This is a genomic window from Streptomyces sp. NBC_00464, assembly GCF_036013915.1.
In the GTDB taxonomy this organism is placed as follows: Bacteria; Actinomycetota; Actinomycetes; order Streptomycetales; family Streptomycetaceae; genus Streptomyces.
In genome coordinates, this window is the sequence record NZ_CP107899.1 from 2,181,699 (window position 1) to 2,410,701 (window position 229,003).

204 protein-coding genes and 3 pseudogenes (2 of these 207 only partly in view) are annotated in these 229,003 nt (G+C 70.5%); 95 read left to right on the plus strand and 112 right to left on the minus strand.

The window, feature by feature from the left end; genetic code table 11:
* Positions 1–189, plus strand: the 3' portion of a protein-coding gene (locus OG912_RS09385; protein ID WP_327708956.1) for an ABC1 kinase family protein. 1,305 nt of this gene lie to the left of the window's left edge; 189 of the gene's 1,494 nt are visible here — the last part of the coding sequence; its start codon lies beyond the left edge, outside the window; its stop codon occupies positions 187–189.
* 44 nt (positions 190–233) lie between these two features.
* Here the strand turns inward: OG912_RS09385 and OG912_RS09390 are convergent, their stop codons facing one another.
* The 5 genes from OG912_RS09390 to OG912_RS09410 all read right to left on the minus strand — a co-directional run bounded on the left by OG912_RS09390 (position 234) and on the right by OG912_RS09410 (position 4,294).
* On the minus strand, positions 234–437 hold the full coding sequence (locus OG912_RS09390; RefSeq protein ID WP_327708957.1) for a hypothetical protein: 204 nt from the start codon (positions 435–437) through the stop codon (positions 234–236).
* 267 nt (positions 438–704) lie between these two features.
* A complete protein-coding gene (locus OG912_RS09395) occupies positions 705–1,028 on the minus strand; it encodes a hypothetical protein (protein ID WP_326740761.1) in 324 nt (107 codons plus the stop codon).
* Between the two features lie 32 nt (positions 1,029–1,060).
* Positions 1,061–1,429 (minus strand): WhiB family transcriptional regulator, encoded by a 369-nt coding sequence (locus OG912_RS09400; protein ID WP_326738612.1) that lies wholly within the window; start codon positions 1,427–1,429, stop codon positions 1,061–1,063.
* Between the two features lie 173 nt (positions 1,430–1,602).
* Positions 1,603–1,938, minus strand: a complete 336-nt coding sequence (locus OG912_RS09405) for a hypothetical protein (RefSeq protein WP_327708958.1) — start codon at positions 1,936–1,938, stop codon at positions 1,603–1,605.
* Positions 1,939–2,104: 166 nt separating this feature from the next.
* Positions 2,105–4,294 carry an ATP-dependent DNA helicase UvrD2 gene (locus OG912_RS09410; RefSeq protein WP_326738610.1) on the minus strand — a complete coding sequence of 730 codons (2,190 nt, stop codon included), beginning with the start codon at positions 4,292–4,294 and terminating at the stop codon, positions 2,105–2,107.
* 221 nt (positions 4,295–4,515) lie between these two features.
* On the opposite strand from OG912_RS09410, the gene OG912_RS09415 reads away from it, so the two are divergent.
* Complete coding sequence (locus tag OG912_RS09415) at positions 4,516–4,773, plus strand: glutaredoxin family protein (RefSeq protein WP_326738609.1); 258 nt, start codon at positions 4,516–4,518, stop codon at positions 4,771–4,773.
* Between the two features lie 166 nt (positions 4,774–4,939).
* On the opposite strand, the gene OG912_RS09420 is transcribed toward OG912_RS09415, so the two are convergent.
* From OG912_RS09420 to OG912_RS09440, 5 genes are all read right to left on the minus strand, one after another.
* Positions 4,940–6,103, minus strand: a complete 1,164-nt coding sequence (locus tag OG912_RS09420) for an alpha/beta fold hydrolase (RefSeq protein ID WP_327708959.1) — start codon at positions 6,101–6,103, stop codon at positions 4,940–4,942.
* A gap of 83 nt (positions 6,104–6,186) precedes the next feature.
* Entirely contained in the window at positions 6,187–7,137 is a 951-nt protein-coding gene (locus OG912_RS09425; RefSeq protein WP_327708960.1) for a LysR family transcriptional regulator, read from the minus strand.
* A gap of 208 nt (positions 7,138–7,345) precedes the next feature.
* The gene (gene nudC, locus OG912_RS09430) at positions 7,346–8,290 is read right to left on the minus strand and encodes an NAD(+) diphosphatase (RefSeq protein WP_219572277.1); all 945 of its coding nucleotides are present in this window, start codon (positions 8,288–8,290) and stop codon (positions 7,346–7,348) included.
* 44 nt (positions 8,291–8,334) lie between these two features.
* Positions 8,335–9,729, minus strand: coding sequence for a dipeptidase (locus OG912_RS09435; RefSeq protein WP_327708961.1), 1,395 nt, complete (start codon positions 9,727–9,729; stop codon positions 8,335–8,337).
* A 10-nt stretch (positions 9,730–9,739) separates the two neighbouring features.
* Complete coding sequence (locus OG912_RS09440) at positions 9,740–13,186, minus strand: ATP-dependent DNA helicase (protein ID WP_327708962.1); 3,447 nt, start codon at positions 13,184–13,186, stop codon at positions 9,740–9,742.
* A 172-nt stretch (positions 13,187–13,358) separates the two neighbouring features.
* Between OG912_RS09440 and OG912_RS09445 the strand changes: the two genes are divergently transcribed.
* Positions 13,359–14,264, plus strand: coding sequence for an SAM-dependent methyltransferase (locus OG912_RS09445; RefSeq protein ID WP_327708963.1), 906 nt, complete (start codon positions 13,359–13,361; stop codon positions 14,262–14,264).
* Between the two features lie 65 nt (positions 14,265–14,329).
* Here OG912_RS09445 and OG912_RS09450 read toward each other — a convergent pair whose 3' ends face one another.
* Together OG912_RS09450 and OG912_RS09455 are read right to left on the minus strand one after the other, a co-directional pair.
* On the minus strand, positions 14,330–17,782 hold the full coding sequence (locus OG912_RS09450) for an ATP-dependent helicase (RefSeq protein ID WP_327708964.1): 3,453 nt from the start codon (positions 17,780–17,782) through the stop codon (positions 14,330–14,332).
* A 229-nt stretch (positions 17,783–18,011) separates the two neighbouring features.
* Positions 18,012–18,416 (minus strand): MGMT family protein, encoded by a 405-nt coding sequence (locus tag OG912_RS09455; protein ID WP_326738603.1) that lies wholly within the window; start codon positions 18,414–18,416, stop codon positions 18,012–18,014.
* A 221-nt stretch (positions 18,417–18,637) separates the two neighbouring features.
* Here OG912_RS09455 and OG912_RS09460 point away from each other — a divergent pair, with 221 nt between their 5' ends.
* From OG912_RS09460 to OG912_RS09470, 3 genes are all read left to right on the plus strand, one after another.
* On the plus strand, positions 18,638–21,469 hold the full coding sequence (locus tag OG912_RS09460; protein WP_327708965.1) for a lysylphosphatidylglycerol synthase domain-containing protein: 2,832 nt from the start codon (positions 18,638–18,640) through the stop codon (positions 21,467–21,469).
* Positions 21,470–21,570: 101 nt separating this feature from the next.
* Positions 21,571–23,157, plus strand: a complete 1,587-nt coding sequence (locus OG912_RS09465) for an alpha/beta hydrolase (protein ID WP_327708966.1) — start codon at positions 21,571–21,573, stop codon at positions 23,155–23,157.
* Positions 23,158–23,230: 73 nt separating this feature from the next.
* Positions 23,231–24,805 (plus strand): alpha/beta hydrolase, encoded by a 1,575-nt coding sequence (locus OG912_RS09470; RefSeq protein WP_327708967.1) that lies wholly within the window; start codon positions 23,231–23,233, stop codon positions 24,803–24,805.
* Between the two features lie 69 nt (positions 24,806–24,874).
* Here the strand turns inward: OG912_RS09470 and moeZ are convergent, their stop codons facing one another.
* The 12 genes from moeZ to OG912_RS09530 all read right to left on the minus strand — a co-directional run bounded on the left by moeZ (position 24,875) and on the right by OG912_RS09530 (position 40,062).
* Positions 24,875–26,053, minus strand: a complete 1,179-nt coding sequence (gene moeZ, locus OG912_RS09475) for an adenylyltransferase/sulfurtransferase MoeZ (RefSeq protein ID WP_326738598.1) — start codon at positions 26,051–26,053, stop codon at positions 24,875–24,877.
* Positions 26,054–26,138: 85 nt separating this feature from the next.
* Complete coding sequence (locus OG912_RS09480; RefSeq protein ID WP_327708968.1) at positions 26,139–26,981, minus strand: spherulation-specific family 4 protein; 843 nt, start codon at positions 26,979–26,981, stop codon at positions 26,139–26,141.
* The gene (locus OG912_RS09485; protein ID WP_327708969.1) at positions 26,969–27,934 is read right to left on the minus strand and encodes an NAD-dependent epimerase/dehydratase family protein; all 966 of its coding nucleotides are present in this window, start codon (positions 27,932–27,934) and stop codon (positions 26,969–26,971) included. The genes OG912_RS09480 and OG912_RS09485 overlap by 13 nt, the downstream gene beginning before the upstream one ends.
* 139 nt (positions 27,935–28,073) lie before the next feature.
* Positions 28,074–29,345 carry a hypothetical protein gene (locus tag OG912_RS09490; protein WP_443061079.1) on the minus strand — a complete coding sequence of 424 codons (1,272 nt, stop codon included), beginning with the start codon at positions 29,343–29,345 and terminating at the stop codon, positions 28,074–28,076.
* 526 nt (positions 29,346–29,871) lie between these two features.
* Positions 29,872–31,755: a DUF3492 domain-containing protein gene (locus OG912_RS09495; protein WP_327708970.1), complete on the minus strand. Its 1,884-nt coding sequence runs from the start codon at positions 31,753–31,755 to the stop codon at positions 29,872–29,874.
* 190 nt (positions 31,756–31,945) lie between these two features.
* Positions 31,946–33,535, minus strand: coding sequence for an ABC transporter ATP-binding protein (locus OG912_RS09500; protein ID WP_327708971.1), 1,590 nt, complete (start codon positions 33,533–33,535; stop codon positions 31,946–31,948).
* Entirely contained in the window at positions 33,532–34,521 is a 990-nt protein-coding gene (locus OG912_RS09505; RefSeq protein WP_326738593.1) for an ABC transporter permease, read from the minus strand. Before OG912_RS09505 ends, OG912_RS09500 begins: the two co-directional genes overlap by 4 nt.
* Positions 34,518–35,501, minus strand: coding sequence for an ABC transporter permease (locus tag OG912_RS09510; protein ID WP_327708972.1), 984 nt, complete (start codon positions 35,499–35,501; stop codon positions 34,518–34,520). The genes OG912_RS09505 and OG912_RS09510 overlap by 4 nt, the downstream gene beginning before the upstream one ends.
* Positions 35,502–35,503: 2 nt before the next feature.
* Positions 35,504–37,231: an ABC transporter substrate-binding protein gene (locus OG912_RS09515; RefSeq protein WP_327708973.1), complete on the minus strand. Its 1,728-nt coding sequence runs from the start codon at positions 37,229–37,231 to the stop codon at positions 35,504–35,506.
* 224 nt (positions 37,232–37,455) lie between these two features.
* Positions 37,456–37,551, minus strand: coding sequence for an Ms4533A family Cys-rich leader peptide (locus OG912_RS09520; protein ID WP_326738590.1), 96 nt, complete (start codon positions 37,549–37,551; stop codon positions 37,456–37,458).
* A 157-nt stretch (positions 37,552–37,708) separates the two neighbouring features.
* Entirely contained in the window at positions 37,709–39,112 is a 1,404-nt protein-coding gene (locus OG912_RS09525) for a DUF3152 domain-containing protein (RefSeq protein WP_327708974.1), read from the minus strand.
* Positions 39,097–40,062, minus strand: coding sequence for an alpha/beta fold hydrolase (locus OG912_RS09530; RefSeq protein WP_327708975.1), 966 nt, complete (start codon positions 40,060–40,062; stop codon positions 39,097–39,099). Before OG912_RS09530 ends, OG912_RS09525 begins: the two co-directional genes overlap by 16 nt.
* 109 nt (positions 40,063–40,171) lie before the next feature.
* Here OG912_RS09530 and OG912_RS09535 point away from each other — a divergent pair, with 109 nt between their 5' ends.
* The 4 genes from OG912_RS09535 to OG912_RS09550 all read left to right on the plus strand — a co-directional run bounded on the left by OG912_RS09535 (position 40,172) and on the right by OG912_RS09550 (position 42,086).
* The gene (locus OG912_RS09535; protein ID WP_327708977.1) at positions 40,172–40,387 is read left to right on the plus strand and encodes a hypothetical protein; all 216 of its coding nucleotides are present in this window, start codon (positions 40,172–40,174) and stop codon (positions 40,385–40,387) included.
* Positions 40,388–40,555: 168 nt separating this feature from the next.
* Positions 40,556–41,197 (plus strand): TetR/AcrR family transcriptional regulator, encoded by a 642-nt coding sequence (locus OG912_RS09540; protein ID WP_326738586.1) that lies wholly within the window; start codon positions 40,556–40,558, stop codon positions 41,195–41,197.
* A gap of 132 nt (positions 41,198–41,329) precedes the next feature.
* Complete coding sequence (locus OG912_RS09545) at positions 41,330–41,557, plus strand: DUF3107 domain-containing protein (RefSeq protein ID WP_024490505.1); 228 nt, start codon at positions 41,330–41,332, stop codon at positions 41,555–41,557.
* A gap of 259 nt (positions 41,558–41,816) precedes the next feature.
* On the plus strand, positions 41,817–42,086 hold the full coding sequence (locus OG912_RS09550) for a hypothetical protein (protein ID WP_326738585.1): 270 nt from the start codon (positions 41,817–41,819) through the stop codon (positions 42,084–42,086).
* Positions 42,087–42,118: 32 nt separating this feature from the next.
* On the opposite strand, the gene OG912_RS09555 is transcribed toward OG912_RS09550, so the two are convergent.
* Entirely contained in the window at positions 42,119–42,853 is a 735-nt protein-coding gene (locus OG912_RS09555; RefSeq protein ID WP_326738584.1) for a ferritin-like fold-containing protein, read from the minus strand.
* A 475-nt stretch (positions 42,854–43,328) separates the two neighbouring features.
* Here OG912_RS09555 and OG912_RS09560 point away from each other — a divergent pair, with 475 nt between their 5' ends.
* Together OG912_RS09560 and OG912_RS09565 are read left to right on the plus strand one after the other, a co-directional pair.
* Positions 43,329–45,278 (plus strand): DEAD/DEAH box helicase, encoded by a 1,950-nt coding sequence (locus tag OG912_RS09560; protein ID WP_327708978.1) that lies wholly within the window; start codon positions 43,329–43,331, stop codon positions 45,276–45,278.
* A gap of 107 nt (positions 45,279–45,385) precedes the next feature.
* Positions 45,386–46,231: an alpha/beta fold hydrolase gene (locus tag OG912_RS09565; protein WP_327708979.1), complete on the plus strand. Its 846-nt coding sequence runs from the start codon at positions 45,386–45,388 to the stop codon at positions 46,229–46,231.
* A gap of 43 nt (positions 46,232–46,274) precedes the next feature.
* Here the strand turns inward: OG912_RS09565 and OG912_RS09570 are convergent, their stop codons facing one another.
* Positions 46,275–47,162, minus strand: a complete 888-nt coding sequence (locus OG912_RS09570; protein WP_326738581.1) for an NYN domain-containing protein — start codon at positions 47,160–47,162, stop codon at positions 46,275–46,277.
* A gap of 223 nt (positions 47,163–47,385) precedes the next feature.
* On the opposite strand from OG912_RS09570, the gene OG912_RS09575 reads away from it, so the two are divergent.
* The gene (locus OG912_RS09575) at positions 47,386–47,538 is read left to right on the plus strand and encodes a hypothetical protein (protein ID WP_198676864.1); all 153 of its coding nucleotides are present in this window, start codon (positions 47,386–47,388) and stop codon (positions 47,536–47,538) included.
* 96 nt (positions 47,539–47,634) lie between these two features.
* On the opposite strand, the gene OG912_RS09580 is transcribed toward OG912_RS09575, so the two are convergent.
* From OG912_RS09580 to OG912_RS09590, 3 genes are all read right to left on the minus strand, one after another.
* Positions 47,635–48,240 (minus strand): MarC family protein, encoded by a 606-nt coding sequence (locus OG912_RS09580; RefSeq protein WP_326738580.1) that lies wholly within the window; start codon positions 48,238–48,240, stop codon positions 47,635–47,637.
* Between the two features lie 155 nt (positions 48,241–48,395).
* Positions 48,396–49,262 (minus strand): PHP domain-containing protein, encoded by an 867-nt coding sequence (locus OG912_RS09585; protein WP_327708980.1) that lies wholly within the window; start codon positions 49,260–49,262, stop codon positions 48,396–48,398.
* A 76-nt stretch (positions 49,263–49,338) separates the two neighbouring features.
* Positions 49,339–49,983, minus strand: a complete 645-nt coding sequence (locus OG912_RS09590; RefSeq protein WP_326738578.1) for a DUF6758 family protein — start codon at positions 49,981–49,983, stop codon at positions 49,339–49,341.
* A gap of 157 nt (positions 49,984–50,140) precedes the next feature.
* Between OG912_RS09590 and OG912_RS09595 the strand changes: the two genes are divergently transcribed.
* The gene (locus tag OG912_RS09595) at positions 50,141–51,373 is read left to right on the plus strand and encodes an MFS transporter (protein ID WP_327708981.1); all 1,233 of its coding nucleotides are present in this window, start codon (positions 50,141–50,143) and stop codon (positions 51,371–51,373) included.
* 75 nt (positions 51,374–51,448) lie between these two features.
* Here OG912_RS09595 and OG912_RS09600 read toward each other — a convergent pair whose 3' ends face one another.
* Positions 51,449–52,033: a suppressor of fused domain protein gene (locus OG912_RS09600; protein ID WP_326738576.1), complete on the minus strand. Its 585-nt coding sequence runs from the start codon at positions 52,031–52,033 to the stop codon at positions 51,449–51,451.
* 410 nt (positions 52,034–52,443) lie between these two features.
* Between OG912_RS09600 and OG912_RS09605 the strand changes: the two genes are divergently transcribed.
* Positions 52,444–53,565, plus strand: a complete 1,122-nt coding sequence (locus tag OG912_RS09605; protein ID WP_327708982.1) for a magnesium and cobalt transport protein CorA — start codon at positions 52,444–52,446, stop codon at positions 53,563–53,565.
* 33 nt (positions 53,566–53,598) lie between these two features.
* A complete protein-coding gene (locus tag OG912_RS09610; RefSeq protein ID WP_327708983.1) occupies positions 53,599–54,117 on the plus strand; it encodes a hypothetical protein in 519 nt (172 codons plus the stop codon).
* A 3-nt stretch (positions 54,118–54,120) separates the two neighbouring features.
* Here OG912_RS09610 and OG912_RS09615 read toward each other — a convergent pair whose 3' ends face one another.
* The gene (locus OG912_RS09615; RefSeq protein WP_327708984.1) at positions 54,121–54,909 is read right to left on the minus strand and encodes a hypothetical protein; all 789 of its coding nucleotides are present in this window, start codon (positions 54,907–54,909) and stop codon (positions 54,121–54,123) included.
* 204 nt (positions 54,910–55,113) lie between these two features.
* On the opposite strand from OG912_RS09615, the gene OG912_RS09620 reads away from it, so the two are divergent.
* The 3 genes from OG912_RS09620 to OG912_RS09630 are packed head-to-tail and all read left to right on the plus strand — an operon-like array spanning position 55,114 to position 58,110.
* On the plus strand, positions 55,114–56,388 hold the full coding sequence (locus tag OG912_RS09620; RefSeq protein ID WP_327708985.1) for a magnesium transporter MgtE N-terminal domain-containing protein: 1,275 nt from the start codon (positions 55,114–55,116) through the stop codon (positions 56,386–56,388).
* On the plus strand, positions 56,378–56,932 hold the full coding sequence (locus tag OG912_RS09625; protein WP_326738571.1) for a DUF1003 domain-containing protein: 555 nt from the start codon (positions 56,378–56,380) through the stop codon (positions 56,930–56,932). Before OG912_RS09620 ends, OG912_RS09625 begins: the two co-directional genes overlap by 11 nt.
* A 44-nt stretch (positions 56,933–56,976) precedes the next feature.
* The gene (locus OG912_RS09630; RefSeq protein ID WP_326738570.1) at positions 56,977–58,110 is read left to right on the plus strand and encodes an Mrp/NBP35 family ATP-binding protein; all 1,134 of its coding nucleotides are present in this window, start codon (positions 56,977–56,979) and stop codon (positions 58,108–58,110) included.
* A gap of 85 nt (positions 58,111–58,195) precedes the next feature.
* Here the strand turns inward: OG912_RS09630 and OG912_RS09635 are convergent, their stop codons facing one another.
* The 5 genes from OG912_RS09635 to sigE all read right to left on the minus strand — a co-directional run bounded on the left by OG912_RS09635 (position 58,196) and on the right by sigE (position 63,163).
* The gene (locus OG912_RS09635; RefSeq protein ID WP_327708986.1) at positions 58,196–58,858 is read right to left on the minus strand and encodes a hypothetical protein; all 663 of its coding nucleotides are present in this window, start codon (positions 58,856–58,858) and stop codon (positions 58,196–58,198) included.
* Positions 58,859–58,976: 118 nt separating this feature from the next.
* Positions 58,977–59,453, minus strand: coding sequence for a sec-independent translocase (locus OG912_RS09640; protein WP_327708987.1), 477 nt, complete (start codon positions 59,451–59,453; stop codon positions 58,977–58,979).
* Positions 59,454–59,552: 99 nt separating this feature from the next.
* Positions 59,553–61,283: a S1C family serine protease gene (locus OG912_RS09645; protein WP_443060962.1), complete on the minus strand. Its 1,731-nt coding sequence runs from the start codon at positions 61,281–61,283 to the stop codon at positions 59,553–59,555.
* Positions 61,284–61,406: 123 nt separating this feature from the next.
* Positions 61,407–62,405 (minus strand): anti-sigma factor family protein, encoded by a 999-nt coding sequence (locus OG912_RS09650; RefSeq protein ID WP_327708989.1) that lies wholly within the window; start codon positions 62,403–62,405, stop codon positions 61,407–61,409.
* The gene (gene sigE / locus OG912_RS09655; protein WP_326738565.1) at positions 62,402–63,163 is read right to left on the minus strand and encodes an RNA polymerase sigma factor SigE; all 762 of its coding nucleotides are present in this window, start codon (positions 63,161–63,163) and stop codon (positions 62,402–62,404) included. Before sigE ends, OG912_RS09650 begins: the two co-directional genes overlap by 4 nt.
* Before the next feature lie 183 nt (positions 63,164–63,346).
* Here sigE and OG912_RS09660 point away from each other — a divergent pair, with 183 nt between their 5' ends.
* Positions 63,347–64,012, plus strand: a complete 666-nt coding sequence (locus OG912_RS09660; protein ID WP_327708990.1) for an O-methyltransferase — start codon at positions 63,347–63,349, stop codon at positions 64,010–64,012.
* 111 nt (positions 64,013–64,123) lie between these two features.
* Here the strand turns inward: OG912_RS09660 and OG912_RS09665 are convergent, their stop codons facing one another.
* Positions 64,124–64,291 carry a DUF3117 domain-containing protein gene (locus OG912_RS09665; protein WP_003966491.1) on the minus strand — a complete coding sequence of 56 codons (168 nt, stop codon included), beginning with the start codon at positions 64,289–64,291 and terminating at the stop codon, positions 64,124–64,126.
* A gap of 314 nt (positions 64,292–64,605) precedes the next feature.
* Here OG912_RS09665 and OG912_RS09670 point away from each other — a divergent pair, with 314 nt between their 5' ends.
* Positions 64,606–65,421 carry an enoyl-CoA hydratase/isomerase family protein gene (locus tag OG912_RS09670; RefSeq protein WP_327708991.1) on the plus strand — a complete coding sequence of 272 codons (816 nt, stop codon included), beginning with the start codon at positions 64,606–64,608 and terminating at the stop codon, positions 65,419–65,421.
* Between the two features lie 3 nt (positions 65,422–65,424).
* Here OG912_RS09670 and OG912_RS09675 read toward each other — a convergent pair whose 3' ends face one another.
* Both OG912_RS09675 and OG912_RS09680 read right to left on the minus strand, forming a co-directional pair.
* Positions 65,425–66,018 (minus strand): DNA-3-methyladenine glycosylase I, encoded by a 594-nt coding sequence (locus OG912_RS09675; RefSeq protein WP_327708992.1) that lies wholly within the window; start codon positions 66,016–66,018, stop codon positions 65,425–65,427.
* Positions 66,015–66,428 carry a hypothetical protein gene (locus OG912_RS09680; protein ID WP_327708993.1) on the minus strand — a complete coding sequence of 138 codons (414 nt, stop codon included), beginning with the start codon at positions 66,426–66,428 and terminating at the stop codon, positions 66,015–66,017. Before OG912_RS09680 ends, OG912_RS09675 begins: the two co-directional genes overlap by 4 nt.
* A gap of 120 nt (positions 66,429–66,548) precedes the next feature.
* Between OG912_RS09680 and folP the strand changes: the two genes are divergently transcribed.
* Complete coding sequence (gene folP, locus OG912_RS09685; RefSeq protein ID WP_327708994.1) at positions 66,549–67,421, plus strand: dihydropteroate synthase; 873 nt, start codon at positions 66,549–66,551, stop codon at positions 67,419–67,421.
* A gap of 126 nt (positions 67,422–67,547) precedes the next feature.
* Here folP and OG912_RS09690 read toward each other — a convergent pair whose 3' ends face one another.
* Both OG912_RS09690 and dapE read right to left on the minus strand, forming a co-directional pair.
* A complete protein-coding gene (locus OG912_RS09690) occupies positions 67,548–68,315 on the minus strand; it encodes a TIGR00730 family Rossman fold protein (protein ID WP_326738559.1) in 768 nt (255 codons plus the stop codon).
* 96 nt (positions 68,316–68,411) lie between these two features.
* Positions 68,412–69,491 carry a succinyl-diaminopimelate desuccinylase gene (dapE, locus tag OG912_RS09695; protein WP_327708995.1) on the minus strand — a complete coding sequence of 360 codons (1,080 nt, stop codon included), beginning with the start codon at positions 69,489–69,491 and terminating at the stop codon, positions 68,412–68,414.
* Between the two features lie 35 nt (positions 69,492–69,526).
* On the opposite strand from dapE, the gene OG912_RS09700 reads away from it, so the two are divergent.
* Both OG912_RS09700 and OG912_RS09705 read left to right on the plus strand, forming a co-directional pair.
* On the plus strand, positions 69,527–70,477 hold the full coding sequence (locus OG912_RS09700) for a hypothetical protein (RefSeq protein WP_327708996.1): 951 nt from the start codon (positions 69,527–69,529) through the stop codon (positions 70,475–70,477).
* Between the two features lie 287 nt (positions 70,478–70,764).
* Positions 70,765–71,175 (plus strand): ATP-binding protein, encoded by a 411-nt coding sequence (locus tag OG912_RS09705; RefSeq protein WP_327708997.1) that lies wholly within the window; start codon positions 70,765–70,767, stop codon positions 71,173–71,175.
* A gap of 78 nt (positions 71,176–71,253) precedes the next feature.
* Here the strand turns inward: OG912_RS09705 and dapC are convergent, their stop codons facing one another.
* Both dapC and fdxA read right to left on the minus strand, forming a co-directional pair.
* Entirely contained in the window at positions 71,254–72,348 is a 1,095-nt protein-coding gene (gene dapC / locus OG912_RS09710; RefSeq protein ID WP_327708998.1) for a succinyldiaminopimelate transaminase, read from the minus strand.
* A 127-nt stretch (positions 72,349–72,475) separates the two neighbouring features.
* Complete coding sequence (gene fdxA, locus OG912_RS09715; protein ID WP_018956287.1) at positions 72,476–72,796, minus strand: ferredoxin; 321 nt, start codon at positions 72,794–72,796, stop codon at positions 72,476–72,478.
* A gap of 117 nt (positions 72,797–72,913) precedes the next feature.
* On the opposite strand from fdxA, the gene OG912_RS09720 reads away from it, so the two are divergent.
* The gene (locus tag OG912_RS09720) at positions 72,914–73,915 is read left to right on the plus strand and encodes a GNAT family N-acetyltransferase (protein ID WP_327708999.1); all 1,002 of its coding nucleotides are present in this window, start codon (positions 72,914–72,916) and stop codon (positions 73,913–73,915) included.
* A gap of 4 nt (positions 73,916–73,919) precedes the next feature.
* The gene (locus OG912_RS09725) at positions 73,920–74,759 is read left to right on the plus strand and encodes a transglutaminase-like domain-containing protein (protein ID WP_326738553.1); all 840 of its coding nucleotides are present in this window, start codon (positions 73,920–73,922) and stop codon (positions 74,757–74,759) included.
* 35 nt (positions 74,760–74,794) lie between these two features.
* Here the strand turns inward: OG912_RS09725 and OG912_RS09730 are convergent, their stop codons facing one another.
* Positions 74,795–76,810, minus strand: a complete 2,016-nt coding sequence (locus OG912_RS09730) for a translation factor GTPase family protein (RefSeq protein WP_327709000.1) — start codon at positions 76,808–76,810, stop codon at positions 74,795–74,797.
* Positions 76,811–77,215: 405 nt separating this feature from the next.
* Between OG912_RS09730 and OG912_RS09735 the strand changes: the two genes are divergently transcribed.
* The 3 genes from OG912_RS09735 (at position 77,216) to thrS (ending at position 80,384) form a co-directional block, all read left to right on the plus strand.
* Positions 77,216–78,004 carry a hypothetical protein gene (locus OG912_RS09735; RefSeq protein ID WP_327709001.1) on the plus strand — a complete coding sequence of 263 codons (789 nt, stop codon included), beginning with the start codon at positions 77,216–77,218 and terminating at the stop codon, positions 78,002–78,004.
* 194 nt (positions 78,005–78,198) lie between these two features.
* On the plus strand, positions 78,199–78,957 hold the full coding sequence (locus OG912_RS09740) for a class F sortase (RefSeq protein ID WP_327709002.1): 759 nt from the start codon (positions 78,199–78,201) through the stop codon (positions 78,955–78,957).
* 119 nt (positions 78,958–79,076) lie between these two features.
* Complete coding sequence (gene thrS / locus OG912_RS09745) at positions 79,077–80,384, plus strand: threonine--tRNA ligase (RefSeq protein WP_443061080.1); 1,308 nt, start codon at positions 79,077–79,079, stop codon at positions 80,382–80,384.
* Here the strand turns inward: thrS and OG912_RS09750 are convergent.
* The gene (locus OG912_RS09750; RefSeq protein ID WP_327709003.1) at positions 80,381–81,577 is read right to left on the minus strand and encodes an MFS transporter; all 1,197 of its coding nucleotides are present in this window, start codon (positions 81,575–81,577) and stop codon (positions 80,381–80,383) included. The two genes, thrS and OG912_RS09750, sit on opposite strands and share 4 nt — an antisense overlap.
* 78 nt (positions 81,578–81,655) lie before the next feature.
* Between OG912_RS09750 and OG912_RS09755 the strand changes: the two genes are divergently transcribed.
* From OG912_RS09755 to OG912_RS09765, 3 genes are all read left to right on the plus strand, one after another.
* Positions 81,656–82,234 carry a sugar O-acetyltransferase gene (locus tag OG912_RS09755; protein WP_285572281.1) on the plus strand — a complete coding sequence of 193 codons (579 nt, stop codon included), beginning with the start codon at positions 81,656–81,658 and terminating at the stop codon, positions 82,232–82,234.
* Positions 82,235–82,258: 24 nt separating this feature from the next.
* The gene (locus tag OG912_RS09760; protein WP_327709004.1) at positions 82,259–82,816 is read left to right on the plus strand and encodes a TetR/AcrR family transcriptional regulator; all 558 of its coding nucleotides are present in this window, start codon (positions 82,259–82,261) and stop codon (positions 82,814–82,816) included.
* A 103-nt stretch (positions 82,817–82,919) separates the two neighbouring features.
* A complete protein-coding gene (locus tag OG912_RS09765; RefSeq protein ID WP_327709005.1) occupies positions 82,920–83,765 on the plus strand; it encodes a class I SAM-dependent methyltransferase in 846 nt (281 codons plus the stop codon).
* Here OG912_RS09765 and OG912_RS09770 read toward each other — a convergent pair.
* Positions 83,731–84,405 (minus strand): class I SAM-dependent DNA methyltransferase, encoded by a 675-nt coding sequence (locus OG912_RS09770; protein ID WP_327709006.1) that lies wholly within the window; start codon positions 84,403–84,405, stop codon positions 83,731–83,733. The genes OG912_RS09765 and OG912_RS09770 overlap by 35 nt on opposite strands.
* 341 nt (positions 84,406–84,746) lie before the next feature.
* Between OG912_RS09770 and OG912_RS09775 the strand changes: the two genes are divergently transcribed.
* Positions 84,747–86,558 carry a coagulation factor 5/8 type domain-containing protein gene (locus tag OG912_RS09775; protein ID WP_327709007.1) on the plus strand — a complete coding sequence of 604 codons (1,812 nt, stop codon included), beginning with the start codon at positions 84,747–84,749 and terminating at the stop codon, positions 86,556–86,558.
* Positions 86,559–86,784: 226 nt separating this feature from the next.
* Here OG912_RS09775 and OG912_RS09780 read toward each other — a convergent pair whose 3' ends face one another.
* The gene (locus OG912_RS09780) at positions 86,785–87,357 is read right to left on the minus strand and encodes a TetR/AcrR family transcriptional regulator (RefSeq protein WP_327709008.1); all 573 of its coding nucleotides are present in this window, start codon (positions 87,355–87,357) and stop codon (positions 86,785–86,787) included.
* Positions 87,358–87,487: 130 nt separating this feature from the next.
* On the opposite strand from OG912_RS09780, the gene OG912_RS09785 reads away from it, so the two are divergent.
* Entirely contained in the window at positions 87,488–88,417 is a 930-nt protein-coding gene (locus OG912_RS09785) for an SDR family oxidoreductase (RefSeq protein WP_327709009.1), read from the plus strand.
* A gap of 67 nt (positions 88,418–88,484) precedes the next feature.
* Here OG912_RS09785 and OG912_RS09790 read toward each other — a convergent pair whose 3' ends face one another.
* From OG912_RS09790 to OG912_RS09800, 3 genes are all read right to left on the minus strand, one after another.
* A complete protein-coding gene (locus OG912_RS09790) occupies positions 88,485–89,861 on the minus strand; it encodes an alpha-amylase (protein ID WP_327709010.1) in 1,377 nt (458 codons plus the stop codon).
* 182 nt (positions 89,862–90,043) lie between these two features.
* Positions 90,044–90,901: an ABC transporter permease subunit gene (locus tag OG912_RS09795; RefSeq protein ID WP_327709011.1), complete on the minus strand. Its 858-nt coding sequence runs from the start codon at positions 90,899–90,901 to the stop codon at positions 90,044–90,046.
* On the minus strand, positions 90,898–91,806 hold the full coding sequence (locus tag OG912_RS09800; RefSeq protein WP_327709012.1) for an ABC transporter ATP-binding protein: 909 nt from the start codon (positions 91,804–91,806) through the stop codon (positions 90,898–90,900). Before OG912_RS09800 ends, OG912_RS09795 begins: the two co-directional genes overlap by 4 nt.
* 133 nt (positions 91,807–91,939) lie before the next feature.
* On the opposite strand from OG912_RS09800, the gene OG912_RS09805 reads away from it, so the two are divergent.
* Positions 91,940–93,169: a sensor histidine kinase gene (locus OG912_RS09805; protein WP_327709013.1), complete on the plus strand. Its 1,230-nt coding sequence runs from the start codon at positions 91,940–91,942 to the stop codon at positions 93,167–93,169.
* On the plus strand, positions 93,166–93,849 hold the full coding sequence (locus OG912_RS09810) for a response regulator transcription factor (protein WP_327709014.1): 684 nt from the start codon (positions 93,166–93,168) through the stop codon (positions 93,847–93,849). The genes OG912_RS09805 and OG912_RS09810 overlap by 4 nt, the downstream gene beginning before the upstream one ends.
* A 237-nt stretch (positions 93,850–94,086) precedes the next feature.
* Here OG912_RS09810 and OG912_RS09815 read toward each other — a convergent pair whose 3' ends face one another.
* The 8 genes from OG912_RS09815 to OG912_RS09850 form a co-directional block, all read right to left on the minus strand.
* A complete protein-coding gene (locus tag OG912_RS09815; protein WP_326738536.1) occupies positions 94,087–94,698 on the minus strand; it encodes a response regulator transcription factor in 612 nt (203 codons plus the stop codon).
* Positions 94,695–95,885: a sensor histidine kinase gene (locus OG912_RS09820; RefSeq protein WP_327709015.1), complete on the minus strand. Its 1,191-nt coding sequence runs from the start codon at positions 95,883–95,885 to the stop codon at positions 94,695–94,697. Before OG912_RS09820 ends, OG912_RS09815 begins: the two co-directional genes overlap by 4 nt.
* A complete protein-coding gene (locus OG912_RS09825; protein WP_327709016.1) occupies positions 95,882–96,622 on the minus strand; it encodes an ABC transporter permease in 741 nt (246 codons plus the stop codon). The genes OG912_RS09820 and OG912_RS09825 overlap by 4 nt, the downstream gene beginning before the upstream one ends.
* Positions 96,619–97,554, minus strand: coding sequence for an ABC transporter ATP-binding protein (locus tag OG912_RS09830; protein WP_327709017.1), 936 nt, complete (start codon positions 97,552–97,554; stop codon positions 96,619–96,621). Before OG912_RS09830 ends, OG912_RS09825 begins: the two co-directional genes overlap by 4 nt.
* Positions 97,555–97,880: 326 nt before the next feature.
* Positions 97,881–100,049 (minus strand): hypothetical protein, encoded by a 2,169-nt coding sequence (locus OG912_RS09835; RefSeq protein WP_443060963.1) that lies wholly within the window; start codon positions 100,047–100,049, stop codon positions 97,881–97,883.
* A gap of 339 nt (positions 100,050–100,388) precedes the next feature.
* Positions 100,389–100,865: a DUF6113 family protein gene (locus OG912_RS09840; protein WP_327709019.1), complete on the minus strand. Its 477-nt coding sequence runs from the start codon at positions 100,863–100,865 to the stop codon at positions 100,389–100,391.
* Positions 100,862–101,842: an N-acetyl-1-D-myo-inositol-2-amino-2-deoxy-alpha-D-glucopyranoside deacetylase gene (gene mshB / locus OG912_RS09845; protein WP_327709020.1), complete on the minus strand. Its 981-nt coding sequence runs from the start codon at positions 101,840–101,842 to the stop codon at positions 100,862–100,864. Before mshB ends, OG912_RS09840 begins: the two co-directional genes overlap by 4 nt.
* An 84-nt stretch (positions 101,843–101,926) precedes the next feature.
* Positions 101,927–102,121, minus strand: a complete 195-nt coding sequence (locus tag OG912_RS09850; RefSeq protein WP_326738529.1) for a hypothetical protein — start codon at positions 102,119–102,121, stop codon at positions 101,927–101,929.
* Between the two features lie 211 nt (positions 102,122–102,332).
* On the opposite strand from OG912_RS09850, the gene OG912_RS09855 reads away from it, so the two are divergent.
* A complete protein-coding gene (locus OG912_RS09855; RefSeq protein ID WP_443061081.1) occupies positions 102,333–104,414 on the plus strand; it encodes a prolyl oligopeptidase family serine peptidase in 2,082 nt (693 codons plus the stop codon).
* A 6-nt stretch (positions 104,415–104,420) separates the two neighbouring features.
* Here the strand turns inward: OG912_RS09855 and OG912_RS09860 are convergent, their stop codons facing one another.
* From OG912_RS09860 to OG912_RS09885, 6 genes are all read right to left on the minus strand, one after another.
* Positions 104,421–105,473 carry a hypothetical protein gene (locus OG912_RS09860; RefSeq protein ID WP_327709022.1) on the minus strand — a complete coding sequence of 351 codons (1,053 nt, stop codon included), beginning with the start codon at positions 105,471–105,473 and terminating at the stop codon, positions 104,421–104,423.
* Between the two features lie 220 nt (positions 105,474–105,693).
* Entirely contained in the window at positions 105,694–107,115 is a 1,422-nt protein-coding gene (locus OG912_RS09865) for an ABC transporter ATP-binding protein (RefSeq protein WP_327709024.1), read from the minus strand.
* Positions 107,105–108,082: an ABC transporter ATP-binding protein gene (locus OG912_RS09870; RefSeq protein WP_326738525.1), complete on the minus strand. Its 978-nt coding sequence runs from the start codon at positions 108,080–108,082 to the stop codon at positions 107,105–107,107. The genes OG912_RS09865 and OG912_RS09870 overlap by 11 nt, the downstream gene beginning before the upstream one ends.
* 13 nt (positions 108,083–108,095) lie before the next feature.
* Positions 108,096–109,070 carry an ABC transporter permease gene (locus tag OG912_RS09875; protein ID WP_326738524.1) on the minus strand — a complete coding sequence of 325 codons (975 nt, stop codon included), beginning with the start codon at positions 109,068–109,070 and terminating at the stop codon, positions 108,096–108,098.
* Positions 109,063–109,986 (minus strand): ABC transporter permease, encoded by a 924-nt coding sequence (locus OG912_RS09880; protein ID WP_219570770.1) that lies wholly within the window; start codon positions 109,984–109,986, stop codon positions 109,063–109,065. Before OG912_RS09880 ends, OG912_RS09875 begins: the two co-directional genes overlap by 8 nt.
* A 106-nt stretch (positions 109,987–110,092) precedes the next feature.
* Entirely contained in the window at positions 110,093–111,724 is a 1,632-nt protein-coding gene (locus OG912_RS09885) for a peptide ABC transporter substrate-binding protein (protein ID WP_327709025.1), read from the minus strand.
* A 506-nt stretch (positions 111,725–112,230) separates the two neighbouring features.
* Between OG912_RS09885 and OG912_RS09890 the strand changes: the two genes are divergently transcribed.
* From OG912_RS09890 to OG912_RS09910, 5 genes are all read left to right on the plus strand, one after another.
* Positions 112,231–113,259 (plus strand): ABC transporter permease, encoded by a 1,029-nt coding sequence (locus OG912_RS09890; RefSeq protein WP_327709026.1) that lies wholly within the window; start codon positions 112,231–112,233, stop codon positions 113,257–113,259.
* Between the two features lie 83 nt (positions 113,260–113,342).
* Positions 113,343–115,127, plus strand: coding sequence for an ABC transporter substrate-binding protein (locus OG912_RS09895; protein ID WP_327709027.1), 1,785 nt, complete (start codon positions 113,343–113,345; stop codon positions 115,125–115,127).
* An 86-nt stretch (positions 115,128–115,213) separates the two neighbouring features.
* Positions 115,214–116,194, plus strand: a complete 981-nt coding sequence (locus tag OG912_RS09900) for an ABC transporter permease (RefSeq protein ID WP_327709028.1) — start codon at positions 115,214–115,216, stop codon at positions 116,192–116,194.
* Positions 116,195–116,265: 71 nt separating this feature from the next.
* Positions 116,266–117,231: an ABC transporter ATP-binding protein gene (locus tag OG912_RS09905; protein WP_327713384.1), complete on the plus strand. Its 966-nt coding sequence runs from the start codon at positions 116,266–116,268 to the stop codon at positions 117,229–117,231.
* Positions 117,232–117,257: 26 nt separating this feature from the next.
* A complete protein-coding gene (locus tag OG912_RS09910; RefSeq protein ID WP_327709029.1) occupies positions 117,258–118,316 on the plus strand; it encodes an ABC transporter ATP-binding protein in 1,059 nt (352 codons plus the stop codon).
* Positions 118,317–118,687: 371 nt separating this feature from the next.
* On the opposite strand, the gene OG912_RS09915 is transcribed toward OG912_RS09910, so the two are convergent.
* The 10 genes from OG912_RS09915 to OG912_RS09960 all read right to left on the minus strand — a co-directional run bounded on the left by OG912_RS09915 (position 118,688) and on the right by OG912_RS09960 (position 132,093).
* Positions 118,688–119,371 carry a hypothetical protein gene (locus OG912_RS09915; RefSeq protein ID WP_327709030.1) on the minus strand — a complete coding sequence of 228 codons (684 nt, stop codon included), beginning with the start codon at positions 119,369–119,371 and terminating at the stop codon, positions 118,688–118,690.
* Positions 119,364–119,891, minus strand: a complete 528-nt coding sequence (locus tag OG912_RS09920; RefSeq protein WP_327709031.1) for a SigE family RNA polymerase sigma factor — start codon at positions 119,889–119,891, stop codon at positions 119,364–119,366. The genes OG912_RS09915 and OG912_RS09920 overlap by 8 nt, the downstream gene beginning before the upstream one ends.
* Positions 119,892–120,223: 332 nt before the next feature.
* The gene (locus OG912_RS09925) at positions 120,224–121,366 is read right to left on the minus strand and encodes an ABC transporter ATP-binding protein (protein WP_327709032.1); all 1,143 of its coding nucleotides are present in this window, start codon (positions 121,364–121,366) and stop codon (positions 120,224–120,226) included.
* Complete coding sequence (locus OG912_RS09930; protein WP_327709033.1) at positions 121,359–122,417, minus strand: ABC transporter ATP-binding protein; 1,059 nt, start codon at positions 122,415–122,417, stop codon at positions 121,359–121,361. The genes OG912_RS09925 and OG912_RS09930 overlap by 8 nt, the downstream gene beginning before the upstream one ends.
* 11 nt (positions 122,418–122,428) lie before the next feature.
* Positions 122,429–123,379 carry an ABC transporter permease gene (locus OG912_RS09935; RefSeq protein ID WP_326738513.1) on the minus strand — a complete coding sequence of 317 codons (951 nt, stop codon included), beginning with the start codon at positions 123,377–123,379 and terminating at the stop codon, positions 122,429–122,431.
* The gene (locus OG912_RS09940) at positions 123,372–124,304 is read right to left on the minus strand and encodes an ABC transporter permease (protein WP_326740756.1); all 933 of its coding nucleotides are present in this window, start codon (positions 124,302–124,304) and stop codon (positions 123,372–123,374) included. Before OG912_RS09940 ends, OG912_RS09935 begins: the two co-directional genes overlap by 8 nt.
* Positions 124,305–124,473: 169 nt before the next feature.
* Entirely contained in the window at positions 124,474–126,114 is a 1,641-nt protein-coding gene (locus OG912_RS09945; RefSeq protein ID WP_327709034.1) for a peptide ABC transporter substrate-binding protein, read from the minus strand.
* A gap of 536 nt (positions 126,115–126,650) precedes the next feature.
* The gene (typA, locus tag OG912_RS09950) at positions 126,651–128,525 is read right to left on the minus strand and encodes a translational GTPase TypA (protein WP_326738511.1); all 1,875 of its coding nucleotides are present in this window, start codon (positions 128,523–128,525) and stop codon (positions 126,651–126,653) included.
* A 138-nt stretch (positions 128,526–128,663) separates the two neighbouring features.
* Entirely contained in the window at positions 128,664–129,377 is a 714-nt protein-coding gene (locus OG912_RS09955) for a hypothetical protein (RefSeq protein ID WP_327709035.1), read from the minus strand.
* A 298-nt stretch (positions 129,378–129,675) separates the two neighbouring features.
* Positions 129,676–132,093, minus strand: coding sequence for an ABC transporter family substrate-binding protein (locus OG912_RS09960; protein WP_327709036.1), 2,418 nt, complete (start codon positions 132,091–132,093; stop codon positions 129,676–129,678).
* Positions 132,094–132,422: 329 nt separating this feature from the next.
* Here OG912_RS09960 and OG912_RS09965 point away from each other — a divergent pair, with 329 nt between their 5' ends.
* From OG912_RS09965 to OG912_RS09980, 4 genes are read left to right on the plus strand one after another with little or no spacing between them, the layout of a single operon-like run.
* The gene (locus OG912_RS09965) at positions 132,423–132,671 is read left to right on the plus strand and encodes a hypothetical protein (RefSeq protein ID WP_327709037.1); all 249 of its coding nucleotides are present in this window, start codon (positions 132,423–132,425) and stop codon (positions 132,669–132,671) included.
* Positions 132,672–132,703: 32 nt separating this feature from the next.
* On the plus strand, positions 132,704–133,591 hold the full coding sequence (locus OG912_RS09970; protein WP_443060964.1) for a hypothetical protein: 888 nt from the start codon (positions 132,704–132,706) through the stop codon (positions 133,589–133,591).
* Positions 133,592–135,505 carry a fumarate reductase/succinate dehydrogenase flavoprotein subunit gene (locus tag OG912_RS09975; protein WP_327709038.1) on the plus strand — a complete coding sequence of 638 codons (1,914 nt, stop codon included), beginning with the start codon at positions 133,592–133,594 and terminating at the stop codon, positions 135,503–135,505. It abuts the gene before it with no gap.
* Positions 135,502–136,275, plus strand: a complete 774-nt coding sequence (locus tag OG912_RS09980; RefSeq protein ID WP_326738506.1) for a succinate dehydrogenase/fumarate reductase iron-sulfur subunit — start codon at positions 135,502–135,504, stop codon at positions 136,273–136,275. The genes OG912_RS09975 and OG912_RS09980 overlap by 4 nt, the downstream gene beginning before the upstream one ends.
* Before the next feature lie 9 nt (positions 136,276–136,284).
* On the opposite strand, the gene OG912_RS09985 is transcribed toward OG912_RS09980, so the two are convergent.
* Genes OG912_RS09985 through OG912_RS09995 form a run of 3 tightly spaced genes read right to left on the minus strand, consistent with a single transcriptional unit; the run spans position 136,285 to position 138,745 of the window.
* Positions 136,285–136,836, minus strand: coding sequence for an isochorismatase family protein (locus OG912_RS09985; RefSeq protein WP_327709039.1), 552 nt, complete (start codon positions 136,834–136,836; stop codon positions 136,285–136,287).
* 35 nt (positions 136,837–136,871) lie between these two features.
* Entirely contained in the window at positions 136,872–138,293 is a 1,422-nt protein-coding gene (locus tag OG912_RS09990) for an MFS transporter (protein WP_327709040.1), read from the minus strand.
* Entirely contained in the window at positions 138,290–138,745 is a 456-nt protein-coding gene (locus OG912_RS09995; protein ID WP_327709041.1) for a MarR family winged helix-turn-helix transcriptional regulator, read from the minus strand. The genes OG912_RS09990 and OG912_RS09995 overlap by 4 nt, the downstream gene beginning before the upstream one ends.
* Positions 138,746–138,914: 169 nt before the next feature.
* Here OG912_RS09995 and OG912_RS10000 point away from each other — a divergent pair, with 169 nt between their 5' ends.
* Positions 138,915–139,970 carry a LacI family DNA-binding transcriptional regulator gene (locus OG912_RS10000; protein ID WP_327709042.1) on the plus strand — a complete coding sequence of 352 codons (1,056 nt, stop codon included), beginning with the start codon at positions 138,915–138,917 and terminating at the stop codon, positions 139,968–139,970.
* A 116-nt stretch (positions 139,971–140,086) separates the two neighbouring features.
* Here the strand turns inward: OG912_RS10000 and OG912_RS10005 are convergent, their stop codons facing one another.
* Positions 140,087–141,070 carry an acetylxylan esterase gene (locus OG912_RS10005; protein WP_327709043.1) on the minus strand — a complete coding sequence of 328 codons (984 nt, stop codon included), beginning with the start codon at positions 141,068–141,070 and terminating at the stop codon, positions 140,087–140,089.
* A 254-nt stretch (positions 141,071–141,324) separates the two neighbouring features.
* Between OG912_RS10005 and OG912_RS10010 the strand changes: the two genes are divergently transcribed.
* From OG912_RS10010 to OG912_RS10030, 5 genes are all read left to right on the plus strand, one after another.
* Complete coding sequence (locus OG912_RS10010) at positions 141,325–142,575, plus strand: sugar ABC transporter substrate-binding protein (protein WP_327709044.1); 1,251 nt, start codon at positions 141,325–141,327, stop codon at positions 142,573–142,575.
* Between the two features lie 5 nt (positions 142,576–142,580).
* Positions 142,581–143,570 carry a carbohydrate ABC transporter permease gene (locus OG912_RS10015; protein ID WP_327709045.1) on the plus strand — a complete coding sequence of 330 codons (990 nt, stop codon included), beginning with the start codon at positions 142,581–142,583 and terminating at the stop codon, positions 143,568–143,570.
* Positions 143,567–144,478, plus strand: coding sequence for a carbohydrate ABC transporter permease (locus OG912_RS10020; RefSeq protein ID WP_327709046.1), 912 nt, complete (start codon positions 143,567–143,569; stop codon positions 144,476–144,478). Before OG912_RS10015 ends, OG912_RS10020 begins: the two co-directional genes overlap by 4 nt.
* A gap of 89 nt (positions 144,479–144,567) precedes the next feature.
* Entirely contained in the window at positions 144,568–145,770 is a 1,203-nt protein-coding gene (locus tag OG912_RS10025) for a glycoside hydrolase family 1 protein (protein WP_327709047.1), read from the plus strand.
* A gap of 260 nt (positions 145,771–146,030) precedes the next feature.
* The gene (locus OG912_RS10030) at positions 146,031–147,503 is read left to right on the plus strand and encodes a glucoamylase family protein (protein ID WP_327709048.1); all 1,473 of its coding nucleotides are present in this window, start codon (positions 146,031–146,033) and stop codon (positions 147,501–147,503) included.
* A 16-nt stretch (positions 147,504–147,519) separates the two neighbouring features.
* Here OG912_RS10030 and OG912_RS10035 read toward each other — a convergent pair whose 3' ends face one another.
* On the minus strand, positions 147,520–148,521 hold the full coding sequence (locus tag OG912_RS10035) for a hypothetical protein (protein WP_327713386.1): 1,002 nt from the start codon (positions 148,519–148,521) through the stop codon (positions 147,520–147,522).
* Between the two features lie 271 nt (positions 148,522–148,792).
* Between OG912_RS10035 and OG912_RS10040 the strand changes: the two genes are divergently transcribed.
* Entirely contained in the window at positions 148,793–150,898 is a 2,106-nt protein-coding gene (locus OG912_RS10040) for a TPM domain-containing protein (RefSeq protein ID WP_327709049.1), read from the plus strand.
* A 68-nt stretch (positions 150,899–150,966) separates the two neighbouring features.
* Positions 150,967–151,677, plus strand: coding sequence for a PspA/IM30 family protein (locus OG912_RS10045; RefSeq protein WP_327709050.1), 711 nt, complete (start codon positions 150,967–150,969; stop codon positions 151,675–151,677).
* Between the two features lie 17 nt (positions 151,678–151,694).
* Here the strand turns inward: OG912_RS10045 and OG912_RS10050 are convergent, their stop codons facing one another.
* The 6 genes from OG912_RS10050 to OG912_RS10075 form a co-directional block, all read right to left on the minus strand.
* On the minus strand, positions 151,695–154,271 hold the full coding sequence (locus OG912_RS10050; RefSeq protein ID WP_327713387.1) for a SpoIIE family protein phosphatase: 2,577 nt from the start codon (positions 154,269–154,271) through the stop codon (positions 151,695–151,697).
* A gap of 193 nt (positions 154,272–154,464) precedes the next feature.
* A complete protein-coding gene (locus tag OG912_RS10055; RefSeq protein WP_327709051.1) occupies positions 154,465–154,893 on the minus strand; it encodes an ATP-binding protein in 429 nt (142 codons plus the stop codon).
* 175 nt (positions 154,894–155,068) lie between these two features.
* Positions 155,069–155,473 (minus strand): (deoxy)nucleoside triphosphate pyrophosphohydrolase, encoded by a 405-nt coding sequence (locus OG912_RS10060; RefSeq protein WP_327709052.1) that lies wholly within the window; start codon positions 155,471–155,473, stop codon positions 155,069–155,071.
* Between the two features lie 52 nt (positions 155,474–155,525).
* Entirely contained in the window at positions 155,526–155,726 is a 201-nt protein-coding gene (locus tag OG912_RS10065) for an SPOR domain-containing protein (protein ID WP_327709053.1), read from the minus strand.
* Positions 155,727–155,935: 209 nt separating this feature from the next.
* Positions 155,936–157,699: a purine-cytosine permease family protein gene (locus OG912_RS10070; RefSeq protein ID WP_327709054.1), complete on the minus strand. Its 1,764-nt coding sequence runs from the start codon at positions 157,697–157,699 to the stop codon at positions 155,936–155,938.
* A gap of 265 nt (positions 157,700–157,964) precedes the next feature.
* Positions 157,965–158,717: a GntR family transcriptional regulator gene (locus tag OG912_RS10075; RefSeq protein ID WP_326738488.1), complete on the minus strand. Its 753-nt coding sequence runs from the start codon at positions 158,715–158,717 to the stop codon at positions 157,965–157,967.
* A gap of 265 nt (positions 158,718–158,982) precedes the next feature.
* On the opposite strand from OG912_RS10075, the gene OG912_RS10080 reads away from it, so the two are divergent.
* The 3 genes from OG912_RS10080 to OG912_RS10090 all read left to right on the plus strand — a co-directional run bounded on the left by OG912_RS10080 (position 158,983) and on the right by OG912_RS10090 (position 164,228).
* On the plus strand, positions 158,983–160,365 hold the full coding sequence (locus OG912_RS10080) for a glycoside hydrolase family 18 protein (protein ID WP_327709055.1): 1,383 nt from the start codon (positions 158,983–158,985) through the stop codon (positions 160,363–160,365).
* 80 nt (positions 160,366–160,445) lie between these two features.
* Entirely contained in the window at positions 160,446–161,549 is a 1,104-nt protein-coding gene (locus OG912_RS10085) for a pyridoxal-phosphate dependent enzyme (protein WP_443060965.1), read from the plus strand.
* Positions 161,550–161,627: 78 nt separating this feature from the next.
* Positions 161,628–164,228 carry a discoidin domain-containing protein gene (locus tag OG912_RS10090; RefSeq protein ID WP_327709057.1) on the plus strand — a complete coding sequence of 867 codons (2,601 nt, stop codon included), beginning with the start codon at positions 161,628–161,630 and terminating at the stop codon, positions 164,226–164,228.
* On the opposite strand, the gene OG912_RS10095 is transcribed toward OG912_RS10090, so the two are convergent.
* The gene (locus tag OG912_RS10095) at positions 164,215–165,105 is read right to left on the minus strand and encodes a DMT family transporter (RefSeq protein ID WP_327709058.1); all 891 of its coding nucleotides are present in this window, start codon (positions 165,103–165,105) and stop codon (positions 164,215–164,217) included. The genes OG912_RS10090 and OG912_RS10095 overlap by 14 nt on opposite strands.
* Positions 165,106–165,153: 48 nt before the next feature.
* Between OG912_RS10095 and OG912_RS10100 the strand changes: the two genes are divergently transcribed.
* Together OG912_RS10100 and OG912_RS10105 are read left to right on the plus strand one after the other, a co-directional pair.
* Positions 165,154–165,678 carry a MarR family winged helix-turn-helix transcriptional regulator gene (locus OG912_RS10100; protein WP_327709059.1) on the plus strand — a complete coding sequence of 175 codons (525 nt, stop codon included), beginning with the start codon at positions 165,154–165,156 and terminating at the stop codon, positions 165,676–165,678.
* Positions 165,679–165,937: 259 nt separating this feature from the next.
* Positions 165,938–166,750 (plus strand): acyltransferase, encoded by an 813-nt coding sequence (locus OG912_RS10105; RefSeq protein ID WP_327709060.1) that lies wholly within the window; start codon positions 165,938–165,940, stop codon positions 166,748–166,750.
* Positions 166,751–166,892: 142 nt separating this feature from the next.
* Here the strand turns inward: OG912_RS10105 and OG912_RS10110 are convergent, their stop codons facing one another.
* Genes OG912_RS10110 through OG912_RS10120 form a run of 3 tightly spaced genes read right to left on the minus strand, consistent with a single transcriptional unit; the run spans position 166,893 to position 170,259 of the window.
* On the minus strand, positions 166,893–167,966 hold the full coding sequence (locus tag OG912_RS10110) for an NAD-dependent epimerase/dehydratase family protein (RefSeq protein WP_327709061.1): 1,074 nt from the start codon (positions 167,964–167,966) through the stop codon (positions 166,893–166,895).
* Positions 167,963–168,679 (minus strand): IspD/TarI family cytidylyltransferase, encoded by a 717-nt coding sequence (locus OG912_RS10115; RefSeq protein WP_326738480.1) that lies wholly within the window; start codon positions 168,677–168,679, stop codon positions 167,963–167,965. The genes OG912_RS10110 and OG912_RS10115 overlap by 4 nt, the downstream gene beginning before the upstream one ends.
* A 5-nt stretch (positions 168,680–168,684) precedes the next feature.
* A complete protein-coding gene (locus tag OG912_RS10120; RefSeq protein ID WP_327709062.1) occupies positions 168,685–170,259 on the minus strand; it encodes a CDP-glycerol glycerophosphotransferase family protein in 1,575 nt (524 codons plus the stop codon).
* A gap of 1,140 nt (positions 170,260–171,399) precedes the next feature.
* On the opposite strand from OG912_RS10120, the gene OG912_RS10125 reads away from it, so the two are divergent.
* The 5 genes and pseudogenes from OG912_RS10125 to OG912_RS10145 all read left to right on the plus strand — a co-directional run bounded on the left by OG912_RS10125 (position 171,400) and on the right by OG912_RS10145 (position 174,238).
* The gene (locus tag OG912_RS10125) at positions 171,400–171,669 is read left to right on the plus strand and encodes a type II toxin-antitoxin system Phd/YefM family antitoxin (RefSeq protein WP_327709063.1); all 270 of its coding nucleotides are present in this window, start codon (positions 171,400–171,402) and stop codon (positions 171,667–171,669) included.
* Complete coding sequence (locus OG912_RS10130; RefSeq protein WP_327709064.1) at positions 171,662–171,925, plus strand: type II toxin-antitoxin system RelE family toxin; 264 nt, start codon at positions 171,662–171,664, stop codon at positions 171,923–171,925. The genes OG912_RS10125 and OG912_RS10130 overlap by 8 nt, the downstream gene beginning before the upstream one ends.
* 111 nt (positions 171,926–172,036) lie before the next feature.
* On the plus strand, positions 172,037–172,918 hold the full coding sequence (locus OG912_RS10135; RefSeq protein WP_327709065.1) for a hypothetical protein: 882 nt from the start codon (positions 172,037–172,039) through the stop codon (positions 172,916–172,918).
* Positions 172,912–173,697 (plus strand): annotated as a pseudogene (locus OG912_RS10140) (NF041680 family putative transposase); the annotation flags it as partial. The gene OG912_RS10135 and the pseudogene OG912_RS10140, both read left to right, overlap by 7 nt.
* 43 nt (positions 173,698–173,740) lie before the next feature.
* A complete protein-coding gene (locus OG912_RS10145) occupies positions 173,741–174,238 on the plus strand; it encodes a YfbM family protein (RefSeq protein WP_327170072.1) in 498 nt (165 codons plus the stop codon).
* Between the two features lie 120 nt (positions 174,239–174,358).
* Here OG912_RS10145 and OG912_RS10150 read toward each other — a convergent pair whose 3' ends face one another.
* Positions 174,359–174,859 carry a GNAT family N-acetyltransferase gene (locus OG912_RS10150; RefSeq protein ID WP_327709066.1) on the minus strand — a complete coding sequence of 167 codons (501 nt, stop codon included), beginning with the start codon at positions 174,857–174,859 and terminating at the stop codon, positions 174,359–174,361.
* A 240-nt stretch (positions 174,860–175,099) separates the two neighbouring features.
* Here OG912_RS10150 and OG912_RS10155 point away from each other — a divergent pair.
* From OG912_RS10155 to OG912_RS10170, 4 genes and pseudogenes are all read left to right on the plus strand, one after another.
* Positions 175,100–175,192 (plus strand): annotated as a pseudogene (locus OG912_RS10155) (DNA-binding protein); the annotation flags it as partial.
* 60 nt (positions 175,193–175,252) lie between these two features.
* Positions 175,253–175,438 (plus strand): annotated as a pseudogene (locus OG912_RS10160) (IS256 family transposase); the annotation flags it as partial.
* Positions 175,439–175,863: 425 nt separating this feature from the next.
* A complete protein-coding gene (locus OG912_RS10165; RefSeq protein ID WP_033298751.1) occupies positions 175,864–176,115 on the plus strand; it encodes a hypothetical protein in 252 nt (83 codons plus the stop codon).
* Positions 176,115–176,507 carry a DNA-binding protein gene (locus OG912_RS10170; RefSeq protein ID WP_327709067.1) on the plus strand — a complete coding sequence of 131 codons (393 nt, stop codon included), beginning with the start codon at positions 176,115–176,117 and terminating at the stop codon, positions 176,505–176,507. The genes OG912_RS10165 and OG912_RS10170 overlap by 1 nt, the downstream gene beginning before the upstream one ends.
* A 132-nt stretch (positions 176,508–176,639) precedes the next feature.
* On the opposite strand, the gene ychF is transcribed toward OG912_RS10170, so the two are convergent.
* Positions 176,640–177,728 carry a redox-regulated ATPase YchF gene (gene ychF / locus OG912_RS10175; RefSeq protein ID WP_326738475.1) on the minus strand — a complete coding sequence of 363 codons (1,089 nt, stop codon included), beginning with the start codon at positions 177,726–177,728 and terminating at the stop codon, positions 176,640–176,642.
* 394 nt (positions 177,729–178,122) lie between these two features.
* On the opposite strand from ychF, the gene OG912_RS10180 reads away from it, so the two are divergent.
* The gene (locus OG912_RS10180) at positions 178,123–178,653 is read left to right on the plus strand and encodes a DUF6542 domain-containing protein (protein WP_327709068.1); all 531 of its coding nucleotides are present in this window, start codon (positions 178,123–178,125) and stop codon (positions 178,651–178,653) included.
* Here the strand turns inward: OG912_RS10180 and ppgK are convergent, their stop codons facing one another.
* Together ppgK and OG912_RS10190 are read right to left on the minus strand one after the other, a co-directional pair.
* The gene (gene ppgK / locus OG912_RS10185; protein ID WP_327709069.1) at positions 178,654–179,391 is read right to left on the minus strand and encodes a polyphosphate--glucose phosphotransferase; all 738 of its coding nucleotides are present in this window, start codon (positions 179,389–179,391) and stop codon (positions 178,654–178,656) included.
* A gap of 80 nt (positions 179,392–179,471) precedes the next feature.
* Positions 179,472–180,461 carry a 4-hydroxy-3-methylbut-2-enyl diphosphate reductase gene (locus tag OG912_RS10190; RefSeq protein WP_326738473.1) on the minus strand — a complete coding sequence of 330 codons (990 nt, stop codon included), beginning with the start codon at positions 180,459–180,461 and terminating at the stop codon, positions 179,472–179,474.
* Between the two features lie 118 nt (positions 180,462–180,579).
* On the opposite strand from OG912_RS10190, the gene OG912_RS10195 reads away from it, so the two are divergent.
* The 4 genes from OG912_RS10195 to OG912_RS10210 all read left to right on the plus strand — a co-directional run bounded on the left by OG912_RS10195 (position 180,580) and on the right by OG912_RS10210 (position 184,374).
* Entirely contained in the window at positions 180,580–181,947 is a 1,368-nt protein-coding gene (locus OG912_RS10195; RefSeq protein ID WP_327709070.1) for an APC family permease, read from the plus strand.
* Positions 181,948–182,021: 74 nt separating this feature from the next.
* Entirely contained in the window at positions 182,022–183,233 is a 1,212-nt protein-coding gene (gene xseA / locus OG912_RS10200; protein ID WP_326738471.1) for an exodeoxyribonuclease VII large subunit, read from the plus strand.
* Between the two features lie 88 nt (positions 183,234–183,321).
* Positions 183,322–183,600 carry an exodeoxyribonuclease VII small subunit gene (locus tag OG912_RS10205; RefSeq protein WP_327709071.1) on the plus strand — a complete coding sequence of 93 codons (279 nt, stop codon included), beginning with the start codon at positions 183,322–183,324 and terminating at the stop codon, positions 183,598–183,600.
* 183 nt (positions 183,601–183,783) lie between these two features.
* Complete coding sequence (locus OG912_RS10210) at positions 183,784–184,374, plus strand: malonic semialdehyde reductase (RefSeq protein ID WP_327709072.1); 591 nt, start codon at positions 183,784–183,786, stop codon at positions 184,372–184,374.
* A gap of 91 nt (positions 184,375–184,465) precedes the next feature.
* Here the strand turns inward: OG912_RS10210 and OG912_RS10215 are convergent, their stop codons facing one another.
* Positions 184,466–184,984: a DUF4245 domain-containing protein gene (locus tag OG912_RS10215; RefSeq protein WP_327709073.1), complete on the minus strand. Its 519-nt coding sequence runs from the start codon at positions 184,982–184,984 to the stop codon at positions 184,466–184,468.
* 202 nt (positions 184,985–185,186) lie between these two features.
* Between OG912_RS10215 and glpX the strand changes: the two genes are divergently transcribed.
* On the plus strand, positions 185,187–186,218 hold the full coding sequence (glpX, locus tag OG912_RS10220; RefSeq protein WP_250967899.1) for a class II fructose-bisphosphatase: 1,032 nt from the start codon (positions 185,187–185,189) through the stop codon (positions 186,216–186,218).
* 198 nt (positions 186,219–186,416) lie between these two features.
* Here the strand turns inward: glpX and OG912_RS10225 are convergent, their stop codons facing one another.
* Positions 186,417–186,788, minus strand: a complete 372-nt coding sequence (locus tag OG912_RS10225; protein ID WP_219571593.1) for a WhiB family transcriptional regulator — start codon at positions 186,786–186,788, stop codon at positions 186,417–186,419.
* Positions 186,789–186,961: 173 nt separating this feature from the next.
* A complete protein-coding gene (locus OG912_RS10230) occupies positions 186,962–187,627 on the minus strand; it encodes a DUF1707 SHOCT-like domain-containing protein (RefSeq protein WP_327709074.1) in 666 nt (221 codons plus the stop codon).
* A 205-nt stretch (positions 187,628–187,832) separates the two neighbouring features.
* Here OG912_RS10230 and OG912_RS10235 point away from each other — a divergent pair, with 205 nt between their 5' ends.
* Entirely contained in the window at positions 187,833–189,500 is a 1,668-nt protein-coding gene (locus OG912_RS10235; RefSeq protein ID WP_327709075.1) for a fumarate hydratase, read from the plus strand.
* A gap of 52 nt (positions 189,501–189,552) precedes the next feature.
* Here the strand turns inward: OG912_RS10235 and OG912_RS10240 are convergent, their stop codons facing one another.
* Positions 189,553–190,566, minus strand: a complete 1,014-nt coding sequence (locus OG912_RS10240; RefSeq protein WP_327709076.1) for a helix-turn-helix transcriptional regulator — start codon at positions 190,564–190,566, stop codon at positions 189,553–189,555.
* Positions 190,567–190,724: 158 nt separating this feature from the next.
* Between OG912_RS10240 and OG912_RS10245 the strand changes: the two genes are divergently transcribed.
* Positions 190,725–191,933 carry an MFS transporter gene (locus OG912_RS10245; protein WP_443061082.1) on the plus strand — a complete coding sequence of 403 codons (1,209 nt, stop codon included), beginning with the start codon at positions 190,725–190,727 and terminating at the stop codon, positions 191,931–191,933.
* Between the two features lie 424 nt (positions 191,934–192,357).
* Positions 192,358–193,659 carry a M18 family aminopeptidase gene (locus OG912_RS10250; RefSeq protein ID WP_327709078.1) on the plus strand — a complete coding sequence of 434 codons (1,302 nt, stop codon included), beginning with the start codon at positions 192,358–192,360 and terminating at the stop codon, positions 193,657–193,659.
* Positions 193,660–193,716: 57 nt separating this feature from the next.
* On the opposite strand, the gene OG912_RS10255 is transcribed toward OG912_RS10250, so the two are convergent.
* The gene (locus tag OG912_RS10255; protein WP_327709079.1) at positions 193,717–195,243 is read right to left on the minus strand and encodes a ricin-type beta-trefoil lectin domain protein; all 1,527 of its coding nucleotides are present in this window, start codon (positions 195,241–195,243) and stop codon (positions 193,717–193,719) included.
* Positions 195,244–195,347: 104 nt separating this feature from the next.
* On the opposite strand from OG912_RS10255, the gene OG912_RS10260 reads away from it, so the two are divergent.
* From OG912_RS10260 to OG912_RS10270, 3 genes are all read left to right on the plus strand, one after another.
* Positions 195,348–196,763 (plus strand): class II fumarate hydratase, encoded by a 1,416-nt coding sequence (locus OG912_RS10260; RefSeq protein WP_327709080.1) that lies wholly within the window; start codon positions 195,348–195,350, stop codon positions 196,761–196,763.
* A 44-nt stretch (positions 196,764–196,807) separates the two neighbouring features.
* Positions 196,808–197,527: a cytidylyl-2-hydroxypropylphosphonate hydrolase gene (gene fomD, locus OG912_RS10265; RefSeq protein ID WP_327709081.1), complete on the plus strand. Its 720-nt coding sequence runs from the start codon at positions 196,808–196,810 to the stop codon at positions 197,525–197,527.
* A 386-nt stretch (positions 197,528–197,913) separates the two neighbouring features.
* Positions 197,914–199,827 carry a SpoIIE family protein phosphatase gene (locus OG912_RS10270; protein ID WP_327709082.1) on the plus strand — a complete coding sequence of 638 codons (1,914 nt, stop codon included), beginning with the start codon at positions 197,914–197,916 and terminating at the stop codon, positions 199,825–199,827.
* 96 nt (positions 199,828–199,923) lie between these two features.
* Here OG912_RS10270 and OG912_RS10275 read toward each other — a convergent pair whose 3' ends face one another.
* Together OG912_RS10275 and OG912_RS10280 are read right to left on the minus strand one after the other, a co-directional pair.
* Entirely contained in the window at positions 199,924–200,688 is a 765-nt protein-coding gene (locus OG912_RS10275; protein ID WP_327709083.1) for a hypothetical protein, read from the minus strand.
* A 194-nt stretch (positions 200,689–200,882) separates the two neighbouring features.
* A complete protein-coding gene (locus OG912_RS10280; protein ID WP_327709084.1) occupies positions 200,883–203,186 on the minus strand; it encodes a transglycosylase domain-containing protein in 2,304 nt (767 codons plus the stop codon).
* A 222-nt stretch (positions 203,187–203,408) separates the two neighbouring features.
* Between OG912_RS10280 and OG912_RS10285 the strand changes: the two genes are divergently transcribed.
* The 5 genes from OG912_RS10285 to OG912_RS10305 all read left to right on the plus strand — a co-directional run bounded on the left by OG912_RS10285 (position 203,409) and on the right by OG912_RS10305 (position 208,329).
* Complete coding sequence (locus tag OG912_RS10285; protein WP_327709085.1) at positions 203,409–204,380, plus strand: SPFH domain-containing protein; 972 nt, start codon at positions 203,409–203,411, stop codon at positions 204,378–204,380.
* Positions 204,377–204,625 (plus strand): hypothetical protein, encoded by a 249-nt coding sequence (locus OG912_RS10290; RefSeq protein ID WP_327709086.1) that lies wholly within the window; start codon positions 204,377–204,379, stop codon positions 204,623–204,625. The genes OG912_RS10285 and OG912_RS10290 overlap by 4 nt, the downstream gene beginning before the upstream one ends.
* A gap of 103 nt (positions 204,626–204,728) precedes the next feature.
* Positions 204,729–205,253 (plus strand): PadR family transcriptional regulator, encoded by a 525-nt coding sequence (locus tag OG912_RS10295; RefSeq protein ID WP_326738454.1) that lies wholly within the window; start codon positions 204,729–204,731, stop codon positions 205,251–205,253.
* Positions 205,250–205,936 (plus strand): ABC transporter ATP-binding protein, encoded by a 687-nt coding sequence (locus OG912_RS10300; RefSeq protein ID WP_327709087.1) that lies wholly within the window; start codon positions 205,250–205,252, stop codon positions 205,934–205,936. Before OG912_RS10295 ends, OG912_RS10300 begins: the two co-directional genes overlap by 4 nt.
* The gene (locus tag OG912_RS10305; RefSeq protein ID WP_327709088.1) at positions 205,933–208,329 is read left to right on the plus strand and encodes an ABC transporter permease; all 2,397 of its coding nucleotides are present in this window, start codon (positions 205,933–205,935) and stop codon (positions 208,327–208,329) included. The genes OG912_RS10300 and OG912_RS10305 overlap by 4 nt, the downstream gene beginning before the upstream one ends.
* Before the next feature lie 29 nt (positions 208,330–208,358).
* Here the strand turns inward: OG912_RS10305 and OG912_RS10310 are convergent, their stop codons facing one another.
* Entirely contained in the window at positions 208,359–209,324 is a 966-nt protein-coding gene (locus OG912_RS10310; protein WP_327709089.1) for a hydrogen peroxide-inducible genes activator, read from the minus strand.
* 132 nt (positions 209,325–209,456) lie between these two features.
* On the opposite strand from OG912_RS10310, the gene OG912_RS10315 reads away from it, so the two are divergent.
* Complete coding sequence (locus OG912_RS10315) at positions 209,457–210,011, plus strand: peroxiredoxin (RefSeq protein ID WP_123461343.1); 555 nt, start codon at positions 209,457–209,459, stop codon at positions 210,009–210,011.
* 12 nt (positions 210,012–210,023) lie between these two features.
* Positions 210,024–210,557, plus strand: coding sequence for an alkyl hydroperoxide reductase (locus OG912_RS10320; protein WP_327709090.1), 534 nt, complete (start codon positions 210,024–210,026; stop codon positions 210,555–210,557).
* Positions 210,558–210,659: 102 nt separating this feature from the next.
* Here OG912_RS10320 and OG912_RS10325 read toward each other — a convergent pair whose 3' ends face one another.
* The 4 genes from OG912_RS10325 to OG912_RS10340 all read right to left on the minus strand — a co-directional run bounded on the left by OG912_RS10325 (position 210,660) and on the right by OG912_RS10340 (position 215,707).
* On the minus strand, positions 210,660–212,063 hold the full coding sequence (locus OG912_RS10325) for an AI-2E family transporter (protein WP_327709091.1): 1,404 nt from the start codon (positions 212,061–212,063) through the stop codon (positions 210,660–210,662).
* A 134-nt stretch (positions 212,064–212,197) separates the two neighbouring features.
* Complete coding sequence (locus tag OG912_RS10330; RefSeq protein WP_327709092.1) at positions 212,198–212,902, minus strand: lytic transglycosylase domain-containing protein; 705 nt, start codon at positions 212,900–212,902, stop codon at positions 212,198–212,200.
* A 395-nt stretch (positions 212,903–213,297) separates the two neighbouring features.
* A complete protein-coding gene (locus OG912_RS10335) occupies positions 213,298–214,614 on the minus strand; it encodes a PhoH family protein (RefSeq protein ID WP_327709093.1) in 1,317 nt (438 codons plus the stop codon).
* A 331-nt stretch (positions 214,615–214,945) separates the two neighbouring features.
* Positions 214,946–215,707 carry an isoprenyl transferase gene (locus tag OG912_RS10340; RefSeq protein WP_148020469.1) on the minus strand — a complete coding sequence of 254 codons (762 nt, stop codon included), beginning with the start codon at positions 215,705–215,707 and terminating at the stop codon, positions 214,946–214,948.
* A gap of 195 nt (positions 215,708–215,902) precedes the next feature.
* Here OG912_RS10340 and mgrA point away from each other — a divergent pair, with 195 nt between their 5' ends.
* Both mgrA and OG912_RS10350 read left to right on the plus strand, forming a co-directional pair.
* Positions 215,903–216,943: an L-glyceraldehyde 3-phosphate reductase gene (gene mgrA / locus OG912_RS10345; protein ID WP_326738447.1), complete on the plus strand. Its 1,041-nt coding sequence runs from the start codon at positions 215,903–215,905 to the stop codon at positions 216,941–216,943.
* 383 nt (positions 216,944–217,326) lie between these two features.
* A complete protein-coding gene (locus OG912_RS10350; protein ID WP_327709094.1) occupies positions 217,327–218,481 on the plus strand; it encodes a winged helix DNA-binding domain-containing protein in 1,155 nt (384 codons plus the stop codon).
* 9 nt (positions 218,482–218,490) lie between these two features.
* On the opposite strand, the gene OG912_RS10355 is transcribed toward OG912_RS10350, so the two are convergent.
* The 3 genes from OG912_RS10355 to OG912_RS10365 all read right to left on the minus strand — a co-directional run bounded on the left by OG912_RS10355 (position 218,491) and on the right by OG912_RS10365 (position 220,750).
* Complete coding sequence (locus OG912_RS10355; protein WP_327709095.1) at positions 218,491–218,949, minus strand: hypothetical protein; 459 nt, start codon at positions 218,947–218,949, stop codon at positions 218,491–218,493.
* Between the two features lie 75 nt (positions 218,950–219,024).
* The gene (locus OG912_RS10360) at positions 219,025–219,831 is read right to left on the minus strand and encodes a class I SAM-dependent methyltransferase (RefSeq protein ID WP_327709096.1); all 807 of its coding nucleotides are present in this window, start codon (positions 219,829–219,831) and stop codon (positions 219,025–219,027) included.
* Positions 219,832–219,913: 82 nt separating this feature from the next.
* The gene (locus OG912_RS10365) at positions 219,914–220,750 is read right to left on the minus strand and encodes a prepilin peptidase (protein ID WP_327709097.1); all 837 of its coding nucleotides are present in this window, start codon (positions 220,748–220,750) and stop codon (positions 219,914–219,916) included.
* 104 nt (positions 220,751–220,854) lie between these two features.
* On the opposite strand from OG912_RS10365, the gene OG912_RS10370 reads away from it, so the two are divergent.
* The 3 genes from OG912_RS10370 (at position 220,855) to OG912_RS10380 (ending at position 223,787) form a co-directional block, all read left to right on the plus strand.
* Complete coding sequence (locus OG912_RS10370) at positions 220,855–221,226, plus strand: DUF192 domain-containing protein (protein ID WP_327709098.1); 372 nt, start codon at positions 220,855–220,857, stop codon at positions 221,224–221,226.
* A 504-nt stretch (positions 221,227–221,730) separates the two neighbouring features.
* Positions 221,731–222,915, plus strand: coding sequence for a hypothetical protein (locus tag OG912_RS10375; protein ID WP_327709099.1), 1,185 nt, complete (start codon positions 221,731–221,733; stop codon positions 222,913–222,915).
* Positions 222,916–223,019: 104 nt separating this feature from the next.
* Positions 223,020–223,787, plus strand: a complete 768-nt coding sequence (locus OG912_RS10380) for a hypothetical protein (protein WP_327709100.1) — start codon at positions 223,020–223,022, stop codon at positions 223,785–223,787.
* 18 nt (positions 223,788–223,805) lie between these two features.
* On the opposite strand, the gene OG912_RS10385 is transcribed toward OG912_RS10380, so the two are convergent.
* The gene (locus OG912_RS10385) at positions 223,806–224,330 is read right to left on the minus strand and encodes a hypothetical protein (RefSeq protein ID WP_327709101.1); all 525 of its coding nucleotides are present in this window, start codon (positions 224,328–224,330) and stop codon (positions 223,806–223,808) included.
* Positions 224,331–224,375: 45 nt separating this feature from the next.
* Positions 224,376–225,986: a Hint domain-containing protein gene (locus OG912_RS10390; RefSeq protein ID WP_327709102.1), complete on the minus strand. Its 1,611-nt coding sequence runs from the start codon at positions 225,984–225,986 to the stop codon at positions 224,376–224,378.
* A 220-nt stretch (positions 225,987–226,206) separates the two neighbouring features.
* On the opposite strand from OG912_RS10390, the gene OG912_RS10395 reads away from it, so the two are divergent.
* Complete coding sequence (locus tag OG912_RS10395) at positions 226,207–226,683, plus strand: hypothetical protein (protein ID WP_327709103.1); 477 nt, start codon at positions 226,207–226,209, stop codon at positions 226,681–226,683.
* A 317-nt stretch (positions 226,684–227,000) separates the two neighbouring features.
* Positions 227,001–227,474: a DUF2871 domain-containing protein gene (locus OG912_RS10400; protein WP_327709104.1), complete on the plus strand. Its 474-nt coding sequence runs from the start codon at positions 227,001–227,003 to the stop codon at positions 227,472–227,474.
* Between the two features lie 29 nt (positions 227,475–227,503).
* On the opposite strand, the gene OG912_RS10405 is transcribed toward OG912_RS10400, so the two are convergent.
* On the minus strand, positions 227,504–228,097 hold the full coding sequence (locus tag OG912_RS10405) for a hypothetical protein (RefSeq protein WP_327709105.1): 594 nt from the start codon (positions 228,095–228,097) through the stop codon (positions 227,504–227,506).
* A 334-nt stretch (positions 228,098–228,431) separates the two neighbouring features.
* Here OG912_RS10405 and OG912_RS10410 point away from each other — a divergent pair, with 334 nt between their 5' ends.
* The gene (locus tag OG912_RS10410) at positions 228,432–228,935 is read left to right on the plus strand and encodes a DinB family protein (RefSeq protein ID WP_326738433.1); all 504 of its coding nucleotides are present in this window, start codon (positions 228,432–228,434) and stop codon (positions 228,933–228,935) included.
* On the opposite strand, the gene OG912_RS10415 is transcribed toward OG912_RS10410, so the two are convergent.
* On the minus strand, positions 228,932–229,003 hold the 3' end of the coding sequence (locus OG912_RS10415) for a YihY/virulence factor BrkB family protein (protein WP_327709106.1). It continues 918 nt past the right edge of the window; 72 of the gene's 990 nt are visible here — the last part of the coding sequence; its start codon lies off the right edge, out of view — the gene reads right to left on this strand; it ends in the stop codon at positions 228,932–228,934. The two genes, OG912_RS10410 and OG912_RS10415, sit on opposite strands and share 4 nt — an antisense overlap.

A 229,003-nucleotide genomic window follows, 5' to 3' on the forward strand; every position in this document is an offset into this window, starting at 1 on the left:
CTGTGCCAGCTGGGCGCCACGGTCCGGCTGCGCGAGGAACTGGAGTCCTGGCTCCCGGGGTTCCTGGCTCAGGACGAGGAGGAACGGGCCGAGGCTGCGGCTGAGGAGGGCTGGGCCGAGGAGGCTCCGGCCGAGTTCGAGGCGGCGGAGCCCACAGCGGGGGCAGCGGCCGGCGCGGAGGTCAAATAGCGGGCCCCCGCCGGGTACGACGACGAGGCTCCGGCCCGGCCTAGTCACCACCAGGCGGAGTCGAGTCGGCTCTCGATAGCCCTGATATGAGTGCGCGCGCAGTCGTCGCAGTAGTAGCGGCGGCTTCCGTTCTCCACGGAACAGAGCCAGGTCGGCGGTGCGGTCTCGCTCCCGGAGCGGGTGCCGCACAGGGCGCATACGACGTCCTCGGTGCCATCCGGTCCGGGGCGATGGGTCTGCTCGTCCACCTCGTGACGATATCTCCGCCGTCGCGTTCCGGCGCGGCGCAGCACCACAGCACCGGCCCGTCGCACGGTCCGCCCACCGCACGACCGAGCAGACGACCGCGGACACGGCAGAGCACACGGCCGCGGACACCTCACAGCAACGACCGCGGGGCCGGTCCGAGTGGACCGGCCCCGCGGTAGGGGTCCTGGCGGTGTGGGTACTGCTTGCCGAGGAGCAGAGAGCGGCTGCCCCTCGGCCGACAGTGCCGGCGTGCGGTCCTGCTCGGTTCAGTGCATGACCGCCATGGCCAGAGCACGGCGGGCACGCATCGAGGCGCGCTCGGCCCTGCGCTGCATCCGCCGCGCGTTGATCAGGCGCACGGCCTGACGTTGCGAGTCGGCTTCCCGCAGGCGGTCGTGCATATGCGCACGAGCCAGGGCTTCTGGGATGAGTTGCATTTCGCGGGTCCTGTTCTGACGCGAGTCGTTCGCGCCGATGATGGTGACGTCCGGTGTCGCGGAGCCGACGGGCTCCCTCGTGGGGATGGTCATTGGTGCCTGGTTTCGGGGGTCGTGGGTCAGGGGACGGTCGATGGTTCCGATGCGATTCATGGGCTTGGGGGCCGTGACCCCCAGGTCGGCGGTCACGCCGCGACCGGGTTCTTGCGCGGACGGCCACGCGGACGCTTGCGAGCGACGACGACGCCCTGGATGAAGAGCTCGCCACCCCAGACACCCCACGGCTCGCGGCGCTCCTTGGCACCGGCGAGGCAGGCCTCGACGAGCGGACAGGTGCGGCAGAGGGACTTGGCGTACTCGACGTCCGCCGGCGACTCGGCGAAGAAGACCTCGGGGTCGTAGGAACGGCAGGGGACGGGCACGCCGAGGTTCTCGATGGCGTCGTCGAGCGCGGTGAGCGCAGTGAGGGGGATCAAGGTGGAGTCCTCCGTGAGGCCGGGCGGGGAGATCGTTTCGGAAGGCGGTACGGACGGGGCGTGCGCTTCGAGTTGCACGGTGGTGGTGTCCTCGTCTGGTCGTTTCCGGCCTGTTGGCCGGGGGGCGGCTGGTACCAGGTCTTGCTTGTCCCGAGGCGCCTTCGCGCTGTCTCGTCCGTTCGGACAAAACAAAAGGGCCGCGGATCCCGAGTGGGGTTCCGCGGCCCTGAAGGCGCCGGCCTGATCGTCGATCAGGCTGGATCACTCCAGGGTTCAGGCCCACGGAAGGCCCACATCGTGTGGTGGTGCGTCGTCTGCTTCTTGGCTCCGGCTTCCGCTCCCGCACCGACGGCCGCAAAGGCATAGGCCTGGGCCTGTCCCTTCGCTACTGCTGCTGCCGGTGCCTGGGTCGGTCGCTCATTACGCTCCCGCTCGAGAAGGCTTGCCAGGGACAGCGGGCTGACGGCGGAAATGCCGGGCATACCGGTGCCACGCAGCGAGGAAGCCGAAGAGCGGGCGAGGCCGAGCGAGCAGGCGGAGACGACCGAGAGATCGGTCATTTTGTTGGTCTCGATGATGCTGATCACTTCAATCGCCTCCTCTCGGCGTCTCGGGGGGACCGGCTGGGCCGGTCCTGCGTATTCGGATAAGTACAGCACAGGGTCAGGGCTTCAGAGAAGTCGCTGTTCCCGTGGTTAAGAACCTATGGTGATGACTGGGGCAGGCGCAAACTATTTTTTCGACGAGTTTTTCTCACACCTCCTCGTCGGCGTCTGCGGACCCCTCTGCCCCGTCCCCACCTGCGCAGATGTCCAGCACGGCGGCGCCGAACCGGCCCAGCTTCCGCGCGCCGACCCCGGAGATCCCGGCCAACTCGCCCTCACTGCCGGGCACCGCCTCGGCGATGGCCATCAGTGTCTTGTCGGTGAACACGCAGTACGCGGGCTGGCCGATGTCCTGCGCCCGCGCCGCGCGCCAGTCGCGCAGGCGCTCGTACAGTGCCTCGTCCATGTCGGACGGGCAGTCGTCGCAGCGCATCAGCTTCATCTCGCCGGCGTCGGTCAGGGTCTTGCCGCAGACCCGGCAGAGCGCGGGCCCGCGCCGCTTGCGCCGGGCCGCGGCCGGACGCTCGATCCCACCGCTGCCGCCTGCGGTCGCCCGGCCGCCGAGTGCCGCCGAACCAGGACGCATCCCGTTCAGGAACCGGCTCGGGCGGCGGCCCGCCCGGCCACCGGGTGAGCGCGCCAGCGACCACGACAGGGAGAGGTGGAAGCGGGCCCGGGTGACGCCGACGTAGAGCAGCCGGCGCTCCTCCTCGATCTGCTCGTCCGTCTTGGCGTAGGTGATCGGCATCATGCCCTCGGTCAGCCCGACCAGGAACACGGCGTCCCATTCCAGACCCTTCGCCGAGTGCAGCGAGGCCAGCGTGACGCCCTGGACCGTGGGGGCGTGCTGGGCGGCCGCCCGCTCGTCCAGCTCGGCGACCAGGTCGGAGAGGGTCGCGCCCGGCCTGGCCTGTTCGAAGTCCTCGGCCAGCCTGACGAGGGCGGCGAGGGACTCCCAGCGGTCACGCACCACTCCTGATCCGGCGGGCGGCTCGCTGGTCCAGCCCTTGGTGGAGAGCACTGCCCGCACCTCGGAGGGCAGCCCCTCCGCATCGTCCAGCAGGGAGTCGTTGCCCCCTGCTCGCGCAGCGCCGCGCAGCGCGACGCCCGCTTCCCGTACCTCCGGACGCTCGAAGAACCGCTCCGCACCCCGGAGCTGGTACGGCACACCGGCATCCGCGAGGGCCTGCTCGTAGACCTCGGACTGGGAGTTGACCCGGTAGAGGACGGCGATCTCGCCGGCCGGGACACCGGCGGCGATCAGGTCCCGGATACGACGGGCGGTGCCCTCGGCCTCGGCGGGCTCGTCCGCGTACTCCAGGTAGGCGGGTTCGGGACCGGACTCGCGCTGTGAGACCAGTTCGAGCCGGTGCTCGGCGGCCCGGCCCCGGGCCTGGGAGAGCAGCCCGTTGGCCAGATGGACGACCTGGGGCGTGGAGCGGTAGTCCCGGACGAGTTTGACCACGGTGGCCCCGGGGTGGCGCGTGCGGAAGTTGAGCAGATGGTCGGGGGTGGCTCCGGTGAAGGAGTAGATCGTCTGGCTGGCGTCGCCGACGACACAGAGGTTGTCCCGGTCGCCGAGCCAGAGGTCGAGCAGCCGCTGCTGGAGCGGGCTGACGTCCTGGTACTCGTCGACGACGAAGTGCTGGTACTGACGGCGCACGTGGTCGGCGATGTCGTGGCGGTCCTGCAGGATGCCGACGGTGAGGAGCAGCACGTCCTCGAAGTCGATCACTGTGCGGTCGCGCTTCAGCTGCTCGTACATCGCGTAGACCTGGGAGATCTCGGCGGGATCGCGCGGGGCGTCCCGCTGGGACTTGGCGACCACGGCCGGATAGTCGGCGGGCACGGTCTGGGTGACCTTGGCCCATTCGATCTCGCTCGTGACATCGCGCAGTTCGTTGCGGTCGAGCCGGATACGGCAGCGGGCCGCCGCCTCGGCGACCAGCTGGACCTTGCGCTCCAGGAGCCGTGGCAGATCGCCACCGACTGCTTTCGGCCAGAAGTACTGGAGCTGACGCAGCGCCGCGGAGTGAAAGGTCCGCGCCTGCACCCCTCCCGCGCCGAGCTGGCGCAGGCGCCCGCGCATCTCGCCGGCGGCACGGTTGGTGAACGTGACAGCGAGCACACTCGACGGCTGGAGTATTCCCGCGCGCACCCCGTAGGCGATGCGGTGCGTGATGGCCCGCGTCTTGCCCGTACCGGCTCCGGCCAGCACGCAGACCGGGCCCTGCAGGGCCACCGCGACCTCGCGCTGCTCGGGGTCGAGCCCGTCGAGGACGGCGTCGGGGGAGTCGGGGACCTGGGGGAAGAGGCTGGAATGCGTTGCTGATGTCACCCCGCCATGCTGCCAGGTCGGAAGGGGCGGAAGAGGAAGTTGTCCACAGGGCCGACCCGTCCGTCGTACTAATCAGGGGCGGGTTCGGGAATGGTGACCAGGTCACGTGCGTTCTTCTTCCGTGCGGCAACTCATGTCCCCGCCTCGCCGTGTGACGGACGAGACGAAGAACGGGATGTGGCGGGATTGCCGGGACCGATGAGGCAGAGGAGCGCGAAGACATGCCGGGCACTGTGACGATGTACAGCACCACGTGGTGCGGCTACTGCCGTCGGCTCAAGGGCCAGATGGACCGCGAGGGCATCGCGTACACCGAGATCAACATCGAGCAGGACCCGGAGTCGGCAGCCTTCGTCGAGAAGGCGAACGGCGGAAACCAGGTGGTTCCGACGGTTCTGGTGACGCCGTCCACCGGTGGCGAGAACGTCGTCATGACGAACCCGAGCCTGGCCCAGGTGAAGCAGGCACTCACCGCCTGACCCCGCCGCACAGCACCGCCCCCTCCGGACAAGAGCGCATCGGAGGGGGCGGTGCTGTGCGGCGGGGGCGGCGGCCGCCGGCCCCGACCCCGGCCCTGGGCGGACTGCGGCCGCCCCCCGGCCCCGGGCGGACGGCGCCCCCGCCCCCGCCCTCGGCCGGACGCGGTCAGCCCGCCGGGAGGAACGCGTCGAGGATGTCGGCCAGCGGGCCGGACTGTTCGAGGCTCTGCATGTGCGGTGCGCGCGGAAGCTCCCGGTAGACGGAGCCGGGGATGCGCTCGGCGACCCCGGACATGAACGTGGGCGGCGCGGCTGCGTCGAGTTCTCCGGCGACGACCAGGGTCGGTGCCGGAAAGTCCCGGAGCCGGTCCCGCACGTCGAGGGTCTTGTAAGCCCGCCAGGTGGCGGCCCAGTCGGCCGGATCGAAACAGCGGATACGCTCGCGGGCGTACCGCACGCCCCAGGCGTTGTCGGCAAGGGCCTCGGGAGTGAACCAGCGGGTGAGGGTCGGCGCGATCTGGGCGTTCATGCCCTCGGTCTCGCCCGCGCGGGCCCGGGATTCGAAGGCCTCGGGGATCGGGTGGTCAGGAGCTCCCAGGAGTGCGAGGGATGCGACCCGCTCGGGGTGCAGGACAGCGGCGGTCTGGCCGATCGCGCCGCCGATGGACAATCCGACGATGTGCGCCCGCTCCAGTTCCAGGGTGTCGAGCACGCCCACCAGGTCGGTGCCGAGACCGGACATGTCGGTGGCGGCGGGCGCGCCGGCAGCCGCCCCGTGGCCACGGACGTCGTAGGCGAAAACCCTCCGCCCCGCAGCCAGCCGCTCCATGACCGGCTCCCACATCCGCCAGTCGACGCCCAGCGAGTGGATCAGGACCACGGGCGGTCCGTCGTCGCCCCGCTGTGCCACCACGGTGTCGTGGTCGCCCAGCCCGACCGGGCGCAGCGGCGCCGGCCTGGGCAGTCCTGCTGCGGTCAGCACCTCGTCGACGACTGCCAGCGCGTTCAGCGCGCGCGGCAGACCGGCATAGAGCGCCACGTGCTCGCACAGGGCGAGCAGTTCCGAGGCAGCGTGGCCCTGGTGCAGTGCCGCACGGGTGTGGGTGGCGAGCTGGCCCTCGGCACCGCCGAGCGCGGCCAGGACCGCCACCGTCACGAGCTCCCGCTCGGCCCGTCCCAGTTCGGGACGGGCGACCACTCCCGCGGCCGCGTAGTCGACGAGGGTGGCGTACATCTGCGGCGACTGCTCCCGGATCTGCGCCAGGGCGTCCTCGGCCGGCACCCCGGTCAAGCCCTCGTAGGCGCGTCGCCCACGTGCATGGTGATCCATCGCGTGCTCCCGTTCCTCGGACTCCTTACGACGATCATCGAGGGGCACCGGGCCGTACGTCCAAGATTCTTTCGGACTGGCCGTCAGTCGTCGCAGGTATCACCAGACCGGCTCCGTGTCCCGCTGCCGCCCCTGCCGTCATGGGCCTGCTTGAGTTCGGGGTGACCGGTTACGAAGGCGATGAACGCGGACAGTGCCGGGCCCGGCCGGCGCAGCGCCGACCATGCCAGCGCGGGTGTCCAGGTGGGTTCGGGATCGAGGTCCATCACGTGCACCGGCTGCCCGGGCTCCAGGGCGACGGATCGCGGGATGACGGCCACGGCCACCCCGAGGCCGGCCAGGGCGCGGGCCGTCGCGGTGTCCCGTGTCTCGAAGCGGAACCGCGGCCGGGCCCCCGCCGCGTCCAGCGCCGCCAGGACGATGTCCCGCACGACCGACCCGGGTGGATAGGCGACCAGGTCGACGCCGTCGAGGGCGGCGACGGGCACGCGGTCCTGGCGGGACCAGGGCCCGGAGGCCGCGGCGATCAGCACCAGCGGTTCCTCGCCCAGCGGCCGGAAAACCAGGCGGGGATCGTCCAGCCGCTCCGACACGGCGGCGGTCGCCGCGTCGAGGCGTCCCGCGTGCAGGCCGGCCACCATCTCCTCGCTGGTCATCTCCCGCAGCTCCACCTCCACGCCGGGGTGGACGCCGCTGAACTCGGTCAGCACCCGGGCCAGGCGCACGGTGAGACCACGGGCACTGCCGAGCCGGATGCGGCCGCGCGTGCCGTCCGCCCAGCCGCGCATCTCCTCCTCGACCGCAGCCAGGTCGGAGAGGATGCGCTCGGCGCTCTCCAGCAGCATCGCACCGGCCGCTGTGAGCTCGACCCGGTGCTTGTCGCGCTCGAACAGGGTCACGCCCAGCTGCCGTTCCATCTTGCGGATCTGCTGCGACAGGGCGGGCTGCGCGATCCGGAGCACCGCGGCGGCCCGGGTGAAGTTCAGCTCCAGGGCCACGGCCCGGACATACTCCAGTTGACGCGAACTGATCATGACAGCACTGTCTCACCGCACCGTTCCGCCGGCCGCCACGCGGTCCGGAGGGGGCCGAAGAGGGGCCGGGGAGGGCCGGGGAGGGGCCGGGGAGGGGCCGGGGAGGGCCAGGGAGGGGGCCGGGGAGGGGCCGGGGAGGGCCAGGGAGGGGGCCGGGGAGGGGCCGGGCGGTCGGAACAGTCCGATCCCCTGCCCTCGGCGGACGGGGTCAGCTCGCGCGGACCGGCTTCGGGAGCGGCTTGCCGTACCAGATCTCGATCAGACGGGCGGCGATCGAGATGCCGAACGGCGGCAGGATCTCGCCCGACTCGAAGGCGGCCGTCAGCTCCTCGCGGGAGAACCAGCGCGCCTCCTCGATCTCCTCTCCGTCGACGTTGATGTCGAACGTCGTGGCCCGTGCCATGAAGCCGAGCATCAGGCTGGAGGGGAACGGCCACGGCTGGCTGGCGATGTACTCGACCTCGCCGACCGTGATGCCCGCTTCCTCGAACACCTCGCGGGCCACGGACTGCTCGATCGACTCGCCCGGCTCGACGAAACCGGCCAGCGTGGAGAACCGGCCCTCGGGCCAGTGCACCTGGCGGCCCAGCAGGGCGCGGTCCTGGTCGTCGGTGACGAGCATGATGACCGCGGGGTCGGTGCGCGGGTAGTGCTCGGCGCCGCAGGCCTGGCAGCGGCGGATGTGGCCGGCCGCGGCGATGACCGTGCGTTCGCCGCAGCGCGAGCAGAAGCGGTGCAGCCGCTGCCAGTTCTCCAGCGCCACCGCGTGCACCATCAGACCGGCGTCGCGGGCGCCGAGGAGCAGGCCCGCCTCGCGCAGGCCCGCGGGGCGCGCCGACTGGTCCATGCGGCCCGGCAGCGTGTCCTTCTGGAGGGCGAAGTAGCTGACCCCGTCGTCATCGGTGCCGAGGAAGTAGCGGTGGGTCTCGGTGACCGGTGCCTCGAAGGCGGGAGTCATCACGAGTTCGGTGCCGTCGGCGGTGTCGTCGATCAGCACCTGCCCGCCGGAGACGACGAAGACCCGGGTCGTCGGGTGGCTCCACGCGGCGGACAGCCAGGCCTCGTCGAGGCGGTGGTGCGCGGCGCGGTCGATACCGCTCGGCGCGGTCAGACCGATGGGACGGTCCGTGGTGGCGTTGTCGAAGGTGCTCACAGGTGCTTCCTACTCCCCCGGGATGGATCGGGTGTTCAGAGGATTCAGCGGAGTGCGGCTGCCAGTTCGCCCCAGAGGTGGGCGGTGGTCTCCACACCCTTGAACAGCAGGTCGAGTTCGACCTTCTCGTTGGGGGCGTGCCAGCCGTCGGACGGTACGGAGATGCCCAGGAAGAGGACGGGGGCGCCGAGTACGTCCTGCAGATCGGCGGCGGGTCCCGAGCCTCCTTCGCGGGTGAAGAGGATCTTCTGGCCGAAGGCCCGTCCCATGGCACGGGCAACGGCCTGCAGCGCGGGATGGTCCAGGGGCGTCAGGCAGGGGCGGGTGGCCGGGAGGAAGGTGATCCGGTGGCGGATTCCGGCCGGGATGCGGTCCTCGGCCCAGGCCTGGACGGCCTGCTGGACGTGGTCCGGGTCCTGGCCGGCGACCAGGCGGAAGCTGATCTTGACCCGGGCGGAGGACGGGATGATCGTCTTGCTTCCCGCGCCCTGGTAGCCGCCGCCGATGCCGTTGACCTCGGCGGTGGGCCGGGCCCAGATCCGCTCCAGCGTGGAGTGGCCGGCCTCGCCGGAGGCCGCCTGCGACTTGGCGGTACGCAGCCAGGTGGCCTCGTCGAAGGGCAGCTCGGCGAAGAGGGCGCGTTCGGTATCGGTGAGCTCGGCCACGCCGTCGTAGAAGCCGGGTACGGCGACCCGGCCGTCGGGGTCGTGGAGCGCCGCGACAAGGCGGGCGATCTCCGTCGCGGGGTTGGGGACGGCGCCGCCGAACGATCCGGAGTGGATGTCCTGCTCCGGCCCGTGCAGCTCGATCTCGCACTCGGCGAGGCCCCGCATGCCGGTGCAGACGGTCGGGGTCGTCTCGTCCCACATGCCGGTGTCGGAGACGATCACGGCGTCGGCGGTGAGACGGTCGGCCCGCTGCTCCACCAGGGCGCGGAAGTGCGGGGAGCCGGACTCCTCCTCGCCCTCGACGAGAAGCTTGAGGTGGACGGCGGGGGCGGTGCGGCCGGTGGTGGCGAGGTGGGCCCGGAGGCCGAGGGTGTGGAAGAACACCTGTCCCTTGTCGTCGGCCGCGCCGCGCCCGTACATCCTGCCGTCGCGGATCACCGGTTCGAACGGGTCGGTGTCCCAGCCGTCCTCACGGGCGGCGGGCTGCACGTCGTGGTGTCCGTACACGAGGACCGTGGGGGCGTCCGGGTCGTCGGAAGGCCACTCGGCGAAGACGGCGGGTGCGCCGTCCGTCTCCCAGACCTCGGCGACCGGGAAGCCGGTCTCCTTCAGCTTGGCGGACAGCCATGCGGCACTGCGCCGTACGTCCCCGTCGTGCTCCGGCTGCGCGGATACGGAGGGGATGCGCAGCCACTCGGCGAGGTCGTCGAGAAAGGCTTCGCGGTGCTGCTCGGTGTACGTACGGACGGCGCTGTCCGGGGTGTCGCTCATGACCTTCAGCTTATCCGCCCGCGGGAGGTGGCTCGTCCAGGAGGATGCGCTCCAGTTCCGGGCGGCCGGGAAGGCGGGCGGGGCGGACGCTCTCGCCGCTGCGCACGAAGAGGAAGGTGGCCGTGACGTCGGTGAGCGGCAGCCCGTGCAGTTCGGCCCAGGCGAGGCGGTAGACGGCGAGCTGGAGGGGGTCGGCGGTGTTGGTGCGGCTGGTCTTCCAGTCGACGATCTCGTACGTGTCCCCCGTGCGGTACACCGCGTCGATGCGGCCCCGGATGATCCGTCCGGCCAGCGTGATCTGGAAGGGTGTCTCGACGCGGTACGGGGTCCGGCGGGCGTACGGGGTGCGCTCGAAGGCCTCCTTGAGCTCGGCGAGATCGCGCTCGTCGGCGATGTCGGCGTCGCTCTCGTCGCCGCCGGGCAGCTCGTCGGGGCCGAGCATGGGCAGCGGCAGCTCCTCGAAGCGGGACTCGACCCAGGCGTGGAAGCGGGTGCCGCGGCGGGCGGCGGGCTGCGGGGGGCGGGGCATGGGGCGGGCCAGCTCCTGGGCGAAGCCGTCGGGGTCGTCGGCGAGGCGCAGCAGCTGGGTGGCCGAGAGCGAGGCGGGCACGAGGACGTCGCGCACGGTGGCGCGGGCACGGCGCAGCTCCCCGGCGAGGGCGTCGAGGTCGCGGTCCCAGGAGGCGAGGGTGCGGGACTCCTCGGGGGTGAGGCGCGCGGGCACCCGCTCGGGGGCGCGGGCCGCCGGGACGTGCGGGGTGACGGGGGGCCGGGGCATGTCGTCGTCATCGGGGAAGGGCGCGTCGTCCAGGAAGGGGTCGTCCTCGGGGAACGGCTCGTCGTCCGGGAACGGCTCGTCGTCCGGGAAGCCCTCTTCGAAGGCGGGCTCGTCCGGCGGGGGCGGCTCCGTCGCCGCGTACGCCTCGGGCACCGGGCCCGCCGTGGCCAGCGCCTCCAGATGGGCCATCACCGTGTCCGCGGCGGCCCGGCGGCGGGCCAGCGCGGCGGTGTCCAGCGGCAGCGGCCAGGCGTGGTCGGCCGTGGCCTCGCCGAGGGCCGGGTTCTCCTCGTCCTCGGCCGGTTCGTCCGCCCACGCCTCGATCTCGCCGTACCCGGCCGCGCAGTGCTCGTACAGCGCGTCCAGAAAGGCCGAGGGGCCGCGCGGCTTCTTCTGGCTCGGGCCCCACCAGTGGCCGGAGCCGAGCAGCAGGGTGCGGGGCCGGGTGAAGGTGACATAGCCGAGGCGGAGCTCCTCGGTGTGCTGGTGCTCCTTCATCTCCGCCTTGAAGTCCTTGAGCCCCTTGGCGTCGAGGGAGTGGACGACAGGCAGCGTGGCCGTGTCGCCGCGCAGCGCGTGCGGGAGGACGTGGGACTGGGAGGTCCAGGCGTCCCGGGACTGGCCACTGGGGAACTGGCCGGTGACCAGGCCGGGGACGGCGACGACGTCCCATTCCAGGCCCTTGGACTTGTGGGCCGTGAGGACCTTGACGGTGTTCTCGCCGCCGGGCAGCGCGTTGTCCAGGCCCTTCTCGTACTGCACGGCGGTACGCAGGAAGCCGAGGAAGGCGAGCAGTGTCGCCTCCCCGTCGACGGCGGCGAACCGGGCGGCGACGTCGAGGAAGTTGGCGAGGGTCTCGCGGCGGCGGGCGGCCAGGGCCTGCGGCGAGGCGGAGAGCTCGACCTCCAGACCGGTGGTGGCGAGGACCCGGTGCAGGACGTCCATCAGCGGGTCGGCGAGCGAGCGGCGCAGGTCGCGCAGCTCGGTGGCCAGGCGGGCGAAGCGGATGCGGGCCTCGGCGGAGAACGGCAGGCGGTCGTCCTGTTCGCCGCCGGAGTCGAGGAAGGTGTCCAGGGCGTCCGCGAGGGAGATCACCTCGGCCGGGTCGATGCCCTCGACGGCCTCGGCCAGCCGGCGGTCGGGGTCGAAGTCGTCGTCGGTGTGGGAGGCGCGGTGGACGAGGAGGCGGGCGCGGCGGCCGAGCAGGGCCAGGTCGCGGGGGCCGATCCGCCAGCGGGGGCCGGTGAGCAGCCGGACCAGGGAGGCGTTGGCCCCCGGATCCTGGAGGACCTCGCAGACGGCCACGAGGTCGGCGACCTCGGGGAGGTGGAGCAGCCCGGAGAGGCCGACGACCTCGACCGGGATGTCCCGGGCGACGAGCGCGGCCTGGATCTCGGGGAAGTCACCGGCGGTGCGGCACAGGACGGCGATCTCGCCGGGGGCCTTGCCGGTGCGCACGAGGTGGGCGAGGGAGTCGGCGAGCCAGTCGATCTCCTCGGCGTGGGTGCGCAGCAGCGCGCAGCGGACGAGGCCGTCGTGCTCGGCGCCCGGGGCGGGGCGCAGGGCCTCGACGCCCTCGTGCATGGCGCGCAGGGGTGCGGCGAGTCCGTTGGCGAGGTGCAGGAGGCGGCCGCCGCTGCGGCGGTTCTCGCTGAGGGAGTAGCGGGCGGCCGGGGTGCCGTCGGCGTGCGGGAAGTGGCTCGGGAAGTCGTCGAGGTTGGCGACGGAGGCGCCGCGCCAGCCGTAGATGGCCTGGCAGGGGTCGCCGACCGCGGTGACGGCGTGCCCGGACGCGGTGCCGTCGGGGCCGCTGCCGAAGAGGGCGGAGAGCAGGAGGCGCTGGGCGACGGAGGTGTCCTGGTACTCGTCGAGCAGGACGACCCGGTACTCCTCGCGCAGGATCGCGCCGACCTCGGGGCGGGTGAGGGCGAGCTGCGCGGAGAGGGCGATCTGGTCGCCGAAGTCGAGGAGGTCGCGGCTGCGCTTCGCCTCCCGGTAGCGGCTGGTCAGTGAGAGCAGCTCGCGGCGGGCCTCGGCGGTCTCGGGGATCTTGCGCAGTTCCGCGTTGCTGAGCCTGGCGGTCTCCAGGGCGCGGAGCAGCTCGGTGTCGTACTCCGTGAGCTGTTCGGGACGTACGAGATGTTCGGCGAGCTCGGCGTCCAGGGCCAGCAGATCGCTGACCAGGGTGGGGAACGACCTGGTCAGGGCCGGGTAGGGGCCGGGCGCCGCGCGCAGCACGCGGGCGGCGAGCTGGTAGCGGGTGGCGTCGGCGAGGAGGCGGGTGGTGGGTTCGAGTCCTATCCGCAGCCCGTGCTCGGTGAGGAGCCGGCCGGCGAAGGCGTGGTACGTGGAGATGCCGGGTTCGCCCGGGGGGTTGTCCGGGTCGATGGTGTCCGGGTCGGTGACCCCGGCGGCGATCAGGGCCTTGCGGACGCGCTCGGCGAGCTCGCCGGCCGCCTTGTTGGTGAAGGTGAGCCCGAGAACCTGCTCGGGGGCGACCTGACCGGTCCCGACCAGCCACACCACGCGGGCCGCCATCACCGTGGTCTTCCCCGACCCGGCTCCGGCGACGATCACCTGCGGGGCGGGCGGCGCGATGATGCACGCCGTCTGCTCCGGGGTGAAGGGGATCCCGAGAAGCTCCTTGAGCTGTTCGGGATCAGTGATACGCGAGGTCACTCCACAGAGGCTAACCGGCGGGTCCGACAACCCACGAAGTCGCGAGGGGCGGCGTGCGGGACCCGGCGGAGTCCGGGAAGTGCCTCGCCCCGGACCCCATGACCGGTCTAGGTTGCATCTGATCACCACCGATCACCACTGAACGCATCAACAGCCTTACGAGGACGGTCATATGAGCGCCGACGCACCCGCCACTGACGCCGCAGAGCTCAGGAAGCGGATCGATACGACGAAGGCGCACCCCGCACGGGTCTATGACGTATTTCTCGGCGGCAAGGACAACTACCCGGCCGACCGTGAGGCCGCGGCCATGGCCCTGTCCGCCAATCCGCGCGGGTATCTCACCGTGCGGCACAACCGGGACTTCATGCGGCGGGCGGTCACGCTCGCCGCGAAGGACGGCATCCGGCAGTTCCTGGATGTCGGGACCGGGCTGCCGACCCAGCAGAACGTGCACCAGATCGCCCAGTCGATCGCCCCCGATTCGCGGGTGCTGTACGTCGACAACGACCCGGTCGTCCTCGTGCACGCGCAGGCCCTGCTCACCAGCGGGCCCGAGGGCCGCACCGAGTACATCGAGGCGGACCTGCGCGACCCCGCCAGGATCCTCGAAGCCGCCCGCCGCACCCTCGACCTCGACCGCCCCGTCGCCCTCGTCCTCGCCGCCGTCCTCCACTTCATCGAGGACGAGGCCGCCTACCCGATCGTCGAGCAGCTCCTGGACGCACTGGCGCCCGGCAGCTTTCTCGTACTGAGCAATGTCAGCTCGGACCTCAATCCCGAGCAGGTCGGACAGGTGACGAAGGCGTTCAAGGAGCGCGGTTTCGCCATGGTCCGCCGCTCGCACGCGCAGGTCGAGCGTTTCGTGACGGACAACGGTCTGGAGATGCTCGACCCCGGAGTCGTCCCGGTGCACCGCTGGCGTCCCGAGCAGGTCGTCGATCTGCCCGAGTCCGCGGACCCGGATCCGGAGTTCGTGGCGGGACTGGACGAGCTGGACCGGACGCGTTACCAGGGGATCAACGACGTCACGGACGCGGACGTCAGTGTGTACGGAGTGATGGCCCGCAAGCCCTGAGGCCCCGGGCGGGGCGGGCGCGGCTCTCTCCAGGACGTGCCGTGCCCGCCCTGGCCGGGCGCGGCTCACTCCAGAACGTGCCGGCCCTCCGGCTGCGCGCTGCATGAGGCCCTGAAGGTGCAGTGGGTGCAGTGCTGGCCGGTCGCTGGGGTGAACCGTTCGTCCAGGACCCGGCCGGCGGCGGTCGCCAGGAGATCGGAGACCCACTCGGTGTCGGGCGGCTCCTGGGCCTGCACCTTGGGGACGGCGTCGCCGCCCTCCTTCTTGGGGGCGGGCTGGCGCAGCTGTACGAGTTCGGCGCCCCCGGATTCGGGGCGCATGCCGTCGAAGACCTCGTCGACCGCGCCTTCCCGGACCGCCAGCTGGTACACGGCGAGCTGGGGGTGGCGGGCGACCTCGTCCTTCGTCGGGGACTGCTTGCCGGTCTTGAAGTCGACGACGTAGGCGCGGCCCTCGGCATCGCGCTCGACGCGGTCCATGGAGCCGCGGATGCGCACCTCGTACTCCCCCGCCTCCAGCGTCACGTCGAAATCGTGCTCGCTGGCGGCCGGGGTGCGGCCGGTGCGGTCCATGACGTGCCAGTGCAGGAAGCGTTCGAGGGCGATGCGGGCCTGCTGCTTCTCCTGCTGCGACTTCCAGGGCGCGTCGAAGACCAGCCCGTCCCAGACCGAGTCGAGCCGCTCCATGAGGACCGTCAGATCGGCGGGCGTACGGCCGGAGGCCACCTCGTCGGCCAGTACGTGGACGACGTTGCCGAAGCCCTGGGCCGCGGTCGCCGGGGCGTCGGCCTTCACCTCGCGGCCCAGGAACCACTGGAGGGCGCAGGTGTTGGCCAGCTGGTCGAGCGCGCTGCCGGACAGGGCGACGGGCTGGTCCCGGTCGCGCAGCGGGACGGCCGAGCGCGTCGGTTCGTACAGGCCCCACCAGCGGTAGGGGTGGGCCGACGGTACGAGCGGCTGCCCCTCGTCGTCACTGAGCGCCGCGAGCCGGGCGAGGCGGTGGGCGGCCTCCTCGCGCAGCGCGTCGGAGGCGCCGGGGTCCACGGTGGTGGCGCGCAGCTCGGCGACGAGGGCGGCGACGGCGAGGGGGCGACGCGGGCGGCCGGTGACGTCGCGGGGCTCGACTCCGAGCTCGGCGAGGAAGCGGGACGGCTGGTCGCCGTCGTCGGCGGGGGCCTTGACCGCGGTGACGATCAGGCGCTCACGGGCACGGGTCGCCGCGACGTAGAAGAGCCGGCGCTCCTCGGCGAGGAGTGCGCCGGGCGTGAGGGGTTCGGCGATGCCGTCGCGGCCGATCCGGTCCGCTTCGAGCAGCGAGCCGCGGCGGCGCAGGTCGGGCCAGAGGCCCTCCTGCACTCCGGCGACGACGACCATGCGCCACTCCAGGCCCTTGGAGCGGTGCGCGGTCATCAGCCGTACGGCGTCGGGCCGCACGGAACGCCGGGACAGGGTGTCGGCGGCGATGTCCTGGGCGTCGACCTCCTCCAGGAAGTTGAGCGCGCCACGGCCGCCGGTGCGTTCCTCCGCGCGGGCCGCGGTGTCGAAGAGGGCGCAGACGGCGTCGAGATCGCGGTCGGCGTTGCGCCCGCCCGCGCCCCCGCGCAGCGCGGCGCGCTCCAGCCTGGCCGGCCACGGGGTGCCGGACCACAGCGCCCACAGCGCTTCCTCGGCGGTGCTGCCGGCTTCGAGGAGCTCGCGCGCCGTGCGCAGCAGTGCACCGAGGCGCTGGGCGCCGCGGGCGTACGCCGGGTCGTGCGCCACGAGCCGCTCCGGTTCGGCGAGCGCCCGGGCGAGCAGTTCGCCGGAGGGCGCGGGCACCCGGTTGCCGGCGGCGCGCTCCTCGTCGCGCAGGGCCCGGCCGAGCCGGCGCAGGTCGGCCGCGTCCATGGAGCCGAGGGGTGAGGCGAGGAGGGTGAGCGCCGTCTCGGTGTCGAGCCAGGGTCCGGGGGCCGGGGCCGAGGCCGGGGTCTCGGGTCCCGCCTCGTCCTCGGCCGCCGTGTCCGCACCCGTGTCCGCGCCCGTGTCCGCGTCCGCGCCCGTGTCCGCGCCCGTGTCCGTGTCCGCGCCTGTGTCCGCAGCAGCGTCCGCGCCCCGGCGCAGCGCCGCCGCGGCCACCGTGCGCAGGGCCGTCAGCAGCGGGGCCACCGCCGGTTCGTGGCGCAGGGGCAGGTCGTCGCCGTCGACCTCCAGCGGGACGCCCGCCGAGGTCAGGGCCCGGCGCACCGCGGGGATGGTGCGGCCGCCGGCCCGGACCAGGACCGCCATCTCGCGCCACGGCACCCCGTCCTCCAGATGCGCCCGGCGCAGCAGGTCGGCGATGTTGTCGAGCTCCGTGGACGCGGTCGGGTAGGTGTACGTCTCGACGCTGCCGCCCTCGCGGACCGCGCCGAGCTCCCGGTGGGCGCGGACCTTCGCCGACGGCAGCCGGGTGAGCGGCATCCGGCGGGTGAGGAGGCGGGTCGCGGCGAGCAGCCGGTCCCCGGAACGCCGCGAGGTGGTGAGGACGCCGACCGGGGCCGGGTCGCCGTCCGCACGCCGGAACATGTCGGGGAAGTCGAGGATGCCGTTCACATCGGCGCCCCGGAAGGCGTAGATCGACTGGTCCGGGTCGCCGAACGCGATCAGGTTCCGGCCACCGCCGCCGCCCGGGGTGCTCCCCCGGTTGCCGGCCAGCGCGTGCAGCAGCCGCACCTGCGCCGGGTCGGTGTCCTGGTACTCGTCGACGAAGACGGTGTCGTAACTGCCGGCCAGCAGCCCCGCCACCTCGGGGCGCTCGGCGAGCAGCACCGCGCGGTGGACCAGCTCCGCGTAGTCCAGCACCCCCTGGGCGTCCAGGACGTCGAGGTACTCGGCGAGGAACGCGGCGGCCGCGCCCCAGTCGGGCCGGCCGGTGCGCCGGGCGAAGTCGGCCAGGGCTTCCGGGCCGAGGCCCAGCTCACGGCTGCGGGCGAGTACGGCGCGCACCTCGTCGGCGAAGCCGCGCGTGGTCAGGCAGGCCCGAAGTTCGTCGGGCCAGCGGATGTGGTCGTGGCCCTCCTTCTCCAGGTCGAGCTGGCCGGCCAGCAGATCGCGGACGGTGACGTCCTGTTCCGGTCCGGAGAGCAGCCGCAGCGGGTCCGCGAAGAGGTCGGCGTCCTGATGGGCGCGCACCAGGGCGTAACAGAAGGAGTGGAACGTGGTGGCCTGCGGTCCGCGGACGGCGCCGAGCCGGGCGGCCATCCGGTCCCGCAGCTCGACGGCGGCCTTGCGGCTGAACGTGAGGACCAGGATGCGGGCCGGGTCGCCGCCCCGGGCGATACGGGCGGCGACCGCTTCGACGAGCGTCGTGGTCTTGCCGGTGCCGGGCCCGGCGAGCACCAGCAGCGGGCCGCCGGTGTGGTCAACCACCGCGCGTTGCGAGGCGTCAAGGAGAGGGGGCTCCACGGAGCCCGGCAGGGTACGCACCAGTCGGTACGCGCCCGTGGTCCGACGCCGTGCCTGACGGTGCGGACTGTTCCGGGTGGTGGAGGAGGAGCTCACGTGGGGATCGCCGGTCCTGGTGGGTGTGCTGGGGGTGCTGGAGATGAGGGTGCGGCGCGTGCCGCGAACTGACGACGCTACTCCGGCGAGGCCGCCGATTGGTGCGGGACGGATGCGTGGATCGTCACGTTCCGCCGGGCGGAAGGACCGGGCACTGTCTCCGCTGCACGCTTCCTGTGCGTCGCACGGGCCCGGCTCCGCCCGATGTGCCGCCGGATGGCCGAAGCTGTCAGGTGTGAGATCCCCCGCCGCCGTCGCCCTCCGTGCCCGGCCCGCCCGGTGCGCCGCCCGTCGCCCCGCCGTCCCACCGTGCGCGCCGCATGTCGAGACGCGGCACGTGGCCGTCCGCGGAGCGCGAGGCCTCGCGCAGCGGGGTGTTCTCCTCGCGGTAGTGATCCAGCGCCCGCAGCTCGTGGCCGGGCAGCAGCGCACCGTCGGCGCGCACCACGCGCCACCACGGCACCGCTCCCCCGTACAGCGCCATGACCCGGCCGACCTGGCGCGGCCCGCCGTCCCCCAGCCACTCCGCGATGTCGCCGTAGGTCATGACGCGGCCGGGCGGGATCAGTTCGGCGACGTCGAGCACGCGCTCCGCGTACTCCGGCAACGCGTCGCTCGTCGGGTGTTCGCTCATCCGGCCCATCCTGCCGTACGCCGCCGACACTCCGGCCTGTTCCGTGTCCGGCCGGACACGGAGTGTGCGCGGGGGCGGAATGGAGCGTATCTTGCGCATCGCGCGCCCCCGCATCGCACCCTGATGCCCCCCTCCGCCCGCCGGCCGTGCCACCATCATGCGGGCGGTGACCGGTGATACGAGAAGACGAAGACCAATCAGAGGCGACGAAGGAGCAGGGCGTGCAGCCACCGAAGGCGGCCGACGCCTCTGATGCCGAGCCGCACCCCGAGGAGAACGGGCAGCAGCCCGGCGCCCGCCCGCAGGCCTCCTCGGCCCGGTCCGGATCCGCCCCTGAGGTCCCCTCGGACCGGTCCGGATCCGCCCCTGAGACCCCCTCGGACCGGCCCGGCGCCGACGACCCGCAGACCTACCCGGATCATCTGGACGGCTCGACGCTCTCGACCGCCGAGGCGGCCCTGTCCGACCGTGTCTCGGGCGACGAACCCCTGCTCCCCGCCCGGGTGCACCGCCCCTCCGATCTGCTGCGGCTCCTCATCGGGGTCCTCGCGATCGTCGTGCTGTTCGCCGTCGCCGCATTCGCCCACGGCACGACGGCGGGCCTCGAACAGGACATCAACAAGGGCACCGGACAGGCGCCCGATCTGCTCATCAAGATCGCCGGCCTCGTCTCCAGCATCGCCGTGCTGCTCGTCCCGGTGGCCTTCGCCATCGAGCGGCTGATCAAACGCGACGGGCTGCGGATCGCGGACGGTGTCCTGGCCGCCGTGCTCGCGCACGGGGTGACGCTCGCCACGGATCTGTGGGTGTCCAATTCCGCGTCCGGCACCATTCAGGACGCCCTGACCCAGCCCCAGCCCGGTGACGCGCTCACCGACCCCGTACACGGCTATCTCGCCCCGGTGATCGCCTATATGACCGCGGTCGGCATGGCGAGACGGCCACGGTGGCGGGTCGTGCTGTGGGTGGTGCTGCTGCTCGACGCCTTCACCATGCTGGTCGGCGGGTACACCACCCCGCTCTCGATCATCCTCACGGTGCTCATCGGCTGGACGGTCGCGTACGGCACGCTGTACACGGTCGGCTCGCCGAACGTCCGGCCGACCGGCCAGCACCTGATGGCCGGTCTGCGCCACGTCGGCTTCCGCCCGGTCACCGCGATGCGGGCCGACGACGCGCCCGACTCGGGTGACCAGAGCGACCGCGGGCGCCGCTACGTGGTCTCGCTGGAGGACGGCCCACCGCTCGACGTGACGGTCGTGGACCGCGAACAACAGGCGCAGGGCTTCTTCTACCGTGTGTGGCGCAGGCTCACCCTGCGCGGCATCACCCAGCGGCGTTCCATCCAGTCGCTGCGCCAGGCACTGGAGCAGGAGGCGCTGCTCGCGTACGCGGCGATCGCCGCCGGCGCCAACGCCCCCAAGCTGATCGCCACCTCCGAGCTCGGTCCGGACGCCGTGATGCTGGTGTACGAGCACATCGGCGGGCGTTCGCTGGACGCCCTGGAGGATTCCGAGATCACCGACGACCTGGTGCGCGGCGCCTGGCGTCAGGTGCAGGCGCTCCAGTCGCGGCGGATCGCGCACCGCAGGCTCACCGGTGACGCCATCCTGGTGGATCGTTCCGGCAAGGTGTTCGTCACGGATCTGCGCGGCGGCGAGATCGCGGCCGGTGATCTGGTCCTGCGGATGGACGTCGCCCAACTGCTCACCACCACGGGTCTCCGGGTGGGCGCCGAGCGCGCGGTCGCGTCCGCGCTCGCGGTACTCGGCCCGGACGCCGTCGCCGACTGTCTGCCGCTGCTCCAGCCGATCGCGCTCAGCCGCTCCACCCGCGCCCACCTGCGCAGGCTCGCCCGGGAGCGGTCGCAGCGCGAACGCGAGGCGGTACTGGACGCCTCGGACGCGGCGAAGCGGGCCCGGTCGCAGGAAGCGGAGCACACCGACGACGCCGGCCACAGGACCGGCCGCAAGTCGCAGCGCACCGAGAAGCAGGCCGAGAAGCGGGCCATGGACGACGCGCTGGACGGGGCCCGTGAGGAGGATCTGCTCTCCCAGATCCGCCAGGAAGTGCTGCTGATCCGGCCGCAGGCCCCGGTCGAGCCGGTCCGTCTGGAGCGCATCAAGCCGCGCACCCTGTTCAGCTTCATCGCCGGTGCCATCGCCGCGTACTTCCTGATCTCGCAGGTCACCGAGGCCGACTTCGGTGCGGTGGTCGAGCAGGCGGAGTGGGGCTGGGTGGCGGCCGCGCTCGGTTTCTCGGCGCTCAGCTACATCGCGGCGGCGATGAGCCTGCTGGGCTTCGTGCCCGAGCGGGTGCCGTTCGGCAAGACGGTGCTGGCGCAGGTCGCCGGCTCGTTCGTGAAGATCGTGGCCCCGGCCGCAGTGGGCGGTGTCGCGCTGAACACCCGGTTCCTCCAGCGTTCCGGCGTGCGTCCGGGGCTCGCGGTCGCGAGTGTCGGCGCCTCTCAGCTGTTCGGGCTCGGCTGCCACATCGTGCTGCTGGCCGCGTTCGGCTATCTGACCGGTACGGAGAAGACGCCGTCCTCGCTCACCCCGTCCAGGACGGTGATCGCGGGGCTGCTGACGGTCGCCGTGCTAGTGCTGGTGGTCACCGCGATCCCGTTCCTGCGGAAGTTCGTGGTGACCCGGGTGCGGTCGCTGTTCGCCGGAGTCGTACCGCGCATGCTCGATGTCGTACAGCGGCCGCAGAAGCTGCTCACCGGCATCGGCGGGATGCTGCTGCTGACCGGCCTGTTCGTGATGTGCCTGGACGCGTCGGTCCGGGCGTTCAGCGGCCCGGACACCCCGCACCTCAGCTACGCGAGCATCGCGGTGGTCTTCCTCGCCGGCAACGCGTTGGGCTCGGCGGCCCCGACCCCGGGCGGTATGGGTGCGGTCGAGGGCGCGCTGACCCTCGGTCTGATCGCGGTCGGCCTGCCGAAGGAGGTCGCGGCGCCCGCGGTGCTGCTGTACCGCCTGATGACGCTGTGGCTGCCGGTGCTTCCCGGCTGGCTCTGCTTCAACCATCTGACGCGCAAGGGCGAGCTCTAGGGCCCCGCGGGCCCAGCATGATCCAGACGAGAGGCTCTGGGGGCCTCTCGTTTGGACCGGCGCCCCGTGCGCACCCCGGGGCGCCGCCGCACGATGGAGCGATGAGGACCTCCCCTGCCCTGCGCGCCGCGGCCCTCGCCGGCGCCGTCACCGTGCTGCTTCCCCTCGCCGGCTGTTCGGACGGGGGTGGCGGGGAGAGCTCGCCCCACGCCGCCGGGACTGCCGCGACCACCACCCCCGCCGGCCTCGCATCCCAGCAGCTGAAGTGGACGCCGTGCCCGGCACCTTCCCAGGCACAGGGCGGCGGAGCCTCGCCCTCCCCGCTGCCCGGCGGGGCCGTCTGGGAGTGCTCGTTCATGAACGTCCCGCTCGACTACGCGGAGCCGGAAGGCGACACCATCGAGCTGGCGCTCGTCCGCGCGAAGGCGATGGACGCGAAGAAGCGGATCGGTTCGCTCATCTTCAACTTCGGCGGCCCCGGCGCCTCCGGTGTCGCCACCCTGCCCGCCTTCGGTACGGAGTACGACAAGCTCCGCACCCGCTACGACCTGGTGAGCTTCGATCCGCGCGGAGTCGGCCGCAGCGCGGGCGTGGAGTGCGAGGACGACGCGCAGCTGGACGCGCGGTACGAGGGCGACGGCACGCCCGACGACGCGGCGGAGGAGAAGGCGTTCACCGAGGACACGAAGACGTATGCGGACGCCTGCGAGAAGAACTCGGGCAAGGAGCTCCCCTTCGTGGGGACGACGAACGCCGCCCGCGACATGGACCTGATGCGTCAGGTGCTCGGCGACGACAAGCTGTACTACTTCGGCATCTCGTACGGAACCGAACTGGGCGGCGTCTACGCGCACTTGTTCCCCGGACACGTCGGCAGATCGGTCCTGGACGCGGTGGTCGACCCGACCGAGGACGCGGAGCAGTCCTCCCTCGGCCAGGCCAAGGGCTTCCAGCTCGCCCTGGACAACTTCGCCGCGGACTGCGTGGACCGGGGCGACGCCTGCAAGCTGCCCGGTGCCACCGCCGAGGAGGTCGAACAAGGAGTGTCCGGCCTCCTCGACCGGCTGGAGAAGAAGCCCGTACCGGGCATCGGTTCCCGGAAGCTGACGCAGACGCAGGCCACCACCGGCATCGCGGCGGCGCTCTACTCCAAGGAGACCTGGCCCCTGCTGGAGCAGGGTGTGGACGAGGCGGACGGCGGCAACGGCGCGCTGCTCCTCGCTCTCGCGGACTCCCTCAACGGGCGCTCCGAGGACGGCCACTACGACAATTCCGCCGCGGCCAACACCGCCATCAACTGCGCGGACTCCAAGGAGCGTTTCACCCTCGACCAGACCAAGGCGAAGCTTCCCGCGCTCCACGACGCCTCACCGGTCTTCGGCGACTACCTCGGCTGGGGCCTGATGGCGTGCACCGGCTGGCCGGTGGCGGGCGCCTGGGACACCCCGGACGTCAGCGCCGGGGGCGCGGCGCCCGTCCTGGTCATCGGCAACACCGGTGACCCGGCGACTCCGTACGCGGGCGCGAAGGCGATGGCCGAGGAACTGGGCGAGGGCGTCGGCGTGGAGATGACGTACAAGGGCGAGGGCCATGGCGCGTACAACAGCGGCAGCGCCTGTGTGCAGAAGGCGGTGGGCGGCTACCTCCTGGACGGAAAGGTGCCGGCCGACGGGACGGTCTGCGGATAGGCGTGCCGGCCCGCGCGCCTACCATGGGCGCGAACTGCCGGACGGGCAGGCACGATCGGGGAGGGACGTACACGTGGTCGCATACGGACGGGCCGGGGCGCTGGCCGCCGCCGCACTGCTGCTGACGGGGGTGCTCGCGGGCTGCGAGGACGGCACGGACGACAAGCCGGGCAAGCGGGCGGACGGCGCCACGGCATCGGCGGCCTCGCCGTCCGCCGCCCCGTCGCCCGAGGAGAGCGCGAAGCCCCTGCCCACCTCCCTCACCTCGCAGCGCCTGGACTGGAACAGCTGCAAGGCCCCCGAGGGCGGCAGCGCCCCGGGCTCGGCCTGGCGCTGTACGACGGTCAAGGTCCCGCTCGACTACACGAAGCCGGACGGCGACACGATCGGGATCGCGCTCATCCGCAAGGAGGCCCGGAGCAAGGGCCGGCGGCTCGGCTCGATGCTGTTCAACTTCGGCGGTCCCGGCGGCTCGGGCGTCTCCATCCTGCCGCGCGCCGCCGGTTCGTACGGGGCCCTCAACACCCGCTACGACCTGGTGGGTTTCGATCCGCGCGGGGTGGCCGGGAGCGCCGGGGTGCGGTGCCGCACGGACCAGGAGCAGGAGATCTCCTACCGGAAGGTCGACATGACGCCGGACACCGCGGCCGAGGAGTCGGCGTTCATGAAGGACGGCGCCGGCTTCGGCGCGGGCTGCGAGCGCCGCTCCGGCAAGGTCCTGCCGTTCGTCGGCACGACGAACGCCGCCCGGGACATGGATCTGATCCGCGAGGTCCTCGGCGACAAGAAGCTGACGTACTTCGGCATGTCGTACGGCACCGAGCTGGGCGGCACCTACGCGCACCTCTTCCCGGCGAAGGTCGGTCGCACCGTCTTCGACGCCGTCGTCGACCCGACCGCGGACTCCACCGGTCACGCCCGGAACCAGGCCACCGGCTTCCAGCGGGCACTGGAGAACTACCTCAAGGACCGCGGCCAGGACCCCGCGAAGGGGACGCAGCGCATCGCCGCGCTGCTGAAGCGGATCGACGCCAAGCCACTGCCGACCGGTACGGGCCGCGAGCTCAACGAGTCGCTGGCGATCACCGGCATCGTGATGCCGCTCTACTCCAAGGACGGCTGGCCGACGCTCACGCAGGCCCTGGACGAGGCGGAGAGCGGCACCGGCTCCATGCTGCTGCAGCTCGCCGACTCGTACAACGGCCGTGACGAGAACGGCCGTTACGACACCCAGAACCACTCGCAGCGCGCCATCTCCTGTGCGGACAGCAAGGCCAGGCCGACGGCGGCCGAGGCGAAGGCGCTGCTGCCCGAGTTCAAGAAGCTGTCCCCGGTCTTCGGCCCGTTCCTGGCCTGGGACACCGCGGGCTGGTGCTCCGACTGGCCGGTGGCGGGCGAGCACGACACTCCGGAGGCGAGCGCTCCGGGCGCCGGTCCGATCCTGGTCGTGGGGACCACGGGCGACCCGGCGACGCCGTACGAGGGTGCGCGCAAGATGGCGGACGAGCTCGGCAAGGGTGTCGGCGTCCTGCTCACCAACAAGGGCGAGGGACACGGCGCCTACGGCGTGAGCAGCTGTGTGACGTCGACGGTGGACAACTACTTCCTGGACGGGAAGGTGCCGGCGGACGGCAAGACCTGCTCGTAGCGGGACGGTGCACACGCCGAAGGGGCCGGTCCGCGTGATGCGGTCCGGCCCCTTCGAAGCGTTCAGCCTCTAGTACACCGGCTTCTCGGGCTCGATCGTGTTGACCCAGCCGATCACGCCGCCGCCGACGTGCACCGCGTCGGCGAAGCCCGCCGACTTGAGGACCGCGAGGACCTCGGCGCTGCGGACACCGGTCTTGCAGTTCAGGACGATGCGCCTGTCCTGAGGGAGGTCCTGGAGGGCGTTGCCCATCAGGAACTCGTTCTTCGGGATCAGCTTGGCGCCGGGGATCGAGACGATCTCGAACTCGTTCGGCTCACGGACGTCGATCAGCTCGATCTTCTCGTCCGCGTCGATCCACTCCTTGAGCTGCTTGGGAGTGATCGTGGAGCCGAGCGCCGCCTCCTGGGCCTCCTCGGACACGACGCCGCAGAAGGCCTCGTAGTCGATGAGCTCGGTGACGGTCGGGTTCTCACCGCAGACCGCGCAGTCGGGGTCCTTGCGGACCTTGACCTGGCGGTACTGCATCTCCAGCGCGTCGTAGATCATCAGCCGGCCGACGAGCGGGTCGCCGATGCCGGCGAGCAGCTTGATGGCCTCGTTGACCTGGATGGAGCCGATGGACGCGCAGAGCACGCCCAGGACACCGCCCTCGGCGCAGGACGGAACCATGCCGGGGGGCGGCGGCTCCGGGTAGAGGCAGCGGTAGCAGGGACCGTGCTCGGACCAGAAGACGGACGCCTGGCCGTCGAAACGGTAGATGGAACCCCAGACGTACGGCTTGTTCAGGAGCACCGCGGCGTCGTTGACGAGATAGCGGGTGGCGAAGTTGTCCGTGCCGTCCACGATCAGGTCGTACTGGGCGAAGATCTCCATCACGTTCTCGGCTTCGAGCCGTTCCTCGTGAAGGATCACGTTCACCAGCGGGTTGATGCCCAGCACCGAGTCCTTGGCGGACTGGGCCTTGGACCGGCCGATGTCGGCCTGGCTGTGGATGATCTGGCGCTGCAGGTTCGACTCGTCGACCTCGTCGAACTCCACGATGCCGAGCGTTCCGACACCGGCGGCGGCCAGGTACATCAGCGCCGGCGAGCCGAGACCGCCGGCGCCCACACAGAGCACCTTCGCGTTCTTCAGCCGCTTCTGCCCGTCCATCCCGACATCCGGGATGATCAGGTGGCGGGAGTACCTGCGGACCTCGTCGACGGTGAGCTCAGCAGCTGGCTCGACCAGGGGTGGCAGCGACACAGGAACCTCAACAATGCAGGTGGTCGGTTTCTACGTACTTCGACTACGTACGGTTGTTCTTGCGGTAACACTGCCACGCCCCCTCTCATTCCGAGATACCAGGTCCGATCCGCGAGACGATTTCGTCCCAGTACCTGGGCAGAGTCGCGAATGGATCGCTTTGTCCCCGCCCGTTTCCGGGATCCGCCTCTCCGCTGCGGTCCGTGAAGAAGATCGTCCCGGCACCCTGCCAGCGGGCGATGCGCATCGCCTCCTCCAGATGGGTACGCGGGACACCGTGGACGAAGTGGGCGAAACGGCCGGGCGGATAGGCGGCGGTCCACTCCGCCACCTGCGACCAGCGGTAGTCGGTCCACGCGCCGCGGAAGGTGACGAGCTGGTCGGCGGCCTCCGCGTAACCCGGATACGGATGGGTGTCGTGCCCGAGCACGAGACGCCCGCCGTACTGCGCACTGTCGCTGTCCGCCAGGAGGGCGGAGAGGGTGCTGGTGAGACGGCGTACGGCCGGGAGGTCGGGGCGCCCGGCCGGACAGCGGTTCAGATAGAAGCCGTCGACGCGGTACCAGTCCAGGTAGGACCGCGCGTCGGCGACCAGATCGCCGAAGGGGCGGCTGCCGTGGGCCAGGTCGAGCCGGCCGAGCAGCCGTCCGGCCGAGGCCCGCACGGAGTCGAACGGTTCCTCGCCGTGCACGGCCCGTTCGCGGGCGTTGCGGAGCCGGCCCGCGGCTTCCAGGCAGTGCGGGTCGGGGCGGCTGCCGGGGCCGTTGTCGATGTCGAGGACGGCCCAGTGCAGCGGTGTGCCGGGGCGGGCGAGTTCGGCCCATTCGACCGGTGCGAGCAGCGGGTGCGCGTACCCGGGGACGCCGAAGCCGAGCTGTTCGGCGCCGCTGGTGCGACGGGCGGTGCCGGTACTGGTCAGATACGGCACGCCGCCTCCATCCAGATGTCGGCGAGGGACTCCTCCAGATTGATCCGGGGCCGCCAGCCGAGCCGGTCCCTGGCGGTGCGCACGTCGGCCTGCTGCCAGGCACCGCAGCCGTCCGGGTAGGGGGACGGGGTGACCGCGAGGTGTTCCATGACCGATTCGGCGGAGGTGCGCGGGGCGCCGATGGGCAGGCGCGCGGGAGGCGTGTCCAGCTCATGGAGAGCACCCGCGTATCCGGCGACCTTGGCGAGGACGGCCGCGGCGTCGCGCAGGCGCACGGCCCGGCCGGTGCCGATGTTGACGACTCCCTGTGCGGCGGAGAGCGAGGCCGCGTGCACGGCGCGTGCGACATCGCGCACGTCGACGAAGTCACGCTGTACACCGAGGCCGCTGAGCTTCAGCTCACCGTCGCCCGACTGCATGGCGCGTCGCATGGCCTCGGCGAGCCGGCCGAGCGGGGAGCCGGCCGGAGTGCCGGGGCCGACCGGCGAGAACACCCGGAGCACGATCGCGTCGAGGCCGGAGCCGAGGACGAGTTCGGTGGCGGCGAGCTTGCTGACACCGTACGGGCCGCCGGGGCGCGGGATGGCGTCCTCGGCCGTGGACGAGCCGGGCTGCGAAGGTCCGTACTCCGAGGAGCAGCCGACCTGGACCAGCCGGGCGGTGCAGCCGCTGCGCCGCATCGCCTCGCAGACGGTGGCGACGGCGACGGTGTTGTGACGGGTCAGGTCGCGGGCCCCGCCCCGGGTGGCACCGGCGCAGTTGACGACGACTCCGGGGTGGACGGCGTCCAGGAAGCGGGTGAGCGCTCCGGGGCTGCCGCCGGCGAGGTCGAACCGTACGTCGGCGTCGTCGCCGCGGCCGAGCGCCGTGAGGTGGACGGCGGGGTCGGCGAGCAGCCGGTCGGCCACGAACCGGCCGAGGAATCCGTTGGCTCCGAGCAGCAGCACCCTCATCGCGCGTCCCCTCGGTGCCGACGGCGGGCTGCCGGTGCGGGGTATTGGGGGGTCATGTCCGGTGTCTCCTTGGGGCAGTTGTGTGCGGTACGGGAAGAGGCCCGCGGCGTCGGCTCCACGGGGGTTCTGGTGTGCGGGATCAGGCGGCGGTGTGGGCGGATGCCCGGGAGAGGGCGACGGTGGCGGTGGTCAGCAGGCCGAGGGCGGCCGCGCCGCAGGCGACAGCGGGCACGGCCCCGGTGCCCGCCGCCGCGACGAGCGCGTCGACGGGGCGGGCGAGGGCGTCGAGGCCGGGCAGCCGCCCGGCCAGGACGAGGGCGGGGGCGGCGGCCTCGACGGCACAGGCTGCGGCGAGGCCGGTGGCGGCCGGTTCGGGGAAGCCGTGGACGGTGAGGAGGCGGGCGAGCAGAAGCAGCACGCCCAGTGCCGCGGCCCCGACGGGGGATCCGCCTGAGCCGATCCCGAGCCCGGCCAGGTACAGCAGCCCGCCGAGGACGCAGAGGAAGAAGGCGACAGCGGCGAACAGCAGGGGGCGCACACCTGCGGCGAACTCCTCCAGCGCACGGCTGCCGTTGAGTTTGCGGTGCGCGTGTACGGAGAAGAGGTGGGCGCACCAGGCTGCGGGAGCGACCGCCACGGCGAGGCCGAGCAGCGGCGCCGGGGTGATGTCCCAGGGGCCTTCGGGGCCGCCGCTGAGGACCTGGTGGAGCAGCGCGTCGCCGTACAGGACGTAGCCGAGCAGCCAGCAGCCGAACAGGCCGGCGGCGCCCGACGAGCGGCCGTCGGCGCAGAGGGGGCCGGTACGCAGGGCGAGTGCGAGCCCGATGAGCGCGAGGAGACCGCCGCCGGTGCCGATGGCGAGCCGCGCCCCGCCGTCGAGCACCCCCTCAGTGAGCCGCAGCGCGACGAAGGTCGCGAGACAGGCGGCGCCCGGCAGCAGGGCCCGGAGCGACCACGCGGCGCGCGTCTCGATGTCGCGCGCCGGGGTGCAGGACGCGTCCACGGGCTCCCCCGCGACAGCCGGGACCCGTGCGAACAGCTCCTCGGCCAGCGAGAACACGTCGCGGTGCCGGTAGCGGGCTGCGGTGCGGTCGGTGACTCCGTGGGCCTCGAGCCCGGCGGCGATCTCCAGCGGGTCGACGGCACGTTCGCAGAGCTCACGGTGCCGGTGCATCAGGGATTTCACGGGATCGGCGGGCCCGCGCCGCCCGGTGGCGAGTTTGCGCGCAGGAGCCGCGTGGGCGACCTCGGGAGCGCGGGGGGTGGGGCGCTGTGCGGGGGTGTCGGGGGGCGTCGGGTCTGCCGGGCCTGCCTCGCCTGCCGGGCCTGCCGGGCCTGCCGGGCCTGCCGAGTTTGTCGAGTCCAAGGGGGGCGCCGAGCCCGGCGATCGGTGCTCGGGGGCGGGGGGCATGGCAGGCGCCTCGTCCTCGGGGTCGGGGTCGAGGGATGCGTCGTCGACGTCCTCGCGGTCGGGGGATGCGTCGTCGACGGCTTCGGGGGGTGCGGGGGGCGCGGGGGGCGCGGGGGGCGCGGGGGGCGCGGGGCTGGAGGTCGGCTCGGGCGCGGCGGACGGGGCGTGCGCGGGCGCGGCGCCGTCTGGGCGTGGCCCGCTCCCGGCGTCGTCCAGCGGCACGCTCTCCGCCCCGTGCGGCGGCGCGCTCCCGGCAACGTCCGGTGATGCGCTCTCCGCCCCGTCCAGCGGGGCGGCGGACAGCCCCCACGCCGGTTCGGAGACGTCCGCGAGCAGGGTGCCGGAGGCCGACGCCCATGAGCGGTGGTCCCCGTTGCTGCTGGTCATCGGCGTTCCGAGCGCCTCGGGCACTTCGGTCGGGCGGCCCATCCTCGTTCCTCCGTGCTCGTCACCCAGGGCAGCGATCGCGCCGGGTGCACCGGTCGGTCCCGGTCGGTTCGTGCGGCCCGGCGCGGCCGGCTCCTGGTCACGCATCGCCGTCCCCCGCGCCGCACGCTCCCGCGCCGACGCCCTGCACGGCCCAGCTGGGCGTCCGCCCGGCCGGACCCGGGTCGGATTCGGAGTCGTCTCCCGGCGCCGGCCACAGACCGAGGACGTGAGCCTCCGGCGGGGTGGCGAAGGGGCGCGGCCCGCCGTCGGCGGCCCGCGCCGCCTCCCTGCGCACCGGCGCCTGCGAGATCAGCTCCAGGTAAATGCCGCGAAATGCCGCGAGGTTCTGTTCGACAGTGAAAAGTTCGAGTGCACGGGCGCGCGCCGCCGCTCCCAGGCGCGCACGGCGCTCCGGGTCGCGCAGCAGAGCCAGGCAGGCGTCCGCGAGCGCCCGCGGATTGCGCGGGGGCACCACCAGTCCCGTACCGCCGATGACCTCGACGACCGCGCCGACGTCCGTGGACACCGTCGCCCGGCCGCAGAACATCGCCTCGACCAGACTGATCGGGAAGCCCTCGACCACGCTGGAGAGCACCACCACCCCGCCCGCCGCGTACGCCTGGACGAGATCGGGGACCTCGGCCCCGCCGATGTCCTCGAAGGACACCGGGCTGTCGCCGACGGCGTGCGCGTCCACGGCCTCGTCGGGGAACAACTGGTCAGCGAGCGCCCGGCAGTGGGCGAGATAACCGGCGCCTTCCGCCCCCTGGGCCGCCGCACCGATGATGCGCAGCCGGGCGTCGGGCTCGGCCCTGCGCACCTCGGCGAAGGCGTGCAGCAGAGCGATCAGGTCCTTGGCCGGCTCGATCCGGCCGACCCAGACCAACGTGTCCGGGCCACCGTCGTCCTCGCTCTCGCCGAGCGCCGCGAAGCGGCCGGACTCCATGCCGGGATAGACCGTGCGCACCTTGGCGGGTTCGGCGCCGCAGCGCTCCTGCCAGCGGCGGGCGTGGGTGTTGCCGGGGGTGATCAGCGCGGCCTGCCGGTACACCTCGGCGGCGAGCCGCCCGTGGAAGTTCGCGAGCAGCGTGCGTACCGGCGCACTCACCGGCGCACCGGTGTCCGCGAGGTAGTGGGCGCGCAACTGCACGGCGTGCTCGGTGACGAGCAGCGGCACCCCGAAGAAGCGCTTGGCCAGCAGCCCCGGCAGTGCGGCGGCGCCGCCCGACGCGGCATGGCAGAGATCGACGGCGCCGAGGCTCTCCTCGTCGTACCAGTCGAGGGAGAGCGGGCGCAGCACCCGGTCGAGCTCCGCGGCGAAGGCGAGGAGATCGGGGACGGTGGCGGACTGGACGGTGCGTCCGGTGCCATGGGCGCGGCAGGCGGCCTCGAGGATCCGCACCGCGGTCTCGGAGCGGAGGGCGGCGGGAAGTCCACCGTGCTCGCAGGCCAGTTCGGCGAGCCCGTAGAGGCCTTCGGTGAACTGCTCGTCCGCGATCCGCAGGTCCACTCCGGCCGGTGCCACACGGGCCGGGTCCACTCCGGCCGGTGCCACACGGGCCGGGTCCACGCCGGCGGCCCCGCCGCGACCGGCACCCTCGCCCGCGCCTTCCTGCTCGCCGCCCGTCGCACCCGCCACGCACACCGAGGCCGCGAGCGCCGTGAAGTGGGTGATGAAGCGCCGCCGTTCGCGCCGCCCGTACGTCCGTGCGCCCCCGCCGGTCAGCAACCGCGAGAGCAGTCCTCTGGGGGCGTGGAGGCCGAGGGTGTCCTCGTCGGCGGTCCACAGGGGCGCCGTCCGCACCCGGCTGACCTGGACCGGGAGCTGCACCCAGCCCTGCGCCTCCTGCTCGGCGCTGCGGCTGAGCGCGAAGAGATCGAACTCGTGCTGCGCGAGCCCGCGCACCAGACGGTCGCACCAGAGTCTGGACTCACCGGACGCATACGGATAGCCACCGTCGGTGAGCAGTCCGATCCGCACGAGCGCACCCCCGATCTCCCTTGTGAGCGGCCGCCGTTGGATCGGCGACTCGCAGCGGGACGACCGTAAGCGGATACGCCGGTGGTGCGACGGACGGTTGTCCGTCGCACCACCGAAAGGGGTGAACCGGCGTAACTTTCCCACCCCGGTAGCGTTCTGTCGCGCTATAGAAGCGGTGGGTCACCTGCTGTCAGGCTGCGGCCAGCTCCCTGCGGGCCGCGCGGCGCACCGCCGCGAGGGCCGGATCGAGGGCCGGCACGGCTGCCAGCAGCTGCCGGGTGTACGGGTCGCGGGGATCCGCGTACACCTGCTCCACCGGGCCCTCCTCGACGATCCGGCCCCGCCGCATGACGGCGACCCGGTCACTGACCTGCCGTACGACAGCGAGGTCGTGCGCGATGAAGACCAGGGCGAGTCCGAGCTCCTGCTGGAGCTCCGCCAGCAGGGCGGTCACCTGGGCCTGGGTCGTCACGTCGAGCGCGGAGACCGCCTCGTCACAGACGATGAGCTCGGGTTCGGCGGCCAGGGCCCGCGCGATGCCGACGCGTTGGCGCTGGCCGCCGCTGAACTCGTGCGGGTAGCGGTCGTACTGCTCCGGGTCGAGTCCGACGCGCTCCAGCAGATCCCGTACGCGCGCCCTGATCGCTCCCTCGTCGCGCTGCCCGCGCGCCCGCAGCGGGTCGGCGACCGACTCCCCGACGGAACGGCGCGGGTTGAGCGAGGAGACCGGGTCCTGGAAGACCATCTGCACCCGGTCCACCCGGGTGAGCCGCCCGGAGGTGGGCTCCAGCAGACCGACGAGCATCCGCCCGAGGGTGGTCTTGCCGCTGCCGCTCTCACCGACGATGCCGAGCGTCTCGCCGCGGCGGACGGTGAGGGAGACCCCGTCGACGGCGGCCAGGGCGGACTTCCCCCGGCCGAACACCTGCCGCACGTCCTCGGCCCGGACCAGCACTTCTCCCTCGGGGGTCGCCTGCCGGCCCTCGCCGGTGGCGCCCCGCACCTCCGGGGCGATGCGCGGCACGGCTGACAACAGCGCCTTCGTGTACGGCTCGCGGGGCGCGCCGAGCACCTCGGCCACCGGCCCGCGTTCCACGGCGCGGCCCGACCGCATGACGAGCACCTCGTCCACCGACTCGGCCGCCACGCCCACGTCATGGGTGACCAGCAGCAGCCCCATGCCCGTCTCGCGGCGCAGGTCGTGCAGCAGGTCCAGGATCTGGGCCTGGACGGTGACGTCCAGCGCGGTCGTCGGCTCGTCGGCGATCAGCAGCTGGGGCTCGCAGGCCAGCGCCATCGCGATCAGGGCCCGCTGCCGCATACCGCCGGAGAACTCGTGCGGCCGGGACCGGGAGCGGCGTACCGCGTCGGGGATCCCGACCCGGTCCAGCACCTCGACGGCCCTGGCCCGCCCGGCCCGCCGGGAGACACGGTGGTGGACCCGGTACACCTGGGCGATCTGGTCGCCGACCGCGTAGTACGGGTCCAGCGAGGAGAGGGGGTCCTGGAAGACCATCGCGGCCTTCGCCCCCCGCATCCCGCGCAGTTCGGCGCCCCCGGCGGCCTGGACGTCCACGCCGGCGACCCGGATCGAGCCGCCGACCTTCGCACCGGTCCCCCGGTGCAGTCCGAGCAGGGCGTACGCCGAGGCGCTCTTGCCGGAGCCGGACTCGCCGACGACGCCGAGCGCGCCACCCGCCTCCAGCGAGAACGACAGTCCGCGCACCGCGTGCACGTCGCCGAACGAGATGGAGAGATCGGTGACCTCGACCAGACTCATGAGAGCACCACCCGTCGGTCGGCCATCGCCTGGAGGATGTCGGCGACGGCATTGGCAAGGACGACGAAGAATCCGGTGACGAGCACCAGACCGACGACGACCGGGAGGTCCACCTGCTTGACGGCCTCCACGAGTTCGCGGCCGACGCCGGGAATCCCGAAGAGGGACTCGGTGAGCACGGCGCCGCCGAACATCGAGCCGACATCGAGTGCGCCGAGTGCGATCACCGGGGCCAGCGCGCCGCGCAGGGCGTGCCGTCCGACGATCGTCCGCTCGCCGACGCCGTACGCCCTGAAGGTGCGCACATGGTCCTCGGCGAGCGTCTCCAGCATCGAGGCCCGGGTCATCCGGGCGTACGGGGCTGCGGAGATGAGCGCGAGCGAGATCCAGGGCAGCAGCAGGTTCCAGGCCCACTGCTCCGGGTTCTCGGTGAGGGGGACGTAGTCGGGGAACGGCAGGATCTGAAGCGCCGTGACGCAGATGATGATCAGCAGCAGCCCGATCACGAAGACGGGCGTGGCCATGCCGGCCAGGGTGATCCCGGTGAGGATGCGCTCGGTGACACGGCCGCGCCGCCACACCGAGAGCACCCCGGTGCCGACCCCGAGGACCATCCACAGCACGAACGCGCCGACGGCCAGCGAGGCGGTGGCGGGCAGCTTGGCGACGATCAGCTGGGTGACCTGCTGACCGCTCTGGTACGAGAGTCCCAGGCACGGGGCCTGGCAGTGCACCACACCGGTTCCGGTGGAGTAGTCGCGGCCGGCGACCAGGGCCTGGAGGAAGTGCGCGTACTGCACGTACACCGGGTCGCCGAGACGCAATTGCTCGCTGACCTGGGCGACCTGCGCGGGCGAGCAGCGCGGTCCGCAGGCGATCTGCGCCACGTTGCCGGGGGCGACGTAGAAGGCGGCGTAGACGACGACGCTCAGGGCGAGAAGGACGAACAGCGCCCCGCCCAGGCGTCGCAGCAGGAACCCGCTCATGCTCCGGCCTCCTTCTTGGCGCCGGTGCCGATCCGCAGCCGGGATGCGGCGCGCGGGTCGAGTGCGGTGCGCACGCCCTCGCCGAGGACGGTGAGCGCCAGCACGGTGACGAAGAGCAGCAGGGCCGGGATGAGCAGATAGGTGGGCGCCGCCTGGTACCAGGTGTCGGCGTCGCTGAGCATCTGTCCCCAGGACGGCGTGGGCGGCTTGATGCCGACGCCGAGGAAGGACAGGGCCGCCTCGACGACGATGTTGCCGGGGAAGAGCAGGACGGCGTATGTGATGACGGGCGCGGCCAGGGCGGGCAGCAGTTCGCGCCGGGCGATCTGCCAGGAGCCCCAGCCGCTGAGCCGGGCGGCCGCGACGTGGTCGCGCGACTTGAGGGACAGGGTCTGCGCGCGCACGATCTTCGAGATGCCGGACCAGCCGACCAGGCCGACGATGACGGAGATCAGCACCGGGCGGGGGAAGCCTGCCGGGACGACGGCGAGCGCGCCGAGCGCGGTCACCATCACCGGCAGGGCAACCACGACGTCGGTGATCCGGCTCAGCGCCTGGTCGACGAAGCGGTTGCCGAGGCCGGCCGAGAGGCCGATGACGACACCGATGGCCACCTGGAGCAGGGTCGCTCCGAGCGCGACGCCGAGCGAGACGCGGGCGCCGTAGGCGACGCGGGCGAACAGGTCGCGGCCGGTGAGCGGTTCGACGCCGAGCCAGTGCTCGGCGCTGATCCCGCCGAAGGAGCCGAGCGGCACCCCGCCGGTGGCCGAGTCGACGAGGTCGGGGTGGTACGTGGTGGGGTTCTGGCCCTCGATGCCCGTGAGCAGGGGTGCGGCGAGCGCGAGGAGGACCAGCAGGGCGACGACGGCCGCCGCCACGAGGGCGGCGCGGCGGGCGCGCAGCCGCCGCCAGAACGGATGGGCCCCGGGGGCGGGGGCCCGGACGGCCCCCGCCTCCTGGACCAGCAGTGCTTCGGCCATGGCTACTTGACCGCGACCTGCGAGATGTCGAGCACGCCGGTCCAGTCGCTGATCACGACGTTCTTCACGGACTCGCCGTACAGGCGCTTGTAGACCGGGTGGAACAGCGGCACGGTCAGCGCCTGCTCACCGACCTTCTTGTCGAGCGCACCCCAGCGCTTGGCGGCGGCGCCCAGGTCGGTCAGCTTGTTGATCTCGTCGATCTCCTTGTTGACCGCGGGGTCGTCGAACTGGGCGGAGTTGAAGTTGTACCCGGCCTTGACGATCTGGCGTCCGTCGAAGATCGGGGCGAAGAACGGACCGCCGGAGGGCCAGTCGGCACCCCAGCCGCCGAGGAAGAAGCCGGGCTCGGTCTTCACGTTGTAGACGGTGTCCGAGTAGGCGTTGTTCTCCAGGCCCTGGAGCTTGACCGTGATGCCGGCCTTCTTCAGCGCCTCCTGGAGCGCGGTGGCGATCTCCGGGCTCGTCTCGAAGTTCTTGTCGTTGTTGTGCGTGAGGGTGACGGTCAGCCCCTTGGGATAACCGGCCTCCTTCAGCAGCTCCTTGGCCTTGGCCGCGTTGCCGTTCTTGCCTGCCGGGAAGGAGTCGTACGGCGTGTAGCCGAAGGATGCCTGGTCGGGCAGGAAGGTGGTGGCGGGCTCGGCGAGCGAGGAACCGCCGGCGGCGTTGACCACGGAGGTGCGGTCGACGGCGTACGAGATGGCCTGACGCACCTTCGGGTTGTCGAACGGCTTCACCTTCGGGTTGAAGGCGATGTAGTTCGTGTAGCCGAAGTGGCCGGTGCCGACGCGGGCTGCGAGCTTCTTGTCGCCGCTGACCTTGGCGAGCTCGGCCGGGCCGAGGTTGGTGTCGGTGGTGACGGCCGCGGCGTCGGCGCCCTGCGAGGCGGACAGCCGCTGGTTGATGACGGCGGAGTCGAGCCCGGAGCGGACGTCGATCCGGTCCGGGTAGGCCTTGCGCTCCTCGTCGGTGGCGGCCGACCAGTGCGTGTTGCGCTCCAGGATGAGCCGTTCGCCGTCGCCCTCGTTCTTGACGACCTTGTACGGCCCCGAGGAGAGCGGGTGCTCCTCGTACTTCGTGCCGGTGTCCTTGGCCTTCGGCACCGGGGTGGTCTGGGTCTGGGTGGCCAGGAAGGGGAACTCGCCCTCGGGCTTGTTGAGGTGGAAGACGATCGTCTTCGCGTCGGGCGTCTCGATCGAGTCGAGGCCCTTCTTGTCCTTGTACGGGCCCTGGTAGTCGGCCCCGCCGATCAGCCAGTCACGCAGGTAGGGCGCACCGCCGGAGAGCTCTGCGGCGAAGGAGCGCTCGATGCCGTACTTGATGTCGGCACTCGTGATCGCGGTGCCGTCCTCGTACTTGATGCCGTCCTTGAGGGTGTACGTCCAGACGGTGGCGTTCTTGCTGGGCGTGCCCAGGTCGGTCGCCAGGTCGGGGACGACCTTCGAGCCCGCGGCGCCGTCCTCCCGGTTGCGGGTGGTGAGCGTACGGAAGACGAGGGAGGGGACGTTGCCGCCGCCGGAGGTGTAGAGCCGTGCGGGGTCGAAGTCGTCCTGCGGGGCGCTGTTGAGGACGGTGAGCGTGCCGCCCTTCTTGGGCGCGCCCGTTGCGCCGGAGGCGCCGTCGCTGCCCTTGCTGCTGCCCTCGGGTCCGCAGGCCGCGGCGCCCGCTGCCACAAGGAGTACTGCGGCGGCCGCTGCTGTGCGGCGCGATATGACGGACGGATGACGCATCGGAAGATGACCTCTCGGAGTACTGCCTGAATGAGGGAAACGGAAGGTGATTCCGCGCAGGCGGCGACGAGAGGCATGTGCACACGACCGGTCGGAACGAGTAAGGGTGACCGGAACACTGGAACTGCCGCGCCTGCGGACGGAGTACGCCCGGGCGCGGCAGTCGGGGAAGGGCGGTCCGGGCCATCAGGGCTCGGAGGGGCCGACGCGCACGCGGGCAGGCGTCAGCAACAGTCGATGTCGGCGACGCTGTGCCCGGTCACGCCGATGAGCGCCAGCTCAATGGCGGCGCGATCGGAGGTGACGAGGCTGCGTGACATGCCGAGAAATATCGGCCACGGCCGATCCGATGTCAACACAATATGAGACGACCATCTCACCATGCGGACAGTCGTCGGGAGAAGATGCTCCACGAGCCGCTCCCGCGAGCCCGCCCGGGGTGATCCGGCCGACCGGCCCGGCAGACCCCGCCTGGACTCAACCCTTCGGGTACACCCAAGGGTTGGGGCGGCACTTGATGCCGTCGATGTCGAGCGACTTGGTCTGCTGCTGCATCACCGGAGCGAGGGCACCCTTCGTGCCGCAGCTCACATGGTTGTGGCCCAGCCGGTGGCCGACTTCGTGATTGATCAGCATCTGGCGATAGGCGAAAAGCTTGTCCGGCCCGAAGGTGGAGGAGCCCTGGGCCCAGCGGTAGGCGTTGATCATCACGCGCTCAGTCGCTGCGGAGTCACAGGAGACGTTGTCCTCCGTCGTGTCCAGACCCGACTTCTCGCACCACTCGCCCGTGGTCCCCGGACTGGCCAGCGTGATCACGAAATCCGGCTCCCCGACGGAAATCCGTTCGAAGGTCATGTCGCCGTCGTGCGCCCAACTCCGGTCATCATTAAGGGTTTTCTGTACCGCCTCGGCAAAAAGCGCGGGGTCGAGTCCGAGCCCCTTCTCGACATCGATCCGATAGCGGTACCTGTGCCCCTTGCCCGGAGCCTTCGCCGTACCGGCGATCGCCTCGAATTTCCCCGAAGCGGTCAGCTTCGGCGCGAGCGGATAGGCCCTGGCCATTTTCTGCTCGTACGAAAGGGGCTTGACCGCCGCCGCCTTGGGGGCGGGGGTCGTCCGGGCGTCGGAGCGTGAGGCGTCACCCTCGGCGTCCCGGTCCACGCCCGCGGCCTGCGCGGTGCCGGACCGGCTGCCGCTGTCGTGGGCGACCTGACCCGCCACGACCACCGCGAGCACGGTTGTCACCGCGGCCGCGGCGATGCCGGTGAAAGTGCGGCCCTTGTTGCCCTTGGCTTCTTTGGCGCCCTTGGCTTCTTTGGCTTCTTTGGCGTCTTTGCCAGGAGCCTCCGCGGCCTCGTCCGTATCCGGCGGGCGCTCGTCCCACTCGGTGACCGAGCGGTACGGATCCGCCGGACCGGAGGGGTTCGCGGCCGGGCGGCGGGGTGCGGCCGCGGCGGGCGGGCCGTCGAAGGCGTCGACGAACTCGCGCCGCGGCCCCGGCACCAGAGGCCTGGTAGCGGCCCCCTGCGCATCCCGGGGCGCCTGCGAAGCCTGCGGACTCCGCGACCCCTGCGGCAGCCGTCCCGGCGGCTGGGCCGGCCGTTCGCCGTACCGCCCGACGGGTCCGGTCCCCCAGCCGCCGCCGGGTTCACGCTGTTCGGGATGGCCGCCGCGCACCTGGGGAGTGCCCTGGAACGGGGTGTGGCCATCGGTGCCGGGAGCCCCGTCACCGGGCCGTCTGCGCCGGCCGCTGCCGGCGGCGGGGCGGGCGCCCTCGCGCACCGCTTCCGCGTTCGCCCCGTCCGGCCCGGACTCGGGCGCCGTGGGCGCAGGGCCCTTTCGGCTGTGTCGTCCCACGCCCCGGATCAGCTCCCGCCGCATTCGTCGAGCAGTTCCCGGAACGCCTGGGCGACCGTCTCCGGGTACTCCATCATTGCCACGTGCCCGGCATCGGGCAGTGTCAGCAGTCTCGCATCGCGAAAGGCCGCGGACGCCCTGCGTGCCATCCGGGGCGAGACGAGCCTGTCCCGTCCGCCGTACACGAGCTGGGTCGGTGCGAGCACCCGCTCGGCCTGGCGCCACAGCCCGTGCTGACCGCCCAGCGTGTACGCGTCGACGATGCCACGTGCCGAGCGCGCCATCGCGTCCCAGAAGTACGGCAGCGCCAGCCGCCGCTCCATTTCGGCCACCGCGTGACGGAAGGCGTCCGCGGAGACACGTGCCGGATCGCCGTAACAGAGTGCCATGACTCCGCGGGTGCGTTCTTCCGCGCTCCAGTCCCGGCTCATCCGGGCGAACAGGGACACGATGCCCGGAACGGCGAGCAGTGCGGTCGGCGCGGCCGACCACTGCACCCGGATCTCGGGGAGCGCGGGCGAGATCAGGGTGAGGGTGCGCACCAGGTCGGGACGGACCGCGGCGACCCGCGTCGCCACCGCCCCGCCCAGCGAGTTGCCGATCAGGTGAACGGGGCCGCGCTCCCCGGCGTCAAGGAAGCGGATCACCGCGCGGGCGTGGCCGGTGACCGAGTAGTTGCCGTCGTCCGGCGGCGGGGAGTCCCCGAAACCGGGCAGGTCGAGCGCCTCGCTGTCCACCACGTCCTGGAGCAGCGGCATCAGCGCGGTCCAGTTCTGCGAGGAGCCGCCCAGCCCGTGCACGAAGAGCGCGGGCGGCAGTCCGGTCCGCTCCGGCGGCCGCGAACGGACGGTCAGCGTCAGCCCGGGCAGCGTGACGGAGCGAAGCCTCTCCCCCTCCGCGACTCTGACGGCGCTCACCGTGGGGGCCACCGCTGCGGCGGCGGCACGGACTCCCGGCAGCTCGGTCGAAGACATGCGGCAATGTTACGAGACGATCACACCCTGGTTCATGTGTTCGCCGTCACAGACCGCATGGCGGCTTCGGGGGGCAGCTCCTAGGCTCGGAGCAAGGAAGGGAGTCACCATGACGGTCGACCCCAGTGACCCGGAGACCTTCGAGGGCGTCCAGCCGGACGAACCCGACCAGGAGACACCCGACGCGGACGCCGCCGAGCAGCGGAAGGACCTTCGTCCGCAGGACGACGAACCGCCGGCGGACGTCGACCGGGACCGCGCGAACGAGGCGGATGCGGTGGAGCAGGCCCGGGTCGTCCCACAAGATGAGGACGATTACCGCTGATACGCCCCGCTATGCGGCTCAGGGCGTGGAACCTGTGGCTACCGCACTCGTCCGGTCCGTGAAATTCTGCGTCCGCGCCGCGCATACCGGGGTTACCCAAAAGTACGATGTCAGTAGGGCGCAGCGTGCACGGAATTGCTGGGTCGGATCACAATTTTGGGAGGCGGCGTGACAGCCATCGAGCAGACCGAGGCGGCGCGCCCGCGGGGCACTCGTTTGCCCCGCCGCGCCCGACGCAATCAGCTCCTGGGGGCTGCGCAGGAGGTCTTCGTCGCGCAGGGGTACCACTCCGCGGCGATGGACGACATCGCGGAGCGGGCCGGGGTCAGCAAGCCGGTGCTCTACCAGCACTTCCCGGGCAAGCTGGAGCTCTATCTGGCCCTCCTCGACCAGCACTGCGAGGCACTGCTCCTGTCGGTGCGCACGGCGCTGGCGTCGACGACCGACAACAAGCTGCGCGTGGCCGCGACGATGGACGCCTACTTCGCGTACGTCCAGGACGAGGGCGGCGCCTTCCGGCTGGTCTTCGAGTCGGACCTGACCAACGAGCCCTCCGTCCGCGAACGGGTCGACCGGGTCTCGCTCCAGTGTGCCGAGGCGATCTCCGACGTGATCGCGGGTGACACGGGGCTGTCCAAGGACGAGTCGATGCTGCTCGCGGTCGGGCTGGGAGGCGTGTCCCAGGTGGTCGCCCGCTACTGGCTCTCCAGCGGGTCCACGATTCCGCGCGACACGGCGGTGCAGCTCCTCACCTCGCTGGCCTGGCGGGGCATCGCGGGCTTCCCGCTGCACGGCATCGATCAGCACTGAGCGGGGCGGCCGGCACCGGTGTTCGCTGCGGGCGTTGCCCGCGGAACCCTGCCCGGTCCCCTCAGCGGGCTAATGTGTGCTGCGTACGGCGCGGTTCACCGCGCAGGGACTGACCGTCGGAGGGACATAGCCGTGGAGGTCAAGATCGGGGTGCAGCACACGCCCCGGGAGATCGTTCTGGAGAGCGGGCTTTCCGCCGAAGAGGTCGAGAGCGCGGTTTCCGAGGCTCTCGCCGGCAAGGCGCAGCTGCTCAGCCTCACGGACGAGAAGGGCCGCAAGGTCCTGGTGCCGGCCGACCGGATCGCCTACGTGGAGATCGGCGAGCCCAGCACACGACGGGTGGGGTTCGGCGCGCTGTAGCGGCACGCACGGACGCAGAGACCGTGGAAGCGGCCCGGTGGGGAATTCCCCGCCGGGCCGCTTTCCGTCGTGCCCCCCGTGCGGCAGGTCCGCCCCGCCGGTGGGCCGTCCCCTGTGCGGCGGCTGAGCGAAGCCTGTCCGCGGATTCCTGTGCGGCGGCTGAGCGAAGCCTGTCCGCGGGAGGGTTGTCCACCGTTGCCCGGGGGTAGTACCGCCTACGACCGATTTGCCCGCCCCCGCACCTGCGAGGTGATCACCTGTGATCTTGGAAACCCTGGGCTCCGTCGTACTCGGACTCGCCCTCTCCTGGGCGGCCCTGCGCGCCCTGTCGCCACGGCTCCCGTCCCGCCGCGCCGTGCTCGGCACCGGTGCGCTGGGGGCCCTGTTCGGTGCCTGGCTCACGCACTCGGTGCTGGGGTCGGGCCACGCCGCGGCCACCCTGGTGGGCTCGGTGCTGATCTCCGCGGTGACGCTGTCCCTGTTGCTGAGGCCCCGTCGCCGCCGGCTCGGCCGGTCGGCGGCGGCCTGACGCCGCCGCCGTCGCCGCCGGGAGAGAGGGCCCTAGGCCGCCAGCCCCAGGGCGGCCATCCGCTTGGTGTGCGCCTCGGTGATCCGGGAGAACATCCGGCCGACCTCGGCCAGGTCGAATCCGTCGGCCACCCCGCCCACCAGCATGGTCGACAGCGCGTCACGGTCTGCCACCACGCGCTGCGCCTGCGAGAGCGCCTCGCCCATCAGCCGCCGCGCCCACAGCGCGAGCCGGCCTCCGAGCCTCGGGTCCGCCTCGATCGCGGCGCGGACCTTCTCGACGGCGAAGTTCCCGTGCCCCGTGTCGTCGAGGACGGCGAGGACGAGGGAGCGGGTGTCCGAGTCGAGCCGGGCCGCGACCTCGCGGTAGAAGTCGCTGGCGATCGAGTCGCCGACGTAGGCCTTCACCAGGCCCTCCAGCCAGTCCGATGGCGCGGTCATGCGGTGGAAGTCGTCGAGGGCCTTGGCGAACGGCTCCATGGCGCCGGTCGGCTCCACCTCGATCGCGGTCAGCCGGTCGGTCAACCGCTCGAAGTGATGGAATTCCGCGGAGGCCATCTTCGCCAGCTCCGCCTTGTCGGCCAGGGTCGGCGCGAGTTTCGCGTCCTCGGCGAGCCGCTCGAAGGCTGCCAGTTCCCCGTAGGCGAGTGCTCCCAGAAGGTCGACGACGGCGGCCCGGTACTGCGGCTCCGCGGACGCGGTGGCCCAGTCCTGGTCGGCGATTTTGGTGGATGCGGGGGTTTCCGTGGCGTTGTCAGGCGTCTCCATGGAGCGCAGAATAGCCCGCCCGCCGGGGGGTGCAGCGGCCCGGCCACCGGCTGACGTCACACCGTTCCGATGAATTCGCCCAACACAGATGCGCGAATCCGGGGTACAGTGGTATTGCGCTTACTGAGCATTTTGCAACTGCTCGTTGCGCGAAATTGAATGAGGATGCCCGGTCGGTGGCCCGATCGGCTCCGACCCGACAGCCCTCCACGCGGTGCGTACGACACGTACGACCGCAGATGAGGGGCCCCCTCAGCGGCACGAGCGCTCGAGCGACGGCAGTGGTCCCGCGCCACCCGGCCCATCCACGGCCGGATGACCAACCCCGGCACGGTACGACCCCCTTCGTTCGCCTCGGACTGCGTTTCACAGAAGAGGCAGCACCCTGACTACGTTCCGAGACCTCGGGATCCTTTCCGAGACGGCCGAAGCCCTTGAGGCTGTCGGCATCACGTCCCCCTTCCCCATCCAGGAGATGACGCTCCCTGTAGCGCTCTCCGGCTCCGATGTCATCGGGCAGGCCAAGACCGGCACCGGCAAGACGCTCGGTTTCGGCCTGCCGCTGCTGGAGCGCGTCACCGTCCTCGCGGACGTCGAGGCAGGCCGGGCCCAGCCCGAGAAGCTGACCGACGCCCCGCAGGCGCTGATCGTCGTCCCCACCCGCGAGCTCTGTCAGCAGGTCACCAACGACCTGCTGACCGCCGGCAAGGTGCGTAACGTCCGCGTTCTCGCCATCTACGGCGGCCGGGCGTACGAGCCCCAGGTCGAGGCCCTCAAGAAGGGCGTCGACGTGATCGTCGGCACCCCGGGCCGTCTGCTCGACCTGGCCGGCCAGCGCAAGCTCGACCTGTCGAAGGTCCGCGCCCTCGTCCTCGACGAGGCCGACGAGATGCTCGACCTGGGCTTCCTGCCCGACGTCGAGCGCATCATCACGATGCTGCCGGCGAAGCGCCAGACGATGCTGTTCTCGGCGACCATGCCGGGCGCGGTCATCAGCCTCGCGCGCCGCTACATGTCGCAGCCGACGCACATCAACGCCACGTCGCCCGACGACGAGGGCACGACCGTCAAGAACACCGCGCAGTACGTCTACCGCGCGCACAACATGGACAAGCCCGAGATGGTCTCGCGGATCCTCCAGGCCAACGGCCGCGGACTCGCGATGATCTTCTGCCGCACCAAGCGCACCGCGGCCGACATCGCCGAGCAGCTGGAGAAGCGCGGTTTCGCCTCCGGCGCGGTCCACGGCGACCTCGGCCAGGGCGCCCGCGAGCAGGCGCTCCGCGCCTTCCGCAACGGCAAGGTCGACGTGCTCGTCTGCACCGACGTCGCGGCCCGCGGTATCGATGTCGAGGGTGTCACCCACGTCATCAACTACCAGTCGCCCGAGGACGAGAAGACCTATCTGCACCGGATCGGCCGGACCGGCCGCGCGGGTGCCAAGGGCATCGCGATCACGCTGGTCGACTGGGACGACATCCCGCGCTGGCAGCTGATCAACAAGGCCCTGGACCTGAAGTTCCCGGACCCGCCCGAGACGTACTCCACGTCGCCCCACCTGTACGAGGAGCTCGACATCCCGGCCGGCACCAAGGGTGTCCTGCCGCGTACCGAGCGGACCCGTGCCGGTCTGCGGGCCGAAGAGGTCGAGGACCTCGGCGAGACGGGCGGCCGCGGCCGCAAGTCCGCCGCCGCGTCGGCCCCCGCGGTCCGCGAGGAGCGTGCTCCGCGTACGCCGCGTCAGCGTCGTCGCACCCGGGGCGGCTCCAGTGCCGAGGAGGGCGCCGTGACGGTGCCCGCACCTGCCACGGAGGCCGTCGAGGCTCCCGAGGCCACTGACGGCCCGTCCGAGCCGCGCACCCCGCGCCGTCGCCGGCGCGGCCGTGTCGGTGCCGCGGACATCGCAGCCGAGGCCGCGGTGGCCGTGGCCGAGGCTCCGGCCGTGGTCGTCGACATCGAGCCCGCACCCGAGGCCGAGCCGAAGAAGCGGACGAGGACCAGGGCGGCCAAGGCGAAGGCCGAGGTCGTGGTCGACGCCGAAGTCGTGATCGACGCCCGGACGGCGCCGGAGACCGAGACGGAGCCGGCGGCCGAGACGAAGCCGCGCCGCCGCCGTGCCCGGGTCGTCAAGCCGGTGACGGAGGAGGTCGACTTCCAGACCGCTCCCGTGGCCGAGCCCGCGCCCGCCGCCGCGACGGTGACCAAGCCGCGCCGCCGTGCCCGGGTGATCAAGCCCGCCGAGGACGAGGTCGACTTCCAGATCGCTCCGATCGCCGAGCCCGAGTCGGACAGGCCGCGCCGCCGCCCCCGTGCGGCCGCGAAGCCGAAGACGGAGGCCGTGGCCCAGGCACCGGCCGCCGAGGGCGAGGCCAAGCCGCGCCGGCGCCGGGCGCCGCGGACGGCTGCCGCCAAGTCCGAGGGCTGAGCGCGCACCACGCGTCAAGGATCGCCGGACGGGCCCGAGTCATCGACTCGGGCCCGTCCGGCGTTCCACGGCATGACGGACCTCCCCCGCGGTCGTAACCTCGTGCCATGAGCAGGCCACCCACCTTCACCCCGCCCCCCTGCGCCCGTCCCCGCGCGCTGCACACCGAGCGCGGGGACTTCGCCGTGCTGGACGCGGCGCCTCCTACGCGATCACGGGGCACCGTCCTCCTGCTGCCCGGGTACACCGGCAGCAAGGAGGACTTCATCGCGCTGCTGCAACCGCTCGCCCACGCCGGCTACCGCGCCGTCACGGTCGACGGGCGCGGACAGTACGAGAGCGACGGAACGGACCGTCAGGAGTCCTACACCCAGGGCGAGTTGGCCCGGGACGTGCTCGCACAGACAGCGGCACTCGGCCTCGGGGACGGTGCGGTCGACCTGCTCGGCCACTCGCTCGGCGGACAGATCGCACGCGCCGCAGTACTCCTGGACTCCGCACCGTTCCGTTCGCTCACCCTGATGTCCTCCGGGCCCGCCGAGGTCGTCGAGGCCCAGCAGATCAAGCTGAAGATCCTCGGTGACGCGCTCGCCACGATGAGCATGGACGACGTCTGGGCCGCCATGCGGGCCTTCGATCCGCCGGCCGAGGCCGAGACGGGCGGCGAGGAGCTGCGGCGGCGCTGGCTGCGCCACCGCCCCGCGCAGCTGATCGCCACCGGCCGCCAGCTCGCCACCGAACCGGACCGGGTGGCCGAGCTCGCCGCCACGGGGCTGCCGGTCCATGTCATCTCCGGCGAACGCGACGACGTCTGGCCGGTCCCGCAGCTCGACGAGACCGCGGTACGCCTCGGCGCGCACCGGACCCGGATCGAGGGCGCCGAGCACTCCCCCAACACGGACCGGCCGGGACCGACGGCGGCTGCCCTCGTTGCCTTCTGGGACGGCCTGTAGGCGGCTGCGAGGACACGGACGGCCCCCGCGGGGGCGGCCGATGTCAGTACTGCGCCTGAAGGTGCTGCCAGAAGCCGTCACGCAGTGCCCGGCGCAGATGGGCGTGGCCGCGCAGCGAGTGCTGGAGCAGCCGCTCGGCCTCGACCAGCAGGTCCTGGTCGACGGAGCCCGGCAGATACGGATGCCCCGGCAGCAGGTCGGCAAGGGACTCGCGGCCGCGGGCGGAGAGCCAGGTGGCCGCGATCTGCGCACCGACGAAGCGGACGTCCTCGCGCGAGGGCGCGGGGGCGTCCTCCTCATAGGTGGTGACGGGACGTCTGGTCACGTACGGGCGGCAGAAGTCGAGGTCGAAGGTGCGCTGGCTGTCGACCTCCCAGAGCAGCGGTTCGGCCTGGTTGCGCCCCTCCCCGGCCTCGATGCCCCACAGGTGGACCCGGGCCCCGTACCCCTGCGCGGCCTCGACGGCCGACACCAGGTCCTCGTCGCCGCCGACCAGCGCGGCATCGCTGATGGCGCGGTGGCGGGCCAGGGATTCGAGGTCGGTGCGGATGAGTGAGTCGACGCCCTTCTGCTGGTTGTTGGCGTTGAGGTTGCCCAGCCTGACCTTGACGTCGGGGAGTTCGGCGATGGACTGCTGCTCGACGGTGTGGATCCGGCGCCTGGCCCCGTCGTACCAGTACACGCGCAGCAGTCTGCTGTCCGCGAAGATGGTGCGGGCCTTGTCGATGAAGGCCTCGATCAGCCCTTCGGAGTCGAGGTCGAAGGAGCGCCGGTCCTCGGTACCGGTGACGAGCAGCCCGGCCGCGGCGTACACATAGCCCGCGTCCACGAAGATCGCGTGGGTGGACGGGGTCTTCGACACCTCGGCGAGCACGCGCTGGAGCAGTTCGTTGGTGCGGTCCAGGCGGTCGCCGATCTCTGCCTCGTTCATGCGGGCCTCGTCGCGGAAACCGTTGTCCGCGCATGCTCAGTTACCTGCTGGTACTTAGACATCCAAAAAATTTCCTTAGCGTAGGGAATGATTGCAGGGGGCAAGCCGTTGTACACACCGTGGGGCGCGGGACAGGGATGCCTGTGCGCTCCACATCCTTGCGGACGGGTCCCCCGTCCTCCCAGTAGTTCTCCAGCAGGAGGATCAGACGAAGGGAAGCCATATGCGCTTCGAGATCATGCGACTCGACGATGTCGACGGTACCGCCGTGGACAGCACCGTCGTGGACGCCGCCTCCGTCAACCGGATCGTGCAGCAGGCCGCAGCAATCGGCCAGCGCATCTATATCCGCCCGGCCGAAAGCTCGGCTTCGTAACGCATTGCCGACGTAAAAAAGACGCCGACGTATAAAGACGCGAAGCGCCCCCGTACGGAAGATCCGTACGGGGGCGCTGTGGTGTCCGGGGCCGGGTCAGGCGTTCTGGATGACCTGGGTGACGCCGTTGATGATCTGCTGGACGGCGATGGCGGACAGCATCATGCCGGCGAGCCTGGTGACCAGCACGACGCCGCCGTCCTTGATCACCCGGATGATCAGCAGCGAGTAGCGCATCGTCAGCCAGAGCACGACGTGCATGGTGATGATCGCCGTCCAGACCGAGATCTGGCTGCCGACGGTGTCGGCGTGCTGCACCGCGAGGATCACCGAGACGATCGCTCCGGGACCCGCGAGCAGCGGCATGCCGAGGGGGACGAGTGCGACGTTGACGTCCTTGGTCTGCGTCGGCTCGTCGGTCTTGCCGGTCAGCAGATCGAGCGCGATCAGCAGCAGGAGCAGTCCGCCCGCGATCATCAGTGCGGGGACGGAGACATGCAGATAGTCCAGGATCTGCTGGCCGAGCAGCCCGAAGACGGCGATCACACCGAAGGCGACGGCGACCGCCTGCAACGCCATTTTGCGCTGCATCCGGGCGGGACGGCCTGCGGTGAGGGCGAGGAAGATCGGGGTGATCCCGGGCGGATCCATAATCACAAAAAGGGTGAGAAAAAGGGATCCGAAGACAGCGACGTCGAACACAGTGAGCCTTGCGAGGAGAGAGCGGAAATGCGGTGGGGGCAGGCGCCCCCGCGGGCCTGCCGGACCGGCGGCCGTGACGTGGGGCGGGGACGAGCGCGCGTCACGCGGGCGCGCTGCGGCGCGGGCGCGTACGTGTAGGGGTGGCGCGTGGGCTGTTACGGGGCGGCGGGTCCGCCGGCCCCCGGCACTGGGAAGGCTCCCGTGGCGCGCCGGGTGATCTCGCCGTAGATCTCCGGGTCGGTGGTGTACTCGCCGAGCGCCACGGTCTTGCGGCTGCCGTGGTAGTCGCTGGACCCGGTGGTGAGCAGACCGAGCTCGCGGGCGAGTCCGCGCAGCCGGGCCCGGGTCGGCCCGTCGTGGTCCATGTGGTCGACCTCGATGCCGTCGAGCCCCGCGGCGGCAAGCGCCGCTATCGACGACTCGGGGACCACCTCGCCGCGTTTGACGGCGGCGGGGTGGGCGAAGACGGTGACGCCGCCGGCGGCCTTGACCAGCCGGATCGCATCGAAGGGGTCGAGTTCGTGCTTCTCCGCGTACGCGCGTCCGCCGTCGGCGAGCCACTCGGGCGTGAAGGCGTCGGAGACGGTCTCGACGACGCCGAGCTCGACGAGGGCGGTGGCGATGTGCGGCCGCCCGACCGAGCCGTCCCCGGCGATCCGTGCGACCTGTTCCCACTCGACCGGGACGCCCAGCTCCCGGAGCTTGCGCACCATGGTCTGCGCGCGCGGCACCCGGTCGTCGCGCACCAGCTCGCGCTCGCGCGCCAGCTCGGGCTCGTCGGGGTCGAAGAGGTACGCCAGCATGTGGAGCCCCACGCCGTCGATGCGGCAGGAGAGCTCGGCGCCGGTGACCAGGGTGAGGCCCCCGGGCAGCGCGGCCCTCGCCGCCGCGTGACCGCGGACGGTGTCGTGGTCGGTGAGGGCGACGACGTCGAGGCCCGCGGCGGCTGCGTTGCGCACCAGCTCGGCGGGGGTGTCCGTACCGTCCGACGCGGTGGAGTGGGTGTGCAGGTCGATGCGCACGACACGTACTCCAGTGCTCGCAGCCGGGTGGGGGGACGCTCAAGGATAACCGGCGGGTGGGCCCGTTCCGGCCCGCTCAGGGTCCCGTCAGCAGCCGGGGCGTGAGCGCGCCGCAGGGCACCAGGTCGACCTCTCCCCCGGCGTCGCGCAGATCGGTCAGCACCAGCTCGTCGTACATCAGCAGTCCCGACTGCTCGGGCCAGACGATCGCCCACAGCCAGAGCCCGCGCGCCTCACCGGCGAAGACCGCCCGGTCGGCGGGGGCGTCCTTCACGTGCCAGAGCGGGGTCGGACGGCCGGCGGCGAGCACCTTGACGTCCGGCGGCCCGTCGACCCGCAGCAGCGGGCCCGGGTCCGGGCCGTCGATCCCGGCGTACCGCGCCCCGAGTCCGACGCCGAGCTCCTCGGCGACGAGCAGCAGCTCACCGATTCCGCCGAGCGGCCCCGGTCCGGAACAGGCGACGGCGGTGGCCCGGCCACCGCTGCGGTCGTCCCCCGCGGCCGCGACACCGGTGAACAGCCAGCCGACGGGCAGCGGCCAGGGCATCCACACGGGCACCTGGGCGCGGTGCACCACCACCCCGAGTCCTTCGACGCTGGGCGGGATGACCGGCTGCATCGGGTGCACGCTGCCGTGCACGTCGCACTGCCAGGTGTCGTCGAAGAAACCGGGCGCCTTGACCCGGCCTCCACACTTCGGGCAACTGGGTTCGCCCCTCATAGCGACCAACGGTCCTCCCCGGCCGTCGCCGCGTCAAGGACGATCACCCTTCCGCAGCGTGGCTCCCACCTGCATATTTAGATGTAGTTTGCATTTATTAGACGGTCTAACTTATTCTGTGCACAACACACCGATCTAGTGGAGAGCGAGTAGTCCCATGCAGGGAGAGGATCCGTTCGAACAGGGAACGGCGAGCATCCTGCGCCAGCCGAAGGCCGTCTGGGCCACAGCGGGCGCTTCTGTCGTCGCGTTCATGGGAATCGGCCTGGTGGACCCGATTCTCCCGTCCATCGCGAAGGGACTGGAGGCGACGCCGAGTCAGGTGTCCCTGCTGTTCACCTCGTACTTCCTGATCACGGCTGTCGCGATGCTCGTCACCGGCTTCGTCTCCAGCCGCATCGGGGGACGCAAGACGCTGCTGGCCGGTCTCGCGCTCGTCGTGGTCTTCGCCGCACTCTCCGGCACCTCTTCCTCCGTCGCGGAGCTCGTCGGATTCCGGGCCGGCTGGGGACTGGGCAACGCGCTCTTCGTATCGACCGCACTCGCCGTGATCGTCGGTGCGGCCGCGGGCGGCAGCTCGGCGGCGATCCTGTTGTACGAGTCCGCGCTCGGCCTCGGCATGGCCTGCGGGCCGCTGCTCGGGGCGCTGCTCGGTGACGCCAGCTGGCGCTACCCGTTCTTCGGCACCGCCGCACTGATGGCGATCGGCTTCGTCTGCATCACGGCGTTCCTGAAGGAGCAGCCCAGGCCGGCCCGCAAGACCTCCCTGCTCGACCCGCTCAAGGCGCTCGGCCACGGCGGGCTCGCCTCGGTCGCGACCTCCGCGTTCTTCTACAACTACGCGTTCTTCACGATCCTGGCGTTCACGCCGTTCGTGCTGAACATGACCCCGTACAAGTCCGGCGCCGTCTTCTTCGCCTGGGGTCTGCTGCTGGCGGTCTTCTCGGTGCTCGTCGCACCGCGGCTGCAGAAGCGCTTCGGTTCGCTCAAGGTGGTCGGCGGCTCGCTGGTGCTGCTCGCCGCGGACCTGGTGATTCTCGGATACGGCAACCACACGACGGCGGTCGTCTGCACCATCGCCTCCGGCGCCTTCATCGGCATGAACAACACCGTCTACACGGAACTGGCGCTCGGGGTCTCGGACGCGCCGCGCCCGGTGGCCAGCGCGGGCTACAACTTCGTCCGGTGGTTCGCGGCCGCCGCCGCGCCCTACCTGGCCCCGAAGATCGAGGAGTGGAGCAACATCCACATCCCGTTCGTGGTGGCCGCCGCCGCCGCGGTCGTCGGTGCGCTCGTCATCTGGGTCCGGCGCTCGGCCCTGTCGCACGAGGCGGCGGAGCTGGAGCCGAAGCACGCCACCGAGGACGGCGTCACGGTCTTCGCCAACTGACGCCTGCCGCCCCCGCCCCGCCCACGGCTCCCGGCCGCGCGGCGGGGCTTCCGCATGACCGCAAGCCGGCCCCCATCAGTCCAGCGCCACCGAAGCCCGCAGCGGATCACGCAGGTCCGTCCCCTGCGAAAGCCACCGCTCCTGCAGCTCCTGCGCGCCCCGGACCCGCTTCCAGGCCGCCTCGTTGTGTGTCATCGGCAGCAACGGCAGGAACCGCACGGGCTCCATCGGCTCCTCCAGCTCCAGATCCTCCACAAGCCCCCCGGACTCGGCGACCAGCACCGAGCTGAACGGCGCCCCGGGCCACAGCGGTTCACCCACGTCCAGGGAGGCGCCGGGGGCCACGATCACCCCCTCCACCTGGGGCGAGGCCGCCAGCACCGCGAGCTTGCGCAGCACCTGGTCGGTGTCGGCCAGGCCGACCCGTACCGAGAGGACCAGTTCGGCGCGCGGACCCTTGACCGGGTCGGCGAGCGTGGCGGTCGGATCGGCCATCGGCTGGGCGGACATGCCGAGGGTGGCGTACCTCACCACGTCGCCGTCGATGAATCGGAGTACCTCGATCCGGTCCGTCCCGAGAAACGTCACTGCTGCGCGTGCGTCCGGTTCGCCCAGGGCCGTCCGCAGACGTGCCTCGACCGGAGCAAGAATTTCTGCCATGTCGCGAGCATAGGACGCGTATGGAACGGGCAAAGTAAGGGATTGGCCCTGTACCGGCTGCTAGCCTGGGGTGCCGGTCGGGACAGCACGCAGAAGCGTCGCTCTCAAGTCCCGACGAAACGTCATCCCCTACGGGGGACCGACCGGAGGAGGTGGGGCTGCGGTGGATCCAAGTCGACCGTGCAGTACCAACCGCTCTTCCGCTCGACACCTTTCTTCTGTGATCTGACGCCTTCTCGGTCAAGGCCCCTGGCATTTCGCACGACGGAAGAGCACTCCCTTTTTGCCTGTCTGTAGCGAACGCCGTCGTCGTGCCTCCGCGGTGCCGCCCGCTTTGCGGACGTGAGCCCACGTCCCCATTCCGGGCTGTTCCACGCCTGCGCCGGCGGCCCTCCGTGAAGGAGCCAGCCATGTCGATGATCCGCGACCTGCGCGCTGTGGTGCGCCCGTCCCTGCGCAAGACCAACCCCCTGCACAACAGCTACGACACCACGCGTGACCCGTCAGCCTCCAGCGCGGTCGTCGACTGCGCGGTCTACCGCGACGGCCGCCGTATCGCCGAGGTGGAGGGCACCTGCCGTACGCCGCACGAGGCGATGCTCCGCGTACGGGAGAACGGCGGCTTCGCCTGGATCGGCCTCCACGAGCCGACCGAGGAGGAGTTCGCGGGCATCGCCCGGGAGTTCGGCCTTCACCCGCTCGCCGTCGAGGACGCCGTCCACGCCCACCAGCGGCCCAAGCTGGAGCGCTACGACGACACGCTGTTCACCGTCTTCAAGACGATCCACTACGTCGAGCACGCCGAGCTGACCGCGACCAGCGAGGTCGTGGAGACCGGCGAAGTGATGTGCTTCACCGGCCGGGACTTCGTCATCACCGTCCGGCACGGCGGCCACGGCTCGCTGCGCGCGCTGCGCCACCGGCTGCAGGACGACCCCGAGCTCCTCGCCAAGGGCCCGTCCGCGGTGCTGCACTCCATCGCCGACCATGTCGTCGACGGGTACATCGCGGTGGCGTCCGCGGTGCAGGACGACATCGACGAGGTGGAGATCGAGGTCTTCTCCACGCCGGACAAGGGCAGTCCGCGCGGTTCGGACGCGGGCCGGATCTACCAGCTCAAGCGCGAGGTGCTGGAGTTCAAGCGGGCCGTCTCGCCCCTGCTGCGCCCGATGCAGCTGCTCAGCGAGCGGCCGATGCGTTTGATCGACCCGGACATCCAGAAGTACTTCCGGGACGTGGCCGACCACCTGGTCCGGGTGCAGGAAGAGGTCATCGGCTTCGACGAACTGCTGAACTCGATCCTCCAGGCCAACCTGGCGCAGGCGACCGTGGCGCAGAACGAGGACATGCGCAAGATCACGTCCTGGGCGGCCATCGTCGCCGTACCGACGATGATCTGCGGCGTCTACGGCATGAACTTCAAGCACATGCCGGAGCTGCGCTGGACGTACGGCTACCCGATGGTGATGGGCTTCATCGGCGTGGTCTGCTTCTCCATCCACCGGATGCTGAAGCGCAACGGCTGGCTCTGACCCGTACACCAAGGGGCGTCTAAGCTCTGCCCCATGACTGCTGCTGACACGCTGCTCGGACCGGCCCTCGTCGAGGAGGCCACCAAGAAGTCGGGCCTCATCTGGGTGCGCGGCACCGGTCCCGCGCGGGCGCTGTGGCACGTATGGCACGAGGGTGCGGCGCATCTCGTCGGGGACGGCCCCGGCGAGCAGCCGCTCCCGGCCGGTCTCACCGACGGTGCCACCGCGGAGGTGACCGTGCGCAGCAAGGACAAGGGCGGCCGTCTCGTCGCCTGGTCGGCCTCGGTGGCGCAGCTCGCACCGCACTCCGAGGAGTGGGAGGCCGCGGTCGCCGAGCTCAAGGGCAAGCGGCTCAACTCACCGGACGCCGAGCAGATGCCCGAGCGGTGGGCGCGCGAGTGCCGGATCGTCACACTGACGCCGCTCGACTCCCGTACGGAACTGCCCGACACCTCGGGAGCGGCGGCCCCGCTGCCCACCACCGCGACCACGCGGCTGCCGGTGCCGGCCGGGCTGCCGCGGCTGCTGAAGCGGTCCCTGCGCAAGTCGTAGGCGCTACGAGGTCGACTTCGGCAGCTGCTTCCCGTAGTCGACCGTCTCGTCCGCGGCCGGGGCCGCCAGCGCGAAGTCCTTGCCCCAGTCGGCGAGTGTGATGACGCCGCCGCCACCGCCGCGGGCGAAGCTCAGCGGGTACGGGGTGCCCTCCAGGGACACGTCCAGGGCGCCGCCCTCGCCCTCGCCGCCCAGGATCCGGATGGTGCGCACACCGCCGACCTTGTCGCGGTCGCCCTTGCCGACCTCGCCGTGCAGCGTGAGCAGCCCGTCGAGCAGCACCTTCTTGTCCGTGAAGCCGCGCAGCTGCTTGTACGTGGGGTCGTCCTCGGGGACCTTCACGTACTTGTCGTCGAGTTTGTCGGCGGCGGCGCCTCCCGCGTCGCTCGCCCCACCCTCGTCACCGTCGTCCGGCTTCTTCGCGTCGTCGTGGTTCCAGAAGCCGGCGTCGGCCTTGAGGTAGAGCTCGTCACCGATCCGCAGCAGTTCGAAGGTGCTGTTCTTCGAGGTGACCGAGCCCGCACCGCCCTTGTTCTTGAGCTGCATGTCGATCTTGTAGGTGCCGCCCTTGCTCACCAGCGTGCCGGCCAGCCGGACCGCGTCGGCGGAGTCCGCCGCCGTCTGCGCCTTCTTCTCGATCTCCGGCCCGGTCAGTCTGCCGACGCCGTTGGTCCCCTTGTCCGGATCCTCACCCGCGCACGCGGTCAGGGCCGCGGTCAGCCCGGCGCAGAGCACGAGGGCGAGGGTGGCGGTCCGGCGGCGGGCCCGGACGGACGGGACGAAAGAGGTCACAGGCGCACTGCCTCTCAGCTGCATGGCGGGGGTGGCAGACGGCAGCGTACCCGTGCTTCCTACGTCTTCCGGCAGAGAGCCGTACGGACGGTTCGCCGGGGCGGCACGGAGCGGTACGGGCTAGCCTGATCACGTCATAAGGGTGCAAGAACTGTCGGAACAGACCGGACGCGAAAGCCCGGCGGTGGACGAGGAGGCGCAGGCATGGCACCAGGCACGCCCCGCGTCTTCGTCTCGCACCTGTCCGGCGTACCGGTCTTCGACCCCAACGGTGACCAGGTGGGACGCGTCCGCGACCTGGTCGCGATGCTCCGGGTCGGCGGCCGGCCGCCCAGGCTGCTGGGCATCGTCGTCGAGGTGGTGAGCCGACGCCGGATCTTCCTCCCGATGACCCGGGTGACGGGCATCGAGTCGGGGCAGGTCATCACCACCGGTGTGGTCAACATGCGGCGCTTCGAACAGCGGCCCACCGAACGTCTGGTGCTCGGCGAGTTCCTCGACCGGCGGGTCAGCCTGGTGGAGACCGGCGAGGAGGTCACCGTCCTGGACGTGGCCATCCAGCAGCTGCCGGCCCGCCGCGACTGGGAGATCGACAGGTACTTCGTCCGCAAGGGCCGGGGCGGTGCGCTGCGCCGCAAGGGCGAGACCCTGACCGTCGAGTGGTCGGCCGTCAGCGGCTTCTCGCTGGAGGAGGAGGGGCAGGGCGCGGAGTCACTGGTCGCCACGTTCGAGAAGCTGCGCCCCACCGATGTGGCCAACGCGCTGCACCACCTCACGCCGAAGCGGCGGGCGGAGGTCGCCGCCGCGCTGGACGACGACCGGCTGGCCGACGTACTGGAGGAGCTCCCCGAGGACGACCAGGTGGAGATCATCGGCAAGCTCAAGGAGGAGCGCGCCGCGGACGTCCTGGAGGCCATGGACCCCGATGACGCGGCCGACCTGCTCTCCGAGCTGCCCGAGGCGGACAAGGAGCGGCTGCTGACGCTGATGCGTCCGGACGACGCGGCCGACGTGCGGCGCCTGATGTCGTACGAGGAGCGGACGGCGGGCGGTCTGATGACCACCGAGCCGATCATCCTGCGCCCGGACGCGACGGTGGCCGACGCGCTCGCCCGGGTCCGCCAGTCGGACCTGTCCCCGGCGCTCGCCGCACAGGTGTACGTGTGCCGGTCGCCGGACGAGACGCCGACGGGCAAGTACCTGGGCACGGTGCACTTCCAGCGGCTGCTGCGGGACCCGCCGTTCACCCTGGTCAGCTCGATCGTCGACAGCGATCTCGTGGCGCTGACACCCCAGACCCCGCTGTCGGTGGTGACCAGCTATCTGGCGGCGTACAACATGGTCTCGGTGCCCGTGGTGGACGAGAGCGGCTCGCTGCTGGGCGCGGTGACGGTCGACGACGTCCTGGACCACCTGCTGCCGGACGACTGGCGGGAGACCGACTTCCACGGCCGTGAGGGGGTGCTCGGTGACCGGTGAGGACCGCTCCAGGGCGTCGAACGGCTCGACGGCTCTGACGCGCACCCCCAGGGCCCGGCTCGACCAGCCCAAGGACCCGCGCCGCCGACTGCTGCCGGAGTACGACCCCGAGGCGTTCGGCCGGTTCTCGGAGCGCATCGCGCGTTTCCTGGGCACCGGGCGGTTCATCGTCTGGATGACGCTGATCATCATCCTGTGGGTGGTCTGGAACATCTTCGCGCCCGAGCCGCTGCGGTTCGACGAGTACCCGTTCATCTTTCTGACCCTGATGCTCTCGCTCCAGGCCTCGTACGCGGCCCCGCTGATCCTCCTCGCACAGAACCGGCAGGACGACCGCGACCGGGTCACCCACGAGCAGGACCGCAAGCAGAACGAGCGCTCCATCGCCGACACCGAGTACCTGACCAGGGAGATCGCCGCGTTGCGGATGGGTCTCGGGGAGGTCGCCACGCGCGACTGGATCCGCTCCGAACTGGAGGACCTGGTGAAGCACCTGGACGAGCGCCGGGCACTGCAGCCCGCCGAGAGTGACGAAGACCGCTGACAGGGCTACCCGCGCGTAGGACCAAGCGCCGTAACATCGTCGGTATGGCTACGGAAGACGCGGTGCTTGAGGCACTGGCGACAGTGAACGACCCGGAGATCCACCGCCCGATCACCGAGCTCGGCATGGTGAAATCGGTCGAAATCGATCCTGACGGTGTGGTCGCTGTCACGGTGTACCTCACCGTCTCCGGCTGCCCGATGCGCGAGACGATCACCAAGAACGTGACGGAAGCGGTGGCCCTCGTCGAAGGGGTGTCCCGGGTCGAGGTCACGCTCGACGTGATGAGCGACGAGCAGCGCAAGGAGCTCGCGACCTCGCTGCGCGGCGGCACGGCGGAGCGCGAGGTGCCCTTCGCCAAGCCCGGCTCGCTGACCCGGGTGTACGCGGTCGCCTCCGGCAAGGGCGGCGTCGGCAAGTCCTCGGTGACGGTGAACCTCGCGGCGGCGATGGCGGCCGACGGGCTCAAGGTCGGTGTCGTGGACGCGGACATCTACGGGCACAGCGTGCCCCGGATGCTCGGCGCGGACGGCAAGCCCACCCAGGTCGAGAACATGATCATGCCGCCGTCGGCACACGGCGTGAAGGTCATCTCCATCGGCATGTTCACCCCGGGCAACGCCCCGGTGGTGTGGCGCGGACCGATGCTGCACCGCGCGCTTCAGCAGTTCCTCGCCGATGTGTACTGGGGCGACCTGGACGTCCTGCTGCTCGACCTGCCGCCGGGCACCGGTGACATCGCGATCTCCGTGGCCCAGCTGGTGCCGAACGCGGAGATCCTCGTCGTCACGACCCCGCAGCAGGCCGCGGCCGAGGTGGCCGAGCGGGCCGGTTCGATCGCCGTGCAGACCCACCAGAAGATCGTCGGCGTCGTCGAGAACATGTCGGGCATGCCGTGCCCGCACTGCGACGAGATGGTCGACGTGTTCGGCTCCGGCGGTGGCGCACGGGTCGCCGAGGGGCTGACGAAGACCGTCGGCGCCGAGGTGCCGGTGCTCGGCTCCATCCCGATCGACGTACGGCTGCGCGAGGGCGGCGACGAGGGCAGGCCCGTCGTCCTGTCCGACCCCGACTCCCCGGCCGGCAAGGCCCTGCGCTCCATCGCGGACAAGCTGGGCGGCCGTCAGCGCGGCCTGTCCGGCATGTCCCTGGGCATCACCCCGCGCAACAAGTTCTGACCGCGGGCGCGACGCGCGAAGGTGCCGGGACCCGAGGGTCCCGGCACCTTTCGCTTTGTTCGTGAGCCCGTTGCGGCGAGAGGGCCTAGGCGTCGTACGACGCGATGTCCCCGACGACCGAGAACCCGAGCCCGTACGCGCTCATCCCCCGCCCGTACGCCCCGATGTGCACGCCGTGCGCCGACCCTGCCAGCACCCAGCCGAACTCGGACTCGCGGTAGTGGAAGGGCACCGGCACACCGTCGACCGGCAGGGACAGCGCCGACCACGCGGGGCCGTCCAGGTCGTCGGCGAGTTCGAACGCCGTCTCCGTCTGCTGGTCCAGCCAGTCGTCGCGCAGGGTGTGGTCCATCTGCGGGGGCCAGGTGTAGGCGAGCAGACCTGAGCCGGCCAGCCAGGCCGCGGAGGAGACCGTGGTCGCGTCCAGGACCCCCGTACCGTCACCGCTGCGCCGCACCGGGCTGCTGGCCACGGTCACGACGACCGCGAACCGCTGCTTGTCCGCACCGGAGTCGCCGCCCCGTACCGACGGTTCGTCACCGTGACCGGTGGAACCGTGCTGCACCGTGCCGTCCGCCGCGGTGCCCACCTGCATCAGCCAACGGGGCCCGGTGAAGGCCTCGTCCAGTCCGTACCAGGGGAACGGCGCCTGCAGATAGCCGTCGACCGTGAGCCGGGCCGCCGGCACCCCCTCCGCCGTGGCTGTGTCCGGCGCACCATCCGCGCCCACCCGACTCGTTGTCTCCATCTGCCCGGCCGCCTCCTCGATCGTCAAGGTCCGGAGCGGCCCACCCCCCACGGGCGTACTCACAACCGGACAGATGGAGAATAGCCATACCGTCCGGACGAGTCGGGATTGACGGGGGTCAGGTGGCGTCTGCGTCGAACGGCGGGTGATCCGTCTTCGTGGGCTGCTCACGCTTCTTGAGCAGGTCGGGAGCGCCCGGCGAGCCGTTCGCCGCGGTGACCGCGGCAGCGCCCGACACGCCGCTCTTCGCCTCGACGGCAGGGGTCTCGCGCCCGTTCACCGCGTCGGTGACCTCGGCGACCTCCTTGCGCAGGTCGAAGCTTTCCCGGATCTCCTTCAGCCCCAGATCGTCGTTGCCGTCCATGAGCTGCTTACGGACGAACGTCTTGGGGTTCAGGTCCTCGAACTCGAAGTCCTTGAACTCCGGGCCGAGCTCCGTACGGATGTCTTCCTTGGCGCTCTCCGAGAACTCCCGGATCTTGCGGATGAAGCGCGAAGCGTCCTGGATGACCTTGGGGAGCTTGTCCGGGCCGAAGACGAGCACGCCGATGATGGCGAGCGCCACCAGCTCGAGTGGTCCTATGTCATTGAACACCTTGCGGCTCCTCGTGTTCTCCGCGACCAGGTCGGATGAGGTCCGGACTCGGCCCACGGTACCCGGCGAAACTGTCCGGGCGGTAGCTCCTCATGGCCGTCATGTGCCTGTTGCCGAGCCGAGCGTCAAAGTCATGGACAGGTCTTTACCACCGCGGGTCAGCGTGAGCTTCAGCCGGTCGCCCGGCCGGTGCGAGCGGATCTTCACTATCAGCTCCTCGCCGCTGTGCACCCGCTTGCCGTTCACTTCGGTGATGACGTCACCGGGCTGGATGCCCGCCTCGGCCCCGGGACCTCCCTCGGAGACGGAGGACTTGCCGTCGGCGCCCTTGGCCCCGACCTTGGCGCCGTCCCCCGTGTACTTCATGTCGAGGCTCACACCGATCACCGGGTGGGTGGCCTTCCCGGTGTTGATGAGCTCCTCGGCGACGCGCTTGCCCTGGTTGATCGGGATGGCGAAGCCGAGACCGATGGAACCGGCCTGGCCGCCCTCCGTGGTCGAACCGCTGTCCGCGGCGCGGATGGCGCTGTTGATCCCGATCACGTGCGCGTCGGTGTCCACCAGCGGGCCGCCGGAGTTGCCCGGGTTGATCGGGGCGTCGGTCTGGAGCGCGTCGACGTAGCTGATGTCGCTGCCGTCGCCCTTCTCCCCGCCCGCGGTGATCGGCCGGTCCTTGGCGCTGATGATGCCGGAGGTGACGGTGTTGGACAGGTCGAAGGGTGCGCCGATGGCCACCACCGGGTCCCCGACCTGCACGTTGTCGGAGTTGCCCAGGGGCAGGGGCTTCAGGCCCGAGACGCCGCTGACCTTGACCACGGCCAGGTCGTAGCCGCTGTCCTTGCCGATGATCTCGGCGCTCGCCGTCTCGCCGCCGCTGAAGGTCACGGTGATCTCGCCGGAGGAACCGGCCGGGGCGACCACGTGGTTGTTGGTCAGGATGTGGCCCTGGTCGTCGAGGACGAAGCCGGTGCCGGTGCCCGATTCGGTGCTGCCGCTGACGTGCAGGGTGACCACGCTGGGCAGGGCGCTCGCCGCTATGCCCGCGACGCTGTCGGGGGCGCGTCCGCCGCCGTTCCGCTCGTCCTGGTCCAGTTGGACCTGGGTGAAGCCGCCGTTGCGCTCTATGTAGGCGCCGATGCCGCCGCCGATGCCGCCCGCCACCAGAGCGAGGAGCAGTGCGCCGACGAGGACCGGCCCGCGTCGGTTCTTCCGGCGGCCGTCGGGGCCGAGCGGGGGGCCGGGCCGGGTGATGAGCGGCTGCCGGGGCGCGCCCCAGGGGTCGTACTGGAGCCACTGCGGCGACGGGGGCTGGGGATGTGGCTGGGGGTGCGGCTGAGGATGAGCGGCCTGGGGGTGGGCGGCCTGACCCGGGACCTGTGGGTGCGGCGGCAGCTGGGGCGGGGCCTGGAACGCGGGCGCAGGGGCGGGCGGGACCGTCATGCCGGAGCCGTTCGTCCCCGCGTAGGCCGGGGGGACGGGGGTGCCGTGCGCCGGGGTCGGCCGCTGCACGGGCGGTGCGGGCGCCCAGGGGCCGGGGCCACCGTAGGGCGGGGTGCTGTACTGGTCGGGCTCGTGGAGCGGCTGCGCGGCCTGCGGCGCGGGTGCCGCGGCCTCGGGCGCCGGGGTCCCGGTTGTCGCGGCCTCGTGCGGCACGGCCTGAGGTGCCTCGCTCACAGCCGGAACATCTGCCGGGGCACCTGCCGGCGCAACTGCCGGGGGCATCGCGTCCTCGACGGGCGACGGCTCCTGAGGCGCCGTGCGCGTGCCGCGTCCCGGCGTGGGCCGGCTCCACCACTTCGCCTTCGGCTCGGTGGTCTTCCCGTCGTCCATGCTCTCCCCGCAACTGCCGTAAACCGGCCTCTGCACACCCCGCCAGGGGCGTCCCTCCGGAAATCCTGCCGGAATTCAACCAGGTTTACGGATGCCCTGCGCAGGCCCGTACACAGACCTTCATCAGCGGCGGGGTGAAAGCGGCAGGCCATGATCGGCGGGGGCCGGTGCTCCGGCGGCCGATGTGGGGGTCCGGGACGGCTCCGCGGAGGGCACGACGGGTTCGGCCGGGGTGAGTCCGCTGCCGAGGGCCCGGGCGAACAAGGGATTGCTTGCGTCAGGACGTATCAGCGAGGGCGCGGACACGGTGGACTGGACGGGAAGGGCGAACGGGGACCCGTTGAGACCGCCGGTGCCGAGGAGGGGCGGCGCCGAGGAGAACGTCAGCGGCGCGGCGTTCACCGCGAGCGAGAACGGGCGGTCGGCTCCGGCCGCGGCGAGCGTGCCATGGCTGCCGCCTCCGCGCCGGCTGACGGTGCCGCTCGCCGCACGGGCGTCGGCGTCGAGCGGGGCCACGGTATTGCCCGGGCCCTCGGCCCGCGCGGGGGTCTCGATGCCGGAGTCCGTCGGCAGGGCGCCGCCGAGTGCGATGGCGGCCAGCGAAACGGCGCTGGCGGCTGCGAAGGCGAACCGGCGGCCGCGCCACGGTGAGCGCTCGCCCTCGCGGCCGACCTCATGGATCCGGAAGACGGAACCGGCCGGGCCGGCAGGCAGCACCGCGGTCGAACCGTGCAGAGTCGGCAGGTAGCCGAAAGTGGCCGGCGGGGAACCGGCCGAGGACCCTTGGTCACGACGGCCCGAGGGCTGCATCACAGGAAAGACCCCGTCACCGAAGCGCCCTGAGTCACCCGACGGTCTTCCCCGACCGTCGTCGTCACCACCGGGTCCGCCGGGAAGGCCCTGGAGCCGGGCAAGGAAGCCCTCGGAGGGCGAGGGCGGGGCCGACTGCGCGAAGACACTCTTCAGACGCCGCTGAGCGGCAGCCTCGGCCTTGCACTTGGTACAGGTCGCGAGGTGCGCGAGCACCCGGTCGCGGACGTCGTGCTTCAGCTCGCCGTCGACAAGCGCGGCAAGACGGTCCCCCAGGTGCTGTTCCGCGGGGGTCGGACCTGTGCCGCTCACGCCGTTCCGCCCTCCCCGGAAACGAGGGCTCCCGCCAGCGAGCGCTGCTCGGCGCGAGCCTCGGGCGATCGGTGCTGCAGCGCCTTGCGCAGGTGCGAGCGCCCGCGGTGGATACGGCTGCGCACGGTGCCGAGCTTCACGCCGAGTGTCGCGGCGATCTCCTCGTACGAAAGTCCCTCGATGTCACAGAGCACGACCGCGGCCCGGAATTCGGGCGCAAGGGTGTCCAGCGCCTGCTGGACGTCCGCGTCGAAGTGGGTGTCGTTGAAGACCTGCTGCGGCGACGGCTCACGGCTCGGCAGCCGCTCGGCGGCGTCGTCCCCGAGGGAGTCGAAGCGGATGCGCTGCTTGCGGCGGACCATGTCCAGGAACAGATTGGTCGTGATCCGGTGCAGCCAGCCCTCGAAGGTGCCGGGCGTGTACGTCGACAGCGAACGGAACACCCGGACGAAGACCTCCTGAGTGAGGTCCTCGGCGTCGTGCTGGTTACCCGTCAGTCGGTAGGCAAGGCGGTAGACACGACCGCTGTGCGTGCTGACGATCTCTTCCCATGAGGGCGGCGTCCACGCCTGGGAGTCCGCATCTGAGGCGAAGGTCGCGGTCGGTGCGGAGTCGTTGGAAGAACGGTCAGCAATGTTGGTCACGGATTTCGGCTCACCCGCCGACCTGAGAAAGCGCCACAGCACTCCTCCCCGATCCACAGGCGCAGCCGCACCTCCCCTGTCGGCTCTGGTGGTGTCCAGTGGAGTCCCTACCATAGCCACCTCGCCCGTTAGCTCCGGATAAGCCTTTTTCCTGCTGGGGCCGGGGGTCTCCCCCGGGAACCGCCCGCCCGCCGGTCCGGGGCCCGGTCTGCGGGCCCGATCCACGTGCTTTCCCCTGCGCTTCTCTAACGCCCGGTCCCATCTGCGGGTTCCCGGGTGCAGCGGATACAGTCACCGTTGCGCCAACTACGGGGACAGGAGAGGGTCATCACCGCCAACCGGCAGACGAGCTGGGCGTTCGCCGACGCCTTTGTCGCCGAGGACGAAGCACTGCGCTGGGCCCGGGACCGGGCACGGGACGCGGGGCTCCGCTCGGTGTCGCCAGGCACCGGCTCCGCGCTGCGCCTGCTTGCTGCCACGACGGACGCCAAGGCGGTGGCCGAGATCGGCACCGGCACGGGCGTGTCCGGCCTCTATCTGCTGCAGGGCATGCGGCCCGACGGAGTGCTGACCACGGTCGACCCGGAACCCGAACGCCAGCAGTTCGCCCGCGAGGCGTTCCGCGCGGCGGGCTTCGCCGCCAATCGGGCCCGCTTCATCCCCGGCCGCGCCCTCGACGTACTCCCCCGGCTGGCGGACGGCGGATACGACCTCGTGTTCTGTGACGGCGACCGGCTGGAGAGCCTGGACTGCCTCGCTGAATCGTTGCGCCTGCTGCGACCTGGCGGTCTGGTCTGCTTCGAGGGTGTTTTCGCGGACGGCCGTACGGTCGACTCCGCCGCCCAGCCCGCGGAGGTGCTGCGCCTGCGCGAGCTGCTGCGCGCGGTCCGCGAGAGCCAGGAGCTGCTGGCGACGCTGCTGCCGGTGGGCGACGGCCTCCTCTGCGCGGTACGACGCGGCTGAGGGCTGCCCCCTGCCCGGCGGGCGCCCGGCACGGCGCGTCATGCCCATGGACACACCACTGCCCCGGCACGGAAACCGTGCCGGGGCAGTGGCGAAGTGTGGGCGCCTCTGTTAGCCGACGACCTTCTTGAGGGCATCGCCGAGCGCATCGGCCTCGTCCGGAGTCAGCTCCACGACAAGCCGACCGCCGCCTTCGAGCGGAACGCGCATGACGATGCCCCGCCCCTCCTTTGTCACCTCGAGCGGGCCGTCGCCCGTCCGCGGCTTCATGGCCGCCATGCTCGTTCCCCTTCCTGAAACCAGCTCATCGCAACCGGCGGCCCCATGACAGGCGCTGCCTCACCGGCATCGAACACATTGCTTCCAGGCCATTATCCCGCATCACAGACCCCGATGACCAACATCGCTCTGCATCGCTTGCGCAACGCGCTCGCTCAAAACCACCCAATTCGGCGATCCGACTGCGATACTCCGTCCCCTTCCGCCCTGCATCGGGGCGGAATTGTTAGACGCAGGTCACATGTTCGCCTCCGCCGAAGTCCGCCATGCTTGCCTGGACAGGCATGTTGGACAAGGCGCAAAGGGGACCGCACATGGCCGATCACGACGACACCGTGCTCTACGAAGTGAGCGACGGACTCGCGACGATCACGATCAACCGCCCCGACGCGATGAACGCGATGAACACCTCGGCCAAGGTGGCGTTGCGTGACGCCCTGCAGTCGGCCGGCGCCGACACCGCCGTGCGGGCGGTTCTGCTCACCGCGGCCGGCGGGCGCGCCTTCTGTGTCGGCCAGGACCTCAAGGAGCACCTCTCCAAGCTGTCCGAGGTCCGCGCGTCGGGCAGCGGCAACGCCCTCAGCACGGTGCAGGAGCACTACAACCCGATCGTGCGGGCGCTCACCGAGATGCCGAAGCCGGTCGTCGCCGGGGTCAACGGCGCCGCGGCAGGTGCGGGCTTCGGTTTCGCACTCGCCTGCGACTACCGGGTCGCCGCCGACACCGCCTCGTTCAACACCTCGTTCGCCGGGGTCGCTCTCACGGCGGACTCGGGCGTCTCCTGGACACTGCCCCGGCTGATCGGCCACAGCCGCGCCGCCGATCTGCTGCTCTTCCCGCGCTCCATCTCCGCGCAGGACGCCCATGACCTGGGCATCGTGAACAGGCTGGTGCCCGCCGCCGACCTCGTCGCCGAGGCCACCGCGGTGGCCCGCGTCCTGGCGGACGGCCCGACGGTGGCGTACGCCGCGCTCAAGGAGTCGCTGGCCTACGGGGCCGGTCACACCCTGAGCGAGGCGCTGGAGAAGGAGGACGAACTCCAGACCCTGGCGGGCGCGTCGCAGGACCACGCGATCGCGGTGCAGGCGTTCCTCGACAAGGAGAAGAACCCGAAATACGTCGGGCGGTAGCCCTTACGCCGCGGTACCGCCGCCGCGGGCCACGCAGTCCGCGAGATGGTCGTCGACCAGGCCGCACGCCTGCATCAGGGCGTAGGCCGTGGTCGGGCCGATGAACCGCAGCCCGCGCTTCTTGAGGTCCTTCGCCAGTGCCGTGGACTCCGCGGTGACGGCCGCCACGTCCCCGAGGACGCGCGGCACGGGGCGGCTCGCCGACTCGGGGGCGTACGACCAGATCAGCTCGTCCAGCTCGCCGTCCTGCCAGCCGGCCAGCACCTGGGCGTTGGCGAGGGTGGCGTCGATCTTCGCCCGGTTGCGGATGATGCCCGCGTCGGCGAGGAGCCGCTCCCGGTCCGTGTCGGTGAACGCCGCCACCTTCGGGATGCTGAACCCGGCGAACGCGCCGCGAAAGCCCTCCCGGCGACGCAGGATCGTCAGCCACGACAGCCCGGACTGGAACGCCTCCAGGCACAGCCGCTCGAAGAGGGCGTCGTCGCCGTGGACCGGGCGGCCCCATTCGGTGTCGTGGTAGACGAGGTAGTCCTCGGTGGACAGGCCCCAGGGACAGCGCAGTCCGCCGTCCGCCGCCGCTTCGGCGCCGCCGCTCATCGTCCGGTCTCCTCGTCCGGGCGCGGGACCTCGCCCTGCGGCTCCGGCGCCTCCCAGGGCGACCGTGGGGCGTCCTCGGGCTGCTTCAGAAGATCGGGACGGCCGGCTCTGGTGGCCTGGGCACCGGCGAGCGCCGACTCCAGCTCGGCGATCCGCGCGTCCCGCTCGGCCAGCTCGGCGCCGAGACGGCCCAGCGCGTCGTCGACATCGGCCATCCGGTAGCCGCGGGCGGCGACGGGCAGCCGGAGCGCCTCGACATCCGCCCGGCCGACCGGGCGCGTCGCGGGCAGCGGATCCGTCAGCTGCTCGGGCGCCACATCCTGCAGGATGGCACTCTTCCCTCCGCCGACCACCGCGAGGGTGACCGCGGCAACCACCACCACCATCGCGAGCAGCAAGAACCAGAACACGCGTATCTCCCCGGGAGCGGAATTCGTCCGGGTCCGATCGTGCCATGAGGTGCTGACAGTTAGGGTCGCAGTCGGTCCCGGCAGGCATTCTGCCGGGGGATTCACAGGGAGAGACACGGGATGCGAAGCGGTGCGCTCAGGCTGGGTCGGCGCGAGTTCGGTGCGCACGAGCCGGTGATCATGGCGATCGTGAACCGCACCCCGGACTCCTTCTACGACCAGGGCGCCACCTTCCACGACGAGCCCGCGCTCTCCCGGGTCGAGCAGGCCGTGGCCGACGGTGCCGCGATCATCGACATCGGCGGCGTGAAGGCGGGCCCTGGCGAGGAGGTCACCGCCGAGGAGGAGGCCCGTCGCACCGTCGGTTTCGTCGCCGAGGTGCGCCGCCGCCACCCGGACGTGGTGATCAGCGTCGACACCTGGCGCCACGACGTCGGCGAGGCCGTCTGCGAGGCGGGCGCGGATCTGCTGAACGACGCGTGGGGCGGGGTCGACCCGAAGCTGGCGGAGGTCGCCGCGCGGTACGGGGCTGGTCTTGTCTGCACGCACGCGGGCGGCGCCGAGCCTCGTACCCGGCCGCACCGGGCCGGGTACGAGGACGTGATGGCCGACATCCTGCGGGTGACCGTGGGGCTGGCCGAGCGGGCCGTGGAGCTCGGAGTCCGGCCGGACGGGATCATGATCGACCCGGGTCACGACTTCGGGAAGAACACCCGGCACTCGCTGGAGGCGACGCGCCGGCTCGGCGAGATGGCGGAGACGGGGTGGCCGGTGCTGGTCTCGCTCTCCAACAAGGACTTCGTCGGCGAGACGCTCGACCGGCCGGTGAAGGAGCGGCTGCTGGGCACGCTGGCCACGACCGCGGTGTCCGCGTGGCTGGGGGCGCGGGTGTACCGGGTCCACGAGGTGGCGGAGACGAGGGACGTCCTGGACATGGTGGCGTCCATCGCCGGGCACCGGGCGCCGGCGGTCGCGCGGCGGGGGTTGGCGTAGCCCGGCGGGGCGGGCGGGGCGGCGCCTGCGGCGGGCCTGTTCCCCTGCCCGCCCCTTCCCGCAACCGGGGCTCCGCCCCGGACCCCGCTCCTCAAACGCCGGAGGGGCTGAAAGGAAGGCCGGGATTCAGCGCCCGACCTCCTTCGTCACCAGGTTCACCGCCTCGTCCACGTCGTCCGTGACGTGGAACAGCAGCAGGTCCTTCGCGGACGCCTTGCCCTGGGCCACCACCGTGTCGCGCAGCCAGTCCACCAGGCCGCCCCAGTACTCCGTACCGAACAGCACGATCGGGAAGCGGGTGACCTTGCCCGTCTGGACGAGGGTGAGGGCCTCGAAGAGCTCGTCCAGGGTGCCGAGGCCGCCGGGCAGCACGACGAAACCCTGCGCATACTTCACAAACATCGTTTTCCGGACAAAGAAGTAGCGGAAATTGACGCCGATGTCGACGTGCGGATTGAGGCCCGACTCGAAGGGCAGCTCGATGCCGAGGCCGACCGAGACGCCCTTGGCCTCCCGCGCTCCCTTGTTCGCCGCTTCCATCGCTCCGGGGCCGCCCCCGGTGATCACCGCGAAGCCCGCCTCGACGAGCGCCCGGCCGATCCGTACACCCGCCTCGTACTCCGGCGTACCGACCGGCGTGCGGGCGGAGCCGAAGACGCTGATGGCGCTCGGCAGTTCGGCGAGTGCGCCGAAGCCCTCGACGAACTCCGACTGGATGCGCATGACCCGCCACGGGTCGGTGTGCACCCACTCGGAGTCGCCCTCGGAGTCCAGCAGCCGCTGATCGGTCGTGCCGGGCTGCACCTGGTCCCTGCGGCGCAGCACCGGGCCGAGCCGCTGCTCCTCGGGCCTGACCGCGCCCTCAGGAATCCTTACGTCCTCCGGGTTGCCCATGATCTGCTCCCTACGCCGACGTCAGAGCCGCCCTGCGGCGCCCTGTCTCAGGCCAGCGTAGATCCCCGGAGGTTACGGACAGGGGAACGCCCGAGGTCAGATCGTGAGCCAGGAGCGGAGCCGGTCCTCGCAGTGGGTGATCCGGTCGGTCCGTACGTGCTCGTTGCGCTTGTGCGCGAGGATCGGGTCGCCGGGTCCGTAGTTCACCGCGGGGACGCCGAGGCCGCCGAAGCGCGCCACGTCCGTCCAGCCGAACTTGGGCCTAGCCGTGCCTCCGACGGCGTCCATGAAGGCCTTGGCCGCCGGGTGGGAGAGGCCGGGCATGGCCGCCCCGGAGTGGTCGTCGACGATGAACTCGGCGACGCCGCAGTCGGCGAAGACCTCGTGCACGTGGGCGATGGCCTGCTCGGCGCTCAGGTCGGGGGCGTAGCGGTAGTTCACGACGACCGTGCAGGCGTCGGGGATGACGTTGTTGGCGACCCCGCCCTCGATCCGTACGGCGTTGAGACCCTCGTGGTACTCCAGCCCGTCGATCACCGGCTTGCGCGGTTCGTAGGCGGCGAGCCGGGTGAGGATCGGGGCGGCGGCGTGGATGGCGTTGGACCCCATCCAGCTGCGGGCGGAGTGCGCCCGCTCGCCCTCCATGCGCAGGAAGACGCGCAGCGTGCCCTGGCAGCCGCCCTCGACCTCGCCGTTGGAGCCCTCCAGGAGGACGGCGAAGTCGGCCGTCAGCCAGTCGGGGTGGGCGTCGGCGATGTGGCCGAGGCCGTTGAGGTCGGCGGCGACCTCTTCGTTGTCGTAGAAGACGAAGGTCAGGTCGCGGTTGGGCTCGGGCACGGTCGCGGCGATCCGCAGCTGGACGGCGACGCCCGACTTCATGTCGGAGCTCCCGCAGCCCCACAGCAGGCCGTCCGCGTCGAGCCTGGAGGGCACGTTGTCGGCGATCGGCACGGTGTCGATGTGACCGGCCAGTACGACGCGTTCGCCGCGGCCCAGGTTCGTCCTGGCCACGACGTTGTTGCCGTGCCGGTCGACGGTCAGGTGCGGAAGGGTCCGCAGCGCCGTCTCGATGGCATCGGCGAGGTCCTTCTCCTCCCCGCTGACCGAGGGGAAGTCGACGAGCCACGCGGTGAGGGCGGGCCCGTCCAGTGTGAGGTCAAGCGTGCTTTCGGCCATGGCTACGACCCTAGTACCTCGCGTACGGTGGCCCCGTGCCCCGGACCGTTGCCCCCGCCCGCCGACACACCGCCCGCAGCCGCCGTCTGCGTATCGTGGCGGCCTTTGCCGTGCTCGTGGCGGTGGCCGGTTATCTGACCGTTCAGTACGTGACGGGCGGCAAGGGATCCGACCAGTGCACCGTGGAGTCGGCCGACGGTTCGGCGGGCGAGGGGCGCACCTATCGGATGAGTTCGGAGCAGGCGGCGAACGCCGCGACGATCTCCGCGGTCGGCACCACGCGCGGCATGCCGGAGCGCGCGGTGACGATCGCGCTGGCGACGGCACTGCAGGAGTCCGGGCTGCGCAACATCGAGCACGGCGACCGGGACTCGCTGGGCCTCTTCCAGCAACGCCCCTCGCAGGGCTGGGGCACCGAGAAGCAGATCCTGGACCCGGTCTACTCGGCCGGGAAGTTCTACCAGCACCTGGCCGAGGTGCCCGGCTACTCGCGGCTGCCCCTCACCGTCGCCGCACAGCGCGTCCAGCGCAGCGGCTTCCCGCAGGCGTACGCGAAGCACGAGCCGGACGCCGCGCTGCTGGCCGCCGCGCTGACCGGACGGACGCCGGCGGCCCTGAACTGCGAGCCGCCGCGGAGCACGGCCGGGACGGGCGGGACGGCGAAGGTCCGGGCCGCGCTGGTGCGCTCCTTCGGCAAGGACGTGCTGCCTGCCGAGAAGGCTGCGGACGCGCCTGACACAGCGACCCCGCCCGCGGGCTCGACCACGGGCGTGCTCTCGGTCCCGGCGGATACGGCTCTCAGGTCCGGCAAGGGGGGCACCGGGCAGCGCGGCTGGGAGCTCGCGCACTGGGCGGTCGCACAGTCCGAGGCGCTCGGCATCGACGAGGTCGCGTACGCCGGCAAGAAGTGGGAGTCCGGTTCGGGCTGGCGGACGGAGCGCAAGGAATCGGGCACCAGCGCCGTCCGGATAGGCCTTGTGCAGTAGTACGAACCATCACCCGCACAGGGGGTCCGCATCTTCCCCCGGCAGTCTCCGCACAGGCTCCTGCGCACCGCGCTCCGTACGCACGTATCCCCTTGTGGTCAAAGGGGAGTGACGGTTCGTCGGGTGGTCGCGGAATGCATTGTTTGCCCGGGTTCCCCCGTTGCGGATTATGTGACGCATTACCCGATCTTTACCCTGGTTCACCGCAACCTCTCCCTCCCCCACGGCGGTTGTCATGGCGTCCGGCCCACGGACACCAGGATTTCCCACCCCGTCGAAGGAGCATCATGTCCCTCCCCCTGACCCGTCGGATCGCCCGCACCGCGCTGCTGATCGCGGCGGGTGCGGCCCCCGTGGTCGGTGCGGCCGGTGCCGCGAGTGCCGCGGAGCTCCCGCAGGCCCCGGAGCTCGGCGGTCTCACGACTGTCGAGGGCGCCGGACTCGGCCAGGCCGTCGACGCGGCCCAGCCGGTCACCGACACCGCGGGCAAGGCCGGCGGCAAGGTCGTCGGGACCACACTGCCGGTGGCGGCCAAGACGCTCGGCGAGGCAGGCGCCAAGGCCGCACCCGCGGCAAAGGGCGTCAGCAAGACCGCCCAGGGCGGCGCGAGCGACACCCTGGGCGACGCGACCGGTGCCGTGACCAAGGGCGGCCTGCCGACGCAGGGACTGCCCACCCAGGGCCTGCCGATCGGCTGATCCGCACCACGCCCGTACAGACGCGAGGGCCTCGGGAGTGCGCACTCCCGAGGCCCTCGCGTCCGTCCTGCTCCGGGCTCAGCCCAGTCGCTTGACCGCGGCCGCCACGCGTTCGTCGGTGGCGGTGAACGCCACCCGCACGAAGTGGTCGCCCGCCGGCCCGTAGAAGTCCCCGGGGGCCACCAGGATGCCCAGCTCCGCCAGGTACGCCACGGTGTCCCAGCAGGGCTCGTCGCGGGTCGCCCACAGGTAGAGGCTCGCCTCGCTGTGCTCGATCCGGAAGCCGTGGGCCTCCAGGGCCGTACGCAGGGCCGCGCGCCGGTCCGCGTACCGCGTGCGCTGCTCGGCCACGTGGCGGTCGTCGCCGAGCGCCGCGACGGTCGCCGCCTGGACGGGGGCGGGCGTCATCATGCCGCCGTGCTTGCGGATCAGCAGCAGCTCGCCCAGCACGGCCGCGTCGCCCGCGATGAAGGCGGCGCGGTAGCCGGCGAGGTTGGAGCGCTTGGAGAGGGAGTGGACGGCGACGATGCCCTCGTACGTACCGCCGCAGACGTCCGGGTGGAGCACGGAGACCGGTTCGGCCTCCCAGCCCAGCTCCAGATAGCACTCGTCACTGAAGACCAGCACGTCGTGCTCGCGCGCCCAGGCGACGATCCGGGTCAGCTCGTCCTGGGAGAGCACCTTGCCGGTCGGGTTGGACGGCGAGTTGAGCCAGAGCAGCTTGAGGCCTGCCGGGTCCAGCTCGGTCGGGTCGTCGTACGCGACGGGCTCGGCGCCGCAGAGCCGGGCACCGACCTCGTACGTCGGGTAGGCGAGCCGCGGGTAGGCGACCCTGTCACCGGCGCCGAGGCCCAGCTGGGTCGGCAGCCAGGCCACCAGCTCCTTGGAACCGACGACGGGCAGCACGTTCTCGTGGGTCACCGAGACCGCGCCCAGGCGGCGCTCCACCCAGCCGGTGAGGGCGTCACGCAGTGCGGCCGTCCCCCACACCGTCGGATAGCCGGGGCTGTCCGCGGCGGCGACGAGCGCCTGCTGGATCAGCTCGGGCACCGGGTCGACGGGCGTGCCGACGGACAGGTCCACGATGCCGTCCGGGTGGCTCTCGGCCGTCGACTTGTAGGGCGCGAGCCTGTCCCAGGGAAAGACCGGGAGGCGGGAGGAGACTGCGGACACGGATCTCTGCTTTCTCGTACGGGGGTTCACGCGAGTGGCACGGCGACAGCCTCTGAGGGGAAAACACCGCGGTCCCGCACGGTGACGAGCCGTACGGGACCGGGGTGACGCACGTGCCTGGACGCTGCTACTGGTTCTGCGGCGGCAGCGCGGCGATGAACGCGTGGTCGCGCTCGATCAGACCCAGCTTGGAGGCACCACCCGGCGACCCGAGGTCGTCGAAGAACTCGACGTTCGCCTTGTAGTAGTCCTTCCACTCCTCCGGGGTGTCGTCCTCGTAGAAGATCGCTTCGACCGGACAGACCGGCTCGCAGGCTCCACAGTCGACGCACTCGTCCGGGTGGATGTACAAGGACCGCTGGCCCTCATAGATACAGTCGACGGGGCACTCTTCGATGCAGGCCTTGTCCTTTACGTCGACACAAGGCTGCGCGATGACGTAGGTCACGCTGTCGTTCCTCCTCGGTAGGGCGTTGGCTCTCGCGCGGGAGCGCGGCGTCGTCGATGCCCGCACCTAGTATCTCCGTTCCCGGGCACGATCCGAACAGGAGGGGCGGACAGAGCTGTGGAATTCACCATGGGCGGACGGCTGGAGGTCCGAATTGCACCGGCTGACGTGGGCAAACGGGTATCAGTCCGGCGCCTGACCGAGGACGGGCCCCAGGGTCCGAAATTCACCGACACGGTCGGTGTTCTCACATCCTGGGACACGGGTGTGCTGTCGGTCACACCGAAGAGCGGTGAGTCCGTACGAATCCCCGAATCGGCCCTGGTGGCGGGCAAGGTCGTGCCGGCCGCCCCGGCCCGCCGGCGTGGCCCCGCGGCCTCCTTCGCCGAACTCGCCCCCGTGTGCGCCCGTGCCTGGCAGCCCGTGGAGAGCGAACCGCTGGGCGACTGGCTGCTGCGCGCCGCCGGCGGTTTCACCCGGCGCGCCAACTCCGTGCTCCCGCTCGGCGATCCGGGCGTGCCGCTCGGCGCGGCACTCGAGCAGATCCGGCAGTGGTACGCGGACCGCGGCCTGCCCGCCTACATCCAGACCTCGACCGGCGCCGAGGGCGCGCAGGAGGCGTTGTGCGCGGCGCTGGAGGGTCACGGGTGGCGGCGCGAGGTGACCGCGGAGGTGCGGATCGCGGCGCTGGCCCCGATCGGCGATCTGGCGGCCGAGGTGTCACGGGTTCGGCTGAGCCGCACGGTGGACGACGCGTGGTTCGCCCGCTACCAGCGCGTGGGGACGCCGGGCCCGGAGGTGGCTGCGGTGCTGGGCCGTGGCCCCTCGGTGTGGTTCGCGACCGTGCCGGGCGACCCGGGGGACGAGGCGCCCGCCGCGATCGGCCGGTGTGTGGTGGACGGCCGGTGGGCCGGCTTCATGGCCGTCGAGGTGGCTCCGGAGCACCGCAGGAAGGGGCTCGCCACCACGGTGATGACCGCGCTGGCCCGGCAGGCGATGAACGAGGGCGCGTCGGCCGCGTGGCTCCAGGTGGAGACCGACAACGACGGCGCCCGTGCGCTGTACGACGGGATGGGCTTCGCGACGCACCATCAGTACCACCACTTCCGGGCGGCGTAGCGCCATGGCTCCCGAGAGGCACGACAAGGACGAGCTGCGCCGCCGGTTCGCCGAGGAGGCGCGGGCGGAGCGGCCTGATCTGGCACTGCTCTGCCTGCTGCTGAGCACGGAGGCCGATCCCGCGCTGGACGCGAACGGGACGGACGCGGCGCAGATCGAACTGGACCGGCTCGCGGGTCTGCTGCCGTACGGTCTGCGCGGCGGCCGGGCCTGGGCCTCGGCGCTGGCCGAACTGCTCGGTGAGCGGTACGGGTTCCAGGGTGCGTCGGCGGACTACCAGCGGCTGGAGTCGTCGCTGCTGCACGAGGTGCTGCGGCGGCGGCGCGGGCTGCCGATCCTGCTGTCGGTGGTGTGGATCGAGGTGGCGCGGCGGGCGGGTGCTCCGGTGTACGGGGTGGCGCTGCCGGGCCACTTCGTGGTCGGTTTCGGGGATCCGGCGGAACGGGTGCTGGCCGATCCGTTCGCCGGTGGGCGGCCGCTGACGGAGCAGGACGCGGAACTGCTGGTGGCGGGCGCGACCGGGGAGCCGCTGGAGGCGTCGATGCTGGTGCCTGCGCGGCCGCTGGAGATCGTGCTGCGGATCCTGAACAACATCCGGGCGTGGGCGGCGGCCCGCCCGGAACGCAACGACGTGGCGCTGTGGGCGGTGGAGCTGTCACTGCTCCTGCCGTCGCACCCGGCGAGGCTGCGTTTCGAGCGGGCCCAGCTGCTGGTCCAGGGCGGGGAGTTCCTGCGCGGGGCGGCGGAGATGGACGAGTACGCGCAGGTGATCGCGGAGATCGACCCGGCCGCCGCCGAGGTGGTGCGCGGGAGCGCACGGGCGGCTCGGGCGATGCTGAACTGACGGTCGCGCCCGTAGGGCGATGGCCGGCGGCTCCCTCAGTCCGGCGCGCCGCCCGCCCGCCTCACCTTGTGCAGCAGGTACTCCTTCCGGTTGAGCGGGTTGTGGTCCGTGCGGGAGCGCCGGGGGGCGGCGCCGGTGACGGGGCGGTGGGTGTCGAAGGCGGTCTCCAGCAGTCCTTCACCCCGGGTCAGCCCCGGGAGCCGCTGCTGGAGTTCGTGCACCCGGGCGGCCGGGATCTCGCCCTCCAGTACGCAGTGGGCGCCGTCGACGGACGGGGGGCCCGGAACGGCCCGCAGATGGGCGAGGACCGGCAGGAGGGGGCCGAGAGTGTCCGCGGGAAACTCCGCCCTGAAGCGGTGCATCGGCTCGTACACCGTGGTGCCGGCCTGCCGGAGCGCGGCCATCAGCACCAGCGGGGTCAGATTGCGGAAGTCCCCGGCCGTGCTCGACATGGACTTGTCGAACACCGCGTGCGAGTGGCTCTGCCGGGGCCAGTAGCCGGAGTGCGTCATCGTGACCGTGCAGTCGGTGACGCGCCAGCCGTACAGGCCCTGTCCGAGCGTTTCGACGACGGTCTCCTCGACGGCTCTCATCAGGGAGTACGGCATCGAGCCGAGCTCCACCTCCAGCCGGTAGGCCACACCGCTGCCGGGCGGGGCCGGGTCGACGCGCAGTCCGACCGTCGCGAGAAACGGGTTGTCCTCCTTGTTGATGATCTCGAAAGCGGCACCGGTGCCGGACGGTTTCTCCAGGCAGATGGTCGTGGTTCCGCGGAAACCGGCATCGATTCCGAATTCGTCCGCGAGCGTCGCCTGGATGACTTCTTTCTGCACTTCGCCGTAGAGCGATACGGAGACCTCCTTCCGGATGTCGTCCTGCCGCAGATTGATCAGTGGATCCTGCTCGGCGAGCTGCGCGAGCGCGAAATGCAGTTCGCCCCGGGAGGCGGGCGGGGCGGCCACCACCACGGATTCCAGCGTCGGCGGGGCGAAGTGGTGCGCGGTGGCCGCCGCGCGGATGTCGCCGACCGCGTCGCCGATCCGGATGTCGCCGAGTCCCCGGAGCTTCGCGATCTGCCCCGGTCCGGCCGATGCGGCCTCGGCGTCCGCGCCGTCGGCGAAGATCCGGACACCGGTCACCTTGCCCTCGGACACGTCGCCGGGGCCCTGCCCGAACACGAGCCGGTCACGGGTGCGTACGGTTCCCGAGAACATCCGGGCCCAGGCCAGCTTCTCGCCGGCCCGGCCGCGTTCCACCTTGAAGACGGTGCCGGAGACCGGCCCGTCCGCCTCGCCCCCTGCCGCGGGCAGCAACTCCTTGATCCCGCGGGTCAGTGCGGTGATACCGGCGCCCGTGACGGCCGAACCGAAGTACACGGGGTGGACGAGCGCCCGCTTGGTCTGCGCCGCCAGTTCCGCGCGGAGCCGGGCGGGGGCGAGTACCTCGCCGTCCTCGATGTACGCGGCCAGCAGGGCGTCGTCGTGCTCGGTGAGCAGGTCGGTGAGCCGGCCCGTGAGCCGGTGGTCGTCGTCCGCGTACGGCACGCTGCGGGCGTCTCGGGTGCCGAGGCCGGTGACGGCCGGACCCATCGCGACCGCGTGCGGCGTGAGCTTCTCCGCGATGTCGCGCAGCACCTGCGCGTACCGGGCTCCGGCCCGGTCGGTCTTGTTCACGAAGACGAGCGTGGGGATGCGCAGGCGCTGGAGCGTCCGCATCAGCACGCGGGTCTGGGCCTGCACGCCCTCCACGGCGGAGATGACCAGCACCGCGCCGTCGAGCACGCTCAGCACCCGCTCCACCTCGGCGATGAAGTCCGGGTGGCCGGGCGTGTCGATCAGGTTGACGGTGACGTCGTCGAGGGCGAACGAGACGACCGCGGACTTGATCGTGATGCCGCGCTGCCGTTCGAGGGCGAGGGAATCGGTCTGTGTGTTCCCGTCATCGACGCGGCCGATCTCGTCGATGATTCCGGCGGTGTGGAGCAGCCGCTCGGTCAGGCTCGTCTTACCGGCGTCGACATGCGCCAGAATGCCAAGATTCAGCGTGTGCACAGAACTCCATGTTCTCAGGGGTGAAGTGAATTCCCGTCGAGACGAACATGTGAGATCGGCGCATCGATTTCTCCTGGTCCTGTCGGCTGATGCGGCGAGTAGAACAGCGGGCCGACCGGCGGTGCAACCCATTTACCGGGATGCCGCGAGTACTGCCGCGCGGTGAGACTCCGTCAGCAAACGGGGGATACGAAGCCGGTCAAACCTCGCTCCGGCGCGGCGTGCCGTCCAACGGGTGATTATCCGTTCTTCGCCACTCGATGGGCCCATGCCGTAGCTCCAATGCGGCGCTCTCCGATGGCGGGCCCCGGACTCCGGGCTGACGGTGGATCACGTAGCCACTGCGCCACTCTGGGTCGACACTTCGTCACTCTTCGCAGTCGCGACGAAAGGAAACGTGTTCAGATGCGCTCTGCCCGCACACTGTTCGCTTCGGCCGCCGTCACGGCGGTCCTCACGATCACAGCCCCCTCCGCCTACGCCATGACGGCCGGCGACTGGGAGCACGACAGCGGCTCGTCCTCCAGCAGCGAGGACGGCGGCTGGACGAAGGACAAGCCCAACGGCGGCGTCCACACCGGCGGCGGCGCCCTCGCCAAGACGGTTGCCGGCGACGAGCACGGCAAGTCGGACGACGAGGGCTGGAAGAAGGACAAGCCCAACGGCGGCGTCCACACCGGCGGCGGCGCGCTGTCGATGACGGTCGCCAAGGAATGGCAGCCGGGCTCCGACGAGGAGAGCGGCTCGTCCGACTGGAAGAAGGACAAGCCCAACGGCGGCGTCCACACCGGCGGCGGCGCGCTGTCGTCGACGGTCGCCAAGGAATGGCAGCCGGGCTCCGACGAGGAGAGCGGCTCGTCCGACTGGAAGAAGGACAAGCCCAACGGCGGCATGCACGCCGGTGGCGGCGCCATGTCGATGACGGTCGCCAAGGAGTGGCAGCCGAGCAGCGACGAGGCCGGCAAGACCGAGAAGGCCGAGAAGCCCGAGAAGGCCGACAAGTCCGCGAAGAGCGAGAAGAGCGACGAGGGCTGGAAGAAGGACAAGCCCAGTGGCGGCGTCCACACCGGCGGTGGCGCGATGGCCATGACCGGCGGCGGCCTGGCGGCCGGTTCGCTGCTGCTTCTCGGTGGTGTCGGTGTCGGCGCGTACAAGGTGCGCCGCCGTCAGGCGACGGGTGGCGCGATGGCCTGACCCGGCCGCACCGCGAGCCGGTCGCTTCGCTGTCGCGGCCGCCGTCCTCCCGGACGGCGGCCGCGGCGCCTTCGTTTTCCCGGGGACTCCCGCCCGGACCAGGCCCGGGTCGCACTGCCCGTCCCGATCCGGACGGGAAGGCCCCGGCCCACGCCACCACCGCACCGCCCCGCACGGACGAAAGGCACGTTCCCATGGCCGCCCCGCAGTCGCCCGGTTCCCCCTCCTCCCGGACTGCCTCCGACACCGTCACTCTCGGCCGCGCCCTGCTCTGGCCCGCCGCAGTGGCAGGACTCGGCATGCTCCTGATCTACAACTCCATCGGCCCCTCGGCCGACGACAAACCACCCGCCCCGTTCGCCGCCCCGGCGCCCGTCGCCCCGGCCCCCGCGGCTCCGGCCCCCGCCGCCGCATCCTCACCGGCCGCCGCCGTCCCCCGGCAGGCCACCCCCGCCCCCACCCCCACTCCGACCACCGCGCCGGCCCTGTCCCGTTCCGTGCCGACCCGGCTCAAGATCCCGGCCATCGCGGTGGACGCCCCCTTCACCCCGCTGTCGATCGGGGCCTCCGGCCGCCTGGACGCTCCTCCGCCGAACGACAGGAACCTGGTCGGCTGGTTCAAGGGCGGCGTGACGCCGGGCGAGCGCGGGGCCTCGATCGTGGCCGGCCACGTCGACACGATGACCGGCCCGGCGGTCTTCCTCCAGCTGCGCTTCCTGCGGCCCGGATCGACGGTCGACATCACGCGCGCGGACGGCACGGTGGCCACGTTCAAGGTCGACACCGTCGAGACGTTCAGCAAGGCGAAGTTCCCCGACAAGCGGGTCTACGCCGACACCCCGGACGCCCAGTTGCGCCTGATCACATGCGGTGGCACCTACGACAAGAAGGCCAAGGACTACGAGGACAACGTGGTCGTGTTCGCGCACCTCGACTCGGCCAAGAAGGGATGAGCCGCCGTGCTCCCCCGGTGGAAAACCCCGTGCGACGGGCCGTGGCCGCTGCTAGCGTCCCCCGCATGAAGAAGCGCGCTGCGATGACGACGACGCCGGAGAGTGTCCCGGCGCGCTGACTGCTGACCAGTCCGAAGCCCCGGGGCGAGTGCCCCGGGGCTTCTGCTTGCGGTCACTCGCCCTTCGTACGCGAGGAGACCGCCATGCACGACCACCGCAAGCTCGGCCGCGAGCTGGAGCTGTTCGACACCGACCCGCTGATCGGTGCGGGGCTTCCGTACTGGCTGCCGGACGGTGCGGCGCTGCGGCACACCCTGGAGGAGTACATCCGCACCGCCGAGCGGCTGGCGGGCTACCGCCACGTGTACTCGCCGGTGCTCGGCAAGCGGGAGCTGTACGAGATCTCGGGGCACTGGTCGCACTACAGCGACGACATGTTCCCGCCGATGGACCTGGGCGGCGAACAGGTCGTACTGCGGCCGAGCCTGTGCCCGCACCACGCGGTCATCTACCGCTCCCGCTCGCACAGTTACCGCGAGCTGCCGCTGCGGATGGCCGAGCTGGGCGGCATGTACCGCTCCGAGCTCTCCGGGGTGCTCGGCGGGCTGACCCGGGTGCGGGCCATCCAGTTGAACGACGCCCACATCTTCTGCACCCTCGACCAGGTCGCCGGGGAGGCGCGGGCCGCGCTGGACATGATCCGCCGGGCGTACGAGGCACTCGGCATCCGTCCTGCGCGCTTCCGGCTCTCGCTGCCGGGCCCTGGCGGAAAGTACGTCGCCGCGCCGGAGATGTGGCAGCGTTCCACCGCCCTGCTGACCGAGGTACTCGACGCCTCCGGGCTGCCGTACGAGGCGGTCGAGGGCGAAGCCGCGTTCTACGGGCCGAAGATCGACGTCCAGGTCGCCGACGCGGCGGGCCGGGAGTCGACCCTGTCGACCGTCCAGGTCGACTTCCACCAGCCGGAGCGGTTCGATCTGCACTACATCGGCGCGGACGGGGCGAAACACCGGCCGGTCATGGTGCACCGCAGCATCATCGGCAGCGTGGAGCGGGCCGTCGCCCACCTCATCGAGCAGCACGGCGGCGCGTTCCCGGCCTGGCTCTCCCCGGTCCAGCTGGTCATCCTGCCCGTCTCGGACGCCGAACTGCCGAACGCCGAGGATCTCGCCGCCCGTTGCACCGCGCTAGGGCTGCGCGCGGAGGTCAGCGGCCGGGAGCGCGGCAGCCTGGGGGCCAGGATCCGGGAGGCCCGTCTGGTGCCGTACCAGGCGGTCGTCGGCGCCGCGGAGGCCGCGGACGGCCTGGTGGCTCTGCGTCTGCGGGACGGCCGCCGCCTCGATCCGCTGCCGGCGGCGGGGGTGCTGGAGCGGATCGGGGCACTGGTCGCGGCGCACACCACCGAATTGTGGGACTCGGGTCACTAGGCGGTGACGGGCTTCGCCTCGGTGCGGTGGGCGGTGTCGAGCGCTCCGGCCAGGGTGGACGCGACGACCAGCAGGGCGAGGACAACGGTCATCGTGAGCCGGAGTCCGATGTGGTCGGCGAGGAAGCCGAGCGCGGGCGGGCCGACGAGGAAGGCGACATAGCCCGCGGTGGAGACCGCGGCGACCCGTGCCGCCGCGTCGTGCGGGTGGTCACCCGCCGCGGACACGGTGACCGGGAAACCGAGGGAGGCACCCAGTCCCCACAGCACCGTGGCGGCGCCCGCCATCACCGGGCTCGGCGAAACGATCACCACCGCCAGGCCCAGCGCGGCGACGACCGCGCTGATCCGGACGACCTTCACGGGGCCGAAGCGTTCCAGGAGGGGGCCGCCGGCGAAGCGGCCGAGCGTCATCGAGGACGCGAAGACCAGGAAGGTCAGCGAACCGGCGGTGGCGCTCACCTCGTAGCCGTCCACCATGAGCAGCGGCAGCCAGTCGTTGGCGGCGCCCTCCGCGAAGGCCATGGCGAGCACGATCACCCCGATGAGGACGAGGCGCCGGTCCCGCCACACCGTCAGCTGACCCCGCCACCCGCCCGGTCCGGAGGTCCCGGCCGCCTCCTTGCCCGTGCCGTGCGGAATCGCGCGCACGGCCACGACCGCGGCGACGGCCACGAGCACCGAGACGGCCGTCAGATGCCATCCGACAGGGAACGCGACCGCGGTCATCGCCATGCCGAGCAGCGCTCCGACGACGGTGCCGAGACTGAAGCAGCCGTGCAGCACCGGCAGTACGGGACGGCCGATGACCCGCTCCACGTCGGCGCCCTCGATGTTGAACGCGACCTCGGCGAGACCCATCCCGCCGCCGAACAGGGCCAGTCCGCAGAAGACCCCGCCCGCAAGCGCCAGGCCGGTGCCCGCCGCGACGACCAGCAGCCCGGTGACGATCAGCGCCGCGCCGACGGTGATCGCGGTCCGGCCTCCGTAACGGCGTACGAGCGGGCCGGAGGCGGTCACGCCGGCCATCGAACCGGTGGACAGGCCGAAGAGCACCAGACCCATCGCGCCGGTGGACACGTCGAGTCCGTCCCGGACGGCCGGGGTGCGCGCCACCCATGAGGCCATGCCGGCCCCGGCGGCGAGCATGAAGAGGAACAGGGCGGTACGCCGGCGGCGTGTTGCGGCATCCATGACAGCGGGCCTCGGCAGTCCAGGAGGGGTTCAGCAGGAGCGTACGATCGTACGCCCTTGGAGTGTACGATCGTACCCATGACGGACCACTTCGCGGGAGACCCGCGTACGAACCATGAGCGGATGCTCGCCGGGGACCTCTACATCGCCGACGACCCCGCCATCGTGGAGGCCCAGCGGCGGGCGGTACGGCTGGCCGCCCGGTATCTGGCGGCCTACACCGAGGACCCCGACGCCGCACAGCCCGTCGTCGCCGAGCTGCTCGGCGGACTGGGCGCCGGTGCGCACATCCGGCCGCCGCTGTACGTGGACTACGGCTCGTACCTCACGGTCGGCGAGGACACGTTCATCAACTACAACCTCACCGCGCTGGACGTCGCCCCGATCACCATCGGCCGCGACTGCCAGATCGGGCCGAACGTCCAGCTCCTCACCCCCACCCACCCGGTGGAGCCGGAGCCGCGCCGGGACAAGCTGGAGGCGGCGAGGCCGATCACGATCGGCGACAATGTCTGGCTGGGCGGCGGCGCGATCGTGCTGGCCGGGGTGACCATCGGGGACAACAGCGTCATCGGCGCGGGAGCCGTCGTGACCAAGGACGTCCCCGCCAACGTGGTCGCGGTCGGCAACCCGGCCCGGGTGATCCGCTCGATCTAGAACCTCTCGGCAGAAGGAAACACCGTGGCGACCGGACAGAACGACCCCGAGCGGCGGGAGCGCATCATCACCGCCGCACTCGACCTGATCGCCGAGGAGGGGGTCGCCGGGACCTCGCACCGCAAGGTCGCCGCGCGTGCCGGCGTGCCGCTCGGCTCGATGACGTACCACTTCGGCGGCATGGACGAGCTGCTGCGGGAGGCGTTCACACGCTTCTCCAGCAGCATCGTCGCCGTCTTCGAGGAGCGTCTCGGCGCCGCCACGACTCCCGACGAGGCCCGGGAGGCGGTCGCCGATCTGGTCCACCACCTGTCCGGCGGCAACCAGCGCGAGCTCGTCCTCACCCACGAGCTGTACACCCTCGCCGCCCGGAAGCCCGCCTACCGCGAGCTGACCCGGGAGTGGATGCGCCGCAGCCGCGTCGCCCTGGAGTGGCACTTCGACCCGGCGACGGCACGTCAGCTCGACGCGCTGATCGAGGGCCTGTCCATCCACCGCGCCCTGGAAACCGAGCCCCATGACCGGGCCCTGACCGTCGAGGCGATCGCCCGCATCACGCGAGCCCACGACGCACGTTCCTGACGCGCGCCCCCAAGACTCCTGACCGGCACCCCACCTGACCAAGGTGCCGGTCAGGCCACTCCTGCGGTTCGCTGGATCGCGCGGCGGACCGAACGGAGTGGGCATGCCTGAGGACTGGCAGTGGGACAGCAGCCTGTTCCGGGGCAGTGCGGCCCACTACGCACGCGGACGGCTGCCGTACGCACCGGGCTGTGCGGACGCACTCACCGGCGCGCTCGGTCTGACCGGAAGCGGCCGCCTCCTCGACGTCGGCTGCGGGCCGGGCACCGTGACGCTCGACATGGCGCGGTACGTCGCCGAGGCGGTGGGGCTGGACCCGGACCAGGACATGCCGGCCGAGGCGGACCGGCGGGCCCGTCTGCGCGCGGTGCACAACGTGCGCTGGGTCCACGCCCGGGCCGAGGACCTGCCGGCGGGTCTCGGCACGTTCCATGCCGTGGTCTTCGCCCAGTCGTTCCACTGGACGGATCGCGATCGGGTCGCGGCCACGGTGCGGGACATGCTGGAGCCGGGCGGGGCATTCGTCCATGTGAACGACCTGAAGGATCCGCCTCCCGCCCCGGGTCCGCTCCCCCTGCCCGCACCCCCGTACGAGCGCATCGGGGACGTGGTGCGCCGACGCCTGGGACCGGTCCGCCGGGCGGGGCAGGGCTCTCTGGACCATGGCACGCGGAACCAGGAGGAACGAGTGCTGGAACAGGCCGGGTTCGGGGACTGCGAGCGACATGTCGTGCCCGCCGGTGAGGTCGTCGTGCGCGGCGCCGACGACCTCGTGGCCTGGGTGTTCTCCCGCTCCGACTCGGCCCCTCACCTGTTCGGCGAGGAGCTGGCGGACTTCGAGCAGGAGGTACGCGCCGTGCTGCGCGACGCCTCACCCGGCCTCCGCTTCGCGGAACGGCTGCCGGCGACCGAGATCAGGATCTGGCGGAAGCCTCGCGGGGTGCACTGACGGCGTCGGACCGCCGGCCGGCCAGACAGGCCCATGGCCAGCTACTGCCCTCGCCCGACATCCGTGCGGTGACGGTGAAACCGGCCTGTTCCAGCAGCTTGCCGACCCGGTCGGGTGAGAGCAGGTGGATGTCGTAGAACACCCCGCCGTCGCGCTCGGGCCCCGTGTACGGCTGGTCCTCACCGGCGTGGAACCCGAGCAGCAGCCGCCCGCCGGGCGCCAGCACCCGTTGGAACTCGGCGAACAGGGCGGGCAGCAGTGGCGGGGGCGTGTGCATGATCGACCACCATGCGACGGCACCCCCGAGTTCCCCGTCCGGCAGCTCCAGGCTGCTCATCGAGCCCACGTCGAAACGTAGTTCCGGGTGGCTGCGCCGGGCGATGTCCACCATGCGCGGCGAGAGGTCCACGCCCCGGACGGCGAGACCGAGCTCAGCCAGGTGCGCGCTCACATGCCCCGGCCCGCACCCGAGATCGGCGACGGGCAGGCCGCCGTCGTCCCGCACCTCTTCGGCGAACCCGCTGAGCATCGCGCGCCCCCACACGTCCTGCGCGAAGGCGTCACTGACGCGCTCGACATATCCCTCGGCCACGGTGTCGTAATAGGCCCTTGTCGCTGTCAACTTGGCGGTGTCCGTCATGCCGTCCGACCCTAGACCGTGCGGCTCCGGACCGTCCGACCCTGGGCCGTGCGGCTTCGGACCATCCGGATCCGGGCCATCCGTCTCTGGAGCGCCCGCCGGGTTCGGCAACATCATCTCCTGAACTCAACCGCACCCCGAACTGAGCGCGAACCGGGTCAATTGCCGTTCTGCTGGCGTTAATTGTTGCGCTCAGACGGATCGATTGAGGCTCCTGTTGCACACCTCTTGACGTTTCCCGGGTGACGGCGGAACCATCAACACCCGTCGGAGAGCGCTCTCAGAGGCTTTCCGAGGAGCTCGTCGTGTCACCCGTACCACGACCCAGGAGACGTACGCCCATGCATGTTCCCCCCACGGAAACCCCCACAACTCCCCCCACGGGAAACCTCACCGCACCCCGGCGCAGGCGCCGGACCCGTTCGTTCGGGTTCGCCGCGTTCGCCGTTTCGCTACTCATGGCCGTCCCCACGGCGCAGACCGCCTTCGGCGAGGACGCGCAGGCCATCGAGGGCGGCGGCGATCTCGGACCCAATGTGATGGTGTTCGACCCGTCGACGCCGGACATCCAGGCCAAGGTCGACGAGGTGTTCAAGAAGCAGGAGTCGGCGCAGTTCGGCGACGGCCGCTACGCGCTGATGTTCAAGCCGGGCACGTACAACAACATCAACGCGCAAATCGGCTTCTACACCTCGATCGCCGGCCTCGGGCTGAACCCGGACGACACCACGTTCAACGGTGATGTGACCGTCGACGCGGGCTGGTTCAACGGCAACGCCACACAGAACTTCTGGCGCTCGGCCGAGAACCTCGCGCTCAACCCGGTCAGCGGAACCGACCGCTGGGCCGTCTCACAGGCTGCGCCCTTCCGCCGCATGCACGTCAAGGGCGGGCTCAACCTCGCACCCGACGGCTACGGCTGGGCAAGTGGCGGGTACATCGCCGACAGCAAGATCGACGGCCAGGTCGGACCGTACTCGCAGCAGCAGTGGTACACCCGGGACAGCTCCATCGGCAGCTGGGGCAACGGTGTCTGGAACATGACGTTCTCCGGCGTCGAGGGCGCCCCCGCCCAGAGTTTCCCCGAGCCCCCCTACACCACTCTGGAGAACACCCCGGTCTCCCGCGAGAAGCCGTTCCTCTACCTGGACGGCAACGACTACAAGGTGTTCGTGCCCGAGAAGCGCACCAACGCGCGCGGCGTCTCGTGGGCCAACGGGACACCGAAGGGTGAGTCGATCCCGCTCGACCAGTTCTATGTGGTGAAGCCCGGCGCAACCGCCGAGACGATCAACGCGGCGGTGCAGCAGGGCCTGCACCTGCTGTTCACGCCCGGCGTCTACCACGTCGACCAGACGATCAACATCGACCGCGCCAACACGGTCGCGCTCGGTCTGGGTCTCGCGACGATCATCCCGGACAACGGGGTCACCGCCATCAAGGTCGGTGACGTGGACGGCGTCAAGCTCGCCGGACTCCTCGTCGACGCCGGTCCCACCAACTCGGACACACTGATCGAGGTCGGCCCCGAGGGTGCGTCCGCGAGCCACGCGGACAACCCGACGTCGCTCCAGGACGTGTTCGTCCGGGTCGGCGGCGCGGGGGCCGGCAAGGCCACCACCGCCATGGTCATCAACAGCAACGACACGATCGTCGACCACACCTGGCTGTGGCGCGCCGACCACGGCGAAGGCGTCGGCTGGGAGACCAACCGCTCCGACTACGGCCTCCAGGTCAACGGCGACAACGTGCTGGCGACCGGCCTGTTCGTCGAGCACTTCAACAAGTACGACGTCCGCTGGTCCGGCGAGAACGGCAAGACGATCTTCTTCCAGAACGAGAAGTCGTACGACGCCCCCGACCAGGCGGCCATCCAGAACGGTGACACCAAGGGGTTCGCGGCCTACAAGGTCGACGACTCCGTCACCACCCACGAAGGCTGGGGACTGGGCAGCTACTGCTACTACAACGTCGACCCGACGATCATTCAGGGCCACGGCTTCGAGGCACCGGTGAAGCCCGGCGTCAAGTTCCACGACCTGCTCGTCGTCTCCCTCGGCGGCCAGGGCCAGTACGAACACGTCATCAACGACACGGGCTCGCCCACCTCGGGGACGTCCACCGTTCCGTCGCAGGTGGTGTCCTTCCCGTAGGAAATCCAACGGTGCTCCCGTAGGAAATCCAACGGTGCTCCCGTAGGGAAACCACCAGTGCGCCCGTAGGGAAACCAACGGCGCCGGGAGCGGTCGCGTCCTTCCCATAAGGGACAGGGACGGCGCGCCGGGAGCGGTCGCCGCGCGGCGGCCCGGCCCCGCCTCCCGCTTCCCCGCCTCCCGCAACACAGTGCGCCCCGTCATTCCGTGACGGGGCGCACTGCTGTCAGGCCCGGCCGCCCGCCGCCACAGACTTGAGCTCGTCGAGCGCTTCCTGGATGAAACGGCCCATGCCCTGCTCGCCGGTGCCGCCGATCCAGCGCCCGAACGCGACCTTGAAGACGGCAACCCCCGCCTCGCCCGTCAGGCTCGCGGCCGGCTCCGTGACGCCGCGCGCCCGCAGCCCCTCGGCGAGGGCCGCCGCGAGTGAGTCGAGCTTGACCAGCTCCCGCTCCTGAAGCTCCGGGTTGGCCGAAATGATCTTCTGGCGCTGCCGGGACTGCTCGCGCCGCTCGTCGAACACGGCCGAGGCGGCGTGGAGCGCCGCGGCCACCGCATCGATCGGCGAGGCGGCCGCGGGCGCCTCGGCGAGGGTGTCCACGAGGAGCCCCTGAAGCAGGACGGAGCCCCCGAACAGGACCTCGCGCTTGTCGGCGTAGTGCCGGAAGAACGTGCGCTCCGTGAGCCCTGCCCGTCCGGCGATCTCGGTCACGGTCGTCTTCTCGTAGCCGCGCTCGCCGTAGAGCTCCATTGCGGCCTGCTCCAGCCGGCCGCGCGCGTTCGGCTCCCATCGACTCATGCCGCCGATTCTATGTGATGACAGTGACCGACATCAGGAGTAGGGTGATGTCAGTCGCTGACATTGACCGTGCGTCGTGACCGCTCCCGGCGGCACGATCCGGACGGTCGACCAACCCGGGAGGTCTCCCATGCGTGTTTTCATGACCGGCGCGTCCGGCTGGATCGGTTCCGCCGTCGTCCCCGAGCTCATCGACGCGGGCCACCAGGTCGTCGGACTCGCCCGCTCGGACGCCTCGGCCGAGGCACTCACCGCCGTGGGTGCCGAGGTGCGGCGCGGCGACCTGGACGACCTCGGCACCCTGCATGACGCGGCTGCCGGTGCGGACGGCGTGATCCACCTCGCGTTCAAGCACGACATCGCTTTCTCCGGGGGCTTCCAGGGCGCAGCCGAATCGGACCGCCGCGCCGTCGAGACCTTCGGCGAGGCGCTCGCGGGTTCCGGCAAGCCGTTCGTCATCGCTTCCGGGACGCTCGGACTCGCCCCGGGCCGTGTCGCCACCGAGCGGGACGGTCTGAGCCCCGACTGGCCGGTGCCGTTCGAGGCCGCGCGGGCCCGGCTGGCCACCGCCCTGCTGACCGTGGGCCTCGCCCCGCGCAACGTCCGCTCGTCCGTCGTGCGCTTCCCGCCGACGGTGCACGGAGAAGGGGATCACGGCTTCATGGCGGCCCTGGTCGGCATCGCCCGCGACAAGGGCGTCTCCGGCTACATCGGCGACGGTGCCAACCGCTGGCCGGCCGTGCACCGCGCCGACGCCGCACACCTCGTCCGCCTCGCGCTGGAGGACGCCCCTGCGGGGTCGACTCTGCACGCGGTCGGCGAGGAGGGCGTCCCGCTCCGCGAGGTCGCCGACACCATCGGGCGCCGGCTCGGCCTCCCCGTCGCCTCCGTCGCCCCGGAGGACGCGGACGCGCACTTCGGCTGGCTGGGCGGCCTCGTGGGCGTGGACGGGCCGGCCTCCAGCGCCCTGACCCGCGCCTCGTTCGGGTGGCAGCCGACGCACCCGGGGCTGATCGAGGACCTCGCCAAGGGGCACTACTTCGACGCCCCGTCCGCGTGACGGCGCACCACCGGCCGGGCGCCTCCGACGGAGGCGCTCACGGCCGGTGGTGCGCCGGGCACGGTGATCAGCCGTGCAGGGCCAGCGCACCCTTCGCCGGTACGGTCGCCGTCACCGTGCCGTCGTCGCCCACCTGCACCGTGTTGCCGTCGCAGGCGTCCGGGGAGGCCTGCGCCACGTTGCAGTACGCCCCTGAGGGAAGCGACGTGGTGAACGTCTGCTGGAGTTCGCCGTCACCGTTGTTGATGGCCACGAAGCCCTTGTCGCCGCGGCCGAACGCTATCGCCGACGAGCCGTTGTCCCACCAGTCCGTCAGCTCCGCGCCCGCCGTGGCGTTGTGGAAACCGACCATGCCGGTGATCGCCGTCTGCGCGTGCGTACAGGTCCAACCGTCAGCGCCGCACGCGGCCGCTCCGCCGTTCGGCGGGCCGGCGTCCTTGTCCGACCACTCGTAGCCGGAGTAGACGTTCGGGGAGCCGTAGGGCGAGGCGAGCATGAAGACGTTGGCCAGGGTGTAGGCCGCACCGTCCTTGTACGTCAGCGTGGAACCGTTGCGCTCGGTGTCCCAGTTGTCGACGAACGTGCGGGCGCTCGCGCTCGCCAGCTTGCCGTCGGCGATGCTCTTCAGGCCGGTGAGCGAGCCGCTCTGGAAGGCGCTCTTGAGGTGGCCGCCGTACCGGAACTCATCGACGTCGCCCACGCCGGTGTACTCGTCGGGCTGGACCGCCTCGCCGCCGCCGTAGATGACCTCGGTGACCCAGAAGCCCGGGTCGGCCATCTTGCCCTTGATCGCAGCGATGTCGTCGGCGGCCATGTGCTTGGCGGCGTCGACACGGAAGCCGTCCACACCCATCGTGCGCAGGTCGGAGAGGTAGGCGGCGATCGTCGTACGGACGGCGTCGCTACCGGTGTCGAGGTCGGCCAGGCCCACCAGTTCGCAGGTCTGGACGTCGTTGCGGTCACCGTAGTTGCTGATGTTCTTGCGGCAGCCGTGGAAGTCCTGGTCCTGGAAGTACCCGGGGTAGTCGTACTTCGTGTAGGCCGTGCCGCCGGTCCCCGTGCCGGAGCCGGACGACATGTGATTGATGACGGCGTCGGCCACGACCTTCACCCCGGCCGAGTGACAGCTGTCCACCATCGAGGCGAAGGCGTCGCGGTCACCGAGGCGCCCGGCGATCTTGTAGCTGACGGGCTGGTACGAGGTCCACCACTGGTCGCCCTGAATGTGTTCGGAGGCGGGCGAGACCTCCACGTAGCCGTAGCCGGCCGGACCCAGCGAGTCCGTGCAGGCCTGGGCCACCGCGTCGTACTTCCACTCGAACAGCGTGGCGGTGACGGTCTTCTCGCCCGGTGGGGTCGCCTGGGAGGTCCAGGGGGCGAGGACGGTGATACCGGCTGCTGCGAGCAGGCCGGCCAGTGTCGCGCGAGCGGCGCGGGAACTCAATTGCGGCTCCTTCGTTCGCGGGCACGGAAGTGGGGTCCGTGCCCGGTGTGGGTGGCCACGCGCCTGGCCACCGTGGGGTGCTCGGAGCCTGCCGTCGCGGCAGTGAACACGTCAAGAGGTGTCGCAAGAATTTCCAGCATGTTTCTGAAAAATATTGCGGGGTAGGCGAGTTGGGGAGCCGGTCACTGGTCTCGGCGGTGCACCGCGACCGTCGCGAACGCGCCCGCCAGCAAGGCCCAGGCGACATAGACCGTCCAGGCTCCGGAGACCGTCCACGGGTAGAGGACGGACGCATGAAGATCCGAGGCAGACAGTCGCTCCCACGCGCTGAAGGGCAGCGTGTGCTGGAGCACCGCCGTGAGATGGCGGCGGTCACTCAGAACCATCGGCAGCAGGAGCAGCACCACCACGCACCCGATGACGGCGCCTCCGGTGTGGCGTATCACTGCGCCGATCGCCAGGCCCGCGAGCGCGGCCACCGGCGCGAGCAGCGCGGAAGCCACGACAAGGCGCAGGGCGCCGGGGTGGCCGAGGGACACCGAGGCATCCCGTCCGGAGAGGATCGCCTGCGTCGAGGCGAACGACGCCAGGGCGACGAGAGCGCCGAAGACGGTGGTGACGGCGGTGAGCACGAGGGCCTTGGCGGCCATCACCGAGCGGCGGGCCGGGACGGCGGTGAACGTGGTGCGGATCAGGCCGGTGCCGTACTCGCCGGTGATCGATACGGCACCGATGGCGGCGACGGCCAGCACCAGCACCATCGCGGCGTTCCCGGTGAAGGCGTCCATGAGGGGCGAGCCGTTGGCGATGAAGGACTCGCGGCCGCGGTCGTCGTACTCGTACCAGTACTTGTAGTGGTCGTAGGCCGTGCCGGCGTTGAAAGCGATGACGGCCAGCGCAGTGATCGCGTACATCCAGGAGGTGGAGCGCAGCGACCACGTCTTGAGCCATTCGGCGGCGAGCAGGTCGCGGAAGCGGGCGCGGGGGTCGTCGTCGGTCACGCGGGCAGCCGGCGTGGTCGTGGCCTGTGCCATGGTCATCGGGGGTCTCCTGCGAGGTATTCGACGCTGTCCGCGGTCAGTTCCATGAACGCCTCCTCCAACGAAGCGCCGAGCGTCGTGAGTTCACGGAGCAGCACGCGGTGGTGCAGGGCGAGCTCACCGATGCGGTCGGCGGTGAGCCCGGTGACCGTGAGCCGTTCGCCGTCCCGGACCACCTCGGCGCCCTCTGCGGTGAGCAGCGGGGTCAGCGCCGCAGGGTCGGGGGTGCCTACGGTCACGCTGAGGCGGGTGCTCCGGCCGGCGAACGCGGTCAGGCTCTCGGCCGCGATGAGTTCGCCGCGGCCGATGACGACGAGCCGGTCGGCGGTGTGCTCCATCTCCGTCATCAGATGGCTGGAGACGAACACGGTGCGCCCCTCGGCGGCGAGCCTGCGGAACAGGCCGCGCACCCACAGCACGCCTTCCGGATCGAGGCCGTTGAGGGGTTCGTCGAAGAGCAGCACCGGCGGGTCGCCGAGCAGCGCGGTGGCTATGCCGAGGCGCTGGCGCATCCCGAGGGAGAAGCCACCGATGCGCCGACGGGCCGCCGCCGCGAGGCCCACGTCCTGAAGCAGTTCGTCGACCCGGGAGCGCGGGATGCTGTTGCTGCGGGCCAGCATCGCGAGGTGGGCGCGGGCGGTGCGGCCGCCGTGCACGTCGCCCGCGTCCAGGAGGGCGCCGACGTGCCGCAGCCCGCGCGGATGTTCGCGGAACGGCCGGCCCTGGAGGGTGGCCGTCCCGGCGGTCGGCTCGACCAGGCCCAGCAGCATGCGCAGCGTGGTGGTCTTGCCGGCCCCGTTGGGTCCGAGGAAGCCGGTGACCTCGCCCGGCCGTACGGTGAAGGTGAGGTCCTTGACGGCGGTGGCGCCGCCGTATCGCTTGGTCAGTCCGTTGACTTCGATCACGCCGTCAACTGTCCTGCCCGTACACCCCGTTCGTCGTCGGACCACCGGTGACACCTGTCCGGCCGGGTGTCGACCCCAGTTGTACAACCGTGGTCCGATGCCGGTCCGGGCGGGCGGTGGCTACGATCGGCGCATGTCCCACTCCCCCGCTCTGTCTCGTCTCAAGCGCGTGCCGCCTGGTTGGTGGGTAGGCATGGGCTGGTACGCGGGCATGCTGCTCACCTTCCTCGTGCGGGTGCGGCTGCCCGGCGAGTACGAGCCGTCCGTCCGGCCCGGGGTGCTGTTCTACCGGTGGGACGGTCTGCTGATGCAGCTGCTCGCCACGGCCCTGGCGGCGGCCGGCTGCGTACTGCTGCAAAGGCGTCCGCTGAAGGCCCTGGCACTGGTGCTGGGCGCCGCCACGCTCGCCACGTTCTCGCTGAGCGTGGGAGAGATACCGCTCGCCCAGTTCCTGGCCGCCGATGTGGCGCTGTACTTCATAGCCGCCACCCGGTCACGCCGGACCGCTCTCGTCGCCCTTCTGATGGCGCTCGGCACCCTCACCTGCTTCCTGGCCGTCCGGCTGCTCGCCGGGTGGGACGTCGGCACGTCGGCGGAGCTGGTCGTCGCGCTGACCGCGGTCGTCGCCTGGCTGGTCGGCGGCTCGGCGTACGAGACCCGCCGGCACGGCGAGAGTCTCGCCGCGCGAGCCGCCGAACAGGCCCTGGTCGAGGAGCGTCTTCGGATTGCCCGCGAGATGCACGACACGGTCGCGCACAGCCTCGGCATCATCGCCCTTCAGGCGGGTGCTGCGGCCCGGGTCGTGCACACCCAGCCGGACGCCGCGCGCGAGGCGATGAGTGCGGTGGAGACCGCGGGCCGGGAGACGCTGTCGGGGCTGCGCCGGATGCTGGTCGCGCTGCGTCAGGCGGATCCGGCCCACGAGTTCGAGGAGCGGGAGGCGACGGCGCCGCGTCCGGCGGAGGGCCTTGCGGACGTGGAGCGGCTGGCGCGGGCCACGACCGCCGCCGGGGTCCGGGTCGACGTGGACCTGCGGGGCGAGCCCCGGTCGCTGCCGCCGGACATCGACCTGTCGGCCTTCCGCATCATCCAGGAGTCGGTGACCAATGTGGTCCGTCATGCCGCGACCGGTTCCTGCCGGGTGTCGATCGTGTACGGCGCCGAGGCGCTCGCCATCGAGGTCGCCGACCGCGGCCGGGGCGCGGGCCTCGCCTCCCGGCCGGGGTTCGGTCTGGTCGGCATGCGGGAGCGGGTCGCCCTGCTGCACGGCGAGTTCACCGCCGCCCCGCACCCGGAGGGTGGCTTCCGGGTGACGGCCCGACTGCCGGTGCCTGTCGCCATGTCGATGGGGGGCGATGCATGACCGACGAGACCCTCCGGAGCCCGGAGCCGATCCGCGTCGTGCTCGCCGACGACCAGCCGCTGGTGCGCACGGCGCTGCGCATGGTCATGGCCGAGAGCACCGACCTCGACGTCGTCGGAGAGGCAGGCACGGGGGAGGAGGCGGTACGGCTGACCGCCGAACTGGCCCCCGATGTCGTCGTGATGGACATCCGGATGCCGGGCCTCAACGGCATCGAGGCCACCGAGCGGATCGCCGCGAGCCCTGTCACCGCCCATGTGGTGGTCCTGACGACGTTCGACGACGACGAGTACGTGTACGGCGCCCTGCGCGTCGGCGCGGCCGGCTTCCTGGTCAAGGACATGGCGCTGGACGAGATTCTGGCGGCGGTCCGGGTGGTGGCGGCCGGGGACGCGTTGATCGCGCCGGGCGTCACCCGGCGGCTGATCAAGGACTTCGTGGGCCGCCCCGCCTCGTCGCCCCCGCAGCGCCCGCTCACCGCGATCACCGACCGGGAACGAGAGGTGCTCGTTCTGGTCGGCAGCGGGCTGTCCAACGCGGAGATCGCGGAGCGGCTGTTCATCAGTGTCGCCACGGCCAAGACGTATCTGACCCGGCTGCTCGCCAAGCTCGATGCCCGGGATCGGGTGCAGCTCGTCATCATCGCGTACGAGGCGGGTCTGGTGTCTGCCTCCCGGTGAGCGGCAGGGCCGGGGTTGACCGTCCGGTGAAAGGCAGGGGGCGGAGCGGCCCCCCGGTGAAAGACAGGGGCGGGAGCCGACCCGGCGAAAGGCCAGGCCGAGGTCGACCACCCGCCGAAAGGCAAGGGCGGAGCCGACCATCCGGCGAAAGGCCTGGCCGGGGTTGACCACCCGGTGAGCAGGCCGGGCCCGGGGTCGACCACCCGGTGGGCAGGGTGCTAGAGAGTGAGCAAGGTGCTACAGCCAGCCCTTCTCCCGCGCCATCCTGACCGCCTCGGCCCGGTTGCGCGCCGCCATCTTCTGGATCGCCATGGAGAGGTAGTTGCGGACCGTGCCCTGGGACAGGTGCAGTGCTGCGGCGATCTCCGCATTGGTCGAACCGTCCGCGGCGGTGCGCAGTACATCGCGCTCCCGTTCGGTCAGCGGGCTGGCACCGTCGGCGAGGGCGGCGGCTGCGAGAGTGGGGTCGATAACGCGTTCCCCGGCAAGCACCTTGCGTACGGCTTCGGCGAGTTGGGACGCCGGTGCGTCTTTCACCAGAAAGGCGTCGGCGCCCGACTCCATCGCGCGGCGCAGGTATCCGGGGCGGCCGAAGGTGGTGACGACGACGACCTTGACGTCCGGGAGTTCGCGGGACAGTTCCGCCGTTGCCTCGATGCCCGTCATGCCTGGCATCTCGATGTCGAGGAGGGCCACGTCGATGCGGTGTTCCCTGGCCGCGGCCAGCACCTCGTCGCCGCGGGCGACCTGGGCGACCACCTCGATGTCGGGTTCCAGGCCGAGGAGCGCCGCAAGGGCCTCACGCACCATGGACTGGTCCTCGGCGAGGAGGAGTCTGATCATGCTCATTCCCGGGATCCTAGGCCGGATTCGAGCGGAACACTGAGGAGCGTGGTGAAGCCTTTGCCCGAGCGGGAGTTGGTGGACCGCGTGACGAGCGTCCCGCCGACCGAGGCGAGCCGCTCGGCCATGCCGGTGAGGCCGTTGCCCCGCTTCGTGCCGACGGCGCCCCGGCCGTCGTCGGCGACGGTGAGTTCGAGGACGCGCCCGTCGAGGGTCTGGTGCGGGGCGAGGGTGACCGTGCAGCGGCCCGCACCGCTGTGGCGTACGACGTTGGTGACGGCTTCGCGCAGCGCCCAGGCGAGCACCTCCTCCGCCTTCTCCGGGAGGTCGTCGGGGAGGTCCTCGGGGGCGTGGGCCGGGATCTCGGCGGTGATTCCGGCGGCGGCGAGGGCGGTCCTGGCCCCGGCCAGTTCGCCGGGGAGGGTCGGCCTGCGGTAGCCGGTGACGGCGCTGCGTACGTCCACGAGGGCCTGGCGGCTGACCTGTTCGATGTCGGCGACCTGCGCGGCCGCCTGTTCCGGATTCCCGGGGAGCATCCGCCCGGCCAGTTCGCTCTTGAGGGTGATCAGGGAGAGGGAGTGGCCGAGCAGATCGTGCAGGTCGCGGGCGAGCCGCAGCCGTTCCTCGTTGGCGGCGAGCTGGGCGACGGTGGCGCGGGCCTCGCGGAGCTGGATCGTGGTGCGGATCATCTGCCGGATGCCCGACATCGCGAAGCCGCCGAGCAGCGCGGGGAAGACCAGGGCCGTGATGATCTCGCGGGGGTGCTCCTGCGTCAGGCCGATGCCCACCAGGACCGCGGTGACGGCGGGAATCAGCCAGCGGGCGGTCCGCAGCGGCAGGGTGGCGCCGACGGAGACGGCCACATACACGAACAGGACCAGCCAGGGGGCGCCCAGCGTCAGGGACAGCAGGACGGCGAGGGCCCCGAGGAAGGCGAGGGTGGCGCGGACCCGGAAGGGGTCGAGCGCCTTCGAGGTGTGGCGGAAGACCAGGACCAGGTAGACGCCGACGAAGACCAGCAGCCCCAGGGTGCCGAGTGCCGTCACCCACGGGGTGTGGTTGCCGTCGATGAGGTCCTTGACCGGCGCGCTCATGAAGGCGAGCCAGATGCCGATCCACAGGAGCTTGGTTCCGGTCTGCCTCGCGTTCGTGGGCGGGCGCCCGAGGCCCACGGACATCTCGTCCTCGTTCACGCCTTCAACGTGTCCTTCCGGTAGAGCCAGGCGGCGCCGCCCGCGAAGAGCAGGAAGTAGGCGCAGAGGATGGCGACGTCCTTGGCATGCGGTGCGCCGCCCATCTCGACGGCCTGGCCGAGAGCAGCGTACGCGTGGGTGGGCAGCCATTCGGAGATGCTCTGGATCCACTGCGGGAAGGTAGCGCTCGGCATCCACAGGCCGCCGAGGATCGAGAGCCCGAAGTAGATGATCATGGTGATCGGCCGGACCGCGTCACCGCTGGCGAGGTAGCCGATGGCGACCCCGAGCGCGGCGAAGACCAGCGAGCCGGCCCAGATGACACCGGTGAGGGCGAACCACTGCCACAGGTCGACACGCACGTGCTTGACGGAGGCGGCGACGAGGAAGACGACGACGATGCAGGGCAGGGTGACCACGGCGGCGCTGGCGATCTTCGCCAGGATGTAGCCCCGGCTCGGCAGTGCGGTCAGTCTCAGCTGACGGACCCAGCCCTTCTCGCGCTCCTTCGCGATGCGCTCGCTGTTGCCCATCAGGACGGCGGTCAGCGCGCCGAAGGAGGCCATGGAGACCATGAAGAACGCCTGCAGGGTGAGGTCGGTGCCCGGCACCTTGTCGGTGGTGTTCTGGGTTCCGGAGATCAGCAGGTAGATCACCGACGGATAGATGATCGAGAAGAACATGAACTTCTTGTTCCGCAGGGTGCGGGTCACTTCGAGCTTGATGAGGGTGTTCATCGGGTCTTGGCCTCCTCGGCCTCGGTGATGGCGACGAAGGCCTGCTCCAGTCCGAGTCCCGCGACTTCGAGCTCGCGCGGGTAGAGGCCGAGGCCGTAGACGGCGTGCACGGTCGCGTCGGCGTTGTGCGACTGGATCCGGACGCGGCGGCCGGTGATGTCGAGCGTGGAGAGGAACGGCAGGGCGCGCAGGGCTTCCTCGTCGATCGCGCCCTCCAGCTCGAAGGAGATCCTGCGGGCCCCGGCCTTCGCCTTGATCTCGGCGGCGGTGCCGTCGGCGAGGATCCGGCCCTTGTGCAGTACGAGGACGCGGTCGGCGATGGCGTCGGCCTCTTCGAGGTAGTGCGTGGCGAACAGGACGGTACGGCCTTGGTCGGCCTGCTCGCGCATCGTCGCCCAGAAGGCCTGGCGGGCGGTGACGTCCATCCCGGTGGTCGGTTCGTCGAGCACGATGAGGTCGTTGGCCCCGGCGGTGGCGAGCGCGAACCGTACGCGCTGTTCCTGGCCGCCGGAGAGCTTGTTGACCATGCGGTCGGCGATCGGTGCGATGCCGGCCCGGCCCAGTACCTCGTTGACCGGGTACGGCCTGGGGTGCAGATCGCAGACGAGCCCCACCAGTTCACCGACGGTGACGTCCTCCATCAGGCCGCCGGACTGCAGCATCGCGCCGACGCGTCCGGCGGCGATGGCCGCCTGCGGGGCCGTACCGAAGAGGCGGACCCTCCCGGAGTCGGCGGTGCGCAGGCCGAGAAGGAGGTCGAGGGTGGAGGACTTGCCGGCGCCGTTGGGGCCGAGGAGCGCCACGGTCTCACCGGGGTGCAGGTCGAGGGTGAGCCCGTCGACGGCGCGTACGTCTCCGTAGGCCTTGCTGACCTGGTCGAAGCTGACCACGGCGGTCTTCGCCGCGGTGACTTCGGAGGCTGTCGTTGTCATGCGTCCAGCCTGACTCAGCAGGGGGTACGCCCGGCAGGGTCACGGGTCGTGGATACGGGATGACAGATGTCATGCCGTACGTGTGACGGCGACGCGAGGCGGATACGGCACCGCCCTCCGGCCGGGGGTCGGGTCGGATACGGCACCGCCCCTGGCCAGAGATCCGCTCGGATACGGCACCGCCCCCGGCCGGAGATCCGGCCGAGGGCGGTGGCGTGCGTGCCGTGCGTGGCGTACGTGCCGTGCGTGGCGTACGTGCCGTGCGTGGCGTGCGTGCCGTGCGTGGCGTGCGTGCCGTGCGTGGCGTGCGTGCGGTGCGGGCCGGGTCAGCCGTTGCCGCCGAGGTCGATCGTGACGGTCCGCTCGGCCGTGGTCTTGCCGAGCAGCGCGCCCTTCATGGCGAAGGCCACTTCGTCGGGGCCGACCTGGTGCTTCGTGCCGTCGCCCTTGGTGACCATGATCCCGTCGAAGACGCCTCCGCAGAGCTCTTCGATGGCCTTCTTGTCGTAGTGGTCGACCAGCTTCCCGTCGATGGGCACCATCGAGAGGATCTTCGGCAGCGACTTGGCCGGGCCGAACGGGATCTCCTTCGATCCCGCCTTGATGACGATCAGGCCGGACATCGCGGGCTCCGCGAACTCCTTCATCGCCCGGTCCAGTTCGGCCTGGCTGATGGTGGGTTCGGTGGCGGTGACCGGCAGCTGGACGGTCTTCGCGCTGCCCGTCTCGACCTGGGCGCGGTAGGCGTCGCGTACCGAGCCCATCGACTGGTTGACGTCGAGCGCCTTGCCCGCCTTGCCCGGGACGGCGACGGCCTTGCCCGGAATGAACTTGATCGTCCCGTCGCTGGCCGAGCCCGAGGCACCGGCCAGGTCCTTCAGCGCGACGCCGAGCTTCTCCTCGTCGACCGGGATCACCGGGTCGACGGTGCGCTCGCCGCCGAAGAGGGAGCCGATGACGGAGACGGGGTTGTAGTCGCTGCCCGCCGCGGCACGCACGGTCGCCTGACTGTCCAGGGAGAGCCCTGCCTTGTCGGGGGCGAGCTTCGTCTCCTTGCCGTCCACGGTCAGCCGGAGCGCGGTCGTGGACCGCTCGCCGAACGCGGTGTCCAGCTTCTCGACGGCGTCGTCCCTGGTCCCGCCGCCGATGTCGACCCCGAGGACGGTGGTGCCCTTGGGTACGTCGGAGTGGTTCATCAGCAACCCGGCGCCGTAGGCGACCCCGAGCACGCAGACAGCGGCCACACAGAGCATGACCAGCTTGGAGCGGCCCTTCTTCGCCGGGGCGCTCGGCGCCGCGGCCGCAGGGGCGGTACGGGCGGCGGGCTCGGGTGCCCGCTCGGCGAAGCCGCCCGGCCCGGCCGGTCCGGTGCCCATCGGGCCGGCCGGCGTCCGCGGGGTGGAGTCGGGGCCCGGGAACGGCGACGGAGCCCCTGACGCGCGGTGCTCCGAGGGCACGACGGGGATGCCGCTGTTCAGCGTGTCACCCGAGACGTTGCCTCCCGAGCCGGCGGGGCCCGGCGGGAACTGCGGGGTGAGCACGGCGGTGTCGTCCGACATCCGCGGCGGTGCACCGCCGGGGGCGCCGGGTCCCTGAAGTCCGCCGGGTCCCTGAAGTCCGCCAGGTCCTGCCGGACCCGGGCCGAAGGGCGTCCGGTCGAGGTCCGGGGTGAGGGCCGAGGTGCCGGTCGCCGGTCCGGTGGTGGGGCCGGACGGTCCCGGCGTACGGATACCGAGGTTCGGCGTGGAACGGGGTCCGCCGGAACCGTCGCCGCCGAAACCGTCCGGGCCGAAGCCGTCGCCACCGAAGCCGTCCGGGCCGGTCGCACCCGGGTCACCGGCGCGCTGCGGTCCGTCGGAGAAGTAGGGAAGTTCGGCGCGGGGGCTGCCCGCGGGCGGGGTGGCCGGGCCGGAACCCGGACCGTCCGACCGGCCGCCGGGGCCACCGGCCGCGAAGCCGGCCCCGTCCGTGCCGTCACTCGACGGGCCGCCGCTCGACGGACCGCCGGCCGAAGCGCTCGCGTCCACCGGGGCACCGGCCGGGGCCTTGCGCGGCGCGAACCAGTCGCTGCCGCTCTTCTCCCTGGCCGGCTTCTCGGCAGCGGGCTCCGCCGCGACCGCGGGCTCCCTGGGCTCGGGCCCCGGCGCGGCCGGCGCCGCCTGCCCGCCGTTGGACGGGGAGGCACCCGGGCGCGGGGTGGAGCCGGTGCGCTCGCCACCGGCGCCGTCGACGTCGCTCATGGGCGTACGCATGACAACCGGCGGGATGGGACGCGAGCCCGGAATGTTGATCCGGATACGCGTCGTCAGCGTCGTCTCGGTCCTCGGCTCGTCGGGCTGTGGCGGATCCGCGACCTCGGGGGACTCCTCCGGAGCATCCTGCGAAGGGTGCAGCGACGGATACTGGCGGGATCCGTACGGCGGCGTACCCGAGGGGTACGCGGCTCCCCCGCGCCCCTGGGGACCGGAGGACGAACTGTCAGTTTCACGACTCAAAGCAGGTTCTCCCGATTGGCTCCGCCGCCCGTACTTCCCCCATCCCGCAGGCCGGGGGACGGCTAGGAAGGTGCTGAAGATCTTGGCCGGATCAGGAAGCGGCGCCTGGTGCGTGCAGCTACGAGGAGCCGGAGCGTCCTCGTGGCGAAGCTATTGGGGCGTTTGGGTAACGCCGCAGATATGCGTGCCAGGCCTCGCGAGCCCGGTCAAGATCTTCAGCACCCGACTAGGCGCGCGAACCACCATACTGGCCGCGGCCGACAGACACCCCGCGACCGGGGGAAACGACTGCGCACCCCCCGGAAGGACAGGGGGCATTACGGGATCGGACGTGGCACATTACTTGCCAGGTCGGCCGCTGTCGGCGCCCAGTTGGGGCAGCCGCGACATGGTGGCGCAGATCACAGCGATGGCCATGCCGCCCAGCATGAAGAGGGCGAGGCCGAGTTCGTTCCCGAAGACGTAGTCCCCTTCCGGTCTTCCGCCCAGCAGAAGAATGACCGAAATCAGCCATCCCGCAGCGGGTGCGAGGGCCCCCGGCTGAGTACCCATGAGGACGCGGCCGCCATAGAAGAGGCCTGCGCACGCGAGCAGTGCCAGCAGCAACCCGCCGGGGAACCAGGCGGATTGGACCAGGGTCCCGGCGATGCCGGCGAGCGCGCCGAGGACCGCCAGGCCCAGCAGCGGGACAATCCGCCGGGGGCTGAGGGGCGCGGCAAGGCCGGTGGCCGGAATGTCCCGCGCAGGTGCGTCTGTCCGTGGCGTACCGGTTCGTGGTGTACCGGTCCGTGCGGCCCGCGAACGGCTGCTGCTCATCGCCCCGCCTCCGGCCTGCCCGCGAAACGATCGCGTTCCGGCCCGCCCGCGAAACCATCGCGTTCCGGCCCGCCCGCGGAGAGATCGCGTTCCGGCACACCCGCGAAGAGGTCCTGTTCCCGTTCACCCCCGACGCCGCCCGGCGCACCCTTCACCAACTCGTAGTACTCGGTGGTGAGAACGGGCTGGCCCAGGTCGTTCGACAGTGCGAAGAAGGGGCCGTCGAGCGCGATCTGGGTGGCGTGCGCCCGCATCGCCGCCATCTTCGCCTCGCCGTGTCCGGCGTCGTCGATCTCGGTGGTGATCAGGGCGTCGTCCACCACACCCGGTACGTCGTCGATCGCGGCGATGCCCGGGAACGCCTCCGGGGCGGTCGCCCGCAGCCGGGCGAAGCCGTCCTCGGCGACCGAGCGCGGCACCCGGTTCCAGTAGGTCTTCGCGATGGTGTGCGCAGGGCCGGAGCCGGGGCGGTACGCGGGGTCGGCGGCCAGTTCGGCGGCGCGCGTCGCGACCCGGTGCGCCTGGATGTGGTCGGGGTGCCCGTAGCCCCCGTCGGGGTCGTACGTCACCAGGACCTGGGGTCGCACCTCACGGATCACCTCCACGAGGTACCCGGCGGCCTCGTCGAGGTCGGCGGACCAGAAGGCGCCGGGGCGCCGGTTCTGTTCGGTGCCCATCATTCCGGAGTCGCGGTACCGGCCCGCGCCCCCGAGGAGGCGGTGGTCGGTGACCCCCAGTTCCTTCATCGCCGCCGCCAGCTCGCCCCGGCGGTAGGGGCCGAGTGCATCGTCCCGGTCCGCGGCGAGATGCGCGAGCCCGGGCGGGATGATCTCGCCCTCCTCGCCGAGCGTGCAGGTCACCAGCGTGACCAGGGCGCCGTCGGCGGCGTACCTGGCCATCGTGGCGCCATTGTTGATCGTCTCGTCGTCGGGGTGCGCGTGCACCAGGAGCAGACGCCGGGCGGGAAGGTCCGTCATGGGGACCACCCTACGAGCCGACGGCCCCCGGGGCCGACGGCGGCCACGCTCCGGGCGCCGGAGAGTGGCGGGCGGCCGCAGGCGTCAGAACTTCATGCCCCCGATCATGCCGGCCACGTTCGTGGTCAGCTCGGAGATGGTGGGTGCGACGGACGAGCTGGCGAGGTAGAAGCCGAGCAGCATGCAGACGACCGCGTGTCCGCCCTTCAGTCCGGATTTCCGGATCAGCAGGAAGACGACGATCGCCAGCAGCACCACCGCCGAAATCGAGAGCACCACAGCGGTTCACCTCCATCTGTACGGTCGGGACAGGCAGCACGCATGGAGCCAGCAGGTTCATACCCACCGAGCGCTACGGATCATAACTATCCGTGGCATGGCATTGATCGGGGCACAGCAGCACGAGGGGCGCACGGACAGCGGGACCGGCCGATAGGTTCGGCATATGACTTCGTCAGAGATCACCTTCCCGCTGCAGTTGGCCCGGACCATGCGATTCACCCTCGGTGCACCGCGCGCGTTCACGGTTTCACCCGATGGTGAACGGGTGGTCTTCCTCCGCTCGGGGTCGGGCACCGACCGCTCGGGGCAGCTCTGGGTGCTGGACCTCAGCGACGGAAAGGCCCCGCGGGAGCGGGTCGTGGCCGATCCCGCGGTGCTGCTGGGCGGTTCGGCGGAGCGGCTCTCGGTCCAGGAGCGGGCCCGGCGCGAGCGGAGCCGCGAGGGGTCGTCGGGGATCGTCGGCTACGCGGTCGACACGGCGGCCGAGTTGGCGGCGTTCGCGCTCTCGGGGAAGGTGTACGTCGCCGAACTGCGGGCCGGGACGGCGCGCGCGCTGCCCGTGCCGGGCCCGGTGATCGACCCGCGCCCCTCCCCCGACGGACGACACATCGCATATGTGTCCAAGGGTGCGCTGCGCGTCGTGGGCGCCGGCGGCGAGGAGGACAGGGCGCTCGCGGAGCCCGAGGACGGGCATGTCTCGTACGGTCTCGCGGAGTTCATCGCGGCCGAGGAGATGCAGCGCTCGCGCGGCTTCTGGTGGTCGCCGGACTCGGACCGGCTGCTGGTGGCCCGGGTGGACGACAGCCCGGTGCGGCGGTGGTGGATCGCCGATCCCGCGCACCCGGAGCGCAAGCCCGCCGAGATCGCCTACCCGGCGGCCGGTACGCCCAACGCGGATGTGCGGCTCTTCGTGGTGGGGCTGGCCGGCGAACGTACCGAAGTGGTGTGGGACCGGGCCCGGTTCCCGTATCTGGCGGGGGTGCACTGGTCGTCGAACGGGGCACCGCTGCTGCTGGTGCAGGCCCGTGACCAGCAGAGCCAGCTCTATCTGGCGGTGGACCCGGCGACCGGGGCGACCCGGACGGTGCACGCGGACGAGGACCCGGTGTGGCTGGAGCTGTTCCCCGGCGTGCCCGCGTGGGCGCCGGACGGGCGGCTGGTGCGGATCGCGGACGAGGGCGGGGCGCGGGTTCTCGCGGTGGGCGACCGGCCGCTGACCGGGGCCCAGTTGCAGATCCGGGCGGTGCTGGACATCGGGGAGTCCGACATCCTGGTCGCGGCGTCGGCGGGTGAGCGGGCGGCCGAGCCGGAGATCGGCGAGAGCCATGTGTACCGGGTCAACGAGCTGGGCGTGGAGCGGGTCTCGGAGGGCGCGGGCGTGCACTCGGCGGTCCGGTCCGGCGGTCTGACCGTCATGGTCTCCACCGCACTCGACGTGCCCGGATCGACGGTACGGGTCTTCCGGGACGGCAAGCAGATCGCCACCGTCACGAGCCACGCGGAGCAGCCGGTGCTGTCCGCCCGGCCGCAGCTCACCGAAGGGGGCGCACGGCGGATTCCGTGCGCCGTGATGCTCCCCACCGGCTACAAGGAATCGGACGGTCCGCTTCCGGTCCTGATGGATCCGTACGGCGGGCCGCACGGCCGCCGGGTCCTCGCCGCCCACAATCCGCATCTCACCTCGCAGTGGTTCGCGGACCAGGGCTTCGCCGTGATCGTCGCGGACGGCCGCGGCACCCCCGGCCGCTCGCCCGGCTGGGAGAAGGCCGTCAAGCACGATCTCACCCTCACCCTCGACGATCAGGTCGAGGCCCTGCACGCACTCGCGGAGCGGTTCCCGCTGGACCTGGACCGGGTGGGCATCAGGGGCTGGTCGTACGGCGGTTTCCTGGCCGGCATGGCGGTGCTGCGGCGACCCGACGTCTTCCACGCGGCAGTCGTGGGCGCCCCGGTGACCGACCAGCGGCTGTACGACACCCATTACACGGAGCGCTACCTCGGCGACCCGGCGACTCAGCCGGAGGTGTACGCGTACAACTCGCTGCTCACCGACGAGGGACTGTCGCACGCCGCCGACCAGGTGCGCCCGATGATGATCATCCACGGCCTGGCGGACGACAACGTGGTGGTCGCGCACACCCTGCGGCTCTCCTCGGCACTGCTCGCGGCGGGCCGTCCGCACGAGGTGCTGCCGCTGAGCGGGGTGACCCACATGACCCCGCAGGAGAAGGTGGCCGAGAATCTGCTGCTGCTCCAGGTGGACTTCCTGAAGCGGTCGCTGGGGTTCTGAGGGCGGCTACCAGCCCGGCGGCGGCTGCGAGGGCGGAGGAGGCGGCCCGAAGCCGCCGCCGCCCTGCGGGTAGCCGTACCCCGGGGCGGGCGGCTGCTGCCCCGGGTACGGGGCGGGGTGGTAGCCGGGAGGGCCGAATGCCGGGGGGCCGTAGCCGGGGCCCTGCCCCGGTCCGTACGGGCCGGGCACGTCGGCGAAGCCCCTCGGCGCCAGCGCGATCAGCACCACCAGCGCGGCGATCACCTCGAAGACCCGGCTCAGGAGCGTGAGCTGGATCTCCGTCGGCTGCGAACCGAAGTCGTCGAACAGCTCGTAGTGCACGCCCCAGACCAGGCCCAGCACCCCGCCGGGCAGCAGCAGCGCGGCGGCCACCAGGCCGAACGGCCGCGCGTGCACGGCGTGGAAGAGGGCGCTCGCCCCCGCGACCAGACAGAGCAGCGCCAGTGCCACGTTGGCCCAGCCCGGCGGCGGGTCGATCACACCGTGCAGGTACCGGTCGCCGCCCATGTACCAGTCGCGGTTGAACCTGTACTTCACCACCTGGCGGATCTCCCAGGCGATCAGCACCGCTCCGGCCGCGCCCAGGACCAGGAACGCGGTGACACTGGCGCCCGGTCCGGGCCGGGAGGGCAACTGCTCGTAGGAGTCGGCCGGCGGACGGCGGCCGGCCCCGGCGGTGATGAGCAGTGCGATGCCCGCGGCGAGGGCCACGAAGGCGCAGATCAGCGCCCGTGAGCGCAGGTCGTCGGAGAACATCACCTCCGTCCGGCGGCTGCCGATGCCCCAGAGACCCGGAAGCCTTACGGCGAGGGTGACCACTCCGGTGGCGACGAGCACGGTGGCGGCGACCGAGGAGCGCAGCGCGGCGACGGTGGCGACGACGTACACCACGAGGAGGGCGACATCCAGGGGTGCGGTCGCGGGCATCGCCTGCGGGTGCGCGTTATCGAAGCCGGCCCAGTATCGCCACCACTCGTCGGCGCCCACGGCCCTGATGTCCCGTACGAGCCAGCTCGCGACGATCAGGGCGAGCACCGCGCAGAGAGCGGCGCCGGTCACTCTTGCTCCACGGGTGAGTATCACCCCAGCGATACTCCACCGCACCCGGGCTCCCGACAAGAGGGCCGCCGGGGCGGTCCCGTCGGGCGACCGGCCGGAGGGACGTCACGTCCTTCCGGCCGGTCCACGGCACCCGCACGGCCGTACGTCATCCATGCTGACGGGTCCGTATATCGGACGTGAGACGCCCGAGTTGCCCCCTCGTTAACGGACCGCCGGCTCAGCTGACCCGGCTGCTGCCCGACGGCGGAGGAGGCTCCTCGTCCTTGCTCACGGTGTCCGAGGGCGACGGTGCCTGCGGAGGCTCCTCGTCCTTGCTCACGTCCTCCGGGGGCGACGATGCCTGCGGCGGCGTCTCGTCCTCGCTCACGGCCTCCGCCGACGACTGCGGCGGCGACTGCGGCGGCGACTCCGAATCCGACTCCGACGACCGCGGCGGCTTCCGCGCCTCCCGGTCCACCTTCTCCACATCGGGTCCGGCACCGGCTCCGCCGCCCTCGCCCACCTGCTCCAGCGTCCCCTCCGGCGGCACCACCCGCTTCTCCTCCGCGAAGTGACAGGCCGAATCATGCTTGGCCGCAGTCTCCGTCAGCCGGAAGGCCGCCGGGACCGCCAGCAGCGGCACCTCCAGCTCGCACCGCTCCTGCGCCTTCCAGCAGCGGGTGCGGAAGCGGCAGCCGGAGGGCGGGTTGGCGGGCGAGGGTACGTCGCCGTGCAGGATGATCCGCTCGCGGTACTCGCGCGCCATCGGGTCCGGCACCGGCACGGCGGAGAGCAGCGCCTGGGTGTACGGGTGCGTCGGGTGGTCGTAGATCTCCTCGTCGGTCCCGATCTCGGCGAACCGGCCGAGGTACATCACGCCGACCCGGTCGGAGATGTGCCGGACGATGGAGAGGTCGTGCGCGATGAACACGTAGCTGAGGTTGAACTCCGTCTGGAGCCGGTCCAGCAGGTTGACGACCTGGGCCTGGACCGAGACGTCGAGGGCGGAGACGGGTTCGTCGGCGACGATGATCTCGGGGTTGAGCGCGAGGCCGCGGGCGATGCCGATGCGCTGGCGCTGGCCGCCGGAGAACTGGTGCGGATAGCGGTTGATGTACTCCGGGTTGAGGCCGACGACGTCCAGCAGGTCCTGGACCTTGCGGCGCCGGTCGCCCTTCGGGGCCACCTCGGGGTGGATCTCGTACGGCTCCCCGATGATGTCACCGACCGTCATCCGCGGGTTCAGCGAGGTGTACGGGTCCTGGAACACCATCTGGATGTTGCGGCGTACGGCCTTCAGCGCGCGGCCGGACAGCTTGGTGACGTCCTCGCCCTTGTACCGGATCGAACCGGCCGTCGGGTCCTCCAGGTGCACGAGCAGCCGGGCCACGGTCGACTTCCCGCAGCCGGACTCCCCCACGATGCCGAGGGTCTCGCCCGCCGCCAGGTCGAAGGAGACCCCGTCGACCGCCTTGACGGCACCGATCTGCTTCTTGATCAGGATGCCCTGGGTCAGCGGGTAGTGCTTGACGAGGTCACGTACCTCCAGGATCGGCTCGCCGCCCGCGTAACTGCTGCCCTCCCGCGACTTGGCCAGGAGGTCGCGAGCCACCTCGCCCTCCTCGCGCGCTTCCTTGCGCCCCGTGTGGTCAGCGTGCATCGAGCGTCTCCTTCCAGAAGTAGCAGGCGCTCTGACGGTGTTCGGCCACGTCGAACAGCGGCGGTACGTCCCCGCGGCAGACGTCCTGGGCCATCGGGCAGCGCGGGTTGAAGGCGCAGCCGGGCGGGATGTGCAGCAGGTTGGGAGGCAGGCCCTTGATCGCGTACAGCTCCTGGCCCTTCTGGTCCAGTCGCGGGATCGACCGGAGCAGGCCCTTGGTGTACGGGTGCGCGGGCGCCTGGTAGATGTCGTGGACGGGTGAGGTCTCCACGATGCGGCCCGCGTACATCACGGCGATCTTGTCGGCGACGTCGGCGACGACGCCCAGGTCGTGGGTGATGAGGATCAGGCCCATGTTCAGCTCGCGCTGGAGCTCCGCGAGCAGGTCCATCACCTGGGCCTGAACGGTGACGTCGAGGGCGGTGGTGGGTTCGTCCGCGATGATCAGCGAGGGCTCCAGGGCCAGCGCCATGGCGATCATGATGCGCTGGCGCATACCGCCGGAGAACTGGTGCGGGTAGTTGCCGACCCGCTCCTTCGCGGCCGGGATGCGGACCCGGTCCATGAGTTCGACGGCCTTGGCCTTCGCGTCCTTGCGGGAGAGTCCGCGGTGGACGACGAACATCTCGCCGAGCTGTTCCCCCACGGTGAGCACGGGGTTGAGGGAGGAGAGCGCGTCCTGGAAGATCATGGCCATCTCCTGGCCGCGGATCTTCCGCCGCTCCTCCTTCTTCATCTTCAGCAGGTCGCGGTCCTTGAAGAGGATCTCGCCGTCGGTGATCTTCCCGGGCGGCATGTCGAGGATGCCCATGATCGCCTGTGCGGTGACCGACTTGCCGGAGCCGGACTCGCCGAGCACGGCGAGCGTCTCGCCCTCGGCCACCGAGTAGTTGACCCCGTTGACGGCCTTGGCGACCCCGTCCCGGGTGTGGAACTCCACGTGCAGATCGCGCACTTCGAGCAACATGGCAGCGGACTCCTCAGCGCAGCTTGGGGTCGAGGGCGTCGCGCACCGCGTCGCCGAGCATGATGAACGCGAGCACGGTGACCGCCAGCGCGCCGGCGGGCCAGAGGAGCATGTGCGGGGCGTTGCGGATGTACTGGGACGCGGCGGAGATGTCGATGCCCCAGGAGACGGCCGGTGGCTTCAGGCCGACGCCGAGGAACGACAGCGTCGCTTCCAGGGAGATGTACGTACCGAGCGCGATGGTCGCGACGACGATGACCGGGGCGACGGCGTTGGGCGCGATGTGGCGCAGCATCATCCGCCCGTTGGAGGCACCGAGTGCCCGGGCCGCCTGTACGTAGTCGTTGTGCTTGGCGGTGATGACGGAGCCGCGGGCGATGCGGGCGATCTGCGGCCAGCCCAGCAGCACGATGAATCCGATGACGGGCCAGACGGTGGAGCTGGTCACCACGGAGAGGAAGACCAGACCGCCGAGGACGACCGGGATGCCGAAGAAGACGTCGGTGAGGCGGGAGAGGATCGAGTCCCACCAGCCGCCGAAGAAGCCGGCCAGGCCGCCCAGGACGGAGCCGATCAGGGTGACGCCGATGGTGGAGCAGATGCCCACGGTCACGGAGTTCCGGGCGCCGTACACGACGCGGGTGTAGACGTCGCAGCCCTGGCCGTCGTACCCGAAGGGGTGGCCCGGCTGGGAGCCTTCCTGGGCCTTGTCGAGGTCGCAGTCGAGCGGGTCGCCGGAGGCGATGAGCTGCGGCCAGATCGAGATGATCACCAGGAACAGGATGATCAGCGCGGAGATGATGAAGACGGGGTTGCGGCGCAGGTCGCGCCAGGCGTCGGACCACAGGCTCTGCGGCTTGGTGCCAGGCCCCGTCCCCTCGGGGCCCCCGGGGGTCTTTTCGAGGGAGTCGCCCTCGTCGAGTGCGAGGTCCATCGTGCCGCCGGCTCCGGCCGGTGAGATCGCCTCGTCCGGTGTCTGCTCAGGCATAGCGGATCCTCGGGTCGAGTACGGCGTACAGCAGGTCGACGATCAGGTTCGCCGCCAGGAAGACGAGGACCAGGACGGTGACGAACCCGACGACGGTCTGCGAGTTCTGGCGCAGGATGCCCTGGTAGAGCTGGTAGCCGACGCCGTGGATGTTGAAGATCCGCTCCGTGACGATCGCCCCGCCCATCAGGGCGCCCACGTCCGTACCGATGAAGGTGACGACGGGGATCAGCGAGTTGCGCAGCAGGTGACGGACGACCACGCGGCGCCTGGGCAGGCCCTTGGCGGTCGCGGTACGGACGTAGTCGGCGCGGGCGTTCTCGGCGATCGAGGTCCGGGTGAGCCGGGTGACGTAGGCCAGCGAGACGGAGGCGACCACGAGCCCGGGGATGATCAGTTCGTTGAGCGGGGCCTCGCTGGAGACGGACGGTTTGATGACGCCCCACTCCACGCCGAGCAGGAGCTGGAGCAGCAGACCGGTGACGAAGGTCGGGATGGAGATGACGACCAGGGTCAGGATCAGCACGGTGGTGTCGATGGGGCGGCCGCGGCGCAGGCCGGTCACGACGCCGAGGCTGATGCCGATGACGATCTCGAAGAAGATCGCCACGAGGGTCAGGCGGATGGTGATGGGGAACGCCGTGGCCATCAGCTCGGTGACCTTCTGCCCGTTGAACGCGGTGCCGAAGTCGCCGGTGAAGACGTTGCCCATATAGGTCAGGTATTGCTGCCAGACCGGCTTGTCGAGGCCGAATTCCGAACGGAGTTGGGCGGCGGTCGCCGGGTCGCACTGGCGGTCGCCGCAGAGACCCGCGATGGGGTCGCCCATCACGTTCACCATGAGGAAGATCAACAGCGTGGTGCCGAAGAAGACCGGGATCATCTGCAGCAGCCGCCGGATCACATAACGTCCCATGAAGGGCTCCGGGGGTCGCGGGGTGGCTGAGGTGTCGTCGGGGGCCGGGGACGGGGAAGCCGGGTGACCGGTGCGGGGAGCGCACCGGTCACCCGGCCTCGGCCGCCTACTTGACCTTGATCTGCTCGTACACCGGGACGCTGAACTGGTTCAGCGAGACGTTGGTGACGTTCTCCGAGTAGCCGGCGCTGCCGTTCTGGTACCAGAGCGGGATGACGGGCATCTGCTGGACCATGACCTTCTCCGCGTCCTGGAAGGTGGAGACGGCCTTGGCCTTGTCCGACTCGGCGTTCGCCTTGTTGACGAGGGAGTCGAACTGCTTGTTGTTCCACTTGCCGTCGTTGGACGAGGCGTTGGAGTAGTAGACGGGCTGCAGGAAGTTCTGGATCAGCGGGTAGTCCATCTGCCAGCCGGCACGCCAGGCGCCGTGCAGCTTCTGCTGGGAGACCTGGCTGCGGAAGTCGGCGAAGGTGCCGACCGGGGCGCCCACGCACGCCTTGTTGTTGCCCATGACCTTGTTGATGCTGTTGCAGACGGCGTCGACCCACTCCTTGTGGGAGCCGGTGTCCGCGTTGTACGAGATCTTGAGCTGACCGCCGGGGATGCCGCCGCCGTCCTGGATCATCTTCTTGGCCTCGGCGGCGTTGTACGTGCACTCCTTGCCGCAGAGTCCCTTCTTGAAGCCGCCGTCCTCACCGAGGACCGGGGAGGTCCAGTCGGAGGCGGGGGTGCGGGTCTTCTGGAAGATCTGGTTGGTGATCTGCTCGCGGTTGATCGCCATGGACAGGCCCTGCCGGACCTTGATCGCGCCGGCGGTGTTCCACTGCGGGTCGTAGAAGGGGAACGCGAGGGTCTGGATGATGCCGGCCGGCGTGTTGATGTAGCGGTCGCCGAGGTCCGACTTGACGTTCTTGAGCTGGGACGCGGGCACGTCGTCGACGAGGTCGAGGTTGCCGGCCGTCAGGTCGGTGTAGGCGGTGTTGTTGTCGGTGTAGACCTTGAGGTCGATACCGCCGTTCTGCGCCTTGTCGTCACCGGGGTAGTCGTCCCACTTGCGCAGGTCCATCGACGAGCCCTTGGTGTACTTGTCGATGGTGTACGGGCCGTTGCCGATCGGCTTGGACACCCAGGCGGCGTGGTCGGTGAAGAAGGCCTTGGGAAGCGGCGCGAAGGCGGGGTAGCCGAGGGTGTCGGGCCACAGCGAGAACTTCTGCGTCAGCTTGACCGAGAAGGTCATGTCGTTGACCTGCTTGAGGCCGGAGAGCGTGGTGGCGCTCGCCGTGCCGGTCTCGGGGTGGACCTTGTCGTAACCGTCGATGTATCCGAAGAAATAGGCGTTCTTCTGGTTGTTCTTCAACAGGGCGCCGTAGTTCCAGGCGTCCACGAACGACTTGGCGGTGATCTTCTCGCCGTTGCTGAAGGTCCAGCCGTCCTTCACCGTGATCGTGAAGTTCTGGTTGTCCTTGGTCTCGATCTTCTCGGCGAGCATGTTCGTCGCCTCGCCGGTCTTCGGGTCGTACTTCTTGAGTCCGCGGAAGATCATGTCGAGGACCTTGCCGCCCTGCACCTCGTTGGTGTTGGCGGGCTCCAGCGGGTTCTGCGGGTCACCCCAGGAGGAGCTCACGATCCCATCGGCGCCACCGCCACCACCGCCACTGTCCCCTCCGCCGCAGGCCGTCGCCGCCAGGGCGACGGCCACCGCGCATGCGGCCCACTTGACCTGTGTGGCTCCGCGCATGGAGTGCCTCCTCGTAGTGCTCCGTCTTACGTGAAGTCAAATATCACTGCATACCGGAGCTTATGCACATTTACTCCCGCCATTCGGGCACGACGAGAGCCCCGGGGGGTCGACCTCCAGGGCGCCACGCCGCCAGAATTTGACGAGGGCACGACAAGCACGGCCGCCGTCCGACCGGTCCTGACTAGCGGCGAAGCGATAACGGCAGAACAACGAACGTGCATCGAACCGCACCGACGCATCCGGATGTACGAATTCCGAGACACTCACGCCCGGATATCGGACTCAATGCCGGAATACGGATGATTTGCGGTGGAATTTGATTTACTAACGGTAAAACAAAGGCAAAGACATGACCACGTCAAGGTGATGGGTTGGTCAAGCTTCCAAAGAGCGCCTCAAGGCGGTCCGACATTCATTGACCCTGCATGAATTGCGTTGAAAAAGTCCGGGTAGCCCGTAGGTGTGCCCTGCGGAGTCCTTCGACCCTCCGGGCCAGGAGCACCATGACGATTCCAACCTCGAACGCAGCAGCCACCCTTGAGACTGCGGATCCGCTGACACCGGCGGTGCCGGATCCTGCGGCACCCAAGGGAGGTGACGGCCGGTCACCGGGAAAGCTGGCCTGGCGTCGCTTCAAGCGTGACCGCACAGGCGTCATTTCGGCCTATGTAGTCATTTTCTTCTTCGTGGTGGCGATCGCCGCCCCACTGATCGCGAAGCTGTACGGGAAGGATCCGTACACGACGTACGGCCAGAACGACACCAGTCTGCTGGACGACTTCGGCTCACCGGTTCTTCCCAATGGCGGAATCAGCGGCGACTTCTGGTTCGGCATCGAGCCCGGTCTCGGCCGGGACGTCTTCACCTTCCTCCTCTACGGCATGCGCAACTCCCTGCTCATCGCTGCGGCCACCACGCTGCTGATCACCGTGATCGGCATCGCCGTCGGTGTCACGGCGGGCTACCTCGGGGGAAAGACGGACTACCTGGTGGGCCGGGTCATCGACATCCTGCTGGCCTTCCCCTCCACGCTCTTCTTCATCGCCTTCTGGCCCGTGCTGATCTCGATCCTGGTCGACCCGGAGGAGAACACGCCGGTCTGGCTGACCGTCGTCACCCTCATCTCGGTCATGACCGCTTTTGGCTGGGCGTCCATCGCCCGCCTGCTGCGCGGCGAGGTACTGGCCCTGCGCGAGCGCGAGTTCATCGAGGCCGCCAGGGTCACCGGCGCGTCCCCGGCGCGGATCATCTTCAAGGAACTGCTGCCCAACCTCTGGACGCCGATCCTCATCCAGGCCACGCTCGCTCTGCCCGCGTACGTCACGGCAGAGGCAGGCCTCGCCTTCCTGGGCGTCGGTCTGACCTCGCCGACCCCGGACTGGGGCGTGATGATCCAGCGCGGTTCGGACGTCTACCAGAGCGACATCACGTTCATGCTCTTCCCCGGCGTGACGATGGTGATCTTCGTGATCGCCTTCAACCTCCTCGGCGACTCGGTGCGTGACGCACTCGACCCGAAGACCAAGCGCTGAACCAGCTGAAACCGCTGTACCCCGGACGGGCGACGGGGCCCACCCGGATCCACCGTTTCTCCACTCGATCAGAGCAGGAAGCCATGTCTCTCTCCCGCAGAAACTTCGTCATCGCCACGTCGGTCGCGGCCGGCGGCTCGATGGTGCTCTCGGCCTGCAGCAGCGGCAGCTCGAACACCGGCAAGGGCGCGAGCAAGGGCCACGGCGGCGCCGACAAGTACACCGGCGCGGTGGTCGTCGGCACCAAGGAGGACTCGACGGGCCCGGCTCCCGAGATCGCGGGCGCGAAGAAGGGCGGGACGATCCGCGGCATATCGCCGGACGACTTCTCCCACCTCGACCCGCAGCGCATCTACTACTCGTGGAACTCGCAGATCGGGAATCTCCTCATCCGCGGCCTGACCGGCTACAAGATCGCCGCGGACGGCTCGATGAAGCTCGTCGGCGACCTCGCCACCGACGCGGGCACCATGAGCGACGCGGGCAAGACCTGGGCGTTCACGCTCAAGGACGGCCTCAAGTGGGAGGACGGCAAGGAACTCACCGTCGAGGACGTGCGCCACGGCATCGAGCGGGGCTTCGCCAGCTTCACCACCGAGGGTGCCGGCTACGCCCAGCAGGCACTGACCGGCTCGGCTGATTTCCGGTCCAAGTACAAGGGACCGTTCAGCGGCAAGCACCTTGAGTCCGTCGTGACGGACGCCGCCGCGAAGACCATCACCTTCAAGCTCGTCGAGTCCCGCCCGGACTTCAACTTCACCCTGGCGATGACGTCCTACGGTGCCGTCCCGGTCAAGGGCGACAGCAAGGACAAGTACGACAAGGACCCGGTCTCGGCCGGCCCGTACCGCATCAAGGCGCACTCCATCGACAAGTCGATGACGCTGGTGCGCAACGAGCACTGGGACCCGAACACGGACTCGATCCGTAACGCCTACCCGGACAGCTTCGCCTTCGAGTTCGGGCCGGAGTCGCTCCAGGCCGCCGACCGCATGATCGCCGACTCCGGCGACGACCAGTACGCCTTCATGGCGTACAGCGGCGTCCCTGCCGAGCGAATCCAGAAGGTCCTCACCGACCCCGAGCTGAAGAAGCGCACCTTCAACGGCCTGCTCACCGGCATCTACTACTACGCCATCAACACCAAGCGCATCACCGACCTGAAGGTGCGCCAGGCGCTCATCCACGCGTGGCCGCTGGAGCAGATCCGCAAGATCTACGGTGGCCCGTCGGCCGGTGACTACGCCACGTCCATCCTGAGCCCCGACATCATGGGCTACGCCAAGGACGACGTCTACGGCAAGCTGAAGAAGCCGCAGGGTGACCCGGAGAAGGCGAAGCAGCTGCTGAAGGAAGCGGGCAAGGAGGGCCAGAAGATCGTCTACGCCTTCCCGCAGAGCAACGTCTACGACAAGACCAAGGTCGTCATCGAGAACGCCCTCAAGGCGGCCGGCTTCGACCCGGTCATCAAGCAGCTGGACTCCTCCAGCTACTACGACCAGATCCAGCAGATCGACAACAAGTTCGACGTGATGTGGTTCGGCTGGTCCCCGGACTGGCCGACCGGCTACACCCTGGTGCAGCCGCTGTTCGACGGCGGCACCATCGCCAACGGCGCCAACAACATCTCGCAGCTGAACGTCGACTGGGTCAACGCCGCGATCAAGAAGAACGTCGTCATCGCCGACCCGGCCGAGGCCGGCAAGCAGTGGGCCGCGCTCGACAAGCGGATCATGACGGAGGAGGCGCCGATCATCCCCGAGACGTTCCAGCGCCGCTTCTACCTGCACGGCTCGAAGGTCGGCGGGGCGATGTTCGACCCGCAGTACTCCTCGGCCGTGATCTACAAGCTGTTCGTGAAGGCCTGAGCCGACACTCCAGAGGCGGGGCGCCCTTGCGGCGCCCCGCCCGCTCCCCTCCCCCTCGTCGGCGCCTGCCAGGGAAATCCATCGCCATGTTCCGCTTCCTCATCCGCCGGGCAATCGGCGCACTGGTCATCCTGCTGATCATCAGTGCCATCACCTTCGTCCTCTTCTATGTCGCGCCTCGCGACCCCGCTCGTGTGGCCTGCGGCAAGGTGTGCACGCCGGAAACGCTGGCGCTGGTCAAGCGCAACCTCGGCATCGCCGACCCGCTCCCCGTGCAGTACTGGCACTGGCTCCAGGGCGTGTTCGTCGGACGCGACTACACCTCGTTCGGACACTGCCCCGCGCCATGTCTTGGCTATTCGTTCCACAACCGTGAGCCGGTCCTCGGCACCATCCTGGACCGCTTCCCGACGACGCTCTCCCTCTCCGTCGGCAGCGCGATCGTCTTCGTGATCTTCGGTGTGGGCACCGGCATGCTGGCGGCGGTGAAGCAGGGCAAGCTGCTGGACAAGCTCGCGTCCTCGGCATCGCTGATCGGTTCCTCGATGCAGATCTACATCGTCGGCGTCGTCGCCATGTACTACCTGACGGACCAGTGGCACATCCTGAGCCGCCCCAAGGACGTCCCCTTCACCGAGGATCCGGTCGCCTGGTTCAACGGGCTGCTGCTGCCCTGGCTGGTACTGGCGCTGATCTTCACCGCCAACTACACGCGTATGGCCCGCTCCCAGCTCGTCGAGACACTGAGCGAGGACTATGTGCGCACCGCCCGCGCCAAGGGCCTGTCCCGGCGCACGGTGTTCTTCCGGTTCGCGTGGCGCGGTGCGATGGGCCCCATCGTCACCATCTTCGGTCTCGACATCGGCGTGCTGCTCGGTGGCGCGATCATCACGGAGAAGGTCTTCGGCCTGCACGGCATCGGCGCCCTCTCGATCAAGGCCGTCAACGACAACGACCTTCCGCTGATCCTCGGTGTCGTCCTGGTCGCGGCGGCAGCGATCGTCGTCTTCAACATCATCGTCGACGCGGTCTACGCCCTCATCGACCCACGCGTCCGCCTCGCCTAGGGAGAGATCCAGTGAGCACCCCCTTCCTCTCCGTACGCGATCTGCGCGTGCACTTCTCCACCGAAGACGGCATGGTCAAGGCCGTCGACGGACTGTCCTTCGACGTCGAGCGCGGAAAGACCCTCGGCATCGTCGGCGAGTCCGGCTCCGGCAAGTCCGTGACCAACCTGGCCATCCTCGGCCTGCATCACCCCGAACACACCGAGATCGAGGGCGAGATCCTGCTCGACGGGCAGGACCTCCTGGCCGCGTCGGAACGGGAACTGGAACAGCTTCGCGGCAACAAGATGGCCATGGTCTTCCAGGACGCGCTGGCCTCTCTCTCGCCGTACCACACCGTCGGCAAGCAGATCGGTGAGACGTACCGCAAGCACACCGGGGCCTCCAAGCGGGAGTCCCGGGCACGGGCCGTGGAGATGCTCACCAAGGTGGGCATCCCGCAGCCCGATCTGCGGGTGGACGACTATCCGCACCAGTTCTCCGGCGGTATGCGCCAGCGCGCGATGATCGCCATGGCGCTGGTCTGCGATCCCGCACTGCTGGTCGCCGACGAGCCGACGACGGCGCTGGACGTCACCGTGCAGGCCCAGATCATGGACCTGCTCAAGGAACTCCAGCAGGAGACCGGCACCTCGATCATCTTCATCACCCACGACCTCGGCGTCATCGCCGACATCGCGGACGATGTGCTGGTGATGTACGGCGGGCGCTGTGTGGAGCGCGGTACGAAGAAGGAGGTGCTGCGGGCGCCCCAGCACCCGTACACCTGGGGTCTGCTGGGTTCCATGCCCACGCTCGAAGGTCCGGTGGACGTGCCCCTGTCGCCGATCCCTGGGACACCGCCGAGCCTTCTCAACCCGCCGACCGGCTGCCGCTTCCACCCGCGGTGCTCGTTCACCGAGCAGGTCGGCGGCAACCGCTGCTCGACCGAGCAGCCTCCGCTGGACCTGGTGTCCGGACGCGGGGCCGCCTGCCACCTGACACCGGAGCAGCGCACCGAGTTCTTCTCCGACTTCGCCGGCATCCGGCCCAACTGACGCACAAGAGACGGGACTTCCCAACCATGAGCAGCACCGATCCCCTCCTGGACGTCTCCGGACTCACCAAGCACTTCCCGATCAAGGGTGGCTTCCCGATCCGGCGGACGGTCGGCGCGGTCCAGGCCGTGGACGGGCTCGACTTCACGGTCGCCGAAGGCGAGAGCCTCGGCCTCGTCGGTGAGTCCGGCTGCGGCAAGTCGACGACCGGCCGGCTGATCACCCGACTCCTGGAGCCGACCGCCGGCCGGATCTCCTACCGCGGGCAGGACATCAGCCATGCCTCGCGCAAGGAGCTGGCGCCGATCCGCTCCGAGATCCAGATGATCTTCCAGGACCCGTACGCGTCGCTGAACCCGCGGCAGACGGTCGGCAAGATCGTTGCCGCGCCCATGGAGATCAACGGCATCAACCCGGCGGGCGGCCGGGAATCGAGGGTGCGGGAGCTGCTGGAGACCGTCGGGCTCAATCCGGAGCACTACAACCGCTTCCCGCACGAGTTCTCCGGCGGTCAGCGCCAGCGCATCGGGGTAGCCCGCGCGCTCGCCCTGGAGCCGAAGCTCATCGTGGCCGACGAGCCCGTCTCCGCGCTGGACGTGTCGATCCAGGCCCAGGTGGTGAACCTGCTGCAGAAGCTCCAGAAGGAGCTGGGCATCGCGTTCCTGTTCATCGCCCACGACCTGGCCATCGTGCGGCACTTCTCCCAGCGCGTGGCCGTCATGTACCTCGGCCGGATCGTGGAGATCGCCGACCGCGAGGACCTGTACGGCAATCCGCGTCACCCGTACACCAAGGCGCTGCTCTCCGCCGTGCCCGAGGCCACCGCGGATGACGTGCCGGCCCGTGAGCGCATCCGTCTGACCGGCGACGTCCCCTCCCCCGTCAACCCGCCCTCGGGCTGCCGCTTCCGCACCCGCTGCTGGAAGGCGACGGACAAGTGCGCGAGCGAGACGCCGCCACTGGTCCAGGTGGGCGGCAGCCGCGACGGCCACCTGACGGCTTGCCACTACCCGGAGGACTCGCAGTCCCTCGCCACCGTCCCGCAGGCACGGAAGCAGGCCCCGGCGGCGACGCTCGACAAGTAGCCCGTCAACGAAGCCCCTCAAGACCGCGAGGCGCGAGGCTGACACCCCTCTCCTCGGCCCCGGGGGGTGGGGCGAGTGCGGGGGACCCGACCGGTCCGCCGCCCGTCCGACTCCCCGGCCCAGGAACCGAGCACGTCGGCCCATTGACCCGAGCCACCTGCGCGCCCGGTTCCGGGTACACGGGAAGGGCGCCCCGGAACCGACCGGTTCCGGGGCGCCTTCCGTTGTGGGGTGGCGGACGGCGGCGATGAGGCCGCTCGTCGACTGCCGCCGACCGTTTGCGAAAAGGGCGCCCCAGTAATCACCCGCGCCCCGGGACGGCTGCTCCGGATCCGGGGCGGGGCTCTCCTGCTTTGAAAGCCGTCATCCGGTCAGCCGGCGGGCACCCCGTCCATTACCTCGGCCACCGACACCCAGGAGTTCCAGCGTCGGACGGTGACCCGCATCGTCCGGCCGTCCCGCACCGTTCCGGACCAGGCCGTGCTGCCCTCCTCCTTCTCCCGCACCGTCGGCGTCACGGTCCGCAGACCGCACTTCGTGATCTCCTCCCGCAGGTCCGCCACCTGGGAGCGGGCGGTCGCGGTGTCGTCGTACTCGACGACCCGGTACTGGGCAAGGGCGTGGTCGCGACCCGTATACACCAGGCTGTACGCCTTCTGCCCGGGCGAGTCCGTCACGGCGAACGAACCAGGACATGCCTCGTCGAGGCCCACTTGGGGCAGGGGGCCGCTCCGCCGTCCGGCGCCCGCCGGCAGGCTCGCGCTCTCCGTCCAGTGCCACCGCGCGTACCCGGGCAGTTCGTCCACCCGGAGCATCTGAATCTCACCGTCCGTCCGGAAGGGATTGTCCGTCGCGGTGGCGACCGTCTGCCGGGTTGCCGGGGCGTCCGACGGAATCAACGCCCACGCACCCGCCGCCACCAGAACCGCCGCACCCACCGCGCCCATCCGCACCGCGCGGCTGCGGGTCCGCCGCTGCTGTCCCTTCGCCCGGATCTCCTCCGCGGGCGCCAGCCGGACGGCAACGCCCTCAAGCAGGTCCTCGACCTCAGCCATGGTGCACCCTCCCCTTCCCCTCCGTAACGACCGACGTGTCGGCGAGCCGCTCGCCGAGGATCCTGCGGGCCCGGTGGAGCCGGGTCCGCACCGCACCGCTCGACGCTCCCGTCTCCCGGGCCACTTCCTCCACGGGCAGGCCGAGCATGTGGTGCAGGACCACCGCCCGGCGCTGATCCGTGCTCAACTCCCCCAGTGCACCGACCAGGGCCACCCGGTCCTCGGACAGACCCGGCACATCGGCGGGCACCCCATGCCGGAAGTACGCCCGTAGCCGGCCGCGCGTCCTGCGCCACGTACTGATCGCCAGCCGCACCGCCACCGTCCGTACCCACGGCAGCGGGTCACCGGCCCGGGACACCTTGTCCCACTGCTGCCACGCCCGCACATACGCTTCCTGAACGGCGTCCTCTGCCTCACCCAGGTCGCCCGTCACCGCGTACACCGTGGCGACCAGGCGTTTGGCGGTCGCCGCATAGAACGCGTCGAACGCCTCGGAATCCTCGAAATCTGCCGTCATGGCCCCCGTCCGTCTCCTCACGTGCCCGAGAACTGCCTCTTCCCCATACACGCGCGGGCGGCGGCTGATGTTACGGACGACTTTCGGTCCAGCCTCCCCCTGCGGCCCGACCCCGGCGTGGGCAGACCCCGGCGTGGGCAGACCCCGGCGTGGGCAGACCCCGGCGTGGGCAGACCCCGGCCACTGCCGCGACTGCCGAACCGGCACGCAATCGGACTTGCACCCAGCCGTCTGACGGACACCGTTCGCCTCCGGCACAACGAACGAACCCCCCGGGTTGCCCGTAAGGGCTCCCGAGGGGTCCGAGTCGCAGCGGCGAAACCGCAGGCGCGTCAGGCGGCGCCCACCACGTCCTTCTCCTCCGCGAAGTGGCACGCCGACTCGTGGGCGGCCGGCGTCTTCGAGGTCTTGAAGCGCTCGGGGATCGCCAGCAGCGGCATCTCCTCGGCGCACTTGGCCTCGGCCTTCCAGCAGCGGGTGCGGAAGCGGCAGCCCGACGGCGGGTTGGCCGGGGACGGGACGTCGCCGGAGAGGATGATCCGCTCGCGGCCCTCACGGGCCTCCGGGTCCGGAACGGGGACCGCCGACAGCAGCGCCTGGGTGTAGGGGTGCGTCGGGTGGTCGTAGATCTCCGTGTCCGTACCGATCTCGGCCATCTTGCCGAGGTACATGACGCCGACCCGGTCCGAGATGTGCCGGACGATCGAGAGGTCGTGCGCGATGAAGAGGTAGGAGAGGTTGAACTCGTCCTGGAGCTTCCCCATCAGGTTGATGACCTGTGCCTGCACCGACACGTCGAGCGCGGAGACCGGCTCGTCGCAGATGATGATCTCCGGGTTGAGCGCGAGGCCGCGGGCGATGCCGATGCGCTGGCGCTGACCGCCGGAGAACTGGTGCGGGTACCGGTTGATGTACTCCGGGTTGAGACCCACGACGTCGAGGAGCTCCTGCACCTTGCGGCGCCGGTCGCCCTTCGGGGCCACCTCGGGGTGGATGTCGTAGGGCTCGCCGATGATGTCGCCGACCGTCATACGCGGGTTCAGCGAGGTGTACGGGTCCTGGAACACCATCTGGATGTTGCGGCGTACGGCCTTCAGCGCGCGGCCGGACAGCTTGGTGATGTCCTGGCCCTTGTAGAAGACCTCGCCCGCGGTGGCCTGCTCCAGCGTCATCAGGAGCTTGGCGACGGTGGACTTGCCACAGCCGGACTCGCCCACGATGCCGAGCGTCTCGCCCGCGTAGAGATCGAACGAGATCCCGTCCACGGCCTTGACCGCGCCGACCTGCTTCTTGAACAGGATGCCCTGGGTCAGCGGGAAGTGCTTGACCAGGTTGCGGACCTGGAGGATCGGCTCCCCCTGCGACACCGGCGCATCGATGGCGGCTACGGCCTCCGCCTCGGTGGCCGGGTCGACCGTCTCCACATCGGAGACGTTCGGGGTGGCGTCCACGGGCTCCTTCTTGATGTCAGCCATGGATCGTCTCCTTCCAGAAGTGGCAGGCGCTGCCGCGTCCGACCAGCTCGGCGCCGTCCTGCTCGGTCACCGGGGTCAGAGCCGGGATGTCCGTACGGCAGATGTCCTGCGCCATGGTGCAGCGCGGGTTGAAGGCACAACCCGACGGCACGTGGAGCAGGTTGGGCGGCAGGCCCTTGATCGCGAAGAGCTCCTGGCCCTTCTGGTCCAGGCGCGGGATCGACTCCAGCAGACCCTTGGTGTACGGGTGCGCCGGGCGCTTGTAGATCTCGTGCACCGGAGCGGTCTCGACGATCCGGCCCGCGTACATCACGGCGATCTTGTCGGCGACGTCCGCGACGACACCGAGGTCGTGCGTGATCAGGATCAGGCCCATGTTGTACTCGCGCTGGAGCTCCGCGAGCAGGTCCATCACCTGGGCCTGGACGGTCACGTCGAGCGCGGTGGTCGGCTCGTCCGCGATGATCAGGTCCGGCTCCAGCGCCAGTGCCATGGCGATCATGATGCGCTGGCGCATACCGCCGGAGAACTGGTGCGGGTAGTCCGAGACCCGGGCCGCGGCGGCCGGGATCTTGACCTGGTCCATCAGCTCGATGGCCTTGGCCCTGGCTTCCTTCTTGGACAGGCCCTGGTGGACCCGGAACATCTCGCCGAGCTGGTAGCCGACGGTGAGGACCGGGTTCAGCGAGGAGAGCGCGTCCTGGAAGATCATCGCGATCTTCTGGCCGCGGATCTTCCGGCGCTCCTCGTAGGACATCTTGAGCATGTCCTGGCCGCGGAACAGGATCTCGCCCTGCGGGATCTTGCCCGGCGGCATGTCGAGGATGCCCATGATGGCCTGCGCCGTCACGGACTTGCCGGAGCCGGACTCACCGAGAACGGCGAGCGTCTCCCCGGCGTTCACGCTGTAGTTGACACCGTTGACCGCCTTGGCCACACCGTCGCGGGTGTGGAACTCCACGTGCAGATCACGGACATCGAGCAGGGGGCCGACATAGTCGTCACCCGAGCGTGCGGACGGGACTTCTGCGGTCTTGTTGATGATGGCCACGTTCGCCCTCCTTATCGCGACTTCGGATCGAGGGCGTTACGGACGGCTTCGCCGAGCATGATGAACGCCAGAACGGTGATGCTGAGCATGATCGACGGGTACAGCAGGATGTGCTGTGCGACGCGGATCTGGGCGGAGCCACCGGAGATGTCCATACCCCACGAGATCGTCGGGTCGGCGAGACCCAGACCGAGGTAGGACAGCGTCGCTTCGGCCGAGATGTAGACACCGAGCGAGATGGTGGCGACCACGATCACCGGGGCCATGGCGTTGGGCAGGATGTGCCGGAAGAGGATCCGGCCGGTTCCCGCGCCGAGCGCCCTGGCGGCCTGCACGTAGTCCGACTGCTTGATGACGATCACCGCACCACGCATGACACGCGCGATCTGGGTCCAGCCGAGGAACGCCAGGGCGAAGACGACCACCCAGACCTTCCGCTCGGTGAACGCCTGAAGGACGACCATGGCGCCCAGCAGGAAGGGGATGCCGAGGAAGACGTTGGTGAAGAAGCCGGAGAGCAGGGCGTCGACCCAGCCGCCGAAGTAGCCGGCGAGCATGCCGATCAGTCCGCCGAACAGCGTCACCAGGAGCGTGACGCACACACCGACGGTGATCGAGGCGCGGGTGCCGTAGATGACACGCGCGTAGACGCTGTGGCCCTGGCCGTCGTAGCCGAGCCAGCCCTCGGAGCCGATCTTGCTCAGCTCCGGCTTGCCCAGGTAGTGGTGCACCAGGTCGGCCGAGGTCGGCGAGGCGTTGGTGAACAGGCCGGGGAAGACCGCCATCACGAGCAGGATGACGATCAGGACCGACGAGATGATGAAGTACCAGTTGGAACGCAGGTCCCGCCAGGCGTCGCCCCACAGGCTGCGGGCCTTCTCCGCCTTCACCGTCGCCGACGGGTCCGCGAGGGGCGCCTTGGCGTCCTCGGGCGCGGGTGCGGTCTTGGTCAGATCAGGCATAACGGATCCTCGGGTCCAGGACCGCGTACAGCAGGTCGACGATGAGGCTCATGAGGAGATAGACGAGCACCAGGATGGTGACGAGGCCGACGAGCGTCGTGCCTTCGCGCTTCTGAATCGACTCGTAGATCGTGCCGCCGATGCCCTTGACGTTGAACAGGCCCTCGGTGACGACCGCGCCGCCCATCAGGGCACCGAGGTCGGTGCCGAGGAAGGTGATGACGGGGATCAGCGAGTTGCGCATCAGGTGCACGCCGACGATGCGCCGCTTGGGAAGTCCCTTGGCGATGGCGGTACGCATGTAGTCCGAGCGAAGGTTCTCGGCCATCGTCGTACGCGTGAGGCGCGCGACATAGGCGAGTGAGAGCGAACCCAGCACGATGGCCGGCGCCAGCAACTCGCCCCACTTGGCGTCGTTGGACACGTTCGGATCGATCCAGCCGAGCTGGAAGGCGAACACGGCCTTGATGATGAAGCCGAGGACGAACACCGGGATCGAGATGATCAGCAGGGTGAAGACCAGGACCACGTTGTCGGTGAGCCGGCCGGCGCGGAGACCGGCGATGGTGCCGAGGCCGATGCCGACGACGATCTCGATGACGAACGCCATGCCGGCGAGCCGGAGGGTGACGGGGAACGCGTCGCCGAGGACGTCCGTGACGGGACGTCCGCTGGCTATCTGATCACCGAAATCGAAATGCAGGACGATGCCTGTCATGTAATTCCAGTACTGCTGCAGGATCGGCAGATCAAGGCCCTTTTCGTGGCGAAGTCTCGCCAGCGTGGCCGGATCGACACCCTTGTCCCCGAACAGCCCGCGCACGGGGTCGCCGGGCAGCGTGTAGACCATCAGGAAGATCAGCAGAGTTGTCCCGAGGAAGACCGGGATCATCTGGAGCAGTCGTCGTGCGACATAGCGCCCCATCATGCCTCCATGTAATAGGCAGGCGGCAGCCGACGGGCCCTCCCCCGCGCCGAGTTCCCCTGTGGGGTCGTCGGTCGCGTGGAAGGGCCCCCCGGCCACTGCGTGCGGGCAGGCGCGGACCGTCCTTCAGTGCCGGTCCCGCGCCTGCGCGCGGACTACGTAGGTGTGGTTACTTCTTGACTTCGATCTGGGTCAGGATCGGGTCGCCGTCCTGCGCGTAGTCCACGTTCTGGACCTTCTCCGAGTAACCGGCGTTGACCTTGTAGTACCAGAGCGGGATGGAGGGCATGTAGTTCACCAGCTCCTTCTCGATCTTCTGGTACGCGGCGACGGACTCGTCGAGGGAGGCAGCGGAGTCGGCCTTCTTGATCTCCGCGTCCAGGCCCTTGTTCGTGAAGTCACCCTGGTTACCGGCGGCGCCGGTCCGGAACAGGTCCGAGATGAAGTTCGCGTTCACCGGGTAGTCGAGCACCCAACCGGAGCGGTACAGGGACTTGACCTCCTTGGCGTCACGAGCGTTCGTGTCGGCCTGGAAGTCGGCCTTCGAGTCGGTGGCGCACTTGACACCGGTCGACTGCGTGATGCTGTTGCAGACCGCCTCGACCCATTCCTTGTGGCCGCCGTCGGCGTTGAACTGGATCGAGATCTTGTTGCCCGGGACGCCGCCACCCTCCTTGATGAGAGCCTTGGCCTTCGCCGGGTCGTACTTGGTGACGTCGCCCGCGGCGTCCTTCTGGAAGCCGAGGACACCCTGCGCGACCCAGCCGGTGGCGGGCTCACGCGTGCCCTGGAGCACCGTCTTGGTGATCGTGGCGCGGTCGATGCCCATCGACAGGCCCTGGAGGACCTTCGGGTCGATGCCCTTGAACTGGTCCGTGTAGAACGCGACGGCGATCGTCTGGATCGCGGAGTACGGCTTGTCCACCGCGCGGTCACCGAGGTCGGACCGGTAGACCGGAAGGTCCTTCGGGCCGATCTGGCGCAGCACGTCGACGTTGCCGGACTTCAGGTCCTCGTAGGCGGTTTCGAGGGTGGTGTAGTTCTTGAAGATCACACCGCCGTTCTTCGCCTTGTCGAGACCCTTGTAGTCGTCGTTGCGGACGACCTTGATCTGCTTCTTGTGGTCCCAGCTGACGAACTTGTACGCGCCGTTGCCGACCGGCTTCTCGCCGGCGGCCTTCGGGTCCGCGTAGAAGGACTCGGGCAGCGGGGAGAAGACCGTGTAGCCGAGCTTGTACGAGAAGTACGGGAGCGGGGCGTTGAGCTCGATGGTGAACGTGTAGTCGTCCACCTTCTTCAGACCGGACATGGCGTCGGCCTTGGGCTTGGCCTTGGCGTCCTCGGGGTGGACGTCGGTGAAGCCCTTGATGTCGCCGAACCAGGACGCGTTGGTCTGGTTGTTCTTGATGTTGGCGGCCCAGTTCCAGGCCTTGATGTAGGACTCGGCCGTGACGGGCGTGCCGTCGTGGAACTTCCAGTCCTTCTTGAGCTTGACCGTCCAGAGCTTGCTGTCCTTGGTGTCGACAGACTCTGCGTTGATCATCTCAAGCTTGCCGGACGGGTCATAGTCGACCAGCTGCGAGAAGATCGCGTCGGTGACGATGCTGCCGTTCGACTCCATCGTGTTGGCCGGCTGCAGCGGGTTCTGCGGCTCACCGACCTCGACGGAGAAGATGCCGTCAGCATTGACAGCACCCTTGGCACTGCCCTTGCCCTTGTCGGCGTCGTCGTCGCCGCCGCCACAGGCAGTCGCAGCCAGGGCGATGATGGCCGCTCCCGCGACCCACTTGGCGCTCTTGGCACCACGCATGGGTTTCCTCCTCATGAGTCCACTTTTGACTACAAGAAGGGCACTGGGTCGATACACCGACACCCCTGACGGTGATCGTTTCAGTGCCCTTAGTGTGCTCGTGAGTCGGCACTCCCCACAGTGCGTGACCCATTGACCCGAGCTCAATGGAGCCAACTATTAAGTACGACTGGGCTGTAAACCACACTTAAAGGGTCTCGGTTTGACAACATCCGTCACTCGTGCGGATCAATATCCGGACAAACCGATCCCAGACAGACACCCCCGAAACGGACTGTTAACACACGTTTCGGAGAGCGACGCCCGATAACCGGACAGCTTTGTCTCATATCCTGGACGGAGCGGTCGGAAAATCGGTTGCCAAAGGCCAGGGCCCCCACAGTGTCTGTGAGGGCCCTGGCCTTCTGCAATGCCCAAAGCTGACGGATCATCGGCCGAAAACGGCCTACCCGCCGCCGGGCCGGTTGTGCCTGTGCCTGTGCTTGGCGTCAGCGGTACAGGACGTCAGCGGTGCGCAACGTCCGTGGTGCGGGACGTCAGTTGTTCTTGGCGCGCGAGGCGGAGCGGCCACGCAGCTTCTGGTCCAGGACGACCTTGCGGATACGGACCGTCTCCGGGGTGACCTCGATGCACTCGTCGTCGCGGCAGAACTCCAGCGACTGCTCCAGCGACAGCTTGCGGGCGGGCACCACGTTCTCCGTGGTGTCCGCGGAAGCCGCACGCATGTTGGTGAGCTTCTTCTCCTTGGTGATGTTCACGTCCATGTCGTCGGCGCGCGAGTTCTCGCCGATGATCATGCCCTCGTAGACCTCGGTGGTGGCCTCCGTGAAGATGACACCCCGCTCCTGGAGGTTGACCATCGCGAACGGCGTCACGACGCCCGCGCGGTCCGCCACCAGCGAACCGTTGTGACGGGTGCGCAGCTCGCCGAACCACGGCTCGTGGCCCTCGAACAGGGAGTGCGCGATGCCCGTACCGCGGGTCTGGGTCAGGAACTCCGTACGGAAGCCGATGAGGCCACGGGACGGGACGATCCACTCCATGCGGACCCAGCCCGAACCGTGGTTCGTCATGGTCTCCATGCGGCCCTTGCGGGTCGCCATGAGCTGCGTGATGGCGCCGAGGTGCTCCTCCGGCGAGTCGATCGTCATGCGCTCGATCGGCTCGTGGGTCTTGCCGTCGACCTGCTTGGTGACCACCTGCGGCTTGCCGACGGTGAGCTCGAAGCCCTCCCGGCGCATGGTCTCGATGAGGATCGCCAGCGCGAGCTCACCGCGGCCCTGGACCTCCCAGGCGTCGGGGCGCTCGGTCTCCAGGACGCGGAGCGAGACGTTACCGACGAGCTCGCGGTCCAGACGGTCCTTGATCTGGCGGGCGGTGACCTTGTGGCCCTTGCCGCCCTTGCCGACCAGCGGCGAGGTGTTCGCACCGATGGTCATCGAGATGGCCGGCTCGTCGACCGTGATCAGCGGCAGCGCGATCGGGTTCTCGGGGTCGGCCAGGGTCTCGCCGATCATGATGTCCGGGATACCGGCGATCGCGCAGATGTCTCCCGGACCGGCCTTCTCGGCAGGCTTACGGGTGAGCGCCTCGGTCATCAGGAGCTCGGTGATGCGGACGTTGGACATCGTGCCGTCGCGCTTGATCCACGCGACGGTCTGGCCCTTGCGCAGCTCACCCTGCTCGACGCGGCAGAGCGCGATACGGCCGAGGAAGTTGTCGGCGTCCAGGTTGGTGACGTGCGCCTGGAGCGGGGCGTCCTCGTCGTACTCCGGGGCCGGGACCGCGGAGAGGATGGTGCTGAAGAACGGCTCCAGGCTGTCGCTGTCCGGCGGGACGGTGCCGTCCTCCGGCTTGGTCAGCGAGGCGACGCCGTCACGGGCACAGGCGTAGACGATCGGGAACTCGATCTGGTCCTCGTCGGCGTCCAGGTCCAGGAAGAGGTCGTACGTCTCGTCGATGACCTCGGCGATCCGGGAGTCCGGCCGGTCCGTCTTGTTGATGCAGAGGATGACCGGCAGCTTGGCCGTCAGTGCCTTGCGCAGCACGAAGCGGGTCTGCGGCAGCGGGCCCTCGGAGGCGTCGACCAGCAGCACGACCGCGTCCACCATCGACAGGCCTCGCTCGACCTCACCGCCGAAGTCGGCGTGGCCGGGGGTGTCGATGATGTTGATCGTGATGACGTCGCCGCCATCCTTCGGGTGGTACTTCACGGCCGTGTTCTTGGCCAGGATCGTGATGCCCTTCTCACGCTCCAGGTCGTTCGAGTCCATCATGCGATCGTCGAGGTGCTCGGCGGCGTGCGCGGCGAACGCGCCGGCCTGCTTGAGCATGGCGTCGACCAGCGTGGTCTTGCCGTGGTCGACGTGGGCGACGATGGCTACGTTACGGATGTCGTGGCGCGTGGGCATGGGTGGCTTGCGCTTCTCTCGGATCGGGGATTCAGGCGTCTTAGTCGGTCTTGAGTCCTCGTACGCCCGCCGGGCGGACGCGCCACGGCTAGTCACCATGGTACGGGGCGGGCGCGCCTGCGGCTTCCCGGGCAAGTTTTACCGGCCACAGGACAGGCGCACGGCCTCGCGTACGGCGGCCTCGCGCGCGGCGCCCGAGGCGCCCTCGGGCAGGGGATCCTCACAGTCGAGGGCTCCCGACAGGTCCCTGCCCCATGTCGATACGTGGCCAACGGTCGGCTCACGGTGCCTGCCGCCTTTGCAGGTGTAGCGGAAATCCACATCGACCATCTCGACGGCGCTGAAGGCCACCAGGCGGGAGCCCACCCCGCCGGTCCAGTCGCCGTCATCGTAGAAAGGTGCGTACGCCCCCGGTTCGCCCAGTCCCGACCAGCCCTCCAGGTCTTCCGGGTCCTCCCCCTTGTCCGCGAGGCCGATACGTACGCTCAGTGCGTAGAACACGGCCTTCGCGTCCAGCCGCGGGCCCTCGGACTCCAGCGACGCCTGGTCCGTGCGCAGCCGCCGCATCGGCTCGGTCATCTTGGTGGGCTTGGCCGTGATGAGCTGCGCGTCGGTGACCCCGTTCAGCACGTATTGACTCTGCAGGTTGAACCAGGTGTACGTGCCGCCCTTGCAGGCCCGCTCCTCGGGAGCGGACACCTGCTCCGCGCCGGTCTGCGCGGCTGTCGGCGAACCGGTCGGCTTCGGCTTCGCGCCAGTGTCCTCCGGCGTCAAGCTGCAGCCGCTCGCGCCCGCGAGGAGTCCCGCTACGAGCACAGCCGCCGCACAGGTGAAAGCCCGCGTCCGCTTCATGTTCCCGCCCCCGTGATCAGTTCTTCCGGCGGAATTCACCGGTGGTCATGACCACGATCCCCCGGGCGGGGGTGCGCGGACGCGGGACTTGAGCAACTTCAGAGGTGGGACTCCGAAGCCACAGCTCCGAGGTGGGGCTCGGAGCGTGCCTCCGCGGCCGGATCTTCGGGGTTGGGGCCCCGGAGTCAGGAAGGCGGAGTGCTACCCGGGTCAGCAGGTGGAATCAGCCTTGCCCGCCGGCAGGCCGGCGGGCAAGGGAATTGAGCCAGTTCTGAGCTTTCGCTTCCGCCCTGACCTGCTACTTTTTCCGGTTGGCCGGGGCGCCTGCGGACTGCGGTGCCTTGAAGCCGATGTCCTGGTAGTGCGGCACCCCGAAGCCGAAGGCGCCGACGTTCAGGAGCTTCTTGTCCGTCGCCACCAGCTGCGGGCGCTGGTAGAGAGGAATCGATCCTGCGGCGGCCCAGATGCGGGCGTCCGCCTGCTTCATCAGGTCCCTGGCCGTGCCCTCGTCGAGCTCCGAGACCGCCTCGTCGAAGAGCTGGTCGATGTGGTCCGTGCCGACGCGGGTGTAGTTCTGCTCGACGAGCAGCGATCCGTCGGTGGCGGGCACCGGCTTGGCGAAGATCGGGCGGTCGTCCGTGGCCGGGTAGGCGGTGGCCGGCCAGGAGTACAGCGCCAGGTCGTAGTCACCGGACGCGACGTGGTCCTGGAAGTAGCTGTCGTCGGAGACCTTGGTGATCTCGGTACGGATCCCGATCGTGTCGAGCATCGCCGCGATCCTGTCGCCGACGCCACGCAGGGACTCGGAGCCGGGACCGGACGGCAGGACGAACCGCAGCGTCAGCGGCTTGCCGTCCTTGCCGAGGGGGCCGCGGGCCGAGTCGGGGGCCTGTGCGGGGGCCGCGGTACCGGCCGGGGCGTAGGCGCCGGCCGCGCCGCCGGGCTGCCGGTCCTGGGCGGTGATCCGGACGGGGGCGTCCTCGGAGGTGCCCGTCTCGCCCAGGTGTCCCGCCTGGCGCAGCAGGGCGGCGCTCTGTGCGGCGGCGGCCGGGGCGGGTGCGATGACGTGGGTGGCCGCGCCCTCGGCCTCGCCGGGCTTGTTGTCGTCGCCGACGATGTAGAGGCCGTCGTCGTTGGAGGGCTCGCGCCGGGCGGCGTCGTCGGTCTTGCCGTCGTCCGTCGCGCTGTCGGCCTCTTCTTCCTCCTCCTGCGCCGTCTTCTGCTGTGCCTTCTCCTGCGCCTTCTTCTCCCCCGCCTTCTCCTGTGCCTTCTTCTCCTCCGCCTTGACCGCGTCCTTCTGCTTCTCGCCCTCGCTGCCCGCCTTGGTCCCGTCCGTCTTCTTCGTGGCGCCCTCGCGCGTCCAGCCCGCGTCGGCCAGCAGGGCCTGGGCCTCCTTGGTGTCCTGGCTGCCGAGCGCGTCGCTGCCGTCCTTGTACGCGGGCTGCCCGGCGAGTGCCAGGTGGCTGCCGAGCGGCTCGGCGGGCAGGCCGAGCGGCCTCAGCACCGCGTCGGCAAGTGCCTGGCGGTCCAGCGCGCGGGCCACGGCCCGGCGTACCCGGTCGTCGGCGAGCGGCCCGGTCTCGCCGTTCAGCGCGAGCTGGGTGTAGGCGGGCTCCAGGGACTTGCGGACCACGTAGCCGCGCAGATCGCTCTGCTCGGCGGCGTACGCCTTCGCGGCCCCGGCCTTCTCCTCCCGGGCCTCCTGGGCCTCCTCGGCCACCTCCTCGTCCGAGCCGTGTGCCAGCGCCCAGGACCGCAGCGCCTGGGCCGGGGTGACCTCGGAGCCGGGGCCGTGGGCGGGCGGTGCGCCGTTGCTGCCGGTGTCCTGGGCCGCCTGGGCGATCCGGTGGGCGGCGGCCGCGTCGATGTCGGCGACGTCGATCTTCCCCTCGGTCAGCGCCTCGGTACGGTCCTGCGGCTCGACCGCCTTGAAGACCAGCGAGTCGAGCTTGGCGGGGCTCCCCCACCAGCGCGGGTTGCGGGCCAGCGTGACGGATCCCGTCTCCTTGTCCACCTCGCGCAGCCGGAAGGGTCCCGCGGTCGCCTTGAGTGTGGACCGCGCACCGTCGTTGAAGGCGTCCGGGGAGCCCGTCACCTGCTTCGGGTACAGCGGGGAGAAGAGGGAGCGCCAGTCCGCGTACGGCTTGGCGAAGGTGACCTTGACCTCCAGGTCGTCGGCGCCGCGCTCGATCTTCTCGATGCGTTCGTACCCGGCGTTGCGGGCCGTCCAGAAGGCGGAGTCCTTGCCGCTCAGCGCGCGCCACTGGGCGACGAAGTCCGGTGCGCCGATCTCCCGTCCGTCGCTCCAGACGGCCTGCTGGTTCAGCCGGTAGAGCACGACCTGCTTGGGCTCGGTGTCGACGACCTTCGCGGATTCCAGATAGTCCGGGTTCAGCTGCGGCCGGCCCTTGGCGTCCAGCGGGAAGAGCGTCGGCAGCAGCGCGCCGGTGATCCGGGTGGTGGCGCTGTCGGCGTCGGCCTGGAAGGCGTTGAGGGTGGCGGGCATCGCGTCGATCGCCCAGTTGACCGTGCCGCCCTCCGCCACCTGGGCGCGCGCCGCTGCCGCGATGTCCTGCGGGACGACGGAGGCGGCTGCGGCCTCGTCGTTGCCCGAGCTGCAGCCGGCCAGTACGGGGAGGGTGAGCACCCCCGTGGCGAGAAGTGCGATCGAGCGGCGCTTTCGGGATGTCCCGCGCGGGACGCCGACGTGGGACATGACTGATACCTCCGGGGACGGCCCGGCCCACTCTTACCCGAATAGACCGGATTGTGCGTATGTAGTGGCATTTGCAGTTGATCACACTGGTTCCGCCCGTCCACTGAAAGCGCCCACGCGCGGGAGACCGCGCAGACACGGCGCAACCGCCCTGAACCTCACCCGTGCGGCGGAGTGCCGGCACCGGCCGGAATGCGGCGCCGCGAGGGGGCGCGGACCCGGAGCCGGCAAGACGGGACGGCCCGCCCTCTTCCCAACGGGGATGTGACGCGCGACACTCGCATGCGCATGAGCATGGCCACCCGCGACTGCGGAAGTGAGATCAAGTCATGTCACTGCACGATGAATTGACGGCAGTTCAGCACTGTCTCGACGACCTGGTCCGCACCGTCGGACGGCTGGAGCGGACCCTCGCGCAACTGCGCGCGGCGGACACCGCACCGGATCCGCTCGCCCCCGCCTGCGACGCCGCACCCGTCGACGGCGTCATCACGATCACCGACGCGCCGTACGACACCACCCTGTGGACGGACTCGGACGACGAGGGTCTGGGCGTCCCCGGCAGGCACGCCCCCTAGCGGGGACGCCTGACACCTCCTAGGAGAGTTCCTTGGCCACCGGTACGGAAACAGGAACGGATTCAGGCAAGGACCCGGGCAGCGCCCCGGGCACGGAACCCCGCCCCCCGGACGGCGCAGCCGCCCGGCCGCAGGGTGTGCACCACCCCACGCGGGCCGCCATCGCCGCCCGCCATCTGCGGACCGACCGCTGGTGGCTGTCGCCCGCGGTGACGGCGGGCGGGCTGCTCGCCTTCATCGTCTACTCGACGTGGCGGGCGTTCTCGAACGCGGACTACTACGCCGCCCCCTACGTCTCGCCGTTCTACTCGCCCTGTCTGGCGGACAACTGCGCCCCCATGCGCGGCGGCCCGAACTGGGACCTCTTCGGCAGCTGGTGGGGCCTGTCCCCCGCCCTGCTGATCCTGATCTTCCCGCTCGGCTTCCGGCTGACCTGCTACTACTACCGCAAGGCCTACTACCGGGGCTTCTGGGCCTCGCCCCCGGCCTGCGCGGTCGCCGAGCCGCACCGGAAGTACAGCGGCGAGACCCGCTTCCCGCTGATCATGCAGAACATCCACCGGTACGCCTTCTACGCCGCGGTGCCGGTCGCCGGGATCCTCACGTACGACACCGTGCTCGCCTTCCGCGACGAGCACTACGTCTGGGGCCACATGGGTCTCGGCTCGCTGATCTTCCTGGTCAACATCGTCCTGATCTGGGCGTACACCCTGTCCTGCCACTCCTGCCGGCACATCATCGGCGGCCGGCTGCGGCACTTCTCCAAGCACCCCGTGCGCTACCGGCTGTGGGGCTGGGTGGGACGGCTCAACGCCCGTCACATGCTGCTCGCCTGGGCCTCGCTGATCAGCGTGGCGGCGTGCGACTTCTATGTGTATCTCGTCGCCTCCGGCGCCTTCGACGATCCGAGGTTTTTCTGAATGACTGAGCTCGAACGACAGCAGTGGGACGTCGTCGTGGTCGGTGCCGGAGGCGCCGGGCTGCGCGCCGCGATCGAGGCCCGGGAGCGCGGGGCCCGTACGGCCGTCATCTGCAAATCGCTCTTCGGCAAGGCGCACACGGTCATGGCGGAGGGCGGAATCGCCGCCTCCATGGGCAATGTGAACTCCGGGGACAACTGGCAGGTGCACTTCCGCGACACCATGCGCGGCGGGAAGTTCCTCAACCAGTGGCGGATGGCGGAGCTGCACGCCAAGGAGGCGCCCGACCGGGTCTGGGAGCTGGAGACCTGGGGCGCCCTCTTCGACCGCACCCCCGAGGGGAAGATCTCCCAGCGCAACTTCGGCGGCCACGAGTATCCGCGCCTGGCGCACGTCGGGGACCGTACCGGCCTCGAACTGATCCGCACCCTCCAGCAGAAGATCGTCTCGCTCCAGCAGGAGGACGAACGCGAGTTCGGTGACCACGAAGCCCGGTTGAAGGTCTTCCAGGAGTGCACGGTGACGCGCGTCATGAAGGACGGGGACCGTGTCTCCGGGACCTTCTGCTACGAGCGCGAGACCGGGCGCTTCTTCGTCCTGGAGGCCCCCGCGGTCGTCCTCGCCACCGGTGGCATCGGCAAGTCCTTCAAGGTGACGTCGAACTCCTGGGAGTACACCGGCGACGGCCATGCGCTGGCCCTGCTGGCGGGCGCACCCCTGTTGAACATGGAGTTCGTGCAGTTCCACCCCACCGGCATGGTCTGGCCGCCCTCGGTCAAGGGCATCCTCGTCACCGAGTCGGTACGCGGCGACGGCGGGGTGCTGCGCAACTCCGAGGGCAAGCGGTTCATGTTCGACTACATCCCCGATGTGTTCAAGGAGAAGTACGCGCAGTCGGAGGAGGAGGGCGACCGCTGGTACGAGGACCCGGACCACAACCGCCGCCCGCCCGAGCTGCTGCCGCGCGACGAGGTCGCCCGTGCCATCAACTCCGAGGTGAAGGCCGGGCGCGGCTCGCCCCACGGCGGGGTGTTCCTGGATGTGTCGACCCGGATGGACGCGGAGCGGATCCGGCGCCGGCTGCCTTCGATGTACCACCAGTTCAAGGAGCTGGCGGACGTCGACATCACCGCCGAGGCGATGGAGGTGGGCCCGACCTGCCACTACGTGATGGGCGGCATAGCCGTCGACTCCGACACCGCGGCGGCCCTGGACGTACCCGGCCTGTTCGCGGCGGGCGAGGTCGCGGGCGGCATGCACGGCTCCAACCGGCTCGGCGGGAACTCCCTCTCCGACCTGCTGGTCTTCGGCCGGCGGGCGGGGCTGCACGCGGCGGAGCACGCCGCGTCCGCCGAGGCCCGGCCGGTGGTGGACCAGGCGCAGATCGACGCCGCGGCCGCGGAGGCGCTGCGACCGTTCAGCGCGGAGGACCTCGCCGACGGTGCACCGGTGGAGAATCCGTACACCCTGCACCAGGAACTCCAGCAGACCATGAACGACCTGGTCGGCATCATCCGGCGGGCCCCCGAGATGGAACGGGCCCTGGAGAAGCTGGCCGGGCTGCGCGAGCGGGCCCGGCGGGCCGGGGTGGAGGGGCACCGGCAGTTCAACCCCGGCTGGCATCTCTCCCTGGACCTGCGGAACATGCTGCTGGTCAGCGAGTGCATCGCGCGGGCGGCCCTGGAGCGTACGGAGAGCCGCGGCGGACACACCCGCGAGGACTGCCCGGGGATGGAGCGCTCCTGGCGCCCGGTCAATCTCCTGTGCCGGCCGGTGGACGAGCAGCCGGGCGCCGCGAGCGGCCGGATCGACCTCGTACGCAAGGTGACCGAACCCATCCGTCCGGATCTGCTCTCCCTCTTCGAGAAGGAGGAGCTGGTCAAGTACCTCGCCGATGAGGAGCTCCACGAATGAGCAGCTACGACGCACGGTTCAGGGTGTGGCGCGGGGACGCCGAAGGCGGCGGTCTCGAGGACTTCCAGGTCGAGGTCAACGACGGCGAGGTCGTCCTCGACATCATCCACCGCATCCAGGCCACCCAGGCGGGCGATCTGGCGGTGCGGTGGAACTGCAAGGCGGGCAAGTGCGGTTCGTGCAGTGCGGAGATCAACGGACGGCCGCGGCTGCTCTGCATGACGCGGATGTCGGTGTTCAGCCGTGAGGAGACGATCACGGTCACCCCCCTGCGGGCCTTCCCCGTGGTGCGCGACCTGGTGACGGACGTGTCGTTCAACTACACCAAGGCGCGCGAGATCCCCGCCTTCGTCCCTCCGAAGGGGGTGAAGGCCGGTGAGTACCGGATGCAGCAGGTCGATGTGGACCGCTCGCAGGAGTTCCGCAAGTGCATCGAGTGCTTCCTGTGCCAGGACACCTGCCATGTGGTGCGCGACCACGAGGAGAACAAGGCGGCCTTCGCCGGACCGCGCTTCCTGATGCGGGTCGCCGAGCTGGACATGCACCCCCTGGACGCCGCCGCCGAGTCCGGACTCGACCGGAAGGCGACGGCCCAGGAGGAGCACGGACTCGGCCTCTGCAACATCACCAAGTGCTGTACGGAGGTGTGCCCCGAGCACATCAAGATCACCGACAACGCGCTGATCCCGTTGAAGGAGCGGGCCGTGGACCGCAAGTACGACCCGCTGGTGTGGCTGGGGAACAAGATCCGGCGGCGGGACGCGACGTGAGGCGGACCGTCAGCCGAGCAGCTTGACGATCGCGTCGGTGGTGTCCGTCTCGCCGAGGCGCGGGAAGATCCGCTCGACGCTGTTGTCGTGGGCCTCGGCGCTCATGTCGGTCACCGCGTCCGTGGCGACGGTGACGTGGTAGCCGTGCTCGTGCGCCGCGCGGGCGGTGGACTCGACGCCGATGCTGGTCGCGATCCCGGCCACCACGACCTGCGTGACGCCGCGGCGGCGCAGCTGGAGGTCGAGGTCGGTGCCGTAGAAGGCGCCCCACTGCTGCTTGGTGACGACGATGTCGCTCTCCCGCGGGCCGATCTCGGGGACGATCTCGGCCCAGTCGGCGGCCGGCTGCCCGGACCGGGCGGGGCCCTCGGTGCGGCCGGGGGCCCCGCCGGTGACGCGCACCAGGACGACCGGGAGGTCCTTGGCCCGGAAGGCGTCGGCAAGGGTCGCGGCACGGGCGACGACCTCGGCGGCGGGGTGGGCGGTCGGCAGCCCGACGATGCCCTTCTGGAGGTCGACGACGATCAGTGCGGTGTTCGGGTCGAGGGTGGTGGCGCTCATGGTGGTGCTCCTTGAGTGGTGGTGCTCGGGGGGATTCAGGTACGGCCGCGCAGGGCGCGGTCGGTGACGGTGAGAACGATGAGGAGTACGCCCAGCACGGCGGCGACGCCGGCCATCAGGTGCAGGCCCCGGTCACCGGCCGACTGCCCGTAGGCGAGCGCGATGAGGCTGGAGGCGGTGATGGCCCCTATGTACTGGGCGGTGCGCTGGAGGCCGGCGGCGGAGCCGATGGACTCGGGCGGGGCGTAGGCCTGGACGGCCGCCTGGTTGCTCGTGCCGATGAGCCCCTGCGGGATGCCGAAGCAGGCCCCGGTCAGCAGCAGGACGGCGACCGGGGTGTCGCCGGAGAGGAGGAACAGCAGTCCGGCCCCGGCGGTGAGCAGCACGCAGGCCAGGGTGAGCGGCCCGCGGATGCCCTTCGTACGGGCGCCGAGCAGCGAACAGGCCAGCGCGGCGACGGACATCGGCAGCATGAGCAGTCCGGTGTGCCCGGACGAGTAGCCACGGGCCTCCTCCAGCCACTGCGTGTACCCGTACATCACGCAGTAGATCAGCAGATAGCTGATCCCGTGCCGGAGGTACGTCCGTGAGAGCGCGGCGTTTCCCGCCAGCATCCGCAGGTCGATGAAGGGCTCGGGGCGGTGCAGCTGCCACCGCACCAGGGCGGCGGTCAGCAGGGCGAACGGTGCGAGCAGCCACCACATCGGGTGGGCCAGGTCGAGCAGGAAGAAGACCAGCACGGTCAGCGCGGCGGTGAAGAGGCCGATGCCGAGCGGGTCCAGGCCGAGCCGGGGCGTACTGCCGTCGGCTGCCCGGCTGCGCGGCGGGTCGGCGGGGATCCAGAGCAGCGCGGCACCGAGGGCGATCAGGGCGACGGGCACGTTCACGGCGAAGATGCCGCGCCAGCCGACGGTCATGACCAGCAGTCCGCCGAGCGTGGGCCCGACGGCCGCGCTGCCGAGCGCGGCGAAGGAGAGCCGGGCCAGCACGGGGCGCGGGGTGGCCCGGCCGATCCGGGCGGACTCGTCGCGCAGGACCGCCATGGCGGCCGGGTAGGCGGCGGACGTGCCGATGCCGAGCAGCAGCCGCGACACGATCAGCTGGCCGAAGCCCTGCGCGAGCGCCCCGACAAGTCCGGAGGCGATGACGACGACGAGTCCGGCGAGGAAGACCCGGCGGGGGCCGAGGACGTCGGCGAGCTTGCCCAGGACGGGCTGAGCGACGGCGCTGGCGAGGTAGAGGACCGAGATCAGCCAGGCGGTGTCGGCGGCGCCGATGCCGAAGTGCTGCCCGATCGCCACCAGAGCCGTGGAGATCATCGTGGTGTTGAGCGGGTTGAGCAGCGAGCCGAGCAGCAGCGGAGCGGTGAGCCGGGCACTGAACCCGGGGGCGGACGCCGCCTCCCGCGGGTGTGCCTGCGCAGATGTCGCCCCGGGCAGCACGTCGCGACCGGTCATGAACCGACCAGGCGCTCGATGAGGGAGGCGGCCTCGGCGACGGTGCGCCGCTCCGCCCCGTCCAGCTCGGCGGCGACGGCCTCGGCCAGCCAGTTGCGCTTGGCCGCCCGGACCTCCGCGAGGGTGGTGCGGCCGGCCTCCGTGATCGACATGACCGACTTCCGCCCGTCGGCCGGATCCGGTGCCCGCTCCACGACTCCCTGCTCCTCCAGCGCGCCCAGGGTCAGCCGCATGGACTGGGGGCGCACGAACTCGGAGCGGGCCAGATCGGCTGTGGTGGCAGGCCCCCCGTCCGCCAGCCGGGCCAGCACCGAACGCTGGGTCGGGGTGAGCAGACTCTCCGACGACGAGGAGCGCAGCCGGCGCAGCAGCCTGCCGACCACGGAGGCGAGATGGTTCGCCACCTCCTCGGCGGTCGGGTCGGCGGGCACGGGTCCGGACGTTTGCGTCATGACTCCACCGTAAAAGATGCACAGGCCATCTTGCAAGGTTGCCTGCTGATATGGGACGGCCTTGCCCGCACACGGACCGCGATCTAGGGTGAATGCGCTTTCATAACGTGTACGTCGATGGTTGTGCCGATACGTATCGGCACGGAAGAAGAAGCGGACGGTCGGTCGAGTGAGCGCCCCAACGGTCTATGACGTCGCGGAGCGGTCGGGCGTCTCCATCGCCACGGTTTCGCGCGTCTACCGAACCCCGGAATCAGTGCGCGCCCAGACCCGCGAGCGGGTTCTCGACGCAGCCCGCGAGCTCGGTTACGTACCGAGCGGCAACGCACGAGGGCTGGCGAGCCGCACCACCGGAGTGCTCGGCCTGTGCTTCCCGGACTACGCCGACCCGGACGCCGAGGCCGACGCCGAGGCGGACAGTGACGCCGACGACGCGGTGATGCTCTACTCCGACCAGATCATCCGCGGCATGGAGCGCGCGGCCCGGCGGCACGGGTACGCGCTGCTGATCGCGGCGTCCCTGGAGGGCGGCCCGGAGAGCCTGGTCGCGAAGGTCGCGGGGCGGGTCGACGGCTTCGCCGTCCTGGCGCAGACCGTGCCGACCGAGGACCTGGAGGTGATATCGCGCCGGCTGCCGGTGGTGATGCTCGCCGGACCGCGCGAGATCGACCACCTCGACCACATCGTCGTCGCCAACGCCGACGGGGAACGCGAGCTGACCCGCCACCTGATCGAGGACCACGGCCTGCGCCGGCTGGCCTTCGTCGGGGGCGACACCGACTCGCCGGACGCGGAGGCACGGTTCCGCGGCTTCCAGGAGGCGTGCCGGGACGCCGGCCTCCCCGTACCGGACGAGCCGGCCCTCCGGACGACGATGATGAAGCAGGCCGAGGGCGCACTGGCGGCCGAGACCCTGCTGGACCGGGACGGGGAACGCCCCGAGGCGATGCTCTTCGCCAATGACCAGATGGCGGTGGGGGCCCTGCGCGCCCTGGCGCGGCGCGGTGTGCGGGTGCCGCAGGACATGGCGGTGACCGGCTTCGACGGGATTCCGCTCAGCCGGATCGTCCAGCCGCCGCTGACGACGGTGCGCCAGCCGATCCGCCTGCTGGGCGAGCAGGCGGTCGAGCTGCTGGTCCAGCGGCTGAACAACAGCGGCCGCGAACCGGTGTCGCTCACCCTCCCGGTCTCCCTGATCCACCGGGCGAGCTGCGGCTGCGGCTGACGGAACGGGCGGGGCCGCCCACGCGCCCCGCCCCACTCCCCAGCGCTTCTCGTTCGGATCAGGCCGGGCTCGCGGGCCCTGGCCCCTGATCCGGCCTGATCCGAACGAAAGGGCCCTTAGCCCAGCCACTTCCCGAAGAACGCGCGCCGCGCCGCCACCAGCCCGGCCACCTGCTCGGGCAGCCCCTCGTACTCGAAGTGCCCCGCCGGCAGCACCAGCAGCTCCCGCTCCCCCGCCAGCGCGTTGTGCACGGCGAACTGGCCCGGCGGCGGCACGGACGGGTCGAACAGCGCCGCGGCCACCAGCGTCGGCCGCTCCACGAACCCCGCGGCCGTCGCCGCGTCGAAGTACCGCAGCACCTCCACGACCTCGGGGTGCCCGCGGTGGTAGCCGCGCACGGACTCCCCGCTCCCCGTGCACGGCAGCGTGAGCCGCAGCGGGTGGTTCCCGAACGTGGGCACCGTCAGCTGCGCGGCCGCGAAGCGGTCGTCCCACGGCAGGGCCAGCGCACCGAGCCCCCCGCCGAAGCTCTCCCCGAGGAGGCCCATCCGGCCCGTCCCCGCGAGCTCCGGCACCAGTTCCTCCAGCGCGGACGCCGCGCACCACAGGTCCGCCACGCAGTCGCCGATGACGTAGGTGTCGCGTGACTCGATGCCGTGCAGCACATGCCCGGAGGAGATCTCGGGGATGCCCGCCACGAGACCGCGCGCCCCCATCCCCCGTACGGACGGCAGGATCGCGGCCGACGACGGCAGCGGCAGCGGCACGTCGGGCCCCGCCCCCTGGCGGCCCCCGTACCCGTGCCCGATGACGAACCCGTGGCGCACCGGCTCCGCGCTCTCCACCGGCAGGGCCAGCCAGCCGCCCAGGCGTACCCCGCCCACGGAGGTGTACGTCACACCGTGGATCCGGACGCCGTCGCGCTCCTCCTCCAACGGCCCGATCTCCGGGTCCGTCGCGACCTTGCGGGCCGCCGCGTACCGGGCCTGCCAGAAGTCCGCGAAGTCGTCGGGGGCCGGCGGCGCGGGCACGGTCATCAGCTCGTCGAGAGTGCGCCCGTGGGCCGGATCAAAAGGGAAGTCATGCGCGAACGAAGTCATGATCACGACACTATCGCCGCCCGTTTCCCGACCCGGACCCCGCCCGAGCACGCACCAACCATGCGGAATCGGTCACATCGTCACCTTTTCCACAAACGACCCGCTTACCGTTTCAAGTTGAACATTCAGATGTCCGGCACGTTGCACGAGTGTGACCAAGCACCCTCTTGCGGATTCCTGAATCTCTGCCGCAGAGTGATGTATGCGCTTACAGGCAGCGCATACATTTCGGATTGCTCAAGGAGGAGCCCTCCATGTCCCGCACCGCCAGAAACGCCTCCACCGGCATCGGTATCGCCGTCGTTCTCGCTCTCGGTCTGACCGCGTGCGGCAGCTCCGGTGGCGAGGACGTCGCCGCGGACAAGAAGCAGACGCTCACTGTCTGGGCCATGGGGGCCGAGGGCGAGAAGCTCGCGGATGTGGCCAAGGTCTACGAGAAGGCCAACCCGAACATCACCGTCAAGGTGACCCCGGTCGGCTGGGACGTCGCCCACCAGAAGCTCGTCTCCGCGGCCGCCGCCGGCACCATGCCGGACGTGGCGCAGATGGGCGGCAGCTACATGGGCGAGTTCTCCGAGCTCGGTGTGCTGGAGCCGGTCGACACCAAGACCTTCCAGAAGAAGGACTTCTTCCCGGCCGGCTGGAAGCAGGGCGAGGTGGACGGCCAGGCGTACGGCGTGCCGTGGTACGTCGACACCCGCGTCCTCTACTACCGCACCGACCTGGCGGAGAAGGCCGGCATCACCAAGGCTCCGACCAACTGGAAGGAGATGCAGGACCTCGCGACCGCCTACCAGAAGAAGGCGGACACCAAGTGGGGCCTGTCCATCCAGCCCAGCGGCCTGGACACGGTGCAGAACTTCTACTCCTTCCTGTACTCGGCCGGCGGCGAGATCGTCAACGACAAGGGCGAGGCCGTCATCGACAGCCCCGAGGCCGTCAAGGCGCTCAAGGAGTACGGCTCGTACTTCGACAAGGGGCTCTCCAACAAGTCCGTGCAGCCCGGCTACGACGTCGTGAAGGACTTCGGCAACGGCCGCGTCCCGATGTTCTTCGGCGGCCCCTGGCACGTCACCCTGCTGAACGAGGGCCAGCCGCAGATCAAGGGCAAGTGGGCGGTGGCCAACGTGCCCGCCGACAAGTCCTCCACCTCGATGGCCGGCGGCTCCTCCCTGGTGATCTCCAAGGACAGCGAGCACAAGGCCGCTGCCACCCAGTTCATCAAGTACCTGACGGACACCAAGGGCCAGGCCGACTGGTACGAGCGCACCAAGGACCTGCCGGCGAACACCGCCGCCTGGACCTCCGGTGACCTCGCCGACGACGCCGATCTGCAGATCTTCAAGAAGCAGATGGACACCGCCAAGTCCTCCCCGTCGCTGCCCAACCTGAGCGAGATCACCGACAAGGTCGACCAGGCCATAGCGAAGGTGACCCAGGGCAAGGCGTCCGCCGAGGACGCGCTGAAGACCGCGCAGTCCGAGATCGAAGGCCTCGTGAAGTAGGAGCCATGAGCACCACGACCGGAAAGGCCGCACAGCCGGCCAAGGTGCAGGCCGGGCCGGGGACCACGTCCCCGGCCGCCGGGCCCAAGGGTTCACGACGTCGCAGGAAGTCCTCGATGGGCGTGCAGAACATGGCCGGATGGCTGTTCTCCACTCCCTTCCTCGTGCTCTTCCTCGTCTTCATGGCCGTCCCGATCATCGCCACGCTGGTGATGAGCTTCACGGACTTCGGGCTGCGCAACGTGACGCACCCGCTGGACGCGAACTTCATCGGCTTCGAGAACTACACCAAGCTGTTCAGCGACGAGAAGTTCCTCAAGTCGCTGTTCAACACGGCGTACTTCGTGGTCGTCGGCGTCCCGCTGACGATCCTCCTCGGACTGGTCGTCGCCGTACTGCTGAACAACGGCATCGACCGGGCCCGGACCTTCTTCCGCGTCGGCTTCTACGCCCCGGTCGTCACCACCATCGTCGCGGTCGCCGTCGTCTGGCGCTTCGTCCTCGACCCGAGCGACGGTCTCGTCGCGGGCCTCTTCTCCGAAGTGGGTCTCACCGCGCCGGACTTCCTCGGCTCCGAGAAGCTCGCCATGCCGTCGATGATCGCGATGGCGGTCTGGCGCAACCTGGGCACGGTCATGGTGCTCTTCATCGCCGGTCTCCAGGCCATCCCCACCGAGGTGCGGGAAGCGGCGCGACTGGACGGCGCGAACATCTGGCAGGAGTTCAAGGGCATCACGGTCCCGCTGCTGCGGCCCACGCTGCTCTACGCCACGGTGATCACCACCATCGGCTACCTCAACGTGTTCGAGGAGCCCTTCGTGATGACGCAGGGCGGCCCCTCGGACTCGACGCTCACCGTCTCGCTGAACATGTACCGCGAGGGCTTCAACTTCTTCCACATGGGCTATGCGAGCGCCATGGCGTATGTCCTCTTCGTAGTGATCATGGGCATCACGGTGCTGCAGCTCCGACTGCTGAAGGACAACACGAAATGAGCGCCACCAGTGCACCGGGCGCCGTCTCGACGGCGCCGTCGAAGAAGCCCGGGAACGACGGGAAGCCCGGCCGTCCCAAGCGGCCGCGTTCGCTGAAGCGGGTCCTCGTCTACGTCCTGCTCTCGCTCGGGCTGCTGATCATGTCGGCGCCGTTCCTGTGGATGGCCGTCTCCGCGTTCAAGACGACGAGCGAGCTGACCGCCAGCCCGCCGGTCTGGATCCCGACCGAGTGGACCCTGGACAACTTCCGGGACCTGCTCGACAAGCTCGATCTGCCGCTGTACTTCATGAACTCGGTGATCGTGGCGGTGCTGGTCACCGTCTCGAACCTGGTGTTCTGCTCGATGCTCGGGTACGCCCTGGCCAAGCTGAAGTTCGCCGGCCGCAACAAGATCTTCGGTCTGGTGCTCGGCGCCCTCATGGTGCCCGGCAACCTGATGCTCCTGCCGCTGTTCGTGCTGATGAGCAAGATGGGCCTGATCGACTCGTACGCCGGTCTGGTGCTGCCGTTCGCGGCGGGCGCCTTCGGGGTCTTCCTGATGCGCCAGTTCATGCAGTCGATCCCGGACGAGCTGCTGGAAGCGGCCCGGATGGACGGCGCCGGCGAGTGGTACATCTTCTGGCGGATCGTGATGCCGCTGGTCAAGCCCGCCCTGGCGACGCTGTCGATCTTCACGTTCCTCGGGTCCTGGAACAACTTCGTCTGGCCGCTCATCGCGACCAACGACCCCGACAAGTACACCCTCCCGGTCGCCCTGGCGACGTTCGCCACCGACCCGAACAAGGCGGGTGGCTCCAACGGCATGCTGATGGCCGGGTCCTTCCTGATCGTGCTGCCGGTCCTGGTCGTCTTCATCGCGCTCCAGCGCCACTTCACCCAGGGCATCGCCACGGCGGGCATGAAGTAGCCCGCCGGCCCCACCGACACGTACGAGGCCGCGCACCCCACACCCCGCGCCCGGCCACACCCCTTCACGCACCAGAAAGACAGTTTGCGATGACTCACACCCAGGTCCCGTTCCCCGAAGGCTTCCTGTGGGGCGCCTCCACGGCCGCCCACCAGATCGAGGGCAACAACACCAACAGCGACTGGTGGGTCAAGGAGCACACCGCGGGCACCCACATCCAGGAGCCCAGCCTGGACGCCTGCGACAGCTACCACCGCTGGCACGAGGACATGGACGTGCTGGCCGGACTGGGCTTCACCGACTACCGGTTCTCCATCGAGTGGGCCCGCATCGAGCCCGCCGAGGGCCAGTTCTCCCGGGCCGAGCTCGCGCACTACCGCCGGATGGTCGAGGGCGCCATCGAGCGCGGGCTGCGCCCCATGGTCACCCTGCACCACTTCACCGTCCCCCAGTGGTTCGAGGCCCGCGGCGGCTTCACCTCCGAGGGCGCGACCGAGCTGTTCGCCCGCTACGTCGCGGCCTGCGCACCGGTCATCGGCGAAGGCGTCAGCCACGTCTGCACCATCAACGAGCCGAACATGATCGCCGTCATGGCGGGCCAGGCCAAGCGCGGCGACATCGGCTTCCCGCCCGCCGGTCTGCCGACCCCGGACGACGAGACCACCGTGGCCGTGATCGCCGCCCACCACGCGGCCGTCAAGGAGGTCAAGGCGATCAACGCCGACATCCAGGTCGGCTGGACCATCGCCAACCAGGTCTACCAGGCCCTCCCCGGCGCCGAAGAGGTCACCGCGGCCTACCGTCACCCCCGCGAGGACGTCTTCATCGAGGCCGCCCGCGGCGACGACTGGATCGGCGTGCAGTCCTACACCCGGACGAAGATCGGCACCGACGGCCCGATCCCGACCTCGGACGACGTCGAGCGCACCCTCACGCAGTGGGAGTACTACCCCTCCGCCGTCGGGTACGCGCTGCGCCACACCGCCGACATCGTCGGCCACAACGTGCCGCTGATCGTCACCGAGAACGGCATCGCCACCGACGTCGACAGCCGCCGCATCGACTACTACACCGGCGCGCTGAACGAGGTCGCCTCCGCCCTGGAGGACGGCCTCAACATTCAGGGCTACCTGGCCTGGAGCGCGCTCGACAACTACGAGTGGGGCTCCTACAAGCCCACCTTCGGCCTCATCGGCTGGAACCCGGAGACGTTCGAGCGGCTGCCGAAGCCGTCCGCCGTCTGGCTGGGCGAGATGGGCCGCACCCGCGCGCTGCCGCGCGACGCCGGCTGAGACCGGCCCCATGACCGGGAGCTCCTGACGGCTCCCGCGCGTACGGAAGCCGGCGGAACCTGACATCCGCCGGTTTCCGTACCGCACCTTCCGCACCACCCGCACCTTCAGCTTCACCGCACCAACGGCGCGGCCCGGGTCCCACAGCCCCGGCCGTGCCGACAGCCGTACCCGAAAGCGGCGGCGGAGGCGCGCCTCCGCCGCATCGAGCACGCCACGGAACTCCCCATCCCCCTTCTGCCACCGGGAGCTGGACCTTCATGGACCGTCGCACGTTTCTCACCGCCGCCGGGACCGGGGCCGCCGCCCTGTCCCTCGGAGCCGTATCCGCGCCCTCGGCAGGCGCCGCCCCGCTCGGCCGCACCCCGGACCCGCAGCTGCTGCTGCGCTGGTTCCGTGACACGTACCGTTCGATCGAGGCAATGACCACCGGTCTCGGTCTCGCCGTCGACAAGATCGACGTGAGCGGGCCGGACGGCCCCGTCCAGTCACGCCAGACCTCGCCGACCAACATCGGCTGCGGCCTCTGGTCCACCGTCGCCGCCGCCGGACTGGGCGTGATCAGCGACGCCACGATGCGGCGCAGGCTGGAGCTCACCGTCCGGTCCGTCGAGCGGTTGGAGCGCCACCACGGCTTCTGGCTCAACTGGTACGACGCGCACGACGGTTCGGTGCTGACCGAGTGGCCCGGCACCGGTGACCCGGTCCGCCCGTTCCTCTCGTCCGTCGACAACGCCTGGCTGATCACCGGCCTGCGCATCGCCGCGGACGCGGCCCCCGCGCTGCGCCCGCGCATCGCCCGCATCCTGTCGGACGCCGACTGGTCGTACTACTACACGCCCTACGACCCGGCCGACCCGGTCGCCGGCCCCGGCCAGTTGCGCGGCGGCTTCTGGACGGACACCGAGGAGCCCACCGGCCACCACTACGGGGCCCTCAACACCGAGCCCCGCATGGCCAGTTACCTAGGAATCGCGGACGGCTCGCTGCCCGCCGACCACTACTGGCACCTGCTGCGCACCATGGTCCCCGGCAACGGCCAGGAGCAGGAGCCGCAGGGCAGCTACGTGGCGATGGACGGCATCCGCGTCTGGCAGGGCCACTACACGCACCGCGGCCGCAAGCTCGTCCCCACCTGGGGCGGGTCGATGTTCGAGGCGCTGATGGTCCCGCTGTTCGTACCGGAGCCGGAGTGGTCGCCGCAGTCGTGGGGCCGTACCCATCAGCGCTATGTGCGCAGCCAGATCGAGCACGGCATGACGGAGGCGGAGTACGGCTACTGGGGATTCTCGCCCGCCAACATCCCCGAGGGCGGCTATCAGGAGTACGGCGTCGACGCGCTCGGCATGCAGGTCGACGGTTACGCCTCCAACACCGACCGTACGTACACGACGGACGGTGCTCCGCTGCCGCCCGCGTCGGCGTTCACCAACGGCGTGGTGACCCCGCACGCCTCGTTCCTCGCGCTGCCGTACGCGCCGGCCGAGGCGGTGGCGAACCTGCGGGCGCTGGACCGCGACTTCGGCGCGTACCACGACGGCTACGGCTTCCGGGACTCCGTCAACGTCTCCACCGGACGGGTCAGCGACTATCTGCTCGCCCTCGACCAGGGAATGATCACGGCGGCCCTGGCCCAGGCGCTCCGCCCCGGCCTCCTGCAACAGCCGTTCCGGACGGGTGGGTTCCGTTCCCGCGTACGGCCGCTGCTCGCCAAGGAGCGCTTCAGTATCTGAGCCGGCCCCGCCGGAGTCAGTGCCAGCCCTCCCGGTACGCCGCCCAGTCGCCGTCCTCCGCGGCGAAGTCGACGTACAGCGCCACCCCGAACCGCTCCCGGCCGCGGTCGGTGCGCCCCAGCCCCAGTCTGGTGCCGCGGACCGCGGCCGCGACCGTCTCGGCCGATCCGTGGTGGCCCAGGTCGTTCTCGTGGAAGAACGGCAGGCCCATCAGCAGATCGGTGTCGCGGGGCGTCACTTCGAGGGCAAGCGACGTCTGCTCGGCGACGTACCCGCCGAACAGCCCCTCCAGCGGCATCCAGGTGTCGTACGACATGACGGCGATCTGGTCGACCCTGCGGGCCACCTGCCCGAAGTACTTCTGCGACCACCACTTGCCCCGGCCGGTGAGCGCGCCGAGGACGCTCTGCGCGGCGGGCAGCGGGTCGATCTGGTGGGCGGCGACGGAGAGCGGCACCTCGCGGGCCCGGGTGAGAGCGTGCAGGTCGTCCAGGAGCGAGAGGTAGTGCGCGTCGCCGGAGTGCAGCGGCTCCAGGTCGAAGTGCACCCCGTCGAACCCGGCGTCCAGGATCCGCCGCGCCGAGCCGACGACCGCCTCGCGTGACGCGGCACGCTCCAGGCGCAGCCCGTCGGGCCCCTCGCTCGCCAGCCTGTCCCCGAGCCATGCCTGGACGCGGATGCCGGGCATGGTGCGGTGCACGGCATCGATCAGCCAGTGGGCCCGGGGGTAGCGGGCGGCGGGCAGGGTGCCGTCGTGCTCCAGGGGCCCGGCGTGGACGTACAGGTCCTTGATGCCCGTGCCCTTGATCCGGGCGGCGAACGCGGCGAGGTCGGCGTCCTTCTTCCGCCCGTCGACCCAGGCGTGCCCCAGCCAGATGGCGTCGCGGCCACGGGTCCGGGTGCCGTCCCCGGGATCACCGGTGTAGTTGAGCCGCAGCGCGACACCTGCCGTGAGGACCGGCACCACGATCACCAGGACCAGCGCCAGCGCGATCCGCCGCGGCCAGGTGCTGAGCATCCGGGCCGCCCCGCTCCGTACCGCGGCGGACGCCCGCCCCATTCGCTCACGCACGTGCGTGCCCCCTGTATGTCTCGGTCGTATGTCTCGGTGTGTGTCTCGGTGTACTCCGGCTGTACGAACGGGCTGGGCGCGTCCCTCGGTGCGCCATGCCCGTACGAACAGCAGGACGCGCCAGGTGAGGGGCCCGTTCCCGGGCCAGGTGTGCGGAGCGTGTGCCGGGTCGCGGGGCTCCTGAGCCGGACATAGCCTCACAAACGTGATGCCGCCTGTGAGCCGAACCCGGATCCTCATACCGGGCCGGGCCCTGCTCACCGTGCTGTTGACGGTGTGCTGGCTGGCCCTGTCCCCCGCGCTGACCGCTCGCGCCGACGACCCCATCACGCTGTCCCGGGACGGGCAGATCACCGACAAGGTCGGTGCGCTCGGGGACCGCAGGGCCCAGGTGGTCACCGCGCTCGACCGGCTCTACGACCAGCGCCGCATCCAGCTCTTCGTGGCGTACGTCCGTGACTTCTCCGGGCGCTCCGCCCAGGACTGGGCCGATCAGACGGCCGACCGCAACGGGCTCGGCCTCGATGACGTGCTGCTGGCCGTCGCCACCCACGACCGGCAGTACGCGTACTCCGTCGACCAGGACTCCCGGCTCACCGACGCGCAGCTCCAGGACGTGGCGAGCACCGCCATCGAGCCGGCGCTCAAGGAGAACGACTGGGCGGGTGCCGCGATCGGGGCCGCCGACGGGTACTCCGCCGTCCTGGCCGGTTCGCCCGTCCCCACCCCCGCCATCACCCCGGGCGCCGACGACCCCGGAACGGGGAGCTCCGGCGGGACGAGTACCGGTGACCTGGTGCTGCCGATCGTCCTCGTCGGCGGCGTCGCAGCCGTCGCGGCGTACGCCTTCACCCGGCGCAAGCGGCGCGCCACCACCCGTACGACGCCCGCCGCGACGGGCTGGGGTCCGGCCGGAGCCGGGCCGGGCGAACCGGCGCAGCCGCCCACTCCCCTCCCCGAACTCGACGCACAGGCGAAGCAGACGCTCGTCGACACGGACGACGCGGTCCGCACGAGCGACGAGGAACTCGGATTCGCCACCGCCCAGTTCGGCGAGGAGGCCGCCGCACCGTTCACCGAGGCGGTCACGTATGCCAAGGGCGAGCTGACGGCGGCCTTCCGGCTGCGCCAGCAGCTCGACGACGCCATTCCGGAGGACGACGCCACCCGACGCCGGATGCTGGACGAGATCATCAGCCGCTGCGCGGACGCCAACGACCGGCTGGACGCGGTCTCCGAGGACTTCGACCGGCTGCGCGAACTGGAACGCAACGCCCCGCAGGCACTGGCGGCGGCCGAGAGTCGGTTCCGGACGCTCGCCGGCCGGGCCTCCGCCGCCGAGGCCACGCTCGTCTCGATGCGCGGCAGTTACGCGGAGTCGGCTTCGGCCCCCGTCGCGGGCGACATCGAACAGGCCAAGGACCGGCTCGTCTTCGCGACGTCCTCGCTCAACCAGGCCCGGCAGGCGGCCGACAGCGGCGACAACTCCGCGGCGGCGGTGTACGTACGGGCCACCGAGGGTGCGATCGGCCAGGCGGCCACCCTCGTCGACGGCATCGACCGGCGCGCGCGGGAACTCGGCGAGGCGGCGGGCAGGCTGACGGCCGCGCTCACCGAGATGGAGACGGACCTGGCAGATGCGGGCGGGCTGCTGGAGGGCACGGGGCAGGGGGTGTCCACCGCGGACCTCCGCGGCCGGATCGCCCGTGCGCAGTCCGTGGCCCGTGATGTGCGGGAGGAGGTCGAGGCGGGTCCGTACGACCCCATCGACGCCCTGCGCCGGGTGGAGGAGGCGGACGCGGTGCTGGACGAGGCGCTGGCCGGTGCGCGCGAGAAGGAGCAGGGCAACCAGCGGGCCCGTTCCCTCCTCGACCAGGCGTTGCTCACCGCGCGGTCGGCGATCGGGGCCGCCGCCGACTACGTCTCCACCAACCGGGGCGCGGTCGGCAGTCAGGCCCGGACCCGGCTGACGGAGGCCCAGCGGCGGCTGGAGCGGGCCGGCGAGCTGGCCGGGGCCGACGATCCGCAGGCCGCGCTGGCCGAGGCGCAGCGGGCGGACGCGCTGGCCGGGGAGGCGCGGAGCCTCGCGGAGCAGGACGTGCGCGCGTACGGGGGCCGTGGCGGTCCGGGCGGCATGCCGGGAGGGGGCGGCGCGGGCGGCGGCATGGGTGGTGCGGTCCTCGGCGGGATCATCCTCGGCGGGCTCCTGGGCGGTGGCGGGCGAGGGGGCGGGTTCGGAGGCGGCGGCTTCGGCGGCGGCGGCCCGGGCAGCTTCGGCGGCGGGGGGACGCGCGGCCGGCGGGGCGGCGGCGGCCGCTTCTGAGCGGGGCCGGTACCCGTACCCGTACACACCACGTTGCAGAGCAGGACCGGACACACAGGAGAGGTGCCATGACCAAGCAGACCATCCTCGGACGCGTCACCCAGCTGGCGAAGGCCAACATCAACGCCCTGCTCGACCAGGCCGAGGACCCGCAGAAGATGCTGGACCAGCTGATCCGCGACTACACGTCCAACATCTCGGAGGCCGAACAGGCCGTGGCCGCCACCATCGGCAATCTGCGCCTGATGGAGCAGGACCACCGCGAGGACGTGGCGGCGGCCAAGGAGTGGGGCGAGAAGGCGCTCGCCGCCAGCCGCAAGGCCGATGAGCTGCGGGCGGGCGGATCGGGACCCGACGCCGACAAGTTCGACAACCTGGCCAAGGTCGCGCTCGGCCGCCAGCTCCAGTCGGAGAAGGAGGCGAGGACCGCGGAGCCCACGATCGCCTCGCAGACCGAGGTGGTCGACAAGCTGAAGTCCGGCCTGGACCAGATGAAGACGAAGCTGACGGAGCTGAAGTCCAAGCGTGACGAGCTGGTCGCCCGCGCCAAGTCCGCCCAGGCGCAGAACCAGATGATGGACTCCGTCAAGAACATCGACGTCCTCGACCCGACCAGCGAGCTGAGCCGCTTCGAGGACAAGGTGCGGCGTGAGGAGGCGAAGGCGATGGGCAAGCAGGAGCTCGCCGCGTCGTCCCTGGACGCCCAGTTCGAGCAGCTGGACACGTTGGGCGACAGCGCCGAGGTGGAGGCCCGCCTCGCCGCGCTGAAGACGGCCTGACCTCTTCGGGGCCGTCCTCAGAACATGCTGAGCAGTTCCTCCACCGTGCGCTCGGCGGCCGGTCGGCCGTCGGGCAGCGGCAGTTCGAACCAGACGGTCTTGCCGCGCGGTGTCCGCCGCGACCCCCAGGCCGCGCTCAGCAGTCCGACCAGCTGAAGTCCGCGGCCCCCCTCGTCCGTGTCGCGCGCCCGGCGGCGGCGCGGCTGGACGAGGCCCGCGTCCCATACCTCGCACACGAGGGTGCGGTCGCGCAGCAGCCTCAGCCGGATCTCGCCCTCGCCGTACCGCAGGGCGTTGGTGACGAGCTCACTGACCAGCAGTTCGGTGGTGTCCACCAGGTCGTCGAGGTCCCAGGCGATCAGCCGGCTGCGGGCCAGCTCCCGGGCGCGGCCGACCGAGCGGGGCTCGCGGGGCAGCCGCCAGTCGCCGACGGCGTCGGCAGGCAGCCCCTGGATGCGGGCCATCAGCAGGGCGATGTCGTCCTCGCCGTGCCGGGTGTCGAGCGAGCTCAGTACGTGGTCGCAGACGTCCTCAAGAGGCCGGGCGGGTTCGACGAGGGCTTCGCGCAGCGCTTCGAGCCCCTCGTCCAGCGGATGGTCGCGGGACTCGACGAGACCGTCGGTGTAGAGGGCGAGGAGGGCGCCCTCCTTGAGCTCCACCTCTACTTCCTCGAAGGGTTCGCCGCCGACGCCGAGCGGCATGCCGGGCGGGACGTCGAGGAGCAGCGCCGCTTCGCCCGGCTCGACGACGACGGGGGGCAGGTGGCCGGCGTTGGCGAAGGTGCAGCGCCGGGTGACCGGGTCGTAGACGGCGTAGACACAGGTCGCGAGATAGACCTCGGAGAGGTCCGCCTCACGTGACTTGTGCGCGGCCCGCGAGGGCCACTGGGCGCCGCCGCCCGCATCGGCCGAGGTGCCCGCGCCGGGTGTGCCGAGGCCCCGGGCGACCTCGTCGAGCGCGGAGAGCACCTCGGCGGGTTCCAGGTCGAGGAGGGCCAGGGTTCTCACGGCGGTGCGCAGCTCGCCCATGGCCACGGCGGCGCGCAGGCCGCGGCCCATCACGTCGCCGACGACGAGGGCGGTGCGGTGGCCGGGGAGCTCGATCACGTCGAACCAGTCGCCGCCCACCTCGGTGGCCGTGTTGCCGGGCAGATACCGGCAGGCGATGTCGAGCCCGGCGGCCTCGGGGTCGCCGGGCGGCAGGAGGCTGCGCTGGAGTATCAGCGCGCGCTCGTGCTCGCGGCGGTAGAGGCGGGCGTTGTCGATGCAGACGGCGGCGCGTGCGGCGAGTTCGGAGGCCAGGGAGCGGTCGCGTTCGCCGAAGGGCTCGCTGCCCTTCGTACGGGAGAACTGCACGAGGCCGACCACGGTGTCGTGGGCGACCAGCGGCACGGCGAGCGTGGACTGGACGAAGCCGCGGTCGTCGCCGGGCACGTCCTCCACATGGCCGGTGCGCAGGGCGATGGCGCAGGGCGAGCCGAAGGAGTAGCGGTGCACGGCGCCGAGTGCGGGCGGGCGGTCCGCCGTCCGTGGCTCGGCGGCGCCCGAACCGGGGCCCGGATCGGGGGCGGCGTCGGGCAGGACGTCCGACACGGCGCTGGCGAAGGCAACGCGGCGCAGTTCGGCGGAACCGCCGACCGCTTCCCGGCGCAGGGAACCCCCGCTGCCCGGCGGCGTCTCCTCGCCGGTGAGCAGGGCCTGGTAGAGGTCGACGGAGGCGAGGTCGCAGAAGCCGGGCACGGCGACGTCGAGAAGTTCGCGGGCGGTCGTCTCCAGGTCGAGGGAGTTGCCGATGCGGGCGCTCGCCTCGTTGAGCAGGGCGAGGTTGCGCCGGGCGCTGGCCGCCTCACGGGCCGCGATGTGGCGCCGGGTCACATCGGTGGCCAGTCCGGCGATGCCGATGGGGCGGCCCGTGCCGCTGTGCACCCGGTAGAGGTTCATCGACCAGTGACGGCGCTCGATGTCGCCGGGGATGGTGCCGACGAGCTGGAGGTCGGTGACGGAGTCGCCGGTGGCCAGGACGTGTTCGAGCGTGGCCGTCAGCCGGTCCGCCTCCACGCCTGTGAGGTAGTCGTCGACCGTGCGGCCACGGTGGTCGTCCGCCCGGCCGCCGAAGACGGTGGCGAACCGCTGGTTGGCCCGCACCACGGCAAGATCGGTACCGAACAGCACGAAACCAAAGGGAGATTGTCCAAAAATCGCCTGCGAGGCCGCAAGGTCCGTCTCGATGGCTCGCAGTGCGCGGACGTCCACGACGATGCAGACCGCCGCCCGTTCACCCGACGCCGTCTCGCTCGGCATCACATAGATCTCGGCGAGCCCGTGCACGGCGTCCTCGCCCGGCATCCGGAAGGGGACGAGGCCCGTCCACTCCTTGCCGTCGAGCACCTCACCGATCCGCCGGTGGCCGTCCCGGCGCAGCTCGTCGGGCATGAAGGCCTCGACCGGGTCCTTGCCCACCGCCTCGTGAGCGGCAACGCCGAAGAGGCCGGTGGCCCGGCGGCTCCACTGCTCGATCAGGCCATCGGGGCCGATCGAGAAGGAGGCGACCCTGATGTAGTCGTAGATCGAGCCAGGCGGACTGCTCTGCCACACGACATCGCCCGTTGTCCCAGGTATTTCGCTCACGCGACCGTCCCCTCCAGCTCACACACCGGACCGGTCCTGCCCGCAGTATTCAGCACTACGGCCCCGACCGACACGGCGTTCACGATCACAGCACGGTCTCAGTCCGTTTCGGCCAGATTCTGACGGACCTTCCGTGATCGCTGTTCGTCCCACCTCACTCCTAACCAGGCAGGGCCAGCTCGAACCACACCGTCTTGCCGCTCTTTCCGCGCCGGGTCCCCCACCGTCGGGCCGAACAGGCCACGAGCTGCAGTCCTCTGCCGCCTTCGTCGTCGGGTCCAGCCATACGTTCGGTGGGCGGATCCGGAAGCGGATCGGAGACTTCCACGAGCAGGCCGGGGTGGACCGCGGGGCCTTCACCGTCGGGGCGGGGGCGCACCAGCCGCACCCCGATGGGGCCCGCCGTGTACTGCATGGAGTTGGTCACCAGCTCACTGACCAGCAGAACGGCCACATCTCCGACGGCCGTGTCGAGCCCCCAGCAGCGCAGCGCGTCATGGACGGCGTGCCGGGCCGTGCGCACGGCGCCGGGAACAGCCGGAAAGCTCCACTCGGCGCTGTCGCCTTCGGTATCGATCACGCCGATCACTTCCCAAGACCAGCAACGGGAACGCCCTGTGTACGGGGGACTAAACACCACATACCCGAAATACAGGATGAAATACCGCCGGTGTCGACACGTGAGGCGTACGGAGGTAGGGGCGCGCACACGAACGGCTGTACGCGTAACGAGGGGCGCACAGGACCGGCTCCGGGCGCTCCGCTCAGCGGTGTGCGCCGCCCGGCTGCCGGCGTACGGCTTCGGCCACCGCGGGCAGATCCTGCTCCAGCCAGTCCACCGTGCCGCTCTCGCCCGGCCCGAGCCAGCGCAACTCGTCGTGGTCCTCGAGCGGTGCGGGCACGCCGGAGACCAGCCGGACCGTCCATACCTGGAGCACATAGCCGGGCTTGAGCGGCCACTCACCGGGGATACGCTCCAGCGGCTCCGCCTCGATGCCCAGCTCCTCCCGGAGCTCGCGCACGAGCGCCTGCTCGCCGCTCTCCCCCGGCTCGACCTTGCCGCCCGGCAGCTCCCAGCGCCCGGCCAGCTCCGGCGGGGCGCTGCGGCGCGCGGCCAGCAGCCGCCCCCGGTCGTAGACGGCTCCGGCCACCACTACGCGATCAGTCATGGTGCGGAGCGTAATGCCCCGTCATGGACGCCCGGAGAGGCGAGGGGGCGCACTACGGGCGGGCAGTCTGCCCTACCCGCTCGACCCAGTAGAGCTGCTTGTGGCCGTGGGTGTCGAGCTTGTCGGCGGTCCGCTGCGCCTCGTCCTGCGTGGCATACCTGCCCACGCGGTAGCGGCTGCCGTTGTCGTCCTGCCGTATCACCAGCCAAGGGAGCACGGCCCCGCTGTCGCTCATCGTGTCCCTCCCGAGCATTGCGCCCCTCCCCTGAACGGCGTGCACGTCTCTAAGGATCCCCAGGAAACCGCAGTACGCATATGCCCGAGCCTACGCCTGACCTTCACTCAACGAATACGTAATTGCACAAAGAGATACTGATCCGGCCAGGAGTGGACCAACTCCCTGGGGGCGCATCCGGATGGATGCGCCCCCAGGGAGTTCCGCGGTACTTCGAGAGCGACGCGCTACGCCGGGCCCGCGCCGCCGCGCAGTACCGGCATCGGCATGAGGACCGGCCCTTCGGCGGGGTCCTTGCGGCAGACGTCGCCGCATTCGGCGTCCAGGGAGCAGCAGAGCGAGCAGATCGGCCCGGACTGCACGGGGCAGTCGGCGATGTCCGGGAGTTCGTACGCCGTTTCACAGACCGCGCAGGTGTGGGTGGCGGTGATGTCCGCGACCTCGACGCCCGGCCCGTTCACGGGATTGGGCCGGGCCAGGTAGTACTTCCCCTTCGTCGCCCAGGCGATGAGCGGACAGAGCGTCAGCGAGAGCCCGGCCGCGATGAAGGTCGAGAAGGCCTCCGCGTACGTACCGAACAACCCGAAGAAGGCGAGGATCGAGACGGTCGAGGCGATCACCATCGACCCGAATCCCGCCGGGTTCACCGCGTACAGATAGGCCCGCTTGAACTCGATGTACGGCGGGCTCAGCCCGATCCGCTTGTTGATGACGAGGTCGGCGGCGACTGCGGCGATCCAGGCGATGCCCACGTTGGAGTAGAAGCCCAGCAGCTTGTTGAGGGCGGCGAACATGTTCATCTCCATCAGCGTCAGCGCGATGACGAGATTGAGGAAGATGTACCAGACCCGGCCGGGGTGGCGGTGGGTGATCCGGGAGAAGAAGTTCGACCAGGACAGCGAGCCGCTGTAGGCGTTGGTCACGTTGATCTTGATCTGCGACACGATCACGAAGAGCGCGGCGGCGGGCAGCGCGAAGGAGCCGAGCCAGGGCTTCAACGCCTCGATCTGCGGGGCGATCGGCTCCAGCGCGTGCGTCTTGCCGACGGCTTCCAGGGCGACGAAGGCGAGCAGCGCGCCGCCGAGCTGCTTGGCCGCGCCGATGATGACCCAACCGGGTCCGGCGGCGAGTACGGCGAGGTTCCAGCGGCGCTTGTTGGCCTCCGTCTTCGCCGGCATGAAGCGCAGATAGTCGGCCTGTTCGCCGATCTGGGCGATGAGCGAGAGCGCGACTCCGGTGCCGAGTCCGAAGCCGATCCAGGAGAAGCCCGATCCCGCCCCCTCCGTGCCGCCGAAGGAGCCGAACGCGCCCCAGGCGTCCGGTGCCTCGAAGGCGAGGACGACGAACGGCAGCACCAGGCCGATGATCCAGATCGGCTGGGTCCAGGCCTGCACCTTGGCGAGGGCGCCCATGCCGCGGAAGACGATCGGGATGACGATCAGGGTGGTGACCAGATAGCCCACCTGGACGGGCAGTCCGATGGCCTGGTGCATGGCCTGCGCCATGATCGAGCCTTCGAGGGCGAAGAAGATGAACGTGAACGACGCGTAGATCAACGAGGTCAGCGTCGAGCCGAAGTATCCGAAGCCGGCGCCCCGGGTGACCAGGTCCATGTCGAGGCCGTACTTCGCGCAGGCCCGGGCGATGGGGATGCCGGTGAGGAAGATGATCGTCGCGGCGGCCAGGATCGAGGCGAATCCGCTGGTGAAGCCGTAGGTGAAGACGATCGAGGCGCCGATCGCGAAGTCGGCGAGGTAGGCGATGCCGCCGAGCGCGGTGCCCGCGACCATGGCGGGCGACCAGCGCCGGAAGGAGTGCGGTGCGTAGCGGAGGGAGTAGTCCTCGCGGCTCTCGTCGGCGGCGAGCTTGGCGTAACTGCGCCCCGGAGGCGGGGCGGCGGGCCCGCCCGCGAGGTCTCCCCCGGAGGCGGGCCCGGTCTTCGGTACGGCTTCGTTCGGTACGGCTGTGTTCGGTACGGCTGTGTCCGTCATCGGTGACTTCCCGTTCGTCAGTCCGGTGTGCGGGTCCGAACGGGAAGTTAGGAGCGGGACATGACAAGCCGTCATGGTCGATGATTGCCGGGCGGTTACGAGACCGGGGATGCCGTTAACTTGCCGTCACGGACCCCGGACGCACGCCTCCGGGTATCGGTCACCCGACAGGAACGGCGCTCCACGGACCGAACCGCAGGGTGGGAACGCCCCTCCCGGATCCCGGCACCCCCCGTTCGACAGGAGCCGGCCGGACCGGAGACGGTCACCGGACCGGAAGGTGGTAGGCGATCCGGTAACGGTCGGCCGGGACCACCACGTCGGCGGTCTCGACCGGACGCCCCGACGCGTAGTACGTCCGCTCGATCACCATCACCACATGGCCCGGCACCCCGCCGAGCGCCAGGAGCTCCTCCGCCAGCCCCGGGCGCGCGCCGACCTGTTCGGCCACGTTGTCCACGACGACATCGATCGCGGCCATCCGCTCCACCACCCCGCAGCCGCCCAGCGGGCCCTCCTCCGGCAGCATCACCGGCGTGCGCCCCGTGACCGCGAGGGTCTCCCAGGAGGTGGAGAGCATCATCGGCTCCCCGCCGTCCCGGAACACATAGCGCGTACGCATCACGCGGTCGCCCGGCTCGATGCCGAGCCGCTCGGCGATCTCCGGGCTCGCCCCCTCCTGTTCGCTCCGGGACTCCCAGGTCCCCCGCGCACCCTCCGCCGTCTGCTCCTGCCGGAACGGACTGGCGCCCGCCTCCGAGCGGAAGCCGGAACGGGCGATCCGGCGCGGGACCGGGCGCTCGCGCACATAGGTGCCGGAGCCGGAGCGACCCTCGACCAGCCCCTCGGCCATCAGCACCTTGCGGGCCTCCAGCGCGACGGTGTCCGAGACTCCGTACTCCTCGCGGATACGCGCCTGCGACGGCAGGCGCGTATGCGGCGGCAGCGAACCGTTGGCGATCTTCTCTCTCAGATCGCCCGCAACGCGCAGATAGGCGGGCTGCTCACCGAAAGTCACAGGCCACTCCCCAAGAGGTTGACAGACTGCAACAGCGTCGCAACCGTCGGTTCCGGACCGCAAGCACAGGCCAAAGTTTCACTCGAAGTGATGATTCGCCGACGGCGTGCGCATACCCCGCCCCTGTCCGCCAGGACTCCTCCGGCCGCTCCGGCAGCCCCACCCCTTGACCCCGTTTGGTCCAGACCAATAGTTTCCTCTCCACACAGCACGGCCACGCACCTCTCAGCACATGCCTCCGCACACGCACACAGGAACGGGCCTCATGCGTCGAAGAACCCTGTCCGGACTGGCCATTGCCGCCTGCGCCCTCTCGCTGGCAGCCACCCTCTCCCCCGCCGCCAACGCCTCCGCGGGACGCGACACGGATCGCGGGAACAACCACCAAAGCTCCGCGCCCGCCTACAAGCGCGTCGGCTATTTCACCCAATGGGGCGTCTACGGGCGCGACTTCCAGGTCAAGGACCTGGAGACGAGCGGCACGGCGGCCAGACTCACCCACATCAACTACTCGTTCGGCAACGTCGGCGCCGACGGCAAGTGCTTCACGGGCAACGTGCCCGGCGAGGCCGACGCCTGGGCCGACTACGTCCGCCCGCTGGACGCGGCCGGCTCGGTGGACGGCGTGGCCGACACCGACGACCAGGCCCTCGCGGGCAACTTCAACCAGCTGCGCGAGCTCAAGGCCAAGCACCCCGGCCTCAAGGTGATGATCTCGCTCGGCGGCTGGAGCTGGTCCACCCACTTCTCGGACGCGGCCCGCACCGCCGCCTCCCGCAAGGCCTTCGTCTCCTCGTGCATCGACCTGTACATCAAGGGCAACCTGCCGGTGGACGGGACGCGCGGCGGCGAGGGTGCCGCGGCCGGTCTCTTCGACGGCGTGGACATCGACTGGGAATGGCCGGGATCCGCCGGTGACACGGACACGGTGTACCACCCCGAGGACAAGCGGAACTTCACGGCGCTGGTGCACGAGTTCCGTACCCAGCTCGACGCGTACGCGAAGACCGGCGCCGCCTCGCGCAAGGGCGGCCACCACGGCACGAAGCCCAAGCACTACGACCTCTCGGCGTTCGTCCCCACGTCCCCCGAGAAGATCGACGCCGGCTTCGACGTCCCGCGCATCATGCGGGACTTCGACTTCGTCAACCTCCAGGGCTACGACTTCCACGTATCCGGCGAGAAGACGACGGCCCAGCAGTCCGCGCTCCGCGCGAAGGGCGACTTCAGCGTCGACCAGACCGTGCGCGACTGGCTGAAGCGCGGTGCCCCGGCCCGCAAGCTCGTCATGGGGATGCCGTTCTACGGTCAGGGCTGGACCGGTGTGACCGGCGGCGGCGACGGCCTCGGCCAGCCCGCCACGGCCCCCGCACCCGCCACCTGGGCGGCCGGTTACGAGGACTACAAGGCCCTGAAGAAACTGGCCGAATCCGGTACGTACAAGGTCCACCGCAACGTCCGTGACGGCAGCGCCTGGCTGTTCGACGGCACCACGCTGTGGACGTACGACGACCCGCAGGTCCTGCGCACCAAGACCGCCTACATCCGCGACCACCGGCTCGGCGGCGCGATGTTCTGGTCGCTGGACGGGGACACGGAGGACGGCGAGCTGATGGCCGCCGTCGACCGCGGACTCTCCCGGCGATAGGCACGCCCCTTCCGGGGCGGCCGCGACACCGCGGCCGCCCCGGACTCCGCACCGCCACCGCGGCTGGCATGCTGGCCGCCATGGCCACCACCTATCGCTGCCCCCAGGACGGCACCCGTGCCGACGTCACCTCGCTGACCTGGTGCTGCCCGGTCTGCCGCGGCCCGTGGGACCTGGACTTCGAACCCACGGGCCCGCTGCGCGCCGGCGAACTGCCCGGCCGGGTCAACTCCCTGTGGCGGTACGAGGAGGTCCTGCCGCTCTCCTCCCCCGCGACCACCCTCGGCGAGGGCCGCACCCCGCTCGTGCCGCTCACCGCCACGGTCTCGGCCAAACTCGACTTCCTCATGCCGACGCTCTCCTTCAAGGACCGCGGTGCGGTGATGCTCGCCGAACTGGCCCGCCGCCTCGCCCCCGAGCGCGTCGTCGCGGACAGCAGCGGCAACGCGGGCACGGCCGTCGCCGCGTACTGCGCCCGCGCCGCACTGCCCTGCACCGTGTACGTCCCCGAGGGCACGTCCGCGAAGAAGACCGAGCAGATCCGGGCCCACGGCGCCCGGCTGGAGATCGTCCCCGGGGACCGCGAGGCGACCGCCCGCGCGGCCCGCACCGCCGCCGACGCACCCGGCACCTTCTACGCCTCGCACGTCTTCAACCCGTACTTCCTGCACGGCACGAAGACCTATGTGTACGAGCTCTGGGAGGACCTCGGCGGCCGGCTCCCCGACGCCATCGCCGTACCGGTCGGCAACGGCACACTGCTCCTCGGCGCGGCCCTGGCCACCGCCGAGCTCCTCGCCCAGGGCCTGATCGACACCCGCCCCGCGCTGGTCGCCGTCCAGGCCGAGGCCGTGTCCCCGCTGGCCGCGGCCTTCCACGCCGGGGCCGAGGACCTCCTCGGCGTCACTGCCGACGCCGCCACCTCCCCCACCCTCGCCGAGGGCATCGCCATCCCGCGCCCGCCGCGCGCCCGGTCGATCCTGGCGGCGGTGCGGGAGTCGGGCGGCACCTTCCTGACCGTGACCGAGGATCAGATCCGCACCGCACAGCGGGATCTGGCCACCCGCGGCTTCTACGTGGAGACGACGGGCGTGGCCTGCTGGGCGGCGGTGGGCGGCTGGACGGACCGCAGCGTCGTCGTACCGCTGTGCGGCGCGGGTCTCAAGACGGGGCTCGCGGACTGAGCGTCCGCGCTCCCGCGTCAGCCGTTCACCCGCGCGCCGTGCCCCGCCGCACGGCGCGCGTTTCCCTACGTTCGTACCGTGAGCCCTTCGCGTACCACTCTCCTCACGTCCCTCGTCGCCTGCGCCCTGATCGCGTCGGCGCCCCTGCCACCCGTCGCGTACGCCGCCGATCAGCGGCCGTCCGCCCCGGCGGCCGTGGCCTGCGGCCGGGACACGGACCCCGCCTGGGCCCTGACGTCCACGACGTTCGGCGAGGCCGCCGGCTACGACCCCTACGTCGGCAACGGCTACCTGGGGCACCGCGTACCGGCCGCGGGTGCCGGGTACGCCGAGCGCGAGGAGAAGACCGGCTGGCCGCTGTTCACCCCGCGCTACGACGGGGCGTTCGTCTCCGGGCTCTTCGGCCGCGAGAAGGACCTGGCGGCGGGCCGCGAGGTGGCCGCCGCGCTGCCGAGCTGGACCAACCTCGATGTGCGGGTGGGCAAGGAGACATACGGCTCCGCCACCCCGGCCGGCCGGATCTCCCGGTACCGCCAGACGGTGTTCCTGCGGTGCGGACTGGTGCGCACGTCACTGCGGTGGACCACGGCCGACGGCCGCGCGACGGACCTGACGTACGAGGTGCTGGCCGACCGCGCCGAGGTCAACACCGGTGCCGTGCGGCTGCGGATGACCCCGCACTGGACCGGCACCGCGACGGTCACCGGCCGGCTCGACCCGCGCGGCGCACGCCGGATCGACCTGGAGGACGACGGGACGTTCCGCACCCGGGGCACGGGGACGGCGGGCGCGATCGTCCAGACGATGCGCCCGGCGGGCGCGAACGGGCAGGCGTCCCGGGTGACCGCGGGGCGCACGTACACGTATCTGAAGTACGTCGGGGTGGACACCGCGCTCACCTCACGCGCCCCGCGCACCACCGCGCGCGAGGCGTCCCGGGACGCGGCGAGGCGCGGCTGGCCCGCCGTACTCGCCGAGAACGCCGCCGTCTGGCGCCGCGACTGGGCCGCCGACGTGTCCGTGCCGGGCAGTCCCGATCTGCAGAAGTGGCTGCGCTCCGCCCAGTACGGACTCCTCGCCTCCACCCGCACCGGTTCCCGCGACAGCATCGCTCCGGCCGGGCTGACCAGTGACAACTACGCGGGCATGGTCTTCTGGGACGCGGAGACCTGGATGTACCCGGGACTGCTCGCCACCCGTCCCGAACTGGCCCGTTCGGTGGTCGAGTACCGCTACCGGACGCGCGACGAGGCCCGTACGAACGCGGAGAAGCTCGGCTTCAAGGGGCTGTTCTACCCGTGGACGAGCGCGAGCAAGGGCAATCTCTGGTCCGAGTGCCAGAGCTGGAACCCGCCGCACTGCGTGACCCAGAACCACCTCCAGGGCGATGTCTCGCTGGCCGTCTGGCAGTACTACCTGGCCACCGGCGACCGCGACTGGCTGGCCGGCCACGGCTGGCAGATGCTCCAGGGCATCGCCGACTTCTGGGCCTCGCGCGCCACCGCGAACGACGACGGCAGCTACTCGGTGAAGGAGGTCGCGGGGCCTGACGAATACAGCAACGGCGTCACCGACGGGGTGTTCACCAACGCCGTCGCGGCCACCGCCCTGCGCAACGCCACCCGCGCGGCGCAGCTCCTCGGGCACCCCGCTCCGGACGAGTGGAAGGAGGTCGCCGACGGTCTGCGCATCCCGTACGACCCGGAACGCAAGCTCTACCTCCAGTACGCGGGCTACGACGGCTCGACGATCAAGCAGGCCGACACGGTCCTGCTGATCTACCCCCTGGAATGGCCGATGGAGCCGGGTGCGGCCGCCTCGACGCTCGACTACTACGCGGCGCACACCGATCCGGACGGCCCGGCGATGACGGACTCGGTGCACGCGATCGACGCGGCCGCGATCGGGGAGCCGGGCTGTGCCACGTATACCTATCTCCAGCGTGCGGTGCGCCCGTTCATGCGCGGCCCGTACGCCGTCTTCAGTGAGGCGCGCGGCGCGAAGGCCGGCGCCCAGGACCCTCTCTCCGGTTTCCCGGCCGAGGACTTCCTCACCGGCAAGGGCGGTTTCCTCCAGGTGTTCACGCACGGGCTGACGGGGCTGCGGCTGCGGGAGGACGGGGTGCGCCTGGACCCGATGCTGCCGCCGCAGCTGCGTGAGGGAGTCAAGCTGACGGGGCTGCACTATCAGGGGCGTACGTACGACATCGCGATCGGCCCCCGCACGACGGAGGTCCGGCTGACGTCGGGCGCCCCCTTCACCCTCCACACCCCGTCGGGTCCCCGCTCCCTGTCCACCACCCTCACTCTCCCCACGCGCCGCCCGGACCTGACCCCGACCACCGACGCGGCGCGCTGCCGCCCGGCGACGGCGACGTCCGAGACACCCGGCCTGTACGCGGCGGCGGCGGTGGACGGCAGCCCGGCGACGGCGTGGTCGCCGGACGGGGAGACGGGCTCACTGACGGTGGATCTGGGGCGGGCGGCCCCGGTGACGGGATTCGCGCCCGAGTGGACGGACGTACCCCCCGCCTCGCACCGCCTGGAGACCTCGGCCGACGGCAGGAACTGGCAGCCGTACCGGGCGGGGGCGGTGGCCCGCGAGGTGCGGGTGACGGTCGTTTCGGCGGATGCGGCCGAACCCACGGGCGTACGGGAACTGAAGGTCACGCGGTCTTAGGACGGGCGCGGCGGACCTCGGCCGGCCGTCGGCGCGCTGCCGGCCGGCCGAGCAGGATTCCGCCCAGCACGAGGACGAGCCCGCAGATCTGCCGGAGGGTGAGCGACTCCCCGGCGATCACCGTGCCGAGGAGCACTCCGGTCACCGGGTTGAGCAGCCCGACCAGGCCGACCGTCGCGGCGGGCAGATGGCGCAGTCCGGCGAACCAGGCGGCGAAGGCGAGAGCGGTCGCCACCACGGTGACGTACCCGAACCCGAGGACGGCCGGCCCGTCGAGCGCGGGCGGCGCGCCTTCCACGGCCGCGGCGAGGGGCAGCAGGAGCAGGCCACCGGCGATCAGCTGCCAGGAGGTGGAGGCAAGGATGTCGGTCCCGGCGCCCCAGCGCTTGGTGAGGATGTAGCCGAGGGACGACATCGTCAGGGCGGCGACCGAGGCGAGCACCCCGCGGACGTCGGCCTGGACGGTCCCGGTCAGCAGCATGAGGCACACCCCGCCGATACCGGCTGCCGCCCCCAGCAGGGGCAGCAGCCCCGGCCGCTCGGCCACGAGCGCCCAGGCGATCAGCATCATGGCCACCGGTGAGGCGGCCATGATCGTCGAGGCGGTGCTGGTCGGGAGCAGCTGCGCGGCGACGTACACGAGGGCGAAGAAGCCGCCCATGTTCAGGACGCCGAGGACCACGGCCTTCCACCACCAGGAGCCGTGGGGGCGTCGGCGGGAGACTGCCAGGAGCAGCAGCCCGGCGGGCAGGGCCCTGATGGCGGCTCCGTAGAGCGGGGTCTCGGCGGGCAGGTAGGCGTGGGTGACGTAGTAGTTCGTCCCCCAGGCCACCGGGGCGATCGCCGTGATCAGCACCCACCGCAAAGTAGCTTCCATGGAAGCTACAGTACCGGAAATATCTTCCCTGGAAGCTACAATGGGGCCATGCCGGATTCCACCACCCCCCAGCCCCTGGACCACGTGGCCCGCATCCAGGCCGAGTGGGCCCGCGAGCGCCCGGATCTCGACGTGCGCCCCCAGGGCGTGATCGGCCGCCTGCACCGGCTGGCCGGGCTGCTCACGGAGGAACTGTGCGTGGTGTACCGCCGGTTCGGCCTGAGCGAGGGCGAGTTCGACGTACTGGCCGCGCTGCGCCGGGCCGGGGAGCCGTTCGAGCGGGCCCCCGGCGAACTGGCCGCGCACACCATGGTGACCACCGGTGCGATGACCAAGCGCATCGACCGTCTTGAGCGCTCCGGCCTGGTCACCCGCCGCCGGGCGGCAGGCGACGGCCGTGCCCGCGTGGTCGCCCTCACCCCCGCCGGCCGTGACCTGATCGACCGGGCCTTCACCGAGCACATGCGCAACGAACGCCGCCTCCTCTCCACCCTGACCGGCGACGAGGCGGCGGCACTTGAGCCGCTGCTGACGGTGTGGCTGGAGCGGGTGGAGCCACCACAGGGGGAATGAGCACGGGCCGGCCGGCGTCGGCCGCGTACGAATCCCAAAGGATGACCAACCACTCGATACGCCTTGAACCGCACAGAACGTGAACTGCACGGCGTGGAAGCCCGCGCTCCACAGCCGGTGTTGCGGCCAAGATTGGTCCGATCACGCCAAGATTCAGTAACAGAGTCATCTGATAACTTAAATCGAGATCCCGAGCCGGAATGGAGGTACGAGGGGCAGGTCCGACCCTGAACCGGTCGAGGGCATCCCTCAGATCACAATGCTGCAAGTGCGCAAGCTCGAGCGTTACAAGGACGATCAGGGAAACGAGATCGTCTACGACGGAGAGATCCGTGCGGAAAAGATCGATATCCGCTTCAAGGGGTCGAACAACAGACTCGTCATCAGTCCCAAAGCGGATATCCAGGACCTACTCGTCACCTTCACGGGAGACAACGGTCAGATAGACATCGAGCAGACCACGAAGAAGCGCGCAGGCCTCCGCTTCGAACTGCGCTGCGGGCACAAGTCCCAGATCCGGATCGGCGAGAACGTGGGCTGCGCGGGCCGCACCTTCATCTCCGCCGTCGAAGGCGTGTCCGTGTCGATCGGTGCCGACGTGATGTTCGCCAAGAACATCGAGGTGCGCGGCGACGACACCCACCCGATCTTCGACGTGCGCACCGAGAAGCGCGTGAACCCGTCCCAGTCGATCGTCGTGGGCGAGCACGTCTGGATCGCGAAGCACGCGGTCGTGATGGGCGGCGTCACCATCGGCAGCGGCTCGGTGATCGGCTTCCGCAGCGTCGTCACGAAGTCCATCCCCAACAACTGCACCGCGGTGGGGTCACCGGCGCGAGTGGTGCGGCGGAACATCGCCTGGGAGCGGCCCGAGGTCGTCGGGCGCCAGCCCAATGAGCTGTATCCGCGCAAGGGCGAGAAGTCCACGCAGTACTGGAATCCCACCGAGGACGACGGTGGTTCGGAGAAGATCGTGGTGCGGCCGAAGCCCAAGGGGCAGCAGCAGCGGCGACTGGTCCGTTTCCTTCCGGCTTCGGTCCGGCGGCTGGCCAGGAAAATTCGATCTTCCTGAAGCGCCCGCTTTCGGCAATTCAGCGAAATTGCACCACATTGCCACATTGCCTCGGGCCCGGACGAAAGTCCGGGCCCGAGGCAATGTGCGTGCTGGTGTTTCTGTCGATCCGTGCCGGTGGCGTGCCCCGACGGCGGATTCGCTAGAGCGCCGGGGCGCTCGACTCCAGATGGGTCACCATACGGTTCAGCCCGGTCGGCAGATCGACCACCGGGTTCCAGCCGAGAGCGGTGAGCCGCGTGCTGTCCAGGCCCTGCTTCTTGGTCAGGCTGTAGGCGCGCGCGTCGGACTCGTTGGTGAAGCGGAGCTGCTGCCCACGCTCCGGGCGCACCTCGGTGAAGAGCTCCGCCAGCCGCCGGATCGAGACCAGACCGGCCGGGTCCGCGACGTTGTAGGCGACCTGGTCACCGCGGAGCAGCGTGTAGAACAGCCCCGCGATGGCGTCGGCCACGTAGGTGTAGGTCCGTACGCCGGAACCGTCGCTGTTGAGCACGATGTCCTTGCCGGCCACCACGTTCGCCGCGAAGTCGGCCTGCACCCGGCCGTCGTCCAGCGCCATTCCCGGCCCGTAGACGTGACCGAACCTGACGACGTGGCTCTCGATGCCGTACTGCGCCTGGTAGGTCGCGCAGATCGTCTCCGCCGCGCGCTTCCCCTCGGCGTAGCAGGCCCGCGGGTTGAGGATGTCGAACCCGCCGTAGCTCTGCTCGTCGATGAGCTCGGTCTCCGGGGCCTGGGCGCCGTAGACCTCCGCCGAGGACATCAGCAGGAATCCGCGGCTGGCCTTCTCCACACAGAGGTCGAGCAGGTTGAACGTGCCCAGCAGGTTCGCCTTGATCGTCATGACCGGCGCACTGCCGTGCAGGGCGGGCCGTGCGGCGCTCGCTCCGTGGATCACGTAGTCGACGGGGCCGGGCAGCTCCAGCGGAGCCGACACGTCCTGGACGACGAGGTTGAAGTCCGGACGGTCGAGCACGTCCGCGAGCAGCCGCCTGGCCTTCTCCTCGTTCCGCACCAGGCCGTGCACGGTGATACCCGCGCCGTGCCGGTCGTTCAGTGCGAGGAGGGTGTAGACGACGTACGACGGCAGCATGCCGCTCGCGCCGGTGACCAGCACGGTGCGGCCGGAAAGCTCGCTCCACGGCAGGTCGCGGTCAAGGATCTCGTCGAGGTCGTGCGCCACGACCGGGCTGGAGACGGTGGTCAATGGAATCACGTACCCACGATCTGCTGGTTCTCAAGGATCTCGAAGAACGTCCGGCAGAGGTAGAAGTCCTCGGCCGTCGTGATCTTGATGTTCGAGCGCGGGCCGACCACGCGGTAGATCTTGCGGCCGTACTTGTGCATGAGGGAGCACGAGTCGATGGTGTCGTGCTCGTCCTCGGCGACCGCACGCTCGTACAGCGAGAGGATCTCGCCGAGCCGGAAGCTCTGCGGGGCCTGCGCGGCGTAGATGTGGTCGCGCGGGATCACGTCGTCGATGTGGTCGTGCTCGCTCGACACCACGGTCTCGTTGAACTTGGTGCACGTGATGGCCGAGCCGTGCTCCTGGACCATCTCGATGTTGGCGCTGATCAGCTTCGCGTCGATCAGCGGCCGCACGCCGTCATGGATCAGTACGACGGTGTCGTCGGGGCATTCCGCGGCAACCGTCGAGAGCGCCTTGTGCCGCGACTCCTGACCGGTCTTGCCGCCGTCGATGATCCACTTGACCTTCTGGATCTCGTACCGCTTCAGCAGCTTCTCCATGTACTCGCGGTACTCGGCGAGTATCGCGATGGCGATGCTGTCTATCTCGGGGTGCGCCTCGAAGTGCTCGAGGGTGTGGATGATGATCGGCTTGCCGTTGACCTCCAGGAACTGCTTCGGGAGGGCGCGGGAGTTCATCCTGGAACCGATACCGCCGGCAAAAAGCAAAGCAACGTTCATTGTGTCTATTCCTCCGACTGGTCGCTGAGCGGCTGGTCAGCCACCGTCGTGTCGTCCTGAACGGGGTCGAGCCAGCGGTGCTGGCCGCCCGTGTCCCTGCCACCGTGATCTCCGACCACCAGCCAGTCGATCACGCGGTCCGCCGAGTTGGTGTCGACGTAGTCGAAGTTCTCCCGACGGAACTCCTCGACCTTCGAAAGGTCGAAGTCCTCGTCCTGGAGGGCCTTGAGCAAATCGTCGAAGGTCACGCAGATCGTGCCGGGGGCGACGGAGTCGTAGTCCCGGTGGAATCCGCGGATCACCGAATACGTGTCCTTGTCGTACGCGAAGAACAGGATCGGCTTGTCGAGCAGCGTGTACTCGTAGATCACCGACGAGTAGTCCGTGACGAGGACATCGGTCACGTGCAGCAGGTCGTTCGTGTCGGGGTACGACGCGAAGTTCAGCAGCCGGTCCGAGTACTCGTCGGGGATCGGCGGGGCCTCCGTGATGAAGTGGTGCATCCGGAAGAGCACGACGTACTTGTCGCCGCAGACCTCGTAGAGCTTCTCCCAGTCGATGCGGTCGTAGTCGTAGTGCGCGTCCCCGATGCTCTTCCCGCGGAAGGTCGGCGCGAACAGCACGACCTTCTTGCCCTGGAGCTGCGGGTAGGACGCGGCGAAGTCGTCCTTGACCTTCTGGGAGTGCTCCTCGTTGAGGAACGTGTCGATGCGCGGCAGACCGGTCGGCACGACCGCCGACTCCTCGATGCCGAACGCCTCGGCGTACACCGGCACCAGGTGCTCGGACCCGGTGATGACGTAGGTGTACTTGCGGTGGGCGTTGGACAGCTTCGGCGAACCGTACTTTCCGAACCGGCTGTATCCGACGGCCTTGAATCCGCTTCCGGCGTGCCAGAGCTGGATGATCTTCGTTTCCGGCGAAATGCTCAGATTCCCGAGGAGCCCGAAGTAGTCGTCCATCAGGACGGTGTCCGACGTCGCCAGACGGTAGATGAGGCGGAGCGTGCTCCACTTGTTCGCCGTGGCCGGTATTCGGAACGAGTGGCTGAACTCGTACTTCTTGTCGAGGTCCCGCTCGATCATCCGGTCATGGACGCGGGCCAGGTTGCCGCCGAGGCCGGTACGCATTTCGGAGGCGAAAAGGATTCGGTTGCCACGCGGCGGGTTCAGCCGGCGCGCGGTCCAGTAGAAGCGCTGAGCGATCTTACGGCGACGGGCCCGCGGGAATACCTTCAGCCCTATTCGCTTGCCGATCGGCTTCTTCTTCGCCGGCTTCTTGCCCGGCCCCGCGCTGCGGAACAACTGGTACGTCCGCATAAGGAAGTCGGGACTGTCCAAGTCATCCGAGATCCCGAACGCGATGACGTAGACAGAGCGGTTGCGGTCATAGAGGAAGGTGCGGGAACAGTCGTCGAGCTCGTCCGTCGCCGTGAGGTCGAAGCCGGCGGCGGGCAGTCGCTCCTCACCGATCACCGGGACGATCCGCCACGTGCCGTTGGGCACCTGGCGCCGGTTCTCGAAGTTGGTGACGTTGATCTCCAGGCGATACTGTTCGGCGTCGATCTGCCGAGAGTTCACCGGGAATTCGCGCTCGTTGTCAACAATCAGGAAGCGGAGAGCACTAGGATCTCCATTGAAGTCCGAGACCGTCACATCGAGCGTGAGGTGCACACGCTCCCAGGAAATCGCCGCTATTGAGCAGCCCGCCATCGTCATCCTTCCGTTCGTGAACCGTCGTGCCTTCTACGGAGGCATGCGCGACGGCTACGGAGCCTGCCGGCGTCAGATGTGACGGTTGCCGGAGCATAGCTTACCGACTCTCGCCACCTCAAAAACGAGACGGCGGCAACGGCCTCACAGCCGTGGCCGAACGCACCCATCCGGACCTTCCCTCACAGCCCTCTCATCTGCGCCGCTGCCCTTCGCCACTCGGCGGTCCGGACCCCGCGGACAACACCTACTGGTGCGACGCCGGCGGCCCGACTACGGCTATAAACCCGGATAAACCCCCAGTACCTTACTGCGGACAACAGTTGCCCCCTCCCGGACAACACCTTCCGCGATTTCGCACCGTAGCGAGACGAATACTCTTCGCAGTGCGTATTTTTCCCGCACCCGGCTTTGAAGCCCGTCGGAGGGCGGGCCGGCCGACGGCATTCACCGCAGCCGAGGAAGCACATCCACCCGGCCAACGGCTCCCGCCGAACCGCTCGCCGGGACCTTCAGCTCCTCCATGTCGCACCAGCTCAAAGGCGCAGCGCGCGTCATTCGGCCCGCTCTCCGAGACGGGACCCACCTACGCCTGGCACAACACCCCGGGTGACGACATGCCCCTCTCCCGCACAAGCCGCCGCCGAGGACGCCTCACTCGGCAGGCATGAACTCCGCCACATCCGCGGCGTGGTGGAGTTCACACGACGCGGCGGGACCACCCGAACCGCTGCGACCCGGTGAAGCGGGCCGCACTCCCCGTACGCCCCCAGAACGCCGGCCCACGTCGACATGACACCCGGCACGGGCGGGCAGCCGGTGCCGGGGCGGCCACGCCGGGGCACGCGTCCGCGTCGAAGTCGGGCACGGGAGCCGACAGGGGGCCGGCCCACCCGGCGCTGATCCAGCACCAACGGGGTTCACCCAGCGCATCAGGCCGCGGCGACGCACCCGGACCGCGCCGCTTCAACGTTGTGTACACATAGCACACTCGGTACACTTGGGCGCATGACGCAGCCCTTGCCCATAGAGTCCATCCGCGATGTGCGCGCACACCTGGCCGAGGTCGTGGAGCGGGCCGACCGGGACGACGTACCCACCGTGATCACACGTCGCGGCAAGGAGGTCGCCGCCGTCGTGTCCATCGAGGTACTTCGGAAGTACCAGGAGTGGGAAGAGCGCGAGATCAACCGGATCATCGACGCGCGCATGGCGAATCCGGCAGCGGGCATCCCGCTTGAGGACATCATGCGGGAGACGCTGACGCGCAATGAGTGACTACCGCACCGTCTTCCGGCCCGAGGCCCAGTCGGAGCTGCGCAAGATCCCCCGCGACATGGCGCTCCGGATCCTGGCCAAGCTGACCGAGTTGGAAGGCGACCCCCTCGGCTTCAACACCACCGCACTCGTGTCCCAGCCGGAACGCCGCCGCCTACGAGTGGGTGACTACCGTGTCGTCTACACGATCGACAACGGTGAACTGGTGGTGTGGGTCGTACACATCGGGCATCGCTCCACCGTGTACGACGCCTGACCCTGACGCAGGGACTCCTTTCCACGATCGGGCAGAATCCGCAGGCGCCGGCGGCGCCCCTGTCCGCACCGGCCGTGCCGGGTTGTCAGTCACGGCTGTTTTCATGGCGCCATGAGCACTGTGCATGAGATCGCCGTCCTCCTCCCTGACCCCGACGACCTACGCGCCCACCTGAGCGCGTTGGCCGTCCTGGAGGCCGCGATCGCCGATGATCCGCAGTTCTGCCACTACGCCTTCGACGCCACCTGGGGCCCCGGCGAGGAAGCGGCCTTGATGGACAACGGCTCGGGGGACGACTTCTCCGTCCTCTTCGCGCCGGCCGGCGTGCTCATACGAGGTTTCGACCACGAGTCGCGGATGAGCCCGTACGCGACGGACGACGGGCAGGTCCGGGACGGAGTCATCGACGAAGTACCCGCCGCACTGCGCCCGCTCCTGGACGAACCCGCCTTCTGCGATGAGGACATCGACGCCCCTCGGGTCACCGCCTGCCTGTGGCGGGAGACCGGCGACACTGTCTGGCGCACCGGCTCGGCCATCGCCTTCCCGCCCGGCAGCGAGGACCCGGACGGCTCCGGCCTCCTCTTCCAACTCCTCGCCGACCGCTCTCCCGAGGCCGTCCAGGCACACTTCGAGGACTACTACGAGCGCCCCGTACCCCTAGAAGCCATCCGCCACGTCCTCGCCGGGCACCCCCTCACCTCTGCGATCGCCGCGGCCCTCAACCCGGCCGCCCTCTCGGACGACGCCTTGTTCCGCCGGATCGCCGCGCATCCCGCGGCCGCCGCCTACCTGGCCTGCGACGGCGAGTTCGACCTCGCCCGCACCGACCCGATCGTGGCGATCGCCCTGCCCAACGGCCTCCCGGCGGAGCCCGTCGCCGGCTGCAACGCGGGCGGCACCCACTACCTCTGTGGCCCGGCGTCCCCCGGAGACCCCCGCCCGGTCCTCTACACCGACTCCGAGGGCCGGGCCACCCTGATCGCCGATTGATGCGCCGCCCGACCCCGTCCCGGGTCTACAACCCGATCGGCGGCCGGCCGGCCAAGCATGGCGGCGAGTTCGTGTTCGGGGACCCCGGAACCTGGGGCGTCGAACAGGCGGTCACCACTACTGCCACCCGCCGCTACGGCACCGCCGTCGCCCAGGCGTGGGACCGGCTCCACCCTCGGCTGACCCGCCGCGCGGCCTGGCTGGACCACGACGGGCCGCTGCCGGTCATCGAGGGCACCGTGATCCGCCTGGCGGTCGAGACGTTACCCAGCGGCGGGGTGAACCGGCCGGTCTGGCTCTGGTGGTCGAGCACCGGCGCCACCCCGGCCGACGTCGACCACTGCTGGCAGTCCTTTCTTCGCCGTTTCGACCTGGAGCACACCTTCCGCCTGCTCAAGCAGGCCCTCGGCTGGACCCGGCCCCGCCTGCTCGACTCCCAAGCGGCCGACCGCTGGACCTGGCTGGTCCTCGCCGCCCACACCCAGCTCCGCCTCGCCCGCCCGCTCGTCGCCGACCTCCGCCGCCCCTGGGAGCGCCCGGCGGAACCGAACAAACTCACCCCCGCGCGCGTCCGACGCGGGTTCAGGAACCTCCACACGAAGACCCCATCACCAGCCCGTGCACCGAAACCAACCCGGCCCGGTCCCGGCCGGCCTCGCGGCTCGAAGAACCAGCGGCCTGCACCCCGCTACGAGGTGGGCAGAGTCCTCGCTACCGGTGAGGCGTACGCCCGGCCTGTCCATCACCAGAAGGGCACCAAGCCCCGACGAGTGGAATGACCAGCCGGATCGCTTGTCTGAACCTCTCCGTATGCTGCCGCCCATGAGCATGAACGGCGAATACCTGCGCGTCACACCCGGAGAACTGACCCGAGCCCTGGAGGATCCCGAGTGGGCCTTGGACTTCGCCGCCGATGTCCAAGACCAGGAGGACGAGGAGACGGCACCAGCCGAAGCGCGGCACTTCACAACACACCAGACGTGGAACATGCTGGACTTCCTGCTGAAGCGCTCGGCCTTCCCAGTCGACATCGCGTACGGCGAAGAACTCATCCCCGAGGCCGATGACTGGGGCTACGAGCCGCCGCGATACCTGACCACCAAACGAGTGCGGCTGGCCGCCGAGAAGCTGAGTCAGCTGACCTACGACGAGCTGATACACGGTGTCGATCACGCCGAACTCGCCGCAGCTGAGATCTATCCTCAGATCTGGGACTCACCGACCTCACTGGAATGGGGCCGCGACCTGTTCCCCGCTCTGACGGAGTTCTTCCAAGCCGCCGCCTCCGCGGATCACGCCATAGTGATCTGGCTCGACTGACGTCGCCTGCGGCCGGGATGTTAAACGACAAGCTCAAGAGATGTCCACAAACGCGGGCAGACCCCAGAGCCTGATCTCACCCCCGCGTGCGCCCTCGTGGGTACGTGTTGAGCCGCGGCCTCATTCGCCGGTGAGGTCCTTCACATACCGGTGGGCCGGCACCAGCACGGGTCCGTCCAGGCCGGGTGCCTGATGATCGAAGAGGCCCTCGTCCTGCCAGCCCTGGCGTACGTAGAAGCGGCGGGCACGGGCGTTGCCGGCCACGACGGCGAGCCAGGCCCGCCGGTAGCCGGCCGTCGCAACCCGATCCTCAGCGGCGGACAACAGGGCGGAAGCGACGGCCGTGCCACGGTGAGCGGCACCGACGTAGACCTGCTCGACCTCGTCACCGGCCACCATGATGAAGCCCGCCACCTGACCGCCCACCACGGCGACGACTGTGTCCTTGACGCGTTGTGCGGCACGTACGTCGAAGGAGTTGCGGGGACGGGCTTCGACCAGGGCGTCGGGCACGTTGCCCCGGTGGCCGTCACCCCATCCGTGGTACCAGATGTCGGCGACCGACTCGGCGTCGCCAGGACGTGCGGGCCTCAGCTCCAGGGGGCGAGTATCGCTGCTCATGGGGTCACCCAACCACATGCACCTCCCGAATACCGCTTCCCTTTCACGGCAGTTGGGACCGCGCTGAGCCGCTCAGGAAGCCCACGGCGTGAGCAGCCGCACGTCGCAGCTCAGAAGGATTTCTGCGCCTGTCCGACGTGTTCTCGGGGCGCCCGATTCTTGGCCGGTACGCGGTCGATGATCCAGATGTTGCGACCCCAGTCGGCCAGGAATGCCCAGAGCGATTCCGATTGAAATACGCTCCGCTCCCGGGCCCCCGTCCTCGTACTGACCTCGGACCGCGACGACTGGTCGAAACTGTGCGGCGACCGCGTACAGATCAAGGACGTCTGACCACAGCGCCTACTCAGGTGAATCCACCTGCTGATCGACCGCTGCTTCGTAGAAGGCATCCGCAAGGCCGTCCGCGCCCGCGGACACTTCCCCACGGAACAGGCCGCCCTTAAATGTGTCTACCTCGCGGTCATGAGCCTGGACCCGACCGGCACCGGCGCGAAGCGCTGGACCAGGCGATGGAAGCCGGCACTCCAGGCTTTCGACATCGCCTTCGAAGGCCAGCTCACCGCAGCACAGCAGTAACAACCAACCCTTGAGTTACACCACTCGCTGTACAGACCCTCCCAGCACGGTACGGATGACCAGGGATGACGACAGGTGACGAGGGGTCAGATATCCCCGCACCACCCCAGCACGGGAAGAAGCCAAGGGCCCGACTCCGAAGAGTCGAGCCCTGTCCGACCTGGGCGTTTGCCAGATCAGCAACGTGGTGATAATTCAGCCGCTACACGTTGAAGCGGAATGTCTGCAGTCCGATCCTGACCTGCGAAGGAGCCCCATCCAGGGCCCTGACCAGCCATTTCTCCGTTGGCTCGCGTTGGCCTGCGACGGGCGCTTACGGGTGTCCTGCGGACTCTCTGCGGACCGGACGGATACCCGTCCGCACAGTCCGCGCGGCCACGACCATCTACACCCAGAAACTTACGACCACCGGTAGCATGGGCACCATGAGCAGTAGCAAGAAGTACTCGATCAGCCTGCCCGAGGACCTCGCCGAAGCCGCACGCGCCCACGTCGGGCCCGGCGGTTTCTCCTCCTACGTCGCCGAAGCCCTCGAACAACGGGTCGCCATGGACAAGCTCCGGGAGATCGTCGCCGACTTCGCGACCGACAATGACGAGCTCACCCGCGAGGAGGTCGAAGCCGCCCGCGCGCTGCTGCGCCATGACCACCGGCAGGTCGGCGGGGCCGCAGCCTGATGCCCGGCACCCTACTGCTCGACAGCGAAGGCCTCTCCAAGCTCTACCGCAAGGACCGCACCGTCATGGCCCTGATCCAAGCGGCATCGGAGGAAGGCATCCGCGTGGCCACAAGCGCCATGACCACCCTCGAGGCCGACTACGAGCGCATTCACCCCGCCCGGATCAAGTGGGTCCTCTCCCGCGTCGACGTTCACGACGTCACCAAGGAGATCACCGATCAGGCCGCAGCCCTCCTGCGCAGCCACCGCCTCCAGGGCCACAAGTACGCCATCGACGCCGCCTTCGCCGTCATCGCCCGCACCGCACCCCAGCCGGTCACCGTCCTGACCTCAGATCCCGAGGACCTGACGCTCCTGTGCGGCCCCGCCGTAGAGGTCGTCAAAGTCTGAACGCCGACCGCAGTCGCACCAACCAGACCCGTCACCAACACCTCAGCGCTTCGCGACACAAGGACTCCACGCGGACGTACACCTGCGCCCGACCCACCAACAAGCGGGCCGGGCACATCTCTTGACTGCCCGTCAGACGTTGAAGCGGAACTCCACCACGTCCCCGTCCTGCATGACGTAGTCCTTGCCCTCCATGCGCGCCTTGCCCTTGGCGCGGGCCTCGGCGACCGATCCCGTCTCGACCAGGTCGTCGAAGGAGATGATCTCCGCCTTGATGAAGCCCTTCTGGAAGTCGGTGTGGATCACACCGGCCGCCTCGGGGGCCGTGGCGCCCTTCTTGATCGTCCAGGCGCGGGTCTCCTTCGGGCCTGCCGTGAGGTAGGTCTGCAGGCCCAGGGTGTCGAAGCCGACGCGGCCGAGCGTGGCGAGGCCGGGCTCCTCCTGGCCCATCGACTGGAGGAGTTCCAGGGCCTCGTCGTCGTCGAGCTCGATCAGCTCGGACTCGATCTTGGCGTTGAGGAAGATGGCCTCGGCGGGGGCGACCAGGGCGCGCTGCTCGTTCTTGAAGTCCTCGTCGACCAGCTCGTCCTCGTCGACGTTGAAGACGTAGAGGAAGGGCTTGGTGGTGAGCAGGTGCAGCTCGTGGAGCAGGCGGCCCTTCTCGGTGCCGGCGGTGATGCCCGCGTGGAAGAGGGTGTCGCCCGCTTCCAGGATCTTCTGGGCCTCCTCGACCGCGGCCAGGACGGCGACCTTCTCCTTCTGGAGGCGGGCCTCCTTCTGGAGACGGGGGACGGCCTTCTCGACGGACTGGAGGTCGGCGAGGATCAGCTCGGTGTTGATCGTCTCGATGTCGTCCTTGGGCGAGACCTTGCCGTCGACGTGGACGACGTTCTCGTCCTTGAAGGCGCGGATGACCTGGCAGATCGCGTCCGACTCGCGGATGTTCGCGAGGAACTTGTTGCCCAGGCCCTCGCCCTCGCTCGCGCCGCGCACGATGCCCGCGATGTCGACGAAGTCGACCGTCGCCGGGAGCAGCTTCTGGGAGCCGAAGATCTTCGCGAGCGTGTTCAGCCGCGGGTCGGGGACGCCGACGACGCCGACGTTCGGCTCGATCGTGGCGAACGGGTAGTTGGCCGCCAGCACGTCGTTCTTGGTCAGGGCGTTGAAAAGGGTCGACTTGCCGACATTCGGCAGACCGACGATTCCGATCGTGAGCGACACGGTGGCGACTTCCCTAGGGGGTGGACGGGCTCGAATGGACGTCGGGCCCGGGTGGGCCGATTCTCCAGTTTACGGGCGGGGGCGGGCGGCCGGTCACGGGTCGGGGCGGGGACGGCGCCGCCGCCCCTCCGGGGGCCGATTCGGGGGTGGATCCGGGGCGGAATCGGTTCCCGTTGGGCCGTGTGGCATCGAACTCATCGCCAAGGTCGGCCAAAGCGCGTGTCCCGCACCTGCTTCCGCCCGCCCGGCGACCTACGTTGTCCCGGTGGAGCAGCACAGGACACGTCCCCCCCAGCGCAGGCAGACCCGGCCGGCCCCCCTGTCCCCGCTCGGGACCAAGGAAGCCGGAGGATCCGAGGGATCCGTCGCCGATGGCGCGACCGTCTATCGGGTGATGAGCAGGCCGACCGGCCGGGCCCGCCCGGCGGCGCCCGCCGTGCTCGCCCTGCGGCGGCTGCCCAATCCCCGGCTGACCGGTATCGGCGCCGGGCTCTTCGCGGCCGCCGTCATGTTCGTGATCGGCTGCGCGGACTGGCTGCTGTTCGACGCCTCGTCCGCCGTGTTCGGTGTGCTGTTCCTGCCGGTCAGCGCGCTGACCGCGCTCTGGGTACGGCCCGCCGACCTGGTGACCGCACCGATCAGCGTGCCGATCGCCTTCGCCGTCGGCATCATCCCGATCTCGGGCGGCACGGGCGGCTTCGGCGGGCAGGCCATGGCCGTCGTCACCGCCCTCGCCGTCCATGCCGGCTGGCTGTACGGCGGCACGCTCGTCGCCGGGCTCATCGCGACCGTACGGAAGGTCCGGCTGATGCGGGCCCGGCAGCGGCGGATGCTGCTGGCCGCGCAGACCGCGCGGCCGGCCGGGCAGCCGTCACCGGCTCCGCGGGCACCGCAGCGGGCGCCACGGCGCCCGTCCCAGCGCTAGTCAGCGGCCTGCCGCCGCCATCGCCGCGCCCACGATGCCCGCGTTGTTCTGAAGCTCCGCGGGCACCATCTCGGCCCGCACGTGCTCGATGAGCGGCAGGAACTTCTCGGCCTTGCGGCTGACTCCGCCGCCGATGATGAACAGCTCGGGCGAGAACAGCATCTCCACATGGGCCAGGTACTTCTGTACCCGGTGCGCCCAGTGGTGCCAGCTCAGGTCCTCGTCCTCCTTGGCCTTGGTGGAGGCGTGCTTCTCCGCTTCGTGGCCGTGCAGCTCCAGATGGCCGAGCTCGGTGTTGGGCACCAGCCGGCCGTCGATGAAGAGCGCGCTGCCGATCCCCGTACCGAGCGTCAGCATGATCACCGTGCCCTTGCGGTCCCGGCCCGCGCCGAAGGTCATCTCGGCGATACCGGCCGCGTCCGCGTCGTTCAGGACGGTGACCGGGAGGCCGAGCTTGTCGCCGAGCAGGGTGCGGGCGTCCAGGTCGACCCAGCCCTTGTCGACATTGGCTGCTGTACGGGTCAGACCGCCGGTGACGACACCCGGGAAGGTGATGCCCACCGGCCCCTTCCAGTCGAAGTGGCTGACCACCTCGGCCACGCTCCCTGCCACGTCCTCGGGGGTGGCAGGGTGCGGGGTGAGTACCTTGTGGCGCTCCTGCGCCAGGTCTCCGCGGTCCAGGTCCACGGGAGCACCCTTGATCCCGGATCCGCCGATGTCCACGCCGAAGATCTCCATGTGATCCACGGTACGGGCACCCGGCGCCGCTCACTTCCTGGAACGGGAAACCGGGCGGACGGGTGCCGGCCCGCCGGGCGCTACTCCGCGGACAGTGCCGCCGCCTCCGCGCGCAGATCGCGGCGGAGCTCCTTGGGCAGCGAGAACACGATGGACTCCTCGGCCGCCTTCACGATCTCCACGTCCTCGAAGCCCCGCTCGGAGAGCCAGGCCAGGACGCCGTCGACCAGCACCTCGGGAACGGACGCTCCGGAGGTGACCCCGACCGTGGAGACGCCCTCCAGCCAGGCCTCGTCGATCTCGTCCGCGGCGTCGACCAGGTGGGAGTCGCGCGCACCGGCGCCGAGGGCGACCTCGACCAGGCGGACCGAGTTCGAGGAGTTCTTCGAGCCGACGACGATCACCAGGTCGGCGTCCGCGCCCATCTGCTTCACCGCGATCTGGCGGTTCTGCGTGGCGTAGCAGATGTCGTCGCTGGGCGGCGAGATCAGGAGCGGGAACTTCTCCTTGAGCGCGCCGACGGTCTCCATCGTCTCGTCGACCGAGAGCGTGGTCTGGGAGAGCCAGACGACCCTGGAGGGGTCACGCACCTCTACGTTCGCGACGTCCTCGGGGCCGTCGACCAGGGTGATGTGGTCGGGGGCCTCGCCGGAGGTGCCGATGACCTCCTCGTGGCCCTCGTGGCCGATCAGGAGGATGTCGAAGTCGTCCTGCGCGAAGCGGACGGCCTCCTTGTGGACCTTGGTGACGAGGGGGCAGGTCGCGTCGATCGTGGCGAGCTTCCGCTCGGCCGCCTCCTCGTGCACGGTCGGCGCGACGCCGTGCGCGCTGAACATGACGATCGAGCCCTCGGGGACCTCCGCGGTCTCCTCGACGAAGATCGCGCCCTTCTTCTCCAGGGTCTGTACGACGTACTTGTTGTGGACGATCTCGTGGCGTACGTAGACCGGGGAGCCGTACTGCTCCAGGGCCTTCTCCACGGCGATCACGGCACGGTCCACGCCCGCGCAGTAGCCACGGGGAGCGGCGAGCAGGACGCGGCGGGGTGTCGGAGCAGTCATGCGTCCCATCGTAACGGCCTCCCTCCCTGCCGCGGGGAGGCCGTTGGGCCGTACCGAACAGGCGCGGGAACGACGGGGTCGGGAGACTGATCACCACGCGACCGACGACGCGAACGACGGAGGGCTCATGACCGGCAGCGGCACGGAAACCGGCACCGGCGGCTCCACGGAGCGGGTGGGGCTGCGGCGGACGCTCGGCTTCCGGGATCTGGTGGTCTACGGGCTGCTGTTCATCGCCCCGATGGCCCCCGTCGGCGTCTTCGGCACCCTCGACGCCAAGTCCGACGGGGCCGTGGCGCTGGTGTACATCGCCGCGACCGTCGTCATGGCCTTCACCGCCTTCAGTTACGCCCAGATGGTGCGGGTCGCCCCCCTGGCGGGTTCCGTCTTCGCGTACGCACGCAAGGGGCTCGGCGAGGGGCCGGGGTTCATCGCCGGGTGGATGGTGATGCTCGACTACCTGCTGATCCCCGCGGTCGCCTATCTCTTCTCCGGGATCGCGATGAATTCGCTGGTGCCGGAGGTGTCACGGTGGGTGTGGACCGCGCTGGCGGTGGCCCTCACCACGCTGCTCAACCTCTGGGGCGTACGGGCGGCGGCCCGGGTCGGCTTCGCGGTGCTCGCGATGGAGATCGTGGTGCTGCTGGTGTTCGTGGTGTCCGCGGTCGTGGTGCTCGTGCAGGACGGGGCGCAGCGCGGCTGGCTGACGCCGCTCACCGGGGACTCCGGGTTCTCCGCGACGGCGGTGCTGGGCGCGGTGTCCGTGGCGGTGCTCTCGTATCTGGGCTTCGACGCCATCGCCTCGTTCGCGGAGGAGGTGACGGGCGGTTCGGCGAAGGTGGCGCGGGCGGTGCTGTTCTGCCTGGTGCTGGCGGGGGTGCTGTTCGTGGCGCAGGGGTATCTGGCGGCGCTCCTGGAACCGATGACGTCTGCGGAGCTGGCCGCCGATCCGGCCGCGCAGGGCTCGGCGTTCTACGACACGGTGGACGCCGCGGTCGGGTCCTGGCTGCACGATCTGGTGGCGGTCAGCAAGGCGATCGGGGCGGCGTTCGCGGCGCTGGCCGGGCAGGCGGCGGCGGGGCGGCTGTTGTTCGCGATGGCCCGGGAGCGGCGGCTGCCCGCGCTGCTGTCCAAGGTCGATCCGAGGTCGGGGGTGCCGCGGATCGCGATCCTGATCGCGGCGGTAGTGACGATGGTGGCGGCGGTGTGGGCGGCCCGGCGCGACGACGGTCTGGATCATCTGGTGTCGGTGGTGGACGTCGGGGCGCTGACCGCGTTCGTCCTGCTCCACGCGTCGGTGGTCGGCTGGTTCGCGGTGCGGCGGATGGAGGGGCCGCCGAGCTGGTGGCGGCACGTCCTGATCCCGGTGGTGGGCGCCGCGGTGCTCGTCGCGGTGATCGTGGAGGCGACGGCGAGTGCTCAGGTGGTGGGTGCGTGCTGGCTGGCGGTGGGATTGGTGGTGCTGCTGTTGCAGCGTGGGCGCCGGGTGGTGTGAGGCGCGGTCCGGACCCGGCCGGTCCTCGCCGCGCGGCCGCCCCGTTGTCGGTGCCGGCGGATACGCTCGCTCGTATGGCTCTGCAAACTTCCCCGGAAGCTCCGCTGCCCGTCGGTGACGTGTCACGGCTGATCGGTGGCTGGATCGACCGGCTCGGCGCGGTCTGGGTCGAGGGGCAGATCACTCAGCTGTCGCGGCGGCCGGGTGCCGGAGTGGTGTTCCTGACCCTGCGCGACCCTTCGCACGACATCTCGGTGAGCGTCACCTGTTTCCGGCAGGCCTTCGACCGGATCGCGGACGTGGTGACGGAGGGGGCGCGGGTCGTCGTCCTCGCGAAGCCCGAGTGGTACGCGCCCCGCGGCCAGCTCTCGCTGCGGGCCACGGAGATCCGGCCGGTCGGCATCGGCGAGCTGCTGGTCCGGCTGGAGCAGCTCAAGAAGTCCCTGGCCTCGGAGGGCCTCTTCGCGCTCGACCGCAAGAAGCCGCTGCCCTTCCTGCCGCAGCTGATCGGGCTCGTCTGCGGACGCGCGTCGGCGGCCGAGCGCGATGTGCTGGAGAACGCGCGCCGCCGGTGGCCCGCCGTGCGCTTCGAGGTGCGCAACACCGCGGTGCAGGGCGTGCACGCGGTGAATCAGGTGGTCCACGCGGTCAAGGAACTCGACGCCGTCGACGAGGTGGACGTGATCGTGGTGGCGCGCGGCGGGGGCAGCGTGGAGGACCTGCTGCCGTTCTCGGACGAGGAGCTGATCCGTACGGTCGCGGCCTGCCGCACCCCGGTCGTCTCGGCGATCGGCCACGAGCCCGACTCCCCCCTGCTCGACCTGGTCGCCGACGTGCGGGCCTCCACCCCCACGGACGCGGCGAAGAGGATCGTGCCCGACGTGGGCGAGGAGCTGGACCGCGTACAGCAGCTGCGGGACCGGTCGCTGCGGACGGTACGGGGGCTGCTCGACCGGGAGGAGCGGGGTCTGGCGCACGCGCTGGGGCGGCCCTCCATGGAACGCCCGCAGCGGATGGTGGACGAGCGGGCGTCGGAGGTCGACGCGCTGATCGGGCGCGGCAGGCGGGTGCTGGGGCATCTGCTGGACCGTGCGGACTCGGAGCTCTCCCACACCCGCGCGCGGGTGCTCGCGCTGTCGCCCGCGGCGACGCTGGAGCGCGGGTACGCGGTGCTCCAGCGGGCGGACGGGCACGTGGTCCGGGACCCGGCCGACGCGGGCGCCGCCGGGGACGCGCTGCGGGCCCGGGTGTCGGGGGGCGAGTTCGTGGTGCGGGTCGACGGGTGAGCGACACCGTCCGGGGCCGCTCGACGGGTCCCGGGCAGCCGGCCTCGGCCGGGACGGACGGACAAGGCCGACGCATAGGGTGGATCACATGACGGACGACGGGACGACGACGGCTGCGGCCACGGGCACGCTCGGTTACGAGCAGGCGCGCGACGAGCTGATCGAGGTGGTGCGCCGGCTGGAGGCGGGCGGGACCTCGCTGGAGGACTCCCTCGCGCTGTGGGAGCGGGGCGAGGAGCTGGCGAAGGTGTGCCGGCACTGGCTGGAGGGCGCGCGGGCCCGTCTCGACGCGGCGCTGGCGGGGCCTGCCGACCCCGCGAACGGCCCTGCGGAGGACAGCGGGGACGCGGCGGACGACGCGGGCTGAGCGGGCAGCGCGGCACCGGAACATGCGTCGCGGCCGCACCCGGACGGGGCGAGGCCGCGCAAGACGTCCGTGCAGTGGCATGAGTCACCCCGCTGCCGTTTTAGTTGAAAGTTAACCGACCTCTCCCGTACCGTGATGGATGTTGCTTGATCCCCCGTGTACGTCCGGAAGGTAATACGCCAGATGTCCCTCGTTCTTGACCCCGCCGCCCAGGACCTCCTCTTCCGTGAGGCCCGCACCGCCAACACCTTCACCGACGAGCCGGTGACCGAGGAGCAGGTCCAGGCGATCTACGACCTGGTCAAGTACGGCCCGACCGCGTTCAACCAGTCGCCGCTGCGCGTCATCCTGGTCCGCTCGGACGACGCCCGCGCGCGCCTCGTCTCGCACATGGCCGAGGGCAACCAGCCCAAGACGTCGACCGCCCCGCTGGTCGCCATCCTGGTCGCGGACAACGAGTTCCACGAGGAGCTCCCGTCCCTGCTGCCGCACTTCCCGCAGGCCAAGGACATGTTCTTCTCCGAGCGCCCGGTCCGTGAGTCGGCCGCCTCGCTGAACGCCGCCCTGCAGGCCGCCTACTTCATCATCGGCGTCCGCGCCGCCGGCCTGGCCGCGGGCCCGATGACCGGCTACGACGCCGCGGGCATCGAGAAGGAGTTCCTCGACGGCGACCACAGCCTGCTGATGGTCGTCAACATCGGCAAGCCGGGCGACGACGCCTGGTTCCCCCGCTCGCCGCGTCTCGCGTTCGACGAGGTCGTCAAGACCGTCTGAGTCCGCCGCCCTCAGGGGCGTAGGGACATGAGGAAGGCCCCGGAGCATGCGCTCCGGGGCCTTCCTCATAGGTACCGCCGCGGTGCGGCGGTCAGGACGTCTTGAGCGACGCCGCCATCTCCGCCAGCCGCTCCGTCGAGGCGGACCCGGTCACGACCGTGGTCGCCCCTTTGTCCTGGCGCACGAGGGCGTCGTACTTCGGGCCCTCCCAGTGCTGCCAGGTCTCCCCCGCCACCTGCTGCGTGCGGCCGGTGTCCTTCGCCTTCTGGCTGACCTCGGCGACGTACTTCTTCGCCGGGGAAGTGGACTGCTCCACCGCGACGTACTTGCCGTCCGGGTCGAGGAAGCCCAGGTGCCAGCTGTCGCCCGCCGCACGGTCGTAACCGACCGAGGTGGGCTTCCAGTCCTGCGCCAGACCGCTCGGAGCGGCCACCGGGTACGGGGCCGCGCGCCGCGCGGTCAGGAGCTCGACGCGGTAGTCGACCGCCTGGACGGGATCGGCCTTGTCGTCGTGCGGGACGAAGATGTAGACGACCCCCGCCACGGCGGCGATCACCGCCAACGACAGGAACATGTCCCGCACTGTCTGCTTGCCTCGCTTGCTTGCCACGCGTCCATGGTCGCATCAGCCCCGCCGGGACCGAATCGCGGGACCGGGTCGAGGGCCGGATCACGGACGGGATCACGGGCCGGATCGAGGGCCGGGCCGAGCGTGTCCGCTCATTCGTGACCCGGTCTGCTCATTTTATCGACCTGACGATAGAGTCACATCACCCTCATCCGGTCGTCGTCGTACAGAAAGGTGCGCTCCGATGTCCGAGCATCATCTGCCGTCCCAGCTGGAGGTCTCCCCGGAGGCCCCCGACCGCAACCTCGCCCTGGAGCTCGTCCGGGTCACCGAGGCCGCCGCCATGGCCGCCGGGCGCTGGGTCGGCCGCGGGGACAAGATCGGCGCCGACGGCGCCGCCGTGAAGGCCATGCGGACCCTCGTCTCCACCGTGTCGATGAACGGCATCGTCGTCATCGGTGAGGGCGAGAAGGACGAAGCCCCCATGCTGTTCAACGGCGAGCGCGTCGGCGACGGCACCGGCCCCGAGGTCGACATCGCCGTCGACCCCATCGACGGCACCACCCTGAACGCCAAGGGCATGCCGAACGCCATCGCCGTGCTGGCCGCCGCGGACCGGGGCGCGATGTTCGACCCGTCCGCCGTCTTCTACATGGACAAGCTGGTCACCGGCCCCGAGGCCGCCGACTTCGTCGACATCAACGCCCCCGTCTCGGTGAACATCCGCCGGGTCGCCAAGGCGAAGAACTCCATGCCCGAGGACGTCACCGTCGTCATCCTGGACCGCCCCCGCCACGAGGGCATCGTCAAGGAGATCCGGGAGACCGGCGCCCGGATCAAGTTCATCTCCGACGGCGACGTCGCGGGCTCGATCATGGCCGCCCGCGAGGGCACCGGCGTCGACCTGCTCATGGGGATCGGCGGCACGCCCGAAGGCATCATCTCGGCCTGCGCCATAAAGTGCCTCGGCGGTGTCATCCAGGGCAAGCTCTGGCCGAAGGACGCCGCCGAACGGCAGCGCGCCCTGGACGCCGGACACGACCTGGACCGGGTGCTGTCCACGGACGATCTGGTCAGCGGCGACAACGTGTTCTTCGTGGCGACCGGCATCACGGACGGCGAACTGATGCGTGGTGTGCGCTACCGCGCGGAGACGGCGACCACCGAGTCGATCGTCATGCGCTCCAAGTCGGGCACCATCCGGAAGATCGACTCCACCCACCGGCTGTCGAAGCTGCGCGCCTACAGCGCGATCGACTTCGACCGCGCGAAGTGACGTAGGGCCCTCCCCCGGATCGGCCTGTCCGCCGGATCGGCCCGTCCGCCGGGGGCGCGCACGTCCGCCCGCCCCGTCCGCGCGAAGAGGCGCCCCCCATGTGCGGTGGGGGCGCCTCTTCGCGCAGGCGGGTCCGGCCGGCCGGACGACGCCGGAGACGAGCAGAACGCGAATGACCGGTGACCGACCGACCGGCCGTCAGCCGGCCGCGGCGATGTGGCCGGTCGCGCCGGATGCCTTGAGCTCGGCCTCGCGCCGCCTTCGGCGGGCGAGCGCCACCCGGCGTTCGGCAGCCGTGAGGCCGCCCCAGACTCCGTAGGGCTCCGGTTGCACCAGAGCGTGCTCCCGGCATTCGATCATCACCGGACAGCGCGCGCAGACCCGCTTCGCGGACTCCTCGCGTGACAGTCGGGCAGCAGTCGGCTCCTTCGACGGGGCGAAGAACAGCCCGGCTTCATCCCGGCGGCACACCGCCTCCGAGTGCCAGGGGCCGGCCTGGTCCTCCCGAGCGGGGGTCCGCTGGGGAGGGATGGCGGCGACCTGCAGGGGCTGATGCGGCAGTTGCAGCACGGTCCACTCCTGACGACGGCTTCGCGAGCGAGAGACGATGCAGCACTCCCTACCCGCTGTACGCACGCCTATGCACTGAGTGGCACTCAGTTCCGGACCACGGAATTGCGGTCGAGCATATTTCCGCCCGAATCCGCGCCCCGCGCACCACTTCGCGCCGTAGCGCCCCGATCTCAGTGACCGAGGTGTTTGCGCAGCCGGTCCTGCAGATCGGCAATGAACTTGCCGCGCTTGGGCTTTGCCTCGACGCTGCCGAACACCGAATATCCGTTGACGGCCACCACGGGGGCCTCCGGATCCGCCGATTCAAGCGTGGCGACTTCGAAATTGCCGAAAATGCCCGTCCCGCTGCCGCGCAGCGAGATGTTCTCGGGGACCCTGATCTCCACACTTCCGAAGACGGAGGTCGCGTTGATCACGGTGAGCCGCTGGCCGAAAAGGGCCTCGGTCAGATCGATTTCCACGCTGCCGAACAGCGCGAACGCGTTCATGCGCCCGCCGACGCGCCAGCGCCCCTTGCGGCTGGAACTGCTGAAGACAGCCACCAGGTTGTCGACGGGCCCCGTCGGCATCTCGGGGGTGCGGCCGTACGGGGCACCGGCGGCCATGGTGGCGCCACCCGGCGTCGGCAGGTCCCGTACCAGCGGTTCGAGTTCCCCGACGGTCTTGGCGCGGTAGACGGAATCGACCCGCTCGGCATGCTCGTCGGCGGTCAGCCGTCCCTCGGCCATCGCCTCACGCAGGATGTCCGCGATCCGGTCGCGGTCCGCGTCGGAGGCGCGGATGACATCGGGTTCAGCCCGGGCGGTGGGCTGCTGGGGGTGCTTTTCGAGGTCCACCGGCCCAGCGTACCCAAACGCGATAGATCGCGACCAGGGGGCGACCGGGCGCGGCGGGCATATATCGCGACCCCGGCTCTCCCGGCGCGAGGGCGGATCCGGTGAGCCCTACCTCACAGGCTCGCCGCCCCCGCGGGGTCCTACCCTGGTGGGTGCGCTGCCCAAGGGAGGTCAGCCGCTGTCTGCCGAGTGAGGAATGGCCGTAATGCCAGAGTTTGCGTACTCCGATCTGCTCCCCCTGGGAGAGGACACCACGCCGTACCGCCTGGTCACCGCCGAGGGTGTGTCCACCTTCGAGGCCGACGGACGGACGTTCCTCAAGGTCGAGCCGGAGGCGCTGCGCACCCTGGCCGCCGAGGCCATGCACGACATCTCGCACTATCTGCGGCCCGCGCACCTGGCGCAGCTGCGGCGGATCGTGGACGACCCCGAGGCGTCGTCCAACGACAAGTTCGTCGCGCTCGACCTGCTGAAGAACGCGAACATCGCCGCCGCGGGTGTCCTGCCCATGTGCCAGGACACGGGCACCGCGATCGTCATGGGCAAGCGCGGACAGAACGTGCTGACCGAGGGCGGTGACGAGGAGGCCCTGTCGCACGGCATCTTCGACGCGTACACCAAGCTCAACCTGCGGTACTCGCAGATGGCCCCGCTGAACATGTGGGACGAGAAGAACACCGGCTCGAACCTCCCGGCCCAGATCGAGCTGTACGCGACCGACGGCGGCGCGTACAAGTTCCTCTTCATGGCCAAGGGCGGCGGCTCGGCCAACAAGTCGTTCCTCTTCCAGGAGACCAAGGCGGTCCTCAACGAGGCCTCCATGATGAAGTTCCTCGAGGAGAAGATCCGTTCGCTGGGTACGGCGGCCTGCCCGCCGTACCACCTGGCGATCGTCGTCGGCGGTACGTCTGCCGAGTTCGCGCTGAAGACCGCGAAGTACGCCTCCGCGCACTACCTGGACGAGCTGCCCGCCGAGGGCTCCCCCACCGGTCACGGTTTCCGCGACAAGGAGCTGGAGGAGAAGGTCTTCGAGCTGACGCAGAAGATCGGCATCGGGGCCCAGTTCGGCGGCAAGTACTTCTGCCACGACGTGCGCGTGGTCCGTCTCCCCCGGCACGGCGCCTCGCTGCCCGTCGCGATCGCCGTGTCCTGCTCGGCCGACCGCCAGGCGACCGCGAAGATCACCGCCGAGGGCGTCTTCCTGGAGCAGCTGGAGAAGGACCCGGCGCGCTTCCTGCCCGACACCACGGACGAGCACCTCGACGAGGCGGGCGACGTCGTGCGGATCGACCTCAACCGGCCGATGGACGACATCCTCGCCGAGCTGACCAAGTACCCGGTCAAGACCCGGCTCTCGCTGACCGGCCCGCTGGTCGTGGCGCGCGACATCGCCCACGCCAAGATCAAGGAGCGGCTGGACGCGGGCGAGGAGATGCCGCAGTACCTGAAGGACCACCCGGTGTACTACGCGGGCCCGGCGAAGACCCCCGAGGGTTACGCCTCCGGTTCCTTCGGCCCGACGACGGCCGGCCGGATGGACAGCTACGTCGCGCAGTTCCAGGCGGCGGGCGGTTCCAAGGTGATGCTGGCGAAGGGCAACCGGTCCAGGCAGGTCACCGACGCGTGCGACGCGCACGGCGGCTTCTACCTCGGTTCGATCGGCGGCCCGGCGGCGCGCCTCGCGCAGGACTGCATCAAGAAGGTCGAGGTCGTCGAGTACGAGGAGCTCGGCATGGAGGCGGTCTGGCGGATCGAGGTCGAGGACTTCCCGGCGTTCGTCGTCGTCGACGACAAGGGCAACGACTTCTTCACCGAGCCGGCCCCCGCCCCGACGTTCACCAGCATTCCGGTGCGCGGTCCCGGCCTCGGCTGACGTACGCCCGCACAGGCCCCGAGGGGCGTCGCAGCCACGGCTGCGGCGCCCCTCAGCCGTCCAGCAGCCCCGATGTCGCGACGAGATAGCCGAGTTGGGCGCGGCTGGTGCTGCCCAGCTGCTCGGAGACCTTCCGCATGTGTTCGGCGACGCTGCGGCGGCTCATCCCGATCCGCCGGGCGATCGACGCGTCCGTCTCCCCGTTGACCACCGCGAGCAGGATGGTGCGTTGCAGGTCGGACGTGATGACGGGGGTGCGCAGGGGTGCCCGCTCGGGCCGGACCGGCACGGCGCGCGCCCATGCCTCGTCGAAACCGCGGGCCAGGAAGCGCACCAGCGACGGGTGCTGGATGCGCAGGGCCTGGTGCGGCTCGTCGGAGAACGGGACGAAGGCGAGGTCACGGTCGAGGACGATCACCCGGTCGATGACCTCCGCAAGCGTCCTGACCTCCGCCCCCGCGGCGGTCACCTGCTCGATGTACGAGAGGGTCGCGCGGTCGGAGCGGACGGTGTGCTGGTAGATCGTCCGCTGCCGGACACCCCGCCGCAGGCTGCCCAGGTCCCGGATCAGTGCCTCCTGGAGTACGTGTGCGGGGCGGCCGCCCCCGGGATGGGCGGTGCGGATCTCCTCACGGCAGCCGGCCACCCCCGCGTCCAGTGCCCGGCTGATGACGGCGGCCCCGGAGAGCGGCGTGAGCGCGGGCTGTTCCGACCGGTGCACATCGGCGTACAGGGACTCGAAGACGGAGAGCGTGGCACGGGTGGCACGCAGCGTGCGGCGCCGTTCGAGTATGGCCTCCTGGAGCGGGGCGAGCGCGGCGTACGAAGCCGTCTCCGGCGGTACGGGGATCATGGATCCCGGTGACTCGCGGTCCGCGACCATCAGATGGAGGGCCACCAGGCAGCCGGTCACCTCGTCCCGGGGAAGGCCTCCCGTCACCAGCGCACGTCGGTAGACGGCGAGCGCCGCCTCGCACGGCTGCTCAGGCGCGGGTCTGTCCCGTGAGCCGTCCGCCGACGATTCGCGGCAATCACATGCCGGTGGGCGGGATTGATCGTCCTTCACAAGTATGCAGATTACCTTTGTGCATACGGGATGACGGCGGAGAGGCGTGGCACCTCGCCGACCATGAAGAGGTGACACCAGGCACCGACAACTCCCCGCAGCCGCCCATCGGTCAATCTGCCGACTCCGCACGCGGGGAACGGCGTTATCGATTCCTGGTGACCGGTTACGCCATCTCTTCGTACGGCACGTTCCTGAATATGGTGGCGCTCAACCTGTTCGTCTACGAGACGACGGGCCGGGCCCTCGCCATGGGCTTGTTCATGGCGGTCCGGCTGGCATCCGGATTCGTCGCCGGACTGGCGGCGGGTGGTCTGCTCGCCCGGTTCACCGCGAAAAGCGTCATGCTCCGGACGAATATCGCGCAGGCGGCGGTGATGCTGCTGCTGGTTCTCGCGCCGGACGGACTGCGTACGGCCGCACTGGTCGCCGTGTCCGTGGTGGTCGGCTCCTGCGGGACGCTGTTCATGGTGGCGCTGCGCAGCTCCATTCCCGAGATGGTGGGCGAGGAGCGGCGCTCCTGGGCGAACTCCCTGTCGATCACCGGGCGTTCGCTGGCGATGGTGGCCGGATTCGCCTCGGCGGGTGTCGTCGTCTCGCTCGTCGGGTACACCGCCGCGTTCGTGGTGGACATGGCCACGTTCGCGGTCTGCGCGGCGACGGTGGCGCTGCTGCCGATCCCCGGCGGCGGGAAGGGGAAGCCCGAGCGGGAGCGGGAGTCGGCGCAGCCGCCCCGGCCGGCCCGGCGGCGGGTGCCCGTCGCGATGACCGCCCTGGCCGCCGCGCCCGGTCTCGGGCTGATGGTGGTGCTGCGCGGTGTCGACGCCCTCGGCTCGTCCTCGCACAACGCCGCGCTTCCGGTCTACTCCAGCGAGCTCGACGCCTCGCGCCCCGCCGTGTTCGTCAGCGCCTTCTGGTGTCTGTGGGCACTCGGCAACATCGTGGCGCAGCAGCTGATCCAGCGGTACGGGCGGCGCACCGGCCGGTCCGTCGGCGCGCTGGGCTTCGGATACGGCACCTGTCTGATGTCGGGGGCGTTCATCCTGGCGTTCGCCGGGTTCCCGCTGGTCGCCACGGCGGTGATCGCCCTGGTCGCCGGGGCCGCCGACGGGCTCACGGAGGTCTCGTACACCTCGCATCTGCAGACGCTGCCGGCCGGGCCGCGTGCCCACGCCTTCGGTCTCTCCGCGACGGTGGAGAACCTCGGCTTCGGCGCCGGGATGATCCTCGTCGCGGCGGCCCTCGACCACTTCAGCCCGCTGACCGTCGTCGGCTGGTCCCACGGCGTGGCTCTGCTGGTGGCGGCGGTGTTCCTGGTCCGGGTGACGGGTCTGCGCAGGGCGGCGCCGAATCCGCCGGCGTCGTGACGGGCCGCACGACAGGCCCTCGTACGACGAGATTCGGCCAATCTCGCGCAACGCCGTCCGGTGGCGCCCACCGGGCCTTCGCGGCCGGGTCGCACATCGGACGCGGGGCCCGCGGTCCGGACGTGCGGTCCGGACCGCGCACCGCCGCGCCGGACGGCTGCGCACCACCCGTGCGGGTCGCCGCCGCACCGCCGCTTTCGCGCAGGTGGACGTCCGCGCGGCTTGCGGGACCCCGGGCCGATGCGGTGAGTTGTCCGGCATCCCCGGCGAACCGCGCCCCCACCCCGGACCACCGCCTCCCGACCCGGAAGCCGGGACCCCGCACACCGCCGTCCGACCCCCCTACGCCCGAACCACCCCCGCCGTCCGACCCCCTTACGCCCGAACCACCCTCACCGTCACACTCCGGAAAGGCGGACACCGCATGACGCCGGTCCCTCACCGCAGCCACGCCGACGACCTGCTCTCCTTCATCAGGGCCAGCCCCTCCCCGTACCACGCCGTGGCGAGCGCCGCCCAGCGCCTGGAGAAGGCCGGCTTCCGTGAGCTGCGGGGCACCGACGACTGGACGGGCACCACGGGCGGCAGTTTCGTCGTCCGCGGCGGCGCCCTGATCGCCTGGTACGCCCCCGAGGGCACGCCCTCCCACACACCGTTCCGGATCATCGGCACCCACACCGACTCGCCGAACCTGCGGATCAAGCCCACCCCCGACACCGGCTCCGCCGGCTGGCGGCAGATCGCGGTGGAGATCTACGGCGGGGTCCCGCTCAACACCTGGCTCGACCGCGATCTGGGTATCTCCGGCCGGCTGGCCCTGCGCGGCCCCGGTGGCCGGACCGACTCCCGGCTCGTCCAGATCGACGAACCGCTGCTGCGCGTGCCCCAGCTGGCGATCCACCTGGACCGTTCCGTCAACGACGGCCTCGCGCTGGACCGGCAGCGGCACATCGCCCCGGTCTGGTCGCTCGGCGCCGCCGAGGAGGGTGCGCTGCTGCGCCGGGTCGCGGCGGCGGCGGAGGCCGAGCCGGACGAGGTGCTCGGCTGGGACCTGATGCTCCATGACATCCAACCGCCCGGATACCTGGGCGCGGAGCGGGAGTTCGTGGTCGCGTCCCGGCTGGACAACCTGGTGTCGGTGCACGCGGGTGTCACGGCGCTGGCCGCCGCGGCGACCGCGGCCGAGGAGCCCGATTACATCCCGGTCCTGGCGGCCTTCGACCACGAGGAGGTCGGCAGCGGCTCCGACACGGGTGCGCAGAGCCCGCTGCTGGAGAACATCCTGAGCCGTTCCGTGAAGGCCAGGGGCGGCAGTTCCGAGGACTGGTCGCGGGCGCTGGCGGGCGCCTTCTGCGTCTCGGCCGACATGGCGCACGCGGTCCACCCCAACTACGCGGAGCGCCACGACCCCGACCACCGCCCGCTGCCCAACAGCGGCCCCACGGTCAAGGTCAACGTCAATCAGCGTTACGCCACCGACTCGACCGGGATCGCGGTGTTCGCGTCGGCCTGCGAGCGGGCGGGTGCGCCCTGGCAGCCGTTCGTCTCCAACAACGCGATGCCGTGCGGTACGTCGATCGGCCCGCTCACCGCGGCCCGGCTGGGTGTGCAAACCGTCGACGTGGGTGTGCCGGGTCTGTCGATGCACTCGGCACGCGAGCTGTGCGGGGCGGAGGACCCCGGGCACCTGGCGGCGATCCTGGGCGCGTTCGTGACCTCGGACTGAGACGGGGTACGGGGAGGAGCCGGGTGCGGCTCCTCCCCGTACCGTCCGGTCCGGTGGTTACGCGAAGCGCTGGCCGGCGCTTCCGTCGCAGGCCTGGAGCCTCAGGGGATCATGGGCCCCCGCCAGGGTCGCGCAGAGCCCGGTCGCGGCGGCCGGGCGCAGGGTGCCCGACTGCCGGACGAACTGCTGGTTGGCCGCGCCCCCGCAGTTGTAGAGGATGAGCGCTGCGCCGGCCTTGTAGTCGGCGCCCGGCACGTCCAGGCAGCGGTCGTGGCTGAGCTGCGGCCGGAGGTTCTTGGTGGCGGAGTCGTACCACCAGCCCTGGTTGCGGCCGCCGTGGCACTCCCAGCCGGTGACCCCGGTGTTGTTACGGGTGACCGAGGCGGGGACGTCCAGGCAGCTGCCGGTGGCCTCGCCGCGCAGGGGCTTGAAGAGATCGTCCCAGGCCGCGCCCTGCAGCACCGGCTTTCCGGTGCTCGCCGGGTCGGCGCAGCTCGCCTCGCGCAGGCCCGAGTTGTAGATCTGGGTCAGGCAGGAGGCGAAGGCGCCGTGGCCGGCCGCGTTCGGGTGGAAGGACTGCCGGAGGGAGTTGGAGTCCGGCGGGAAGTGCGAGAGGTCGATGAACAGGCCGCGGGCCCAGGTGGACTCGCTGCACACCTCGTGGCCGTGGAAGAGCCGGGAGTTGTCCAGGTAGACCGCTCCGGTGTCGGCGGCGGCCTTGCGCATGCCGCGCTCGAAGGCGGGAACGGCGACGTTGCGGCCCCAGGCGGCGTCGGAGTCGTATCCGGCGCAGCCGCCGGGAAGCTTGCCGGGGAAGTTCGCGTTGTCGTAGAAGTCCGGGCCGATGGGGCTCGGGTAGCCCATGACGACGAGCTTGTAGTCGCCGTCGGCGTAACCGGCGCCGGTCATCACCGTCTTCAGGTCGCGCACGGTCTTCTCGACCTTGGGCACGAGCCCGTCGACGCGGGCCTGCCAGCCACCGTCGTACTTCGGCTCGCAGGTCCCCTGACTGAGGACCCAGCGCGTGACGCAGTCCGTCATGACCGGGCCGAACTGGAGGTCGTCGTTGGCACCCGCCACCAGCACGATCATCTTGATGCGGGTGTTGCGCGCCTTGATGGCGAGGTTGTCGCTCTGCACGAGCTCGTCGGCGTACTGCTTCGAGCCGCCGATGACGATGTTCCCGGTGTACGCGCCGGAGCAGGAGACGTTGTACGTGAGGTCGGCGGGGATCCCGGTGCGGTGGATGGCGGAGTCGGGTGAGCGGTGGCACCAGTTGTCGGGGCCGTTGGTGCCGGCCTCGTACGTGCCGACGCCCTCGCCCGAGATCTCGCTGTCGCCGAGCGAGATGAGCCCGGTCTTGCGGTCGGCGAGCGGGCGCTCGGCCGGGTCGCCGTACAGGCGGGTGGCCTCGGCGGCGCGGATGGCCTCCAGTTCGGGCGACAGGGCGGTGGATGCGGTAGTGGTGGTACCGGACTGGGCGGCGCCCGCCGGTCCGGCGGCGAAGGCCATCCCGCCCAGCGCCGCCGCCATGGCCGCGGCCGCCGCGACCGTACATCGGAGTCTGTCTCTGGTGCGCGTCATTGCGCCTCCCCGGGTTGTTGTTACCCCCGGTATTTACTGGGCGGTAGCCAACTTGGGAATACATAGAACAAGACAAGTGCTCATCTTTTTCAGGAGGTTGAACGATGACGGACGAGAATTCGACAGCAGCGGCCGGCGGCGGCTACCGCATCGAGCACGACTCGATGGGCGAGGTCCGGGTACCCGCCGACGCGAAGTGGCGGGCCCAGACCCAGCGGGCCGTGGAGAACTTCCCGATCTCCGGACAGCGCCTGGAGCGGGCCCACATCGCCGCCCTGGCCCAGGTCAAGGCGGCGGCGGCCAAGGTGAACGCCGAACTGAAGGTCCTCGACCCGGAGATCGCCGAGGCCATCCAGGAGGCCGCGGCGGAGGTCGCCGAGGGACGCTGGGACGCGCACTTCCCCATCGACGTCTTCCAGACAGGTTCCGGCACCTCCTCGAACATGAACACCAACGAGGTCCTGGCCACACTCGCCACCGAGCGCCTCGGCCGCGACGTCCACCCCAACGATCACGTCAACGCCTCGCAGTCCTCCAACGACGTCTTCCCCTCCTCCATCCACATCGCCGCGACCGGCGCGGTGACGGGAGCGCTGATCCCGGCCCTGGACCATCTGGCGGCGGCACTGGAGCGCAAGTCCGCCGAGTTCGCGGACGTCGTGAAGTCGGGGCGTACGCACCTGATGGACGCCACCCCCGTCACCCTGGGCCAGGAATTCGGCGGGTACGCCGCGCAGATCCGCTACGGCATCGAGCGGCTGCGCGCCTCCCTCCCCCGCCTCGCCGAGCTGCCGCTGGGCGGCACGGCCGTCGGCACCGGCATCAACACCCCGCCCGGCTTCTCCGCCGCCGTCATCGCCGAGGTCGCCCGCGTCACCGGGCTGCCGCTCACCGAGGCCCGGGACCACTTCGAGGCCCAGGGCGCACGGGACGGCCTCGTCGAGACCTCCGGCCAGCTCCGCACGATCGCGGTCTCCCTCACCAAGATCTCCAACGATCTGCGCTGGATGGCATCGGGCCCGCGCACCGGACTGGCCGAGATCAGCCTCCCCGACCTCCAGCCGGGGTCCTCGATCATGCCGGGCAAGGTGAATCCGGTCATTCCCGAGGCCGTGCTGATGGTCGCCGCCCAGGTGACGGGGAACGACGCCACGGTCGCCGTCGCGGGCGCCGCCGGCAACTTCGAGCTGAACGTCATGCTCCCGGTCATCGCGAAGAACCTGCTGGAGTCCGTCCGGCTGCTGACCAACGTCTCCCGGCTGCTCGCGGACCGTACGGTCGACGGAATCACGGCGAACGTGGAGCGGGCCAGGGAGTACGCGGAGTCCTCACCGTCCGTCGTCACCCCGCTGAACAAGTACATCGGTTACGAGGAGGCCGCGAAGGTCGCCAAGAAGTCCCTGGCCGAGCGGAGGACGATCCGCGAGGTGGTGCTGGCCTCGGGCTACGTCGAGCGCGGCGACCTCACCGTGGAACAGCTCGACGAGGCGCTGGACGTGTTGCGTATGACCCGTCCGTGACGCGCGTCGCTGCGCGAGGGGGGCGCGCTCATTAAGATCTCTCCATGACAGGTACCGGAGAGACCGAGCGCTGGGCGCCGGGTGATCAGATCCTGTGGCGCTACCGCGGTAACGGACCGCGGCGGCGCGGCCCCGGTCCCGGCCGGTCGCCGAACCCCGTGCACATCTGCCGCCCCGTCACCGTCGTCCAGGACACCGACGAGCTGCTCGCCGTCTGGGTCGCCCCCGGCACCGAGTGCGTGAAGCCGGTGCTGGCGGACGGCACCGACGTGCACGCCGAGCCGCTCGCCACCCGGTACACGGCCCCGCGCACCACCGCCCGCTCGCCCTGGCTGGGCAACGGGGTCCTGAAGCTGGCCCGGCCCGGCGAACCGTGGTCCGTCTGGCTGTTCTGGGACCGGGGCTGGCAGTTCCGCAGCTGGTACGTGAACCTGGAGGAACCGCGGACCCGCTGGACGGGCGGCATCGACTCCGAGGACCACTTCCTCGACATCTCGGTCTACCCGGACCGCAGCTGGCTCTGGCGCGACGAGGACGAGTTCGCCCAGGCCCAGCAGGTCGGCCTGATGACCCCGGCCGCCGCCCGGCAGGTGCGTGCGGCTGGACAGGCCGCGGTCGGCGTGATCCGCGACTGGGGGGCGCCGTTCCGGGACGGCTGGGAGGACTGGCGGCCCGATCCGCGCTGGCGGGTGCCCGCGCTGCCCGCCGACTGGGACCGGTTGCCGGATGACTGGGACCGCACCCCCTCCGCCATGCCGTCGTGAGACCCTTGATGCACCCCAGGGGGGCAAACGTAGGATCGTCCCGAGAAGATCAGCTCTGCCCCAACCGACGGGCACGGCACACGACCTGACCGTAAGTCATCGACTTGTCGCACACGTTGCACGCTTCATGAACCGCATCAGTCGTATGAGTCGCACGAGTTGTCTGAATCGCATGAGCCATGACGAGGGGGTGGAGACGTGCTCGCTGGCCGCCGCCCGGCCGCCGGAAACGTTGTCATCGACGCCCCGTGCGGACATCCGGTTTCGGCCCCGTGTTCCGGGGCACGAGATGTCAGCCGTTGTGATCGCCGCTCTTGCCGGGGCACAGTAGCGCCCCACGAGGTGACTGCCTCATACAACCGGCCCGGACGGACGGAACCCCACGCGTGACGGAGCACCCCACCTCCCACGAAGGCCGACAGCCTCTCGCCGCCCGGTCGCAGGAACGCACCCGGCCACGGCAGCGCGACGCCGCGTCGGCGGCCGCTGCCGGTGCGGCGATCCCGGCCCCGGCCAAGGCCCCGAACCCGGCCGCGGCCGGAACGGGCCCCACGGCCGGGCCCGACCCGCAGGCGGCAGCCCGTCGCGAGGGCGACCGGCTGCGCTTCGTAGGTGCCGCGACCCGGCGGATCGCCCGCGGCATAGACCTGGACGAGATCGTGCTCGGGCTGTGCCGGGCCAGTGTGCCGACGTTCTCCGACGCCATACTCGTCTACCTCCGCGACCCGCTGCCGGTCGGCGACGAGCGGCCCGTCAACCCGTTCGTGCTGCGGCTGCGCCGCTCCGACCGGCTGCGGCTGAGCGACGAGGACACCGAGAACCTCTCGGAGACCGAGCGGCTGCGACTGCCCACCATCGACCCGCAGACCGATCTGACGCCCGCCTCCGAACTGTGCGAGGTCCTGGCCGGCGGCGCGCTGGCCGAGGTGCTGCGCGGGGTGCGTCCGGTCTTCGGCGACTCCGCCGCGGCCCGGGTCGCGCTGCCGGAGCTGCTCGGCGCGGGCCGCACGGTGCCGTCCGGCCACCGGGCGATCCTCGCGCCGCTGCGCGGGCGGCGCCGGGTGATCGGTGCGGCGGTCTTCCTGCGCGGCACCGAGCGCCCGCCCTTCGAGGCCAACGACCTGCTGGTCGCGGCCCAGCTGGCCACACACACCGCGCTCGGCATCGACAAGGCCGTGCTGTACGGCCGCGAGGCGTACATCGCCGACGAGCTCCAGCGCACCATGCTGCCCGACTCGCTCCCGCAGCCCACCGGCGTCCGGCTGGCCTCCCGCTACCTCCCCGCCGCCGAGACGGCCCGGGTCGGGGGCGACTGGTACGACGCGATCCCGCTGCCCGGCAGCCGGGTCGCCCTGGTCGTCGGCGACGTCATGGGCCACTCCATGACCTCCGCCGCGATCATGGGCCAGCTGCGCACCACCGCCCAGACCCTGGCCGGTCTCGACCTGCCGCCGCAGGAGGTCCTGCACCACCTCGACGAGCAGGCCCAGCGGCTCGGCAGCGACCGCATGGCGACCTGCCTGTACGCGGTGTACGACCCCGTCGCGCACCGCATCACCATCGCCAACGCCGGCCACCCGCCGCCCGTCCTGCTCCACCTCGGCGGCCGGGCCGAGGTGCTGAAGGTGCCGCCGGGCGCCCCGATCGGCGTGGGCGGAGTGGACTTCGAGGCCGTCGAGCTGGACGCGCCCGCGGGCGCCACCCTGCTCCTCTACACCGACGGCCTGGTGGAGTCGCGGCTGCGCGACGTCTGGACCGGCATCGAGCAGCTGCGCGAGCGCCTCGCCGCCACGGCCCGGCTGACCGGCCCCGACCACTCGCCGCCGCTGGAGGCCCTCTGCGACGACGTGCTGGACATGCTCGGCCCCGGCGACCGGGACGACGACATCGCGCTGCTCGCCGCCCGCTTCGACGGGATCGCACCGAGCGATGTCGCCTACTGGTTCCTGGAGCCGGAGGACTCCGCCCCGGGCCGGGCCCGCAGGCTGGCCCGGCGCGCCCTCAGCCGCTGGGGTCTGGACGACCTGTCGGACTCGGTGGAGCTGCTGGTCAGCGAGGTGGTGACCAACGCCGTGCGGTATGCGGAGCGGCCGGTCACCCTGCGGCTGCTGCGGACCGACATCCTGCGCTGCGAGGTCGGCGACGACTCCCCGCAGCTGCCCCGGCAGCGCCGGGCCCGGGACATGGACGAGGGCGGCCGCGGCCTGTTCCTGGTGAACCGGCTGGCCCGGCGGTGGGGCGCGACGCGTCTGTCGACCGGCAAGGTGGTCTGGTTCGAGATGCCCACCCGGGGGCAGTGACCGGGCTCCCGCCGCCCGGGTTCCGTGACCTCCGGAACCCGGGGCGGTCATCCCACGCAGCCCTCGGAGGATGCGGGTGGGACGAGGGACCGCGGCTCAGCACGTGGCCACCGGCACCGCGGTCACGGGCTGCGCGTCGGCGTCCGCACCGAGACTCCGGGTGAACGCGTAGCACTGCTGGACCGGTGTCCCGTCGCCGTTCTCACGGACGAGCACCGTGACGACCACCGCCTCGTCGGACCGGCGGACCCTCTTCACGGAGTAGGGACGCTGCTGGTCAGCGGGATCCAGGACCCGGGCCACCTCTGCCCGGGTCACCTTCTCGGCGGCCATGGTCTTGATGCGTTTCTGCGCGAGGGCCACGTCGGCGGAGATCATCCGGCTCGGCGCGCACGCTCCGCGGTCGCGTTCGACCGGCTTCGTTTCCCACGTCCCCCGGGGCGTCCGCACGGACGTCAGGGTGAAGCAGCGTTCCACCTCGATGGGACCGGCAGCGAGCAGGATCGCCTCCTCGGTGTAGAAGGAGGACCACGAGACGGTGGCGGTGTAGGTCCCGTGTGCCCGGTCGTACACGATGACCGGTGCCTGCGTGTGCCGCCGGATGACGCCGATCAGTGCGTCGGGGGCCGTTGAGCGGCTGGAGGACAGTGCGCGGGACGTGCTGTCCGATGCGTGCCGGGCCTGCGCGAGGACAAAGGCCGTGGCGGCCTCCTTCCGCTGGGCGTTCACGTGCCCCGCATGCCACACCGAGTACCAGAAGTAGGCGAGCAGTGCGGCCGGCAGCATCAGCAGAATGAGGCAGCCGGTGGCGGCGCGACGGGTGAACCGGCCCGCCGCCACCGGAGAGCTGGACGTTCTCAACTGACCGCGTCACCTCTTCGGGCCGATCTTCGGGCCGACTGACATCCGGCTCCCCCTCGGGGAGTTCACGAATTCGTTGATGCCTTCGGCATCATCGCACGCCCGTTCGGGTCGCCGCCGGGGTACGCGGACGGGCGGTGCGCGAGGAGAAGTCCTCGCGCACCGCCCGTTTCTGCGCCCGTCATGTCAGCCGGTCAACGTGTCGCCGCGTTCTCGTTGTCAGGCCGGTTGTTGTCCCCGGGGTCCAGCGGGAGTTCGGGGGTGGTGGACGGCCCCGGCTCGGTCGACGGGCCGGTGGGCGGCTCGCTCGTCGGCTCTCCCGAGGGGCTGGCGGGCGGCGTGGTCTCCGGGGGCTCGGTCGTCGCGGGCGGTGTGGTTGCGGGCGCCTTGGTCGTCGGATCGTCGGAGGGCGACACCTCTTCGGAGGGCGACGCGGGCGCGCTCGGCGAGCTGGTGTCCGGCGGCGGGGTGATCGCGGCGCCCATGTCGGTGTCGAGCACGAACTTGCCCGGGTCGCCCATGGCCTTCGCGGTGAAGTCCGCCCAGATCTGGGCCGGGAAGCCACCACCGTTGACGCGGCCACCGCCGCCTGCGCCCTTGAGGGTCACCTGGTCGTACTTGTGGATCTTCTTGCCGTTCTCGCCGGTGCGGTCGAAGGCCGCTTCACCGAACAGGCCGACCGAGGTGACGAGATTGGGGGTGTAGCCGGTGAACCAGGCGGACTTGTTGTCGTCCGAGGTACCGGTCTTGCCCGCGATCTGCTGGTCGGCGAGTCCCTCGGCGTTCCGTACCGCCTCGTGGGCCGTACCGTCGTCGACGACTCCGGTCAGCACGGAGGTCACGGAGTCCGCGGCCTGGCGCGTGATCACCTGGTCGCCGATCGCGTCGGGCATCTGCACCGGGTCGTCGCTCTGGTGCACGGCCGACTTCACGATCTGCGGGGTGACCTTCTTGCCGTGGTTGTCGAGCGTGGCGTAGATCCCGGCCATCTCCATCGGGCTCGCGCCCATGGAGCCGAGCGTCTGCGCGGGCACGGCGTCGAGGCCCTTCACATCCATGCCGAGCTTGCCGGCGGTCTGCATCACCTCATCCATGCCGACGTCCACGCCCATCTGCGCGAAGACGGAGTTGATGGACTTGTTCATCGCGGTCTGGACGGTGACCGATCCGTAGTCGCGGTCGTCCTCGTTCTCCGGTGAGAACGCGACGTCACTGCCCACGACCGGCCGCTTGCTGGTGCCGTCGTAGCGGGTGTTGGCGGTGATCTGCTGGTCGTCCTGCGTCACCGACTCCTGGTCGAGCGCGGCGGCGAGAATGACCGGCTTGAAGGTGGAGGCGGGCTGGAAGTCCGTCCGGGCCGCGTTCGACGACCAGTGTTCGCTCTGGCCGCGCCCGCCGTACAGGGCGAGCACCGCGCCGGTCTTCGGATTCACCGATACGGCACCGGCCTGGATGTCCTGGTCGAGCTTGCGCTTCTTCGTGTCCAGGTTGTCGATCAGCTTCGTCTCGACCGACTTCTCCAGCTGCTGCTGCTTCTTCTTGTCGATGTTGACGGTGATCGTCCAGCCACCGAGGTCGAACTGCTCGCTGCTCATGCCCGTCGCCTGCAGCACCGACTTGCGGGCCGCTTCGACGATGTACCCCTTCTGCCCCGCGACCCCGTTCACCGGCTTGGGGTCCTGCGGAACCGGGAACTTCAGGCCCTGGCGCTCGCCGGCGTCCAGCCACTTCTCCTCGACCATGTTGTCCAGGACGTAGTTCCAGCGCTCCTTGACGAGCGCCTTGCTCTTCGGGCCGGCGACGGCCCAGTCGTACTGGCTGGGGGCCTGGAGCAGGGCGGCGAGGTAGGCACCCTCGGCCACGTTCAGCTCCTTGGCGTCCTTGCCGTAGTACGCCTGCGCCGCGGCCTGGATGCCGTAGGCCTGCCGGCCGTAGAAGCTGGTGTTGATGTAGCCGGCGAGGATCTCCTTCTTGCTCCGCTTCTGGTCGACCTTCAGTGAGATGACCAGCTCTTTGAGCTTCCGGGTGACCGTCTGGTCCTGGTCGAGGTAGTAGTTCTTGACGTACTGCTGGGTGATGGTCGAGCCACCCTGCTTGCCCTTGCCGGAAACGGTGTTGAACAGGCCGCGTGCGGTGCCCTTGAAGTCGACGCCCTTGTCGTCGTAGAACGACTTGTTCTCGGCGGCGACGAAGGTCATCTGGACGTCCTTGGGCACCTGCGCGAGGTCCACGATCTCCCGGTTGACCTCGCCCGTCCTGGCCAGCAGGGTCCCGTCGGAGTACTTGTAGATGTTGCTCTGCAGCTTGGCCTGGGCATTGCCCTCGGGCACGTCCACGAGCATGTAGAGCACGGCGAAGCCGCCCATGCCCAGCAGGCAGACGGTGAAGGCCGCGCCCAGTAGTTTCCGCCAGGTGAAGAGTCTGCGTATGCCGCCGCCGCTCTTCCCGGCCCGCCGCGACCCGCGCCGCTGAGCTCGTCGCGCATCCGCTCGACCCATTGCTGTGTTGCTCCCGTTTCTGTGCTCGACCGGATCAGCTCGGACCTGCCAGCTAACACCGTTGGCAAGGACAAAAAGCGAGCGATCCCGCATTTTCCGGACGTGACAATCAGCACCTGTTCCCAAGGGAACCGACTCACGAGAGGTGCGCAGGGTTGCGAAAAGCATTAATGTGAAATCACATTGCTAGCGAACAGCTAGCTACGCGAACCGGGGGATTCCATGACTGAACCGAACAACCCGCACACCCCTGCCGGACCGCAGGCCGACCTCGTCCCCGACGCCCCCGAGATGCCGGAACCGCAGGTCCGCGAGACGACGGCGCACAGCATCGCCGGCGGCCTCGGACTCCTGCTGACCGTGATCGGGGTGTTCGCCGGCATCGGTCTCGCCATCCTCGGCGGCATCATCGGGTCGAACGGGAACAACGGCGTGGGCATCCCGCTCTGCATCCTGGGCGTACTGCTCACCATCGCCTCGTTCTTCTGCATGGGCGGTGTGAAGATGGTCGCACCGGGCGAGGCCAGGGTGATCCAGCTCTTCGGCCGGTACGTGGGCACGATCCGCGCCGACGGACTGCGCTGGATCAACCCGCTGACGTCCAGCCGCAAGATCTCCACCCGGGTCCGCAACCACGAGACCGCGGTCCTCAAGGTCAACGACGCCTACGGCAACCCGATCGAGCTCGCCGCGATCGTCGTCTGGAAGGTCGAGGACACCGCGCAGGCCCTGTTCGAGGTCGACGACTTCCTGGAGTTCGTCGCCACCCAGACCGAGGCCGCCGTCCGGCACATCGCCATCGAGTACCCGTACGACGCCCACGACGAGGGCGGCCTCTCGCTCCGGGGCAACGCCGAGGAGATCACCGAGAAGCTGGCCGTGGAACTCACGGCACGGGTCCAGGCGGCGGGCGTACGGATCATCGAGTCCCGCTTCAGCCACCTCGCGTACGCCCCCGAGATCGCCTCCGCGATGCTCCAGCGCCAGCAGGCGGGAGCGGTGGTCGCGGCCCGGCAGCTGATCGTCGAGGGAGCCGTCGGCATGGTCGAGATGGCGCTGAGCCGGATCGCCGAGCAGGACATCGTCGAGCTCGACCCCGAACGGAAGGCGGCCATGGTCAGCAATCTGATGGTGGTGCTGTGCGGCGACCGCGCGGTGCAGCCGGTCCTCAACACGGGCACCCTCTACCAGTGACGGATCAGACCCCGCGGCGCCGCGCGCCGCAGTCCGGGCCGCAGCAGCGCAAGCAGATGCTGCTGCGGCTGGACCCGGCCGTGCACGACGCGCTGGCACGCTGGGCCTCGGACGAGCTGCGCAGCGCGAACGCGCAGATCGAGTTCCTGCTGCGGCGGGCGCTCGCCGAGGCGGGCCGGCTGCCCGGAGGCGCGGCGCCTATCCCGCGCCGCGGACGCCCACCGAAGGCGCCGGACCCGGAGTGACCACGGGGGTCCGCCCCGGCCACCGACCACCGGCCACTCGAAGGGGTGGCCCTCACCCGGTCGGTATACACACCAGGTATACACACCGTGTACAGTCGTCGTCATGTCTATCGGCCACACCCTGCTCGGGCTCCTGGAGTCCGGCCCCCGCCACGGCTACGACCTCAAACGGACCTTCGACGAAAAGTTCGGGCACGACCGCCCCCTGCACTACGGGCAGGTCTACTCCACGATGTCCCGGCTCCTCAAGAACGGCCTCGTCGAGGTCGACGGTGTGGAGACCGACGGCGGCCCGGAGCGCAAGCGCTACGCCATCACCGACGCCGGGATCACCGATGTCGCGACCTGGCTCACGCAGCCCGAGAAGCCGGAGCCGTACCTCCAGTCGACCCTGTACACCAAGGTCGTCCTCGCCATGCTCACCGGCCGCAGCGCCGCCGACGTGCTGGACGCCCAGCGCTCCGAGCACCTGCGCATGATGCGCATCCTCACCGACCGCAAGCGTCAGGGCGACCTCGCCGACCAGCTGATCTGCGACCACGCCCTGTTCCACCTCGAAGCCGATCTGCGCTGGCTGGAGCTCACCGCCGCGCGACTCGGCCAGCTCGCGAAGGTGGTGGCCCCGTGATCCCCGCCGGCTCCCTGCTCGCCGCCCACGATCTGCGCAAGACCTACGGGTCGACCCCCGCACTCGACGGCGCCTCGTTCTCCGTCCACCCCGGCGAGGTCGTCGCCGTGATGGGCCCCTCCGGCTCCGGCAAGTCCACTCTGCTGCACTGCCTCGCCGGGATCATCACCCCCGACTCCGGCACCATCACCTACGCCGGACGCGAGCTGTCCGCCATGTCCGACGCCCAGCGCAGCGCCCTGCGCCGCAGCGAGTTCGGCTTCGTGTTCCAGTTCGGCCAGCTCGTCCCCGAGCTGACCTGTGTGGAGAACGTCGCTCTGCCGCTGCGGCTGAACGGCACCCGCCGCAAGCCCGCCGAGCGCACCGCCCTGGAGTGGATGGAGCGCCTGGAGGTCGACGACATCGGCGCCAAACGCCCCGGCGAGGTCTCCGGCGGCCAGGGCCAGCGCGTCGCCGTGGCCCGTGCGCTCGCCGCCTCGCCGAAGGTGATCTTCGCGGACGAGCCGACCGGCGCCCTGGACTCCCTCAACGGCGAGCGGGTCATGCAACTGCTCACCGAGGCGGCCCGCTCCGCCAACGTCGCCGTGGTGCTCGTGACCCACGAGGCCCGCGTGGCCGCCTACTCCGACCGCGACATCACCGTCCGCGACGGCCGGGCCCGCGATCTGGAGCACGCCGTATGACGCTGCTCGACGAGAAGAGGACCCCGGCCGGCCCGGTGCCTCCTCCCGAAGCCCCCTCCCGCACCGCACCCTGGCTGCGCGATCTCGCGCTCGGGATCCGCTTCGCCGCCGCCGGCGGCCGCGAGGGCTGGATCCGTACCCTGCTCACCGCCGTCGGCGTGGGAATCGGTGTGGCGCTGCTGCTCACCGCCTCCTCCGTGCCGCACATGCTCGACGAGCGGTCCGCCCGGGACCAGGCACGCTCCGAGACCAAGATCTCCGAGTCCCCCGACGCCTCGGCGAAGAAGTCGGACAGCACCGTCCTGCGGGTAGAGGCGAGCACCGAGTACCACGACCGCTCCATCACGGGCTTCCTGATGCGCGCGGACGGCGGCCACCCGGTCGTCCCCCCGGGGATCGACGAACTCCCCGCCCCCGGCGAGATGGTGGTCTCCCCCGCGCTCGGAAAACTCCTCGACTCCCCGAAGAACGCGCTGCTCAAGGAGCGGCTGCCGTACGAGGTCACCGGCACGATCTCGGACGAGGGCCTGCGCTCACCCGGCGAGCTGTGGTTCTACGCGGGCAGCGACACCCTGACCAGTGCATCGGGCGGCCACCGGATCGCCGGATACGGCAAGCCCGGCCCGACCGACCCGCTGCCACCGATCCTCATCGTGCTGACCATCATGGTCTGTGTGGTGCTGCTGGCCCCCGTGGCCATCTTCATCGCCACCGCTGTCCGCTTCGGCGGTGACCGCCGCGACCGCCGCCTCGCCGCCCTGCGCCTGGTCGGTACGGACATCCGGATGACCCGCCGGATCGCGGCCGGTGAGGCACTCTTCGGCTCGGTGCTCGGCCTCCTCATCGGACTGGCCGTGTTCCTGACGGGGCGCCGGTTCGTCGGCCACATCGAGATCTGGGACGTCAGCGCCTTCCCCGCCGACCTGGCCCCCGACGCCCGGCTCTGCGTGCTGATCGCCCTCGCGGTTCCGCTCACCGCCGTGCTCGTCACCCTGATCGCCATGCGCTCCGTGGTCATCGAGCCGCTCGGTGTCGTACGCAACAGCCGCAGCCGCAAGCGTCGCCTCTGGTGGCGGCTGCTGCTGCCGGTCGCCGGACTCGCGGTCTTCGGACTCGGGGGCAGGATCGACGAGTACAGCGTCGTCAACCCGTATCCGGTCGCCGGAGGCGCGGTGCTCGTCCTCGTCGGGCTGGCCCTTCTCCTGCCCTGGCTGGTCGAGGCCTGCGTCGGGCGGATGCGCGGCGGCCCGATCCCCTGGCAGCTGGCCACCCGCCGGCTCCAGCTGAGCAGCGGTGCCGCCTCCCGCGCGGTCAGCGGCGTCACCGTCGCCGTGGCCGGTGCGGTGGCCCTGCAGATGCTGTTCGCCGCGATGAACGACGACTTCAACAGGATCACCGGCCAGGACCCGTCCCGCGCCCAGTTCTACGCCGCCTCCCAGATCGTCAGAGGCGATGCCGCCCTGCACTCGATCAAGGAGTTCCGCGCCACCAAGGGCGTCACCCAGGTCATCGGCACGGTCGAGGCGTACGCGACGAAGCCGGGGACGTACAAGGAGGACGAGATCCAGCCCACCACCTCGTTCACCGTCGGGGACTGCGCGACCCTGCGCGAGATCGCCCGGATCACGACCTGCCGGGACGGCGACACCTTCGTCGCCCACCCCAAGGACAAGGGGCAGGCCGGCTGGGTCGACCAGACCGCTCGCAAGGGCAAGGTGCTCGAATTCGACAGCTACGGCCACGGCACGCCGCTGCACTGGACGCTGCCTGCCGGCTCGCGGACCGTCGCGGCCCGGACCGACCCGTACGGCGAGGAGCGCTCGGGCATCCTGGTCACGCCCGGAGCGATTGACGCGCGGACCCTGCCGGGAGCCGAAACCGTCGCGCAGATCCGCATCGACGAACAGGTCCCGGACGCCGCCGAGTACGTACGCAACACGGCAGCAAGGCTCGACCCCGGAATGCGCCTGGTCACCCTGAACTCGGTCGAGCGCAACCGGCAGTACGCGAGCATCCAGACCGGCCTCCAGGTCGGCGCGACCGCCACGCTGCTGCTGATCGCGGCATCCATGCTGGTCTCCCAGCTGGAGCAACTACGTGAGCGCAAGCGGCTGTTGTCGGTCCTGGTCGCCTTCGGCACCCGACGGGTCACGCTCGGCTGGTCGGTGCTGTGGCAGACGGCGATCCCGGTGGTCATCGGGCTCGCGGTGGCGGTGGCCGGCGGCCTCGCCCTCGGCGCCACCCTGTGCTGGATGGTCGGCAAACAGGTGTCCGGCTGGTGGCTGTTCCTGCCACTGGCGGGGGCGGGCGCGTCGCTCATCCTGCTGGTCACCCTGCTGTCCCTGCCGCCGCTGTGGCGCATGATGCGCCCGGACGGGCTGCGCAGCGAGTAGCACCCGCGACGGCCGGCCGGACCCCTGACTCAGGTCCGGCCGGCCGTCGCCACACGCACCGGCAGCGCCGCCATCGCCCCGCGCAGCGCCGCCGCGAACTCCTCGAACTCCTCGTGCCGGGCCGCCCCGGTCCGCATCCCCAGCGCCACCCGCCGCGCAGGGGCCGGGTCCGCGAAGTACCCCGTGGTCAGCGCGTCGTTGCGGGCCGTCTCGACCGTCACCGCGGTCCGCGGCAGCAGCGTCACCCCGAGCCCTCCGGCCACCAGCTGCACCAGGGTGGAGAGCCCGGCCGCGGTCGTGGTGACCGGAGCACCCTCCGTACGCCCCGCCTCACGGCAGATGTCGAGCGCCTGGTCGCGCATGCAGTGCCCCTCGTCGAGCAGCAGCAACGGCAGCTCCCGCAGCGCCTCGCGCGGAATGTCCTGCCGCCCGCCGAGCCAGTGGTCGCGCTCCATGACCAGCACGAAGTCCTCGTCGAAGAGCGGGAGTTCGGTCACTCCCGGCACCCCGAGCGGCACCGCGAGCAGCAACAGGTCCAGCCGCCCCGCCGCCAGCCCCTCCAGCAGCGAGGAGGTCTGCTCCTCGTGCACCTGGAGGTCGAGGTCCGGGTAGCGGTCATGGACCAGCCGCAGCACGGTCGGCAGCAGATACGGGGCGACGGTCGGAATCACGCCGAGCCGCAGCACTCCGGTGAAGGGCGCCCGGACCGCCTCGGCCTCCTCCATCAGCTCGCCGACGGCATGCAGGACGACCCGCGCCCGCACCGCGAGCCGCTCCCCGGCGGGCGAGAGCAGTACCTTGCGCGTCGTACGCTCGATGAGCTGGACACCCAGTGCCTCCTCCAGCGCGGACACCGCCCCGGAGAGCGCGGGCTGACTCATCCCGATTGCGGCCGCCGCGTCCCGGAAGTGCAGATACTCCGCCACGGCGGCGAAGGCGCGCAGCTGCGAGAGGCTGGGCTGTTTGGGCCGGATGCCCTGATTACTCTGGGCCACTGATAGGCACCTCCGATCATCACGACCGAGTGTAGCTATTTCCGCGATCAATGCACTCTGTGCCAAGGTGGAGGTCGTCCAACCCTCAGGAACTCCCCCAAAAAGGGAATTCCTACGCTGCAAGGAGAGCGCGTGCTCACTGTCGGTGACAAGTTCCCCGAGTTCGACCTGACCGCTTGTGTTTCGCTGGAGAGCGGCAAGGAGTTCGAGCAGATCAACCACAAGACCTACGAGGGACAGTGGAAGATCGTCTTCGCGTGGCCGAAGGACTTCACCTTCGTGTGCCCCACCGAGATCGCCGCGTTCGGCAAGCTGAACGAGGAGTTCGCCGACCGTGACGCGCAGATCCTCGGCTTCTCCGGTGACTCCGAGTTCGTGCACCACGCCTGGCGCAAGGACCACCCGGACCTGACCGACCTGCCCTTCCCGATGCTCGCCGACTCCAAGCACGAGCTCATGCGGGACCTCGGCATCGAGGGCGAGGACGGCTTCGCGCAGCGCGCCGTCTTCATCGTCGACCAGAACAACGAGATCCAGTTCACGATGGTGACCGCCGGTTCCGTGGGCCGTAACCCCAAGGAGGTCCTGCGGGTCCTCGACGCCCTGCAGACCGACGAGCTGTGCCCCTGCAACTGGACCAAGGGCGAGACCACCCTTGACCCGGTCGCGCTCCTCTCGGGCGAGTGAGCTGACACCGACATGGCACTCGACGAACTGAAGGCCGCCATACCGGACTTCGCCAAGGACCTGAAGCTGAACCTCGGTTCGGTCATCGGCAACAGCGAACTCCCGCAGCAGCAGCTCTGGGGCACCGTCCTCGCCTGCGCGATCGCCTCGCGCTCGCCGAAGGTGCTGCGCGAGCTGGAGCCGGAGGCGAAGGCCAACCTCTCCGCGGAGGCGTACACCGCCGCGAAGTCGGCCGCCGCCATCATGGCGATGAACAACGTGTTCTACCGGACCCGGCACCTGCTGTCGGACCCGGAGTACGGCAACCTCCGGGCCGGCCTGCGGATGAACGTGATCGGCAAGCCGGGCGTGGAGAAGGTCGACTTCGAGCTGTGGTCGCTCGCCGTCTCCGCGATCAACGGCTGCGGCCAGTGCCTGGACTCCCACGAGCAGGTGCTGCGCAAGGCCGGCGTGGACCGTGAGACCATTCAGGAAGCCGTCAAGATTGCCTCGGTGATCCAGGCGGTCGGTGTGACCCTCGAAGCCGAGGCAGTCCTCGCCGAGTAGCACCCGCAGTACCCCTGATACGAGAAGGGCCCCCAGGACGACCGACCGTCCGAGGGGCCCTTCTTATATGTGCGCTGTGTGCGCTGTGTGCGCCGTCTCCGCTCAGAGCGCCTTCGGCGCGTCCGCAGCCGGCTCCTCGTCGCTGCCGTCGTCGAACTCCTCCGGCGGCGAGCCGGGCGCCGGCTTCGGTGCCGCGTCCAGCGAGGTCGAGCCGTGCGGCGGTGGCGAGTGGCGGCGGGACTCCTCCTGCCCGTACGTCCGCAGATAGCCGACCACCGTATTGGTCACCGCGACCAGCGGCACCGCGACGACGGCGCCCCCGATGCCGGCGATCATGCCGCCCGCGGCGACCGAGAGCACCACGGCCAGCGGATGCACACGCACCGCGCGGCCCAGGATGAACGGCTGGAGGATGTGGCCCTCGATCTGCTGCACCGCGAGGACCACGGCCAGCACCATCAGTGCCGTGAACACGCCCTGGGTGACAAGGGCGACGACCACCGCCAGCGCCCCGGAGACCACCGCGCCGACGAGCGGGATGAAGGCGAACAGGAAGATGAAGACGGCCAGCGGAACGGCCATCGGCACATCGAGGAAGAAGATCCCGAGGCCGATGAAGATGGCGTCGATCAGGGCGACTATCACCGTGCCCCGCACATAGGCGGTCAGCGTCCGCCAGGCACGCGGACCGGCACCCGCGACTCCCGGCCGGGCCTGGGCGGGCACGAGCTTGAGCACCCAGTGCCAGATGCGCTTGCCGTCGTACAGCAGGAAGAGCGTGGAGAACATCGCCAGCAGCATCCCGGTGAGGAGCTCCACCATCACGGTGACGCCCTGCAGCCCGGCGGAGGTGATGGCCTCCGTGTTGGTGCCGACGGTGTCGCTGAGGTTCTTCGCTATGTCGTTGATCTGTTTGTCGGTCACATGGAACGGGCTGTCCAGCAGCCAGTTCTTCAGGTCGTCGATCCCCGTCCGCACCTTGTCGGAAAGGGTGTCGATGTTGTCCATGACCTGCCAGACCACGAACCAGCCGACCAGGCCCATGATGACGAAGCCCAGGATCGCCGTGACCGCGGTGGCCAGTCCGCGCGGCAGCCCGTACCGCCTCAGCCGGGCGACGGTCGGCTGAAGCATCGCGGTGACGAGCAGCGCGGCGACGAACGCCAGCACCACCAACTGCACCGCGCTGATGACGCGCATGAGCACCCAGAGGGTCCCGGCGAGCACCAGCAGCCGCCAGCCCGCCTCTGCCGCGACCCGCATCCCCCAGGGGATGGCCGCGACCGGATCGGGTCGCGCGGAGACGGAAGGCGCGTACGCGGGCGGCGGCGGGACATGGTCGGCCGCGCTCCCGGCCTCCCCTGCGGGCGCGCCCGCCGTCACCGCGGACTCCGTGTGCGCGGCGTCGTCCTCGGCCACCGCTTCGGCCCGCCGTTCGTCCAGGCGCTCACCCAGCCTGGTCAGTTCAGCACCCAGTTGTCCGAGCCACCCCGGCAGTTTCGACATACCGTCTCTCTACCCCCCGTCCACTTTCCCACCGCTCCCCGGGAAACGGTTCCGCCCGACCGTACACGCGCGAAGCCCCTCACCGTAGGACGGCGAGGGGCTTCGCGAGGTTGAGACCTGAACCTCGGAAGGTTCTAGTACCAGTGGTTGGCCTGCCAGAAGGACCAGGCACCGCACGGGCTGCCGTAACGGCCGTCCATGTAGTTCAGGCCCCACTTGATCTGGGTGGCCGGGTTGGTCTGCCAGTCGGCACCGGCGGAGGACATCTTGGAGCCGGGCAGTGCCTGGACGAGGCCGTAGGCGCCGGAGGACGGGTTGCTCGCCCGGTAGTTCCAGCTCGACTCGTGGTTCACGATGTTGCTGAAGCACTGGAACTGGTCGCCGGGAATCATCTGACGAGCCATCGCCTGGACGTCGGCCACGCTGTACGAGGCCTGCGTGGCGAACGCGGAGGCGCTGCGGATCTCGGAGCGGCTGGCGCGCTCGGCGCGCTCCGCCTTCTCCTGGCGCTCCTTCTCCAGCCGGTCCTCGGCCGCCGCCTTCTTGGACTTGGCGTCCTTGGCGGCCTGCACACGGGCTGATTCCTCGGCGGACTTCTTCGCCGACGCATCGGCCGCGGACGCCTGGGCGTCGGCCTGCTGCGTCAGCGATGCGGTCTGCACCTGGGCCTGCTGGCCCGCGGGGATGTCTGCGAGCAGCGTGGTGTCGGCTGCGGTCGCCTCGAAGTTGTTGTCGTCAGCAGGGGGAGTGCTGCCTGCTGCAACGCCTACGACGGCGCCAACGGTGGTTACCGCTGTGGCAGATGCCACGGCGAACCCCCGGACCGAGATCCGGCTCACACGGTGTCCTTCCAGCATCGCCCGCTTAGGTGACCTCGCGGGCGCAATCGTGCCCCTGACACTGGCCTCCCTACTGCTTGGGTCACGGGAGGCACGGGCCCGGTGGGCACTCCCCTGGGGGAGCGCCGCGTGGTGCTCGCGGGCGGCATACGGACGGCGGTTGTTGAGTTGTGTGGTGCGTGGCACCTCTGGAGGTGCCGGTGTGCCGTATGCGGGGCCTGACGGAAGCAAGACTCTGCCGGAACGGGACGCCGGGAAGCAATTCTCTGTTGCGTGTGAAAGCTCACACCTCGTTTGGAGCACGTGAATAACGGAAATGGTGCCGCAACACGATGCCGCCCGGCTAAGCTCCTTGGCTCGCCGGGCGGCATCAACTGTCCCATTCCGTATGAGATCTAGCCTTCTTCCAGCATTTCGGTCACCAGTGCGGCAATGCGGGAGCGCTCCGAACGCGTGAGCGTCACATGCGCGAAGAGCGGGTGCCCCTTCAGCTTCTCGACCACGGCGACCACTCCGTCGTACCGGCCGACCCGGAGGTTGTCCCGCTGGGCCACGTCATGCGTGAGCACCACTCGGGAATTCGCCCCGATTCTGGACAACACGGTCAGCAGGACGTTGCGTTCGAGCGACTGGGCCTCGTCGACGATCACGAAGGCGTCGTGCAGGGACCGGCCCCTGATGTGGGTGAGCGGCAGGACCTCCAGCATGCCGCGCCCCAGCACCTCCTCGATCACCTCGCGGCCGGAGACCGCCGAGAGGGTGTCGAAGACGGCCTGGGCCCAGGGGCTCATCTTCTCGGCCTCGCTGCCGGGGAGATAGCCGAGCTCCTGCCCGCCCACCGCGTACAGCGGACGGAAGACCATCACCTTCTTGTGCTGTCCTCGCTCCAGCACGGCTTCGAGGCCCGCGCAGAGCGCCAGCGCCGACTTGCCGGTGCCGGCCCTGCCGCCCAGCGACACGATGCCGACGTCCTGGTCCAGGAGGAGGTCCAGGGCGATGCGCTGCTCGGCGCTGCGGCCGTGGATACCGAAGGCCTCCCGGTCGCCGCGGACGAGGCGGACATTGCCCTCGGCCGTCACCCGGCCGAGCGCCTTGCCCCGTTCGGACTGGAGGACCAGGCCGGTGTGCACGGGCAGCTCGGCCGCCTCGGGGACGTACAGCGTCTCCTCGGTGAAGAGGAGGTCCACCTGTTCGGCCGAGAGGGATAGTTCAGACATTCCGGTCCAGCCGGAGTCGGTGATGGCGAGTTCCGCCCGGTACTCCTCGGCGAGGAGACCGACCGACGATGCCTTGATGCGCAGCGGCAGGTCCTTGGAGACGACCGTGACGTCGTACCCCTCGGCCTGGAGATTGCGAGCGACCGCGAGAATCCGTGAGTCGTTGTCCCCCAACCGGTAGCCGGCGGGAAGGACGCCGGGATCGGAGTGGTTGAGTTCGACGCGCAGCGTCCCGCCCAGATCCCCGAGGGGGATCGGGGCATCCAGCCGGCCGTACCTGACCCGGAAGTCGTCCAGCAGGCGCAGGGCCTGCCGGGCGAAGTACCCGAGCTCGGGATGGTGCCGTTTGGCCTCCAGTTCCGTGACCACGACGATCGGGAGCACGACTTCGTGCTCGTCGAAGCGGGACATGGCGTTCGGATCGGCCAGCAGGACGCTGGTGTCGAGAACATAGGTGCGCCTGTCGGGCATGCGGCGCTTTGTGCTGGTCACCACGGAAGGACGTACCCCCTCGGACGAGGTTGGGGTGCGACGGCGTCGCGGAGCATCCCAATGGGAGAGGACGGGCCGGGCTCCGGCCACCTTGCGCGGGCCGAGCGCCGGCCCTCCGCGTCGGCCGCACTGTATGTACGGTCCTTCGTGTGCAAAGGGCCTCCCGGGCGAGCGGACTCCATGCCGCTCACTTGGACACGACGTCCGCCTGGTTGGTGACCGGACGTCGACCTGTCAGGGGTATGCCCTCGAACACGCCAAGCCATGCCGACCTGGCCGGTTCCGGTCGAAGCCGTCCGGGGCCAGCCGGTGGCCTTCCGGCCCTCGAGAGGCCCTAGCCGCCGTAGCGGCGGTGACGGGCCGCGTAGTCGCGCAGGGCCCGCAGGAAGTCGACGCGGCGGAACGCCGGCCAGAAGACCTCGCAGAAGTAGTACTCCGAATGCGCGCTCTGCCAGAGCATGAAGCCCGACAGCCGCTGCTCGCCGCTGGTACGGATCACGAGGTCGGGGTCCGGCTGTCCCCGGGTGTAGAGGTGCTCGGAGATCAGGTCGGTGGAGACGATCTCCGCCAGGTCCTCGAAGGAGGTGCCCTTCTCGGAGTGGTCCAGCAGCAGGGAGCGCACCGCGTCCGCGATCTCCTGGCGCCCGCCGTAGCCGACGGCGACGTTGACCAGTATTCCGTCGACCCCGACGGTGGCCTGCTCGGCCTCCTTGAGGACCGTCTGGGTGTGCGCGGGCAGCAGGTCGAGCGTGCCGACGTGGTGGACGCGCCAGCGCCCGTCCGCCACCAGGTCGCGCACCGTGTTCTCGATGATGCCGAGGAGCGGGATGAGCTCGGACTCGGGCCGGTCGAAGTTGTCGGTGGAGAGCATCCAGAGCGTGACGACCTCGACGTCCGTCTCGCTGCACCAGCCGAGAAGCTCCTTGATCTTGTCCGCTCCGGCCTGGTGCCCCTGCGCGGCGGTGCCGCCGGACGCCTTCGCCCAGCGCCGGTTTCCGTCGAGGATGACGCCGATGTGCTTGGGCACCTGGGCGTGATCGAGGCGGGCCTCCACCCGGCGCGCGTAGAGCCCGTACACCAGGTCGCGCAAGTTCACTGAGTCCACCTCTCGGTTCCGTGCGGGCACGCCCGCCCCTTTGCCCGGGGTCCGGGGTCGTCCACCTGGGGATCGCTGCACCGGAAGGGGGCGATCGCCCCGCCGTGCCGTGCAGTCCCGAAGCCGCCACATTACTGCGCAGGCGGCGCACCGGCCCAACCCGGCCTGTCACAAGTCCGTGATAAGGAGGGAAACGTGACTGATTCCTCTTCCTCCTACCGGGCCGACGCCGCGCGCTACGACTCCATGGAGTACCGCCGCACCGGCCGCAGCGGCCTCAAGCTCCCGGCCGTCTCGCTCGGCCTCTGGCACAACTTCGGCGACGACCGCGCGCTCGACTCGCAGCGCGCCATCCTGCGCCGGGCCTTCGACCTCGGCGTGACCCACTTCGACCTGGCCAACAACTACGGCCCGCCGCCCGGCTCCGCCGAGCTCAACTTCGGAAAGATCTTCCAGCAGGATTTCGCCCCGTACCGCGACGAGCTGATCATCTCCACCAAGGCGGGGTACGACATGCACCCCGGCCCCTACGGCGAGTGGGGCTCGCGCAAGTACCTCCTTTCGTCGCTCGACGCCTCCCTGAAGCGGATGGGGCTCGACTACGTCGACATCTTCTACTCGCACCGCTTCGACCCGGACACTCCGCTGGAGGAGACGATGGGGGCCCTGGCCTCCGCCGTGCGGCAGGGCAAGGCGCTGTACGTGGGGGTGTCCTCGTACAACTCCGAGCAGACCGCAGAGGCGGCCCGGCTGCTGAAGGAGATGGGGGTGCCGGCCCTGATCCACCAGCCGTCCTACTCGATGATCAACCGCTGGACCGAGGACGACGGGCTGCTGGACACCCTGGAGGCGGCCGGCATGGGCTGCATCTCCTTCGTGCCGCTCGCCCAGGGGCTGCTGACCGGCAAGTACCTGAAGGGCATCCCGGAGGGTTCACGCGCCACGCAGGGCAAGTCCCTCAACCCGGACCTGCTCTCGGACGAGGTGGTCCGCCGGCTGAACGGGCTGAACGACATCGCACGCCGCCGCGGCCAGTCGCTCGCCCAGCTGGCCCTCAACTGGGTGCTGCGCGACAGCCGTATGACGTCGGCCCTGATCGGCGCGTCGAGCGTGGGGCAGCTGGAGGAGAACGTCGCGGCTCTGGCCGGACCGGCGCTGTCGGCCGGGGAGTTGAAGGAGATCGACACCTTCGCCGTGGACACCGCGGGCACCAACATCTGGGCCGGACGGGCCTGAGAGGCTGCCGGGGCTCACGACCGCGCCTGCGGTACGGACCCGGCGTTACGGACCCGGCAGTACCCGGGCACAAAAAAAACGGGCCGGTCCGTGGGGGGGGTTACGGACCGGCCCGAGGGGGGGTTTCCACCATAACCCTTCGTAAGTGATGCTGCGTGCCACGCCGCGAAATAATTACTCTCCGAATGTGCGGGACTCCGCTGCGGGCACGGAATCTAGCCCTCCGCAGGGCTCGGAACTGCACAGACGTCCGGTGGCGCCGCCTTGACGCCCGGACGGCCCCCGGGACGTACACAGGATGTGCACATTCCGGTGATGATCACGGGCGGGGCGGCCGGGCATGAGGACAGATTCTGACCTGATGGGCCGGTAGTTTTCGATTCATGACGACGCGACGCGCCACCGTGGACCGGGCAAGGGTGAACACCCGCCGAATGGAGCGCCAGGGTCTGACGGTCCCGCTCGACGCCGCCCCGGCCCCGGTGGTCGAGTTGATGCCGGCCGCGCATGCGCAGGTCCTGTCCGCCGCCGAGCTCTCCGTGGGGCTGCGGAGCCGCGATCTGACCCGTGCCGATGTGCGCAGGGCTCTGTGGTCGGACCGGACCCTGATCAAGACGTTCGGACCGCGCGGCACGGTCCACCTGGTGTCGGCGGCCGAACTGCCGCTGTGGACGGGCGCGTTGTCGTCGCTGCCGGCGGGCCGCAACACCCAGCCGGAAGGGGTGCGGATGACTCCGGAGCAGACCGCGGAGGTGCTCGCGGCCATCGCCGACGCCCTGACCGGCGCCGAGCTGACCGTCGACGAACTCACGGAGGCGGTCATCGCCCGCGCCGGGGCCTGGGCCGGCGAGCCGGTGATGCCCGCCTTCCAGACCCTGTGGCCGCGCTGGCGGCAGGTGACTCACCTGGCGTCCCACCGCGGACTGCTCTGCTTCGGCCAGGACCGCGGCCGCAAGGTCACCTACACCCGCCCCGACGTCACCCCGCTCGACGGACCGCCTGCACTCGCCGCACTCATCGGCCGATATCTGCACGCGTACGGCCCCGCCACCCCGCAGAACTTCGCCACTTGGCTGGCCGCACCCGCCCGCTGGGCCTCCGAACTGTTCGCGGGACTCGCGGCGGACGGGGAGATCGAAGAGGTGGCGTACGGGGACGGCAGCCCGGCCTGGGTGGTGGCGGGCGACACCGCCTTCCCCTCACAGCCGGTACGCGGGGTGCGGCTCCTCCCCTACTTCGACGCGTTCGTCATCGCGTCCCAGCCCCGCGAGGAGCTCTTCCCCGGCGCCGCCCGCACCCGGGCACTGGCGGGCGGCCAGGCGGGGAACTTCCCGGTGCTGCTCGTCGACGGCACCGTGGCCGGGGTGTGGCACCAGCGGCGCTCGGGCCGGCGGATCGCGGTGACGGTGGAGCCGCTGTCCCCGCTGACGGCCGGACAGCTCCGGGAGCTGGAGCAGCAGGTGGCCCGGGTGGGCGAGGTGCTGGAGGGGAAGCCGGAGCTGACGGTGGGGAAGGTGACGGTAGGGGCCCACGCGTAGGACGCGGCGTCAGGTCGTGGCGGCCACGCCCCGGTGGCCCCGGGTGAAGCGGATGCCCACGGTGTCGCCGCCCGTCACCACGAAACGGCCGCCCTCGCAGCGGATGACGGCCTCGTGCACCTCGCCCCGGTCGTCCCTGCGCTCCTCGGTGCGCAGCACCGTCCAGCCGCCGTCGGGCGGCTGCGGCAGCCGCCCCAACTCGGCGAACTCCCACTGGGCGGCGGGTACGCACCAGTCGGGAAGGTGCGGCCAGGTACCCGCCCCCACATGCAGGGTGCCGTCGGACGCGCAGGTCAGGAGCACCGACTGGCCGTCTGCCAGCAGGAAGGCGACCGCTTCCGGCTCCCCCATGCGCCCCTCGGGCCGGTAGAAGATGCCGAGGACGCCGACGATCCTGGCCCCTCTGAGCCATTCGGAGTTCCCCTGCCGCGGGCCGCGCGTCGCTTCCTCGTCGTTGCCGACCCTCATGGCCTGCTCCTTCCCCGTGCGCGTGCGCTCAGCACCCAGGGTGCCATCCTTCGGGCGCGGGAAGGGTGTTCGGCCTCATGCGGGTTTGCGGGCCTCGATCAGAAAGCGGGTGGTGTGGGCGACGAACGGCCCCTCGGTCTCGATCCGGTGGTGCAGCGCGGCAAGTCGGTTCCGGTACGCGCCGACGGTGAAGCCGGGCACCATCCAGATCACCTTGCGCAGGAAGTAGACGACCGCGCCGATGTCGCGGAACTCGGTGCGCAGCCGCTCCATCCGCAGGTCGACGACGTCGAGACCGGCCGCCCCGGCTGCGGCGCGCGCCTGCTCTGGGTCGCGTCCTGCGCGTACCTCCGGCGGCTGCGGGCCGAGGAAGTACTCGACGAGTTCGAAGACGCTCGCCGGGCCGACCTGCTGCGAGAAGTACGTGCCGCCGGGGGTCAGGACCCGGGCGATCTCCTCCCACCACGTGGTCACCGGATGGCGGCTGACCACCAGGTCGAAGGCCGCGTCACCGAACGGCAGCGGTGGCTTGTCCTCGTCCGCGACCACCACGGCTCCCAGCGGATGCAGCAGGGCGGTCGCACGGGCGATGTTCGGCGGCCAGCCCTCGGTGGCCACGGTCAGCGGCGGCAGCTTCGGTGCGGAGGCGAGCACTTCGCCGCCCCCGGTCTGGATGTCGAGCGCCGCCCGCGCCCGGCCGAGGCGCTCCCCCATGGCGCGGGCGTACCCCCAGGAGGGGCGCTCCTCGGTGGCCCGGCCCTCCAGCCAGGAGAAGTCCCAGCCGGCCACGGACACGGCGTCGGCCTCGGCGACCAGGGCTTCGAACCGGGCGCGTTCGGCTGCTTGCGCGGCTGTTCGCGCGTCATCGGGAGTTGCGGTCATACGGGGATGGTGGCAGCCGGACGCCACCGAGCGCGAAGCCATTTACGGCGCGCCACTGCGGCCGGCGGCCGTCCGGGGTCTCTCAGGCGGCCAGTCCGCCGAACAGGATCCCCAGCAGCGCGCCCGCGATCATGAACGGGCCGAACGGGATGCCCGTCTTGCGCCCGGCGCGCCGCATGATCACCAGCCCGAGCCCGTACACCGCCCCGAACAGGAACCCCGCGAACCCGCCGACGAACAGGACGGCCCAGCCGTACCAGCCGAGGGCCACGCCCAGGGAGAGGGCGAGTTTGACGTCGCCGAAGCCCATCCCGTTCGGGTTGATGAGGAAGAGCAGGAAGTAGAAGGCGCCGAGAGCGGCGCCGCCGAGCAGGGCGGGCAGCCAGCCGCCACCGTGCTCCGGCAGCAGAGCGGCAACGCCGAGGAGCACGGCGGCCACGGCCGCGGCCGGCAGCGTCAGCCGGTCGGGCAGCCGGTGGACCCGGCGGTCGATGGTCGCGAGGAGTACGCCGACGGGGGCGAGCAGCAGCCAGACGGCGAGCTCGGGGCGCGTCCCGGTGGCCGCGGCGAGGGCGGCGCAGGCGAGAGCGGTGACGACGGGGGCGAGGATGTGCGGGGCGTAGCGCGGGGCGGTGGGGGGCGGCGCGGTGTCGGGGCCGTCGGACTCGCCGGTCCCGTCGCCGGCCGGGTCCGGCCCGACTGCCTTGCGCACGGCGGTGGTTGCGCCCGCCTCGGCGCAGGTCGTGCAGCGCGTGGAGCCGAGCCAGCCGCGGCCGGGCCCGGTGAGGGCGTGACCGGCGGGGCACGCGTCCCGCCACGCGTCGTCCGGTTCGACGGAGAACCGGTAGGCGGCGCGAGGTACCAGCAGTCCGGCCGCGGCCCCCCAGAGGGCGGCGACCCCTATCAGCATGGCGTACACCTCATAGACCCTAGACGGCCCCGCGGACACCGGCCATGGGCCCGGGGGCCCACTCCTCGCCGAACCGGACCCAGGGCACGTCACGTGGCGCTACGGTCGTGGCCATGGCTCGATGGAGCAATGGAACAGGAACGCTGACGATCACCGACCGGGACGGGGAACGGGAGACCGTGGTGCCGCTGCGCATCGCGGCCTCGTACCGTCACCGGACCCGTGGACTGCTCGGCCAGGACGGGGTCGACGGCGCGCTGATGATCACGCCTTGCGGGAGCGTGCACTCCTTCCGGATGCGGTTCACGATCGATGTGGCCTATCTGGACCGGAAGTTCAACGTCGTGGCGGTGCACACGATGAAGCCCGGACGGCTGGGCCTGCCCCGGCTGCGGGCCCGGCATGTGATCGAGTCGGAGGCCGGCGCGATGGCGGCGTGGGGGCTGAGGCCGGGTACGCAGGTGCGGATCACGCAGACCGGTTGAACGGGGTTCCGTGGTGCGGGGTTCCTGGGTGCGGGGTTCCGTCCTCAATCGCCGGACGGGCTTGTGTGCGGGTCCCCCGCGGGGTGCGCCCCTGTCCGGTGGGTGGGGGTGGGGGCCCTCCGGGGAGACTCCTCAAAAATGGCGTGTGCACCCGACGACGAACAGGGACCCGGGTCGTACGCCATTTTCTGCGGGGACTCCCCTGCACGCCCCCACCCGGCCGCCCCTGCGTCTGAACACCGGCTCCGATGACTGCCGCAGACGCACGACGGCCGGGTCCGGGGCCGTGCAGGGGAGTCCCCGCAGGACGACGAACAGATACCCGGGTCCATCACGTACCCGCGGAACGTTCGTCGTCCGAGGAGACGCCCCGGAGGGGCACCGGACCCCCACCCACCGGGCAACAGCGCCCCGCGGGGCACCCGCACCACTAAGCCCGTCCGGCGCTTGAGGACGGAACCCCCCAGCCCAGGCCCCGGACACCCGGCGGACATAATCGGCCGTATGTCCGCCGACCCTTCCCCCCAGGTCACCCCCGCCCCGCCGCACCCGGAGCGCGGGCGGTTCGCCGCCGCCCTTGCCGCCGCCGCACCGGCTCTCGGCGTGTACGCCGCGGTGCGGATCGTCGGGCTCGTCGTCTTCTGGGCCGCCGCGTCGGTCGGCGGGAAGGACGCGCTGCATCTGCTCTCCGAGCGCTGGGACTCCATCTGGTACCAGCGGGTCGCCGAGAACGGCTACGGGTACACGGTCACGCTCCCGGACGTCGGCGTCCACTCCGATCTGGCCTTCTTCCCGCTGCTGCCCGCGCTGGAGCGCGGCATCGCGGAGGTGACCCCGCTCGGCCTCGCGGGCGCCGGGCTGCTGGTCGCCTGGGTTGCCGGGCTGCTCGCCGCCTGGGGGATCTTCGCCGTCGGGGCGCGGCTGTACGGGCGCCGGGCGGGGGTGCTGCTGGCCGCGCTGTGGGGGGTGTACCCGACGGCGTTCGTCCAGTCGATGGCGTACACCGAAACCCTGTTCACGGCGCTTGCCGCCTGGTCGCTGTACGCCGTGCTGACCCGGCGATGGATCGTGGCCGGTGGTCTGTGCGTGCTCGCGGGGCTGACCCGCCCCACCGCTGCCGCGCTGATCGCCGCCCTCGCGGTCACGGCGGCCGTCGTCCTCGTACGGGAGTACCGGGCCGGTGCCGTCGACGGCATCGTCCGCCGCAACGGCCGGATGCTGCTCGGGGTGGTCATCGCGCCGCTGGGCTGGCTCGCGTACGTGGTGTTCGTCGCGGTGCGCGAGGGCAGCCCGTTCGCCTACTTCGACGTGCAGGCGCAGTGGGGCAACAGCATCGACGGCGGCGCGGCCCTTGCCTCCTTCATCCTCGGGCTGCCGCTGCCCGGCATGCTCGGGCTGTGCGCGGCGCTGGCCGCACTCGGCTGGCTGGTGTCGCTGTGCGTGCGACAGCGCCAGCCGGTGCCCGTACTCGTGTACGGCATCGCCGTCGTCGTCATCTCGCTGATCGGCTCCGGATACTTCGGCTCCCGGCCCCGGCTGATGATGCCCGCCTTCCCGCTGCTGCTGCCGCCCGCCGTCGCGCTGGCGCGGGTGCGCTCCACGGCCCGTACGGTGACCGTCGTCGCGGTGCTCGCCGTGGCCTCGGCGGCGTACGGGGCGTGGACGCTGCTCGGTTCCGGCCCGCCGTGACTTGGGCCCGTGGGCCCAAGCAACCGGTGTGCTCCGGTTGTTACCGTGCCGAGTACGTGCGGGAACAGCGTCGGCGGCAGCGGTTCGCCGGTCAGGAGCGGTCAGTGACGAAGGTACGTGCGGCAGCTGTGGCGGCCACCACAGCAGTGCTCTGCCTGGCGGCCGTCGCCTGCGGAACGGACGAGAAGAAGTCCGAGCAGGACGGTGGAAAGGCCGCGGGCCCCCGCGCGAGTGCAAGCGCCGGCGCGAGTGCGCGTGCGAAGCCGGGTGGGGGTCCCTCCGCCACCAGCAGCGGTGAGGTCCTCGACAAGGCCGGACTGGCCGGGATCGCACTGACCACCGGCGAGGTGGCGGCGTACGAGGTCACGCCCATGCAGGGCGGCGAGGAGACCGGTACGGAGCGGTCCGAGAACAAGGAGTGCCGGCCCCTCGTGGCCGTGATCAACGGTGCTCCCGAGCCTGCCGCGGCCGCCACCGTGTTCCGTACCGTCATGGACAAGTCGGAGGAGGGCAAGGACGACCAGACCGTCGTCACCGAGATCCTCACCTCGCACCCCGAGGACGCGGCGCAGCAGCTCATGCGCGGGGTCCGGGACGCGGTACGGGCCTGCGCGGGCGGCTTCCGTACGTCGGGCGAGGACGGACCCTCCACGTACACCGAGGTCAAGCAGGTCCCGCTGCCGCCGGCGGGCCAGGAGAGCATCGCCTATCAGGTGACCGGGAGCATCGAGGGGGACAAGGTGCCGTTGCTCTTCCAGCTGGTGCGGACCGGGTCGACCGTCGTCACGTTCTACGTGGCGGACTTCCTCACGGCGAAGACCCCGCAGCTCCCGGCCGAACTCGTCGCCGCCCAGGCCGCCAAGCTGCCCTGACGCCGCCGCAGCGTCGCCTCACGCCCCCTCGGGCAGGGCCACCTCGGCGACGAGCGCGGCTCCCCCGGCGCCGTACAGCGTCAGCCAGCGCTGTTCGTCCGACGCGTTGCCGATCCTGATGCCGAAGGTCCAGGTCGGGTCGAGGAACAGGGTGTGCCCGCCCTCGAAGTCGAGGGCCAGGCAGGTGCACGCGGTGTCGGCGGCGCCCGGCACGCGGTAGACGCGCAGGCGGGTGCAGCGCAGTTCGTCGCGGCCGTCGCCGAAGAGCTGCTCACCGTACGAGGCGACGATCACCTCGTCCTCGGCCTCGGCGAGCAGTTCGATGCCGTTCCACTCGATGCCGGTCACCGATGTGGTGTCCAGCCGGTCGTACTGGCCGACGGACTCGAACTTCAGAAGTCCTTCGGCCAGCCGGAGCCAGACGGCGAGGGGCTGCGGCCGGAATTCGGGGAACTCCCCGTCGCGGTCCAGCAGTCCGGGGACGAGGACGTCGCGGACGGGGTGGTCACGCAGTGCCGTCTCCGCCGTCGTCCAACCGCTCATGTCCGCTCCCTGCTCCGTGATCCGGCCTGTTCCGAACGAGGGACCCTAGTCCACCGGCACCTTCTTGGTGATCTCGATGGCGGTGTCCATGCCCTCGCCGCTCTTGAGGGCGGTCCAGAAGTCGCCGTTCTCCTTGAGGACGATCGTCACGCCGTTGCCACGATAGATCAGCCCCTCGGGCTCGCCCTTCTTCAACGTGCCCTTGCCGACCAGCTTGAACGTGCCGTCCTTGACGGCCTTCGCGATGTCGTCCCGGAATCGCGGACCGTCCTCCTTGAGCTTCTTGTACTTGGTGCCCAGCGCGTCCTCGACCACCTTCTTGTGGCGCAGGAAGTGGTCCTTGAACTTCTTGGGATCCCCTTCGCCCACACCGGGGTTGCGCGCCGCGTCGACCTCGTCCGACGACATGTCGCAGTCGTTGTTGTGGACGAGGGCGTGTCCGGAGCCGATGCCTACGTAGTAGGTGTGGATGCCCTGGACGGTCAGGTCGTACGTCGTCTGCCGCTGGGTGTACCGCGTGACTCCGGTGACGGTCAGCGTGCCGCCGGTCTCGGTGCGCAGCGCGTCGCCGCGGCCGAGGTCGCCCGCGTCCGTCCAGCGCCGCTCGCCGGTCACCCAGAACGGGTGGGTGTCGGTGGCGGTCAGCCCACCGGTCCGGACCGTCAGCCGGGTGAAGTGCTTGTCGTCGTAGGTGGTGATGGTCCGCTCGACCCGGCGGGCCGAGGTCCTGCCGGTCACCGGGTCGGTGGCGGTCACCAGGTCGCCGGGGCGGACCGCCTCGATGGACAGGGTGCGGCCGTCCGCGAGGAGCACCGGCGTGCCGGCCAGGAAGCTGTGCTTCGCCGCGCAGGTGGTCGGCTTCTTCTCGTCGGGTTTGTCGTCCTTCTTGGGCTTTTTGGCGTCGTCGAGCTTCTTTCCCGCGTCCTCCAGCGCCTTCTCGGCTTCCTTGACCTTCTTTCGGCTCTTGATGAGCCCCTTGAGGCCGTCGTAGAGGTCGTCGCCGTGCTTCTTGAGGGCCTGGACGAGCTTGTAGGCCTTCTTCCACTTCCAGGGCGCCCCGTACTTCGCGGCGAGTTTCCCGACCGCGCCGCCGATGAGGCTGAGGAGGACGTTGATGAGGGTCTCGGTACAGGCGCCCATGTCGCCCTTGGTGATGCAGTCCAGGGCGTCGGTGATGCCGAGCTCGTCGGCGAGGATCTTCGCGAGTTCCTTCGCGGCCTCGATCGCCTTGTCGCTGTTGGACTTCTCGTCCTTCTGCGCGTCCTGGAGATCCTTCAGGGCCTGGTCGTACGCGGACTGCTCGGGTGACTTCGTCGACCCGTCGGGGTTCTCGTCCGATGCCGGGTCCCCGTCACCCGGACGGTTCGTGTCGTCCTGCGCCTGGCCGCTGTCGTCACCGCCGCAGTTCCCGCCGCCGGTGACCTTGCAGACCTCCACGCCCATCTTCTGTGCGAGATCCGCCCCCACCCCCGTCGCGATCAGGGCACCGACGATCGCCACGACCACCAGGGTCAGGCCCACGTACTCCAGCGCGCCCTGCCCCCGGTCACGCCGCCCGCGCGCCCCCGGAAGCCGCACACCCGTGCGCGGCACGGCCCGCCGTACGCCGCGGCGCACCCTGCGAAACCGCCGGCGCAAATCCCCCATGGATGGCATAGGCCGACCGTAACGACCGCTCCGGCCGGGCGTCTTGGGCCCGAGGGCCCAAATCCCGCCCGCCCTGCGCGGGTGCCCGGCCCGGCGGGCAGCCTGGGCCCGGCATTGGGGCTGCGGGCCCGGGTCAGGCGCCTGCGCCGGCCGTACGCTCCTGGCGCACAGCCGGATTTCGGCAGTGCGGGGAGAGACGGCGGGACGAGCGTCACAGAGGGAGAGAACCGTGAACGGTGGAAGCCGCGCAGAGGGAGGAAAGGGTTCCGGCGGGGGCGGGGGCGTGCTGTTCGCGCTGGCCCGGTGCTGGGCCGCCGGCGCCGTCGTCCATGTCGTCTCCGGGTACGTGATCTCCCACGGGCTCATCGACCTGCTGGCCACCGACGAACGGCTGGACGTCTTCGCCTGGCGGCTGGGGCTACGCCACGTACCCGTCGTCCTCACCACCGTGCTGACCGTGCTGGCCGCCGCCCGCACCCTGCCCGGGGAACGGCGCACGTCCCGGCCCCTGTATCTGTCGGCCTCGCTCGTCGTCCCGCTTGCTGCCCTCGGCTACGGGTACGCGTCGGCGTCGCAGGTCTCCGGCTTCGAAGGGGTCCTGATGCCCGCGGTCACTCTGGCGACGGGAGCGGTGGTGGGGCTGTCCGTGGACCGGCTGATGGACGACACCGACGCGGAGTCCCCGCAGGCCGCCCCGTACTTCTGATGGCTTGCGGCGTGGTGGCGTTGATGCGCGCTTGACTGCCCTTCAAGTCACCTCCGACATGCAGCCGATCGCGAAGAGCCGGCTCGACCGGGTCCTCGACGTGGCCGCGGGCAAGAACCCCGACGCCTGAACCACTGCCGGACCGATGCGCCCCTGCCCGCTTCTGCGCGGGCAGGGGCGCTCGCGTGGAATGCAGTGCGCAGTTGTTTACGGGTGAGCCGGGACACGTTGCCGTTTCCGGCGAAGCCGTCATGCGGGCCCGCCGGGGGCGCTTGAATGAACGCGATCACATGCGGTTCGGCTCAGGGGGATGCACGGTGCGCAGATCGTATTACGCAGCACACGTCTACATGATCGTGGGCGTCGTCTCGGGGCTCTTCTACCGCGAGTTCACGAAGATCAAGGACTTCCACGGCGAGACGCAACTGGGTCTCGTGCACACCCACTTGCTGGCCCTGGGCATGATCGTCTTCCTTGTCGTCCTCGTTCTCGACAAGGTATTCCAGCTCTCGGGGGCCAGGCTCTTCACCGCGTTCTTCTGGTTCTACAACGCCGGAATCGCCGTCTCGACCGGGATGATGGGAGTGCACGGAATCCTGACCGTGCTGGGCCGCGACGAGGACCACATTCCCGAGGCGGTGCCCCTGGTCGCCGGGCTCGGCCACATCCTGCTGACCGTCGGCCTCATCCTGCTGTTCATCCTGCTCGGCAAGCGCGTCAACGAGCACGTACGGCAGGACGGGAGCAAAGGCGAACAGGCGGAAGCCGCCTCGCGTCCCATGCGCCTCTGAACGATGGGCCCGGCCTCACCGGCCCCGCCCTAGCGCACGGGCACATCACTTCCGTACACGACCCAGGGGGACTGCTCGAACGAGTTCACTCCGGACAACTGCGGTTGCAGGGCAGCCACTTCGGGACGCACCGCGAGCGTGTCCGGCCAGTGGTCGAAGTACACCGTCCCCTTCTCGATGAACCCCCTCCAGTCGGTGGACTCCGACGCGCCCTCCCGGTCGACCACGAAGCCGACACAGAGCACCGACGCCCGCCCGATCGCCTCCCGCACCGCGCGGACGACCGACTCCCGCTCGTCCCCGCCCAGGCCGCAGAGGGAGAACTGCACCGCCACCGTGCCGTCGTCCGTCCGCCGGACCTGCGCGGGGACCTCGGAGCCGCTGCGCAGCCAGAGCAGGAAGTCGACCTGGTCCAGCCGTTGCAGGCCGGCCAGGAGCACGAGCTGGTCCCTGGTCACCCAGGACTGGGTGCCGGTCTGCCGGGGCCCCGAACCCAGCAGCGTGATGCGCCGGGTGACCGGATGATCGGGCCGCACACCCGCGGCCTCCAGGTCACCGAGCATGCACTCGGCGTCGGGGCGGCTCCAGCCCAGATGGTACGAGTAGAAGAATCCGTCACTCATCGACACGTCACCTCGTGAAGAGAATCCGGGCACCCCGGATTCACCCCGGCACATGCCGGATGAGAGGTGGCCGCCCTGCTGGTCAGGTAGAGCGTGGAAATCCCTGCGCACGCGAGCGCACCCGCCCCGCCGCCGGTCGGGCGGCATCGCAAGGGCCTCACGGTTGGTCACCACGAGCGTAATGAGGACCGCGGTCCGGTGCGTGGGCCCACGGACCCACCGGCGGACCCCAATGGGCGGTGGGCGTCATGACACGCGGCCCCTGTCCACCGCTTGCCCGCGACTGCCGTTAAGCGGTGGACAGGCCACCGCCGACGGGCGATCGTGTACGGCAATGACACGCACCGATTCACCTGCCGCCTGGGACGAACGCACCCAGCTGACCACCTTCCTCGACTACGCCCGCGCCACCGCCGTGGCCAAGTGCGAGGGGCTCTCGCAGGAGGACGCGGTCAAGGCACCGCTCCCGGGCTCTCCCCTGATGACCCTCGCGGGTGTCGTCAACCATCTCCGCTGGGTCGAGTACTTCTGGTTCGAGGTGCAGTTCCTCGGCGGGGAGGACGAGGGCCCGTGGACGGACGAGGACCCCGACCGCGAGATGCGCATCGCCGTCGACATGCCGATCGCCGACGTGCTCGCGGAGTACGAGGCGCAGTGCGCCCGCTACCGCGAGCTCGTCGCCTCCCATGACCTGGACACCCCGGCCAAGCAGCCGCGCCGGGACGGAAAGCTCCCCGATCTGCGCTGGATCGTGCTGCACCTGATCGAGGAGACGGCCCGGCACAACGGCCACATCGACATCATCCGCGAGATCGTCGACGGCACCACGGGCGACTAGGACCTTTCGTCCGGAACGCTTCGCCGCGCCCGGTCCAGCTCCACGTTGAACTGGGCGCCGGTCAGCAG

Bases quoted from the DNA above. Each gene is read 5' to 3' on its own strand.
- OG912_RS10095 (WP_327709058.1), bottom strand. From the start codon at position 165,105: ATGGAAGCTACTTTGCGGTGGGTGCTGATCACGGCGATCGCCCCGGTG.
- OG912_RS10285 (WP_327709085.1), top strand. From the start codon at position 203,409: ATGACTGAACCGAACAACCCGCACACCCCTGCCGGACCGCAGGCCGAC.
- OG912_RS09775 (WP_327709007.1), top strand. From the start codon at position 84,747: ATGCATGTTCCCCCCACGGAAACCCCCACAACTCCCCCCACGGGAAAC.
- OG912_RS09830 (WP_327709017.1), bottom strand. From the start codon at position 97,554: ATGACAACGACAGCCTCCGAAGTCACCGCGGCGAAGACCGCCGTGGTC.
- OG912_RS09865 (WP_327709024.1), bottom strand. From the start codon at position 107,115: ATGCACGCTGACCACACGGGGCGCAAGGAAGCGCGCGAGGAGGGCGAG.
- OG912_RS09785 (WP_327709009.1), top strand. From the start codon at position 87,488: ATGCGTGTTTTCATGACCGGCGCGTCCGGCTGGATCGGTTCCGCCGTC.
- OG912_RS09955 (WP_327709035.1), bottom strand. From the start codon at position 129,377: ATGAAGCGGACGCGGGCTTTCACCTGTGCGGCGGCTGTGCTCGTAGCG.
- fomD (WP_327709081.1), top strand. From the start codon at position 196,808: ATGACAGGTACCGGAGAGACCGAGCGCTGGGCGCCGGGTGATCAGATC.
- glpX (WP_250967899.1), top strand. From the start codon at position 185,187: ATGTCCGAGCATCATCTGCCGTCCCAGCTGGAGGTCTCCCCGGAGGCC.
- OG912_RS09765 (WP_327709005.1), top strand. From the start codon at position 82,920: ATGCCTGAGGACTGGCAGTGGGACAGCAGCCTGTTCCGGGGCAGTGCG.
- OG912_RS10350 (WP_327709094.1), top strand. From the start codon at position 217,327: ATGACGACGCGACGCGCCACCGTGGACCGGGCAAGGGTGAACACCCGC.
- OG912_RS09910 (WP_327709029.1), top strand. From the start codon at position 117,258: ATGAGCAGCACCGATCCCCTCCTGGACGTCTCCGGACTCACCAAGCAC.
- OG912_RS09590 (WP_326738578.1), bottom strand. From the start codon at position 49,983: ATGAGGGGCGAACCCAGTTGCCCGAAGTGTGGAGGCCGGGTCAAGGCG.
- OG912_RS09560 (WP_327708978.1), top strand. From the start codon at position 43,329: ATGACGCTCCCTGTAGCGCTCTCCGGCTCCGATGTCATCGGGCAGGCC.
- OG912_RS09920 (WP_327709031.1), bottom strand. From the start codon at position 119,891: ATGACGGCAGATTTCGAGGATTCCGAGGCGTTCGACGCGTTCTATGCG.
- OG912_RS10410 (WP_326738433.1), top strand. From the start codon at position 228,432: ATGACACGCACCGATTCACCTGCCGCCTGGGACGAACGCACCCAGCTG.
- OG912_RS09960 (WP_327709036.1), bottom strand. From the start codon at position 132,093: ATGTCCCACGTCGGCGTCCCGCGCGGGACATCCCGAAAGCGCCGCTCG.
- OG912_RS09520 (WP_326738590.1), bottom strand. From the start codon at position 37,551: ATGTCACGCAGCCTCGTCACCTCCGATCGCGCCGCCATTGAGCTGGCG.
- dapE (WP_327708995.1), bottom strand. From the start codon at position 69,491: ATGGCCGAAAGCACGCTTGACCTCACACTGGACGGGCCCGCCCTCACC.
- OG912_RS09610 (WP_327708983.1), top strand. From the start codon at position 53,599: ATGACTGCTGCTGACACGCTGCTCGGACCGGCCCTCGTCGAGGAGGCC.
- OG912_RS09925 (WP_327709032.1), bottom strand. From the start codon at position 121,366: ATGGCTGACATCAAGAAGGAGCCCGTGGACGCCACCCCGAACGTCTCC.
- OG912_RS09505 (WP_326738593.1), bottom strand. From the start codon at position 34,521: ATGAGCGGGTTCCTGCTGCGACGCCTGGGCGGGGCGCTGTTCGTCCTT.
- OG912_RS09940 (WP_326740756.1), bottom strand. From the start codon at position 124,304: ATGGGGCGCTATGTCGCACGACGACTGCTCCAGATGATCCCGGTCTTC.
- OG912_RS09965 (WP_327709037.1), top strand. From the start codon at position 132,423: ATGTCACTGCACGATGAATTGACGGCAGTTCAGCACTGTCTCGACGAC.
- mshB (WP_327709020.1), bottom strand. From the start codon at position 101,842: ATGACGGACCTTCCCGCCCGGCGTCTGCTCCTGGTGCACGCGCACCCC.
- OG912_RS10210 (WP_327709072.1), top strand. From the start codon at position 183,784: ATGTCCCTCGTTCTTGACCCCGCCGCCCAGGACCTCCTCTTCCGTGAG.
- OG912_RS09415 (WP_326738609.1), top strand. From the start codon at position 4,516: ATGCCGGGCACTGTGACGATGTACAGCACCACGTGGTGCGGCTACTGC.
- OG912_RS09740 (WP_327709002.1), top strand. From the start codon at position 78,199: ATGGCCGCCCCGCAGTCGCCCGGTTCCCCCTCCTCCCGGACTGCCTCC.
- OG912_RS10385 (WP_327709101.1), bottom strand. From the start codon at position 224,330: ATGAGCGGTTGGACGACGGCGGAGACGGCACTGCGTGACCACCCCGTC.
- OG912_RS09570 (WP_326738581.1), bottom strand. From the start codon at position 47,162: ATGAACGAGGCAGAGATCGGCGACCGCCTGGACCGCACCAACGAACTG.
- OG912_RS09395 (WP_326740761.1), bottom strand. From the start codon at position 1,028: ATGAATCGCATCGGAACCATCGACCGTCCCCTGACCCACGACCCCCGA.
- OG912_RS09795 (WP_327709011.1), bottom strand. From the start codon at position 90,901: ATGACCATGGCACAGGCCACGACCACGCCGGCTGCCCGCGTGACCGAC.
- OG912_RS09840 (WP_327709019.1), bottom strand. From the start codon at position 100,865: ATGAGCAGCAGCCGTTCGCGGGCCGCACGGACCGGTACACCACGAACC.
- ppgK (WP_327709069.1), bottom strand. From the start codon at position 179,391: ATGGAGATCTTCGGCGTGGACATCGGCGGATCCGGGATCAAGGGTGCT.
- xseA (WP_326738471.1), top strand. From the start codon at position 182,022: ATGGCTCTGCAAACTTCCCCGGAAGCTCCGCTGCCCGTCGGTGACGTG.
- OG912_RS09815 (WP_326738536.1), bottom strand. From the start codon at position 94,698: ATGAGCATGATCAGACTCCTCCTCGCCGAGGACCAGTCCATGGTGCGT.
- OG912_RS10060 (WP_327709052.1), bottom strand. From the start codon at position 155,473: ATGACTGATCGCGTAGTGGTGGCCGGAGCCGTCTACGACCGGGGGCGG.
- OG912_RS10080 (WP_327709055.1), top strand. From the start codon at position 158,983: ATGCGTCGAAGAACCCTGTCCGGACTGGCCATTGCCGCCTGCGCCCTC.
- OG912_RS09935 (WP_326738513.1), bottom strand. From the start codon at position 123,379: ATGCCTGATCTGACCAAGACCGCACCCGCGCCCGAGGACGCCAAGGCG.
- OG912_RS10105 (WP_327709060.1), top strand. From the start codon at position 165,938: ATGCTGCAAGTGCGCAAGCTCGAGCGTTACAAGGACGATCAGGGAAAC.
- OG912_RS09530 (WP_327708975.1), bottom strand. From the start codon at position 40,062: ATGTCTTCGACCGAGCTGCCGGGAGTCCGTGCCGCCGCCGCAGCGGTG.
- OG912_RS10065 (WP_327709053.1), bottom strand. From the start codon at position 155,726: ATGCTCGGGAGGGACACGATGAGCGACAGCGGGGCCGTGCTCCCTTGG.
- OG912_RS10390 (WP_327709102.1), bottom strand. From the start codon at position 225,986: ATGCCATCCATGGGGGATTTGCGCCGGCGGTTTCGCAGGGTGCGCCGC.
- OG912_RS09645 (WP_443060962.1), bottom strand. From the start codon at position 61,283: ATGGACGACGGGAAGACCACCGAGCCGAAGGCGAAGTGGTGGAGCCGG.
- OG912_RS10295 (WP_326738454.1), top strand. From the start codon at position 204,729: ATGTCTATCGGCCACACCCTGCTCGGGCTCCTGGAGTCCGGCCCCCGC.
- OG912_RS10070 (WP_327709054.1), bottom strand. From the start codon at position 157,699: ATGACGGACACAGCCGTACCGAACACAGCCGTACCGAACGAAGCCGTA.
- OG912_RS09900 (WP_327709028.1), top strand. From the start codon at position 115,214: ATGTTCCGCTTCCTCATCCGCCGGGCAATCGGCGCACTGGTCATCCTG.
- OG912_RS09620 (WP_327708985.1), top strand. From the start codon at position 55,114: ATGGCACCAGGCACGCCCCGCGTCTTCGTCTCGCACCTGTCCGGCGTA.
- OG912_RS09980 (WP_326738506.1), top strand. From the start codon at position 135,502: ATGAGCAGCTACGACGCACGGTTCAGGGTGTGGCGCGGGGACGCCGAA.
- OG912_RS09735 (WP_327709001.1), top strand. From the start codon at position 77,216: ATGCGCTCTGCCCGCACACTGTTCGCTTCGGCCGCCGTCACGGCGGTC.
- OG912_RS09705 (WP_327708997.1), top strand. From the start codon at position 70,765: ATGTCCCTCCCCCTGACCCGTCGGATCGCCCGCACCGCGCTGCTGATC.
- OG912_RS10250 (WP_327709078.1), top strand. From the start codon at position 192,358: ATGACGCCGGTCCCTCACCGCAGCCACGCCGACGACCTGCTCTCCTTC.
- OG912_RS09755 (WP_285572281.1), top strand. From the start codon at position 81,656: ATGACGGACCACTTCGCGGGAGACCCGCGTACGAACCATGAGCGGATG.
- OG912_RS09995 (WP_327709041.1), bottom strand. From the start codon at position 138,745: ATGACGCAAACGTCCGGACCCGTGCCCGCCGACCCGACCGCCGAGGAG.
- OG912_RS10255 (WP_327709079.1), bottom strand. From the start codon at position 195,243: ATGACGCGCACCAGAGACAGACTCCGATGTACGGTCGCGGCGGCCGCG.
- OG912_RS09670 (WP_327708991.1), top strand. From the start codon at position 64,606: ATGGCCGATCACGACGACACCGTGCTCTACGAAGTGAGCGACGGACTC.
- OG912_RS09595 (WP_327708981.1), top strand. From the start codon at position 50,141: ATGCAGGGAGAGGATCCGTTCGAACAGGGAACGGCGAGCATCCTGCGC.
- OG912_RS09420 (WP_327708959.1), bottom strand. From the start codon at position 6,103: ATGGATCACCATGCACGTGGGCGACGCGCCTACGAGGGCTTGACCGGG.
- OG912_RS10325 (WP_327709091.1), bottom strand. From the start codon at position 212,063: ATGTCGAAACTGCCGGGGTGGCTCGGACAACTGGGTGCTGAACTGACC.
- OG912_RS10010 (WP_327709044.1), top strand. From the start codon at position 141,325: ATGTCCCGCACCGCCAGAAACGCCTCCACCGGCATCGGTATCGCCGTC.
- OG912_RS10145 (WP_327170072.1), top strand. From the start codon at position 173,741: ATGAGCATGAACGGCGAATACCTGCGCGTCACACCCGGAGAACTGACC.
- OG912_RS10280 (WP_327709084.1), bottom strand. From the start codon at position 203,186: ATGGGTCGAGCGGATGCGCGACGAGCTCAGCGGCGCGGGTCGCGGCGG.
- OG912_RS10320 (WP_327709090.1), top strand. From the start codon at position 210,024: ATGGCACTCGACGAACTGAAGGCCGCCATACCGGACTTCGCCAAGGAC.
- OG912_RS09455 (WP_326738603.1), bottom strand. From the start codon at position 18,416: ATGAGCGAACACCCGACGAGCGACGCGTTGCCGGAGTACGCGGAGCGC.
- OG912_RS09675 (WP_327708992.1), bottom strand. From the start codon at position 66,018: ATGAGCGGCGGCGCCGAAGCGGCGGCGGACGGCGGACTGCGCTGTCCC.
- OG912_RS09465 (WP_327708966.1), top strand. From the start codon at position 21,571: ATGAGGACCTCCCCTGCCCTGCGCGCCGCGGCCCTCGCCGGCGCCGTC.
- OG912_RS09975 (WP_327709038.1), top strand. From the start codon at position 133,592: ATGACTGAGCTCGAACGACAGCAGTGGGACGTCGTCGTGGTCGGTGCC.
- OG912_RS09535 (WP_327708977.1), top strand. From the start codon at position 40,172: ATGACGGTCGACCCCAGTGACCCGGAGACCTTCGAGGGCGTCCAGCCG.
- OG912_RS10260 (WP_327709080.1), top strand. From the start codon at position 195,348: ATGACGGACGAGAATTCGACAGCAGCGGCCGGCGGCGGCTACCGCATC.
- OG912_RS10035 (WP_327713386.1), bottom strand. From the start codon at position 148,521: ATGCTCAGCACCTGGCCGCGGCGGATCGCGCTGGCGCTGGTCCTGGTG.
- OG912_RS10005 (WP_327709043.1), bottom strand. From the start codon at position 141,070: ATGACTTCGTTCGCGCATGACTTCCCTTTTGATCCGGCCCACGGGCGC.
- OG912_RS10165 (WP_033298751.1), top strand. From the start codon at position 175,864: ATGAGCAGTAGCAAGAAGTACTCGATCAGCCTGCCCGAGGACCTCGCC.
- OG912_RS10235 (WP_327709075.1), top strand. From the start codon at position 187,833: ATGCCAGAGTTTGCGTACTCCGATCTGCTCCCCCTGGGAGAGGACACC.
- OG912_RS09555 (WP_326738584.1), bottom strand. From the start codon at position 42,853: ATGGAGACGCCTGACAACGCCACGGAAACCCCCGCATCCACCAAAATC.
- OG912_RS09805 (WP_327709013.1), top strand. From the start codon at position 91,940: ATGTCCCACTCCCCCGCTCTGTCTCGTCTCAAGCGCGTGCCGCCTGGT.
- OG912_RS09485 (WP_327708969.1), bottom strand. From the start codon at position 27,934: ATGAGGGTGCTGCTGCTCGGAGCCAACGGATTCCTCGGCCGGTTCGTG.
- OG912_RS09885 (WP_327709025.1), bottom strand. From the start codon at position 111,724: ATGCGCGGAGCCACACAGGTCAAGTGGGCCGCATGCGCGGTGGCCGTC.
- OG912_RS09490 (WP_443061079.1), bottom strand. From the start codon at position 29,345: ATGCCCCCCGCCCCCGAGCACCGATCGCCGGGCTCGGCGCCCCCCTTG.
- OG912_RS09500 (WP_327708971.1), bottom strand. From the start codon at position 33,535: ATGAGTCTGGTCGAGGTCACCGATCTCTCCATCTCGTTCGGCGACGTG.
- OG912_RS09945 (WP_327709034.1), bottom strand. From the start codon at position 126,114: ATGCGTGGTGCCAAGAGCGCCAAGTGGGTCGCGGGAGCGGCCATCATC.
- OG912_RS10190 (WP_326738473.1), bottom strand. From the start codon at position 180,461: ATGGGACGCATGACTGCTCCGACACCCCGCCGCGTCCTGCTCGCCGCT.
- OG912_RS09855 (WP_443061081.1), top strand. From the start codon at position 102,333: ATGCGATTCACCCTCGGTGCACCGCGCGCGTTCACGGTTTCACCCGAT.
- OG912_RS09825 (WP_327709016.1), bottom strand. From the start codon at position 96,622: ATGAACACCCTCATCAAGCTCGAAGTGACCCGCACCCTGCGGAACAAG.
- folP (WP_327708994.1), top strand. From the start codon at position 66,549: ATGCGAAGCGGTGCGCTCAGGCTGGGTCGGCGCGAGTTCGGTGCGCAC.
- OG912_RS09575 (WP_198676864.1), top strand. From the start codon at position 47,386: ATGCGCTTCGAGATCATGCGACTCGACGATGTCGACGGTACCGCCGTG.
- OG912_RS09525 (WP_327708974.1), bottom strand. From the start codon at position 39,112: ATGCGGCGGGAGCTGATCCGGGGCGTGGGACGACACAGCCGAAAGGGC.
- OG912_RS09690 (WP_326738559.1), bottom strand. From the start codon at position 68,315: ATGGGCAACCCGGAGGACGTAAGGATTCCTGAGGGCGCGGTCAGGCCC.
- OG912_RS09515 (WP_327708973.1), bottom strand. From the start codon at position 37,231: ATGCGTCATCCGTCCGTCATATCGCGCCGCACAGCAGCGGCCGCCGCA.
- OG912_RS10375 (WP_327709099.1), top strand. From the start codon at position 221,731: ATGTCCGCCGACCCTTCCCCCCAGGTCACCCCCGCCCCGCCGCACCCG.
- OG912_RS09750 (WP_327709003.1), bottom strand. From the start codon at position 81,577: ATGGATGCCGCAACACGCCGCCGGCGTACCGCCCTGTTCCTCTTCATG.
- OG912_RS09770 (WP_327709006.1), bottom strand. From the start codon at position 84,405: ATGACGGACACCGCCAAGTTGACAGCGACAAGGGCCTATTACGACACC.
- sigE (WP_326738565.1), bottom strand. From the start codon at position 63,163: ATGGTAGGGACTCCACTGGACACCACCAGAGCCGACAGGGGAGGTGCG.
- OG912_RS09665 (WP_003966491.1), bottom strand. From the start codon at position 64,291: ATGGCGGCCATGAAGCCGCGGACGGGCGACGGCCCGCTCGAGGTGACA.
- OG912_RS09635 (WP_327708986.1), bottom strand. From the start codon at position 58,858: ATGGAGACAACGAGTCGGGTGGGCGCGGATGGTGCGCCGGACACAGCC.
- typA (WP_326738511.1), bottom strand. From the start codon at position 128,525: ATGCCCACGCGCCACGACATCCGTAACGTAGCCATCGTCGCCCACGTC.
- OG912_RS10205 (WP_327709071.1), top strand. From the start codon at position 183,322: ATGACGGACGACGGGACGACGACGGCTGCGGCCACGGGCACGCTCGGT.
- OG912_RS09905 (WP_327713384.1), top strand. From the start codon at position 116,266: ATGGTCAAGGCCGTCGACGGACTGTCCTTCGACGTCGAGCGCGGAAAG.
- OG912_RS09915 (WP_327709030.1), bottom strand. From the start codon at position 119,371: ATGGCTGAGGTCGAGGACCTGCTTGAGGGCGTTGCCGTCCGGCTGGCG.
- OG912_RS10135 (WP_327709065.1), top strand. From the start codon at position 172,037: ATGAGCACTGTGCATGAGATCGCCGTCCTCCTCCCTGACCCCGACGAC.
- OG912_RS09985 (WP_327709039.1), bottom strand. From the start codon at position 136,836: ATGAGCGCCACCACCCTCGACCCGAACACCGCACTGATCGTCGTCGAC.
- OG912_RS10360 (WP_327709096.1), bottom strand. From the start codon at position 219,831: ATGACCGCAACTCCCGATGACGCGCGAACAGCCGCGCAAGCAGCCGAA.
- OG912_RS10180 (WP_327709068.1), top strand. From the start codon at position 178,123: ATGAGCAGGCCGACCGGCCGGGCCCGCCCGGCGGCGCCCGCCGTGCTC.
- OG912_RS10150 (WP_327709066.1), bottom strand. From the start codon at position 174,859: ATGAGCAGCGATACTCGCCCCCTGGAGCTGAGGCCCGCACGTCCTGGC.
- OG912_RS09895 (WP_327709027.1), top strand. From the start codon at position 113,343: ATGTCTCTCTCCCGCAGAAACTTCGTCATCGCCACGTCGGTCGCGGCC.
- OG912_RS09875 (WP_326738524.1), bottom strand. From the start codon at position 109,070: ATGCCTGAGCAGACACCGGACGAGGCGATCTCACCGGCCGGAGCCGGC.
- OG912_RS09435 (WP_327708961.1), bottom strand. From the start codon at position 9,729: ATGAGCGACACCCCGGACAGCGCCGTCCGTACGTACACCGAGCAGCAC.
- OG912_RS10170 (WP_327709067.1), top strand. From the start codon at position 176,115: ATGCCCGGCACCCTACTGCTCGACAGCGAAGGCCTCTCCAAGCTCTAC.
- OG912_RS09565 (WP_327708979.1), top strand. From the start codon at position 45,386: ATGAGCAGGCCACCCACCTTCACCCCGCCCCCCTGCGCCCGTCCCCGC.
- OG912_RS09600 (WP_326738576.1), bottom strand. From the start codon at position 52,033: ATGGCAGAAATTCTTGCTCCGGTCGAGGCACGTCTGCGGACGGCCCTG.
- OG912_RS09445 (WP_327708963.1), top strand. From the start codon at position 13,359: ATGAGCGCCGACGCACCCGCCACTGACGCCGCAGAGCTCAGGAAGCGG.
- OG912_RS10115 (WP_326738480.1), bottom strand. From the start codon at position 168,679: ATGAACGTTGCTTTGCTTTTTGCCGGCGGTATCGGTTCCAGGATGAAC.
- OG912_RS10045 (WP_327709050.1), top strand. From the start codon at position 150,967: ATGACCAAGCAGACCATCCTCGGACGCGTCACCCAGCTGGCGAAGGCC.
- OG912_RS10355 (WP_327709095.1), bottom strand. From the start codon at position 218,949: ATGAGGGTCGGCAACGACGAGGAAGCGACGCGCGGCCCGCGGCAGGGG.
- OG912_RS10085 (WP_443060965.1), top strand. From the start codon at position 160,446: ATGGCCACCACCTATCGCTGCCCCCAGGACGGCACCCGTGCCGACGTC.
- OG912_RS10025 (WP_327709047.1), top strand. From the start codon at position 144,568: ATGACTCACACCCAGGTCCCGTTCCCCGAAGGCTTCCTGTGGGGCGCC.
- OG912_RS09780 (WP_327709008.1), bottom strand. From the start codon at position 87,357: ATGAGTCGATGGGAGCCGAACGCGCGCGGCCGGCTGGAGCAGGCCGCA.
- OG912_RS10015 (WP_327709045.1), top strand. From the start codon at position 142,581: ATGAGCACCACGACCGGAAAGGCCGCACAGCCGGCCAAGGTGCAGGCC.
- OG912_RS09630 (WP_326738570.1), top strand. From the start codon at position 56,977: ATGGCTACGGAAGACGCGGTGCTTGAGGCACTGGCGACAGTGAACGAC.
- OG912_RS10195 (WP_327709070.1), top strand. From the start codon at position 180,580: ATGACCGGCAGCGGCACGGAAACCGGCACCGGCGGCTCCACGGAGCGG.
- OG912_RS09425 (WP_327708960.1), bottom strand. From the start codon at position 7,137: ATGATCAGTTCGCGTCAACTGGAGTATGTCCGGGCCGTGGCCCTGGAG.
- OG912_RS09870 (WP_326738525.1), bottom strand. From the start codon at position 108,082: ATGTTGCTCGAAGTGCGCGATCTGCACGTGGAGTTCCACACCCGGGAC.
- OG912_RS10125 (WP_327709063.1), top strand. From the start codon at position 171,400: ATGACGCAGCCCTTGCCCATAGAGTCCATCCGCGATGTGCGCGCACAC.
- OG912_RS10130 (WP_327709064.1), top strand. From the start codon at position 171,662: ATGAGTGACTACCGCACCGTCTTCCGGCCCGAGGCCCAGTCGGAGCTG.
- OG912_RS09880 (WP_219570770.1), bottom strand. From the start codon at position 109,986: ATGGGACGTTATGTGATCCGGCGGCTGCTGCAGATGATCCCGGTCTTC.
- OG912_RS09510 (WP_327708972.1), bottom strand. From the start codon at position 35,501: ATGGCCGAAGCACTGCTGGTCCAGGAGGCGGGGGCCGTCCGGGCCCCC.
- OG912_RS10030 (WP_327709048.1), top strand. From the start codon at position 146,031: ATGGACCGTCGCACGTTTCTCACCGCCGCCGGGACCGGGGCCGCCGCC.
- OG912_RS10020 (WP_327709046.1), top strand. From the start codon at position 143,567: ATGAGCGCCACCAGTGCACCGGGCGCCGTCTCGACGGCGCCGTCGAAG.
- OG912_RS10100 (WP_327709059.1), top strand. From the start codon at position 165,154: ATGCCGGATTCCACCACCCCCCAGCCCCTGGACCACGTGGCCCGCATC.
- OG912_RS09605 (WP_327708982.1), top strand. From the start codon at position 52,444: ATGTCGATGATCCGCGACCTGCGCGCTGTGGTGCGCCCGTCCCTGCGC.
- OG912_RS09890 (WP_327709026.1), top strand. From the start codon at position 112,231: ATGACGATTCCAACCTCGAACGCAGCAGCCACCCTTGAGACTGCGGAT.
- OG912_RS09810 (WP_327709014.1), top strand. From the start codon at position 93,166: ATGACCGACGAGACCCTCCGGAGCCCGGAGCCGATCCGCGTCGTGCTC.
- OG912_RS09725 (WP_326738553.1), top strand. From the start codon at position 73,920: ATGGCTCCCGAGAGGCACGACAAGGACGAGCTGCGCCGCCGGTTCGCC.
- OG912_RS10305 (WP_327709088.1), top strand. From the start codon at position 205,933: ATGACGCTGCTCGACGAGAAGAGGACCCCGGCCGGCCCGGTGCCTCCT.
- OG912_RS09990 (WP_327709040.1), bottom strand. From the start codon at position 138,293: ATGACCGGTCGCGACGTGCTGCCCGGGGCGACATCTGCGCAGGCACAC.
- OG912_RS10370 (WP_327709098.1), top strand. From the start codon at position 220,855: ATGGCTCGATGGAGCAATGGAACAGGAACGCTGACGATCACCGACCGG.
- OG912_RS10405 (WP_327709105.1), bottom strand. From the start codon at position 228,097: ATGAGTGACGGATTCTTCTACTCGTACCATCTGGGCTGGAGCCGCCCC.